At 59.6% G+C, this 230111-nt stretch carries 211 protein-coding genes, 1 tRNA gene, 1 other RNA gene and 3 pseudogenes (2 of these 216 running past the window's edge); 127 read left to right on the forward strand and 89 right to left on the reverse strand.

The features are described from left to right. The 3 genes from IMCC20628_RS03370 to IMCC20628_RS03380 all read left to right on the forward strand — a co-directional run. Positions 1 to 302 carry the 3' portion of a cytochrome b N-terminal domain-containing protein gene (locus IMCC20628_RS03370; RefSeq protein ID WP_047029037.1) on the forward strand. It extends 1000 nt beyond the left edge of the window, so the window shows 302 of its 1302 coding nt (coding positions 1001–1302); its start codon lies off the left edge, out of view; its stop codon occupies positions 300 to 302. Positions 303 to 327: 25 nt separating this feature from the next. Beyond that, positions 328 to 1179, forward strand: coding sequence for a cytochrome c1 (locus IMCC20628_RS03375; protein WP_047029038.1), 852 nt, complete (start codon positions 328 to 330; stop codon positions 1177 to 1179). A 113-nt stretch (positions 1180 to 1292) separates the two neighbouring features. Further along, complete coding sequence (locus IMCC20628_RS03380) at positions 1293 to 1835, forward strand: adenine phosphoribosyltransferase (protein ID WP_047029039.1); 543 nt, start codon at positions 1293 to 1295, stop codon at positions 1833 to 1835. A gap of 48 nt (positions 1836 to 1883) precedes the next feature. Here IMCC20628_RS03380 and IMCC20628_RS03385 read toward each other — a convergent pair whose 3' ends face one another. Both IMCC20628_RS03385 and IMCC20628_RS03390 read right to left on the reverse strand, forming a co-directional pair. After that, on the reverse strand, positions 1884 to 2372 hold the full coding sequence (locus IMCC20628_RS03385; protein ID WP_047029040.1) for a MaoC family dehydratase: 489 nt from the start codon (positions 2370 to 2372) through the stop codon (positions 1884 to 1886). After that, positions 2369 to 2842: a MaoC family dehydratase gene (locus IMCC20628_RS03390; protein WP_047029041.1), complete on the reverse strand. Its 474-nt coding sequence runs from the start codon at positions 2840 to 2842 to the stop codon at positions 2369 to 2371. The genes IMCC20628_RS03385 and IMCC20628_RS03390 overlap by 4 nt, the downstream gene beginning before the upstream one ends. Positions 2843 to 3353: 511 nt before the next feature. On the opposite strand from IMCC20628_RS03390, the gene IMCC20628_RS03395 reads away from it, so the two are divergent. The 5 genes from IMCC20628_RS03395 to IMCC20628_RS03415 all read left to right on the forward strand — a co-directional run bounded on the left by IMCC20628_RS03395 (position 3354) and on the right by IMCC20628_RS03415 (position 8765). Beyond that, on the forward strand, positions 3354 to 5783 hold the full coding sequence (locus IMCC20628_RS03395) for a TonB-dependent siderophore receptor (protein WP_047032219.1): 2430 nt from the start codon (positions 3354 to 3356) through the stop codon (positions 5781 to 5783). A gap of 65 nt (positions 5784 to 5848) precedes the next feature. Beyond that, complete coding sequence (locus IMCC20628_RS03400) at positions 5849 to 6532, forward strand: Fe2+-dependent dioxygenase (RefSeq protein WP_047029042.1); 684 nt, start codon at positions 5849 to 5851, stop codon at positions 6530 to 6532. A gap of 3 nt (positions 6533 to 6535) precedes the next feature. After that, positions 6536 to 7423 (forward strand): tonB-system energizer ExbB, encoded by an 888-nt coding sequence (gene exbB, locus IMCC20628_RS03405; RefSeq protein ID WP_052766277.1) that lies wholly within the window; start codon positions 6536 to 6538, stop codon positions 7421 to 7423. Positions 7424 to 7428: 5 nt separating this feature from the next. Further along, positions 7429 to 7923: a TonB system transport protein ExbD gene (gene exbD / locus IMCC20628_RS03410; protein ID WP_047029043.1), complete on the forward strand. Its 495-nt coding sequence runs from the start codon at positions 7429 to 7431 to the stop codon at positions 7921 to 7923. Continuing rightward, positions 7920 to 8765, forward strand: coding sequence for an energy transducer TonB (locus tag IMCC20628_RS03415; protein WP_047029044.1), 846 nt, complete (start codon positions 7920 to 7922; stop codon positions 8763 to 8765). Before exbD ends, IMCC20628_RS03415 begins: the two co-directional genes overlap by 4 nt. 12 nt (positions 8766 to 8777) lie before the next feature. Here the strand turns inward: IMCC20628_RS03415 and IMCC20628_RS03420 are convergent, their stop codons facing one another. Further along, positions 8778 to 9881 carry an alpha-hydroxy acid oxidase gene (locus IMCC20628_RS03420; RefSeq protein WP_047029045.1) on the reverse strand — a complete coding sequence of 368 codons (1104 nt, stop codon included), beginning with the start codon at positions 9879 to 9881 and terminating at the stop codon, positions 8778 to 8780. After that, positions 9878 to 10021: a hemin uptake protein HemP gene (locus IMCC20628_RS03425; RefSeq protein WP_245307871.1), complete on the reverse strand. Its 144-nt coding sequence runs from the start codon at positions 10019 to 10021 to the stop codon at positions 9878 to 9880. Before IMCC20628_RS03425 ends, IMCC20628_RS03420 begins: the two co-directional genes overlap by 4 nt. 375 nt (positions 10022 to 10396) lie before the next feature. Between IMCC20628_RS03425 and IMCC20628_RS03430 the strand changes: the two genes are divergently transcribed. Beyond that, positions 10397 to 10603, forward strand: coding sequence for a DUF2892 domain-containing protein (locus IMCC20628_RS03430; protein WP_047032221.1), 207 nt, complete (start codon positions 10397 to 10399; stop codon positions 10601 to 10603). Positions 10604 to 10672: 69 nt separating this feature from the next. Here IMCC20628_RS03430 and IMCC20628_RS03435 read toward each other — a convergent pair whose 3' ends face one another. Both IMCC20628_RS03435 and ychF read right to left on the reverse strand, forming a co-directional pair. Further along, positions 10673 to 11332 (reverse strand): hypothetical protein, encoded by a 660-nt coding sequence (locus IMCC20628_RS03435; RefSeq protein WP_047029047.1) that lies wholly within the window; start codon positions 11330 to 11332, stop codon positions 10673 to 10675. A 111-nt stretch (positions 11333 to 11443) separates the two neighbouring features. Continuing rightward, positions 11444 to 12547, reverse strand: coding sequence for a redox-regulated ATPase YchF (ychF, locus tag IMCC20628_RS03440; RefSeq protein ID WP_047029048.1), 1104 nt, complete (start codon positions 12545 to 12547; stop codon positions 11444 to 11446). A gap of 152 nt (positions 12548 to 12699) precedes the next feature. Here ychF and IMCC20628_RS03445 point away from each other — a divergent pair, with 152 nt between their 5' ends. Then, a complete protein-coding gene (locus tag IMCC20628_RS03445) occupies positions 12700 to 13074 on the forward strand; it encodes a hypothetical protein (RefSeq protein ID WP_047029049.1) in 375 nt (124 codons plus the stop codon). 29 nt (positions 13075 to 13103) lie between these two features. Here IMCC20628_RS03445 and pth read toward each other — a convergent pair whose 3' ends face one another. Continuing rightward, positions 13104 to 13841, reverse strand: a complete 738-nt coding sequence (gene pth, locus IMCC20628_RS03450; protein WP_047029050.1) for an aminoacyl-tRNA hydrolase — start codon at positions 13839 to 13841, stop codon at positions 13104 to 13106. A gap of 33 nt (positions 13842 to 13874) precedes the next feature. Beyond that, the gene (locus IMCC20628_RS03455) at positions 13875 to 14519 is read right to left on the reverse strand and encodes a 50S ribosomal protein L25/general stress protein Ctc (protein ID WP_047032222.1); all 645 of its coding nucleotides are present in this window, start codon (positions 14517 to 14519) and stop codon (positions 13875 to 13877) included. Between the two features lie 329 nt (positions 14520 to 14848). On the opposite strand from IMCC20628_RS03455, the gene IMCC20628_RS03460 reads away from it, so the two are divergent. Continuing rightward, a complete protein-coding gene (locus tag IMCC20628_RS03460) occupies positions 14849 to 15652 on the forward strand; it encodes a chromate resistance protein ChrB domain-containing protein (protein WP_052766278.1) in 804 nt (267 codons plus the stop codon). Further along, complete coding sequence (gene chrA, locus IMCC20628_RS03465) at positions 15649 to 16965, forward strand: chromate efflux transporter (RefSeq protein ID WP_047029052.1); 1317 nt, start codon at positions 15649 to 15651, stop codon at positions 16963 to 16965. The genes IMCC20628_RS03460 and chrA overlap by 4 nt, the downstream gene beginning before the upstream one ends. Before the next feature lie 13 nt (positions 16966 to 16978). Here the strand turns inward: chrA and IMCC20628_RS03470 are convergent, their stop codons facing one another. From IMCC20628_RS03470 to lgt, 6 genes and pseudogenes are all read right to left on the reverse strand, one after another. Further along, positions 16979 to 17911 carry a ribose-phosphate pyrophosphokinase gene (locus IMCC20628_RS03470; RefSeq protein WP_047029053.1) on the reverse strand — a complete coding sequence of 311 codons (933 nt, stop codon included), beginning with the start codon at positions 17909 to 17911 and terminating at the stop codon, positions 16979 to 16981. Between the two features lie 241 nt (positions 17912 to 18152). Next, positions 18153 to 18506, reverse strand: a pseudogene (locus IMCC20628_RS25545) (hypothetical protein); the annotation flags it as partial. A 366-nt stretch (positions 18507 to 18872) separates the two neighbouring features. Further along, positions 18873 to 20027, reverse strand: coding sequence for a Xaa-Pro peptidase family protein (locus IMCC20628_RS03480; RefSeq protein WP_047029054.1), 1155 nt, complete (start codon positions 20025 to 20027; stop codon positions 18873 to 18875). Then, positions 20011 to 20829: a peptidoglycan editing factor PgeF gene (pgeF, locus tag IMCC20628_RS03485; protein ID WP_047029055.1), complete on the reverse strand. Its 819-nt coding sequence runs from the start codon at positions 20827 to 20829 to the stop codon at positions 20011 to 20013. Before pgeF ends, IMCC20628_RS03480 begins: the two co-directional genes overlap by 17 nt. Positions 20830 to 20929: 100 nt before the next feature. Continuing rightward, a complete protein-coding gene (locus tag IMCC20628_RS03490; RefSeq protein ID WP_047029056.1) occupies positions 20930 to 22030 on the reverse strand; it encodes a class I SAM-dependent methyltransferase in 1101 nt (366 codons plus the stop codon). 22 nt (positions 22031 to 22052) lie between these two features. Next, the gene (lgt, locus tag IMCC20628_RS03495) at positions 22053 to 22898 is read right to left on the reverse strand and encodes a prolipoprotein diacylglyceryl transferase (protein ID WP_156174392.1); all 846 of its coding nucleotides are present in this window, start codon (positions 22896 to 22898) and stop codon (positions 22053 to 22055) included. Between the two features lie 273 nt (positions 22899 to 23171). On the opposite strand from lgt, the gene IMCC20628_RS03500 reads away from it, so the two are divergent. The 4 genes from IMCC20628_RS03500 (at position 23172) to IMCC20628_RS03515 (ending at position 25488) form a co-directional block, all read left to right on the forward strand. Continuing rightward, on the forward strand, positions 23172 to 23480 hold the full coding sequence (locus tag IMCC20628_RS03500; protein WP_047032225.1) for an accessory factor UbiK family protein: 309 nt from the start codon (positions 23172 to 23174) through the stop codon (positions 23478 to 23480). A gap of 337 nt (positions 23481 to 23817) precedes the next feature. Next, the gene (locus IMCC20628_RS03505) at positions 23818 to 24318 is read left to right on the forward strand and encodes a YbjN domain-containing protein (RefSeq protein ID WP_047029057.1); all 501 of its coding nucleotides are present in this window, start codon (positions 23818 to 23820) and stop codon (positions 24316 to 24318) included. 1 nt (position 24319) lies between these two features. Beyond that, the gene (gene proC, locus IMCC20628_RS03510) at positions 24320 to 25132 is read left to right on the forward strand and encodes a pyrroline-5-carboxylate reductase (protein ID WP_047029058.1); all 813 of its coding nucleotides are present in this window, start codon (positions 24320 to 24322) and stop codon (positions 25130 to 25132) included. 14 nt (positions 25133 to 25146) lie between these two features. Next, complete coding sequence (locus IMCC20628_RS03515; protein WP_047029059.1) at positions 25147 to 25488, forward strand: tRNA-binding protein; 342 nt, start codon at positions 25147 to 25149, stop codon at positions 25486 to 25488. Between the two features lie 16 nt (positions 25489 to 25504). Here IMCC20628_RS03515 and IMCC20628_RS03520 read toward each other — a convergent pair whose 3' ends face one another. Together IMCC20628_RS03520 and IMCC20628_RS03525 are read right to left on the reverse strand one after the other, a co-directional pair. Then, positions 25505 to 26143 (reverse strand): pentapeptide repeat-containing protein, encoded by a 639-nt coding sequence (locus IMCC20628_RS03520; protein ID WP_052766280.1) that lies wholly within the window; start codon positions 26141 to 26143, stop codon positions 25505 to 25507. Positions 26144 to 26244: 101 nt separating this feature from the next. Beyond that, positions 26245 to 27627, reverse strand: coding sequence for an ATP-binding protein (locus IMCC20628_RS03525; RefSeq protein WP_047032226.1), 1383 nt, complete (start codon positions 27625 to 27627; stop codon positions 26245 to 26247). A gap of 227 nt (positions 27628 to 27854) precedes the next feature. Here IMCC20628_RS03525 and IMCC20628_RS03530 point away from each other — a divergent pair, with 227 nt between their 5' ends. From IMCC20628_RS03530 to IMCC20628_RS25315, 5 genes are all read left to right on the forward strand, one after another. After that, complete coding sequence (locus IMCC20628_RS03530) at positions 27855 to 28991, forward strand: twin-arginine translocation signal domain-containing protein (RefSeq protein WP_047029061.1); 1137 nt, start codon at positions 27855 to 27857, stop codon at positions 28989 to 28991. Between the two features lie 78 nt (positions 28992 to 29069). Continuing rightward, complete coding sequence (locus IMCC20628_RS03535; RefSeq protein WP_047029062.1) at positions 29070 to 29654, forward strand: TRAP transporter small permease subunit; 585 nt, start codon at positions 29070 to 29072, stop codon at positions 29652 to 29654. Continuing rightward, entirely contained in the window at positions 29651 to 31069 is a 1419-nt protein-coding gene (locus IMCC20628_RS03540) for a TRAP transporter large permease subunit (protein WP_047029063.1), read from the forward strand. Before IMCC20628_RS03535 ends, IMCC20628_RS03540 begins: the two co-directional genes overlap by 4 nt. Continuing rightward, on the forward strand, positions 31059 to 32414 hold the full coding sequence (locus IMCC20628_RS03545; protein WP_047029064.1) for an amidase: 1356 nt from the start codon (positions 31059 to 31061) through the stop codon (positions 32412 to 32414). The genes IMCC20628_RS03540 and IMCC20628_RS03545 overlap by 11 nt, the downstream gene beginning before the upstream one ends. A gap of 5 nt (positions 32415 to 32419) precedes the next feature. Next, positions 32420 to 32578, forward strand: coding sequence for a hypothetical protein (locus IMCC20628_RS25315; RefSeq protein ID WP_197078384.1), 159 nt, complete (start codon positions 32420 to 32422; stop codon positions 32576 to 32578). A gap of 76 nt (positions 32579 to 32654) precedes the next feature. Here IMCC20628_RS25315 and IMCC20628_RS03550 read toward each other — a convergent pair whose 3' ends face one another. Next, on the reverse strand, positions 32655 to 33362 hold the full coding sequence (locus IMCC20628_RS03550) for a response regulator transcription factor (protein ID WP_047029065.1): 708 nt from the start codon (positions 33360 to 33362) through the stop codon (positions 32655 to 32657). Next, on the reverse strand, positions 33359 to 33886 hold the full coding sequence (locus IMCC20628_RS03555) for a MarR family transcriptional regulator (protein ID WP_047029066.1): 528 nt from the start codon (positions 33884 to 33886) through the stop codon (positions 33359 to 33361). Before IMCC20628_RS03555 ends, IMCC20628_RS03550 begins: the two co-directional genes overlap by 4 nt. 207 nt (positions 33887 to 34093) lie before the next feature. On the opposite strand from IMCC20628_RS03555, the gene IMCC20628_RS03560 reads away from it, so the two are divergent. After that, a complete protein-coding gene (locus IMCC20628_RS03560; RefSeq protein ID WP_047029067.1) occupies positions 34094 to 34984 on the forward strand; it encodes a branched-chain amino acid aminotransferase in 891 nt (296 codons plus the stop codon). A gap of 73 nt (positions 34985 to 35057) precedes the next feature. Here the strand turns inward: IMCC20628_RS03560 and IMCC20628_RS03565 are convergent, their stop codons facing one another. Both IMCC20628_RS03565 and hppD read right to left on the reverse strand, forming a co-directional pair. After that, positions 35058 to 35330, reverse strand: coding sequence for a hypothetical protein (locus IMCC20628_RS03565; protein WP_047029068.1), 273 nt, complete (start codon positions 35328 to 35330; stop codon positions 35058 to 35060). A 105-nt stretch (positions 35331 to 35435) separates the two neighbouring features. Next, positions 35436 to 36545 carry a 4-hydroxyphenylpyruvate dioxygenase gene (hppD, locus tag IMCC20628_RS03570; RefSeq protein WP_047029069.1) on the reverse strand — a complete coding sequence of 370 codons (1110 nt, stop codon included), beginning with the start codon at positions 36543 to 36545 and terminating at the stop codon, positions 35436 to 35438. A gap of 154 nt (positions 36546 to 36699) precedes the next feature. Between hppD and IMCC20628_RS03575 the strand changes: the two genes are divergently transcribed. The 3 genes from IMCC20628_RS03575 to IMCC20628_RS03585 all read left to right on the forward strand — a co-directional run bounded on the left by IMCC20628_RS03575 (position 36700) and on the right by IMCC20628_RS03585 (position 38982). Next, on the forward strand, positions 36700 to 37164 hold the full coding sequence (locus IMCC20628_RS03575) for an Lrp/AsnC family transcriptional regulator (protein ID WP_047029070.1): 465 nt from the start codon (positions 36700 to 36702) through the stop codon (positions 37162 to 37164). A gap of 173 nt (positions 37165 to 37337) precedes the next feature. Further along, a complete protein-coding gene (locus tag IMCC20628_RS03580) occupies positions 37338 to 38240 on the forward strand; it encodes a mechanosensitive ion channel domain-containing protein (protein ID WP_052766599.1) in 903 nt (300 codons plus the stop codon). Positions 38241 to 38334: 94 nt separating this feature from the next. Further along, a complete protein-coding gene (locus IMCC20628_RS03585) occupies positions 38335 to 38982 on the forward strand; it encodes an MBL fold metallo-hydrolase (protein WP_047029071.1) in 648 nt (215 codons plus the stop codon). Positions 38983 to 39064: 82 nt separating this feature from the next. Here IMCC20628_RS03585 and IMCC20628_RS24145 read toward each other — a convergent pair whose 3' ends face one another. The 9 genes from IMCC20628_RS24145 to IMCC20628_RS03635 all read right to left on the reverse strand — a co-directional run bounded on the left by IMCC20628_RS24145 (position 39065) and on the right by IMCC20628_RS03635 (position 46321). After that, complete coding sequence (locus IMCC20628_RS24145; RefSeq protein WP_052766281.1) at positions 39065 to 39571, reverse strand: BA14K family protein; 507 nt, start codon at positions 39569 to 39571, stop codon at positions 39065 to 39067. 305 nt (positions 39572 to 39876) lie between these two features. After that, a complete protein-coding gene (locus tag IMCC20628_RS03595; RefSeq protein WP_047029072.1) occupies positions 39877 to 40089 on the reverse strand; it encodes a cold-shock protein in 213 nt (70 codons plus the stop codon). 388 nt (positions 40090 to 40477) lie between these two features. Beyond that, positions 40478 to 40720, reverse strand: a complete 243-nt coding sequence (locus IMCC20628_RS03605; RefSeq protein ID WP_047029074.1) for a DUF1344 domain-containing protein — start codon at positions 40718 to 40720, stop codon at positions 40478 to 40480. A 256-nt stretch (positions 40721 to 40976) separates the two neighbouring features. Further along, positions 40977 to 41219: a DUF1344 domain-containing protein gene (locus IMCC20628_RS03610; protein ID WP_047029075.1), complete on the reverse strand. Its 243-nt coding sequence runs from the start codon at positions 41217 to 41219 to the stop codon at positions 40977 to 40979. A 301-nt stretch (positions 41220 to 41520) separates the two neighbouring features. Next, positions 41521 to 42405, reverse strand: coding sequence for a DMT family transporter (locus IMCC20628_RS03615; RefSeq protein ID WP_047029076.1), 885 nt, complete (start codon positions 42403 to 42405; stop codon positions 41521 to 41523). 248 nt (positions 42406 to 42653) lie between these two features. Then, positions 42654 to 43436 (reverse strand): hypothetical protein, encoded by a 783-nt coding sequence (locus IMCC20628_RS03620; protein WP_047029077.1) that lies wholly within the window; start codon positions 43434 to 43436, stop codon positions 42654 to 42656. A 622-nt stretch (positions 43437 to 44058) separates the two neighbouring features. Continuing rightward, on the reverse strand, positions 44059 to 44247 hold the full coding sequence (locus IMCC20628_RS03625; RefSeq protein ID WP_047029078.1) for a hypothetical protein: 189 nt from the start codon (positions 44245 to 44247) through the stop codon (positions 44059 to 44061). Between the two features lie 342 nt (positions 44248 to 44589). Beyond that, a complete protein-coding gene (locus IMCC20628_RS03630) occupies positions 44590 to 45081 on the reverse strand; it encodes a DUF1499 domain-containing protein (protein WP_047029079.1) in 492 nt (163 codons plus the stop codon). A gap of 70 nt (positions 45082 to 45151) precedes the next feature. After that, positions 45152 to 46321: a PQQ-dependent sugar dehydrogenase gene (locus IMCC20628_RS03635; RefSeq protein WP_047029080.1), complete on the reverse strand. Its 1170-nt coding sequence runs from the start codon at positions 46319 to 46321 to the stop codon at positions 45152 to 45154. A 127-nt stretch (positions 46322 to 46448) separates the two neighbouring features. Between IMCC20628_RS03635 and IMCC20628_RS03640 the strand changes: the two genes are divergently transcribed. Beyond that, positions 46449 to 46958, forward strand: a complete 510-nt coding sequence (locus IMCC20628_RS03640; protein WP_047029081.1) for a PH domain-containing protein — start codon at positions 46449 to 46451, stop codon at positions 46956 to 46958. Here IMCC20628_RS03640 and IMCC20628_RS03645 read toward each other — a convergent pair. Then, positions 46942 to 47196: a hypothetical protein gene (locus IMCC20628_RS03645; protein WP_047029082.1), complete on the reverse strand. Its 255-nt coding sequence runs from the start codon at positions 47194 to 47196 to the stop codon at positions 46942 to 46944. The two genes, IMCC20628_RS03640 and IMCC20628_RS03645, sit on opposite strands and share 17 nt — an antisense overlap. Before the next feature lie 107 nt (positions 47197 to 47303). Further along, entirely contained in the window at positions 47304 to 48242 is a 939-nt protein-coding gene (locus IMCC20628_RS03650; protein WP_047029083.1) for an EAL domain-containing protein, read from the reverse strand. A gap of 187 nt (positions 48243 to 48429) precedes the next feature. Between IMCC20628_RS03650 and IMCC20628_RS03655 the strand changes: the two genes are divergently transcribed. Then, positions 48430 to 49632, forward strand: a complete 1203-nt coding sequence (locus IMCC20628_RS03655; protein WP_047029084.1) for a pyridoxal phosphate-dependent aminotransferase — start codon at positions 48430 to 48432, stop codon at positions 49630 to 49632. 81 nt (positions 49633 to 49713) lie between these two features. Here IMCC20628_RS03655 and IMCC20628_RS03660 read toward each other — a convergent pair whose 3' ends face one another. From IMCC20628_RS03660 to trxB, 6 genes are all read right to left on the reverse strand, one after another. Next, positions 49714 to 50118: a DUF2177 family protein gene (locus IMCC20628_RS03660; RefSeq protein ID WP_047029085.1), complete on the reverse strand. Its 405-nt coding sequence runs from the start codon at positions 50116 to 50118 to the stop codon at positions 49714 to 49716. Between the two features lie 113 nt (positions 50119 to 50231). After that, positions 50232 to 51170 (reverse strand): diacylglycerol kinase family protein, encoded by a 939-nt coding sequence (locus tag IMCC20628_RS03665; protein WP_047029086.1) that lies wholly within the window; start codon positions 51168 to 51170, stop codon positions 50232 to 50234. A gap of 182 nt (positions 51171 to 51352) precedes the next feature. Further along, entirely contained in the window at positions 51353 to 51715 is a 363-nt protein-coding gene (locus IMCC20628_RS03670; protein WP_047029087.1) for a DUF6768 family protein, read from the reverse strand. Next, on the reverse strand, positions 51708 to 52259 hold the full coding sequence (locus tag IMCC20628_RS03675; protein WP_047029088.1) for an RNA polymerase sigma factor: 552 nt from the start codon (positions 52257 to 52259) through the stop codon (positions 51708 to 51710). Before IMCC20628_RS03675 ends, IMCC20628_RS03670 begins: the two co-directional genes overlap by 8 nt. Positions 52260 to 53052: 793 nt before the next feature. Then, entirely contained in the window at positions 53053 to 53949 is an 897-nt protein-coding gene (locus IMCC20628_RS03680) for a LysR family transcriptional regulator (RefSeq protein ID WP_047032229.1), read from the reverse strand. Positions 53950 to 54003: 54 nt separating this feature from the next. Further along, positions 54004 to 54978 carry a thioredoxin-disulfide reductase gene (gene trxB / locus IMCC20628_RS03685; protein ID WP_047029089.1) on the reverse strand — a complete coding sequence of 325 codons (975 nt, stop codon included), beginning with the start codon at positions 54976 to 54978 and terminating at the stop codon, positions 54004 to 54006. Between the two features lie 279 nt (positions 54979 to 55257). Between trxB and IMCC20628_RS03690 the strand changes: the two genes are divergently transcribed. Both IMCC20628_RS03690 and IMCC20628_RS03695 read left to right on the forward strand, forming a co-directional pair. Then, the gene (locus tag IMCC20628_RS03690; RefSeq protein WP_047029090.1) at positions 55258 to 55728 is read left to right on the forward strand and encodes an Lrp/AsnC family transcriptional regulator; all 471 of its coding nucleotides are present in this window, start codon (positions 55258 to 55260) and stop codon (positions 55726 to 55728) included. Then, entirely contained in the window at positions 55725 to 56585 is an 861-nt protein-coding gene (locus IMCC20628_RS03695; protein WP_052766282.1) for an FkbM family methyltransferase, read from the forward strand. Before IMCC20628_RS03690 ends, IMCC20628_RS03695 begins: the two co-directional genes overlap by 4 nt. A gap of 27 nt (positions 56586 to 56612) precedes the next feature. Here the strand turns inward: IMCC20628_RS03695 and IMCC20628_RS03700 are convergent, their stop codons facing one another. Together IMCC20628_RS03700 and greA are read right to left on the reverse strand one after the other, a co-directional pair. Continuing rightward, positions 56613 to 57710, reverse strand: coding sequence for a glycosyltransferase family 4 protein (locus IMCC20628_RS03700; RefSeq protein ID WP_047029091.1), 1098 nt, complete (start codon positions 57708 to 57710; stop codon positions 56613 to 56615). A gap of 31 nt (positions 57711 to 57741) precedes the next feature. Then, on the reverse strand, positions 57742 to 58218 hold the full coding sequence (greA, locus tag IMCC20628_RS03705) for a transcription elongation factor GreA (RefSeq protein WP_047029092.1): 477 nt from the start codon (positions 58216 to 58218) through the stop codon (positions 57742 to 57744). A 354-nt stretch (positions 58219 to 58572) separates the two neighbouring features. Between greA and IMCC20628_RS03710 the strand changes: the two genes are divergently transcribed. Further along, positions 58573 to 59616, forward strand: a complete 1044-nt coding sequence (locus IMCC20628_RS03710; protein ID WP_047029093.1) for an endonuclease/exonuclease/phosphatase family protein — start codon at positions 58573 to 58575, stop codon at positions 59614 to 59616. Positions 59617 to 59776: 160 nt separating this feature from the next. Continuing rightward, positions 59777 to 59968, forward strand: coding sequence for a hypothetical protein (locus tag IMCC20628_RS25760; protein WP_156174393.1), 192 nt, complete (start codon positions 59777 to 59779; stop codon positions 59966 to 59968). On the opposite strand, the gene IMCC20628_RS03715 is transcribed toward IMCC20628_RS25760, so the two are convergent. Continuing rightward, positions 59955 to 60239: a hypothetical protein gene (locus tag IMCC20628_RS03715; RefSeq protein WP_047029094.1), complete on the reverse strand. Its 285-nt coding sequence runs from the start codon at positions 60237 to 60239 to the stop codon at positions 59955 to 59957. The two genes, IMCC20628_RS25760 and IMCC20628_RS03715, sit on opposite strands and share 14 nt — an antisense overlap. 304 nt (positions 60240 to 60543) lie before the next feature. On the opposite strand from IMCC20628_RS03715, the gene IMCC20628_RS03720 reads away from it, so the two are divergent. Next, complete coding sequence (locus tag IMCC20628_RS03720; RefSeq protein WP_156174394.1) at positions 60544 to 60897, forward strand: hypothetical protein; 354 nt, start codon at positions 60544 to 60546, stop codon at positions 60895 to 60897. A gap of 69 nt (positions 60898 to 60966) precedes the next feature. Here IMCC20628_RS03720 and IMCC20628_RS03725 read toward each other — a convergent pair whose 3' ends face one another. Further along, positions 60967 to 62202 (reverse strand): DUF2235 domain-containing protein, encoded by a 1236-nt coding sequence (locus IMCC20628_RS03725; protein WP_047029096.1) that lies wholly within the window; start codon positions 62200 to 62202, stop codon positions 60967 to 60969. A 111-nt stretch (positions 62203 to 62313) separates the two neighbouring features. After that, the gene (locus tag IMCC20628_RS03730; RefSeq protein ID WP_047029097.1) at positions 62314 to 62760 is read right to left on the reverse strand and encodes an SRPBCC domain-containing protein; all 447 of its coding nucleotides are present in this window, start codon (positions 62758 to 62760) and stop codon (positions 62314 to 62316) included. Between the two features lie 149 nt (positions 62761 to 62909). Here IMCC20628_RS03730 and IMCC20628_RS24150 point away from each other — a divergent pair, with 149 nt between their 5' ends. Further along, entirely contained in the window at positions 62910 to 63917 is a 1008-nt protein-coding gene (locus tag IMCC20628_RS24150) for a hypothetical protein (RefSeq protein WP_156174395.1), read from the forward strand. A gap of 70 nt (positions 63918 to 63987) precedes the next feature. On the opposite strand, the gene IMCC20628_RS03740 is transcribed toward IMCC20628_RS24150, so the two are convergent. Both IMCC20628_RS03740 and carB read right to left on the reverse strand, forming a co-directional pair. Continuing rightward, a complete protein-coding gene (locus IMCC20628_RS03740) occupies positions 63988 to 64182 on the reverse strand; it encodes a DUF2283 domain-containing protein (protein WP_047029098.1) in 195 nt (64 codons plus the stop codon). A 277-nt stretch (positions 64183 to 64459) separates the two neighbouring features. Then, positions 64460 to 67951, reverse strand: a complete 3492-nt coding sequence (gene carB / locus IMCC20628_RS03745) for a carbamoyl-phosphate synthase large subunit (RefSeq protein ID WP_047029099.1) — start codon at positions 67949 to 67951, stop codon at positions 64460 to 64462. Between the two features lie 558 nt (positions 67952 to 68509). Here carB and IMCC20628_RS03750 point away from each other — a divergent pair. Beyond that, positions 68510 to 69598: a phosphatase PAP2 family protein gene (locus IMCC20628_RS03750; protein WP_047032232.1), complete on the forward strand. Its 1089-nt coding sequence runs from the start codon at positions 68510 to 68512 to the stop codon at positions 69596 to 69598. A gap of 26 nt (positions 69599 to 69624) precedes the next feature. On the opposite strand, the gene IMCC20628_RS03755 is transcribed toward IMCC20628_RS03750, so the two are convergent. Further along, a complete protein-coding gene (locus tag IMCC20628_RS03755) occupies positions 69625 to 69936 on the reverse strand; it encodes a hypothetical protein (protein ID WP_047029100.1) in 312 nt (103 codons plus the stop codon). A gap of 105 nt (positions 69937 to 70041) precedes the next feature. After that, positions 70042 to 71601 (reverse strand): MDR family MFS transporter, encoded by a 1560-nt coding sequence (locus tag IMCC20628_RS03760; protein WP_082127984.1) that lies wholly within the window; start codon positions 71599 to 71601, stop codon positions 70042 to 70044. Positions 71602 to 71744: 143 nt separating this feature from the next. Here IMCC20628_RS03760 and IMCC20628_RS03765 point away from each other — a divergent pair, with 143 nt between their 5' ends. Continuing rightward, positions 71745 to 72257 (forward strand): MarR family winged helix-turn-helix transcriptional regulator, encoded by a 513-nt coding sequence (locus IMCC20628_RS03765; RefSeq protein ID WP_047029101.1) that lies wholly within the window; start codon positions 71745 to 71747, stop codon positions 72255 to 72257. Positions 72258 to 72294: 37 nt separating this feature from the next. Here IMCC20628_RS03765 and IMCC20628_RS03770 read toward each other — a convergent pair whose 3' ends face one another. After that, positions 72295 to 73185, reverse strand: coding sequence for a LytTR family DNA-binding domain-containing protein (locus IMCC20628_RS03770; protein WP_047029102.1), 891 nt, complete (start codon positions 73183 to 73185; stop codon positions 72295 to 72297). A 134-nt stretch (positions 73186 to 73319) separates the two neighbouring features. Here IMCC20628_RS03770 and IMCC20628_RS24540 point away from each other — a divergent pair, with 134 nt between their 5' ends. Together IMCC20628_RS24540 and IMCC20628_RS03780 are read left to right on the forward strand one after the other, a co-directional pair. Then, a complete protein-coding gene (locus tag IMCC20628_RS24540; protein WP_082127985.1) occupies positions 73320 to 74276 on the forward strand; it encodes a DUF2306 domain-containing protein in 957 nt (318 codons plus the stop codon). A 70-nt stretch (positions 74277 to 74346) separates the two neighbouring features. After that, the gene (locus IMCC20628_RS03780; RefSeq protein ID WP_047029103.1) at positions 74347 to 75261 is read left to right on the forward strand and encodes a neutral zinc metallopeptidase; all 915 of its coding nucleotides are present in this window, start codon (positions 74347 to 74349) and stop codon (positions 75259 to 75261) included. Positions 75262 to 75348: 87 nt separating this feature from the next. On the opposite strand, the gene IMCC20628_RS03785 is transcribed toward IMCC20628_RS03780, so the two are convergent. Continuing rightward, positions 75349 to 76671: a mechanosensitive ion channel domain-containing protein gene (locus tag IMCC20628_RS03785; RefSeq protein ID WP_052766285.1), complete on the reverse strand. Its 1323-nt coding sequence runs from the start codon at positions 76669 to 76671 to the stop codon at positions 75349 to 75351. 207 nt (positions 76672 to 76878) lie between these two features. Between IMCC20628_RS03785 and IMCC20628_RS03790 the strand changes: the two genes are divergently transcribed. The 4 genes from IMCC20628_RS03790 to IMCC20628_RS03800 all read left to right on the forward strand — a co-directional run bounded on the left by IMCC20628_RS03790 (position 76879) and on the right by IMCC20628_RS03800 (position 81306). Continuing rightward, complete coding sequence (locus IMCC20628_RS03790; RefSeq protein ID WP_047029104.1) at positions 76879 to 78267, forward strand: MATE family efflux transporter; 1389 nt, start codon at positions 76879 to 76881, stop codon at positions 78265 to 78267. A gap of 498 nt (positions 78268 to 78765) precedes the next feature. Then, on the forward strand, positions 78766 to 80046 hold the full coding sequence (locus IMCC20628_RS03795) for a sulfatase-like hydrolase/transferase (RefSeq protein ID WP_047032236.1): 1281 nt from the start codon (positions 78766 to 78768) through the stop codon (positions 80044 to 80046). 23 nt (positions 80047 to 80069) lie between these two features. Then, entirely contained in the window at positions 80070 to 80432 is a 363-nt protein-coding gene (locus tag IMCC20628_RS25005) for a hypothetical protein (RefSeq protein ID WP_052766287.1), read from the forward strand. A 40-nt stretch (positions 80433 to 80472) separates the two neighbouring features. Next, on the forward strand, positions 80473 to 81306 hold the full coding sequence (locus IMCC20628_RS03800) for a DUF1566 domain-containing protein (protein WP_343123257.1): 834 nt from the start codon (positions 80473 to 80475) through the stop codon (positions 81304 to 81306). 410 nt (positions 81307 to 81716) lie between these two features. Here IMCC20628_RS03800 and IMCC20628_RS03805 read toward each other — a convergent pair whose 3' ends face one another. Together IMCC20628_RS03805 and carA are read right to left on the reverse strand one after the other, a co-directional pair. Then, positions 81717 to 82133 (reverse strand): VOC family protein, encoded by a 417-nt coding sequence (locus IMCC20628_RS03805; RefSeq protein ID WP_047029105.1) that lies wholly within the window; start codon positions 82131 to 82133, stop codon positions 81717 to 81719. A gap of 44 nt (positions 82134 to 82177) precedes the next feature. Continuing rightward, the gene (carA, locus tag IMCC20628_RS03810) at positions 82178 to 83389 is read right to left on the reverse strand and encodes a glutamine-hydrolyzing carbamoyl-phosphate synthase small subunit (protein ID WP_047029106.1); all 1212 of its coding nucleotides are present in this window, start codon (positions 83387 to 83389) and stop codon (positions 82178 to 82180) included. A gap of 330 nt (positions 83390 to 83719) precedes the next feature. On the opposite strand from carA, the gene IMCC20628_RS03815 reads away from it, so the two are divergent. The 6 genes from IMCC20628_RS03815 to IMCC20628_RS03840 all read left to right on the forward strand — a co-directional run bounded on the left by IMCC20628_RS03815 (position 83720) and on the right by IMCC20628_RS03840 (position 90829). Beyond that, positions 83720 to 84169, forward strand: a complete 450-nt coding sequence (locus tag IMCC20628_RS03815) for a GatB/YqeY domain-containing protein (RefSeq protein ID WP_156174637.1) — start codon at positions 83720 to 83722, stop codon at positions 84167 to 84169. 250 nt (positions 84170 to 84419) lie between these two features. Then, positions 84420 to 86411 carry a DNA primase gene (gene dnaG / locus IMCC20628_RS03820; RefSeq protein WP_047029108.1) on the forward strand — a complete coding sequence of 664 codons (1992 nt, stop codon included), beginning with the start codon at positions 84420 to 84422 and terminating at the stop codon, positions 86409 to 86411. 442 nt (positions 86412 to 86853) lie between these two features. Continuing rightward, positions 86854 to 88905, forward strand: a complete 2052-nt coding sequence (gene rpoD / locus IMCC20628_RS03825) for an RNA polymerase sigma factor RpoD (protein ID WP_047029109.1) — start codon at positions 86854 to 86856, stop codon at positions 88903 to 88905. Between the two features lie 6 nt (positions 88906 to 88911). After that, on the forward strand, positions 88912 to 89550 hold the full coding sequence (locus IMCC20628_RS03830) for a hypothetical protein (RefSeq protein ID WP_047029110.1): 639 nt from the start codon (positions 88912 to 88914) through the stop codon (positions 89548 to 89550). A gap of 36 nt (positions 89551 to 89586) precedes the next feature. Next, positions 89587 to 90465: an MBL fold metallo-hydrolase gene (locus tag IMCC20628_RS03835; protein WP_047029111.1), complete on the forward strand. Its 879-nt coding sequence runs from the start codon at positions 89587 to 89589 to the stop codon at positions 90463 to 90465. 130 nt (positions 90466 to 90595) lie between these two features. After that, a complete protein-coding gene (locus IMCC20628_RS03840) occupies positions 90596 to 90829 on the forward strand; it encodes a hypothetical protein (protein WP_047029112.1) in 234 nt (77 codons plus the stop codon). Between the two features lie 117 nt (positions 90830 to 90946). On the opposite strand, the gene IMCC20628_RS03845 is transcribed toward IMCC20628_RS03840, so the two are convergent. The 5 genes from IMCC20628_RS03845 to IMCC20628_RS03865 all read right to left on the reverse strand — a co-directional run bounded on the left by IMCC20628_RS03845 (position 90947) and on the right by IMCC20628_RS03865 (position 95120). Further along, positions 90947 to 91552: a hypothetical protein gene (locus tag IMCC20628_RS03845; RefSeq protein WP_047029113.1), complete on the reverse strand. Its 606-nt coding sequence runs from the start codon at positions 91550 to 91552 to the stop codon at positions 90947 to 90949. A 115-nt stretch (positions 91553 to 91667) separates the two neighbouring features. Continuing rightward, complete coding sequence (locus IMCC20628_RS03850) at positions 91668 to 92018, reverse strand: hypothetical protein (protein ID WP_047029114.1); 351 nt, start codon at positions 92016 to 92018, stop codon at positions 91668 to 91670. Between the two features lie 119 nt (positions 92019 to 92137). After that, on the reverse strand, positions 92138 to 92752 hold the full coding sequence (locus tag IMCC20628_RS03855; protein WP_082127986.1) for a glutathione S-transferase family protein: 615 nt from the start codon (positions 92750 to 92752) through the stop codon (positions 92138 to 92140). 127 nt (positions 92753 to 92879) lie between these two features. Then, positions 92880 to 94031 carry a hypothetical protein gene (locus IMCC20628_RS03860; RefSeq protein ID WP_156174397.1) on the reverse strand — a complete coding sequence of 384 codons (1152 nt, stop codon included), beginning with the start codon at positions 94029 to 94031 and terminating at the stop codon, positions 92880 to 92882. A 414-nt stretch (positions 94032 to 94445) separates the two neighbouring features. Next, positions 94446 to 95120, reverse strand: coding sequence for an SDR family oxidoreductase (locus IMCC20628_RS03865; protein WP_047029116.1), 675 nt, complete (start codon positions 95118 to 95120; stop codon positions 94446 to 94448). A 169-nt stretch (positions 95121 to 95289) separates the two neighbouring features. On the opposite strand from IMCC20628_RS03865, the gene IMCC20628_RS03870 reads away from it, so the two are divergent. Then, positions 95290 to 96498, forward strand: a complete 1209-nt coding sequence (locus tag IMCC20628_RS03870; RefSeq protein WP_047029117.1) for a DUF930 domain-containing protein — start codon at positions 95290 to 95292, stop codon at positions 96496 to 96498. 199 nt (positions 96499 to 96697) lie between these two features. On the opposite strand, the gene IMCC20628_RS03875 is transcribed toward IMCC20628_RS03870, so the two are convergent. Then, positions 96698 to 97975 carry an IS66 family transposase gene (locus IMCC20628_RS03875; protein ID WP_047029005.1) on the reverse strand — a complete coding sequence of 426 codons (1278 nt, stop codon included), beginning with the start codon at positions 97973 to 97975 and terminating at the stop codon, positions 96698 to 96700. A 223-nt stretch (positions 97976 to 98198) separates the two neighbouring features. Between IMCC20628_RS03875 and IMCC20628_RS03880 the strand changes: the two genes are divergently transcribed. The 6 genes from IMCC20628_RS03880 (at position 98199) to IMCC20628_RS03905 (ending at position 104788) form a co-directional block, all read left to right on the forward strand. Next, the gene (locus IMCC20628_RS03880; protein WP_047029118.1) at positions 98199 to 99401 is read left to right on the forward strand and encodes a hypothetical protein; all 1203 of its coding nucleotides are present in this window, start codon (positions 98199 to 98201) and stop codon (positions 99399 to 99401) included. 283 nt (positions 99402 to 99684) lie between these two features. Further along, on the forward strand, positions 99685 to 101289 hold the full coding sequence (locus IMCC20628_RS03885; RefSeq protein ID WP_197078386.1) for a pilus assembly protein TadG-related protein: 1605 nt from the start codon (positions 99685 to 99687) through the stop codon (positions 101287 to 101289). A gap of 1294 nt (positions 101290 to 102583) precedes the next feature. Beyond that, positions 102584 to 103009 carry a ketosteroid isomerase-related protein gene (locus IMCC20628_RS03890; RefSeq protein ID WP_047029120.1) on the forward strand — a complete coding sequence of 142 codons (426 nt, stop codon included), beginning with the start codon at positions 102584 to 102586 and terminating at the stop codon, positions 103007 to 103009. 11 nt (positions 103010 to 103020) lie between these two features. After that, on the forward strand, positions 103021 to 103626 hold the full coding sequence (locus tag IMCC20628_RS03895; protein ID WP_047029121.1) for a GNAT family N-acetyltransferase: 606 nt from the start codon (positions 103021 to 103023) through the stop codon (positions 103624 to 103626). A gap of 157 nt (positions 103627 to 103783) precedes the next feature. Continuing rightward, positions 103784 to 104161, forward strand: coding sequence for a hypothetical protein (locus IMCC20628_RS03900; protein WP_047029122.1), 378 nt, complete (start codon positions 103784 to 103786; stop codon positions 104159 to 104161). A 252-nt stretch (positions 104162 to 104413) separates the two neighbouring features. Then, complete coding sequence (locus IMCC20628_RS03905) at positions 104414 to 104788, forward strand: hypothetical protein (protein WP_047029123.1); 375 nt, start codon at positions 104414 to 104416, stop codon at positions 104786 to 104788. A 99-nt stretch (positions 104789 to 104887) separates the two neighbouring features. Here IMCC20628_RS03905 and IMCC20628_RS03910 read toward each other — a convergent pair whose 3' ends face one another. Further along, a complete protein-coding gene (locus IMCC20628_RS03910; RefSeq protein WP_047029124.1) occupies positions 104888 to 105643 on the reverse strand; it encodes an SIMPL domain-containing protein in 756 nt (251 codons plus the stop codon). 349 nt (positions 105644 to 105992) lie between these two features. On the opposite strand from IMCC20628_RS03910, the gene IMCC20628_RS03915 reads away from it, so the two are divergent. The 4 genes from IMCC20628_RS03915 (at position 105993) to IMCC20628_RS03940 (ending at position 108653) form a co-directional block, all read left to right on the forward strand. Further along, a tRNA-Ile gene (locus IMCC20628_RS03915) sits at positions 105993 to 106069 on the forward strand. A 5-nt stretch (positions 106070 to 106074) separates the two neighbouring features. After that, positions 106075 to 106311 carry an acyltransferase gene (locus tag IMCC20628_RS03920; RefSeq protein WP_156174399.1) on the forward strand — a complete coding sequence of 79 codons (237 nt, stop codon included), beginning with the start codon at positions 106075 to 106077 and terminating at the stop codon, positions 106309 to 106311. 78 nt (positions 106312 to 106389) lie between these two features. Further along, positions 106390 to 107741, forward strand: a protein-coding gene (locus IMCC20628_RS03930; protein ID WP_156174385.1) for an IS3 family transposase whose coding sequence is annotated in 2 segments (ribosomal slippage) — positions 106390 to 106726 and positions 106726 to 107741 — 1353 coding nt in all. Because the reading frame shifts where the segments join, the coding sequence is not laid out codon by codon here. 81 nt (positions 107742 to 107822) lie between these two features. Continuing rightward, positions 107823 to 108653, forward strand: coding sequence for an SGNH hydrolase domain-containing protein (locus tag IMCC20628_RS03940; protein ID WP_156174400.1), 831 nt, complete (start codon positions 107823 to 107825; stop codon positions 108651 to 108653). Between the two features lie 695 nt (positions 108654 to 109348). Here the strand turns inward: IMCC20628_RS03940 and IMCC20628_RS03945 are convergent. After that, entirely contained in the window at positions 109349 to 110626 is a 1278-nt protein-coding gene (locus tag IMCC20628_RS03945; RefSeq protein ID WP_047029005.1) for an IS66 family transposase, read from the reverse strand. 6 nt (positions 110627 to 110632) lie between these two features. On the opposite strand from IMCC20628_RS03945, the gene IMCC20628_RS25555 reads away from it, so the two are divergent. Together IMCC20628_RS25555 and IMCC20628_RS03955 are read left to right on the forward strand one after the other, a co-directional pair. Beyond that, positions 110633 to 119617 carry a tandem-95 repeat protein gene (locus tag IMCC20628_RS25555; RefSeq protein ID WP_156174401.1) on the forward strand — a complete coding sequence of 2995 codons (8985 nt, stop codon included), beginning with the start codon at positions 110633 to 110635 and terminating at the stop codon, positions 119615 to 119617. Positions 119618 to 119666: 49 nt separating this feature from the next. After that, on the forward strand, positions 119667 to 120848 hold the full coding sequence (locus IMCC20628_RS03955) for an ABC transporter substrate-binding protein (RefSeq protein WP_156174402.1): 1182 nt from the start codon (positions 119667 to 119669) through the stop codon (positions 120846 to 120848). 70 nt (positions 120849 to 120918) lie between these two features. Here the strand turns inward: IMCC20628_RS03955 and IMCC20628_RS03960 are convergent, their stop codons facing one another. After that, positions 120919 to 121938, reverse strand: coding sequence for a LacI family DNA-binding transcriptional regulator (locus tag IMCC20628_RS03960; RefSeq protein WP_047029130.1), 1020 nt, complete (start codon positions 121936 to 121938; stop codon positions 120919 to 120921). A gap of 196 nt (positions 121939 to 122134) precedes the next feature. On the opposite strand from IMCC20628_RS03960, the gene IMCC20628_RS03965 reads away from it, so the two are divergent. From IMCC20628_RS03965 to IMCC20628_RS03995, 7 genes are all read left to right on the forward strand, one after another. Next, complete coding sequence (locus IMCC20628_RS03965; protein WP_047029131.1) at positions 122135 to 123463, forward strand: ABC transporter substrate-binding protein; 1329 nt, start codon at positions 122135 to 122137, stop codon at positions 123461 to 123463. Positions 123464 to 123550: 87 nt separating this feature from the next. Then, on the forward strand, positions 123551 to 124498 hold the full coding sequence (locus tag IMCC20628_RS03970; RefSeq protein ID WP_047029132.1) for a sugar ABC transporter permease: 948 nt from the start codon (positions 123551 to 123553) through the stop codon (positions 124496 to 124498). Further along, positions 124495 to 125433 (forward strand): carbohydrate ABC transporter permease, encoded by a 939-nt coding sequence (locus tag IMCC20628_RS03975; RefSeq protein ID WP_047029133.1) that lies wholly within the window; start codon positions 124495 to 124497, stop codon positions 125431 to 125433. Before IMCC20628_RS03970 ends, IMCC20628_RS03975 begins: the two co-directional genes overlap by 4 nt. After that, positions 125430 to 125618, forward strand: a complete 189-nt coding sequence (locus tag IMCC20628_RS03980) for a hypothetical protein (RefSeq protein ID WP_047029134.1) — start codon at positions 125430 to 125432, stop codon at positions 125616 to 125618. The genes IMCC20628_RS03975 and IMCC20628_RS03980 overlap by 4 nt, the downstream gene beginning before the upstream one ends. 3 nt (positions 125619 to 125621) lie before the next feature. Further along, on the forward strand, positions 125622 to 126719 hold the full coding sequence (locus IMCC20628_RS03985) for an ABC transporter ATP-binding protein (protein ID WP_047029135.1): 1098 nt from the start codon (positions 125622 to 125624) through the stop codon (positions 126717 to 126719). Beyond that, entirely contained in the window at positions 126712 to 127722 is a 1011-nt protein-coding gene (locus IMCC20628_RS03990) for an ABC transporter ATP-binding protein (protein ID WP_047029136.1), read from the forward strand. The genes IMCC20628_RS03985 and IMCC20628_RS03990 overlap by 8 nt, the downstream gene beginning before the upstream one ends. Further along, positions 127719 to 129338: a dihydroxyacetone kinase subunit DhaK gene (locus tag IMCC20628_RS03995; RefSeq protein ID WP_047029137.1), complete on the forward strand. Its 1620-nt coding sequence runs from the start codon at positions 127719 to 127721 to the stop codon at positions 129336 to 129338. Before IMCC20628_RS03990 ends, IMCC20628_RS03995 begins: the two co-directional genes overlap by 4 nt. A gap of 205 nt (positions 129339 to 129543) precedes the next feature. On the opposite strand, the gene IMCC20628_RS04000 is transcribed toward IMCC20628_RS03995, so the two are convergent. Both IMCC20628_RS04000 and IMCC20628_RS04005 read right to left on the reverse strand, forming a co-directional pair. Further along, entirely contained in the window at positions 129544 to 130521 is a 978-nt protein-coding gene (locus tag IMCC20628_RS04000) for a zinc-binding dehydrogenase (protein WP_047029138.1), read from the reverse strand. 61 nt (positions 130522 to 130582) lie between these two features. Beyond that, positions 130583 to 131170 (reverse strand): TetR/AcrR family transcriptional regulator, encoded by a 588-nt coding sequence (locus IMCC20628_RS04005; protein ID WP_047029139.1) that lies wholly within the window; start codon positions 131168 to 131170, stop codon positions 130583 to 130585. Positions 131171 to 131423: 253 nt separating this feature from the next. Between IMCC20628_RS04005 and IMCC20628_RS04010 the strand changes: the two genes are divergently transcribed. Beyond that, positions 131424 to 132455 carry a Fe(3+) ABC transporter substrate-binding protein gene (locus tag IMCC20628_RS04010; RefSeq protein ID WP_047029140.1) on the forward strand — a complete coding sequence of 344 codons (1032 nt, stop codon included), beginning with the start codon at positions 131424 to 131426 and terminating at the stop codon, positions 132453 to 132455. A gap of 332 nt (positions 132456 to 132787) precedes the next feature. Beyond that, positions 132788 to 134032 (forward strand): cation:proton antiporter, encoded by a 1245-nt coding sequence (locus IMCC20628_RS04015; protein ID WP_047029141.1) that lies wholly within the window; start codon positions 132788 to 132790, stop codon positions 134030 to 134032. Positions 134033 to 134070: 38 nt separating this feature from the next. On the opposite strand, the gene IMCC20628_RS04020 is transcribed toward IMCC20628_RS04015, so the two are convergent. Further along, a complete protein-coding gene (locus IMCC20628_RS04020) occupies positions 134071 to 135744 on the reverse strand; it encodes an iron ABC transporter permease (RefSeq protein ID WP_047029142.1) in 1674 nt (557 codons plus the stop codon). A gap of 193 nt (positions 135745 to 135937) precedes the next feature. Between IMCC20628_RS04020 and IMCC20628_RS04025 the strand changes: the two are divergent. The 3 genes and pseudogenes from IMCC20628_RS04025 to IMCC20628_RS04035 form a co-directional block, all read left to right on the forward strand. Beyond that, positions 135938 to 136105: pseudogene (locus IMCC20628_RS04025) on the forward strand ((2Fe-2S)-binding protein); the annotation flags it as partial. 166 nt (positions 136106 to 136271) lie between these two features. Continuing rightward, positions 136272 to 136610 carry a TIGR01244 family sulfur transferase gene (locus tag IMCC20628_RS04030; protein WP_047029143.1) on the forward strand — a complete coding sequence of 113 codons (339 nt, stop codon included), beginning with the start codon at positions 136272 to 136274 and terminating at the stop codon, positions 136608 to 136610. A 97-nt stretch (positions 136611 to 136707) separates the two neighbouring features. After that, on the forward strand, positions 136708 to 137436 hold the full coding sequence (locus IMCC20628_RS04035; RefSeq protein ID WP_197078387.1) for an LssY C-terminal domain-containing protein: 729 nt from the start codon (positions 136708 to 136710) through the stop codon (positions 137434 to 137436). A 37-nt stretch (positions 137437 to 137473) separates the two neighbouring features. On the opposite strand, the gene IMCC20628_RS04040 is transcribed toward IMCC20628_RS04035, so the two are convergent. The 4 genes from IMCC20628_RS04040 to IMCC20628_RS04055 form a co-directional block, all read right to left on the reverse strand. Further along, positions 137474 to 137866, reverse strand: coding sequence for a DUF393 domain-containing protein (locus IMCC20628_RS04040; protein ID WP_047029145.1), 393 nt, complete (start codon positions 137864 to 137866; stop codon positions 137474 to 137476). A gap of 55 nt (positions 137867 to 137921) precedes the next feature. After that, positions 137922 to 139583, reverse strand: a complete 1662-nt coding sequence (locus IMCC20628_RS04045) for a thiamine pyrophosphate-binding protein (RefSeq protein WP_047029146.1) — start codon at positions 139581 to 139583, stop codon at positions 137922 to 137924. Further along, a complete protein-coding gene (locus tag IMCC20628_RS04050; protein ID WP_047029147.1) occupies positions 139580 to 140803 on the reverse strand; it encodes a CaiB/BaiF CoA-transferase family protein in 1224 nt (407 codons plus the stop codon). The genes IMCC20628_RS04045 and IMCC20628_RS04050 overlap by 4 nt, the downstream gene beginning before the upstream one ends. A gap of 209 nt (positions 140804 to 141012) precedes the next feature. After that, positions 141013 to 141951 (reverse strand): alpha/beta hydrolase, encoded by a 939-nt coding sequence (locus tag IMCC20628_RS04055; RefSeq protein ID WP_047029148.1) that lies wholly within the window; start codon positions 141949 to 141951, stop codon positions 141013 to 141015. A 229-nt stretch (positions 141952 to 142180) separates the two neighbouring features. Here IMCC20628_RS04055 and IMCC20628_RS04060 point away from each other — a divergent pair, with 229 nt between their 5' ends. The 6 genes from IMCC20628_RS04060 to IMCC20628_RS04090 all read left to right on the forward strand — a co-directional run bounded on the left by IMCC20628_RS04060 (position 142181) and on the right by IMCC20628_RS04090 (position 147945). Then, the gene (locus IMCC20628_RS04060) at positions 142181 to 142411 is read left to right on the forward strand and encodes a hypothetical protein (RefSeq protein ID WP_047032239.1); all 231 of its coding nucleotides are present in this window, start codon (positions 142181 to 142183) and stop codon (positions 142409 to 142411) included. Positions 142412 to 142624: 213 nt separating this feature from the next. Next, positions 142625 to 144319, forward strand: coding sequence for a pentapeptide repeat-containing protein (locus IMCC20628_RS04065; RefSeq protein ID WP_197078388.1), 1695 nt, complete (start codon positions 142625 to 142627; stop codon positions 144317 to 144319). 92 nt (positions 144320 to 144411) lie between these two features. Then, a complete protein-coding gene (gene ettA, locus IMCC20628_RS04070; protein WP_047029150.1) occupies positions 144412 to 146061 on the forward strand; it encodes an energy-dependent translational throttle protein EttA in 1650 nt (549 codons plus the stop codon). Between the two features lie 113 nt (positions 146062 to 146174). After that, the gene (locus IMCC20628_RS04075) at positions 146175 to 146423 is read left to right on the forward strand and encodes a hypothetical protein (protein WP_047029151.1); all 249 of its coding nucleotides are present in this window, start codon (positions 146175 to 146177) and stop codon (positions 146421 to 146423) included. A 259-nt stretch (positions 146424 to 146682) separates the two neighbouring features. Then, on the forward strand, positions 146683 to 147363 hold the full coding sequence (locus IMCC20628_RS04085; RefSeq protein WP_047029153.1) for an SDR family oxidoreductase: 681 nt from the start codon (positions 146683 to 146685) through the stop codon (positions 147361 to 147363). A gap of 138 nt (positions 147364 to 147501) precedes the next feature. After that, a complete protein-coding gene (locus IMCC20628_RS04090) occupies positions 147502 to 147945 on the forward strand; it encodes a DUF4399 domain-containing protein (RefSeq protein WP_047029154.1) in 444 nt (147 codons plus the stop codon). Between the two features lie 94 nt (positions 147946 to 148039). Here IMCC20628_RS04090 and IMCC20628_RS04095 read toward each other — a convergent pair whose 3' ends face one another. Further along, complete coding sequence (locus tag IMCC20628_RS04095) at positions 148040 to 148462, reverse strand: hypothetical protein (protein ID WP_047029155.1); 423 nt, start codon at positions 148460 to 148462, stop codon at positions 148040 to 148042. Between the two features lie 219 nt (positions 148463 to 148681). On the opposite strand from IMCC20628_RS04095, the gene IMCC20628_RS04100 reads away from it, so the two are divergent. The 3 genes from IMCC20628_RS04100 to metF all read left to right on the forward strand — a co-directional run bounded on the left by IMCC20628_RS04100 (position 148682) and on the right by metF (position 151355). Further along, positions 148682 to 149308 (forward strand): MOSC domain-containing protein, encoded by a 627-nt coding sequence (locus tag IMCC20628_RS04100; RefSeq protein ID WP_047029156.1) that lies wholly within the window; start codon positions 148682 to 148684, stop codon positions 149306 to 149308. 123 nt (positions 149309 to 149431) lie between these two features. Next, a complete protein-coding gene (locus tag IMCC20628_RS04105; RefSeq protein WP_047029157.1) occupies positions 149432 to 150445 on the forward strand; it encodes a metalloregulator ArsR/SmtB family transcription factor in 1014 nt (337 codons plus the stop codon). Position 150446: 1 nt separating this feature from the next. After that, the gene (metF, locus tag IMCC20628_RS04110; RefSeq protein ID WP_047029158.1) at positions 150447 to 151355 is read left to right on the forward strand and encodes a methylenetetrahydrofolate reductase [NAD(P)H]; all 909 of its coding nucleotides are present in this window, start codon (positions 150447 to 150449) and stop codon (positions 151353 to 151355) included. Between the two features lie 695 nt (positions 151356 to 152050). Here the strand turns inward: metF and IMCC20628_RS04115 are convergent. Then, on the reverse strand, positions 152051 to 153316 hold the full coding sequence (locus IMCC20628_RS04115; RefSeq protein WP_245307872.1) for an amidase: 1266 nt from the start codon (positions 153314 to 153316) through the stop codon (positions 152051 to 152053). A 39-nt stretch (positions 153317 to 153355) separates the two neighbouring features. Further along, on the reverse strand, positions 153356 to 154267 hold the full coding sequence (locus IMCC20628_RS04120; RefSeq protein WP_047032241.1) for a DMT family transporter: 912 nt from the start codon (positions 154265 to 154267) through the stop codon (positions 153356 to 153358). Between the two features lie 141 nt (positions 154268 to 154408). Between IMCC20628_RS04120 and IMCC20628_RS04125 the strand changes: the two genes are divergently transcribed. From IMCC20628_RS04125 to IMCC20628_RS04135, 3 genes are all read left to right on the forward strand, one after another. Next, positions 154409 to 155629 carry an alanine racemase gene (locus tag IMCC20628_RS04125; protein WP_047029159.1) on the forward strand — a complete coding sequence of 407 codons (1221 nt, stop codon included), beginning with the start codon at positions 154409 to 154411 and terminating at the stop codon, positions 155627 to 155629. Positions 155630 to 155823: 194 nt separating this feature from the next. Further along, positions 155824 to 156303, forward strand: a complete 480-nt coding sequence (locus IMCC20628_RS04130) for a YetF domain-containing protein (protein ID WP_047029160.1) — start codon at positions 155824 to 155826, stop codon at positions 156301 to 156303. A 116-nt stretch (positions 156304 to 156419) separates the two neighbouring features. Beyond that, the gene (locus IMCC20628_RS04135) at positions 156420 to 156665 is read left to right on the forward strand and encodes a hypothetical protein (RefSeq protein ID WP_047029161.1); all 246 of its coding nucleotides are present in this window, start codon (positions 156420 to 156422) and stop codon (positions 156663 to 156665) included. 36 nt (positions 156666 to 156701) lie between these two features. Here IMCC20628_RS04135 and IMCC20628_RS04140 read toward each other — a convergent pair whose 3' ends face one another. The 3 genes from IMCC20628_RS04140 to IMCC20628_RS04150 all read right to left on the reverse strand — a co-directional run bounded on the left by IMCC20628_RS04140 (position 156702) and on the right by IMCC20628_RS04150 (position 159645). Beyond that, positions 156702 to 157982 (reverse strand): TRAP transporter large permease, encoded by a 1281-nt coding sequence (locus IMCC20628_RS04140; protein WP_047029162.1) that lies wholly within the window; start codon positions 157980 to 157982, stop codon positions 156702 to 156704. 43 nt (positions 157983 to 158025) lie between these two features. Further along, positions 158026 to 158592, reverse strand: coding sequence for a TRAP transporter small permease (locus IMCC20628_RS04145; protein WP_047029163.1), 567 nt, complete (start codon positions 158590 to 158592; stop codon positions 158026 to 158028). A gap of 72 nt (positions 158593 to 158664) precedes the next feature. After that, positions 158665 to 159645, reverse strand: coding sequence for a sialic acid TRAP transporter substrate-binding protein SiaP (locus IMCC20628_RS04150; protein WP_047029164.1), 981 nt, complete (start codon positions 159643 to 159645; stop codon positions 158665 to 158667). 306 nt (positions 159646 to 159951) lie between these two features. Here IMCC20628_RS04150 and IMCC20628_RS04155 point away from each other — a divergent pair, with 306 nt between their 5' ends. Then, the gene (locus IMCC20628_RS04155) at positions 159952 to 161538 is read left to right on the forward strand and encodes a cation:proton antiporter (protein WP_082127991.1); all 1587 of its coding nucleotides are present in this window, start codon (positions 159952 to 159954) and stop codon (positions 161536 to 161538) included. Here IMCC20628_RS04155 and IMCC20628_RS04160 read toward each other — a convergent pair. The 3 genes from IMCC20628_RS04160 to IMCC20628_RS04170 form a co-directional block, all read right to left on the reverse strand. Beyond that, entirely contained in the window at positions 161521 to 162708 is a 1188-nt protein-coding gene (locus IMCC20628_RS04160; RefSeq protein ID WP_047029165.1) for a lytic murein transglycosylase, read from the reverse strand. The genes IMCC20628_RS04155 and IMCC20628_RS04160 overlap by 18 nt on opposite strands. Positions 162709 to 162864: 156 nt before the next feature. Continuing rightward, positions 162865 to 163389 (reverse strand): N-acetyltransferase, encoded by a 525-nt coding sequence (locus tag IMCC20628_RS04165; RefSeq protein WP_047029166.1) that lies wholly within the window; start codon positions 163387 to 163389, stop codon positions 162865 to 162867. 58 nt (positions 163390 to 163447) lie between these two features. After that, complete coding sequence (locus IMCC20628_RS04170) at positions 163448 to 164290, reverse strand: GH25 family lysozyme (protein WP_047032243.1); 843 nt, start codon at positions 164288 to 164290, stop codon at positions 163448 to 163450. 313 nt (positions 164291 to 164603) lie between these two features. On the opposite strand from IMCC20628_RS04170, the gene IMCC20628_RS04175 reads away from it, so the two are divergent. Beyond that, positions 164604 to 166205: an EAL domain-containing protein gene (locus IMCC20628_RS04175; RefSeq protein ID WP_047029167.1), complete on the forward strand. Its 1602-nt coding sequence runs from the start codon at positions 164604 to 164606 to the stop codon at positions 166203 to 166205. A 34-nt stretch (positions 166206 to 166239) separates the two neighbouring features. Here the strand turns inward: IMCC20628_RS04175 and IMCC20628_RS04180 are convergent, their stop codons facing one another. Continuing rightward, positions 166240 to 169866 carry a hydantoinase B/oxoprolinase family protein gene (locus IMCC20628_RS04180; protein WP_047029168.1) on the reverse strand — a complete coding sequence of 1209 codons (3627 nt, stop codon included), beginning with the start codon at positions 169864 to 169866 and terminating at the stop codon, positions 166240 to 166242. Between the two features lie 121 nt (positions 169867 to 169987). Here IMCC20628_RS04180 and IMCC20628_RS04185 point away from each other — a divergent pair, with 121 nt between their 5' ends. Further along, the gene (locus IMCC20628_RS04185) at positions 169988 to 170521 is read left to right on the forward strand and encodes a winged helix DNA-binding protein (protein ID WP_047029169.1); all 534 of its coding nucleotides are present in this window, start codon (positions 169988 to 169990) and stop codon (positions 170519 to 170521) included. A 63-nt stretch (positions 170522 to 170584) separates the two neighbouring features. Then, positions 170585 to 171571: an aldo/keto reductase gene (locus IMCC20628_RS04190; RefSeq protein WP_047029170.1), complete on the forward strand. Its 987-nt coding sequence runs from the start codon at positions 170585 to 170587 to the stop codon at positions 171569 to 171571. A 6-nt stretch (positions 171572 to 171577) separates the two neighbouring features. Here IMCC20628_RS04190 and IMCC20628_RS04195 read toward each other — a convergent pair whose 3' ends face one another. After that, positions 171578 to 172501, reverse strand: a complete 924-nt coding sequence (locus IMCC20628_RS04195; RefSeq protein ID WP_082127993.1) for a DMT family transporter — start codon at positions 172499 to 172501, stop codon at positions 171578 to 171580. 140 nt (positions 172502 to 172641) lie between these two features. Between IMCC20628_RS04195 and IMCC20628_RS04200 the strand changes: the two genes are divergently transcribed. From IMCC20628_RS04200 to IMCC20628_RS04210, 3 genes are all read left to right on the forward strand, one after another. Continuing rightward, entirely contained in the window at positions 172642 to 173352 is a 711-nt protein-coding gene (locus IMCC20628_RS04200; RefSeq protein ID WP_047029171.1) for a DnaJ family molecular chaperone, read from the forward strand. Then, positions 173349 to 174110: an N-acetylmuramoyl-L-alanine amidase gene (locus tag IMCC20628_RS04205; protein WP_047029172.1), complete on the forward strand. Its 762-nt coding sequence runs from the start codon at positions 173349 to 173351 to the stop codon at positions 174108 to 174110. The genes IMCC20628_RS04200 and IMCC20628_RS04205 overlap by 4 nt, the downstream gene beginning before the upstream one ends. Positions 174111 to 174356: 246 nt before the next feature. Continuing rightward, the gene (locus IMCC20628_RS04210) at positions 174357 to 174869 is read left to right on the forward strand and encodes a transglycosylase SLT domain-containing protein (protein WP_047029173.1); all 513 of its coding nucleotides are present in this window, start codon (positions 174357 to 174359) and stop codon (positions 174867 to 174869) included. 116 nt (positions 174870 to 174985) lie between these two features. Here the strand turns inward: IMCC20628_RS04210 and IMCC20628_RS04215 are convergent, their stop codons facing one another. Both IMCC20628_RS04215 and IMCC20628_RS04220 read right to left on the reverse strand, forming a co-directional pair. Then, positions 174986 to 176251, reverse strand: coding sequence for a pilus assembly protein TadG-related protein (locus IMCC20628_RS04215; protein ID WP_082127994.1), 1266 nt, complete (start codon positions 176249 to 176251; stop codon positions 174986 to 174988). 190 nt (positions 176252 to 176441) lie between these two features. Next, on the reverse strand, positions 176442 to 177830 hold the full coding sequence (locus tag IMCC20628_RS04220; protein ID WP_047029174.1) for an MATE family efflux transporter: 1389 nt from the start codon (positions 177828 to 177830) through the stop codon (positions 176442 to 176444). A 249-nt stretch (positions 177831 to 178079) separates the two neighbouring features. Here IMCC20628_RS04220 and rnpB point away from each other — a divergent pair. Then, an RNA gene (gene rnpB, locus IMCC20628_RS24440) (RNase P RNA component class A) lies at positions 178080 to 178518 on the forward strand. A 220-nt stretch (positions 178519 to 178738) separates the two neighbouring features. Continuing rightward, a complete protein-coding gene (locus IMCC20628_RS04225) occupies positions 178739 to 179212 on the forward strand; it encodes a ferritin-like domain-containing protein (RefSeq protein WP_047029175.1) in 474 nt (157 codons plus the stop codon). Between the two features lie 94 nt (positions 179213 to 179306). Here IMCC20628_RS04225 and IMCC20628_RS25560 read toward each other — a convergent pair whose 3' ends face one another. Next, positions 179307 to 179711 (reverse strand): DUF427 domain-containing protein, encoded by a 405-nt coding sequence (locus IMCC20628_RS25560; protein ID WP_052766291.1) that lies wholly within the window; start codon positions 179709 to 179711, stop codon positions 179307 to 179309. A gap of 193 nt (positions 179712 to 179904) precedes the next feature. Here IMCC20628_RS25560 and IMCC20628_RS04235 point away from each other — a divergent pair, with 193 nt between their 5' ends. Next, complete coding sequence (locus IMCC20628_RS04235) at positions 179905 to 180582, forward strand: 5-formyltetrahydrofolate cyclo-ligase (RefSeq protein ID WP_047029176.1); 678 nt, start codon at positions 179905 to 179907, stop codon at positions 180580 to 180582. Between the two features lie 33 nt (positions 180583 to 180615). On the opposite strand, the gene IMCC20628_RS04240 is transcribed toward IMCC20628_RS04235, so the two are convergent. Next, positions 180616 to 181260: a DUF1194 domain-containing protein gene (locus tag IMCC20628_RS04240; protein ID WP_245307874.1), complete on the reverse strand. Its 645-nt coding sequence runs from the start codon at positions 181258 to 181260 to the stop codon at positions 180616 to 180618. 321 nt (positions 181261 to 181581) lie between these two features. On the opposite strand from IMCC20628_RS04240, the gene IMCC20628_RS04245 reads away from it, so the two are divergent. From IMCC20628_RS04245 to IMCC20628_RS04260, 4 genes are all read left to right on the forward strand, one after another. Next, positions 181582 to 181941, forward strand: a complete 360-nt coding sequence (locus IMCC20628_RS04245; RefSeq protein WP_052766292.1) for an SH3 domain-containing protein — start codon at positions 181582 to 181584, stop codon at positions 181939 to 181941. Positions 181942 to 182087: 146 nt separating this feature from the next. Further along, entirely contained in the window at positions 182088 to 183044 is a 957-nt protein-coding gene (locus tag IMCC20628_RS04250; protein ID WP_047029178.1) for a TAXI family TRAP transporter solute-binding subunit, read from the forward strand. A gap of 99 nt (positions 183045 to 183143) precedes the next feature. Further along, positions 183144 to 184895: a TRAP transporter fused permease subunit gene (locus tag IMCC20628_RS04255; RefSeq protein WP_047032248.1), complete on the forward strand. Its 1752-nt coding sequence runs from the start codon at positions 183144 to 183146 to the stop codon at positions 184893 to 184895. A 126-nt stretch (positions 184896 to 185021) separates the two neighbouring features. Next, positions 185022 to 185480 (forward strand): hypothetical protein, encoded by a 459-nt coding sequence (locus IMCC20628_RS04260; protein WP_197078389.1) that lies wholly within the window; start codon positions 185022 to 185024, stop codon positions 185478 to 185480. Positions 185481 to 185483: 3 nt separating this feature from the next. On the opposite strand, the gene IMCC20628_RS04265 is transcribed toward IMCC20628_RS04260, so the two are convergent. Next, a complete protein-coding gene (locus IMCC20628_RS04265; RefSeq protein WP_047029179.1) occupies positions 185484 to 185894 on the reverse strand; it encodes a hypothetical protein in 411 nt (136 codons plus the stop codon). Between the two features lie 466 nt (positions 185895 to 186360). Between IMCC20628_RS04265 and mraZ the strand changes: the two genes are divergently transcribed. From mraZ to IMCC20628_RS04335, 14 genes are all read left to right on the forward strand, one after another. Further along, positions 186361 to 186789: a division/cell wall cluster transcriptional repressor MraZ gene (gene mraZ / locus IMCC20628_RS04270; RefSeq protein WP_047029180.1), complete on the forward strand. Its 429-nt coding sequence runs from the start codon at positions 186361 to 186363 to the stop codon at positions 186787 to 186789. Between the two features lie 26 nt (positions 186790 to 186815). Continuing rightward, positions 186816 to 187841 (forward strand): 16S rRNA (cytosine(1402)-N(4))-methyltransferase RsmH, encoded by a 1026-nt coding sequence (rsmH, locus tag IMCC20628_RS04275; protein WP_047029181.1) that lies wholly within the window; start codon positions 186816 to 186818, stop codon positions 187839 to 187841. Between the two features lie 3 nt (positions 187842 to 187844). Further along, positions 187845 to 188201 (forward strand): hypothetical protein, encoded by a 357-nt coding sequence (locus IMCC20628_RS04280; RefSeq protein WP_047029182.1) that lies wholly within the window; start codon positions 187845 to 187847, stop codon positions 188199 to 188201. Beyond that, a complete protein-coding gene (locus IMCC20628_RS04285; RefSeq protein WP_052766293.1) occupies positions 188198 to 189934 on the forward strand; it encodes a penicillin-binding protein 2 in 1737 nt (578 codons plus the stop codon). Before IMCC20628_RS04280 ends, IMCC20628_RS04285 begins: the two co-directional genes overlap by 4 nt. Before the next feature lie 79 nt (positions 189935 to 190013). Further along, entirely contained in the window at positions 190014 to 191483 is a 1470-nt protein-coding gene (locus IMCC20628_RS04290) for a UDP-N-acetylmuramoyl-L-alanyl-D-glutamate--2,6-diaminopimelate ligase (protein ID WP_047029183.1), read from the forward strand. After that, complete coding sequence (locus tag IMCC20628_RS04295; protein ID WP_047029184.1) at positions 191480 to 192913, forward strand: UDP-N-acetylmuramoylalanyl-D-glutamyl-2,6-diaminopimelate--D-alanyl-D-alanine ligase; 1434 nt, start codon at positions 191480 to 191482, stop codon at positions 192911 to 192913. The genes IMCC20628_RS04290 and IMCC20628_RS04295 overlap by 4 nt, the downstream gene beginning before the upstream one ends. 21 nt (positions 192914 to 192934) lie before the next feature. Next, positions 192935 to 194038: a phospho-N-acetylmuramoyl-pentapeptide-transferase gene (gene mraY, locus IMCC20628_RS04300; RefSeq protein ID WP_047029185.1), complete on the forward strand. Its 1104-nt coding sequence runs from the start codon at positions 192935 to 192937 to the stop codon at positions 194036 to 194038. 3 nt (positions 194039 to 194041) lie between these two features. Further along, positions 194042 to 195463 carry a UDP-N-acetylmuramoyl-L-alanine--D-glutamate ligase gene (murD, locus tag IMCC20628_RS04305; RefSeq protein WP_047032251.1) on the forward strand — a complete coding sequence of 474 codons (1422 nt, stop codon included), beginning with the start codon at positions 194042 to 194044 and terminating at the stop codon, positions 195461 to 195463. Next, positions 195456 to 196610 (forward strand): putative lipid II flippase FtsW, encoded by a 1155-nt coding sequence (ftsW, locus tag IMCC20628_RS04310; protein WP_047029186.1) that lies wholly within the window; start codon positions 195456 to 195458, stop codon positions 196608 to 196610. The genes murD and ftsW overlap by 8 nt, the downstream gene beginning before the upstream one ends. 4 nt (positions 196611 to 196614) lie before the next feature. Next, positions 196615 to 197742: an undecaprenyldiphospho-muramoylpentapeptide beta-N-acetylglucosaminyltransferase gene (murG, locus tag IMCC20628_RS04315; RefSeq protein ID WP_047029187.1), complete on the forward strand. Its 1128-nt coding sequence runs from the start codon at positions 196615 to 196617 to the stop codon at positions 197740 to 197742. Continuing rightward, positions 197739 to 199169 (forward strand): UDP-N-acetylmuramate--L-alanine ligase, encoded by a 1431-nt coding sequence (gene murC / locus IMCC20628_RS04320; RefSeq protein WP_047029188.1) that lies wholly within the window; start codon positions 197739 to 197741, stop codon positions 199167 to 199169. Before murG ends, murC begins: the two co-directional genes overlap by 4 nt. Positions 199170 to 199174: 5 nt before the next feature. Next, on the forward strand, positions 199175 to 200143 hold the full coding sequence (murB, locus tag IMCC20628_RS04325) for a UDP-N-acetylmuramate dehydrogenase (RefSeq protein ID WP_156174642.1): 969 nt from the start codon (positions 199175 to 199177) through the stop codon (positions 200141 to 200143). A 244-nt stretch (positions 200144 to 200387) separates the two neighbouring features. Beyond that, positions 200388 to 201209 (forward strand): GGDEF domain-containing protein, encoded by an 822-nt coding sequence (locus tag IMCC20628_RS04330; RefSeq protein WP_047029190.1) that lies wholly within the window; start codon positions 200388 to 200390, stop codon positions 201207 to 201209. Positions 201210 to 201339: 130 nt separating this feature from the next. Further along, entirely contained in the window at positions 201340 to 202161 is an 822-nt protein-coding gene (locus IMCC20628_RS04335; RefSeq protein ID WP_047029191.1) for a GGDEF domain-containing protein, read from the forward strand. Positions 202162 to 202185: 24 nt separating this feature from the next. Here IMCC20628_RS04335 and IMCC20628_RS04340 read toward each other — a convergent pair whose 3' ends face one another. The 3 genes from IMCC20628_RS04340 to IMCC20628_RS04350 all read right to left on the reverse strand — a co-directional run bounded on the left by IMCC20628_RS04340 (position 202186) and on the right by IMCC20628_RS04350 (position 206984). After that, the gene (locus tag IMCC20628_RS04340; protein WP_047029192.1) at positions 202186 to 203298 is read right to left on the reverse strand and encodes a P1 family peptidase; all 1113 of its coding nucleotides are present in this window, start codon (positions 203296 to 203298) and stop codon (positions 202186 to 202188) included. A 203-nt stretch (positions 203299 to 203501) separates the two neighbouring features. Continuing rightward, positions 203502 to 205406 carry an EAL domain-containing protein gene (locus IMCC20628_RS04345; protein ID WP_245307875.1) on the reverse strand — a complete coding sequence of 635 codons (1905 nt, stop codon included), beginning with the start codon at positions 205404 to 205406 and terminating at the stop codon, positions 203502 to 203504. A gap of 300 nt (positions 205407 to 205706) precedes the next feature. Further along, entirely contained in the window at positions 205707 to 206984 is a 1278-nt protein-coding gene (locus IMCC20628_RS04350; RefSeq protein ID WP_047028619.1) for an IS66 family transposase, read from the reverse strand. Between the two features lie 517 nt (positions 206985 to 207501). On the opposite strand from IMCC20628_RS04350, the gene IMCC20628_RS04355 reads away from it, so the two are divergent. The 7 genes from IMCC20628_RS04355 (at position 207502) to recN (ending at position 216703) form a co-directional block, all read left to right on the forward strand. Beyond that, positions 207502 to 208440, forward strand: a complete 939-nt coding sequence (locus IMCC20628_RS04355) for a D-alanine--D-alanine ligase (RefSeq protein WP_047029194.1) — start codon at positions 207502 to 207504, stop codon at positions 208438 to 208440. After that, positions 208428 to 209357 carry a cell division protein FtsQ/DivIB gene (locus tag IMCC20628_RS04360; protein WP_047029195.1) on the forward strand — a complete coding sequence of 310 codons (930 nt, stop codon included), beginning with the start codon at positions 208428 to 208430 and terminating at the stop codon, positions 209355 to 209357. Before IMCC20628_RS04355 ends, IMCC20628_RS04360 begins: the two co-directional genes overlap by 13 nt. Then, positions 209354 to 210682, forward strand: coding sequence for a cell division protein FtsA (gene ftsA, locus IMCC20628_RS04365; protein ID WP_047029196.1), 1329 nt, complete (start codon positions 209354 to 209356; stop codon positions 210680 to 210682). The genes IMCC20628_RS04360 and ftsA overlap by 4 nt, the downstream gene beginning before the upstream one ends. A gap of 58 nt (positions 210683 to 210740) precedes the next feature. Further along, positions 210741 to 212426, forward strand: coding sequence for a cell division protein FtsZ (gene ftsZ, locus IMCC20628_RS04370; RefSeq protein WP_047029197.1), 1686 nt, complete (start codon positions 210741 to 210743; stop codon positions 212424 to 212426). A gap of 290 nt (positions 212427 to 212716) precedes the next feature. Then, entirely contained in the window at positions 212717 to 213670 is a 954-nt protein-coding gene (lpxC, locus tag IMCC20628_RS04375; protein WP_047029198.1) for a UDP-3-O-acyl-N-acetylglucosamine deacetylase, read from the forward strand. 481 nt (positions 213671 to 214151) lie between these two features. Continuing rightward, positions 214152 to 215018: an outer membrane protein assembly factor BamD gene (locus tag IMCC20628_RS04385; RefSeq protein WP_047029200.1), complete on the forward strand. Its 867-nt coding sequence runs from the start codon at positions 214152 to 214154 to the stop codon at positions 215016 to 215018. Between the two features lie 11 nt (positions 215019 to 215029). Continuing rightward, entirely contained in the window at positions 215030 to 216703 is a 1674-nt protein-coding gene (gene recN, locus IMCC20628_RS04390; RefSeq protein ID WP_047029201.1) for a DNA repair protein RecN, read from the forward strand. An 11-nt stretch (positions 216704 to 216714) separates the two neighbouring features. Here the strand turns inward: recN and IMCC20628_RS04395 are convergent, their stop codons facing one another. Next, positions 216715 to 217335: a hypothetical protein gene (locus IMCC20628_RS04395; protein WP_047029202.1), complete on the reverse strand. Its 621-nt coding sequence runs from the start codon at positions 217333 to 217335 to the stop codon at positions 216715 to 216717. 683 nt (positions 217336 to 218018) lie between these two features. Here IMCC20628_RS04395 and ligA point away from each other — a divergent pair. After that, positions 218019 to 220016: pseudogene (gene ligA / locus IMCC20628_RS04400) on the forward strand (NAD-dependent DNA ligase LigA); the annotation flags it as partial. 97 nt (positions 220017 to 220113) lie between these two features. Here the strand turns inward: ligA and IMCC20628_RS24160 are convergent. Further along, on the reverse strand, positions 220114 to 221415 hold the full coding sequence (locus IMCC20628_RS24160; RefSeq protein ID WP_052766294.1) for a GGDEF domain-containing protein: 1302 nt from the start codon (positions 221413 to 221415) through the stop codon (positions 220114 to 220116). 396 nt (positions 221416 to 221811) lie between these two features. Here IMCC20628_RS24160 and IMCC20628_RS04410 point away from each other — a divergent pair, with 396 nt between their 5' ends. Further along, positions 221812 to 222519 carry a hypothetical protein gene (locus tag IMCC20628_RS04410; protein ID WP_047029203.1) on the forward strand — a complete coding sequence of 236 codons (708 nt, stop codon included), beginning with the start codon at positions 221812 to 221814 and terminating at the stop codon, positions 222517 to 222519. An 8-nt stretch (positions 222520 to 222527) separates the two neighbouring features. Here IMCC20628_RS04410 and IMCC20628_RS04415 read toward each other — a convergent pair whose 3' ends face one another. Continuing rightward, a complete protein-coding gene (locus IMCC20628_RS04415; protein WP_047029204.1) occupies positions 222528 to 224024 on the reverse strand; it encodes an inorganic phosphate transporter in 1497 nt (498 codons plus the stop codon). Between the two features lie 292 nt (positions 224025 to 224316). Here IMCC20628_RS04415 and IMCC20628_RS04420 point away from each other — a divergent pair, with 292 nt between their 5' ends. The 6 genes from IMCC20628_RS04420 (at position 224317) to IMCC20628_RS04445 (ending at position 229415) form a co-directional block, all read left to right on the forward strand. Further along, entirely contained in the window at positions 224317 to 225030 is a 714-nt protein-coding gene (locus IMCC20628_RS04420) for a spermidine synthase (protein WP_047029205.1), read from the forward strand. Positions 225031 to 225382: 352 nt separating this feature from the next. Further along, positions 225383 to 226459 carry an extracellular solute-binding protein gene (locus IMCC20628_RS04425; protein ID WP_047029206.1) on the forward strand — a complete coding sequence of 359 codons (1077 nt, stop codon included), beginning with the start codon at positions 225383 to 225385 and terminating at the stop codon, positions 226457 to 226459. A 253-nt stretch (positions 226460 to 226712) separates the two neighbouring features. Then, positions 226713 to 227441 carry an AzlC family ABC transporter permease gene (locus IMCC20628_RS04430; RefSeq protein WP_047029207.1) on the forward strand — a complete coding sequence of 243 codons (729 nt, stop codon included), beginning with the start codon at positions 226713 to 226715 and terminating at the stop codon, positions 227439 to 227441. 17 nt (positions 227442 to 227458) lie between these two features. Then, on the forward strand, positions 227459 to 227755 hold the full coding sequence (locus IMCC20628_RS04435; protein WP_047032254.1) for an AzlD domain-containing protein: 297 nt from the start codon (positions 227459 to 227461) through the stop codon (positions 227753 to 227755). A 74-nt stretch (positions 227756 to 227829) separates the two neighbouring features. Further along, positions 227830 to 228318, forward strand: coding sequence for a GFA family protein (locus IMCC20628_RS04440; protein ID WP_047029208.1), 489 nt, complete (start codon positions 227830 to 227832; stop codon positions 228316 to 228318). A gap of 50 nt (positions 228319 to 228368) precedes the next feature. After that, complete coding sequence (locus IMCC20628_RS04445; protein ID WP_047029209.1) at positions 228369 to 229415, forward strand: alcohol dehydrogenase family protein; 1047 nt, start codon at positions 228369 to 228371, stop codon at positions 229413 to 229415. Positions 229416 to 229425: 10 nt separating this feature from the next. Here the strand turns inward: IMCC20628_RS04445 and IMCC20628_RS04450 are convergent, their stop codons facing one another. Then, positions 229426 to 230111 carry the 3' portion of an aminopeptidase P family protein gene (locus tag IMCC20628_RS04450; protein WP_047029210.1) on the reverse strand. The gene runs 1144 nt beyond the window's last position, so the window shows 686 of its 1830 coding nt (coding positions 1145–1830); its start codon lies off the right edge, out of view — the gene reads right to left on this strand; its stop codon occupies positions 229426 to 229428.

Genomic DNA, 230111 nt, shown 5'->3' on the forward strand with positions numbered 1-230111 from the left:
CCTCGAAGGTCCGCTCGGCAGTCTACCGCCCTTGGTACAAGCTGTTCTTCTGGCTCTTCGTCGCCAACGCGATCTTCCTGGGTTGGCTCGGTGCCAAGCCGGCGGAAGGCGCCTACACGGTCATGGCGCAGGTTTCGACGCTGTACTACTTCGCGTTCTTCCTGGTCATCCTGCCGGTGCTGGGGTTGATCGAAACGCCCAAGCGTCTGCCGAACTCCATCACCGAAGCCGTGCTTGCCAAAAATGGCGGCAGTGGCGGGGCTGCGTCGTCCGCGGCCGCCTCACCAGAAACACGCGGCTGAGCGGCGCGACGAAAGGAACTGAGATATGAAAAAGCTTATTGCAAGCATCGTTCCGCTCGCTTTGGCCGCCATCATTGGTGTCGGCTCGGCAGTTGCCTCGGAAGAGGAAGGCGGAACCCCGCATTACCCGATCCACCATCCGAAAGAGCAAAGCTGGTCTTTTGCCGGTCCCTTCGGGACTTTTGACAAGGGGCAGTTGCAGCGCGGCCTGAAGGTCTATGTCGAAGTCTGTTCGGCTTGCCACTCGATGGACCTTGTCCCCTTCCGCACCCTTGGTGCGCTTGGCTATTCCGAGGATCAGGTCAAAGCCTTCGCAGCTAACTATGAAGTCGAAGACGGGCCGAATGCCGATGGCGACATGTTTACGCGTACGGCCGTTGCTTCGGATCACTTCCCGTCGCCGTTCCCGAACGAGGAAGCAGCCGCGGCCTCCAATGGTGGTGCCGCCCCGCCTGACTTCTCGCTGCTGGCCAAGGCGCGCTATGTCGAACGCGGCTTCCCGCAGTTCATCTTGGATGTGTTCACCGGCTATAACGAGAGCGGCCCGAACTACATCTACTCGCTGCTGACCGGTTATGAAGAAGCGCCACACGGTCATGAAGTGGCTGAAGGTACCTATTACAACCCGTATTTCCTTGGCAGCTCTGAACTTGCAATGGCTCCGCCGCTGTCGGACGAGCAGGTCACCTATGATGACGGCGCACCGGAAACACTGGATCAATATTCCCATGACGTAGCCGCATTCATGATGTGGGCGGCCGAGCCGCACATGGAAGAGCGCAAGCGCACCGGGTTCATGGTGATCCTGTTCCTGGCGATCTTCTCCGCGCTGATGTACCTGACCAAGAAGGCCGTGTACTCCAACAAGGAGCACTAAGCCTCAGGGTTTGGAATAATCTGAATGCGCCGCCTCCGGGCGGCGTTTTCATGTCCGGCTTGCGCTGCGCCTTGCCTCGTCGCAAGGTGACATACACTCTGAGGACCACGTCCATGACCGATCTTGAAAACGAACTGCGCGCTGCCATACGCACGATTCCGGATTACCCCAAGCCGGGCATCCTGTTCCGCGACATCACCACACTGCTTGGTGCGCCGCGGGCTTTCCGGCGCTCGATTGATGAACTGGTGCATCCCTATGCCGGGCTTCAGGTCTCTAAAATTGCAGGCATAGAGGCGCGCGGCTTCATTCTCGGCGGCGCCATGGCGCACCAGTTGTCGGCAGGATTCGTGCCGATCCGCAAGAAGGGCAAGCTGCCGCATGACACTGTGCGGGTGGCCTACAGCCTTGAATATGGTGTCGATGAAATGGAAATGCACAGGGACGCGATCATGGAGGGCGAAAGCGTCATCCTGGTCGACGATCTGATCGCCACCGGCGGCACGGCGGAAGGTGCTGTCAAATTGCTGCGCCAGATGGGCGCCAACATCGTCGCGGCCTGCTTCGTCATCGACCTGCCGGATCTTGGCGGGCGCAAAAAGCTCGAAGATCTCGGCGTGCAGGTGCGCACGCTGGTCTCCTACGAAGGCCACTGAACCGATCTTTCAGGCTTAGTGGGGTTTCGTGTAGCGCTGCGTTTGCTGCTAGGTGTCGTCGCCTGCGACGGCAAACCTGATCAGCGCGGCTGAATCGAAACTCATCACCAGTTCACCATCCTTGTCGCAAGCCTCGGAGGTCAGTTCGAGGATCGACCAGCCCGGCCTTGAGGCGAGTGGCCTGGTTCCGCGAACGGTGCGGGAGTAGAAAATTTCGTCACCGGCAAAGACCGGTTTGAACCATCTGAGATTGCGGAAACCGGGGGAGGGGCCAAACTCGGGCAGGCTGCGGCCCTCGGCGTCGGCCAGTTTCGCCTCGGCGGCGTTGGATGCCAGGTTGAGCTTCATCCAGGTTGCGGCGGTGTGCCATCCCGATGCGCACAGGCCGCCGAAGATGCTGTCCTTGGCGGCTTCGGCGTCGATATGGAAGCGCTGCGGATCGAACTGGCGGGCAAAATCAATGATTGCCTCTGCAGTAAAGACATGGCTGCCCAATTCCCTGCGTGTGCCGGGTTCGAAGACTGGGTCAATGATCATGATTGGGCTGTCTCCGCGGTCCGAAGGTGTACCATCACCGGGTTCTCCGATTCCAGCACGGTATCGCCGTTCTGGTTTCTCAATTCATGGCGCAAGCTGACGATGCCGATCCCGGGCCGGGATTTGGATTCGCGGCTATCAAGGACTCTGGTTTCACCTGACAGCACGTCGCCCGCGAGAACCGGTCGCTTCCACTTGACGAAATCGATACCGGGAGCACCTTCGGCGGCGGTGCGCAGCAGATAGGAATCGGCCATCATCCGCATCATCATCGCACAGCTGTGCCAGCCCGATGCGGCCAGACCGCCAAGGATGGAATTGCGGCCGGCCTCAGCGTCGAGATGCATGGGTTGGGCGTCAAATTCCATCGCAAAGGCGATGATCTCGTCGGCGGAAACATGTTTTGGGCCAAGCGGGAACACAGTTCCAGGGCTCATGTCCTCGAAGTGGAGGAGGTCATCCTTGGGCATGGATTTCAGTCGCTTTCTTTTTGACGATTTGGCTCAACTTAGAGGGTTCGCTTTAGGTTTGAAAGGCTCACTTTGGGGCGATCGGGTTTGCAGCCTTTGCACAGGCCTGCGAAGGCTGTTCTGTATCCAATTTGCAACAGCAGGGCTGTGTTTTTACCTTGGTCGGAGTTTTGACGGTTAGGGAAATTCCTTGGAAAAAACATTTAAATCAATGGTTTGCCATGTTGTCGACTGGCTGACGCAACCATTTTTCTGCGCTGGCCCAACCGTCGTTCACGCTCCTGCACTTTACTTGACCAAAATAGTCAAGTATTAGGTCGATCATCGTAGCCCGCCAACTTTCCCTGTTTGAGGATTGTGAGCCAGCCAACCAATTTCTCCCTGCGGAATGTCCTTATGGGAGGCTCACCAATCGTTGCACATTCTAAATGGGGGATGGGACATGAAAGTCTCGCTCAGGGGCGAGCCGGATTCCGGCTGTCGTAAAAATTCACACTCGCAGATTTCAGACATGTTGAGCGCTACAGTGGCTACAGCCTGTTTTATCGCTGTGGGTACACATCACGCGCTGGCACAGGACGGCGAGACCATCGTGCTTCCGACCGTTGATGTCGAGACCACGCAACAAAGGCAGCCTGCAGCTGTTACCGCGGCGGCAAAGCAGGAAGCCGCAGCAGCAAGCAAGCGCGCTGCACAACGTGCCGCAGCCGCCAGCGCCAAGCGCCAGGCAGATGCGGCTGCCGCACGCGCCGCAGCACTGGAAGCTGCTAATCAGCGCGCCGAAGCCGAAGCCCGGGCAGCCGCCGAGGCTACTGCGAAGGCCAAGGAAATTGCACGGGGCAATCCCTATGCCGATCCCGACGCACCTTTCAAAAGCGACCGGTTGGCCAATTCCCGCTTGCCAGGCAGCATTGCCGATACGCCACGGACAGTAACGGCAATCGGCAAGGAAGTTCTGGAAGCCACCGGCATGACATCGGTTCGCGAAATTGCGCGCACCACACCGGGCATCTCGCTGGGTTTCGGCGAGGGCGGCAATTCCTTCGGCGACAACATCTATATCCGTGGCTTCAAGGCCAACAACGACCTCTATATCGATGGGGTCCGCGATTCCGGCATCAGCGTACATGAGACATTCAACACCGAGCAGATCGAAGTGATCAAAGGTCCAGCCGGAACAATCGGCGGGCGCGGCACAACCGGTGGTGCGCTTGATATCGTGTCAAAGAAGGCCAAGGACGTCTCGTTCTTCGAGGCTTCTTCGACGGTGACCAGCGCTAAAACCAAACGCGCCACGATCGATTTCAACCATGCTTTCAACGAGCAGATCCAGCTTCGCATCAACGCGCTGGTTCAGGATGGCAATGTCGCAGGCCGTGACAATGTCGAGGATGACCGGCGTGGCTTTGCCGCAGCGGTGACGATCAAGCCTACCGATCAGTTCACAATCGAGGCCGACGTCGCGCGCACGGTTATCAACCAGACGCCGGACTGGGGCGTTCCCTATGTGTCGGACAATGGCGGCCCTGTGCCCGAATTTGGGGTCGACCGTGCAACATTTTACGGAGTGGTCGGACGCGATTATCAGGACGTGACGCAGACCGTCGGGACTATCAAGACGATCTATGAACTGACCGACAGTCTCAAGCTGACAAACACGGCTCGTTACTCCCATTCGATCAATGATTACGTGCTCACCGCACCCAGCAGCCTGAACACCAACGGGTCGGACGACATCAACGACTGGCAGGTTGGCCTGAGTTTCAAGAGCCGATACCAGGTGACTGACGTGTTCGCCGACGTACTGGAATTGTCCGGCGAAAGCACATTGGGTGGCGTCACGCACACCTATGTGGCCGGTCTGAGCTACAGCGACGAGAAGGTGAACACGCGCGGCTATCAGAACCTGCAGAGCGAAGACTATCTGCCGCCGGCCGGACAACGCGGCTGTACGGTAAGTGCAGTCAACCCGAACCCGATCGCCGAAGGCTGCTGGTCAGGTGAAGCTCCGGTTCTGGGTGATTCAGCCACCATCACCAAGGTTCGCACGACATCGCTGTATGCGCTCGACACGATCGAACTGTCCGATCAGTGGCTGATCAATGGCGGTGTTCGCGTGGATTTCTATGACAACAAGCGCAGTACCGACACCACGGATCTGTCGCGCAAGGACACATTGTTCAACTGGAATGCCGGTGTCACCTACAAGCCGTGGGAAAACACCAGCCTGTATGCAGCCATTGCAAGCTCCTCAAATCCGTCCGGGCAGGAAATCGCCGCCGGTGGCAGCTTCTACGGCGGTCTCGATGACGGTGGCGCGATCCTGGCGCCCGAGCGCAACATGTCCTACGAAGCAGGGGTCAAGTACCAGTACAATGACCATCTGTTGCTGACGGCTGCCCTCTTCCATACGGTCAAGTCGAATGCGCGCGAGGATTTCGATCCTGACGGCCGTGGCGGTCCGCTGCCCACGCAGTATCTCGACACCATGAAATACTCCATGACGGGCATCGAAGTCGGCGTCTCAGGTAATCTGACCGACCGGATCGCCCTGTTCGGTGGCGCCGTCTTTATGGACAGCAATATCCTCGAAAGCTACGATGCAGACAATGTCGGCAAGGACATAGCCAATATTGCGCATCAGCAGTTCAGCCTTCTGGGCACCTATGCGTACAATGAAAAGCTGACGCTTGGGGCACGGGTGACCTATGCCGGTGGCAGAAAGCTCGGCGGGCCGGTGGCCAATGGCAACACCCTGCCGGACTACACGACCCTCGACCTGCTGGCGACGTACAAGTTCTCCGAACACGCGGAACTGCAGTTCAATGTCACCAATGTCACTGACGCGACCTACTACGACGCGGGTTACCGCTCCGGTTCGCCCTTCACCTATGTGGCGCCGGGCCGCGAGTTTTCGCTCAACCTGAAAGCCAAGTTCTAAGGCTTGCTACGACACAGCGTTCCGGGCGGCAGATCGTCCGGAACGCATTTTTATGGGATAGCCAGATGCTGATCACAATTCCCGATATCCTGAGCAAGGATGAGGTGCGCCATTTCCGTGAGGTGCTCGACACGGCCGAGTGGGAGTCTGGTTCGAAAACCGCCGGCGCCCAGTCTCAGTCGGTCAAGCAGAACCAGCAATTGCCGGTTTCCAGCGATGCTGCACTCAAGCTCGGTCAGTTCCTGCTGCAGAAACTCTCTGCAAGCCCGCTTTTTCTATCCGCGGCTCTGCCGCTCAGAATTCTGCCTCCGATGTTCAACCGTTATGAGGCGCAAGAGACTTTCGGGGTTCATGTCGACAATGCCATCCGCCTCAATCACCTGACGCAAGAGCGACTCAGAACAGACCTGTCGATGACGGTGTTTTTGAGCGAACCGGACGAATATGACGGCGGCGAACTGGTCGTCGAGGACCACTATGGCACGCAAGAGGTAAAGCTCGAAGCCGGTCACATGGTGCTTTACCCGTCGACCAGCCTTCACCAGGTGGTGCCGGTCAGTCGCGGCGCGCGGGTGTCTTCGTTTTTCTGGCTGCAAAGCATGATCCGCTCGGACGCGCATCGCAGCATGCTGTTCGATCTTGACCAGACGATCCAGTCTCTCGCCATGCGCCTGGATACGGGAGACAGCGAAGTCGTCCGCCTGACCGGCATTTACCACAACCTCATCCGCACATGGGCAGAGACCTGAACAATGAAGACGAAACTGATCCGATATGGTGTTTTGACCGCACTGGTGGTGCTGGCAGGAAGCGCGAATGCGCAGGATGCCGCCCAGCCCGCCGTTCAAGGTCAGTGGCTTGGCGCTCTTGCTGCCGGTGTTTCCGACTGGCTTCACCAGGCCGGCGAAGACGAGTTGAGCGCCATGGGCATGTTCATGGCCGCCGACTGGGTGGTCAAGGCGGTGATGATCTCGCTGGCCTTTGCATCGGTGCTGACATGGCTGATCTTCTTTGCAAAGACCACGGATCTGGTTTGGCAGCGCGCCAGGCTCAAGCGCAATTTCCGCCGGCTCGACGCGCATGGCAGCCTGCGCGGGGTGCAAGCGGTCTTTGCAAATGGCAAGGGGATTGTTGGCCGCATGGTGCATGCAGCCTTGCGTGAACGCGAGCGCAGCAGCGCAGGCGGACTGGACAAGACCGGCATCAAGGAACGCGTCTCCTCCGAGCTGTCACGGATCGAAGCCGGTGCGGCCAGGAGCATGATGTCGGGGACAGGCATTCTCGCCAATATCGGCTCGACTGCTCCCTTTGTCGGCCTGTTTGGAACCGTCTGGGGCATCATGAACTCCTTCATTTCGATTTCGGAGAGCAACACCACCAATCTGGCCGTCGTGGCGCCGGGGATTGCCGAAGCCTTGCTGGCAACAGCGATCGGCCTGGTGGCAGCTATACCGGCGGTTATCTTTTACAATCTGATTGCGCGCGGACTCGGCGGCTACAAGGTGATGCTGGCTGACGCCGGTGCGCTGGTCGAACGCACATTGTCGCGTGATCTCGATATGGCGGAGAAAGTATCGGGGAACGCAGCGGCTGCTGAGCCAACCGCGCTTGTGTCCGATCTTGCCGAGGCTGCGGAGTAAGGGCCATGGCTGGCAGAATTGCTGACGACGACGAACTGGCTGAAAACCACGACATCAACATCACACCTTTCATCGACGTGATGCTGGTGCTGCTGATCATCTTCATGATCGCAGCACCACTGTCGACGGTGGATATCCCGGTTGAACTGCCGGTGGCTGTCGCCGAGCCGCCACAGCGGCCGCTCAAGCCGGTGTTCATCACGATTGCCGAGGATCTAGCGTTGTCGGTCGGCGAGACCAGCACGACATTCGAGCGGCTTTACATCGATGTCGGCATTGCCACGCTGCAAAAGCGCGACACGCGGCTGTACATCCGCGCTGACAAGTCTGTGCCCTATGGAGAGTTCATCCGGGTGATGAACATCCTGCGCGCCGACGGGTTCCTGAAGATCGGACTGGTGGGGCTGGATGAAAGCGCATTGCCGCCGGAAGAGCAAAACTCGACCGGCAGCGGTGTAACTGCGCCTTCTGCTCCGGTTGCAACAGGGCAGCAGCCGTGAGCCTGATCTATCAGCGGTCGGCGTCAGGCATCTGGTTCTGGGCCTGCGCTGCGGTGGTCAGCGTCGGACTGCATGGCGGCTTGTCCTATCTGGCCTTGCGCGACCAGCCCTCCGTGATGATCGAACAGCCGGTGGATGCAGGCATTACCGGCGCCATCATGTTTGATCTCTCAGACCTGATTGCAGCGCCTGCGGACATGGCGGAAGACAGCGCCGAAGCGGTCGACTCTGCCGAGGCGCCGACTGTCACCGAAAGCCCTGAAGTCGTCGATCCGGCCAAGGCCGCGGAAGAGCCGATGCTCAGCCAGATTCCCTACAAGGTGGAGGACGACAGTCTGAAATTTGGTGTGGCCAGTCCGGAGCCCGCCGAGGACACAGAAGAGATCGCCCACGAGATCGCCACGGAGTACAAGCCGGAGGACGTCGAGCAGCCCAGCACCACCGGCGCCCAAGAAAGTGATGCTGCAGATGCATCAGTCGCGGCCGTCGCAGCCGAGGAAACTGCCGAGACCACCAAGGCGACGGGAGAAGGATTGACCGCGGAGCAGAAAGAGGAAGTGCGCCAATGGCAGCGCGATATCGTGCTCAGAATCAGCAAGGTCCGGAAATATCCGGCACTGGCGCGAGAGAAAAAGATCGAGGGGGAAGTGCGGGTCCGCTTCACGCTTGACCAGTATGGGACCATTCAGTCGTCAATGATCGAGACTTCTTCAGGCTCAGCAGTGCTTGATGAGGCGGCGCTTGCCGTCTTTGAGGAGATCGGCAAGCTGCCGACCCCGCCAAGCTATCTCGAAGGCGACAGCTTCACACTGCTGGCGCCGATCCGTTACTCGTTCCGGTAGTCAGTCTGGTCGTTAGATGGTGGCTGGCCGATAGATGATGTCTGGCGTGATGTCGTCCAATGTGCGGCATCCGGTCAGCATCATGGCGATCTCGAGTTCGTCGCGCAGCAGTCTGAGCACATGGCTGACACCGGCAGCACCGGCGACAGTCAGGCCGGCAATCACCGGGCGCCCGACAAGCACTGCTGAAGCCCCCAGCGCCAGCGCCTTCAGGACATCGGTGCCGCGCCGCACGCCGCCATCCATCAACACCGGAACAGCCCCGTCGATTGCCCTGACGATGGCAGGCAGCAATGTGATGGTGGCCGGCATGGTGTCGAGCACCCGGCCGCCATGGTTGGAGACGATGATGGCGCTGGCACCGGCTTCGACAGCCTGCCGCGCATCACCCGGGTGGACGATGCCTTTGACAATCACCGGCAGGGGTGAGTTCCGGCACAGCCATTCCACATCCGCCCATCCCGGTGCGACATCGGCGATGCGGTCAAAAAGGATCGATTCGCCTTGCTCCAGTGGCGCGAAGCGAGGGACGGGCATGTTTGCGAGATTGACCGCCGAGACTTCCACCGGAAGCCGGAAGCCTGTGCGGGTTTCGCGATCGCGGACACCCTGAACCGGGGCGTCGACTGTCAGCACGATTGCAGTGAAACCAAGCTCAGCCATTCGCTGCACAAGATCGAGATTGGCGGCGCGTGACGGACCCCAGTAAAGCTGAAACCAGCCGCAGCCAGCACTGGCAGCGCGGACCTCGGCAGCATCAATGCTGCTTTGCGCGCTCAGCACCATGGCTGTGTCCTGGGCGGCGGCTCCGATCGCCGTCGCCACTTCCCCATCGGGGTGAACCAGTTTCTGGTAAGCGACAGGCGCCACCAGAACCGGATGCGCCATAGGCTGGCCCAGCAGGGTCAGTTCGGTGGAGCCGCCGCGTACATCGCGCAGCACACGGGGCAGAAGCTCTATCGCTGAAAAGGCCTTCTGGTTGACCTCAAGCGTCAACTCATCAGCCGCGCCGCCGAAAAAATACGCAGCCCGGTCGGCGCTCAGCATGTGGCGGGCCTGGCTCTCGTAATCGCGCAAGGTTGGTTGCAATGCTGCAGATGTCTGTTCCGAGGTCATTTGTTGAGAATGAGCTTGCCCTGACGGGTGATGCGCAAGCGGTAGAGCGAGCCTTCATGGGATATGGTGATCTCCCGGCGGCTTCCAAACAATGTGCTTGAAGCAATTGCCTCGGCCGGGCCGTCTGGGTTCGGGGCCAAAGGAGGATCTGCCTGGGGTGCAGGCAGCTCTGATTGTGGAGGAACCGGCGCTTGGCTATCGGATTTACGCATGAATGATACTCGAACTGCTGCTGGATTCGCCCAGCCGCTCAGGCGGCGTGGAAGACGTCTCTAAAATACATGACAAAAATACTCATATTTATTTTTGACATACATGTCCACCGCTTAGGTGCGCATAAAGCCAAGTTCTTCCGATCGCAGGGCCTGCACAGAAACTGCCGATCACCAGGATTGGTTGCTGTTGTCTTCTGGCTCTCAGACGGGATTGATCCCTGTCAAAGCGCCGGCGCTTATATTGCGTACTGATGATGTATGCGTCGGCAGGATCGTCTGGCGCCGGAAAAGGAGCTCGAAATGTTCAAGTCAAATGTTGGCAGTGTCGACCGCGGAATCCGCATCCTTGCTGGATTGGTTCTGCTTGCGATGTTCTTTATCTACCAGGATGCTTCATGGCGCTATTTCACGCTGATCGGCATCATTCCACTGTTCACCGGCCTGTTCGGCACCTGCCCGCTCTATTCGATTTTCGGGCTGTCGACCTGCCCGATCAAGAAAACCTGACCGGCGGCTTTTCCGCTGCGTAGGGGCATAGGACCTGTGCATTTGCAGGTCCTTGCGCGCCCACCGCGGTTAAACCCATTGCGTCATGGGGATGAGCGTGAGCGCTGCCGACGCATTATGTTCACTGTGTCCGCCCAGCAGCACAAACCAGACATAGGGTACTGCGTAAGTCAGCACTGCCAAAGCCAGAATGGCGCGGATGATTTTTGCCTGGAACCGCCTCCACAGGATGACGATCAGGGTCAGTCCCAGAAGCAGCTCGATCACTGAAACGATATTGCCGTAATAGCGCGGATCCCAATAGGAAATTGGTGACACGAACCGCCATTGCGAGAACGGCACAAAATGGGCATGCCCGTCATTGACGTGAAACGGCAGATCCCCCAGCAGATGGGTGATCGCTGCCAGGGCAAACAGCGTCAGCACCGAGGAAAGCCCGGCGAGAACGAGTGGTCCGCGCGGCAGCAGCAAGCCCAGCAGAAGCAGCCCGGAAAACAGCGGCAGCGAGTTCATCCAGTCAATCGCGGTGAGCCAGGGCGGGTTGAAGTACCAGCTTGACCAGACTTCGGATTCAGGCGCGCCAATCAGTTTTGACCAGCCGAACATCACAAAGATGACTGCGTCGGGAAGAAGGGCCCCGGCGATGACAGCGGCATTGCCGACACGGTTCTCCCGGCCCGGCCGGGCAAGCAAGGCAGTGGCAAGCAATAAATGGGTCTGCGTGTTCATCGTGGGAACCTGAACCTGTATTCAAAATGGCGCAAGCGCACCAATCCCGATTACGCCAACAATGCCGTTAGCGTAATCCGGTTAATGGTCTGAAGCCGCAGAGATGGCTGCTCAGGTGTTGAAGCGGAAGTGGATGACGTCGCCGTCAAGAACCACGTATTCCTTGCCTTCATCGCGCGCCTTGCCGGCTTCCTTGGCAGGGACTTCTCCGCCGAGCGTCACATAGTCGTCATAGGCGATGGTGAAGGCGCGGATGAAGCCGCGTTCGAAATCGGTGTGGATGACGCCGGCGGCGGCCGGGGCCTTGGTGCCGCGCTCGATGGTCCAGGCGCGGGTTTCCTTGGGGCCGACGGTGAAATAGGTGATCAGGTCAAGCAGGCTGTAGCCGGCGCGGATCAGGCGATCAAGGCCTGCTTCTTCCAGTCCGAGCGCTGCAAGATATTCTTGGCTTTCCTCGTCCGGCAACTGCGCCACTTCGGATTCGATGGCCGCGGAAATGACGATGCTCTCGGCACCCTGTTCGGCTGCCATCTTGGCGACAGCCTCGGTGTGGGCATTGCCGTCGACTGCATCGGCTTCAGAGACGTTGCAGACATAAAGCACCGGGTGCGCGGTCAGAAGGTTGAGGCCCCTGAGGATCTCCAGGTCTTCGTCGGCCAGTCCCTTGAGCATGGTGCGGACCGGCTTGCCCTCCTGCAGCAGCTTCAGCGAAGCTTCCATCATCGGCAGCACCGTCATCGATTCCTTGTCCTTGGAGGCGGCGCGCTTGCGGGTCTGCTCGGTGCGGCGCTCGAGGCTCTCGAGGTCGGAGATCATCAGCTCGGTTTCGATGGTGTCGGCATCGCTGACCGGGTCAATGCGACCCTCGACATGGGTGATGTCGTCATCTTCAAAGCAGCGCAGCACGTGAACGATGGCGTCGACTTCGCGGATATTGGCCAAAAACTTGTTGCCCAGGCCTTCACCCTTGGAGGCGCCGCGGACAAGGCCGGCAATATCGACGAAGGCGATGCGGGTCGGGATGATCTCTTTCGACCCGGCCACTTCGGCGAGCTTGCGCATACGCGGATCGGGTACGGCAACTTCACCGGTGTTGGGCTCAATGGTGCAGAACGGATAGTTGGCCGCCTGCGCGGCAGCCGTCCGTGTCAGTGCGTTGAACAGTGTGGACTTGCCGACATTAGGCAGCCCGACGATGCCGCATTTGAAACCCATGGAATTGCTCGTCTCGTGTCTGAAAGGGGAATTGCCGCAGGCTATGCGGGAAAGGGCCGCCAGGGTCAAGTGCCGCTCGCAATTGTCAGGATCAACATGATGGAAAGGTTCTTGTGCAACCTTGTTGTTTGTCCAATCCGGGAGTGACCGTCATGGAAACCGAACTTGCCACCTGGCATTTTGCAGTCGCGGGAGTGATTTTCGCGATTCTTGGCGTGCTTGCCCACACTGTCCGGGCGGTGTTCAACGTGTTTCCCGACAAGATTTCTGATACCCCGACAGTCAATATCCTGGTGTCAGGCGGTTACAGCTGGGGCGATTATCTCTGGGGTGTCGAGTTTGATGATGCGGGATATTATCGCCTCGACAGCCTGAAGAACCTGCGACTGTCGGTTACATTTATGGTCTTTGGCGGTCTTGGCGTCATGGTACTGGTCGACGGGGCCGGACTGGGTATAGCAACGCTGATCGAAGCCGGAATTCGCGGCTTTGTCGATCTGTTCTGGCAGCGCATTGCCGAATTGTGATCCAGGCTGAAGCGTTCCGGCCCGGCTGGTCAGTCCTTGTTGCCGAACAGTTTTTTCAACATATCGGCCATCGGGCCTGATGTTGGCAGTATTTTTGGCTGTGCGGAGTTGTGCGCCTGGCGGATGTGGGATTTTGCTGTTGGAGCCGGCTTTGTGCCAGCGGCGTCAGCTTTTGCCGGTTTGGCAGGCTTGGGTGTCGCCGTGCCGGTAACCATCGCAAATTTGTTGAGAAAGCCTGCGTCATCGCCACTGGCGATCAGGTCCGCATGGTCGGCAATGGCATCGAGCAGCGGCTGCAGCCATTCCTGATCCGACTTGGCGAAATCGCCCAGCACATGCGGATTGACGCGGTCCTTGTGCCCGGGATGGCCGATGCCGATCCTGAGCCGCTTGTAGTCCTTGCCGCAATGGGCGTCGATGGATTTGAGCCCGTTATGGCCGCCATTGCCGCCACCGGTCTTGAGCTTGAGCTTGCCCGGGGCAAGATCGAGTTCGTCATGCATGACGATGATGTCGGCAGGCGAGAGCTTGTAGAACCGCATGGCTTCGCCGACGCTGTCGCCCGACAGGTTCATGAAGGTCATCGGTTTGAGCAGCAGCACTTTGTCGCCGGCAAGGGTGCCTTCGGCGATTTCACCGCGGAATTTTTTCGAAAATCCGGAAAACGAATGGCGGCGGGCAATTGCGTCCGCCGCCATAAATCCGACATTGTGCCGGTTCCTGGCGTATTGGGGTCCGGGATTTCCAAGGCCTACGATCAGCAACATGGAGCCTGTTCCTCAATAATGTGCCAGGACAGCTTATTCTTCGCTGTCGCCTTCAGCTGCATCTTCAGCAGCATCGTCGTCGCCAGCGGCATTGTCGTCGCTCTTCAGGCCGGCTGGCGATGCAATCGTTGCGATGGTGAAATCGCGATCGGTGATCGTCGGCTCGACGCCTTCAGGCAGCGTGACATGCGAGATGTGAATGCCGTCGCCGATTTCGAGACCGGTAAGGTCAACGTGGATCGAATCCGGAATCGCATTGGCCGGGCAGTGGAACTCGACCGTGTGACGCACGACGTTGAGAACGCCGCCGCGCTTGAGGCCGGGGGACTTCTCTTCGTTTGCGAAGTGAACCGGAACATCCACAGTCACCTGGGTGTTCTTCGACACGCGCAGGAAATCGACGTGCAAGATGAAATCGCGCACCGGATCAAGCTGAATGTCCTTGGGCAGCACGCTGTACTTCTTGCCTTCGACCTCAATGGTCGCAAGCGTGGTGAAGAAACCGCCCGCATGCATCTTCTTGGTGATTTCATTGCGCGAGAGCGCGATGGAAACCGGGTCTTTCTTGTCACCATAGATGACAGCGGGAATCAAACCGTTGCGGCGAAGTTCACGGGCGGACCCCTTACCAACCCGTTCGCGCGCCTCGGCCTTTAGCTCATATGCAACTTTGCTCATGGCAAGTCCTTTCGAGGTTCTAATCTGGGGCTGTTTTATGGTGACCGGCTTGTGCTGGTCCCAAAAAACATCAAGCGCCGTTGCCGGCGCCTCATCCGCGTTGCCTCCAAGGGTGTCTGCACGGACGTCGCCGCTATAGCCGAGCAACCGCGCGATTGCAAGCTTTTGAGCCGGTATACTGATGCCGACTTGCCGGGCAGGGATCGATGGCCTAAAGCTGGCGTCACGGGGTTACGGGTGGACTCCCCGGTGCAGGCGAAAGCCCAAGCTCCGCCCTTCGTATTTATGCGAAGGGGACATCCATTTCCAAATCCATCTCGGCACAAGAATTGTCCATACTCTCCGGCACCAGCAACTGGCCAACCGTGGTTGCTGCGACCCGCTGTTTCAAATTTGAAGAAGAGGCGCGCTCCATTGCCGGTTCGGTGTGGCGCGACCACATGCAAACCCAAGCCTGGGGCCCGGACCTGGGCAAGCTCGGCAAGCCGATCGTGGTCTATTGCCTGCACGGTCACAATGTCAGCCAGCTGGCGGTGGCGCGGTTGCGGGCCCAGGGTTTTGACGCGCGGCATCTTGAAGGCGGTATCGACGCCTACGAGGAACTTGGCGGGCTGGTGCTCAAACAGCGAGGGCCGGAGGTGCCGTTGCTGCTGCCGCAGCCGACACGGTGGATTAGCAGCGGAAGGCCCGGGATCGATGGCCTCGGCTTTGCATGGCTGGTGCGCCGGTTCATTGATCCATTGGCGGAGTTTCACTTTGTCGAAGCCGAATGGGTGGCCGATATCGCCGCGGAGATGGGCGCGATTGCCTTTGATGTCGAGGGTGCTGATTACGGCTGTCACGGTGCGAATTGTGAGCGTGGCAGTGTCGATGCCTTGCTCGAGTCGTTTGCGATCACAGACCCGGCCTTGCAATATCTGGCCCGCATCATCAGCGGTGCGGAGAGCTCCCAATTGGAGCTTGAGCCGCAATCGGCCGGGCTTTTGGCGATTTTGGCTGGATTGTCATCCTTGCAAGATGATGATCTGGCAATGCTCGAACAAGCCATGCTGATATATGACGCGCTGTTTGCCTGGTGCCGTCATGTCAGCCATCAGAGCCACAGCCCGGCTTCGGAAAGAGTTGCCTCATGAGTTTCATATCTTCTCCCTCGTGGACCGAGATGTTTCGCGTCTTTGGCCGCATCGGACTGTTGTCCTTCGGCGGTCCGGCCGGGCAGATCGCGCTGATGCACCGCGAACTGGTCGAGGAACGCAACTGGCTGGATGAGCCACGGTTTCTGCATGCGCTGAATTTCTGCATGCTGTTGCCGGGACCTGAGGCCATGCAACTGGCGACCTATTCGGGCTGGTTGCTGCGCGGGGTTCGCGGCGGATTGCTGGCGGGGCTGTTGTTCATTCTGCCCGGTTTCGCTGTGATCATGGCGCTGTCGGCTGTCTATTTTCACTATGGTGACCTGCCGGTGGTGGCTGGTGTTCTGTTCGGGCTCAAGGCGGCGGTGCTGGCCATTGTCGTCGAAGCGCTGCTCAGAGTGTCGAAACGGGCGCTCAAGACCCGGTTTGCCTGGGTGCTGGCGGTTTTCGCCTTCGTTGCCATTGCATTCCTCAAACTGCCGTTCCCGCTGATTGTTCTGGGGGCGGGCGTCATTGGCATCCTCGCGTCAATCATGGGCCGTACAAAGCAAGATGGCATGGCGGCTGAAGACAATGGGGACCGGGCGGTGAAGCTGCCGGGCCTCACCGGGCCGACCTTGCGGACACTTGCAGTCTGGGGAGCGATCTGGCTCGCGCCGCTGGCCTTGCTGCTGATTTTGCCCGGCGTGCCCGAGACCTTTGCCGCGATGGCGCTGTTTTTCTCCAATGCGGCCATTGTCACCTTCGGCGGCGCCTATGCGGTGCTTGCCTATGTCGGTCAGCAAGCGGTCGAGGTGCATGGCTGGCTGGTGCCGGGGGACATGCTGGCCGGGCTGGGACTGGCGGAAACCACACCGGGGCCGCTGATTTTGGTGCTGGTGTTTGTCGGGTTTCTCGGCGGGGCGCGGGAGGCCGGTCTGGATCCAATGACCGGCGGGCTGCTCGGTGGATCGCTGGCGCTGTTTTTCACCTTCGCGCCGTGCTTTCTGTGGATCTTCGCAGGTGCGCCGCATATCGAGCGGTTGCGCTCGGTCAGATGGCTGTCAGCCGGATTGTCGGCGATCACAGCGGCCGTGGTCGGGGTGATCTCAAATCTGGCGGTCTGGTTTGCGCTGCACGTGCTGTTCGGGAATGTGGGGGAGGTGGAGTTCGGACCGCTTGTGCTGCCGGTGCCCGATCTTTCCAGCCTGAACGCCGCCGCTCTCGCCATCGCGCTTGGGGCGGGCGTGGCTTTGCTGCGCTTTCATCTCAATCTGTTTCTGGTTCTCGGAGCCGCGACGCTTGCAGGCATCGCGGTCATTCTGATCGCCTGAATGGCGGTCGGTGTCAGTCGAACAGGCTCGACACCGACTGTTCAGCCGCGGTGCGGTTGATGGCTTCGCCGATCAGCGATGCGGTCGAAATCACCCGGATGTTCGGCGCGGTCTGGATCGCCTGAGTCGGCTGGATCGAGTCGGTGATCACCAGTTCCTTGAGTTTTGACGACGACACGCGCGCCACTGCACCGCCCGACAAGACGCCGTGGGTGATATAGGCGGTGACCGATTTGGCGCCATTGTTGAGCAGTGCTTCGGCAGCATTGCACAGGGTGCCGCCGGAATCGACGATATCGTCGATCAGCATGCAGTCCTTGCCTTCCACTTCACCGATGATGTTCATCACTTCGGATTCGCCGGGCCGGTCTCGGCGCTTGTCGACGATCGCCAGCATGGCGCCCAGCCGTTTGCCGAGCGCACGGGCGCGGACCACGCCGCCGACATCGGGAGAGACGACGACGACATTTTCCAGCTCGTATTTGGCCTTGATGTCGCGGGCAATCACCGGAATGGCGAACAGGTTGTCGGTCGGGATATCGAAGAAACCCTGGATCTGGCCGGCGTGAAGATCAAGCGTCAGCACCCGGTCGGCGCCGGCCTCGGTGATCAGATTGGCCACAAGCTTGGCCGAGATCGGCGTGCGGCCTGATGCGCGCCGGTCCTGGCGGGCATAGCCGAAATAGGGAAGCACTGCCGTGATCCGCCGTGCTGACGAACGCCGGAAGGCGTCGATCATGATCAGCAGTTCCATCAGGTGGTCATTGGTCGGATAAGAGGTGGACTGGAGAATGAAAACATCCTCGCCACGCACATTTTCCTGGATTTCGACAAAGATCTCCTGATCGGCGAAGCGCCTGACGCTTGCCTTGCCCAACGGCACATTGAGATAATTGCAAATGGATTCCGCCAAACGTCGGTTCGAGTTTCCTGCGAAAACCTTCATTTGGGACCGCCTGTTTTTTTCGGCCGCGTCACGCCATGTGCAGGGTCGCTCATGGGGACGGGGCGCCAACCCGTTGGTTCGCGTTTTAGCGGGGCGTCCGGTGATTGCAAGCACCCATCCGTCAAGCGCGCAATTTTTCTGTTAATTGGAACGGATTTTGGTCGGCAAACCCTTGAGCCGAAGCATTGGCTACAGCTTTGGATCGCAAGTGCCGGTCATGCCTATTGCAGGTGGTTCTGTTTCAAAGACCGCGCCAGGCCGTGTAATCTGCCAGGGAACGGGCGGCGACTCGCTCCATCACGTCTGCGGGCACGGATGCCCATGGATCGCCGGCGCCGCCAGGGAAGCTCTCCTGGCCTTGAATGCGATGCAATCGCGCTCCGGTGGTGTCAAGGACGTCCCAAACGTAAAACACGGTTGTCTGGCCGTCGAAATTGTCCGCCGAGAAATATCCCTTCAGGACATGATCGCCGCCATTATCGGATGCGCTCAGGATCGCGAGGCCGCGATTGCGCGCCTCGACAGCCAATTGCCGCGACAAGGGCGTGACGGCATTCACAGGCGCTCCAATGACGGGCATGAAGCGGATGCGGCCGCGCACTTGCCCGCCAGCGAGTGAAACCGGTGCCTGTGCCGCCGGATCTGCCGGGGTTTGTGATCCCGCCACCGAGCCTGGCGCGTTTGCAAACACCTCAGTGGTGGCAGAGGATGAAAGCCCGGCGTTTTCAGACGAGGCCTGCTGATCTCCGGGAATCGGCTGAAGGGTCTGCTCTGTGCTGTTGCAACCGGCAACCGCAATGGCCAATGCGCATAAAGCGCCGATAATTTTGATGCCTTGCATCATGATCCCCGCCGTTTCCCCCTTTGTTATGAAATCCCGAAGGCAAGCCTGTCAATCTTTACCGGTTCTGCTGCGGGTTCAAGCACAAGCCGGACCGGCAAGATTGGACGGGTTTGCCCGCTATGGCGCAATGATCAGGTCGAGGGATTTGGCAGACAGTGATTCCGGTGCGTCGGCTGTGGTCAGGTAGGTTTGCCCCAGTGTCATGGCTGTGCCTGCCTCGGAATCCATGATGATCATGTGCACGAACAGTGTCATGTCAGGCTCGATCTCGCGTGGATTTCCGGCATGGAACATCTGGTGCTCCATCCAGCTTGGCGTAAACCGCGCGCCCAGCGAGTAGCCGCAGGCATTGAGCCGGTGCCGTGTCAGACCACGCGCATCCATGACTTCGGCATGGGCGTCAAACACCTGGCCGAATGTGTGGCCCGGCCTGAGGATCGCCGTGATGGCGTCGAGCGCCTCGCGGCAGGCTTCGTAGAGTTCGATGTGGCGCAAGGTCGGTTCGCCGATAATCACCGTCCGCATCATGGCGACGTGGTAATGGGCAAAGGTTCCCGCCCATTCCAGCGTCAGCTGGTCATCAGTGGCCAATTGCCTGCGTCCGGCCTTGTACCTGCACAAAAGCGCATCCTCGCCCGAGCCGATGATGAACTCGTTGGCCGGGTAGTCGCCGCCACCGGAAAACACCGCGCCCTGCATGGCCGCCAGGATATCGGCCTCGTCGGCGCCGGGCTTGATAAGCGGCAGGGCTGCGTCGAGCGCTGCATCGGCGAGGCTTGCCGCCCGCCTTACATGAACGATTTCCGCCGGGCTCTTGATCAGCCGCAACCGGCTGACCAGGTAGGATTCATCCACCAGTTCGGCGAAGCTCTGCAACTGGTTGTCGAGCTTGCGGCAGTTGGCGCCGGTCAGGCCGTGGGTGTCGTATTCCACGCCGATGCGCTCGCCGAGCAGATCGAGATCGGATAGCAGGTTTTTCAGATCCAGCGCCGGATCGGCGTTGGTCCTGTCAGTCCAGACCACGATGTTTTCGATGATCGACGTCTGCCGGGCCTGCCGCAGGTCGGCCGAGCGGGTAAGCAGGGTCATCGAGCCGTCGGCCTTGACCACCAGGCACTGGAAAAAGCAAAAACCGAAGGTATCGTAGCCGGTCAACCAGTACATGCTCTCCTGGGCGAACAGCAGCATGGCATCGAGTTTTTCCGCCCGCATGCTGGCCTTGAGCTTTTCCAGACGGGCGGCGTATTCCTCGCGTTCAAAATGCAGGGCCATGGGCGTCCTCCTTGATGGCGATGGCGGAGATTTGTCGTCCGTAATCGGGTTCATTGCGATGGGTGGCTCGCCGATAGGAGTACCAGGCGGCTTCATCGGCATAGGTGCAGTCTTCGAGCATCGTGGCGTTCAGCCCTGCGGCGCGCAGCCTGTCGAGGGTAAATTGCCTCAGGTCAAACAGCGCGTGGCCGGGTTTGCCGGATGGCTGAAAATAGATGTCATGTGCGGGATCGTGATTGAGAAACCGGTCGACGAATTCCGGACCGACCTCGTAATTGGGCTGGCTGATTGACGGGCCCAGCACGGCCACTATCCGGTCGGGCTTTGCGCCAAGATTTTCCATCGCTATGACGGTGCTTTCCAGAACGCCGTCAAAAGCGCCTCGCCAGCCGGCATGCGCCGCACCGATGACACCGGCGTCCGGATCGGCAAACAGCACCGGTCCGCAATCGGCGGTCAGGACTCCCAGAACCAGGCCGGGAGTCTTGGTCACCAGTGCGTCGGCTTGCGGCCGTTCGGCGCGGTTTTCAGCGGTTGCTATGTGAACCCGTGGCGAATGAACCTGATGCACTGTGACCAGACGATCGGGATCAAGGTCGAACCAGCCACTGACACGCGCCCGGTTTTCCTCGACATGGGCGCGGTTGTCTTTGGAGCCGAGCCCGACATTCAAACCACGATAAAACCCTTCGGATACGCCACCGGCGCGGCTGAAGAACCCGTGCGAGATTCGGTTGTCTGAGGAAGCGCCATCCAAAAGCGCGCTCCGCACCGGATTTGGTGCGCGGCGGTCAACCGTCATGATCTGGTCCTCCCTGGGCCCTGGGGGGCCGAATCCGCAGATTCTGCTGGTCTGTTGGCGAATGGTGACCTGTCCGCACCGTGTCTGTCAATTCTTCCACTCAAGCGACATGCGAATCAAACGGCGCAATCTTGACTGGACTGCCGCTGATGGCGAGCACCTTGAACAGCGCTCCCATGCGTCCTTCACCTTCGCCGGCAAGCCGGTTGACGGCATCGCGAATGGTGGCCTGTGTCAAGGCGTCGCGCCCGGCACCCAGCGCGCCGGCGCGTTCCACCAGCCCCAGGCCGACCAGAAATTCTCCCTGGCTCACGGGGCGATGCACAAAGGCACCTGCGGCCTGCGCTGCCTCGGCAAGCGCCTGGAAGTCCACATGGCTTGTCAGGTCAGCTTCGCCGGGCCGGGCCAGCGGCGGATCATAATCGTGCCGGTAGACGGCCTGCAGGGTGTCGCCGAACCCGGTGACCAGATGCCCGTAGTCGATCACCAGTGCGGACCCGCCGTCGCGCAGGATTTTGCCGGCAACCGCCTGCATGATGGCGGATCGGGCAGGCGAGAGCTCGAAGATCTCCCCAATAGGCACCCGGGCTTCATCGACAGGCAGTAGTGATGTGTCAAAGCCGCCCGGTCCAAGGCCAAACGCCAGCGCTCCATCATCGTCGAGCCCCACCATGCGCTCGCGGAACCCTTCCGACGTCTTGGCGAACTGGCGGATCGGAACCGCGTCAAAAAGTTCATTGGCGACCACCAGCGTAAACCCCTCCGGGATTTCCTCAATCGTGGAGTGCCATGTTACCCGTTCCTTGATCTGTACCAGCGTCTGGCGCTGCACATTGCGCAGGCGTTTGCTGGTCTCGATCATGTGAATGCTGGCTGCAGCCTCCAGTTCGGGGGCAAGGCGGGCGATCACCCGCAACGCGTCGGACATCAAGGTGCCGCGGCCAGGGCCGATCTCGGCAATCCGCACGGGGGAGGGGGATCCCTGTGCCTGCCAGGCATGCACCAGCCAGACGCCGATCATCTCGCCAAACAGCTGCGAGACTTCGGGTGCGGTGATAAAATCACCCGACCGGCCGAAGGGCTCTTTGTTCTGGTAGTAACCATGGTCCGGATCACCGAGGCAAAGCGCAAAATAGTCCGATATGCGCAACGGGCCTGCCTGCTCGATCAACTGGGTGATTTTATGTGCAAGCGGAGTCATCGCCGTGCTCTCCCAAACTTGCCTAAGCGCCAGCATTGGCGCGCGATCTTGCTGTGGCCACAGCCCAGAGACCGACCGCCAGCATCGGCAGCGACAACACCATGCCCATGGTCAGCCAGCCACCGGCGAGATATCCGATCTGCACATCCGGCTCGCGGTAGAACTCGACAATGATGCGCGACACCGCATAGCCGATGACGAAGCAGCCGGCGATCATGCCAGGCAGTTTCAAAGCCCGGTGGCGGTAAATCAACCAGGCCAGCATCGCGAGCAGCACGATGCCCTCCAGCGCTGCCTCGTAAAGCTGCGTTGGGTGTCTGGGAAATGGCCCGCCTGTGGGGAACACAAATGCCCAGGGCGCATCGGTCAATTTGCCCCAGAGTTCGGAATTGATGAAATTGGCCAGTCGGCCAAAAAACAGACCGACAGGGACGACGGCGCAGACCACGTCAAACAGGTTGAACACCGGTATGTTGCGGCTCCGGGCGAACAGGATCATCGCGACAAGCGTACCCAGCAAGCCGCCATGGAAGGACATGCCGCCGTTCCAGATTTCGAAAACCCGGACCGGATTGGCCGAGACCGCAGCAAGGTCATAGAAGAACACGTAGCCGATCCTGCCGCCGACGACGATGCCGACCGTTGCCCAGACAAGGAAATCGTCGATGTCGAGCGCGGTCATCCGTGGTCCGCTTGCAGACCACAATCTGGCGTTTTCAACCAGCCTCCTTGCACAGCGCCAGCCCAGCAGAATGCCGGTCACATAGGCCAGGCCATACCAGCGCACCTGCACTGGGCCGAGGGCAAAAATCACCGGATCGATGTCCGGGAAGGCCATCAGCGACAACAGCGTTGCGGTAAACTCCAATGTGACTTCCTTCCTGTCCGGTGCGCCGCAACGGCGCCTGCCCGGTGTTTTGCCACGGCATCAAGGCCATTTTCGGCCCATCGGCTGTTCGACTTGTTGCAGTGACATGGCATGCGAGCTTTGCGCAAGCCTTGCGGCGCTGTGCTTTGGCTTGCAACTTAACGCATGATTGCTTACCTCAGAAGAACCGACAGCCCACTGCAACAGTACCGGACCTGGCCCGGACCTGGTCCGGACCAGGCCCGAAACAGGCCCGAAACAGGGATGAAGACCATGAACAGCGGATCGAACAAACTTCTCGATGAACTTGCAAAGCTGATGACCGATGCGGCGGGTGCTGCGCAAGGAGTGCGGCGCGAAGTCGAAACCGGCATGCGCAGCCAGCTCGAGCGGTTGCTCAATTCGATGGATCTGGTCAAACGCGAAGAATTCGAAGCGGTTCGCGACATGGCGATTAAGGCGCGTGAAGAAAATGACGCCCTGTCGGCGCGGCTTGATGCAATGGAGCAGAAGCAGTCGAAAAAGCCTGCTGCGGCGAGTAAATCCCCCGCTTCCAAGCCGGCTGCGTCGAAGAAGGCCTGACGGGCCGGTTTATCCCACATTTTTTTGCACAGGTTATCCACCGGACCGCGAGGCTCAAAAAGCCTTATGCGTGAGTCGGTTATGAGTCACGGCGGAATCAGTTTGGCAGCTTGGTCCACAGGCTGTCCCTGACTAAATGCAGTCGGGGGGCTGGCGCTCGGACTCTGCATTTATACACTGATTCTAAATGATGATTCGGAATGGGCGGCAAAAAGCCCCGCCGGGAACCGCAAGTGCGGGTACCTCTGGGTAACGGTTGAATCATGCGAGAATGACGTATTTGCCTGGCGCCGCTCACTGCGGTTCGCAAGGCGCATTATCAAAGACCAGGTGGGGCATGAATCTCAGCAATATCGAATTCGAACGGCATTCCAATCCGGTAGACATGATCGAATTCGTGGCGGCGGCGAATGATTGGACTTTTGAGCGATCCGGCGAGCACGAGATCGCAATGACGGTCGAGGGGCACTGGACGGATTATCACGTCTCGTTTTCCTGGATGGAAGATTGCGAAGCCCTGCATATCGCCAGCGCCTTCGACATCAAGGTGCCTGAAATCCGTGTCACCGAGGTGATGAAGCTTCTGTCACATGTCAACGGTCAGGTGCTGATGGGGCATTTCGACCTGTGGCAGCACGAGCACGTCATCTTGTTCCGTCAGTCGCTGCTGCTGGCAGGTGGTGCCGAGCCCACCAACCGCCAGGTCGAGGTGTTGCTGTCCAATGCGCTCGATTCCTGCGAGGCCTATTTCCAGGCTTTCCAGTTTGTCGTCTGGTCCGGCATGGACGCACAATCAGCCGTTACGGCGGTGATGTTCGAAACCCGCGGTGAGGCATAAGATGATCACTGCAGCCAGTCCTCTCGTTCTCATTGGTGCGGGCAATATGGGCGGCGCCATGCTCAATGGCTGGCTCGATGCAGGCACGGACCCGTCGACGATCGTGGTCATTGATCCCAACCCTTCCGAAGCGATGGCTGCACGGTTGGCGTCGGCCGGTGTGCGCTGTCAAAGTGCTGCGCCGGAGGGTTTGATCGCCGGCATTCTGATGCTGGCAGTCAAGCCGCAGCTCATGGATGTGGTGCTTGAAGGGGTGACCAGACTGGTCGGGCCCAAGACGGTCAGCCTGTCGATCGCGGCAGGCAAGACCATTGCGTATTTTGAAGAGCGTCTGGGCGGTGCGGTTGTGCGGACAATCCCCAATACACCGGCGATGGTCGGTCGCGGCATCACCGGCGCGGTCGCCAATGCGGCTGTCAGTGCTGAAGCCAAGGCCGAGATCGACAAGCTGCTGTCGGTCTGCGGTCCGGTCGAATGGGTCGAGGACGAGGCGCTGATCGACTCCATCACGGCAGTGTCGGGCAGTGGCCCGGCCTATGTGTTTTATCTTGTCGAGTGCATGGCAGAGGCGGGGCGCAAATGCGGTCTGCCGGCGGACCTCGCCATGCGCCTGGCGCGCGCGACCGTTACGGGGGCGGGTGAATTGATGCACCAATCTCCGGACGGCGCCGCAATTTTGAGGCAGAATGTCACCTCTCCCAACGGCACAACGGCGGCAGCTCTTGCTGTGCTGATGGCCGAGGATGGCCTCCAGCCGGTTTTCGACACGGCGCTGCAGGCTGCGGCGGATCGCTCGCGCGAACTTGCGGGCTGACCAAGAGGGTTCCGATGACCGAGACGATCAGCTTTGCCGATTTCGAAAAAGTCGACATCCGCACCGGTACGGTGGTGGCCGCAGAGGTCTTTCCCGAGGCGCGCAAACCGGCGTTCAAGCTGCGGATCGATTTCGGCCCGGACATCGGCGAGAAGAAATCCTCAGCGCAAATCACCGAGCATTATTCGCCCGAAACACTTGTCGGGCGGCAGGTGATGGCGGTGGTGAATTTCCCGCCACGCCAGATCGGGCCGTTCATGTCGGAAGTGCTGACGCTCGGGTTTGCCGACGACAACGGTGATATTGTCCTTGCGGCAATCGACAAGACAGTTCCGAACGGCTCACGGTTGATGTGAGCCGCTGCCGGACGGTTTAAACGACCTTGAGGCCGAGACTGGAAAGCAGGCCGGCGGCTTGCTGTTTTGAAATGATGGCTCCCTTGAACCGGGAGGCATCGGCAAGATGAAGATTGCCCAGATCACAGCCTCTCAGATCGGCGCCTTCGAAGCGGGCGTTGGTCACGTTCGCGTCCCGCAGACTGCAGCGCGTGAGTGTTGCCTCGCGGAAATCTGCTTCGGTCAGATCCGCGCCTTCGAAGTCGATCTCTTCAAGTTCTGACCGGCGGAATGACAATCCACGGAGTTGGGCGCTGACCAGCAGGCATCGCTCAAACTCGAGACCAAGCGTGCGCGCATCAACGATCTGCATGCCGGTCAGCTTGCAATCCGTAAACACGGCGGCAGACAGGATCGCCCGGGTCCAGTTGGTGTTGTTGAGATCGCAGGAAACGAAGCGGGCATCGGTGAGATCGCAAGACGAGAAATTCGCACGCGCGGCACGGCAGCGTACGAATTCACAACTGTTGAAATCGATCCCCTTCAGCGCTGCTTCACTGAGGTTCCACCCGACAAGACGAACCGGTTCACCATGCAGCCGCAGGACGGCCTCGATGTCCGCTCTGGTCGCGACGCTATTGGGGGATGCGGCAATTTCAACGCATGAATCAGTCAAGAGAATGTCGACCTTCGCAATCGGAGAGCTATTCCTCAGTTCCCACCGCGCACGGCTGAAACTGCAGTAAGTCCAGTCGTGCCACGCTTGCGCGGACGCCGCTAGGCAGGCAGGCGGACGGTTGCACGCAGGCCGCCTTTTTCGCTGTCGGTCAGGGTGACATCACCGCCATGGCTGCGGGCAATGTCACGCACGATGGCCAGTCCCAGTCCTGTACCCGATTCGTCCTGATTGCGCGCTGCATCAAGCCGGTAGAACGGCCGGAATACATCTTCGCGTGCGTCTTCCGGAATTCCGGGGCCATCGTCATCAATGGATATGGTCAGCCACCTGCCGCGGTTCTGCGCATGGATGGAGACCTCGTCGGCATAGCGGCAGGCGTTGGACACCAGATTGGTCAACAACCGGGCAAAGGCATTTGGCCGCACATTGATCTCGTCACTGCCCTCCACCGATACCGTCACCAGGGTGCCGCGCAAGCGTCCGTCTTCGGCGATTTTATTGATCACGCTGTTGAGGCTAACCGTGCCGACGTCCTCTTCTGCTTCACCACGGGCAAATGAAAGATAGCTGTCGAGCATCGACTGCATGTCGTCGATGTCCTTGTTCAGTCCTTCCAGTTCGGGACCGTCTCCGACAAGCGCGAGTTGCAGGCGGAAGCGGGTGAGAATGGTGCGCAAGTCGTGACTGACGCCCGAGAGCATGGCGGTGCGCTGCTCCAGTTGCCGCTCGATGCGTTCGCGCATCTTGATGAACGCGACACCGGCGCGGCGCACTTCGTCGGCGCCGCGGGGCCGGAAATCATCAGGCATGCGCTGCCCCTTGCCAAAACTTTCCGCGGCTTGCGTCAGCTTCAGGATGGGCCGGATCTGGCCGCGCAGGAACAGGATCGCGATCGCCAGCAGCACCAGCGAGGTACCGACCATCCACAACAGGAAAATGTGGGTGTTGGAGGCATAGGCCTGGCTTCGCTTGGCAAACACCCTGAGAATCTTGTCGTCGAGCTTGATCCGCACTTCGACGATGTTGGAATTGCCGACCGTGTCGATCCAGAACGGCAGGTGGATCTGGCGGGTGATCTCTTCGGACAGGATCTGATCGAGGATCGAGAAGAACGGTTTTGGCCGCGGGGCGGGCAGATCGCCGGGCGGCTCGATAGCAATGTTGAGTTCGAGGCGTTCGCGGGCGATCCGGATAATCCGATCATAGCCGGCGTCCTGCGGGAATGTGTCTAGCACATCGATGATGGCGGCGATGTCACGGGTCACGGCCATGGACAGCCGCTGGGTCACCGTCTGCCAGTGCCGTTCCATGAAGACGAAGGCGATGACAGACTGCAACAGCACCATCGGAATGATGATGATCAGCAGCGCGCGGGCATAAAGCCGGGTCGGAATTCGCTTGGTGAACCAGCGCGTGAATCTGCGCAAGCCGTTGGGCGGATAGCGTTCATATTCCCGGCGGATGGAATCCATGCTGGTCATTTCGGTGCGTCCCATTCCTGGCTGGTCCATGTTTCGGTGAGACCGGCCGCCTGATTGCTTATAGCGTCGAGCGGGGGAGGACGGCTAGGGTGTGTGGAAAAGCAGTCCACATATCGGCTTTGAACATCTAAATTTTTTAAGACCGCGAGCATCGGCTTGCCATTTCAACCAAGTTGCATAATATTTCATATGTTGAAGTGTGAATGAACCAACTGGGAGGATTGGACATGCAGAATCAGATCGACAAAACCGTTTCACGACGGTCGTTTTTGAAAAAGGGGTCGATGTTGGGAGGCGTGGCCGCCGTGGGCGCTTTGTCGGCGCCGGCAGTGCTGGCGCAGGCGCCATTGGTGGTGAAGATGCAGACCTCGTGGCCTGCCTCCGACATCTGGATGGACTTTGCGCGCGAATATACCACCCGGGTGGAGGAAATGTCGGGCGGACGCCTCCAGATTGACCTTTTGCCCTCCGGCGCGATCGTCGGCGCGTTCCAGGTGATGGATGCCTGCAACGATGGCGTGCTGGATGCGGCTCACACGGTGCCGGTCTACTGGTACGGCAAATCCAAGGCAGCATCATTCTTCGGCACCGGCCCGGTCTTCGGCGGCTCGGCCACCACAATGCTCGGCTGGTTCTATCAGGGTGGCGGCGCAGAGCTTTACCGCGAACTGACGCAGGATGTGCTTGGCCTTAATGTCTATGGCTATATGGGCATGCCTATGCCGGCACAGCCTTTTGGCTGGTTCAAGGGCGAAGTCAATTCAGTCGCCGATATCCAGGGGTTCAAATATCGCACCGTCGGCCTGGCTGCCGATCTGCTGCAGTCGATGGGCATGTCCGTCGCCCAGCTTCCGGGCGGTGAAATCGTCCCGTCCATGGAACGCGGCGTGATCGACGCCTTCGAGTTCAACAACCCCTCGTCCGACCGCAGGTTCGGCGCTCAGGATGTGGCCAAGAACTATTATCTCTCGTCTTACCACCAAGCGTCGGAAGCCTTCGAGTTCATCTTCAACAAGGACTTCATGGACGATCTCGAGCCCGACCTTCAGGCAATCCTGAAATATGGTGTCGAGGCCTCGGCCACATCGAACCTCGCGCTTGCGATGCGCGAATATTCCAAGGATCTGGCGGAACTGCAGTCCGATGACGGGGTCACGGTGCATCGCACGTCGAAGGAAATCCTTGCTGCGCAGTTGGAAGCCTGGGACACGCTCATTACCGATCTGGAAGCTGATCCCTTCAACAAGAAGGTCATGGACAGCCAGCGCGCCTGGGTCGAGCAGGTCGCCTATTACGAGCTGATGAACGCGCCGGACCTGGGTCTGGCCTATGAGCACTACTTCCCGGGCAAGCTGAAGATGTAAACCTGTCCGGTTAATTGCTGCAATGATCCGGCGGACACTGCTCCGCCGGATCCCTCTGGCACGGAAAAGTGGCTGCTCATGATTCGATACATCCGTTTTGCTGACACCTTGTCGGCGGCTTTCGGCAAGGCCTTCGCCTGGCTGATCATTCTCATGGCTTTCGGCACCGGGTATGAAGTGGTTTCTCGATACCTCTTCAACGCTCCGACGCCCTGGGCGCTCGACATCTCGTTTATCATGTACGGATCGCTGTTCATGATGGGTGGTGCCTATACGCTGTCGCGCGGTGGTCATGTGAGGGGCGATTTTCTCTATCGTCTCTGGCGTCCGCAGACTCAGGCGAAAGTGGATCTGGTGCTCTATCTGCTGTTCTTTTTTCCCGGTGTTACGGCGCTGATCGTGACGGGCTGGAAATATGCCTCGCGTTCCTGGGGGTATGGCGAGGTCAGCGTCAACAGCCCCGCGGGCATCCCGATCTACCAGTTCAAGACGGTGATCATGGCCGCGGGCATTCTCCTGTTCATTCAGGGGATTGCCCAGGTTTTCCGCTGCATTGTCTGCATGCGCACCGGCCAGTGGATAGAGGCCGATGAAGATGTGCGCGAGACCGAAGATCTGTTGATGAAGAAGGCCGACGAGGCCGAGACTGGCGGACATATATGACCGACCCTCAAATTGCCCTGATGATGCTGGGCCTGTTCATCTTCATGGTGTTCCTGGGCTTTCCGATCGCTTTTACACTGATGGCCATGGGAATCGGCTTCGGCTACTACGCCTATTTCGATCCCTCGCGGATGTGGCGCTCCTATTTTCGACTCGATGAGCTGGCGAGCACCTGGGACAGCGTATCCCTCTGGATAGATGGGTTCTTCAACAACCGCATCTTCGACCTCTTCATCAATCAGACCTATACGGTGATGTCCAACGAGGTGCTGACGGCGGTGCCGCTGTTCCTGTTCATGGGCTACATCGTCGAGCGCGCCAACATCGTTAACCGACTGTTTTCGACCCTCAACCTCGCCTCCAAGCGGGTGCCGGGATCGATGGGCGTGGCGGCGTTGATCACCTGCGCATTGTTTGCCACCGCCACCGGCATTGTCGGCGCCGTGGTCACGCTGATGGGTCTGCTGGCATTGCCTGCGATGCTGAAAGCGCGCTACGACCCGGCTTTCGCCTCCGGCATCATCTGCGCCGGCGGCACGCTCGGCATCCTGATCCCGCCCTCGATCATGCTGATCGTCTATGCCGCGTCGTCGGGGGTTTCCATCGTCAAGCTCTACGCTGGTGCGCTTCTGCCCGGCTTCACCCTCGTCGGTCTGTACCTGGTATATATTGTCGGCCGTTCGCTGCTGCAGCCGAGCGTTGCGCCGCGACCGACCGATGAGGAAGTGCCGGATGTGCCGACGGGCCGGTTGGTGTTCCTGATCGTCACTTCGTTCTTCCCGCTGGCGTTTCTGATCATAGCGGTTCTGGGCTCGATCCTGTTCGGCCTGGCGACACCAACGGAGGCCGCCTCCATTGGTGCGCTCGGCGGCATAGGTCTGGCTATCGCTTATGGGGCCATGACCTGGCAGCGGCTGCGCGAAAGCGTTTATCTGACGGTGCGGACCACGGCGATGGTGTGCTGGCTGTTTGTCGGCTCCTACGTCTTCTCCTCGGTGTTCTCATATCTGGGCGGCGAACAGATTATCTCAGAATTCGTCATGGGGCTGGACCTGACCCCGTTCCAGTTCCTGCTTCTGGCCCAGTTGATCATCTTCCTTCTGGGTTGGCCGCTGGAATGGTCGGAGATCATCATCATCTTCGTGCCGATCTTCCTGCCGCTGCTGGCGATCTTCGACATTGATCCGCTGTTCTTCGGCATTCTTGTCGCGCTCAATCTGCAAACGTCGTTTCTGACGCCGCCGATGGCCATGTCAGCTTATTATCTCAAGGGGATAGCACCGCCTGAGGTGAAGCTGACGCAGATCTTTGCCGGGGTCATGCCGTTCTTGTTGATGGTCTTCATCTGCATGGCGCTGATGTATACGTTCCCGCAGATCGTCTACTACCTGCCGGAACGCTTCTATGGCAAATGATCCTATGGCTATGATTGGCCTGAGCGCTTTGGAGGCACGGGAACGGATGGCCAGCGGTGCGCTGACCGCGGTTGACTATATGCGCGGCTGTCTGGACCGGATTGCTGCCGTGGAGGGTGAAATCCAGGCCTTCGAGTGGTTCGATGCGGATTTCGCGATGCGGCAGGCCCAGGGCGCCGATGCGCACCGCAAGTCGGGCCGTCCTATCGGAGCGCTGCACGGGCTGCCGGTGGCGTTGAAGGACATCATCGACACCCGCGGTATTCCGACGGCCAATGGAACCATGCTCGATGCCGGTCGGGTTCCCGAGCGTGATGCGGTCATCGTCGAGAAGCTGCGCGCGGCGGGCGCCATCATCATCGGCAAGACGGTTACCACCGAACTTGCGTTCATGCATCCGGGCAAGACCCGCAATCCGGTCAATCCGGCGCACACGCCGGGCGGCTCGTCCTCCGGCTCTGCCGCCGCTGTGGCAGCGGGCATGGTGCCGCTGGCTGTCGGCACCCAGACAGGTGGTTCCGTCATCCGGCCCGCCGCCTATTGTGGCGTCACGGGCTTCCTGCCGTCGGCAGGCAGTATCCCGCGTACCGGCATACTGACGCAATCACCGACGCTCGACCGGGTGGGTGTCTTCGCCCGATCCGTCGAGGATGCCGCGATGCTGGCCGAGGTGTTGTTCGGTCACGATGAACTCGACAAGGCGACAATTCCGGCGCCGCATCCAAAGCTGCTCTCGATCGCGTCAACCGACGCGCCGGTGCGGCCGCAATTCGTCTTCATCCGCACGCCCTACTGGCAAAAGGCAAGCAATGCCTGCCAGCAGGCGATGGAGGAGCTTGCAGAACATCTGGGCGAGGGCTGTTTCGAGACCGGCCTGCCGGATGCCTTCGGCGAGGCGGCGAGCATGCGCGAGCGGATCAATCTGGCGGAAATGTCCAAATGCTACCATCGCTATATCCGTGACGGCGGCAAGCAATTGTCTCCTCAACTTTCCGAAGCCCTCGAGAAGGGCGGCAAGACGTTGGCACATGACTACATCGCCGCGCTGGACTGGCCTGATTATCTCTATTCCGGCCTCGATGCTGTCTTCCAGCGTTGCGATGCGATCCTGACGCCTGCCGCGCCCGGACCGGCACCAAAGGGGCTGGAGAGTACAGGCGATCCGGTGTTCAATGGACTCTGGACGCTGTGCGGCACGCCGACCATCACGCTCCCGCTGTTTACCGATGAGGAAGGCATGCCGATGGGGGTGCAACTTGTCGGACCGCGCGGTGGTGACGCTCGCCTGCTCAGAACCGCCAGGTGGCTGGTGAAGCATCTCGAAACCGACGGCCAGGGAGACTGACGACCATGGAACGGATTCTCACGATTTTTGCCTTCATCATCCTATGCGGCTTTCTGGGTGTGCTCGTCTATAAACTGCCAAGGCTCGACCTTGGCGCAGTGATTGGGCTGACTGTGGCGATGGCTTTCTACGACCTGTTCGTTCACAAACGGCCGGAACGATAACGTATCAAGTCAAAGAGTTACCGCGTTTTGCCGGATGGGAGGCGTTACGGACCACGGTAAGCTCAACAAGCGCGCTTCAAGTCGTCGTCTCGACACTCAGACGGTAGCCGATGCCGCGGACAGTCTGCAGCCAGACCGGATTGGACGGGTCTTCCTCGATCTTGCGGCGCAGGCGGTTGATCTGCACGTCGATGGTGCGCTCACCAACCTCGACATCGGCGCCGACAAGTTCGTGGCGTGGCACGGTGTCACCGGCATTTTCGGCAAATGTCACCATTATCTCGCGTTCGCGGTCCGTAAGCCGAACCGGTTCGCCGGATTTTTTCAACTCGCGCCGGGCAATGACGAAGGTGAAGGGGCCGAACACCACCTGTTCAACCTTGGGTGTCGCCGGTTGGCCGCCGCGCTTGAGAATATTGTTGATTCTGAGAACCAGTTCGCGCGGGTTGAACGGCTTGGGCAGGTAATCGTCAGCACCGGCTTCAAGTCCGTCGATCCTAGCATCGCCCTCGGCCAGCGCAGTCAGCATCAGGATCGGCACGGTCTTGGCCTCGCGCAGTGACCGTGTCAGCGCCAATCCGCTTTCACCGGGCATCATCACGTCAATGATGAGCAGGTCGAAATCGATGCCGTCGAGCTTGCGGCGCGCTTCGGCTGCATCGGCAGCGGTGGTCACGCGAAAACCCTGTTCGGAGAGATAGCGCGAGAGCAGATCGCGAATGCGGGTGTCGTCGTCAACGACAAGCAGATGGGCGGCGTCATCGCCCGGCAAGGAAGTGGTCATCGGTCTTGTCCCTCCTTCAAGTCATCCCGGTTCGGGTCCTGGGCGGCGGTGTTGATCATGCCCGACAGGAATGTCTTGACCGCGGCGCGCCCGCTGTCGTCCAGAGTCTCAAGTGCATTGGCGATGCGGCGAGACTGTGGCCTCGCCAGTGCCAACGCAAGATCGCGCCCGCGCGACGTCGGAAACAGCTGGCGTTGCCTGCGGTCCTCGGGGCCGGCAACCTGGGTAATGTAGCCTGAATCGATCAATTGCTTGAGCACGCGCGCCAGTGATTGCTTGGTGATTTTCAAGGTTTCGAGCAAGGCTGCAACTGTCAGTCCCGGTTCACGGTTGACGAAATGGACTACCCGGTGATGCGCCCGGCCAAACCCGAAGGTTCCGAGAATGGCATCTGGGTCCGAGGTGAAGTCCCGATAGGCGAAAAACACCAGCTCGATGATCTCGAAATCGATGCCCTCTTCGTCGCCAATCGGATGGTCGCATATTTCCTCGGATGAGGGCTTGCTTGCGCCGGCGCGGTTCATGACGACTTTTCCTTTCGAATACGTCAGCTATGTTGACATAAATTGGCGCAATTGCTAGCAATCAATTGTGCGCGAGACCGATCGGCCTTGCCCTCCGGCTTGCTATTGCCCGTTTCCCGGCGCCGTTTCCGGCACCTGGCCTCACGGTCACCGACACCGGCTTCAGACAACGATTATCACGGCGGCATGCCGCCTGGAGGAAACGTGATGGCGTCCGTACCTTTTGATCAGCTTGAGGGTGAAATCTGGTTCAATGGTGAGTTTGTGCCGTGGAAGGACGCGAAAATCCACGTTCTGACCCATGGCCTGCACTATGCCAGTGCCGTCTTTGAAGGCGAGCGCGCCTATGGCGGCGAGATCTTCAAACTGACAGAACATACAGAGCGGCTTCACACATCCGGTGAAATCCTCGGTTTCAAGATCCCTTACAGTGTGGCGGAAATTGATGCCGCCTGTGTCGAACTGCTGTCGCGTCAAGGGTTCACCGACGCTTACGTTCGGCCGATTGCCTGGCGCGGTTCGGAGATGATGGGTGTGTCGGCCCAGAAGAACAAGATCAACCTGTCGATCGCGATCTGGCAGTGGCCGAGTTATTTCAAGCCGGAAGAACGCATGAAGGGCATCCGGCTGGATCTCGCCGAGTATCGCCGCCCGGACCCGCGCACCGCGCCTTGCCGCTCCAAGGCGGCCGGCCTTTACATGATCTGCACCCTGTCCAAGCATCGCGCCGAAGAACGCGGTTACGCCGATGCGCTGATGCTCGACTGGCGCGGCCAGGTCGCTGAAGCCACCGGTGCCAATGTGTTCTTCGTGCGTGACGGCAAGATCCACACGCCGACACCGGATTGTTTCCTCGACGGCATCACCCGCCGCACCGTGATCGGTCTCGCCAAGAAGCGTGGCTATGAGGTGATCGAGCGGGCAATCATGCCCGAGGAATTCGACAGTTTCGAGCAATGTTTCCTGACCGGCACTGCGGCGGAAGTCACACCGGTTTCCGAAATCGGTCCGCACAGCTTCACGGTCGGCGAGATCGCCATGAATCTGGTCAATGATTACATGGCCGAAGTTCAGCCCAAGCGCGTTGCTGCTGAATAGACATTTCGAATAGGTATGAAAAAGGCGGCGTTCCGATGGGAAGGCCGCCTTTTTCATGTGAAGAACAGCGATGTTATTTCTTCATGTTGCCCATGACCATGCCGACGATACCAGCGAGCACGCCGCCGCCGGCTACACCGCCAACCGCATCACCAGCCATGCCTGACAGTGCGCCCATGTCGCCTCCGAGCACACTGAGCAGCAGGCCACCACCGACGCCACCGACTGCGCCGATGACGGAGCGACCGATCGGGCTCAGCGCTACCTGTTTTAATGCCGCGCCGACCGCATTGCCGCCGATGGCGCCACCGACCAGTTGAATAATGATGGGAAGAAGAGCTTCCATTGGACCATATCCCTCTTGTTATCTGCTGCCATACCAGTGCAGCAAATCAAGCTTGAGGGTGGAAAAAGGCCGGAGTCAATTCCGGCCTGTTGATAAGCGGGGCAGTTATTCTGCGGCTTCGCCGATGACACCGCGGCGAATCTGGTCTTCTTCTATGGATTCGAACAGGGCGCGGAAGTTGCCTTCGCCAAAGCCCTCATCGCCCTTGCGCTGGATGAATTCGAAAAAGATCGGCCCGATCACGGTCTTAGAAAACACCTGCAACAGGATCTTGGTCATGCCGCCGTCGATGACACCTTCGCCATCAATCAGGATGCCGTGCTTCTTCATTTTCTCAAGCGGTTCGTCATGGTCATGCACGCGGGTTTTGGAAAGATCGTAGTAGGTGTCGGGCGGTCCGGGCATGAACTTGACGCCCTTGTCGGCGATCCAGTCGGTGCCGGCATAGATATCATCGGTGCCCACCGCGATATGCTGGATGCCTTCGCCATTGTATTTGCGCAAATACTCTTCGATCTGGCTCTTGTCGTCGGTGGATTCGTTGAGCGGAATGCGGATCCGGCCACAAGGCGAGGTGATGGCGCGCGAGACCAGCCCGGTGAGCTTGCCTTCGATGTCGAAGAAGTGGATCTGCTTGAAGTTGAACAGGTCGCGATAAAAATCCCACCATTTGTCCATGTTGCCGCGGATGACATTGTGGGTCAGGTGGTCAAGATAGTAGAAACCGGCGCCTTCGGGCTTGGGGTCGCGTACGCCCAGCCATTCAAAGTCGGCGTCGTAGGGGGAACCTTGTTCACCCCAGGTGTCGATGAAATAGAGCAATGACCCGCCGATGCCGACGATTGCCGGGACATCCAGTGTCTTGTCGCTCCCAGTGTATTCTTCTGCGCCTTTTGACACAGCGTGAGCAAGCGCTCGCTTGGCGTCATCGACGCGCCAGGCCATCGACGGCGCGCAAGGGCCGTGGGTGGTGACGAAGCGATCGGCGAAGGAACCCTTCTCGGCATTGAGGATGTAATTGATATCGCCCTGCCGCCAGACCGTGATCGCCTTGGAACGGTGGCGCGCAACCGGTTGATAGCCCATGCGCGCAAACAGCGCTTCCAGGGCCTCGGGATCGGGATGGGCGAATTCGACAAACTCGAATCCGTTGGTGCCGGCCGGATTGTCTTCCGAAATGGTCGCGCGCGGCGCATCGTGGGGGAACGGGCCCATCTTGTCTCTCCTGATTTATCATGCGCAGATCGTGATCGCCCGCGCTTGTTGACTGGTGCGCATATTGCAGCGTATTCAGTGCAAGGTGCATGCAATCGGCGCGTACAATTTGTAAATTGCGCACAATGTGTGAGAATATTGGAGAAAAATCAGCATGATCGTGCATGTCGACGAGTTTGACCGCAAATTGCTTCGGCTTTTGCAGCAGGATGGGCGGCTCACCAACAATGAACTGTCGCAAAAGGTCAATCTGTCGGCTTCGCAATGTTCGCGGCGGCGTACACGGCTGGAACAGGACGGCTACATCAAGGGCTATCGCGCCGATCTCGACCGCGAAAAACTGGGCCTCGGGATTGTCAATCTGATCACGGTGACGCTGGCGACCCATAATCGCGACAATGCCCAGCGCTTTGCCAAGCTGATCGGCGGCTTGCCTGAGGTGCTTGAAGCCCATTCTCTGACTGGGGAAATGGACTACATCATCAAGGTGGTAACCCCGGATCTGCGCAGCCTTTCGGCCTTTGTCAGCGATGTGTTGCTGCCGCACGAATCGGTCCAGCATGTCAAAACCGCCATTGTGCTCGACACCCTGAAAGAAGGCGGCGGGCTGCCGGTTTGAGTGAGGGCATGGCTGTCATTGCGGCGGAACCACCGATTCAAAATTCAGATTTTTGCGTATGCAGGGAACAAAACGTCCGCAGCCTCGTTGTCTTGCCCGACTGTTGGTTCAATAATTGCGGGCCACGGTAGTGTAGAAATTTGAGAGGTTTCAGAATCAGTATGGAAGAATTGATGGCGACTGCATCCGAATCCCAATTGGGGCAACTCGTGGGATCATGGGGTGAGGCCATCGATGGGCTTCAGATTCTGGCTGTTTCCTATGCGGTTTCGGTCATCGGCGCGATCCTCATTCTCATTGCCGGCTGGACCATTTCCCGCCTGTTGGGACGCTGGGTTCGCAACCTCTTGACCAGAACACAACGGGTGGACCCGACCGTCGTCGGTTTCTTTTCCATTTTTGTCCGCTATGCCGTTCTGGTGGTCGTGGTCATCATGGTGCTTGGGCAGTTCGGGGTGCAGACAGCCTCGATCGTCACCGCGCTGGGTGCTGCGGGTCTCGCCATTGGCCTGGCCCTGCAGGGCACCTTGCAGAACATAGCCGCCGGTATCATGCTGCTGGTTTTGCGGCCTTTTAGGGTCGGTGAATATATCGACGCTGGCGGCGTTTCGGGCACCATTGTGGAAATAGGGCTGTTTGCCACCGAGATGAAGACCTTGGACGGATTGTACCGGATGGCGCCTAACTCGCAGCTGTGGAACGTGCCAGTCACCAATTACTCACGCGAGCCGGAGCGGCGCTACGATCTGGTCATCGGCATTGGCTATGAGGACGACATCGACAAGGCACAATCCGTTCTTATGGATCTGGCTGCAGCGGACGACCGGATTCTGGTTGATCCTGAACCCTGGGCCTTCGTCTCCGAACTGGGTGACAGCGCGGTTGCCGTCACATTGCGCTACTGGACCAGGTCAGCGGACTGGTGGACCACCAGCCGCGAGATCACCAAAGCTGCGAAACTTGCCTTTGACGAAAACGGCATTTCGATCCCGTTCCCGCAAATCACCTATTCTGGTTCGCTCGAGGTTGAGACGGAAAGCGCCCGAGAGGATGCTGGCCAAACTCGAAATCCGTAGGTTGGCCCTACAAACCGTGCGCGCGGGAGGGTGACATCTCAATCCCGCGCGTTCACCTTGCCGTCAATGAGTCGATCAACAAGGGAATTCAATCATGGGCAATTTGCAGGCGGGCATCATTCCCGTCACCCCATTCCAGCAGAATTGCACAGTGCTGTTTGATCAGGACACCAAATCGGGCGTGGTCGTCGATCCGGGCGGCGATGTCGACGTGATCCTGCAGACCATCACCGAGAACGGCCTGACCATCGAGGCAATCTGGCTGACGCACGGGCATATCGATCATGCCGGTGGCGCTGACGAGTTGCGCGAGAAGCTCGGCGTCAAGGTTATCGGACCGCATGAGGCGGACCTGCCGTTGCTGTCGGGACTGGAGGAGCAGGCCAAGATGTTCGGTCTCGATATGGAGGTCCACAATCTGACGCCGGATCAATGGCTCAACGATGGAGACAAGGTCTCGTTTGGCACGCATGAGTTCGAGGTTTCACACACGCCCGGCCACGCGCCCGGTCATGTGATCTTCTACAATCGGAAGGAGGGGTTTGCGCATCTGGGCGATGTGTTGTTCGCCGGCTCGATCGGCCGCACCGACCTTCCCGGTGGCGATCACCAGACGCTTCTCAACTCGATCCGCGACAAGGTGTTTCCACTGGGCGATGAGACCGGCTTTATTTGCGGTCACGGGCCGGGCGGCAAGATTGGCGACGAACGCCGAACCAATCCGTTTCTCAAGGGGCTGTGAGCCGCACCCGGCATATCAGAATGCAGCAACGCCGCGGGTTCGAATTAACACGCGGCGTTGCTGGCAGGGATTGTCCGATGGACTACTTGGCGACGCAGAAATGGTCCTGGCCGTCATAGCCGCGATAGGTGCCTGTGGAGGCATTGAATGAGCGGTAGTGGTCTTCGCAATAATTGTACCAGGACTGGGTCCAGGGTTCACCATAGCCGCTGCTGGCGGCGCGGGGAGCTTCCGGGTAGTAGTCCCGCTGCACGGGCTCCGAGCGGTACATCACTCGCGGTTGGTTGTTGCTGTTTTGGATCGCACCACCGATTATCGCGCCGACACCGAGGCCGATGATGCCCAGCACGATCGCGTCACTGTTACTGTCCTGGCCACCCCGGCGGCCGTGACGATCCTGGCGGTAGTTGTACTGTTTTCCCCGGTGCTTGTTTTGCCGGTAGATGCCGCCGTTCTTGGTGTTCTGGCCAAATTTCTCCTGATGCCATGCACCGCTTTCGCCAGCGCTTGCCATGGTTGGAGTCAACGGCGCAAAGGCTGTGGCGGCGGTCAGCATCGTGATGCTCAGCTTTTTGGCAAATGTGTTCATCGAAATGTCCTTTCCGGTTGACGGATCTTGGTGCGACCGGTGCTTCCGGCTTGCATGAACCCTATCGATGTCAAGCTGAACGGCGGCTGAACGGAAAACCAGGCCTGGTGGCGAAAATCGAGAGCGTCATTCACGCGAGGAACAATGCAAAAGCCCGGCGATTGGAATCGCCGGGCTGTCTCACGCGCGTGGCTTGCCTCAATCCCCGCGTCACTCGCACGCAGGGATCAGTGCAAAACACAAAAGCAGTGCATGTCCGATCCGTTCAATCGGTCCCGATTGAACGTGGCATGCGTAGTCCTCGATCAGGCGAGGCTAAGATTGACTGCCTTCGGTCCCTTGCCGCGGCGATCGGGCTCGGTGTCGAAGGCAACTTTCTGATTTTCTTCCAGGCCGGTCAGTCCGGAAGCCTGAACGGCGGAGATGTGAACGAAGATGTCCGCACCGCCATTGTCGGGCTTGATGAAACCAAAGCCCTTGTCGAGGTTGAAGAATTTTACGATACCAGTTTCGGCCATGCTGTCAGGTCCTTTGATTGCCTTCCGGTTTCCACGCGGTTTGCCCGGTCGGCGAGCATCATGTCATATCCCGCATTTGCGCGAGGGTTATGGCAGGCAGTTCTTGAAGTGTGTGGAAAGGTCCTGATTATTGCGACTTTGCCTTCTGTGCACCCTTGGGTGTGTTGGCTTTCATCCCAGTCGCCCGAAGTTTTTTGTACGCTTCGGCCCGCATGTTTCTGGTCTTCCCGTGTTCGCAAATTGCCCGAACCACCAAAAGATGATTGTTTTGTCGGAAATTGGCAAGCAAAAGTTTGATGACGCTTGCCCGGGCCATGGCTGTTGCTTGATGAGGCCCTTATTGTTGCTTGGCCGGATCACGGGGAGCGATCCGGCCAAGCATCTGCAATTATTCGACGATCGAGACTTCGGTTGCGTCGGTTGTGCCGTCTGCGAACATCACGTGGACGGTCGCGCCGGCTTCGACGCCTTCCAGAGCGACGCCTTCGGCAGCGACGAAGGTTTCACCGGATTCCAGGACGATTGTTGCGGTTGCTGCGTCAACAGACTTGACGACGCCTTCGACTTCGCCAGCGAAGGCGGTCGAGATCATGGCAGCGGATGCGAATGCGATTGCTACGAACTTGTTCATGGTGTTTTCCATTGGTTGTTACCCCTGTCCGCCACCGGCCGGCAGATGTGCCGGACTGGTATCGATGACGACGGGACGGTGCTGATATGCGACGGCTTCATGGCCGGCGCAAGCGGCAGAAATATATATTTTTCAAGGCTGAAAGCGGCTTAATTCCGCCATGATCCGGCCGGTTGTAGCTGGCCTTTTCTGTGCTTTTTCCTTGAATGCGAGAGCTTTGGCCGAAGCGCTCTGTTTTCGACCAGAGTCCGAAAAATTACTCCACCACGGCAACCGATGTGGCGTCGGTGGTGCCGTCATTGTAGGTGATGACCACCTTGCCGCCGGGCTGCAAGGTATCGAGCTGGACTTCATCGGCGAGATGGAATGCCTCACCGCTTTCAAGAACGATCATCTTGGTGGCCGGGTCGTAATTGGTGACGACGCCCTCGACTTCCGCAGCGTGAGCTATGCCGGCCAGGCTGAGTACGGAAACGGCTGTGATAAGGATCTTTTTCATGATTGCGACTCCCTTGTTTTGCTTGCACCGGTGTTGGTGTTTGCTGGTCGAACCTGAAACCGATGGCGGCTTTTCGCAAATCACTTGGCGTGAATAAAAAGAACAATTTCAATGACATAATGTCGCCGTATTGTGGCGGGTGAACGCTTTGAAACAGCCCCTGGGCATGATGCAACGTCGCAAATCGCTGGTGGGTCAAGGCGTTCGCATTGCCCCGGTTTCGCCCGGATTAAGGCAGGCTTGCGACTGCGCACATGCCGGCTTGATCACGAACCATCGCTGATGATGCGTAAAAAAATTATCAGGAGGCGGGTCTTGGCCTCAGCATCGGGCCGACTTCGGCCAGCAGAATGGCCAGGAATATCAACATGCCGCCGGCATAGCCCAGTGTGGGGATCTGTTCCCCGAGGATCGCTGCGCCGAAAAAGGCTGCGAAAAGCGATTCGGTCGACAGGAAAATCGCGGCTTGCGGTGCCGTGGTATAGCGCTGGCCGATGACCTGAAGCGTGAACGCCAGTCCGGTCGCGAATACACCGGCAAACAGGATCTCGGGCAGGGTGGCGACAATTGCGGCAACATCGATTATTTCGATTGCCAGACCAACGCCAAGGCCCAGTGCCGAGGTCAGTGCGAACTGCACGAAGGAAAGCGTTAGCGGGCGGCCGCTCGGCCCGACATAGCGTCCGACCAGAATAACCTGAAGCGCCCACATCACGGCGCAGGCGATGGTCAGAAAATCTCCGTTGTTGAGGGTGACAAGACTGCCGCCGGCGAGCAACCAGATCCCGATGAAGGTCATCAGCACCGCTGGCCAGATCACCGGATGCGGTCGCTGTCCGAGCACCAGCAGCGTGATGAAGGGGACAAACACCACGTATAATCCGGTCAGAAAGCCTGAATTGGTCACGGTGGTGAAGAGCAGCCCGACCTGCTGCAATCCCATGCCCAGAAACAGCACCAGCCCGGTCAAGGCAAACCCACGTAGATGAGCCGTCGAAACCGGTGTGACTGCCTTGCGCGATTCCAGCCAGGCGAAAGGCGCGAGCAGGATCGTGGCGACGAGAAAGCGCATGCCGATGAAAAGGAACGGACCGATATTGTCCATCGCCGTTGACTGGGCAACGAAACCTGCGCCCCAGGTGGCGCCGGCGAGAAGAAGCAGCAGATTGGCAAGATAACGCGGCATGAAATGGTCCGGAAAATTGGGTGTCACGGACGGCTAGCAGGAGCGCTTACCGGGAGCAAGGGGGAGGCGAACCGGAGCGAGAGCAGGGCCGACCAATCCGGCGGTTGGTGAACGGCGGCAAGGGGACACAGGAGCCATGCGCTGATTGCGGTTTTCGGTCGATTTGGACGGGGTTCGTTGAGTTGCATGACAAGGATAGCAATCATCCTCGCTTGTGGGATTGCAACGACCATCGGTCGGCGGTTCGGTTAAAGCCAGGACGGCGCGCCAAGCATGAGATGCGTGATTGTCGCATCGACGGCATAGAATGACCAATGCAGCCCATACGCCCAGCGAAACCCGTGGCGTGTTCTCAGATAGAGATACGGGACGAAGAGCCCGAAGATGGAAGCAGCGATTGTGAACCGTATGACGTAAAGCGCTGTGAAGCCTTCCAGGGCAAGCAGCAGATGAAACCCGCCGAAAAGGACCGCCATGCCAAGAGAAATTGCCGGCAGGCTGATTTTTGTCCGTGCGGCACTGAAAACCATCGCAGAGATAAGCACTTGCTGGAACAGGATATCTGTGGATTTGGGGAGATAGTACCAGGCAGAGGCAAACATGAATTCCGGAGGATTTGGCGGAGCAAGTTCGACGGACACCTCGGGAAGCAGCGGAAGGATCACGGCAACATAGGTGCCGAAGATCGACAGGGCGGGAAGCAGCATACGGATATGGCCGGTAACCAGTGAGAGAGTAAGTCGTGATGACAGCACTGACCAAAACGCCGCCGCTGCAACCACACTCCACATCAGATAATATCCGGAAACCCGCATAGGGGCCTGGTCATAACCGCGCTCAAGAGCCAAGGCGTCGACGAGCGCGTAGTAGCCCCAACTCGACACACTCCACATGAGGGCTACGATGAGGAGAGTCATTCCCAAGGAAAAAACAGCGGACGTCTCTTCTGTCGGTTTGATGGCTTTCATGACGATTTCGCAGTTCTCGCTACGGCAGGTTTTCGCCAAGGACGAGGTGAAGAACGCAGGCATACGTCATCCCTCCTGGCAAACATCATTGCCCGGCTAAGTTGGTAAACCTTCACGCAATTGGCTTTCAGCAACGGCACGATCTGGTGGAGGCGGAGGTTGGGTGCGTGTTCTTCCACCAGGTCGCGTTGAACCACTCCCTGCCGACGCTGTCGTTGAGAGGGTGTTGCGCACCTGACAAGGGTTTCTCGGCCAGGCCACTCATGTGCTGGATTTTGTGCTTGATTGAACGCTAGCGCAGCAAAAATGCGCTAGCGTTTTTCAAATCAGCCTGCTTTGGGAGGCGGAGGGCCATCATTGGGAACGCAGGCGGTCTGACCCTCGGGGACTTTGCGACATGTGCCGTCGATTTCCGCACCACGGCGCGTATCGGTGAAGCTGCAGCTGGTGTTTTCTGATTTGCCCTGACAAGCGCTTAGCGCTTCTTTAGGGGGCGGGCCTGGCCGGTTTTCATTCTGCGGCGGCGCTTTGCTCTGCGCCAGTATCACAGCGTTATCCCATCGGGATAGGGTATCTGCAAAGGCGGTCGTCGCCACGCTCAAAGAGCAAAGAGACGTTGCAGCAAGAATGATGAGCAGTGAAACCCTGCTCGCAGAATGGCGGTATCGGTTTTCTGATTTCATGTTCATTTCAAAATCCCATTTGTTTGTTTTTCCAAGGTGCGGGACATGTGCCCGCCAGAGAAAACCAACTCGGTTGGCCGGCTGGCAAACATCGGGGTGTTCGCCGAACCGGTGAGACTGAAATGCCGGGCATGGCGCAACAAAACCATCAGCCAAAAGATGGTGGGACGGTTTTCAAACCAAAGACCCACGGCCGTAAACCGAAGTTATACGCCAACTCAAAACCAGAGCTTCGAGTTGGGGGCAGCCTACCTATTGCTGGCCAAAAACAATTCACGGCCCATCGGGGCCGGGCGATATCGCTGCGGTGGTGATACATCGGGATAGACAGGATGGCGAAGGCATCGGTAAATCCGACGCCCACTCTCAACCAGCGGAACGCCGTTGGCATTTGCGGCAGCTATGGGCGCGAAAACGCCAACCGTTTAGGGGCGGGGTAGGCCTCCAAACGGTCCTTTCACCTTGCCAGATCAATGGGCTCTGATGCTGGTGCGCGCGGAATTTCATTGAAGCTTTAGCGGCGACCCATGGCTTCAGGGTTGTGCGAACAATGCCTCGAGCCGGGCGCGGTTCTTGCCGAAATCACTTTTGCCCAGTTGTGCGCGTGAATAGGCCATCACCCCGGTACGGCCGTCCGCCATGGTCACGGCCTCGAGGTGGATCACATCGGGAAACCGCATCAGCGCGGAGTAGGTGACAAACCGTGCCTTGGCCGGGTTGGTGCCGTCATCAACCCTTCTGGATCGCGGGTCGGTGGCGGCAAGCCTCTGCGATAACTGCTCAATAACGTCTGCCGGGGCTTCATTGACCGGGGCAATAGTAAAATCCGGTTCAGTGCAGAGGCCGGGAGAGCAGGCGAGTGCGTCATTGGCGGTCGGACTGCGTTTGCCATCGGTGAAATCGTGCTGGCCACCGTCGGCAGGTCCGGCGATCATTTCCCAGCTGCGCTCCCGCCCGATCAGCACGAACGCGAGCAATGCAACGCCGATGAGCGCGACGACGCCCAGTAAGATTGTCTTCAACATGATGGTAATAGGGCCTTTCAGACGCCGGTCATTGTCGCGCTCGGGCGAGACCAGCAGGATATGTAAAAATTCATTCGATGGGGTCAGGTGTCCGCGATATCCGCAACACTGCACCGTCATCCTCGTCGGTCACCATGAGCACCGCACCGTCAGGGGCGACGCGGACATCACGAATGCGACCGTAATTTCCCTTGAACAGCCGTTCCTCCGACAGCACTTCTCCGGATTCGTCGTCGAGGTCAAGCCGCACCAGCATCTGGAATTTGAGAGCGCCCACCAGAAGGTCGCCATCCCATTCGGGAAACATCTCGCCGCGGTAGACGGCCATGCCGCCCGGCGCAATCGAGGGATCCCAATAATGAACCGGTTGTTCAAACCCTTCGGCGGCGCTGCCGATGCCGATTTCCGCGCCGCTGTAGTGGCGCCCATAGGAAATCACCGGCCAGCCGTAATTGCGGCCCGCTTGAGGACGATTGACTTCGTCTCCGCCACGGGCGCCGTGTTCAACCGAGTAAAGAACGCCGGTCGTTGGATCAATGTCGAGACCCTGCGCGTTACGATGGCCCTTGGACCAGAGTTCAGCCGCGCCGCCGCCCGCATGGGGATTGTCCGCCGGGATGGTACCATCGGCGTTTAGGTGCAGCACTGCGCCGGCGTGATCGTCCGGATCCTGCGCCCGTTCGCTTTCGCCGCGATCGCCGATGGTAAAAAACAGGGTGCCGTCCGTGGCCACCGCTATGCGCGAGCCAAAGTGCCGGCCGACATCGGAGAACCGGTTCATCCGGAAAATTTCTGTCACATCGGTGAGCGCCGTCCCGTCTTGCGTCAGGCGGGCACGGGCGATTGCCGTGCCATAGCCACCGTCGCCGCTGGCGCTGTAGCTCAGGAAAATCAAGCGGCTGGTGGCGAAGTCAGCAGCCAGCGCGATGTCGAGCAAGCCGCCCTGGCCATGCGCAGCGACTTCGGGCAAACCGGAAATCGGCGCCGATACCTTGCCGTCTCGCAGCATTCGCAATGTGCCGCTTCGCTCGCTGACGAGAATTGTGCCGTCTGGCAATGGCTCGACGCCCCAGGGGTGGTCGAGGCCGGAGGCGAGCACTTCGACATCGACGCTTACCTCATGGGTGGGAATGGTTTCGCGCGCCGTGACAGGGAATGCGACAGCCGACGAAAGGATCGTCAGGAGGGCGATGACGGCGGGGATGCGCCTGCGTCGTGTCTGAGCGATCTGGTCTGGCATGGGTCACCTCTTCTGCGGTCCTGACCTGTTGTATGCCATCCATATGGGGCATCGGGAAGGCGGGAAAAGCCCCCGACGCACAAAGCTCTCGCGTGACGAGCGAAAAAATACGGCTACACTTGTCACGATGGAACCCGTCGATTCGCAATTTGAACCGAAAAACATGGATGCCGGGCAGATTCAGCAGCATCGGGTCGCCTGGCGCGCCAACGCAATCGCCCTGTTTCTGCCAGGGTTGGCGGTGGCTGCAGGCTATGGCGGCCTATGGCTGGTACTGTATCTGGATGGCCGGGGTGCCGGGGCTCTGGCGCGTGTCAGCCTGATGGTCCTGGTAATTGGTGTGCCGCTTCTGCTTGCCCATGCGGGGCTGCGGTTATCGACCACGCGGTTGACGCTGCGCGGCACCCATCTGGAAGCTCATCCGGGGTTTCCGTCGCGTGATCCGGTGATCGTTGCTTATCCGGCGGTGACCAGGCTTTCGCTGCGCCGCGGACTGTCGGGCTGGATCACCGGCGCCGGATCTCTGGTGATCGAGCGCGAGAATGGCGCGCCGGTGATCATCCCGGGGCTGTCACATCCCGACGCCGCGCTGGCGGAACTGTCCGCCCACCGGGCCTCATTCAGCAAGCCGGGTTGACGGGACTGGCAGCGTCTGGCCGGAATGTCTGAAGCGGATGTTTGGCAGGCTGGATCTTGTGGGCGGCGGGAACCGGTTGGTGAAGACCGGCGTCAGGCTGCGCACGCGCCTGCATCACCAGCACGGACAGCAGCAATAGGCAGCCCATCAGCGCCATCAACGCGATCCTCAGGATGGTGACGCTTTCGCGCCGGGCGGATTTGTAAAGCAGGAAGTCATCATCCGGAAGCATGGTCATTGCCCGTTCTCTGTTGTTCGAGAACCAGATAAGCTCCGGAACGCGTCGCCAATCAGTCCAGATTGTGGCGCAGCCGGATTTTTGTAGTGGCAAGATTGTGTATCAGGTTAACGACTGCGCTTGCCGAAGGTCGCGGTGCGAGGCGGGAGGTAGGGCCGCTGAGAGACTGCCTCGGCGTAAACCGGCGGCTTGGCTCCCTGCGTCGTCAGACTTGCCTGCCGGTGTGTCACATCGCCCATTTGGGACGTCTCGGGTTCCGGAAACCTGTCATCAAACGTCCGCGGGACGATTTCAGGCCGCGCCAGGGCATATCCCTGCATCAACGGAACGCCGATCTGCTGGCAGAATTCGACCTGATGGTCTTCCTCAAGCCCTTCGAACAGCACCGTGATGCCACGCGCCAGGAACTGTTCCACCATCAGCTTGAGCAATCCCATGCCCGCGGATGTTTCGGTGAAGCGGCGCACCCATGCTGCGTCGAATTTGAGGACGTCAGGATTGAGATCATCCACCCGTTTGGAATCGGAATCGTCGGCGCCGAAATCATCCACCGCAATCCTGAACAGCCGCGAACGCAACCCCTCGACCAACCGGTTGAGCACGTCCTCGTCGCCACTGCCCTGTTCGGTGATTTCACAGACAATGCGTCCGGGTCTCAATCCCGCCCGTACGGTGATGTCGACCATCCGGTCGACTTCTGCATCGATGTCGGCAACGGCGTCGAACAGGCCCGGATTGAAGTTGATGAAAAGCCGGGCCTTCTTGCGGTTGAGTTTGCCCATGTTGAGGATGTGCAATTCCCGGCACAGCGTGTCGACAGCGACCGCGTCGGATTTTTCGACCAGTGAGAAGAAATGCCCCGGCGATACTGGTTTGCCGTCGCGTTGCGCGCGGATGAGTGCCTCAAAAGCCTCGATTGTCAGGTGGCCTTCTTCATTCTGGCTGAAGATCGGCTGAAACGCGGAGCGCAGCACAAAGGGACCGTAAGAGGTGGCATAAAAACCCCGGTCGTCTTGCAGAAAGTGCGGTTCGCGACGCCCTGGCATTGCGCACAGGTCTCCGGTTGGCAAACGGATATGAACAGTTATCCTAACCCCCAAACCTTTCGCCGGCGTTAATTCTCCTGTCCGAACCGGCTTGACGGCTTGCATCGGTGGCCCCATTGCGACATAGAAAGCGACGGGCGCGGGCGCCGCGTCCCTTGCATTACGTCTCAGCACCGGAGCGCATTCCATGGCCTTTCTCGCCGACGCCCTTTCCCGGGTCAAACCATCCGCCACCATCGCCGTCAGCCAGAAGGCAAGGGAACTCAAGGCCAAGGGCCGCGATGTTATCGGACTTGGCGCCGGTGAACCTGACTTTGACACGCCTGACAATATCAAGGCGGCGGCGATTGACGCGATCAATCGCGGTGAAACCAAGTACACCCCGATTTCCGGGATTCCGGAACTGCGCAAGGCGATTGCCGCCAAGTTCAAGCGCGAGAACAATCTCGATTACGACTGGCAGCAGACCATTGTCGGCACCGGCGGCAAGCAGATCCTGTTCAACGCTTTCATGGCGACACTGAACCCCGGCGATGAAGTCATCATCCCGGCACCTTATTGGGTCAGCTATCCGGAAATGGTGGCGATCTGCGGCGGCACTTCGGTGCCGGTGCCAACCACGATCGAGAACGGGTTCAAACTCGCTGCTGCCGATCTGGAAGCCGCGATTACGCCGAAGACCAAGTGGCTGATGTTCAACTCGCCGTCCAATCCCTCGGGCGCGGCCTATTCCGAGGCCGAACTGAAGGCGCTGACGGAGGTGCTGATGCGTCATCCGCATGTCTGGATTCTTTCGGACGACATGTACGAACATCTGACCTATGGCGATTTCGTCTTCACCACGCCTGCCCAGATCGAGCCGGCGCTGAAAGACCGGACGCTGACCATGAACGGCGTGTCAAAAGCCTATGCGATGACCGGTTGGCGTATCGGCTATGCAGCCGGCCCGATCGAGCTGATCAAGGCGATGGATATGATCCAGGGCCAGCAGACGTCCGGTGCCTGTTCCATTGCGCAGTGGGCAGCGCTTGAAGCGCTTACCGGCACGCAGGACTTCATTCCGAAAAACCAGGAAATCTTCCGTGGTCGCCGTGATCTCGTGGTGTCGATGCTCAACCAGGCCAAGGGCATCCAGTGCCCGACGCCAGAGGGCGCGTTCTACGTCTATCCATCCTGCGCAGACCTGATCGGCAAGACTGCGCCATCGGGCAAGGTGATCGAGACTGATGAGGATTTCGTCACCGAACTGCTTGAAACCGAAGGTGTGGCCGTGGTGCACGGCTCGGCCTTCGGCCAGGGGCCCAACTTCCGCATTTCCTACGCCACCTCGGAAGAACTGCTCGAAGAAGCCTGCACCAGGATCCAGCGCTTCTGCGCAGCCTTGCGCTGACCAGCAATATAACCAGCAATCCGGGGGAAGCATATTCCCGGACCCGCATGACGGCCGCCTTCAACGGGCGGCCGTTTTGGTTCAAGTCCAGCGCAGCAGCCAGTAGCCGACTGCCGAAGCGGCTGTCGTGAGCAGTGTGCCCCAGGCCATGTCGACCAGACTCATCGTCAGCGGCCAGTTCTTCAGCGTCGCCAGATTGGTGATGTCGTAGGTTCCGTAGGCGGCGAAGCCGAGGATGGCGCCGAGCATCAGCGCGTCGGTGAGCGAACCGGAGCGGGCTGCTGCGGACGAGGCAAGGATGACCACTGCGCCGGAATACATCACATAAAACAGGGCGGCGATCGCCAGGCGCGGCTGGTCAAGCATGAGATCGCCGAGCTGGCGGCTGTAAAACCCCTTGGCGACAAGGCCGAGCCAGATGGCGTCTATGGCGAGGATGAAGGCTGCGGTCCCTGCCCATGCCGTGAGAAAACCGGCCGGGATCATTGCTCAGCCTCCGCCAGTGGCGCTGCGTGAAGGCGTGACACCGCGAGGTGCTGCCGGGTTTGGATCAGGGTCATGGGAAGGCCTCTCTGTGGGGGTGGATGCCTTCGTGTACGTCAGGTCGCCTCGGACGGATCAGCTCTTGCTCCACCTGCGTAGGTTTGGGGTACCAGAACTCTCAGTGCGCCGGCGTGGCAGATGCATTCCACCTCTTGCTCCAGCGGAATGATCTCGCCATCAATCGCTGCCTTGGTGCCGCGACGCAGGTTGGGAAATCTCAGGGTGACCTTTTGCGCCGACTCGACCGTCATGTCGGGATCTTCCTTCAGCCTGCCTATGATCGCATGCAGCGTCATCCGCAGCACCGTGCTCGATTCGAGCGCGCCGGACCGGTAAAGCCCCAAAACGCCCTCATCGAGCACTGCCGCATAGGACAGCGGGGTGTCTCCAAACAGATTGTTGGATACTGAGACGACAGACACGATCTGGCGGTCGCGCAGCGAATCGGTCTCCACCTCAACGCCGAAACGCGGCGGCTTCATGATAACCCGGCCGAGGGTCTTGAGAGTGGAGGTAATCTTGCGCAGGCGGGTGGATGTGTCCAGCCGTGCTCGCTGGTGCACCAGGCGGGCATGCAGCCCCACTGAGAACTGATGAACAAAGGGACGGCCATTGGCCGTGGCGATATCAAGTTGCCGTTCGTCGGCTGTGGCAAGAGCTTCCAGGGCGTCTGTCGGATCGAGCGGTAGCCCGAGGCTTCGCGCAAACAGGTTCATGGTGCCCAGCGGAAGCACGCCCAGGGTCTTTCCGGATTTGAAACAGGACGCGGCCGCTGCCGAAATGGTGCCGTCGCCGCCACCTGCCACAATGGTTCCGGTATCCTTGTCGTCCGCGGCATCATTGAGCGCATCGACCAGATCCTTGCCGGAAACCAGACGCACCACGCAGTCGCCGCCGTTGCCGGACAGCTTGGAAGCCGCCATCTCGCCGAATTCCTGCGCATCCATTCCGCGAATGGTGCCGCCGTCCTGATTGAGGATCATGGTGATGCGCATTGAGACTCCGTGAGCATGAATGAGGCAAGTTGAGTATCTGCATGCGCGAGCATGGCGGATGCTCACCACTATTGCACGCCATGTAGAACATTGCAGCGGGCCCGAAGTTCCATGACACCTTTCGAATTCTGCGGATTGCGCGGGCACCGGCGGCGTGGATCGTTCCGGCAGGCATCAGGCGATCACCCCGTTTTCCGCGCGATCATTAGCTCAACCCGTTTAAGCTCGCGAAGAATCCTGTCCGCCTGCATTTGCGGCATCAGGCTGGTCTTGAGGATGGTGGCGACAATCATCAGCGTTGCGGAGGGAACTCCCCATTTCAGCGCGGTCAGCACATCGCTTGCTGCGAAGAAATGCCAGCCGGTCCAGACAGCCAGACCGAACAGCGCGATCTGAACGATCATGATGACCCATGATACCCAGCCGAGCTTGCCGGTGAACTGGCTGGCGCCAAGCGCAAACCAGCCCAGTTCCTTCGTCTCACGCAGGATATCGTCGTCTTGTTCGGAGAGGGCTTCCTCAATCAATCGGTCAAGTTTACTCATCTGGGATTCCTTTCAGGGCTTTGTTCAGTTTGGTTCGTGCATGCATCAGCCGCGTCTTGATGGTTCCGACCGGCACATCCAGCGAGATGGCAACTTCGGCGACGCTCATGTCTTCAAGATAGAACAGTGAAATCGCGGCGGCCTGTGCAGGCGGCAGTGTCTTGATGGCCTGGCGTACGGCATGGGCGTCGGCAGCCGCGGATGCAGATTCGGCGATGCTCACATCGTCCACTGCCGCCACATCCGCGGCATGACGGCGGCGTTTGATATTGGCAGCAATGATGCGCGCGGCGCGCCGGGTGACGATCCGGTAGGCCCAGGCCGGAAATGCCCGGTCATCGTGCAATCCCTTGAGACCCTTGAGGATCTCGATCCAGGCGTCCTGCATGGCATCCTGCGCGTCGTCGCGATTGCCCAGCAGCCGGTAGGCGTGACGCAACAGTCCAGGGCCACGCAACGCCGCCAGCCTGGCTATGGCCTTGCGATCGCCCAGCCGCGCGCCAGCCACCAGATATTCCTCGACAATGTTTTCGGTGCTGCGCATCCAGGCTTTCCTTGTCACGGACGCTACATGGTGGCGTCAGATGACAATCCGGTTCAATGGCCGACCGAATAATTAGATTACCGAGTGGAAATGCAGCGCAAAAAAAATGGGCCTCGAGATTGCTCTCGGGCCCAATAGGTATGAAGGTCAAAAACCTCCAGAGGGGAACAGCTCATGCGGCGACACTGGGAGGAGTAGGCCGCCATGTATGCATCAGCTATAAGCGATATGGTGCTTTATTGGGCATTGCGCAAGGGATTGATGCGCATGGCAGCCATGTGAATACTGCATGCTTAAAGTATAGCGCAAAAAAATGGGCCTCGAGATTGCTCTCGGGCCCAATAGGTATGAAGGTCAAAAACCTCCAGAGGGGAACAGTTCATGCGGCGGCACTGGGAGGAGTAGTCCGCCATGAATGCATCAACTGTGAGCCATATGGTGCTTTATTGTGCATTGCGCAAGGGTTTGATGCGCAGGGCAGCCATGCGAATACTGCATGCTTAAAATATAGGGCAAAAAAATGGGCCTCGAGATTGCTCTCGGGCCCAATAGGTATGAAGGTCAAAAACCTCCAGAGGGGAACAGCTCATGCGGCGACACTGGGAGGAGTAGGCCGCCAAGTATGCATCAGCTATAAGCGATATGGTGCTTTATTATGCAATGTACAAGGGAGCGGTGTGCATGTCAGCCATGCAATTACTGCATAGCTGACGGATTTTGGAGCAACGAGCCATGCAGTGGTCTTTGCTGTTGCTTCAACTGATCGTTCTGGTGCTGTGTAAGCGGGCGTGCCCTAATAGTTCCAGGTGCGCGCCTTGGAGATGAGAAAATCCCGGAAGGCCTTGAGTTTGGCGGCGTTTTTCATCTCTTCGGCATAGCAGAAATAGGTGTCGAAGGTCGGAATGTCGGCCGTGATGTTGAGTTGCACAAGATCCAGATCGCGATTGATCATATAATCAGGCAGCAGCGAAATGCCTGCGCCGTTGAGCGTGGCACGCCGGACCGCCGGCAAATTGTTGATCTGCAAATGCGCCATGCGCAGATTATCCGGTGTGCGACCGGCATGCTCGAGCCAGTTCACATCCATCAGATAGGCCGGAGCCGGTTCGCCAAAGGTGATGATTCGGTGATTGTCGAGGTCCTCGATGGTCTTGGGCTCGCCGTGACGGGCAATATAGGCCGGCGAGGCATAGACATGCAAGTGCACGGTGAACAGGCGGCGCTGGATCAGATCGGGCTGCTGTGGCAGGCGCAGCCTAATGGCGCAGTCGGCCTGGCGCATATTGACGTCGAGTTCTTCATTGTCGAGCAGCAACTGCACCTGGACATCGGGATAAAGCGCTTGGAATTCCTGCACTTTTTCTGTGAGCCAGCCCTGGCCGAAGCCGACCGTGGTGGTGACGCGCAATTTACCCGAGGGCCGTTCGCGGGTTTCGGTGAGCCGGTTTTTCACCGATTCGAGCTTCATCAGCACTTCATGCGCTGTCTGGTAGAGGATTTCCCCCTGCTCGGACAGGATCAGGCCCCGGGCATGCCGGTGAAACAGCTTGGCGCCGATGTCCATTTCAAGGGCGGAAACCTGGCGGCTGATCGCCGATTGCGACAGATGCAGTTTCTCCGCCGCGTGGGTGAATGACCCGGCTTCGGCAGCCGCATGAAAAATACGCAGTTTATCCCAATCGAGTGGCACCAAACTACCGTCCCCCTGGCCCGTTGATCGGGCCTTAATCTGGCGCTGGTGCGCCTATTCTGCGGCTTCAGCCTGTCTGACATGTCCTGCCAGAAAACGTTCGGCCTCCAAAGCTGCCATGCATCCCATGCCAGCGGCAGTCACCGCCTGGCGGTAGATGTCGTCGGTCACGTCGCCGGCGGCGAAAACGCCCGGGACATCCGTGGCAGTTGAATCCGGTGCTGTCCACAGATAGCCGTTGGATTTGTGCTTTAGCTTGTCCTTGAACAGGCTGACCGCGGGAGCATGGCCGATGGCGACGAACACGCCGTCAATCGGCATGTCGCTGATATCGCCGGTCTTGCGGTTCTTGAGTCTGACGCCGGTGACAGACGCAGGCATCGGTTTTTGCGCCGGGGTCCCCAGATACTCCACCACTTCCGTGTCCCAGATGACATCGATGTTGGGCTTGTCGAACAACCGCTGCTGCAGGATCTTTTCAGCGCGAAACCCGTCGCGGCGGTGGATTACAGTCACCTTGGCTGCGAGATTGGACAGGTACAGCGCCTCTTCGACAGCGGAATTTCCGCCGCCGACAACCACGACGTTCTTGCCGCGATAGAAAAAACCGTCACACGTGGCGCAGGCTGAAACGCCAAAGCCCATGAATTCCTTTTCGGTCGGAATGCCCAGCCATTTGGCCTGCGCACCGGTGGCGATGATCAGTGCGTCGCAGGTCCACACCGCGCCGGAATCGGTTGTCACGGTAAATGGCCGCGCTGTCATCTCGACATTTGTGACCAGGTCGTTGACGATTTCCGCACCGACATGCTCGGCCTGTTTGAGCATCTGTTCCATCATCCAAGGACCTTGCACCGGATCGGCATAGCCCGGATAGTTTTCCACGTCGGTGGTGATCATCAACTGGCCGCCTTGCTCCATGCCGGCGATCAGAACCGGCTGAAGCATGGCACGCGCGGCATAGATCGCGGCGGTGTAACCGGCGGGGCCGGAGCCAATGATAAGAACGGGAACATGGCGAGTGGGCATGGAAAGATCCTGGAACACATGTTGCGAGGGGCCAGCTTGAGCCATCCTCAATGGCGCATCAATGGTGAAAGCCCGCATTTTTGCGGCTGACGTCACTGCGCATTCGAAGTGACCCCCATTTAGGTGTGGGCAGGCATTGGTTTCAAGCTTATAGGCACGTTACGCACAGAACTTCGCACAGATACCCTGTTGAGGCTTTACAGGGGCTGTCACTCACGCAATAAAGTTTCGTCATCCTCGCCTCGATGCGGGGTGGCGTGCCGGTAACAGGAAGAGCCAATGGCGATCAAAGCCGAACTCGATGCGATCGACTTCAAGATTCTGCGTGAATTGCAGAACGACGGACGCATGACCAATGTGGACTTGTCGGAGCGCGTCGGCATCTCGGCACCGCCTTGTCTGAGGCGGGTGCGCAAGCTTGAGCAAGCCGGAATCATCCGCGGTTACCGGGCGCAGTTGAATGCGCCGAGCCTTGGCTTCGATCTCGTTGCCTTCTGCATGGTTGGCCTCAAACACCAGTCGGACGCCAATCTGAAGGCTTTCGCCGCGATCACCAAGGAATGGCCGATCGTGCGGGAAACCTGGATGGTCTCGGGCGAGAGCGATTTCCTGCTGCATTGCGTTGCCCGCAATCTCACCCATTTTCAGGATTTCGTCATTGAGGAACTCACCGCCACGGACAATGTCGATACCGTTCGCACCATGTTGACGATTCGGAAGGTCAAGGACGTGGGGCTGGTGGCCCTATGAGCCGCGAAGTGTGGAAGCTACTTGATGCGGGGCGCTGGTTGGCCGAAGGCGCTGACGGGCAGGTGCTCACCGCTTGTCCGCCCAATGCAGCCCAGACGATGCTGGTTGATCTGGCCAGACGGACCCCGCTGAGGCGTGGGATTTTTCGCGCAACATTGAGCCGGTTGGCTTTTGCCCTCGGCGGCGGCAAACCAATCGATGTCGGGTTCCGGGATGCGGTTTTCCGGCTTGAGGGTGGCCGCAATCTGATCGAATACGGCATTCTGCTCAATGAAGCCTACAACCAGCAGGATATTGATTTCCTCGAGGAGGCGCTGTCGCCCGGTGGGGTAATTGTCGATATTGGATGCAATATCGGGCTTTACAGCCTGCCGCTGGCAAAAACGGCTGGCCCGCAAGGTCATTGTATTTCCATCGACGCCAACCCGATGATGACCGGCCGGTTGCTGCGCAATGCGGTCCTGAGCGGTCTGGACAATATCACTGCGTTTGCCTGCGCGGTCAGTGACCGCGACGGGGCCGGGAGCTTGACGGTGCGCAAGAATGACGATGCCATCGTTGCGCTGGTGGAAAATGACGACGGCCCGATCCCGGTCCGGACGCTGATGTCGGTGCTGAGCGAAGCTTCTGTCGACCATATCGATGTTCTTAAGATCGACATTGAAGGCCACGAGGACAAGGCGCTGGTGCCGTTTCTGGACAGCGCGCCGCGAGCGCTGCTACCGCGCCGTATCGTTATTGAACACCCCGAACAGGGTCGTGATTATGAAGGCTGCTCCGCCGCCTTCGACCGTCATGGCTATCAATTGATGGGCCGAAGTCGCAACAATTCGCTCTATGAACTGCGCGCTGTTTGAAGCCGATGCCGAAATCTGTGCCCCGGCTCAGATTTTGCCAGAGCGGACTTGCTCATAGACTGCGTTGATCCCGTCGGCTTCCGTCGCCACGCTGAACTTTTCCACCGCGCGGGTGCGGGCCGCCACAGCCATTGCCGCATGCCGTTCCGGATTGGAAAGGATTGCGATGATCTCATCTGCCGCCGCCTGGCTTTCCCCATCGGGAATCACCATGCCGGCAGCACCATTGCCCGAAAATTCGTCAAACCATCCCGCGTCGCTCGCCACGAATGGCACGCCAGAGGCCATTGCCTCCAGCGGCGTGACGCCAAAGCCCTCATAGCGCGGCAGTGCGACCAGAAGGCTGAGCCCGCGCACCAGATCCGGCATCGCGTGCGGATCGGTCTCGCCCGGAAACAGAATCCGGTTGCTCAGACCGGCGGCGGTAACCTGATCTTTCAATCGCGCCAGGAATGGCATGTGCTCGGGCGTTGCCTTGCCGAGCACCAGCGCCGTGCATTCGGGCAAGTGCGGCAAGGCGGCAATCATCGCGGCAACAAAGCGGTCGGTGCCTTTTTCCGGGCGAATACGGCCTATGGTGGCGATGCCGGCCCTGCCCGGATAGGGGTTCTTCGCCCAGGCCTCGGCTCGCGAGGGAGCGGGATGAAAGCGGTCGATGTCGACACCGTGCGGCACCACCGCGCGGACGCCAGGCACGAAAGTCGCGGCCTCCGGCGTGGTTGCGATCACGGCATCCATGCGTGAAATCAGCCAACGCGGGAGCAGGCTGTGGCGGCGCTGGGCGGCGGACGTGAAAACCAGCTTGATCGGCAGTCGGAGAATGTCGCGGGCGAAAACTCCGGCACGCATTTCGGGATTGCGGCGCACATGCCAGATGTGGAAACCTTCGCCCGATGGCGCGTGGCGCGACAACCGCATGGCCTGCCAGATTGAGATCGGGTCCCGACAACCGGGCAGGGGGCGTCCCACCAGTTGCACATCGTAACGGTTGGCCTGTTGCCGTGTGACAGCAGCTGCCGTCGCCGAAACGCCGGTGAAATTGCGATGCAGGTTGAGCACGAACAAGCCCTCCCTGCCGGCTTTGCCCTTGGGGTCTCCAGGGTTGCCGGCGGGAAGAGTGCTCATGAGGATGACCGGGGAGGGCGCAGCGGGGCGATCAGCCCCACTTCACCGCAAGGATTTCATAGGCCTTGGAGCCGCCCGGGGCGATAACCTCGACGCTGTCGCCGACCGATTTGCCGATCAGCGCGCGCGAGATCGGCGAGGAGATCGAAATCCGGCCCTGCTTCACATCGGCTTCCTGGTCGCCGACGATCTGGTAGGTCTTTTCCTCTTCGGTGTCCTCGTCAATCAATTTGACGGTGGCGCCGAACTTGATGGTGTCGCCTGACAGTTTCGACAGGTCAATGATCTCGGCGCGGCCGACATAATCCTCAACCTCGCCGATGCGGCCCTCATTGTGGCTCTGGGCTTCTTTCGCTGCGTGATATTCGGCGTTCTCGGAAAGGTCGCCATGCGCGCGCGCTTCGGAGATCGCCTCGATGATCCGCGGCCGCTCGGTTTGCTGGCGCCAGCGCAGTTCATCCCGCAGCTTGGTGTAGCCCGCCTGCGTCATCGGAACCTTTTCAACCATCGGTCTTATCCTTGTCATGTCGTTCTGACGCCAGGTCAAATGGCGGCAGTACACAAAATGAAACGGCCCCCGAAGCGGTCACTTCGTAGCCGTCCCTGTTTTCTCTACTTCAGGCTTATCAAATCCGGTTCAAAATTTCACCTGAAAAAATCGTGGATGATTTGCCATGGCCGGAATCGCAGTTCGAAGCTCTGGAAGGCCGCTTTGGCTGGCGATGTTGTGCTAGACCAAAACCGGCGACCCATTTCCGGCAGCAGTGTTGCGGTCAGACGCCGCATGCGGCGGCCGCTGCCTCGACGCCGCCGCTTGGGGCTGTCACACTGACGGCGGCACGGGCCAGACGGAGGACCACCCATGGCTGACATCAAGCTCGCAACCTTCAATCTCTACCATTTTGCCGCCCCCGGCATTTTCTGGCATGAGCGCAAGCCGTCAGCGACCTATTCGGAAGCCCACTGGGCGGAGAAGAAAGACTGGATCGCGGCGACTGTGGCGGCGATGGACGCCGATGTGATCGGTTTTCAGGAAGTTGTGTCGTTTGATGAACTGGGCGCACTGATGGCGGCGAATGGCTACCCCTATTTCTTCTGCACGGGACACCCCATTTTCGACGAGGATGATCCGGCGGTCTATGTCAACGCCACGGTGGCTATCGCCTCGCGCCATCCCTTTGTCAGCGTCAGAGCGCTGTCGGGCGTTGCCGGTGTTCCGGATGACACGGTCATCGACGCGGATTTCAATTTCTCCCGCACCCCGGTCGATGCGGTGATCGACCTGCCGGGAATTGGCGAAACCCGGATTTTTGTCTGCCACTTCAAATCCCAGGGCGCCTTCGTCGATGATGATGATATCGATGTGCTATCCGATTGGGGCGACAAGGTCCGCACCACCTATATGGAGCGTGCCATGGCGGGCGTGAACCAGGTGGCCAAGCGCGCCGCCGAAGCAGGCGCGATCTACCGCATGTTCCGGCAGACAATCGACGCCGATCCGGATGCCCCGGTAATCCTGCTTGGTGATCTCAACGAGAACCCGGCCTCGCACACCATCTCGATTCTCACGCAGGCCGACCGGGTCTGGTCCTGGGGCAGCGTTCCGGCCAACGGCGTTCCTGAGCCGTTTGCCTATCTCAAGCATGTCTACAAACTTTATGACGGCTTCAATCTGGTGCCGATGCAGGGGCTGGTGCGCCCCAACACCCATGGCGGCATTATTTCGGGCTCCGTGCTGGATTACTGCGTGGTTTCCAACGGTCTCAACCCGAAGAACCCGCGCCGTCGCGGCACGGTCACAAAAGTCGAGGTTTTCGACGCTCATTTCGAGCTCGGCCCGCCAAGGGATCGTTCTTCCGATCACGCACCGGTGGTGACCACTATAGAAGCTGACGGCGCGGGGTGAAGTGAGGGTGAGGCTGAACTGGGGCCTCTTCAGCTGGATTCCGACCGCTTGGTGAAGGAGGAATTCCGGGAAAGGGGCGGCAGGGAGTGAGTACATCCAGAACAAATGTCTGCACCTGCACTTCGTGTTCAATCAGTTCGGTGATCTTGAGAGATGTGTCTTGCGTCATGGCAATGTCCACCGCCCTGAGGGGTGGGATGGCGTGCTGACACCTGTGGTGGCGCGCTACCCGGCCGAGGCGCGGCCTTCGATCATGCGTCGCCGGTTTCGCGCCGATGCGGCCTGCGCCATCTCTGTCTTGTGCGAGGACAAGACAGAGATGGCTGGACTTGATCGGATTAGCAGCACTTGAGCCTTTCGACGCTGACAGCCTTTTCCTTCTTCTGCCAAGGCCAACGGAATGTAGCGTCTTTATCAGCTACATCAGTAACAACAGACCGCGTAGTCTTATCGAGGGTTTTCTCCAGGGGATTTTTGGGGCAGGGGGCAACCTTGCAACCAGAATAAACAGTCTCTTTGGAGGATGCCGGCGCTATGTTCCCTGCCGTTGCGCCAGCAACTGAAGCAATAATGGATGTGGCTGTAATCATGGCAACAAAAGTAGTTTTAAATTTCTGAGTCATTTTCGAATTTCCTCTCTGTGTGTCTCTTCCCTGCTTCGATTGTTTGGAAGCGCCGGTCCGAGTTGGCAATTTGACACTAGGGATATTCAGATGAACTGCTCTTGAGTGCTCCATTCAGAATTTGTTCATGTCGCGAACGGGCCTCCTGATCTGTACAAGGCCTTCCGGTCCAATCCGAACCGCGACGCCGCAGACCTTCTGGGGATTACCCATTTAGGATAGCTTGCGGTTGGATTGATGTAGGGTGGTCATGAATGGTCGCTGTACGTTTTTTATCTCACCAATGCATTGAGGAACTCATCCCATGATCCGTTTATCTATCGTCGTAATGTTTGCGCTGACGTTTGCCAGTCCCGCATCGGCTTTGCAGAAGTTCGAGGAATACCGGATTTTGGGAAGCGAGATCCTCTCGGTCCGGCTTGGCCGGCAAGAGGTCGAGGATCCGGCGACACTGATCATCGAGCTGGTGACGGAATCGTCTCAGTCGCAGGAGCTCAGCATCGAATCCGACGGCGGCCTTGATGAATGCAAGCTGACGATCGACTACGCCATCGGCGACAAGGCCAGCTACATCGAGATCCGGGTTCACATGACGGCGGACACCATGAACGGCGTGATGGTGACCGAGTGTGCCAGAATATCCATTCCGAATTACTGACTGTCGGTTCTCATCGTTCCAATATTCTATGGCTGTCGAACACTGACAAGGGGCTGGTGAACCCGGTTGCTACGGACCGGGGGCCGCCCGCGTCGTCATCACCTCATAGGTCCTCGGCAGGTTGGGCGGGCTGTAGTCAACCCGGTTTTCGAGCCGCGTGATCACGGCTTGATGCAGTTTGGCGCCTTCGGGTATCCGGCGCCGGTCAAACACCGGAAAATAGATTTTCCCGATCTGCAACTGGCGGTAAAACGAGGTTTTCGGCACCTTGCGCGGCAGGAATTCGACAAGGGCCCAGCCGGCATTCATCGAGTTGTTGATGTCGGCCAGCGGGTCGGGCGCGCCATAGCGTTTCTGCCTCTTGTCGGCCTCGTCACGCGCCAGATCAGCACTTGGCTGCGCGGTGTCGGCAACCGGTGTGCCATGGGTGAGCAGCCTGAACACGTCGTTGTTGCTCAAAACGCCGGCGGCCACAGCCTCGCGATAGAGCCATTCCAGCGGTATCTTGGCGAGCCCACTCCTGTCATCCGGATGGCCACCGCCAACATCGCCATGGCAGCCGGTAAACCAGACTTCCTCGAAATCCTGGCGGGTCCTCTCATAAGAGCGGGACTTGCGCGACCACTCCTCATAATCCTGCCCCGGTTCCCACAGCGAGGGTTGGAAATAGGTTCGCTGCTCATCGATGGCGACGGCGTGACGGACGATTTTCACCCGGTCGTTCCGGTTGGTGTAGGCTTTCTGGGTGATGGTCAGCCAGGGGAAGCCTGACTTCGCATCAAACACCGAGGCCACCGTGTCCCAAAGGCCCAGAAACTCGATGCGGACGCCGGTGCCGCCGAGCACATTCTGGAAATGGCTGATTTCTGCGGCGAAGTTCCTGCTGCCCGGCTGGCCGAGGCGGGTATAGGCGCGCCAGGCATAGCGCACCAGTTGCAGTTGCTCGGGCCGCACCAGCCCGAAAATCCGCAGAAATCCGGCCAGCAGCCGGGCGGTGTAGGCGCCACGCGAAAAGCCGAAAATATGGATCTTGTCGCCATATTGCCAGTTGTTGGTCAGGAATTCATAGGCCTGGATCACATTGTCGGCGATGCCGGTGCCGGTGGCCCGTCCCAGCAAGATGCGGATCCTGGATTTCAATCGCTGCCACCGGCCACTCAGACCAAAGGTGCCGATGCCGGGCTGGTAAAACACCAGTTGCTGTTTCGAACGCACCAGAGAGCCATAGAGCCGGAGCACATTGGTCCGGTCGCCGGAAATCTGGTTCGATGTACCGTCCAGCAAAATGATGATGTTCCTGGCCATGGCGCGACCCTCCACTTGGAGGATTATACGCGAAGATCAGGGAGTGGGTAATCAGAGGGGCGTGTGTTGGCCTGGGTCGCAGGTCGGATTCAGCCTCAGGCGACGCCTGTATCAGCCGTGGCTCTCATTCTTTTGGAGAAACTGCTCCAGCCGATCAAAGTTCTGCTCATTGGCGGCGTGCAGGAATTTTGCCATCTGCTCGTTCTCGTCGGTGCGGTCAAACAGCATCCGCCAGGACAGTCGCGCGCTGCGATCCTCGTCGGCAAAGCGCATTTCGAGCTTGAACACATGCACCGGCTCATGGTGGGTCATCCTGACCATCTCGCCAGTGACCACATCCTCGAACGTCCAGTGATTGTGGAACTCCGTGCCGTTATCGGCAGTCATGGTGACCAGCCAGTTTCCACCGGGCTTCAGATCGAACACCGATATCCGGTTGGTGAACCCCTCGGGCCCCCACCATTGGGCCAGCTTCTGCGGATCAGCGAAGGCATCGAACAGCGTTGCCGGGTCAACAAGGAACAGGCGGTCGTTGAGGATTTCGATGGTCTCGGTCATGGGTTGGTCCTCTACCGGGCAAATGATACGTGGGATACCGGTTTCCAGCAATCAGAGGGGGCAGAGTGGAAAATTGTTTCGCGTATGACGTGAGAGTTGGAAAAGTGGTTTCATGTGCAAAATGGCTGGATCGTGACGAGGGGTATGTCGTGTTTGAGTATCGTAGTCTTGTAAAAATGTTAGCAGTAATTGTGGCCACCACTAATTCTGCGATTGCCGCGGATATTTCGGTATCTGAAACAGATGGCCCCTCTGGAGCCAAGCAATCCATTGTTCGGATTGTTGGTGATATGCATGTTGATGATATTTTGAGATTCAAGCAAATCAGCAAGTCGTTACCGCCACAGACTATTGTCAGTCTGGAATCACCTGGGGGAAGCTTGTTGGCCGGCATTGAGATTGGCAAGGTCATTGCGGCTTCAAGCTTTGCGACGTCGGTGCAGGGCGTATGTGCTTCTTCCTGTGCACTCGTCTGGTTGGCCGGGGCACCGAGAATCTTGGCACCCTCCGCGAAGGTAGGATTTCACCTGGCCTACAAGAGCGATATGGACAAGACCGAGTCGGGAGCGGGTAACGCTTTGGTCGGTTCATATGTGACCGGCTTGGGCTTTGGCGACAATGTTGTGCGCTACATAACTTCAGCGGCTCCCGGCGATATGCAGTGGCTTAGTTCAAGAGATTCCGACCTTTTGGGTATCGACATCGTCGTTTCGGAGGATCGGCAGACCCGAAGCGTGACAAGAGAAACCTCGCCCGCTGACACCGAGACCGTGGACCCTACTGTGGCGGCAGTTGAGCTGATTACGTCGATAATAATCGCAACGACCTATTCCGACGCCAAGGCACTCGAAACGGTTCGGCAACTCTATGCTGACAGGGTTTTGTACTTCGGGGAAATGAAATCCAGGGTAGAAGTCTATACAGATAAGCTCAAGTACATTAAGCGCTGGCCTTACCGGTCCGTCAATTTGCGTGAAGATTCGATTTCGGCATCGTGCCAGATTTCCCGGTGCAAGGTCACGGGGATTTATGACTGGGGGGTCGGCAATGCAAAGGGCCGCAAGAAAAATGGGACGGCTGTTTTTGTTTATGAGTTTGAAGTGAGTGATAAGATCCATATTACGACGGAAGGTGGCGAAGTTCTTAGCCGCTATTAGGTAACCACATCCGTACTAGGCGTATCTCTGCGATGTGGCCGAGTTTCACTGTCCTTGGTATGACAGATGCTTATGCAGCTTCGGTCAACGTCGCGGGCGGCAAGTGCTTGCGCGCTTCAAGCATTTCCATGTCGACGATCCTGCCATTCTCGTCAAAATCAAGAACGATAGCATCGGAAACCTCTTCACCCTCGAGAACGGTCTCTCCGGAAAACCGGATGCAAGCCGCGTCGGCAGCCGGATCAAATTTTACGGTCGGCGTCATTGATGCCTGCTTGCCCGGCGATCTAGAAACACTGAGATAATACGGATTTCGACAGCATTTTCCACACAGATGACGCGCAACACGCGTCCTTGTCGCTCCGGGTTCGCTGCTGTGGGTACGCCGTTATCCCCGTCATGCCGGACCCGCCCGGTCAGCAAGACTCCGTCTGCAGCCGGCGCCGATTGCAAGAGTCTTCTACCGCGCAGACGCGCGGTTGCTGGGTCCCGGATCAAGTCCGGGAAGACGGAAGCCGGGTCTGCCAGACCCGGCGGTCCCCTCACACCGCCGGAAAATAACTCTGCAGCGGGTGGACTTCCAGGTTGCCGGCCTTCAGCGCGGCGATGGCCTGTGCCGTCGAGAGGCTGCCGGCCATGGTGGTGAAATAGGGGACCTTCTGCATCAAAGCGGCGCGGCGCAGCGATTTGGAATCCGAGATGGTCTTGGCGCCCTCGGTGGTGTTGATCACCAGTTGCACCTGACGATTTCTGATGGCGTCCTCGATATGCGGACGGCCTTCCATCACCTTGTTGACGTGCTCGACCTCAAAGCCCTCTGCACGGAGGAAGTCGGCAGTGCCCGAGGTTGCCATCACCTTGAAGCCGTTGTCGACCAGGATGCGGATCGCCTCGATGACGCGTGGCTTGTCCTCGTCGCGGACCGAGACAAACACCCGTCCCGAGCGCGGCAGGTCGACGCTGGCGCCAAGCTGCGCCTTGGCAAAGGCAAGCGCGTAATCGCGGTCGAGCCCCATGACCTCGCCGGTCGAGCGCATTTCCGGTCCGAGCAGCGTGTCGACGCCGGGGAATTTTGCAAACGGGAAGACCGCTTCCTTGACCGCAATATGGGTCAGGGTGCGGTGGTTGGGCACAGCGCCGTAAGCAGCAAAAGCCTCGGCCAGGCTCTCGCCGGTCATCACCCGTGTTGCCACCTTGGCGATCGGTGAGCCGACGGTCTTGGCCACGAAGGGCACCGTGCGAGAGGCGCGCGGATTGACTTCGAGCACATAGATCACGTCGTCCTTGATGGCATATTGGACGTTCATCAATCCGCCGACATGCAGCGCCTTGGCTAGTGCGATGGTCTGCACCTCAAGCCGGTCAACCATTTCAGGCGACAGCGTGTGGACCGGCAGCGAGCAGGCGGAATCGCCCGAGTGAATGCCGGCTTCCTCGATGTGCTCCATGATGCCGGTGACATTGACGTCGGTGCCATCGCAGATGCAATCAACATCCACTTCGATGGCGTTGGTCAGATAGGTGTCAAACAGCAACGGATTGGTGCCGAGCAGGGTGTTGATCTGGCCGGTCTTGTCGTTGGGATAGCGTGCCTTGATGTCCTCGGGCACCAGTTCGGGCACGGTGCCGAGCAGGTAGTTGGACAGGTTGGTCTCGTCGCGGATGATCTGCATGGCACGACCGCCAAGCACATAGGACGGACGCACCACAAGCGGAAAGCCGATGTCGGTGGCGACCAGCCGCGCCTGCTCGACCGAATAGGCAATGCCGTTGTTGGGCTGGATCAGGTCGAGCTTGTGCAACAGCTTCTGGAAGCGGTCGCGGTCTTCGGCCAGGTCGATCATGTCGGGCGCGGTGCCGAGGATCGGAATGCCGGCCTTCTCCAGCGCCTCGGCCAGCTTCAGCGGGGTCTGGCCGCCAAGCTGCACGATGACGCCCTTGAGCGTTCCGGCTTCCTGTTCCTTGGTGAGGATTTCGAGCACGTCCTCATCGGTCAGCGGTTCGAAATAGAGCCGGTCGGAGGTGTCGTAATCGGTCGAGACGGTTTCCGGGTTGCAGTTGACCATGATCGCTTCATAGCCGGCGTCCTTCAGCGCGAAGGCGGCGTGGCAGCAGCAATAGTCGAACTCGATGCCCTGGCCGATGCGGTTGGGACCGCCGCCGAGGATCACCACCTTCTGGCGGTCCGAGACGCGGGCCTCGCAGGCAAGGCTGCCTGCGAACGGCACTTCATAGGTCGAGTACATATAGGCCGTCGGCGAGGCAAATTCGGCGGCGCAGGTGTCGATGCGCTTGTAGACCGGGCGGACGCCGAGATCTCTGCGCTGCTTGGCCACTTCATGGCCGCGCTTGCCGGTGAGTGAACCCAGCCGCGCATCGGAGAAACCCATCGACTTGACCAGCCGCAGGTTCTCCGCGTCGGTCGGAATGCCGTGCTCGCGGATGCGGGCTTCCATGGCCAGAATGTCTTCGATCTGGGCCAGGAACCACGGATCGATCTTGCAGATCGCATGCACGTCAGCAGCGCTCATGCCCAGCCGCAGGGCCTGCGCCACCATGCGCAATCGGTCCGGCGTCGGCACGCCGATGGCGGCCTTGATGGCGTTGTCGTCGTCGCCTTCGCCGAGGCCCGGAATCTCGATCTCGTCGAGCCCGGTGAGCCCGGTTTCAAGACCGCGCAGCGCCTTTTGCAGGCTTTCGGCAAAAGTCCGGCCAATGGCCATGACTTCGCCCACCGATTTCATCGCCGTGGTCAGCGTAGGCTCGGCGCCGGGGAATTTTTCAAAGGCAAAGCGCGGGATCTTTGTCACCACATAATCGATCGACGGTTCGAACGAGGCCGGGGTCGCTCCTTGCGTGATGTCGTTTTCAAGCTCGTCCAGCGTGTATCCGACTGCCAGCTTGGCCGCGACCTTGGCAATCGGGAAGCCGGTGGCTTTCGAGGCCAGCGCCGACGAGCGCGAAACCCGCGGGTTCATCTCGATCACTACCAGGCGGCCGTCTGCCGGGTTGACGGCGAACTGCACGTTGGAGCCGCCGGTCTCGACGCCGATCTCGCGCAGAACCGCAATAGAGGCGTTGCGCATGATCTGGTATTCCTTGTCGGTCAAGGTCAGCGCCGGGGCCACGGTGATCGAATCACCGGTGTGCACGCCCATCGGATCAATGTTCTCGATCGAGCAGATGATGATGCAATTGTCGGCGGTGTCGCGCACCACCTCCATTTCGTATTCCTTCCAGCCGAGCACCGATTCCTCGATCAGCACTTCGGTGGTCGGCGAGGCGTCGAGCCCGCTTTCGATGATGTCGTAGAATTCCGAGCGGTTATAGGCGATGCCGCCGCCGGTGCCGCCCATGGTGAACGACGGACGGATGATGGCCGGCAGGCCGATCTCGTCGAGCGCCCGCGCGGCCTGGGCCATGGCGTGGCTCATATAGCGCTGCTTGCGGTCGGATTCGCCGAGGTTCCAGGTGTTTTCCAGCTCGTCGAGCGCCGTGTCGAGCGCGTCGCCTGCCAGCTCAGCGCGCAGCCGGGCGCGTTCGGCCTCGTGCAGCTTGCGGTCGGTGTCCTTGATCTCGGTGGCGTTGGCCAGGAACGAGCGCGGCGTTTCCAGCCCGATGCGGGTCATCGCCTCGCGAAACAGCGCCCGGTCCTCGGCCATGTCGATGGCTGCCGGCTTGGCGCCGATCATCTCGACATTGTAGCGTTCGAGCACGCCCATGCGCTTGAGTGACAACGCTGTGTTGAGCGCGGTCTGACCGCCCATGGTCGGCAGCAGTGCGTCGGGGCGTTCGCGGGCAATGATCTTGGCCACAACTTCAGGCGTGATCGGCTCGATATAGGTGGCGTCGGCCAGGCCCGGATCGGTCATGATGGTGGCCGGATTGGAGTTGACCAGGATGACCCGGTAACCCTCTTCCTTCAGCGCCTTGACGGCCTGGGTGCCGGAATAGTCGAATTCGCAGGCCTGCCCGATAACAATCGGTCCCGCACCGATAATGAGGATCGACTTGATATCATTGCGTTTTGGCATGGTCCGGGTCCGATTCTAACAAGCGTCGCGCAAAAAATCCCCCGCCGGGAATCCACTCAAAAGATTCGGGTCGGGAGACGCCATGCGCAAAATCAAAGGCTAGACGCGGCTTATAGGGAAATGCGCGACCGGAGGGAACCCCAAAAGGGCGTTGTTCAGGGGAAAATGGGGGGCGAAAACGCCAGAGGCTGCCCCCCTTTGTTCGATTGTCCATCTACGACGCCGTCATCCCGGCCTTGAACCGGGATCCAGCCACCGCATGTCGATGCGGTGCGGGACTGGTTTCGGAGCATTTGGTGTGCACCTGGACCGGCGGGTCAGATGCCGGTCACGAACCAGTTTGAGCCTGGTTCCTGGCCATGGTTTCAACAGGGCGATAATCCTATGGCCCACGGATCAAAGCTCCAGCGAAGACTGGATTCGCCGCCACCCGCCTGGCGCTGAAGGTGAGGCAGACGCCGACATATGCAACCAATCCAATCCATATTCACGTTTTATAAAAAGGATCTTGTCACTTTGGCGGTGCGATTTGTTGATCCAAAGAAGTCTGGTTGCCCGATGATCCGAAGCCTGCAGTCCTTTCCCGCCGAAGTGCTTGAGCGGTTGCGCGCCGATGCGTGGTTTTACGCCACGGTCATCGGCTACACCGCATTTGGCCTCATCTATCTGCAGGGCTTCGGCCAGTTGGACGGGACGTCGCATTCGGCCTATGTCGGGCCCGGGCTGTGGACTTTTGCCTTTTTCATGCCGGTTGTGGTGGTACTGTTTGATCTGGTGCGCGTCGTGCACAGGTTCGATGGCCGCCGCCGGCTGGCGTTCAAACGCAGTTTTTCCGGCCGCCGGATGGCGGCGCTGGCGTCAGGCATGGCGCTGATGGCCGGGATCACGCTGTTTCAGGGCACCTTCACCTCGATCAAGATTTCCTTTGCCAATATTCATGGCGGATTTCCCTATGATCTGTACCTGGCCAATGCCGACAAATTCCTGCATTTCGGCAGCGCGCCCTGGCGCCATCTCTATGCGGTCGCCCAGAACCCGACGGTGCTTGCCATCGTTGAAGTGAATTACAATGTGTTGTGGCACATGATCAATTTCGGCGCGCTGTTCTTCGTGGTGACTTCGCCGCGCGCCAACCGGGTGCGGATGCACTATCTGGCAATGTTCCTGTTTGTCTGGATCGTCTGCGGCAACATTCTCGCCAGCATGTTCCTGTCCGCCGGACCGGCGTTTTATGGCAATGTCACCGGAGATACAGCCCGCTTCGCCGAACAGATGGCCTTTCTGGCAGGCAGCGATGCGGTCAATTCCGCAGCCGGTATCCAGCACTATCTCTGGTCGCTCTACGAGCGCGGCCAACCCGGGATCGGCGGCGGCATATCGGCCTTCCCCAGCGTGCACGTGGCGCTGATCACCATGAACGCGTTGTTCCTGTCCAGCTATTCGCGGGGGCTTGGGGGCCTTGCCTTCGCCTATGTCGGCTTTGTGCTGGCAAGCTCGGTCTATCTCGGCTGGCATTATGCCGTCGATGGTTACACGTCGATCGTGATCGTCACGCTGGTGTATCATTTCTCGCGCAAGCTGTTTGACCGCCAGACCGCAGCTGCAGCAGCCTTCGGGATATCGGGCCGGTCTCCCGTTATCGTTTGAGGCAGGCAAGCCGGTCCGACCAATCCTTATTTCTGCTGCAGCGACAACAGATAGGCGACGACATCGGCTTTCTCGTGATCGAACAGCCGGAAGGTGGTCATTGGGAAATGGTCGGCTTCGAGAAAGGCTTCGAACCAGGCGCGGTCGCGGCCTTCGATATTGACCAGGTCGGCATAGGGCGGCGCCATATCCGCATCGGGATTTTGGCCGTCCGGGACATGGCAGTCTCGGCACCATTCATCGACCACGGCCTGGCCGCGCGCCACGGCGGCCTTGTCCGCGAGCGCTGTGCTCACCGGTAGTATCAGGGTCAATCCGGCAATCAGCAATCTGAGCATTGTTCACCTCTTCGCATGCGTGGAGTTTAGTCCTGTCCGGGTTGAGCCGAACTGATCAGGATCAAACCGGGAGAGATGATGAAAGGCGAGGGCCGGCGCAAGGCCTCACTCGCCGCCGCCATGTTTGACCGGCAACTGGATGTTCTTCAGGGACAATGCGGCGATCAGGCCCAGGAAGCTGATGAAGGCTGCGGTCATGAAGAGTGGCTGGTAGGCCTGCTGGTAAACCTGCGCAATCAACTGCCGCGTTTCCTCTGGCAGGGCGGCGACCGCAGCCGGGGCCAGTTTTTCGATGTCGGATATGCCCGGTACCGTGATTTTCGAGCGGGCGACACCGGCCGCAAGGATGGCGCCATAGATAGAAATGCCGATCGAGGCGCCGCCCATTCGGGTCAGCGTCACCACGCCCGTCGCAGCGCCGGTATCGGAGCGCCGGGCGGCATTCTGCACGCCGAGTACCGGCACCTGCTGATTCATCCCGATGCCGATGCCCTGGACCAGCATCACGACCGCGACCATGGTCAGCGGTGTAGCCGAACCGATGAATTGATAGCTGGCAAGCATGACAATACCGATTGTTGTAGAGGCGACAGAGAAGACCTTGTAGCGGCCGGTAATCGACATGATGCGCCCGGAGGTGAGTGAACCCAATGCAATGCCGCCGGTCAGCGGAATGAAGAACAGGCCAGCTATGGTCGGGCTCATGCCGAGTCCGGATTGCAGGTAGAGGGCATGGTAATTGACCAGGCCGATGCCGATGGCGCCGCTGGTCAGCGACAGGAACAGCAGCAGGCTGATGGTGGGATCGGAAAACAGGGTGAGCGGCACGACGGGCTCGGGAACCCGTTTTTCGACCCACAGCCAGCCGGCAAGGCATGCAAGGCCAACGGCGACGATGGCGAGACTTTTCATCGTCAGCAGGCCACCGAAGAGTTCGGAGCTGTCAGCCCAGAGCACGATGCTGCCAATCGCGCCGGCGAGCAGCGCCGCACCCGCATAATCGATCTTCGGTTTGCGGGCCGGCCGCTTGTAGGGCAGCAGGAAGGCGAGGCCGATAAGCACGCCGATGCCGATCGGCAGATTGACGAGGAAGATCGAACGCCAGCCGAAGAGGTCGCTCATGGCGCCGCCAAGAACGGGCCCGATCGCACCAGAAAGCATCAGCACGAGGCTTGCATAACTCTGGTAGCGGGCGCGTTCGCGCGGTTCGAAGAGATCGGCGTTGATGGAAAAGATCGATACCATGATGCCGCCGCCGCCGAGCGCCTGCAGCACGCGGGCGGCAATCAGCGTATTCATGGAAACAGCCAAGCCGCAGACCAGCGAACCGACGGTAAAAATGAAGATCGCCGACATCATCACGTATTTGCGACCAAAAAGGTCGCCCAGCTTGCCATAGACCGGCATCACCGCGCTCGAGGCCAGCAGATAGGCAGACCCAATCCAGCCGAATCGTTCCAGCTGTCCGAACTCGCCGACGATGGTGGGAAGCGCGGTGGCGACAATCTGGCTGTCGAGCGTCGCCATGAACATGCCTGTCAGCAGGATCAGGAACACGATGATGCGCCGTCGGTTATCGGCAACAAGCGGTGTGTGTGGAGGGCCGGGCGTTATTACTGGTGGCACGGTGGGACCGGCGACGGCCGCGATTGGACTGTTATCCATGGGGTACCGTTTCAGGTAGGAAAGGTTTGTGCAAAAGTCACGAATTTATGTGCACTTGACACATTCTTGTCAAGTGCACATAAATAATTAGTCTGCCGGTTCGCATTCCGGCACCCGGCCAACATGATGAATCTGGAACCCGCATGATCAAGGCAGCAGACGGAACGGCATCGGCAGTCGCGCAGGACGAGATCTCCAATATCGCGATGATCTCCGAAGCGATGGCGCGCATGCGGCTGATGATCGGCCGGCGCATCATCGGTCGCATGGCGCTGAGCGCGCGCGCGCCTGAGCTCGATCTTTCCCACCTGGATGTGGTTTCGGCGTTCAGGCGCGCCAGTCAGGAAGGCGAGGTTACCGTTGGAGCTGTCGCAGAGGTCATGCGTGTCGATCATTCACGCGCCAGCCGACTGGTATCGGACCTGGTTGATCGCGGCCTGCTGGTCAGAAGTGCTTCCCAGGCGGATGCCCGCCGCACGGTGGTCGAACTCACCGACCAAGGCCACTCGCTTGCCAACGCCGCTCACGAGGTAAAGCGCAAGCTGATCGCGACGATCGTGGCGGATTGGCCGGCGCAGGATGTCGAGCAGTTCTCGACGCTGTTCCTGCGCTTCGTCGAAGGCTTCGAAAACGCAGCCAGAATTCCCGACAGCTGAATTACGCTCGTCTCCGTCAATTGTAATCGCTAGCGGCTCAGGCGCTGTCGCGCTGTCCGATCCAGTGCTGCACCTTGGCTGCAAATGTGCGGCTGACCGGCACTTCAAAGCCGTCGGCAGCGCGGACACAGAGCCGGCCGTTCGTGCCGCTGCCGCGCATCAGCGCATTGTCTTCGTGCTCGGCCACCCAGTGCGAGCGGTGAACCTGCTGGCCGGCGCCAGCCTCGACAATCGCGTCGCCGAGCCGCATCAGCAGCAGTTGTGTGCCTCTGGTGGTCACCACCAGCACGTAATGGTCCTGCACTTCAAGCCGGATCAGGATGCCGCGCTTGTCCACCGGCAATCTGTCAAGCAGCGGCGGACGGTTGACCCGCTTCTCGGCGCTGGGCCGCGGCGGTGATGCTTCGCTGCTCTCAAAGGCCAGCGGCGATGCCTGCGCGTCGGCCTCTCCGGCATCATCCGGGTTTTTGGATTTCCCATCTGTCAGCACCTGGTCTCCGCCGCTGAGGCTGAGCCAGGTCAGCAGCGAGAAAGCCAATCCGATCGGCAGCGCGGTCAGCGCATTTTCGGCAATCTGGGCACCATTGAGCGGCCGCATCAGCAGCGCGAAATTGATCACCGTGATCGCCAGCCCGACAGGCAGCGCCGAAAGGACGGCGCCGGTCAGCATGCGGTAGAGCCGGGAGGAGATACGGGTGCGGAGAGCCACGTCGAAAAACGCGATACTGATGAGCGCGCAGGCCCAGGTCGCGGCGTGCAGCATCAGCCAATAGCCAAGCCGGGTGGGGAAGGCGAGGCGTTCATAGGTGCCAAACGGGCCGGTCACCACGAACAGCCAGACCACCAGCGCAAACACCAGCCACAACCGTGGCCTGATCAGCAGCAGTCGCAGTTCACGAAGCGTGGATTGCAGCAATGTGTCGCTCACGAAGTTCTCCGGTCACAGACGCAGATGCCGTTGGCAAACGCCTCCGGTCATGGCGGATGGGGACAGATCTTGCCATCGGATCGCGGGTTTTGTCTCCCCTGTCAACCGCGCTCTCTCTTCCAAGGATTTCTCCCATGACACTCGAACCGCTTCTCAATGCCAGCCCGGCGATCCAGTTTCACGTCTTCACTGTCGTCCCGGCGGCGCTGATCGGCGGCATCTTGCTGCTCAGGAAAAAGGGCACTTTTGCCCACCGCATGACCGGGCGGGTGTGGATTGTCCTGATGGTGCTCACCGCGCTGTCGACCTTCATGATCCATGAGATTGATCTGTTTCATGGCTTCTCGCCGATCCATCTGCTGTCGATCCTCACCCTTTTTGGCGCCTTCATCGTTGTGCAGTCGGCGCGGCAGCGCAATTTCATCCGGCATCAGCGGGTTGTGAAGATGCTCTATTTCGGCGGCATCGGCATTGCAGGGTTTTTCACCTTCATGCCGGGGCGCATCATGCATGAGGTGGTGTTCGGCTTGCCGACACTGGCCGATGCAGCGCTGTCGCCGTCTGCACCGATGGCTTTGCAAGTGGCACATGCTGCGCCGATCTGGGTGTGGCCCTTGCTGGTGGCGCTGATCGGGCTCGGTATCAGCCGCATGCGCGATCGTGACATGCCGCTGTGGCGGCTGATGTTGCTGCCGGTGATCCTCGTCGCATCATCACTGATCACCGCTTTGACGGGGCAAACGAGCGGCTCAGGCCTGGCGGCATTGATGAGTGGCCTGGCACTCGGTGCGTTGGCCGGTTGGTGGTCTTTGCTTTATGCCGAAGTGGAGTGGCTTTCCGGCAATCGGGTCCGGGTGAAGGGCGAAGTGGTGTCGCTCATTGCCATTCTGGCGATCTTCGCCTGCCGCTTTATCGCAGGTGCAATGGCTGTGGTGTTGCCGCAGATGATGGCTAAACCCGGCGTGGCGGAACTTTTCATCGCTCTGCCGGTTTTCTGTGCGGCGCTGATGGCTGCCCGCGCCCTGGCTCAGGCCGGGTTCAATCCGCTGACCGCCATGCGTCAGCAGCTGGTTGCCAAAACTGAGTGTTGAAACTGGCGCTGGCGGCCAGTACAAGCCCGGTGTAAAAGCAAGGCTTGATGCCGACAGGAGAGTTTTGACCATGGATTGGAAGGGCCGTCGCCAGAGCGACAATATCGAGGACCGGCGCGGAAGCTCGTCGGGCAGCCGCAATCCGTTCGGGCGCAGCGGTATCCGCTTGCCCTCGGGCGGCATGCGCCGCTCGGGAATGAGCTTCAAGACCATTTTGATCATCGGCGTGATCTACCTCGGCCTGAAACTCATCGGCATCGATCCCTTGCAACTGCTTGGCGGCGGAACTTCCGGCGGCCTGCCCAGCGGCCAGAGCGTCAGCGAGCGGCAGATATCGCCAACCCGCCAGGACGAGATGACCCAGTTCGTCGCCACCGTCCTGGCCGAGACCGAAGATGTCTGGAACGGTATCATGGCATCGGAAGGCCTTGATTATCCCGAGCCCAAGCTGGTGCTGTTTACAGACTCCGTCAGTTCGGCCTGCGGCAATGCCAGTGCGGCGTCGGGCCCGTTCTACTGTCCCGGCGACCAGAAGCTTTACATCGATCTGACTTTTTACGACGAGCTGGCGCAGCGCTTCGAGGCCTCGGGTGATTTCGCCCAGGCCTATGTGCTGGCCCATGAAGTCGGCCATCATGTGCAGAACCTGATCGGCGTGCTGCCCGAGTTCAACCGGATGCGTCCGTCGTTGAGCCAGTCCGAAGAAAACCAGATGTCGGTCCGGGTCGAGCTGCAGGCTGACTGCTTTGCCGGCATCTGGGGCCACTTCACGGCGCAGAAGGGTTTGCTCGAGCGCGGCGATCTGGAAGAGGCTCTCAATGCGGCGCAGCAGATCGGCGACGATACGCTGCAGCGGCGCACCCAGGGCTATGTGGTTCCCGACAGCTTCAATCACGGCACCTCGGCGCAGCGCAAGGAGTGGTTCGCGAGCGGCTTCGAAACCGGCCGTCTGGACGCCTGCGACACCTTCAACAACCCGGTGTGAGTGTTCCCACCCGAGCGACATAACAACGGGGCTGCATCCGCAAAGATGCGGCCCCGTTTCGTTTCTGCCCGCTTGACCGGCAGAAGCCTACTCCGCGTCGGGCGCGTCGCGGCGCACCACTTCCACCGGGGAGCGCATGATGATCGCGCGGTGCGGGAAGGGGATGTTGATGCCGTTTTCCTTGAAGGCGTCCCACATGGCGAGCAGCACCTTGCCGCGCACATTGGTCAGTCCTGCCTGCGGATCGGCTATCCAGAAGCGCAGTTTGAAATCCAGCGACGACGACCCGAAGGCGGTCATCCAGCACACCGGTTTGGGCGCGTCCAGCACACGCTCGACGGTTGAGCCGGCAGCGATGGCGAGCTTTGCGACCTGGTGCGGATCGCTGTCATAGGACACGCCGAAGTCGACATCGACACGGACCAGCTTGTCGGAGAACGACCAGTTGACCACCTGATGGGTGATGAAATCCTCGTTCGGGATCAGATATTCGCGGCCGTCGCGGGTGATCACCGAGACAAAGCGGGCGCGCAATTCACGGATCCAGCCGAAAGTCTCGCCCAGCGCAATGGTGTCACCGGGCTTGATCGACCGGTCCATCAAAATGATGACGCCGGAGATGAAGTTGGACACGACCTTCTGCAGGCCGAAACCCAGGCCGACGCCGACGGCGCCGGAAAATACCGTCAGCGCGGTCAGGTCGATGCCGGTTGAGGACAGCGCCATCATCCCGGCGATGACGATGAAGCTGATCTTGACAACCTTGCCGGCGAGAACCTTGAAGGAGGGCGAGAGATCTTCAACGGTATTGATGCGGCTGTCGAAGAAATTGCCCAGCAGGTTGGCGATCCACAAGAACCCGACCGTAACGAGGATGGTGCGCAGAACGAAGAGCGCCGAGATCCGCAAGTCGCCGAGCTGGATTGCCACTTGATCCAGAAAGGCCGTGGCTTCCGGGCGAAGGTCGAGGATCCCCAGTGCCACATAGCTGAAAACCGCAAGCGCGATGAGCCGGGACACAGTCCGGTTATGAATGATCCGGCTTGTCACCGAGATGGTCAGCCAGGACCAGCCGAGTGTCAGGGCCAGCGCCATCATGTAGGTGCGCGAAGGCCAGGTCATTTCCAGCGTCACCAGGCGGACGATGCTCAGCAGAAAAAGAAATATCACCCAGTGGCTTCTGCGCATCACCGCGATGATCACCCGAAGCAGTCCGGGCTTGCCCTTGATGGTGCGGGCGCGGCTTTCGAGCCAGGGCTCGACCTTGCGCGAGATCAGCCAGCCGATGAGATAGCACGCGGCGATGATGCCGATCTGGTAGAAGGTCCAGGGCTGGGCGAAATACGCCTTGGCTGTGTCTAGAAGCGTCAGGAAGTCTTGCGCAAATCTGGGCAGGTCAATGGTTTCCATGGCACGATATTAAACAGATAGACGGGGAGGAGATAGACCAAATCGCGACCGGGTTACGCCGCTCCTGTCTGCTTGAAACTGCTCCGCCTGCGATGTCCGGGCAGGGCGTTTGCGGTCTTGAGCCCGTGTCCCGCAGCGGGGCGGATCGGCCTTGCCAAACAAGGTGTGCTGGGCGCATAAGCGCTGTTCGAAATGCGGGAGTTGGTGATGGACGTATCAACCAGGGGTGTGAGAGACGGGCAAAGCTGGGGCGCCCAGATCTGGGCGACGCTGGCGCTTGGCTTGCCGCTGGTCGGCACCCAGATCGCCCAGATCGCCATTGCCACCACCGATGTCGTCATGCTCGGCTGGTATGGCACCGCCGAGCTGGCTGCCACGGTGCTGGCCTCGCAGGCATTTTTCATGGTGTTCATCTTCGGCTCCGGCTTTGCCGGTGCGATCCTGCCGCTGGCGGCCCAGGCCGAAGGCCGCAATGACCCCACCCATGTGCGCCGCTCGGTTCGGATGGGGATGTGGATCCTGTTGCTCTACGCGGTCATGGCCATGCCGTTCCTGTGGTATCTCGAGCCGGCGCTGATCTGGCTGGGCCAGAAACCCGAACTGGCAGCACTTGCCAGCGATTACATCCGCATTGCCCAGTGGGGCATGTTCCCGGCGCTGATGATGATGGCGCTCAGGTCGTTCTTTGCCGCGCGTTCGCGCGCCGCAATCGTGCTCTGGTCGGCGCTGTTTGGCACCGTGGTCAATGGTATCCTCAATTATGGACTGATCTTCGGCAATTTTGGCTGGGCGGAAATGGGCGTGCGCGGCGCGGCGGTGGCCTCGGTCTTCAGCTCGACCGTGATCTTCCTGATCATGGCCGGATGGGCCTATTGGCACCCGAGGCATCAGGATTACCGGCTGTTCCAGCGCTTCTGGCGGCCCGAGTGGCCGGCGTTTTTCGAGGTGTTCCGGCTCGGTCTGCCGATCGGCTTTACCATTCTGGCCGAGGTCGGATTGTTTATGGCGGCCTCGGTGATGATGGGATGGCTCGGCACCGTTGAACTGGCGGCCCATGGCATCGCCATTCAGCTCGCCTCGATCAGCTTCATGATTCCGCTTGGTCTGTCTCATGCCGCGACAGTGCGCGTTGGCCAGGCCTATGGCCGTGGTGACATGGCCGGACTGGCGCGGGCCTCGCACACGGTGATGGCGCTGGCGATTGTGATTTCGGTCGCCTCCGCCGCGCTGTTCTGGCTGTTGCCGGAAGCGCTTGTCAGCCTGTTTATCGACGAAGCCAATGCAGATGCGGCCCAGTTGCTGGCGGTGGCTGTCCCGCTGATTCTGGTGGCGGCCGCATTCCAGATCGTCGACGCCATCCAGGTGATCGCGGCAGGGCTGTTGCGCGGCATCAAGGACACCCGCATTCCGATGCTGATTGCGGTGATCAGCTATTGGCCGATCGGCCTGTCGGCAGCCTACGGGCTGGGCTTCGGGCTCGGATTTGGTGGTCCAGGCATCTGGGCAGGACTGGCCATCGGCCTCGGCGTGGCGGCCGTGCTGCTCAACCTGCGCTTCGTCAAGCGGCATTTGTTTCTGGATGTTGTGAAGGTTTGAGCGGTCGAGGTTTTATCGGCGGTTATGCGACCTGGCTGGTGTTGGCGAGATATCCGAATGGGCATTTCCGGCCCTGAGCTGACATCGAAGATGATTGCAAAAAACGGCAGCTGTTTTTCCAAACAGATATGACAGAGACGTTTGCGGAAAGGTTTTGCAACTCTCATTGATGGCTTTACCAGCTTCACGTCAGACGCACTTGGCACCCTTTGCGCCCAAGAAGAGATCGCCCCCCGCGATGCTTGCCGACTGATATATATCAATGCAAACCAGAGCAGTTAAGCGATACAACATGACCCTGAGCACGGAGATGAAGCTGCGCATCTTGCTGATGCGCATCGAAAGCCGGTGCGACAACTTTCGCCCGGATTATCCGGCTGGGAATGCCGAAAATTGGCCCAGATAAGACTGAAGCCAAAAAGAGACCGTGCGACGTTGGCGATCTCTTCAACAGAACGCCAAGAATGCTAGCCGGGAGCAATTCGAATGCAAACCGTTATGAAGTTCGCCTTTGGTTTGGCGCTTGCGTTTGCTCTGCCGGGCGCCGCTTTTGCTAAGCCCAATATTCTCCTGATCATTGCGGATGATATGGGGCTGGATGCATCGCGATGTTACTCTGTCGGGTCACAGCAGGCACAAATGCCGATTGTCGAACAGATGTGCGCCGATGGGCTGGTGTTTGAGAACGCCTATTCGGCCCCTGTATGCACCCCGACCCGGGCCACGATCATGACTGGTAAATATGGATTTCGCACTGGCATGGGGGGAGCTATCCCCCGTGAAGGTGGTGTTGGCATGTCGACCGATGAAGTGAGCCTTTTCGATGCATTGAACGAAACCGATTACTCCAGTGCAGTTATCGGCAAATGGCATCTGGCCAGTTCGAAAAATGACTATAACCATCCCGCCGAGTTGGGTGTGAATACCTATTTTGGCCTGCTCGCCGGTGGCGTCCCCGACTACTACAAATGGGATGCGGTGGATAATGGAAAGCCTGTCGATGTAGATGGATATGCAACAACCGTCCTCACTGACCGCGCCATCAATTGGATCGGCGAACAGGAAACTCCATGGTTCTTGTGGCTCGCCTACAATGCGCCGCATACCCCGTTCCACGTACCTCCGAGAGCGCTTTATACCGGCAATGATCTGCTGAATGACCAAAGTGAAATCGATGAGAACCCGCTACCCTATTACAACGCCATGCTTGAAGCGCTGGATAGTGAAATCGGCCGATTGCTGGAAAGTCTGACCGATGATGTCCGTGAAAATACGGTTGTCATTTTCATTGGCGATAATGGCACGCCGGGTCAGGTTTCCCGTGAATTGTATGGCCGCAAACGGTCCAAGGGCACCATCTACCAAGGCGGCACGGCCGTGCCGATGATTGTTACCGGTCCCGGTGTCGAAGGTGGCCGCACAAATGCTCTTGTCAACACAACCGATTTGAACTCGACCATCAGGGCATTGGCCAATGCCGAAGTGATTCAATCGGATGGCATTGATCTGAACCCGGTCCTGAGCGGAGAACCAGGGTCGCGGAAATACGCTTATGCCGAACATTTCGCTGATCAAAAAATGCCCCCGGATGTGATGGGATGGGCCATCCGTGATGAGCGCTACAAACTCGTGGCAGCGGACGGCGAGCCAGAACAATTGTTTGATGTTGCCAATGATCCGTTGGAGCAATCCGACTTGTTGGCTGGCGATTTGACGCCTGAATTGTCTGGACGGGTCGCAGCGTTGCGCGCAGCCTATCAGCAACTTCGAAACAATTAGGTCAGGACTGAAAGGAATACATCATGAGGTTCATGCAAGCTCTGCGCACAACATTATACACTTCAACATGTGTGCTTCTCGCAACCCAGACCACGATGGCGCAGCCTCCCTATCCAATTCCTGATACCGGACAGTCGAGATGCTATGACGCAACCAAAGCCATCGACTGTCCAACCGCAGGCGAACCCTTCTACGGTCAGGATGCCCAGTATATCGGCGCGCAACCCAGCTACACAGACAATGGCAATGGCACTGTAACTGACAATGTGACCGGCTTGATATGGGTGCAGACCCCTGATCTCAATGGCGATGGCCTGATTAATATCGACGACAAGCTGACCTATGAGGGCGTACTATGCTCGAACGCTAGAATTGGCCGGATATGATGACTGGCGGGGCCCGACAATCACCGAGATGTATTCCTTGATGAATTTCCAAGGCGTCGATCCGAGTGGCTATGAAGCAGACGACACCTCCGGCTTGATACCGTTCCTCAACAACGAGGTGTTCGCTTTTGGATACGGCGACACGCAGGCGGGTGAGCGGATTATTGATGCACAACTTGCCTCAAGCACATTGTATGTCTCCAAAACCATGCACAATCAGGATGTTACGATGTTTGGTGTGAATTTTGCCGACGGTCGGATCAAGGGATATGGCATGAGGCTTCGCGGTCAGGAGAAAACCTTCTACGTTATGGCGGTGCGCGGTGATGTTGGTTATGGCGTGACCAAGCTGACGGATAATGGTGATGGCACGATCACCGATAGCGCCAGCGGATTGATGTGGCCACAAGCGGACAATGGCGAGGCAATCAGCTGGCAGGCTGCGCTCGCTCTTGGTGAACAGGCCAACGCACAAAACTATCTTGGACATGACGATTGGCGTGTGCCGAATGTCAAGGAACTGCAAAGCCTTGTCGATTATACCCGTTCGCCTGATACGACCAATTCGGCAGCTATTGACCCGCTGTTTGAGACGAGTGAAATCCTCAATGAGGCGGAGCAGACTGACTATCCAGCCTATTGGAGTTCCACCACGCACGCAAACTGGACCCGGTCTCCGGGCAGCCACGCCGCCTATGTCAGTTTCGGACGCGCCATGGGTTACATGAACGGATGGACCGACGTGCATGGAGCGGGTGCCCAGCGCTCTGATCCCAAGGTCGGCGATGCGCAAGCTTTTCCTGAAGGATTCGGGCCGCAGGGTGATGCTATCCGCATCAATAATTATGTCCGCTTGGTCAGGGATAGCGAGTAAAGGAACTATGCTCTGAGCCCTTAAGGCTTGGCGCCCGACTTGGGGGGGTGCACCTCAATAAAAGGGGACAGACTGGCCTCAAATCGCCGACAATTCAGTGAGGTCACCTACTAATTGAACGACAGGCTGCATATTTGATTAAATACTCGAAACGTCCAAAATTGTGCACCGCATAGAAGGCCGCTTTCCGCCAAATGCGGCCGCGGAGCCCGGCGCATCAAATGGCCACAACCGGTTCTTAGCCGGTCATTCAAGCGTTTGCCCCGATCACGGCCCCGGTGCGCGGGTCTCACCGCTCGGTCAGCGCAGGCAATCTCTTGCGTTAGCCGATCATATTCATGAAGCGGCGGAACTAATATCGGAGTTTTGTTTCTGTCTCGCTGGCTCGGTGGCGCGCTCCTGCTCAGGGATCAGTCCGGTCGTTTGGGCTCGTCCCTGTTGTTGCAAACCAGCGCGATCTTGTTGCCTTGAGGATCGCGGAGATAGCCTACATAGAAATGCGCGCTGTACTCGGCCCGAAAGCCAGGCCCACCTTCGTCTCGCCCGCCAGCAGCAAGCGCTGCCGCGTGAAGTTCGCGGACCATGGCCTGAGTTTTCACCTCGAAAGCCACCATGGTGCCGTTGCCGCTCGATGCCGGCTGCCCGTCATACGGCGGCTTGACGTAGAAATCGGCTGGCTGGGGCCACTGGTCGCTCGTGCTGGGGATCGAGTAGCTCAATCCTTCAGGCGAGATCTCCAAATTGTAGCCGAGGCTCGGCAGGAATGCAGAGTAGAACCTTTCGGCAAGCGGGATGTCGTCGGCACCGACTGTGACATAGCCAATCATTGGACCTCTCCGACTACCTAGCTAGCCGATGCCGGCTCTCTCTTTCAGCGCTCGGCGAGCGTCGGCAGGCCCTTGCGTTCGCCGACCATGTTCATGAAGCGGCGGAACAGGTAGTGGCTGTCCTGCGGGCCGGGGGAGGCTTCCGGGTGATGCTGAACCGAAAACACCGGCTTGCCTGTCAGCCGCAATCCGCAATTGGAGCCGTCAAACAGCGAAACATGGGTTTCCTCGACGCCTTCGGGCAGGCTTTTGCCGTCCACCGCAAAACCGTGGTTCATCGAGACGATTTCGACCTTGCCGGTGGTGTAGTCCTTGACCGGGTGATTGGCGCCGTGATGGCCCTGATGCATCTTCACGGTCTTGCCGCCCAGCGCCAGCGCCAGGATCTGGTGACCGAGGCAAATGCCGAACACCGGGGTTTCGCTGTCGATCAGCTTGTTGATCACCGGTACGGCATATTTGCCGGTTTCGGCCGGATCGCCAGGACCGTTGGACAGGAACACCCCGTCGGGCGCCATCGCCAGAATGTCTTCGGCGCTGGCTGTCGCCGGAACCACCGTAACCTTGCAGCCAAGACCGGTGAACAGCCGCAGGATGTTGCGCTTGACGCCATAATCCACGGCGACGATATGCGCCACGGGTTCGCCGGTCTGTGGAAATCCTTCGTTCCAGACCCATGGGCCCTGGGTCCAGCTCGATGACTGGCCCGATGTGGCGTCCTTGGCCAGATCAAGGCCTTCGAGCCCGCTCCACTGCTTGGCAAGTGCTGTCAGCGCCTCGATATCGAAATTGCCGCTGGGGTCATGGGAAATGACCGCGTTGGGCGTGCCGTTTTCGCGGATCCAGGCGGTCAGTGCCCGTGTGTCGACGCCGGACAGGCCGATTATGCCGCGGGTCTTGAGCCATGTGTCGAAATGCCCGGCGGAGCGGTAGCTCGACGGCTCGGTGATGTCGGCCTTGAAGATCGCGCCAACCGCGCCGATGCGGGCCGCCGGGGTCAGATCCTCGATGTCCTCGTCATTGGCGCCGATATTGCCGATATGCGGGAATGTGAAGGTGACGATCTGTCCCAGATAGGAGGGGTCGGTGAGGATCTCCTGATAACCGGTCAGCGCCGTGTTGAAGCAGACCTCGGCCTGCGCCGTGCCGGTGGCGCCAACGCCATGGCCCTTGATGACGGTGCCGTCGGCGAAAACCAGAACAGCGGTGGGCTTTGTCTCGGTCCATGGTTTTGTAGTCTGGGCGCTTGTGGTCATGTCCACTCCGTTGACGGCTGCAGTGCCGCTTCATCGCTGGCAAGTGGCCCCTTGACGTCAAGCCGGGGCATCGCCATTTAAGTCACCGGAAGCCACACGCGGAAAAGCAGTTGCCGCGTTGGATGATTTCGATCCGGTCATGCATCAGCCTTCAGATAGAGAAGCCGCTCGTCCGGGTCAATCAGCACTGTGGCGTGGACCCCTCAATAATTTGCTTGAACAGGATGCTATCCAAGGGTTAATCCTGTCCATTCGCAATTGCGGGCTCTCGGGTCTTGCTAATGGGGCTTGCCACCAGGCCTTTACTGAACTGCCGGAGAAAGTTTGATGATGCGGGAACGGTTTACCGAAACGCTGAAGGACGCCATTCGCGCCAAGGACACGCGTCGCATGTCGACATTGCGGCTGATCCAGGCTGCGATCAAGGATCGTGACATCGCCAATCGCGGCGCTGGCAAGGATCCCGTCAGCGATGACGACATTCTTCAGATTCTGACAAAGATGATCAAGCAGCGCGAAGAATCAGCGACCATCTATGAAGACAATGCCCGGCTGGAGCTTGCCCAGCAGGAGCGCGATGAAATCGCTATCATCCGCCAGTTTCTGCCCAAGCAGCTGCCGGAAGAGGAAGTGCGTGAGCTCTGCGCCTCGGTCATCAACGAGACCGGCGCTGCGGGCTTGCGTGACATGGGCAAATGCATGAACGTGCTCAAGGAACGCTATCCCGGCCAGATGGATTTTTCCAAGGCCTGCGGCATGGTCAAGGGCCTGTTGCAGTAGGCGGCATTGCTGTCTGGACTGCATCAGCAGCAAGGATTGGTCCCGGTTTGCGCCGGGATCAGGGCTTTTGCCCGCGCGGTTTGGCGGGTGATGCAGCGGTGCTCCGGTTCAAGATCAAGGCCCGTGTGAATAGCGGGGAGTGACGCATCAAGGGCTTTGCCTCTGCGGCGCGCAGCTTCTATATAGAATGACCAATACATAGTACGACCTGTCACCCAACCTCGTCCAAGCGCCGGAGGCGCGCCAGATTTTGCGGTTTTCCCCGTCCTTTCTTGACGACATTCGCGACCGCGTTCCGATCTCGGACGTGATTGGCCGTCATGTGACCTGGGATCGCAAGAAAACCAACACCTCGCGCGGCGACTGGTGGGCCTGCTGCCCGTTTCATGGCGAAAAATCCCCGAGCTTTCACTGCGAGGACAAGAAGGGCCGCTACCATTGCTTTGGCTGCGGCGTGTCGGGCGACCATTTCAAGTTTCTGACCGAGCTTGAAAGCCTGAATTTTCCCGAAGCGGTCGAGCGTGTCGCCGACATGGCCGGCATTTCCCTGCCCGCACCCGATCCGCAAGCTGCCCAGCGCGAGCGCCAGCGCGCCACGCTGGAAGATGTCATGGAAATGGCGGCGGCCTATTTCGAAGGCGAACTGCAGGGCCCGCAAGGCGCCAAGGCGCGGGCCTATCTGCGTGACCGTGGCCTGTCAGGCCGCACCATCGCCGCCTTTCGTCTGGGCTACAGCAATGACAACCGCAGCGCGCTGAAGGAACATCTGGCTTCGCGCGGCGTCGACCGCGAGCAGATCGAGGCCTGCGGGCTGGTGGTGCACGGGCCGGAAATCTCGGTGTCCTATGACCGGTTCCGCGACCGCATCATGTTCCCGATCCTGTCGTCGCGCGAGCGGGTGATAGCCTTTGGCGGCCGGGCGCTGTCGCCGGGCGCGCCGGCCAAATACCTCAATTCCAACGAGACCGAGCTCTTCCACAAGGGCAATGTGCTCTACAATTTCGCCCGTGCCCGGCGCGCCTGCGGCCAGGACGGCACGCTGATCGTGGTCGAAGGCTATATGGACGTGATCGCGTTGGCGCAGGCAGGCATCGACAATGTGGTAGCACCTCTGGGCACTGCACTGGGTGAGAACCAGCTCAAGCTGATCTGGCGGATCACGCCGCAGCCGGTTTTGTGCTTTGACGGCGACGAGGCCGGTCAGCGCGCAGCCAACCGGACGGTGGATCTGGCCTTGCCGTTGATCGGGCCGGGACGCTCCCTGCGCATTGCGGTGTTGCCGGCGGGCAAGGACCCTGATGATCTGGTGCGTCAGGACGGCCGCGATCCGTTTGACCAGGTGATCAACTCGGCCCGGCCGCTGGCCGATGTGGTGTGGTCGCGCGAGGCCGGCGCCGGGGTGTTCGAAACGCCTGAAAGCCGCGCCGAACTCGAGGCCAAGCTGAAGCAGACCACCGGGCTGATTGCCGATGAAAGCCTGCGCCGGCATTACCAGCAAGACATGCGCGACCGCATGCAGGCGTTCTTCGGCTACCGCAACCGTGAGCAGGGCAAGTCCGGCCGCGGCAATTATGGCCGTGAGGGCGGTGGCCGTGGCAGCTTCGAGCGCGGCAATGGCAATGGCGGCGGACGCCCGGGCCCGCAATCGGCGCGCGGCATGGTGGCGGTATCGGAGCGGTTGAGCCGTTCCGGCATGGTCCGCGGCCACGCCGAAATGCCGTCGCTGCGCGAAACCGTTCTGGTCATGACCGTCGCCAACCATCCGCAGATGCTGCATGACGAATTCGACGAGCTGGCGGCCTTGGAATTTGAGGACAAGGGCCTGATGCGGGTCTGGCAGGTGATGCTCAATGCCGCGTCGGCCGGCGGGCGCTTCGACCGCGAGCGCCTGTTCGCAGCGCTTGAGGCCGACGGGCAGGGCGCCTTCATCGCCCGGCTCGAGAGCCAGATCCGCAACGCAAGGATCTGGACCGCGACGGTGGAGGCGGCGTCGGAGGATGCCCGCGAGGGATACATACAGGCGCTCGGCCTGCACAAGCGAACCCGCGAACTGAAATGGCAAAAATCCGAGCTGGAGCGCGATATCGTCGAATGCGAGGATGCCGAGCAGAGCTACGCCATCATGGCAACCCTGGAGCAGGTGCAGCTCGAGATCGCCCGGCTGGAAAACCAGGAAGCCATCATTGATGGTTTCGGCGTGCTGTCGGGCCGGGTCAAGGGTGGACGCGGCAGCAACGGTTGAGCCGGTTTGAGCCCGGATTATGCCTGTCGGGACACATCGGATCCTTTGAATCTGAGTCGGGCACTTGCGAACTCGAATGTGGCCACTACATAAGATGTCCAGCGATGAAACCGAAATATCGGGCGATTTCACGCAAATTGCCGCAACTGCAGGCTTTTTCTCCATTAAGCCTTGACGGATGGGTTTTTTGTGGGAATCACCTGTTTGATACAATAGAAGCGGGATCACGGGCCGGAGGGCGTCCGACGATCACGCAGTTTTCCGCGATCCTTTGGCCACGAGGCTCTAAGATCTGCATGGTTAACAGGGAATTAAGTATCCATACGCCACAACAATCCGGATGATTCGCAAAAGCAGCCTGCCACACTGGTAGGTCCGATGCGCCGACAGGCTGGCGCGGAGCTGGCATCAACCGAACGAAATCCGGGGAAAGTGACTGCCCATGGCAACCAAGGTTAAAGAAGCAGCAGCAGACGAGACGGAAACCGAACGCGATGCCAGTGCCCCAGACGGGCCATTGCTGGATCTGTCGGATGACGCCGTCAAGAAAATGATCAAGACCTCGAAAAAACGAGGGTACGTGACCATGGACGAGCTCAATGCCGTGCTGCCGTCGGAAGAGGTGACCTCCGAGCAGATCGAGGACATCCTGTCGATGCTGTCGGATATGGGCATCAATGTCGTCGAGGAAGACGAAGCCAGCGACGACAAGGAAACCGAAGAAGAGACCGAAACGGAAGAGCCAAGCGAAGGCGGCGAAGTCGCCACCGCGTCGGGCACCGCCGTTGCCGCCACCAAGAAAAAAGAACCGACCGACCGCACCGATGATCCGGTGCGCATGTACTTGCGCGAAATGGGCTCGGTGGAGCTTTTGTCCCGCGAAGGCGAAATCGCCATCGCCAAGCGCATCGAGGCCGGCCGCGAAACCATGATCGCAGGGCTTTGCGAAAGCCCGCTGACCTTCCAGGCCATCATCATCTGGCGCGAGGAGCTCAACGAGGGCGCCACGCTTCTGCGTGAGATCATTGATCTCGAGACCACCTATTCGGGTCCCGAAGCCAAGGCTGCGCCGCAGTTCCAGAGCCCGGAAAAGATCGAGGCTGACCGCAAGGTCGCCGAGGAAAAGGAAAAGGTCCGGGCTGAAAAGGCCAAGTCGGACGACGTTACCAATGTCGGCGGCGAAAGCCAGTATGAAGAGGACGAAGAGGACGACGACGAGAACAATCTCTCGCTCGCCGCCATGGAAGCCGAACTGCGCCCGCAGGTGATGGACACGCTCGACATCATCGCCGAGACCTACAAGAAACTGCGGAAGCTTCAGGACCAGCAGGTCGAAGCCCGCCTGACCGCCAGCGGCACGCTGTCGCCGGCTCAGGAGCGCCGCTACAAGGAACTCAAGGACGCGCTGATCACCTCGGTCAAGTCGCTGTCGCTGAACCAGAACCGCATCGACAGCCTTGTCGAGCAGCTTTACGACATCAACAAGCGTCTGGTTGCCAATGAAGGCAAGCTCTTGCGTCTGGCCGAGAGCTATGGCGTCAAGCGCGACGACTTTCTGGTGCAGTATTCCGGTGCCGAGCTTGATCCCAACTGGATGAAGTCAATCGCCAATCTGTCGGCCAAGGGCTGGAAGGAATTCGCCAAGTCCGAATCCAACGGCATCCGCGACATCCGCGCCGAGATCCAGTTTCTGGCAACCGAAACCGGCATTTCGATCTCGGAATTCCGCCGCATCGTGCAGATGGTCCAGAAGGGCGAACGCGAAGCCCGCATCGCCAAGAAGGAAATGGTCGAGGCCAACCTGCGTCTCGTTATTTCCATCGCCAAGAAATATACCAACCGTGGCCTGCAGTTCCTCGATCTGATTCAGGAAGGCAATATCGGCCTGATGAAGGCGGTGGACAAGTTCGAGTACCGCCGCGGTTACAAGTTCTCGACCTACGCCACCTGGTGGATCCGGCAGGCAATCACCCGCTCGATCGCCGACCAGGCCCGCACCATCCGTATTCCTGTGCACATGATCGAGACGATCAACAAGATCGTCCGCACGAGCCGCCAGATGCTGCACGAGATCGGCCGCGAGCCGACGCCGGAAGAGCTGGCCGAAAAGCTCGCCATGCCGCTCGAAAAGGTGCGCAAGGTGCTGAAAATCGCCAAGGAGCCGATCTCGCTCGAAACGCCGGTCGGCGACGAGGAAGATTCGCACCTGGGTGATTTCATCGAGGACAAGAATGCGATCCTGCCGATCGATGCGGCCATTCAGGCGAACCTGCGCGAAACCACCACCCGCGTGCTGGCCTCGCTCACCCCGCGTGAAGAACGCGTGCTGCGCATGCGCTTCGGCATCGGCATGAACACCGACCACACGCTCGAGGAAGTCGGCCAGCAGTTCTCGGTCACCCGCGAACGCATCCGCCAGATCGAAGCCAAGGCGCTGCGCAAGCTCAAGCACCCGAGCCGGAGCCGCAAACTGCGAAGCTTTCTGGATAGCTGATCGGCGATGCGTATCGTTCAACCAACTGGTACGCGTGGAAGTCTGAAATGGATACAACGGGCGGTCAATGACCGCCCGTTTGTGCTTGCCCACCCTGGTTTGCAGCCAGTCGAGTGGCTGTCGCCTTTGGCTACTGACGGTTTTGCGGAGTATCGCGATGGCGCATTCCTGGATCGCCTCGGCCTTTCCCGGCTGTCACCCGCCCTTGATGCCTTCTGGCCGAAACGAGGCCCGCAATGGGATGCGTTGGGTATTGCTGGGAATTCTGTGGTGCTTGTTGAAGCCAAGGCGCATCTCGATGAACTGTTTTCGTCCTGCAAGGCAGGCGACGCATCCCGTCGCCGAATTGAGGCCACTCTCAACGCTGTCCGGACAGTGCTGAAGGCAGGAGACGGTGCGGACTGGACGCAGCGCTTTTATCAGTATGCCAACCGACTGGCACACCTCTGGCAGCTGAGGAGCAACGGCGTCGATGCCCGTCTTTTGCTTGTCGGGTTTCTCAACGATAGTGACGTCAAAGGTCCAGTGTGCGCCGAGGAGTGGAAAGCAGCATACAGGATGATGGACTATGCAATGGGCTTGCCTAGGCGCCATGTCCTTTCGGCCCATATCTTGCACGTCTTTCCGGATACCCGTGAATTGTGATGTCGCTGGTGTGCGGCGAGTGAGGAGCCCATATTAATGACCATGCAAATCCTCCGCCCCTTCGACGACATTTTGGCCTTCTACGACGGCCGCACCGGTGAACCAGCCGCCGACACATGGGTCGATGACGGTGCGCTGTCGCTCGGCATTGCCAGCTACGCGATTGTCAGCGGCAGCGCGGCGCTGGTCTATGACACCCATGTCTCGCTCGATCATGCGCGGTTGATCCGCAATTATCTCGAAAACCTCGGCGTCACCGAGATCACCGTGCTTCTGAGCCACCATCACCTCGATCACGTCGCTGGCACCGAAATCTTTGCCGATTGTCCGGTCTGGTCGACGGCCAAGACCTTGGCTCATCTCGAGCGGCTGAAATCGAAGATCGAGAGCGGAACCCATCACGGCCCGCCGGCGATCAATCCGCTGATCCTGCCCGACAACACATTCGAAGGCTCGATGCAGTTGCAGATCGGCGCGCTGACGCTCGACATTCTGGAGTTCGACATCCACAGCGATGACGAGGCGCTGATCTGGATCGTTGACCGCAAGATCCTGCTGGCGGGCGACGCGCTGGAAGACATGATCACCTATGTCGCGGAACCGCAGAATCTCTCGGTGCATTACCGCGAGATCGACCGGCTCAAGGCTCTCGCGCCGCGCCATATCCTGCCCAATCACGGCGATCCGTCGCGCATTGCCAGCGGCGGTTATGGGCCCGGGCTGTGCGACGCCACCCAGTCCTACATCAACGACCTTCTCGATATCGCTGCGGGCACCACGCCGCAAGACACACCACTTGCGGAGCTGGTAAGCGGTTGGCTGCAATCTGGCGAGCTGATCTGGTTTGACGCCTATGAACGGGTACACCGGCAAAATGTCGCCAAGCTGCTTGCGGCACGGCGCAGCCTGGGCTGAGCGGTCACCTCCCGCGACATATTCGCTCAATTGAATGTTTGGGTCTGGAACTCGCCCACCATCCGCATGATATGCGCATTATCGCCGCCGCACCCTGCGGCTGGTCGCATCATGCCGGAGCCGCACCCTGATGGAACAGCTGACCCAAATCCTCGACCAATTCTCCTGGCCCATTGTCATCATCGCCTGCCTGACCCTGGGACTGGCGCCGTTCGTGCCGGAGCCGCATATCTGGGAGAAGCTGAAGATGCTGGTGGCCGGCACATTGATCAAGCCGATCGACATTTTCGACCTGCTGATGCATGCAGCGCCGTTTCTGCTTGCAGCGCTGAAACTGGCGCTAACGGTTTTGCGGGCGGAATAGAGGCTTCACTGCCTGTCGCGTTCAAATGGATGAATTTGGACAATCATATACATGCACCCTTTCATCCCGGCGACATCTCACGGTTCGAGCCCTATGAGCGGGTCACCGGCACCATGCTCAGCCAAGCACGTTGGCTATGATTTTGGAAATGTCGTCGAGACAGGTGATCGGGTAGATTTTTGGCGTCGGCTGGCGCAAATCGGGCCAATAGGTGCCCTTGGGGATCTCGACCGCACCGGCTGCCGTGCCAAGCTGGACGATGCCTTCAAGCACGTTCTTCTGGATGTCGCCCCAATTGGGCTGGCTGCTGCCGATGCCGGTGCCGAGCGAGAGCTTGAAGCCTGGACCGATCTGGTGATCAACGAAAATCGGGATGACGACGTTTTTGCCGTCGGCGATCAAGGCCGCCAGTTCAGCATAGACCGGCGTATTGAGCGGCATATCGGCGTCATCCATGGTGATGATGCCGATATAATGCGGGTGCATCCGGCCAATGGTCGGGCCATGCGCTGCGCCAGCCATGCCGCCGCCGCCGATGACGCTGCCGATCGGGCGTTGCTGGTAATTGCCGGCATTGGCGCCCCAAGTGTAATAGGTCGAGCGCTCCCACACCGTCCAGACCACATCGGGGTCGGTTTTCGGGGTGCCGTCCCACCAGTCGTCGGGAAGCCGGGCAATTTCCGCGAATTTCAAGGAACCTGGGGTCGGGTGAGGGTCTGCCATGGGTGCCTCCGGTCGTGTCCATCTCCATAATGGCCCAAATTGACGTAGCGTCAACCGGAGTTTGCTGCGGTTTCAGGCGGCGTCAGGCCACCGGGCCGGAACCCGGTGGCACCAGTCAGTTGCCGCAGAAGTATTTTCCGGCGATCGTCTGCACTTCGGCGGGCACCGAGCCCACGGTCGACCACTCGCTGAGATCGGACCAGGTCATGGTCTGTGACGCGCATTGAATGGTCAGCGTGCCGTCGAACACCGTCTTTTCGTCGGTATGGATCAGCACCTGCGGCTTGCGGGTGTTGTTGCCGACCTGCTTGCCCCACCAGGTGGTGAAATAGGGCGCCTCCATGATTTCCTCATAGAGGAAGCGATAGCCGTTCTCGCCGTGAGCGCCGATATCGGTGGCGCGGGCGTCGGTGCTGCCAAGTGCTGCGAGCATCGCGGCGCCGATCAAAATACGCGTTGTGAGCATTGTCTGTTTCCTTTGGTGAGTGGCGTGCCCCTGTGCATCCGGGTGGAGGCACCAGCGCTATTGGAGTGCAGAAGCGGAAAAAGCCGCTTGCGGCGCGCGTCGTCGGCAGTGCCTTGCGCCTATTTGCCGAACCCGTGATGGCGCCAGGCGTCGCTGACGGCGGGGTTTTCCAGCACATGGCGCACCAGGGCTGCGATCTCCGGCGTTTGCCGTGCCGGTTCGTACCAATCAGCCAGCATTGCCGCATAGACATCGGCAATGGTCATGGTCTGGCCAAGCAGGAACGGTCCTTCAATCTCGGCGGCCAGTTGGGCGAAATCGAGGTCCATGTCGAGCGCTGCCTGCTGCCTGATCGCCTCGGCAGCTTCTGGGCTTGTGTCCACCGTGTGGAGCGCCGGATAATAATAGCGCCGCGCTGCGGGATAGATGTTTGTGGCCATGAACACCAGCCATTGCACCGCAGTGGTGTGCGCGGGTGTGCCGTGTGGTGGCAGCAGCCGGGTCTCGGGAAACAGATCATCCAGCGCCATCAGGATCGCCGCGCTCTCGGCGATTACCGGACCGCTGGCACAGACCAGCACCGGCACCTTGGCCGCAGGGTTGAGCGCCAGGAATTCAGGCCTGGCGGTATCGTCGACCTGCACCTTGTCAAATGCCACGCCGATCAGCCGCAACGCCGCCTCGACCACCATCGAGCCTGTTCCCGGTTTCCAGTATAATGTGTAGCCAGCCATGTGGTCCCCGCGCGCGTGTTTGCGCTGAAGTCATGCCAGCATCGGGGCAAGTGGGCAAGCAGAACCGCTACGGACCAAGCGCGCCGGCTTGCGCCAGGAAACTGTTCCCGCCATTCCAGTCCCGCGGTCAGAACTTCTTGCGCAGGCCGATGGATGCGATGACGCGGGTGGCCGAATCTGACGAGAAACCGGCGGTGGCCTGTTCGCTCGGGTTTTGCGGTGCGTGGAAGCTGGTGACTTGCGGCAGGTATGAAAACTCCAATTTGCTACCCAATCGCCATCCCGGAGCAATTTCATAGGATGTTCCCACGGAAACCCCGGCCCCGACGGCAAATTCGTTATTGGAGTAATTCTGCGACTGGTTAACCTGTATTCCTCCGCCAACGCCGGTTTGCTGCGCGTATTGGCCTTCGCCGCGATGATAGCCGAGATAGAGATCCGCGCCGAAGCTGGTTTTCAACTTTCCATCCAGGCATGGCGGCAGCCCGATATGGGCTCCCAAACGCACACCGAAATAGTCGTCTTCGGCGTTGAGATTGTAATTTTGGTAGTAGCCGTTGAAAGGCGCGCCGTTGAAGGTCAGATCGGCTCTTCCGCTCGCCTTGGTATTCAAGGTTTCATAGAACAGGCCAAGGCGGCCGCGGACTCGAAGTCCGTCGCCCCCGTTCGTGCCGGAGCTTTCGTCAAAGCCGGGGACGGCAATCTTTATCCCCAAATTGGCTCGGTGCCAGTTGTTGTCCAGTTCGCCGCTGCTTTCGAGACCGAAGCCGTTGGCGCCGGCGACCACACCCGTGCCGTAGTTGGCGTTGGGCTCAAGAAAGGTGAAGCCCGATCGGGTGACGTTGTCGACCCCGATAACCGAGCTCGCCTGATAGCCTTCATCGCCCCATGCGCCTGCGTAATCGACATAGGCGCCGACCAAAGGAATTGTTCCGATTTTCGCATCGCCGTAATCGCCGGATATGCGAAGTCCGGCACTCACACCGTCGCGCTTGATCCAGCTGCCGAAGGTTCCTGCGAACCTTTCATTTGCCGGACCGCCGCCACCATAGACAGTTGTGCCTCCGCCTAGACTGTGGGTGTTTTCCAGCCACGATGATTCGTAGTACACACGACCAGTGAAATTCAGGCAGGTCTCGGTTCCCGTGGTTTTAGATAGGTCAAGGCCTATGGGACTACAAACCGCTTCGTAGTTATCAGGCTCCGCCACGGCGTGGCCTGGAACAGCAAAGAGAAGCGCTTGTATTGAAACAATCGCTGCCAGATTGGTTTTGTTCATGATCAGCCCCATTGCTCCACGTTGCCCGCGTCCCGCACTAGGCGGATTTGGAGGCCGCGTGATTTATGCAGGCCAACTATACGTATAAACATCAAGTATTGCAAAATTTCGCTACGCCGTTGCGTGAGCAACAAAGCAGATTGAGTTGTCAGTTTCCGTTCTATTAAGCTAAATTATTGATATCAATGCGTAAGTCATGAACTGTATTACTTGTGATTCGGTCGTGTATACTCGTAAGAGTCGTGGTCCTGTCTGACCTTGCTGACTGTCGTATTGTCGCGCGGATGCGCGGCAATAGCCGAATCATTGGCTGATCCACTGCCTGGACCTAGACGTGCTCAGACACCGTGCCGCAACGACGGACATCCTTGCATGAGGATGGTTTGATGGAAGCCGGGCACGCGAAGCTTTGCGTCAATCCGCCGGCATTAGAAACACTTCGCGCACGGCGTTGCGTGGTTTGGCTTCAAGCGCAAACACTACTGCGTCGGCCACGTCTTCCGGCTGCAGCTTGTCGGGCTTGGCCTCGTCAAAAAAGGCAGTGTTGACCATGCCGGGTGCAATCACCGTGCAGCGGCCGCCCCAATCCTTCATCTCCTCGGCCAGATTGCCGGCATAGCCGTGGACGAACCATTTCGAGGCGCCATAGACCGAACCGGACATATGCACCCGGCCGGCTGCCGAACCGGTCATCAGCATGTGGCCCTTGCGCAGGCGCAGATGCGGCATCGCCGCCTTGGCGGTGTAGAGCAGGCCCATGATGTTGACATGGATCAGCTTGTGCCATTCTTCCGGGTCGCCCTGTTCGGTGCCTGCGGCTTTGACGCCCATGCCGGCATTGGCAAAGGCGGCATCGACATTGCCGTAGGTGTGCTTGAGCTTGGCCAGCGCCTGGTTCTGGTCATCCAGGCTGGTGGCGTCGCCGGGCAGCGCCAGTGCGCGGTCGCCCAGTTCCTCGACCAGCGCATTGAGCTTGTCTTCGGAGCGGGCAAACAACCCGACATTCCAGCCAGCGAGGCGTGCGGCGCGGGCGGTGGCTGCGCCGATGCCGCTCGAGGCGCCGGTGATGAAGAGGGTCTTTGCGGTCATGGGTATGCTCCTTGGGAAATGATCTCGCTTGCCAACGCATCAGCCTCCAAGCCGTTCCACCGGCATTTTTGCTGGCTGATGCAGGCCGCCGCGACAGTGTCGCAGGCATTGCTGCAAGGATCTCGGATCCGGCCCTTGTTCCGCCTGATTTTCTGCTATGGATCGCCGCATGAAGCGATTGCGGGACATGGTGTCGAACGGGTTGAGCGGAGCGCTGGTGCTGTCGCTGCTTGTGCACGGGCTGATTGCCGCCGCATTGCTGATCACTTTGCCGCTGCCCGAGGCCGAGCCGGAGCCGGAAGAACAGGTGATCGAGGTGACGCTGGTGGAGCCGCAGGACGTTCCTGAAGTCGAGATCGAAGAACCGGATGTGCCCGAACCCGAATTGACAGAACCGGAGCAGCCGGCTGAGGAGGCGCCAGCCCCCGAGCCGCCTGAACCCGAGGCGGCTGCGCCTGAAATGCCTGAACCCGAGGCGTCCGCCGAGGAGCCCGCGCCCGAACCCGAACAAGCTGCGGCTGCGGACGAGCAGACAGTTCCTCCACCAGGTGTCGCAGGCGAGGGGCAGGCTGTGCCGATCCCGGTGCTCAGGCCGGTGTTTCAATTTGGCGAGCGCGATGCCGGACCGCGCGAGGCGCTCGATGGCGCCAGCGCCGAAGAGCCCGAGCAAGCGGAGCCGACTGAAACCGAAGCCGCCACTCCACCGATGCAGCAAACCGCAGAGCCTGAGCCGGAGCAAAGCGAACCCGCCGAGGCGGCCGCTGGAGAGCCCGACCCGGCAACCGCCATTCTGGATGCAGTTGAAGCCGAGTCGCAAGAACCGGAAATCGCCGGGTTGTCGCTGCCGGAGATCACGCTGCCCGGTTCCGGCTTGCCGCAAGGCGGGTTGCCCGAACCGGACCCGGACGCCCAGCCATCAACCACGGGGCTGCTTCCCGAGCCGAGGCTCGGCGAACCGACGGCCAGCCAGCCGCCCGCCGATACCGGTGCCATTGACGAGGCGACAGTCCCTGACGTGCTGAATGAGGCGCGGCAATTGTTTTCCACCAGCATCAGCGACAATCCGGCGGCGATGGTGGCGATGGGCAACCTGCCGCGCGGTTTGAGAGCCAGTCAGCTCTGCACCACCGAGCTGCGCGAGCAATTGCGCAGCGGGCCCGAACCCTACGGGCTGGAACTGCTGCCGTCCTATCGCCTCGACACCGGCAACGTCCTGACAGAGACCAACGCCGCCTTCCGCGCCGACGGCGCCTGGTACTCCTTGAGCTTCCGATGCACGGTTGATGACGATGCGCTCAAGGTCACCGGCTTCGCGCACAGCGTCGGCGCCGCCATCCCGCGCGCCGACTGGAAAGCCCGCGGCTTTCCGGATTTTTGATCGCGTTGCCGGGCAGGCGGGGTGCGCAGGTGCGGTCGACCGTCCCGGACCGCTTGCTCCATCCTGCCGCCTTGCGGGGTGAACTTTGGCGCGCGCCGTTCGGGCTACGGTCCGGGGAACGGCGCCAGGTAGTCGTTGCCGCTGTAATCTTTGGTAATTACCCACCCCTGAATTCGTGATTTCCGGTTCTTCTACCGGCCTATGCCAGGACGGATGCGATGACCTGGAAGGGGTTTGCGCCTTTGAGGCGTGCGGTATCGACTGTCGTGCGTATGTTCGCTTCGGCTTGGGCGGCCCACATGGCGCGATATCCGTTTGTCACCTTTCGCTGAATGACCCATGGACGGAGCTTTCGCTCAGATGTGTTGTTGGTGACATCGACTTCTCCGGGATAGTCGCAAAACGTCAGCAGCTGATCGCGGGCCCGCCCGATCTTGGCCTGGAGCTTTTGGGCCAGGTCGCATGAAGTCGGGGCGCATAGAAGCCCGGCAAGCTGTTTATCGAATTTGCGCTTCTTGCTTGCGACGGTAGACGCAGCGAATGTGCTTATGGCTCTGGCGAAATCAAACACACGGCCAAACCAAAGCTGGAAGCGAAGAGGGAGATCATCCTCGCCATGTTCCAGCGCAAAGGCTGTATCACGCGCCAAATGTGCAAGGCAGGTTTGATGTCGATGGCCGTGAGATTGCTGGGCTGAATACCGATCAGATATCCATACCTCGGGGACATGGCCGCCCATGGTCTCGTGAACGACCCGTGCTGCACGGGAGTAATCGGGCTGGTGGACAACGGCATCCTTGCAATGAAAAACCCAGTGTTGGGCATTTGTGCCCTCAATACGCACACCGGTTTCGTCGCTGGCGACAACGCGGGCGGCTCGAAGGCTGGCCTTGGCGGCCTGTGCTGTGGCCTGGAAGCTCGGACGGGAGCGGGCAAACATGTTCATGATCGCGCCCTCGCTCGCATGGAGGCCGAAAATATCCATGAACACACCGCTCAGGCGTTCGTAAGACAATGCATGGAAACTCTTGAGGTAGATCGCCAGCGCGTGAATGCCTGGCCCGAACGGCGTTGCGGTTGCCACGGCAGGTGCGGTGGCTTTTGTCGTCGTGCCGCATTGCGGGCAATGACAGGAAAAACGCCGATGCCGGGTGACATGAGGACGGATCGCAGGAATATCGATCTCGTCATAGGCCCCGGCCAGCACCATCGTATCATCACCGGAAAACGCATGGCCGCATCTCTTGCAGGCGGTCGGTTCATGATCGCGAAACATGTCGGCAAAATCCGCCAGCACCCTATTGTGGGGTTCATGCCCGGGCTTGGCTCCACCCGGTCGTGAGTTGACGCGTTTCTCTTTCTTGTCCGTAGAGGGCGGCTTGGAAGACGTCCGAGAATCCTTGGCAGGCCGTTGGAGCCGAAGCACCATCTCGATCAATTCGTCCTTGCTCAGCTGCTGCAAATCAGTCCGATCCATATCATCATGGATTCAGACATTGTGGTGCATGGCAAGGGGGTGGGTAATTACAATCTTTGGTTAGGGATGAAGTCATCAATACGTTTATCCAGCTTGTAACGGTTTCAGGGCCGTGTGTCTGATGCTACAATACGCATGATTTTGGCGGTTTTCAGAGTAATTCATCATTTTTTCTGGTCGCCTTTGTTTTTTATTTGATCATAACTTTTGGAGGGCCTCGACCATGACCTCACCTGCCACGCTCATTCTGGCTGTTGCCTGCCTTGTTGCGCCCACGCTGCCTGCCTTCGCCCAGGATGCGGATTCAAAATGCGCCAGTGAAGGCTGGCCGACCAAGCCGGATGCGGAGTTTGCCGCCGACTGCGTCGACACCGCTTTCAACGGCAGCCTCGAGGAGCGCGAAAGGCTGGCCTGGATGTTCTTCACCCGGGTCAATCAGCTGATCGCCGACCCGGCAAAAGGCGGCATGTCGGGCAAGGACAGGGTGCCGGTGTGGATGGCCTGGCCCACCGACCCCGACACGTTCGGCTCGACCCGGCCGTTTTTCGAAAACTATTCGGGCAATGCGCCGGTACCGCGGACAGTGATGAAGCCGAGCACCGAAAAGAAGGACCTGCAATCAGGCAGCGTGGCCACCGCCGATCCCGATGGCGCCAACGAGGAGGTCACCCGCAACCGGATCAGCTACGACTACCTGACCCGGAGCGGGCTGACGACCAAGCTCGACGTCGCCGCCTTTTTCGCCGACAATGATTATGTCGACATGCCTGTCGGCTCGGTCGAGCTGAAGGCCTCTTGGCTGCAGGTGACCGAGGGCAGCCCGGCGCCCGATGGCGCGCTGACATTCAAGTTCGACAGCGGCGAGTACTGGTGGCGCGGGCTGCACATCATGGTCAAGATGCAGTCGCTCGAAAACCCCGGCGACGTGTTCTATTCCGAGGAACCGAGCTGGTTCTGGACCACCTTCGAGTTCAACGACAACCCCGGTGTGGCCCATGTGCGCGACAAGCTGATCACCCAGCGGGCGCCTTTGCCTGCCGCCGAGATCGCCGCCGTGCTGGCTGCTGGTGGTCTGGAAAATTTCGGGTTTGAAAACTATGCTCCCAACGGCACCCAGATCCGCTTCACGGTGGATGGCAGCGGCGATACGCCGGTGATCCTGGGCCATACCGACATGGAGGATTTTGCCGGCAGTCCCAACACCGCGCAGCCGCAATACTGGAACCGTTTCGAGGCCAGCTGTCACAGCTGCCATGCCACCGCCGCCTACAATCCGGAGACGAAAGCCTTCTTCCCGTTTTCGGTGCCCACCGGCGCCCTGCATCCCGGCTACAACAAGTCCGACAAGGCAGGCACGGTGCAATATCTGGGGCAGGGCTACAAATCGCTCGACTTCATGTGGCCGATCGCCTTCCAGTCTCACTGACCCGCAAGGCGGCGGCCCCCGAACCCGTAGGCCCGATCTCCGCCGCAAGGAGGGAGGTCGGGCCTCGTCGCGCGTCCCCTGTTTACTCCATCATCCAGTGAAATCAACCCTGCGTCCGGGTCCTCCAGGACAGTCAGAAATTCTTCATCATGATTTGGAGAATATTTTGTCCAATGCAACCGGTGCGGTATTTCTTTAAGGCTCCGTTCACGATGCGCGCCTAATCGTGATTTTTATGGTGGCTTCGTTTCGAAATGTCACTTCCTGCTTTTGGAGCGATCGCATGTGTAAGTCTCATGTGGGGGCCAGACAATTCTGGCAATGCAAGCGTGGCAATTTCGGCATCCTTGCAGCACTCCTGTTACCCCTGCTGCTGACCGCGGCGGGCCTGGCTGTTGATTACACCAACATGTCCCGCGCCAAGGTCGAATTGCAGAACATGGTCGATACCGCTGTTCTGGCAGCGTCCAAGAAAGCCACCGAGGTGGGCGACCGCGAGGTGCTTTACCGGCAAATGCTGCAGGCCCAGGTGACTGCCAACTCCGACATGACGCTCGTTGACGAGAGCATCGATCTGACAATCGGTCTGAACTACATCCGCTCCGATGCCTATGCGAGTGTGAGCATTCCGCTGAGCTTCATTGGCAAATTCATGCCGAACACGGTTTCGGTCGTGGCCTCGACCTATTTCTCGACCCGCGCCATCGAAATTGCCATCGCGCTGGACAACACCGGATCGATGGGAACCGGCGGTATCTCGGCGTTGAAGGACGCCTCTCATGCCCTGCTTGATGCGCTCAGTGATATCGACACCACCCGGCAGAGCCTGAAGGTCGGCCTCATTCCCTTCGTCACCTCGGTCAATGTCAACGGCGAAGGCTTCAACAGCGCCTGGATGGATACCGCCGGAAACTCGATTTACAACGGCTGGACCTTCCTGACCGACGCCCAGCGCGCCACCCGCAAATCCTCAGGCAGCAACAAGGCTGATTTCACTGCCGCAACCTACCCGCACCATACCAGTTTGTTTGCCTGGTCCGGCACAAGCTGGAAGGGCTGTGTCGAGGCGCGTCCCGTCCCCTACAACACGAACCTGACCCCGCCCGACGCCACCAAACCCGACACGCTGTTCGTGCCCTATTTCGCGCCCGATGAGCCGGGGAACCGCATCTCCACCGGTGGCAACAACTCCTCGAGTTTCAACAATTCCTGGCTCAATGATGGTCTTTCCGGTGATGATGCCACGGTTCAGCGCTCGATTGCCAAATACAAGACCCAGACCGCCGTCACCAAGGATTTCAAGGATGCGACCGGACCGCTGACCATGGGTCCGAACCGCGCCTGTCCGACGCCGATCGTGCCGCTGACGGCAACGCTGTCAAAGGTGCGAACCGGCATCGACGCCATGCAATACTGGAATGGTTCGGGCACCAACATTGCCGAGGGCCTGGCCTGGGGCTGGCGTTTGTTGTCGCCCGACGAGCCCTACACCCAGGCTCTCCCCTTTGGCACCGAAACCGCGTCGAAAATCCTGGTCATCATGACCGACGGCGCCAATGTCTCCTTTGGCGCCAGCAACACCATCAACAAGTCAGACTATGGCTCCTATGGCTTTCTGGCCGACAAGCGCATCAATTCGACAACCACCCAGTCAGCTGCCGAAACCTACCTCAACACATCGACAGCCAGCATGTGCGTGGAGATCAAGAAGCTTGGCATCGAGGTCTACACAGTGCTCTACAAAACCTCCACGTCCTCGGTGGTGAACCTGTTTTCCAATTGCGCCACCCGCAAGGAAAACTTCTTCATGGCCAGCGATGTCGTCTCGCTGAAAAAGGCCTTCTCGGCCATCGGCCAATCCGTCTCCGGCGTGCGATTGGTGAATTGAGGTGGGGTATCGATGGGACAATCTTGTAGCTTGCTCATCTTGGGACCCGGCTAATCCGTCATCCCGGCCTTGAGCCGGGATCCAGCCACCGCGCGTCGGCGCGGTGGGAGATTTTTTTGCCCACCCCACCTGTATAAGCCGCAAACCGGTCTCCCGGACGCTCGCCTGCTGGATACCGGATCAGGGTCCGGCATGACGGAGATTGCGATCTTGCGATCAGGTCCGGCACATATGCGGGGCTAAGGGCGGAAATGGCCTTTGATCTCCCCCGCAAGGGGGGAGATCGGGCTCCGCGGACTCTTCTGCAGTCATCCCAAAACTTCCGCAATTCGTCATCCTAGGCTCGGGGCCCGAGGATGACGAAATGGGAGCGCGCAATGTTTCCCCCTCTACCCTTGAGGGAGAGGAAGAAAAATCATGGTCTTGGTGCGCAGCGCCAAGTCATAGATTTTTCAGGTGAGGGGGTATTTCTGCCCTCGAGACACACCCCCTCTCTTGGAATTTCTAGCACTTAGCTGGCGCTAAGATGCTGAAATTCGCATTCTCCCCCACCGAGGGGGAGAGGGTGCGCGCAGCACCATTCATCCAATTTCCCCCCAATCTTTTCCCCACCTTCCGCCCCCATGTCATGATCCGCGTGCTTCCGCTGCCGGATGGATCGCGAACGTGTTGGACCAGGCGGGAGGAAGGCCTTTCGAACCTTGCTGTAACGTGTGGTGAGGACCGGGAGGAGGCGGAGGCCATCGGGGTTCCGCTGGCGGGCGGTCGCAGTGACCGTGCAAAGCCAGCCACCGTACCGGGTTCGTTGTGCGCCAGCCGAAAGGCGGGATGCGTGGCGGAAAGAGCGGTCCGGGCCTGTGGCGGACATGATGGCCGGATGGCCTTCAGGGTCCGTGCCGGAACCTTGTCAGAACCACTCCCGCGGTCGGTCCAGACTGCGGCAGGAGCAATCCGGGCGGGGATAAACTCCCGTGGAGTGTGAGGTGCTGCCTGTCGGATGCGGACATCATCCGGCGATAGTCGGGCCGTGCGCGCGCTGCGCCACCCAACACACCCTAATTTCCGTAAGGCAAAGCCCGCGTGCGGCCCTCCGGACCCGAAATTTTGATCAGCCCGCCGGCGCATTTGCCGGCGGGGGTTTGGCCATGCCGCAACAAGGGAACCGAAGCAGCCGTTGCTGCGTTGTGGTCGGGAACAGACCAAGCTGGCCAACACAACCCTTGCCTCGCAGGCGGGCCCTGTGGCACCTGTGGTCACACCCATTCTCACACCCATTCTCACCCCCGGAGTTCCCATGAGCCGAGATGACACCATCGCCCTGATCCGCCGCTATCTTGACGCCTTCAACGCCAAGGATTTCGATGCCATGCTGGCCTGCCTGTCCGACGATGTGATCCACGACATCAACCAGGGCGGCCGCGAGATCGGCAAGGAAAAATTCCGCTGGTTCAATGCCAAGATGACCCGGCATTATGACGAGGAACTCGGCGATATCGCCATCATGGTCGATGAAACCGGGATGCACGGCGCTGCGGAATTTACCGTGCGCGGCAGCTATCTCGCCACCGACGAGGGGCTGCCCGAAGCCAACGGCCAGCGCTATTCGCTGCCCGCAGGGATCTTCTTCGAGGTTGAGGACGGCGACGGCGGCAGCGAAATCACACGCGTCTCCACCAGCTACAATCTCACCGACTGGGTGGCCCAGGTCAAAGCCGGCTGAGGCGACAGCCTATGACGCGCAAGCACGCCGGGCTCAGCTTCGCGGTGCTGTCGGCAGACGAGATCCCTGCGGCGCTAACCGATCTGGCGCGGCTCAGGATCACGGTGTTTGCCGCCTGGCCCTATCTCTATGACGGCGATGCAGCTTACGAAGCGGGCTATCTGGCCCGCTTCGCCGCCTCGCCGGGTGCTGTGGTCATCGCCGCCCATGACCCTGACGGCCGCATGGTCGGGGCGGCGACGGCGGCGCCGCTCATCGATCACGCGGACGAGTTCGCGGCCCCCTTCGCCGATGCCGGGCTTGATCCGGCAGACTATTTCTATCTCGCCGAATCGGTGCTGCTGCCGGAGTTTCGCGGGCAGGGCGCGGGGCGACATTTCTTCGAGATGCGCGAGGCCGCCGGACGGGCGCAGGGATTTTCGCGCGCCGTGTTCGCCTCGGTGCAGCGGCCCGCCGCTCATCCGGCCCGGCCCGAAGATTACTTGCCACTCGATGCGTTCTGGCGGCGGCTTGGGTATCAGCTGCTTGCAGGATTGCAGGCAGAATTCTCCTGGCGCGACATCGGCGACAGCGCCGAAAGCCTCAAGACACTGCAGGTCTGGGGCCGGGATCTGTAAGGCTGCGGGCCGGTGATATTTCGATGAATGCAGGATGAACGGGCAGTTGCAATTCAGTTCAGGTAGGCGGGGCTAGTGTGGGGTCAATCGAACGGAACAACCGCTCGAGACACAGGAACACCCCCAAGCGCAACAGTCGCAAATCTGGAGAACAGTCATGAACAGCTTCATCCGCAATACACTTGCCGCCCTTGTTGTCGCCTCCGCTGGCGTCGCCGCATCCGCCCCTGCAGCCAATGCCGGTGGCATCGGTTTCGAATTTTCGTTCGGCGGTCACAATAACGGCGTCGTCGTTCGTGACCATCGCCGCAACGGTGGCTGGAACCGGTTTGAAGAGCGTCGTGGCGGCTGGAAGCGTGATGTCTGCAAACCACATCGCGCCGTCAAGAAAGCCCGTCGCATGGGCCTGCGCCGCGCCGAAGTCGTCCGCACCAATCACAAGCGCGTCGTCGTCGCCGGTATGCGCCATCACCGTCCGGTCCGCGTCGTCTTTGCCAATGATCGCAATTGCCCGGTAATCAACGTGCGCCGCTAGTCCGGCCAGCCAGTTATCAGCGGTCACATCGAAACCCCGGAAGCGCCAGCCTTCCGGGGTTTCTGACTGTCTGGGGACCGGTCGATCCCGCCGGATTGGCGACGGACCGGTATTGATGAATGCCGCATGAACGGACGGTTCCGGTTCGGTTCAGGTGGGCGGGACCAGTGTGGGAGCAATCGGACGGGACAGCCGCTCGAGACACAGATTATCCCTCAAGCGCCAGAGCGCCACCACACCAGGAGACCAGCCATGAACAGCTTCATTCGCACCACACTCGCAGCCCTCGTTGTCGCCACTGCCGGCGTCGCTGCCTCCGCCCCAGCCCAAGCCGGCGGCATCGGCTTCGAATTCTCGATCGGCGGTCCCGCCAGCGGTCGTCTCGTCCGCGATCATGGCCGCAGCGGCGGTTGGGATCGTTTCGAAGAACATCGCGGCGGCAGGGATCGCGATGCCTGCAAGGCCGGCAAGGCACTCAGGAAGGCCGGCGACATGGGCCTGCGCCGCGCCGAAATCGTTCGCTCCGGTCACAACCGGGTTGTCGTCGAGGGTTTCCGCCATCGCCGCCCGGTGCGTGTCGCCTTCGCCAATGAACGCAATTGCCCGGTGATCGGCTGGGACCGGTAATCCGGCCCGCCCTTCACTTCAAGCCCAAAAATAGACCCCGGGAAGCTTCTGCCTCCCGGGGTCTTGTATTGTCTGAAAAATGCCGTGTCGCCTTGCGCGCTACTGGATGATTTCCCAGGTGATGCTGACGCTGACGCGGTATTCATTCTCGCCCGAAGCCACCGGCACCGAACTGTCTGACTTGGCAGACATCATCGCCATTTCGGCGCGCGCCATCGGCATCGGTGGCGTGGCATAGGAATTTTCCGAAATCTGGCTGATCCGGCCCAGCCCGACGCCGAGCGCTTCGGTCATAGCGGTGGCCTTGGCCTTGGCCTTGGCAATGGCATCGAGGCGGGCAGCATCGCGAACCGTGTCCTGATCATCATTGGTGAAGGCGACATCGCCGCCCTGGTTGACGCCGAGCGTCACCGAGGTGTCGAGAATGGCGCCGAGCCGGCTGAGATCGCGAATGCGCAGGGTCAGTGTGTTGTTGACGGTGTAGCCGGTGATCCGCGGTTCCTCGGCCTGGCCGTCATTGCGGTTGGGCGGATAGAACCAGCGTGGCTGGATCGAAAAAGCGCCGGTCTGCAAATCGCGCTCGGCGATGCCTTCCTCTTTCATCGCGGTTAGCACCTGGGCCATTGCCTCGTTGTTGGCGTCGAGCGCCTGGCGTGCGGTCTCGGCCTCGCGCAGCACGGTGAGCGAGACCACCGCCATATCCGGCGCAATCGAAGCGGAGCCTTCGCCGACCACGGAAATCACACCCGGTTGTGGCGGTCTGGTCTCGTCGGCAAGCGCCGGGACGGTGAGCATAGTCGCAGCGAGTGCAGCGGCGAAGATCATCCTGCGGCGGATATTGATAGCGGGGGTCATGAAAAGTCTCCAAATTGATCCGGATTGTCCCAACCCGCATTGTCTGGCGGGCGATTGTGGGCGCATTGGGGCAGCGGACAAGTGTCAACCTACAGCCGGTTGGGCGACATGCCAATGTATCGTTGCAGGCTGGTGTTCTGCCATCCGAAAATCACCGTGGTAGCGAGGGCGGGTAGCCTGTGTCCCGGGGCGGATGGGTGTTTGTTTTGGCAATGCCGTAACGGCTTGTGATGGCTTTCGTTTTGGTCTAAACCGCAAACGTCCGGGCCTGGTGTCCGGCCGGGGACCTTGCCCGCAACCTTCGGGGTGCGGCTGTCACACGACGTCTGACGCGTTGTGGTGAACCTCCGGGCCTGTAGCTCAACTGGTTAGAGCCGTCCGCTCATAACGGATTGGTTGGGGGTTCGAGTCCCTCCGGGCCTACCACTCATTTGAAGGATATCGGGTGTGGCGGCGCTATGAACCAAGTAGTCGCGGAAAAATCGCATCATCGTTTTGATATTGATGGCCTCCGCGCCATTGCCGTCATCTCCATCCTGCTGTTCCATATCAACGAAAACTGGCTTCCCGGCGGCTTTGTCGGCGTTGATGTTTTCTTTGTCATTTCAGGCTTCGTGATCACGGCAAACCTGGCTCGTGATTTGCGGCGCGGAACGTTCAGTGTCTGACGTCAGCGCCCGTGGGACAGATTTGAGGATTTGAACAACGGAGGATTTCTGGTTCATCTTACCGATTGGGAGATCGAGATGAGACAGAAGCCTGAAACATCGAAGAACGCAGCTGACAAGCTGGTCAAGAACATCCGCCGCAAGACCCGCCAGACCTATTCAGCGGAGGAAAAAATCCGTATCGTTTTGGCGGGTTTGCGTGGAGAGGAAAGCATCTCGGTGCTGTGCCGCCGCGAAGGTATCGCCGAAAGCCTGTATTACAGCTGGTCGAAGGAGTTCCTGGAAGCAGGCAAGCGCCGGCTCTCGGGTGACACAGCACGGCAAGCGACGTCGCCGGAAGTAAAGGACCTTCGCTCTGAAGCCTTGGCGTTGAAGGAATGCGTCGCCGATCTGACCCTGGAGAACCGCCTGCTCAAAAAAAGCATGACAGGTGCTGGGGAGGACGAGGCATGAGATACCCTGCGACCGAGAAGCTTGAGATCATTCGCACGGTCGAAGGATCGCACCTGCCAACCAAGCAGACCCTCGATATGCTGGGCATACCGCGCACCACTTTTTACAGATGGTATGATCTTTACCTCGACGGTGGGGTTGTTGCCTTGGATGATCGGTCTCCACGGCCGAAGTCGGTCTGGAACCGTATCCCCCAAGACCGGCGTGATGACCTGATTGAGTTCGCGCTGGAACACGAGGCGCTGACGACCCGGGAGCTGGCAGTCAAATACACTGATGAGAAGCGGTATTTTGTCTCTGAATCATCGGCTTATCGTATCCTGAAGGAAGCCGATTTAATCACCGCACCGGCCTATGTGGTGATCAAGGCAGCCAATGAGTTCAAAGACAAAACTATCGCCATCAATGAGATGTGGCAGACCGACTTCACCTACTTCAAGATCATCGGGTGGGGCTGGTATTACCTCAGCACGATCCTGGACGATTACAGCCGCTACATCATCGCCTGGAAGCTTTGCACAAACATGCGGGCCGAGGACGTGACAGACACCATTGAACTGGCGCTTCAGGCATCGGGCTGCGACCAGGCCGTCGTGCGCCACAAACCGCGCCTGCTCAGCGATAACGGGTCATGTTACATCTCTGGCGATTTGGCTGAATGGCTGGAGGACAAGAAGATGGATCACGTTCGTGGAGCCCCGTTCCACCCGCAAACCCAGGGAAAGATCGAGCGATGGCATCAGACGATGAAGAACCGGGTCCTGCTGGAAAATTACTATCTGCCAGGCGATCTTGAACGCCAGATCGAGGCCTTCGTCGACTACTATAACAACAGGCGCTACCACGAGAGCTTGAAGAACGTCACACCCGCCGACGTCTACTTTGGGCGCGACAAAGCCATCTTGAGAGAAAGGAAAGAGATCAAGAAGCTGACAATCCGCCAACGTCGCTTGCACCATCAAAAACAAGCGGCATAATCAGTCACACAAACGAACCAGAGCCTCCAATACTCAAGCCGCTCTGATGTCCCATTTTATCTGACGACGGACACCCGCGGCATGGGCCCGTGGATATGGACGAATTACCCGCAACAACTGGCTCCTGTAGGGCAAGGTAAAGCCGCGAGTGCTTCGCCTGCTGTTTGCCAGAGGCCGCAGCTGGAGCAAGAAACGCTCATTGACGAAAACTGCGTCCTGGGGTCCGGCGAGCCAACCGCCCTGCTTTATGGGGACTCCAACGCCACTCATTACATCGGCTTTGCCAGCGCGCTCGCGGAGACTGCGGGGCTGACGATGCGCAATTTCGAGCATTCCGCCTGTCCGCCAATCCTCACCGATCCAGAACCCTATGTTCAGAAACGCTTTCTCGAGAGCTGTAGATACTCACTGGAGAAGGTGCGGCCGCTGCTCGCAGCCTACGAAGTCGTATTCCTCGGCGCATCATGGCCATTTTATGAAAGATACGGAAAACGTGCCGGTGCCTCTTTCGAGCGTGACGTCAGAGATTTCATCAAATTCCTTACTGATGAGGGCGTGCGAGTCGTAGTGCTCGCGAAAGTGCCCATCCAGAAGAATGTCGACAACAAATGCGCGATGAAGGCCGTGAAAGCTCCATGGATTATCTGCAATCTGCCCGAAGGTTCGCCGAGACGGGATATCCAGTTCAATCAGGTTCTGGCCGATATTGCCGACCAGAACGATCTGGTTCGGGTGATCGACCCCACGGATATGCTTTGCGACACCAAAACTTGCCACGCATTCGAAGAAGGCATGCCTTTGTATTTCGACTCCGGCCATCTCAACTTCAAAGGCAGCTGGATTTTGGGTAGGCGGTTTGCCAAATCGGCGGAAGGCGCAGAGATTATTTCGTTCATCAGACCCACCGAGTAAGCTGGCCCGCGATCCTGCTGAGCGTATTGGCAGGCTGCCCGGACCAGATTGCCACGGTCACTGACGGTTGCAAATTTGCAGTGACTGCCCGGCGAATCCGCTCTGACTGGTGAGGAGCGTCAATTGTTCAACCTGCGATGCGACCCGGTATCAGCAAAACTGCGGATCATGAATGAGCTCGGCTATGGCCCGCTAGATTCAGCAGCAACCGAACATTTGTTGAGACATTCTCGCAACGCTATGAACAAGGCTCAACCATTGGGAACTCCAAACCTGCCGCTTGAGGGCGGGACTTCAATTCTGGGTTGAGAACCATTATCGAGGGGGCGCTGCCGGACAGGTTGCCCCACCATGCCGGCATGCGGACCATGAAGGGCGACGTCTGTCGCCCGAAATAATCCGCCGCCGGCCGACGCGATCACCCCATGTTTGCTATGTCATTGACAATAGTATCTGTGATGTTGTGTTGTAGAAGCGCAACAGGGCTATTTTAGGTTGCTTCATGATTGATGATTGACAATCGTGTGACTCGCATAGGTGGTACGTTCCGTGTACAGAGCAGGTCTGTACGTGTATTTATTGGGGGCGAGATGTTTAAATCGTTTTTGTGTTCTTGCTGTTTTGCGATCGGGTTTAGCTCTCTCGCCACGTAATTACCCACCCCTGAATTCGTGATTTCCGGTTCTTCTACCGGCCTATGCCAGGACGGATGCGATGACCTGGAAGGGGTTTGCGCCTTTGAGGCGTGCGGTATCGACTGTCGTGCGTATGTTCGCTTCGGCTTGGGCGGCCCACATGGCGCGATATCCGTTTGTCACCTTTCGCTGAATGACCCATGGACGGAGCTTTCGCTCAGATGTGTTGTTGGTGACATCGACTTCTCCGGGATAGTCGCAAAACGTCAGCAGCTGATCGCGGGCCCGCCCGATCTTGGCCTGGAGCTTTTGGGCCAGGTCGCATGAAGTCGGGGCGCATAGAAGCCCGGCAAGCTGTTTATCGAATTTGCGCTTCTTGCTTGCGACGGTAGACGCAGCGAATGTGCTTATGGCTCTGGCGAAATCAAACACACGGCCAAACCAAAGCTGGAAGCGAAGAGGGAGATCATCCTCGCCATGTTCCAGCGCAAAGGCTGTATCACGCGCCAAATGTGCAAGGCAGGTTTGATGTCGATGGCCGTGAGATTGCTGGGCTGAATACCGATCAGATATCCATACCTCGGGGACATGGCCGCCCATGGTCTCGTGAACGACCCGTGCTGCACGGGAGTAATCGGGCTGGTGGACAACGGCATCCTTGCAATGAAAAACCCAGTGTTGGGCATTTGTGCCCTCAATACGCACACCGGTTTCGTCGCTGGCGACAACGCGGGCGGCTCGAAGGCTGGCCTTGGCGGCCTGTGCTGTGGCCTGGAAGCTCGGACGGGAGCGGGCAAACATGTTCATGATCGCGCCCTCGCTCGCATGGAGGCCGAAAATATCCATGAACACACCGCTCAGGCGTTCGTAAGACAATGCATGGAAACTCTTGAGGTAGATCGCCAGCGCGTGAATGCCTGGCCCGAACGGCGTTGCGGTTGCCACGGCAGGTGCGGTGGCTTTTGTCGTCGTGCCGCATTGCGGGCAATGACAGGAAAAACGCCGATGCCGGGTGACATGAGGACGGATCGCAGGAATATCGATCTCGTCATAGGCCCCGGCCAGCACCATCGTATCATCACCGGAAAACGCATGGCCGCATCTCTTGCAGGCGGTCGGTTCATGATCGCGAAACATGTCGGCAAAATCCGCCAGCACCCTATTGTGGGGTTCATGCCCGGGCTTGGCTCCACCCGGTCGTGAGTTGACGCGTTTCTCTTTCTTGTCCGTAGAGGGCGGCTTGGAAGACGTCCGAGAATCCTTGGCAGGCCGTTGGAGCCGAAGCACCATCTCGATCAATTCGTCCTTGCTCAGCTGCTGCAAATCAGTCCGATCCATATCATCATGGATTCAGACATTGTGGTGCATGGCAAGGGGGTGGGTAATTACCTCGCCACAGTGCCGGCGAGTGCTCTTACCTTGGAAGAGGCAGTGGACGAGGCGCTGAGGTCAAATCCCGAAATCCTTTCGTCTGCGGAAAATCGTGAGGCGGTGGAATTCGAACTTCGCCAGGCTCGCGGTCTTTACCTGCCGACGCTGGATCTTGAAGCATCGGCCGGTGGCCGCAAGCTGGACAGTCCAGGCAGGCGCCGGCTCGGTACCGATGATGATTCGCTGAACCCGTCCGATGTCGGTCTGACCTTTACGCAGACGCTGTTTGACGGCGGCGCGCGCCGGGCCGAAGTCGAGCGTCAAGCTGCTCGTGTAGACGGCGCTTCGTTCCGCGTCGCTGAACGGTCCGAAGCGATCGCATTGGCAGTCTCCCAGGAATATTTCGAAATTCTGCTGCAGGCCGAGATCGTGGCCATCGCGCGCAAGAATGCTAACGTCCTGTCGGGGATTGTGTCGGATATCTCGTCGGGGGTTTCCGGCGGCGCCTTGACATCTGCCGACCGCACGCAGGGCCGGGAACGCCTTCTTTCCGCAAAGGCGCGTCTGAAGGAAGCTGAAGAGGATCTCGCACAGGCACAGATCCGTTTCCTTCGCCTCGTCGGCATCAAGCTCGGATCGATGAAGTTTCCTCCCTCGGTGGCCAAGTCCTTGCCCCGCAGCGTGACAGAGGCTGTTGATATTGCACGACGCCAAAGCCCGCGCATTGCGGCTGTCGACAACGCGGTCTTCTCCGGCAACGCGACGACAGATTCGGGCGGTTCGGGCGAAGGTGCGATTTCGTTCTACCTCTACAATGGCGATGTCACCCTGACCGGTGTCACTGTCCAGACACCGGGTGCTGCTGCCGAGAACGGCATCCAGTTCCGCGGCGTCGATGCTCCGTTCCAGCCGATGGGCAATGTGACGCTTGATGGCGTGAGCGTGGCCGGCACCTATTCCAAGGTCGGTGTGGCGATCTACAACTTCGCCAACGCCAATGGTCTCGACATCACCGGCCTTGGCCTAACGGTGAATGTCTCTGCCAAATGGCACGGGTTTAACATCGACGGGATCGACGGCAATCTTGATCTTTCCGGCGTTCCGCTGAGTGTTACCAACAGCTTCGGCACCGGCTCCGACGACATCGCCATCCAGGGTCTGGGCGGCAACAACACCTTCATCGGCGACGACAGCAATGATCTTCTGATCGGTGGCGCCGGGATCGATATCCTGCGCGGCGGCGACGGCGACGACTACATGATCGATGGTGGCAAGACCACGTTCGATGGCGGCGCCGGCGTTGATACGGTCGATTTTTCGGCTGTCGTCGGCAAGGTAACGGTCGATCTCAATGATGGCGGCAATGGCGGCGGCTATGCGGTCGATGACGCCACCTTCATCGGTGTCGAGAACCTGATCCTCAATGCGGCTGACACCAGCGCGGGCGCTGCCAGCCAGGTGATCGGCAACAGCTCCGACAATGTGATCGTCGGCTCGGGCCGGGATGACATCATCCTGGGACGTGAAGGCAACGACACGATCTATGGCAATGACGGCGACGACATCATCGACGGCGGCGCCGGGATCGATATCCTGCATGGCGGCGACGGCAACGACACGCTGAGGCTGTCGGTCGGTGGCGCATCCACGCTGATCCACACCGTCGACCTGCGCACCAACACGGTGTCGGGCGGCGAACTGGCGGGCGACACGATCTCGGGCTTCGAGAACGTGACGGCTGCGCACAACTCCACTGCCAACTTCATCGGCGACGACAATGCCAACATCCTCACCGGCAGCAACAATGGTGACGTGCTGCGCGGCATGGGCGATGATGACACGCTGATCGGCGACAAGGGCTACAATGGCGGCACCGGTGACATTCTGGTCGGCGGTGAAGGCAATGACACGCTCAAGGGCGGCGGCGGCAGCGACAAGCTGTACGGCAATGAAGACACCAACATCGCGACTGACGCTGTCAATCGTCTGGCCCAGGCCGGCGAGAGCGACACGGCGGTCTTTGACGGTGTTGCGGCAGACTACAATGTCAGCCGCGAGGCCGATGGCAGCTGGCGGGTGGAAGACATCGCCGCGGGCAAGACCGATGAACTCTACGGCATCGAAGGCATCGACTTTGGTGGTGATGGCGTCGATCTCGACCTGCTGGGCAACGTCTTCGTGTTCGACGCTTCGGGCAACCTGGTCGGCACGTTTGAGAAGATCCAGGACGGTATCGACGTGGCCGGCACCGGCTACACCGTTGAAGTGCATGCAGGTGTCTATACGGAACAGGTCCAGATTTCGACCGACAACCTGACACTTGTCGGCATTGGCAACGTGGTGATCGAAGCGCCGTCCGCAGGACTGGTCCAGACCTCGACCGATCCGCAGAGCGGCAAAGCGCTTTACAGCGTGTTGACCGTGGAAGGTGCTGAAAATGTCAGCATCGAGTTGATCAGCATCGATGGAAACTGGCAGGCCGGTCAGATCGCCGGCGGCGCCGATTTCAACGGCATTGTCTTCGCCGATGCATCCGGCTCTATCGACAATGTCCAGGTTCTCGAAATCGGCGACACGCCGATCAATGAGGCGACCGGTCAGGTGTCGGGCAACCAGCGCGGCAACGCGATCCTGGTCACCAACGGCGCCGGTCTGCCAAATGCGATCAGTGTCACCAACACGACGGTTACTGAGTTCCAGAAAACCGGCATGATATTCCGCAACGCCGATGTGACCACCAATGGCAATACGATCACGACTGTCAGCCAGGCTGTCATGGCCCAGAACGGCATCCAGATGTCTTCGGGCTCCACCGGCACGCTCTCGGGCAACACCATCAGCGGCCTCGGTTATACCGGAGCCGGCGCCTGGTCGGTTGTCGCGATCCTGGTCTTCGACGCCAGCGGTCTGATCATCAACGGCAACAGCTATACAGGCACCAGCGACAATGATGTCGGTGTCTATCTGATCAACAGCAGCGGCGGCACAGTCTCGGCCAATGCGTTCACGGATGCCGATTACGGCGTGATCGACTACGGCACGATCCCGGTTGTCAACGATGTTGTAAACACCGGTGCGACAGCCAATACCTATACCGGCATCGAATTGGTCAATCACTATCTCGGCCTCGATCCTGCTTCGCAGACAACCGTTCTGAACCCTGTCGGCTCGGAAGGCGTCGATGCCTATTATGGCGGCGCAGGCGCCGACACGCTTGACGGACGCGGCGGCAACGATGAGCTGGATGGCGGCGCAGGCGCTGATATCCTGATCGGTGGCGGTGGCGACGACAACCTCGAGGGTGGTGACGGCGCTGACACGGCCCAGTACACAACGGTCCTGACGGCAACGGACATTACCACCAACGTCTCTGGCGGCTGGACAGTTACGACCGGCGGTCTCGAAGGAACGGACACGCTCAGCGGCATCGAGGTTGTCGATGGTCTTGAAGCCGGAGGCTTCCTGCTGGTCGGCAATGGCGGCTATGCCACCATTCAGGCGGCGGTTAATGCAGCCAATGCCGGCGACACCATCCTGATCGCCGAGGGAACCTGGTCTGGCGCGGGCAATGTCGGCGTGATCATTGACAAGCCCTTGTCGGTCCTCGGCTTTGGCAATGGCTCGACGGTCGCGGACACGATCATCAATGGCGGCGGGTTCATCGTTGACATGGCTGCGGACTACGCAGGCGGCACGGTGTTGATCCAGAATCTGGCAATCACCAATGCGGTCGGCTCCGGTATCTCGTCGCAGGACGCCGAGATACTCGGCACGCTCGCCATCGACAATGTGCGCGTCGAGGGCGGTACCGGTCACGGCGTTTACGCTACCGGACGCCAGGCAAGCACGGCCTACGATAAGGCCGGCGTGCAGAACGTCTCGATCACCAACTCGTCCTTTGTCGATAACGCGCAGTCGAGCTCGAACTCCGCCAACATCATGTTGTTCGAGTTTGACGGCAATGCGACAATCACCAATGTCTTGGCCAGCAACAGTGTCACTGGCGGATCAAGCGCGGCCTACGGCGTGCAGATCAACGGCGTCGATGGCCCGTTCTACAACCAGCTGACACCGGTTCCGGGATCCACGATCGGCTCCTACGACGTCTTGACAGCTATGGGCACGGTCACCATCGACGGGCTTGATGTCGAAGGTGCTACCCGCAAGGCCAGCTTCTACATCCAGGGCTACACCGACATGACCGGGCTTACGGTCACCAATTCGACCGTCGATACGGTTTCGGGCTGGGGCAAGCCGGTCATTATCGATCCGATGGCCGATCAGTTGCCATCGGGCACACCAAACGATAGCGGCAATGCCGGCTCGTTCTTCGACGACAGCGCAGCCAACGGCTCCTATGAACTAAGCGGCCTGATCGTGGTGCAGAAAGCTGGCCAGTTCAGCGAACTTGATGGCACCACCAAGGCAGACACGATCACGGGAACCGGCGCCAACGATCAGATCACCGGCTTTGCCGGCACCGACACCATCAATGCCGGCGCAGGCGATGACGCCATCATCTGGAGCGTTGGCGATGGCAATGATGCCATCGACGGTGGCACCGAGGGGGTTCTCCCGGACAGCGCCGACACCCTGATCATCAACAATGTGGGTGGGGCTGAGACCGAGTTCACCGTATCTGTCGCTGGCACGGATATCATAGCACCGCCGACGGATGACATTCTGGTTTTCGATGGTTCGGACACGGTGCGGATCGACGAGATCGAGGATATTGTCTTCAATCTCGGATCAAACGACGACAGCGTTACCGTCGCCGGCAATTTCGACGCCACGGCGCTTCATCCCAACACCATCACCGTGAACGGCGGGTCCGGCAACAATGAGGTCGACGCATCGGGCATCAGCAGCGGCCACCGCGTTGTCTTCAACGGCAATGGCGGCAATGACACCTTCACCTCCGGGGCCGGCAATGACAGCTTTGATGGCGGTGCGGACAACGACACATTTGTCTACGGCGGCAACTTCGCCGATGTGACAGTTTCCGGCAGCGGCGCTTCGCTGACTGTCAGCGGTGCGCATGGCGTCGACACAGTGACGGGCGTCGAGCAGCTTCAGTTTGACGACACCACCGTCTTGTTCGTTGACAGTGCGGCGACCTATGACGGCGCCTACGGTTCGATCGGTGCGGCATTGACGGCTGCGGCCGCTATTGTCGGCCACGTGACCATTCAGATTGCGGCGGGGACCTATGATGAAAACCTGTTCATCGACCGGGCGGATCTGACCCTGAAGGGCGCGGGTGACGCAACCGTCATCCACGGTACCTTCAAATTCGACAACGGCATCGCTGAAAGTGGCTCCGTCGGAACCTTCCTGGAAACAACGGGATCCTATCAGACTATGTCCGGCAGCGGCATCAAGGTGTCCGCAGACAATGTCACCATCGAGGATCTGAAGATCGACAGTTTCCACTACGGGATCAAGTTTGAAGATCTCGCGAGCGGCGTCAACCATACAACTCTTAACAACGTGACCATTGAAGATACGGTCGAGGGCATCCACAAGGGCACGTCTGCAGATATCAGCTACCTGACCATCAATGACGGATCGATTACTGACGGCTATGTCGGCATCAACTTCGCCAAGACTACAGGCAGCATCAGCGATGGCCTGGCCGAACATGTGACCATTGACGGCACGGACTTCAGCAACCTTACCCGAAAGGGCATCTACGCCGAGACGCTGAGCCATGCGCTGATCGACCATGTCACGATGAACGATGTGGGCCAGTTCGGCTCCTCGTCGGCTGGCACGGGCGGCAACGGCATCAACATCAACCTGAAGGCAGGCGTCTACACCGACATCACGATCAGCAATTTCCACCTGACCAATGTCGGCGCGTCCGACCAGAATGGCGGAGTTGCGGTCGGTGACAAGAACGGCGGCGCTATCGTGATCGAGGCGCGCGATGATGGCAGCTACACCGGTAGTAAGGCGGCAACATTGACCGATGTCCTGATTATAGATGGCATCATCGATGGTCGTACTTCGACCGGTATCCAGGTTGGCGAGCCGGACAGGACCAATGCCGGGCCTGCGGTGACGGTGACCAATGTCGCCATCTCCGGCACTGACACCGCCAGCGGCGAGCACGGCGACATCACCAACGAGACGCTATCGACCGTCACGGTGAACATGACCGAAGGAGCCGAAAACCTGCTTATCAGCCCGGACTCCACCGGCAACTTCATCATCAACGGCATGGGCGGCGCCGACACCATCACCGGCGGCGGCGGCGATGACGTCATTGATGCGGGCGCGGGCGATGATGTCATCCATTGGAACGTTGGCGGCGGCCACGACCTTGTCGATGGCGGCGTGGTGACAGATACCGACACATTCGAGGTGTTTGGCGACGGTGCCCTTGGCGAAGAGTTCCTGATCGAGACTGTGTTGGCTTACAACACCCGTACTTCGCCGATCGGCACGTTTGATGACGGTACCGAGATTGTCGTTTCGCGAGCTACCGACGCCAGCAGCGGAGCCTTCACGATTGTTGCGCAACTGCAAAACATCGACGACATCGTCATCAACGGGACAGCGGCGACACCGACGTCTTCGGGAACCAATGTCACGGTCTCCGGCAACTTCTCGGGCACAGATCTCGACACCTCCACAATCACGATCAACGGATCGCAGGGCGATGACACGATTGATGTCTCGCAGTTTGCGGCAAGCGGCCACAAAGTGGTCTTCGTCACCAACGGCGGCCATGACACTGTGACCGGTGCACGCGCGGCAGATCAGATTGATGTTCAAAGCCGCACACCACAGACATTGGAAGATCTCGGCGGGTCCACGGGTTACAAACTGACCTTCACTGACGGTTCCTCCGTCAACTTCACGGGCGACCCGGTCTTCGTGACCGGTTCGGGTTCAGCCACACCGACTGTGATCAACCTGCCGCCGGTCGCCAACGATGACGCGATCTCAGGCAACGAAGATCAGGCCGGCGGGATTTCCGGCAATGTGCTTGATGACAATGGCAATGGCGCAGACGTCGATCTGGATGGCGGCACGCCGGCGGTTGTTGCAAATGCGGCAATCACAACGGCGCAGGGCGGAACGGTCAATCTGTCGGGCAACGGCGATTTCACCTACACACCGCTTGCCGACTTCAACGGCACGGACACGTTTGACTACACACTTGTTGACGGCCAGGGCGGATCGAGCGCGGGGACGGTGACCCTCACGGTCGCACCGGTCAACGATGCGCCTGTGGCGGTCGATGATACTTTCGCGCCTTGGACAGAAACCCTGATCACCTTTGACCCGGGTTCATCGCAAAGAATTCCCGATGGGTATGGCGGCTTGAACTGGAGTTCGGATACGTCGCCAAACGGCTCTACCCCCGACTTTTATTTTGGGCAGTCTGGCGGGAGAACCATTGGATATAGTGGCAATGCCGGTGCAAACTCGACGTTTGAAAGCCCCGACGGCAGCGAATTTGATCTCAACAGCCTGAATTTGCGCAAATTTGGTCTCGAGCAGAGCCTCCAGTATCAAACGAATTATGCGGCTACGGAGGTTGAAGTTTCCGGATACCGGGATGGGTTTGAGGTCTATTCCAGCGTGGCTGTCAGCCTGAATTTTGCCGGAACCGACGTTGCTCTCAATTTCGAGAACATCGACGCCTTCAAGATTTCCGTTACCGGCTTTGGCGCGATATCGGGATGGGGATTTTTCGAGCTGGACGACATCTCATACTCACGTGGCCTCTCCATCTCGGAAGACACCGCACACACGTTTGCAGCGGCTGACCTTGTTGGCAACGACACCGATGTTGACGACGATGCATTGTCGATCTCGGCGGTCTCGGCCACCAGCGCAAAGGGCGCGGAGATCACGCTGAATACCGATGGCACGATCAGTTATGATCCCACGGCGGCTGCAACGCTGCAGGCGCTGGATGATGGCGAGACGCTTGAGGACAGCTTCACCTACACAGTGTCCGACGGCCAAGGCGGCGAAGACACCGCGACAGTTACGTTGACGGTGAACGGTGTAGATGAAGCTGCTATCGTGGGCGAGCCCCTCTTCCCGCTCGAGTTCGACGGCGAAGAAGCCATCGGGACCAACCGGAACGCCCTGTCTTCGGCGGAACTGGCGCCGATCATTGCCGCCGCGCTGCTGCGCTGGGAAGCTGCAGGGCTGAGCGACGATCAGCTTGTGCTGCTCTCGCAAACCAATGTCAGCATTGACGATCTGGGCGGCACCATGCTTGGCCAGACCGCGAATGACGGCATTGTCATTGATATCAATGCTGCGGGGCAGGGCTGGTACATCGACCAGACACCGGAGGACGATGTCGAGTTCGAGGCCGGGGTTGCACCGGACGGGGTCGATCTTCTGACCGTCGTCATGCACGAGTTCGGACATGTTCTCGATCTCGGCCACAGCGATGGTGAGGCAGATGGGCTTATGGCCAGCGCGCTGGCGGCTGGTGAACGCCGTCTGCCGGACATGAGTGATTTGTCCGGTCATGCTGCGGCCCAGGTGATCACCGGCGATGCCGGCGACAATCTGCTTATCGGCGGTGACGGTGATGACTTCCTGTTCGGTCTTGACGGCGACGACATCCTCAACGGTGGCTTCGGCAGCGATACGCTGACCGGCGGTGCCGGGGCTGATACCTTCGTCTTCGATGCGGCTGCTCTGGCAGATGCCATGGGCGGCGGCATTCAGGATCTGATCGCCGACTACAACTTCGTCGACGGCGATGTTGTCGATCTCTCGGAGCTTCTCGGCTCCGAGCCGGTCGATGCCGGAAATGCAGGCGATTATGTCCGGGTCAACGGAACCTTCCTCGAAGTCGATGTTGATGGTACAGGCAGCGGTGCCGGCTTTGTGCAGGTCGCCGAATTCTCGGTCGCTCCGGGTACGGACGCGCTGCGGATCCTGGTCGATGATGACTCAACCCCGGCTGTGATCATCTGATCACATGCGCATGGTGTGGTTTGTTCGGGGTGTGGCAGTGGTCGACGATATGAGTGACGTAACGGCGACGGCCGGACGGATTTCCTTCAAGGGAGCCGTCCGCTCGCTTCTGCTGGCTGCCAGCCTTGGCCTTGCCGGATGCCAGGCATCAAGCCTGGGGGACGGTGTGGGCGGAGCCACAAACTCCGGCATAGCGGCTGTGAGCGATTCAACCTATGGCAACGGGCCTGTTGCCATAGCCATGCTGCTGCCCTCCGACAGCTCCATGCGGGCTCAGGCCGCCGATATCGCCGATGGCGCCCGGCTGGCGCTGGATGACCTCGGCGCCGGTCAGCTGAGGATTGATTTCCATGCCTTCAGTTCCCGCTCAGGGGAGGCCGTCAGCAAGGTTCAGGCCGCAACGGCCGCAGGAACAAAGCTGATCATCGGCCCGGCGACGAACACGGAAGTGTCGAAGATCATTTCCGCAACAAGCCTGCCTCGCCCGCCGATCCTGGCGCTGGTGGCCAACAACTCCGCCGGCGGCACTCATATCTGGCCGCTCTATGGTGATGCGATCGACAGCGCGCTCGAGGGCGTCGGCGTCGCAGTCGCGGCCAAGCAGAAGAACATCGTCGTCGTGCATGAAGCGGGATTTCCCGCAGAAAACCTTCTGCGCTTGCGCGAAGGGATCAGGCTCAAGGGCGGCAACACCGTCGGGTTCGTGCCCTATCCGGCAAGCGGCAAGAATTTGCGCGCGGCTTTCGCAAATGGCGCGGCTGTCTTTGGCAAGGCCAATACGATCGTGTTGCTTGGTGGCGGCAAAGCCATCGGCCAAGTGATCGACATCCTGGCGGCCGGCGAATTCGGAAAATCCATCGCCACGGCGATCGCCACCTCGCTTATCCCCGAAGTGATCTACAAGTCGCCATCGGCGCAAGGCCTGATGGTGGCGATCCCGTCAACCGAAAGCGTCCACGTGATTGCCGACCGCTTCAAGGCCAGGTTCGGCCGAAGCCCGAGCTATGATGCGGCGATTGGCTATGATTCCGTGGCTATCGCGGCGGGTCTTGTGCGCTCGGGCGGGGCTGACGCCATTACGGTCGCGAACCTGACCTCGAGCCAGGGTTTCCGCGCCGCGACCGGGCTGTTCCGGTTCCGCCCGGATGGCCGGATCGAGCGGCGCATGGTGGTGCATCGCATCGAGAACGGCAGCCTGAAGGTCATTCAGGAAGAGGGCGAGGGGTTCTGATGCATGTCGCGGTCAAATGGTTTCATTTGACGGGAGGTCCAATTTTTCTGCCCCTCAAATCGATCCATTGCTAAAGGTTTTCCTTCAGGAGGATCTCGATGCGGATTTTTTCTTGTGAGGCTACGGGTTCTCGCTGGTCGTTTCGAGCTTTGAGAATACGGATTGCACTTCTGACCAAGTGACCGGGATTTTGCGCAATCACCGCATCTATTTTCCCACTCTGCAACGCGGCTTCCGTGAAGGGGGTGCGCTCATGAACGATTTTCACCAGAGGTCTGGTGGTGATTGTTGATATTTCCTCGATCGGAATACGAGCCTCTGCACTCATGACGTACAAGCCCAGGATGTCTGGATAATTTGCAACAATATTCTTGAAGATTTTCCGTGTTCTTTCGAGATCCCCGTGCGTTTCAATGGAGGGCAGGGTCTGGAGTTGCGGATATTCGCGGTTGATGACCTCATCGAAACCCAGCCTTCGGTCAATACTGTCCCGCGATTGCATGGTCTCGGAAGTGACGATGATTTTTCCCTTTTTCCCGCCCAGGAATCGGCCCATCAACTGCGCAGCAGTGGCGCCGGCTGCGTGATTGTTGATGCCGACGAAGTCGTTGCTGGCTGCTTTTGGCTGGCCGGCCAGAAACTGGACGACTTCGATTCCGCGTTCCAGCAGGCGGTTGATCGCATCGCGAACCTGCGGAGATTCCGGCGTCATGATTGCGATGCCATGCACCAGTTTGGCATCCAGTTGACCCAGATAGCTTGCCAACCGATAGGGGTCTTCAGCCGGAAGGCGAACCGTTGTGGCGTCTATCATCTCTGCGGCAAAAGCCTTCCTGGCTTCTTCAATGTGTTTTGCCAGAACGTCCAGAAACTGATCGCCGTGTTCGGGCAGCAGGAACCGAAACTGGTAATTTTTCTTCCGGGCAAGGTTGACCGCGGACAGATTGGGGACAAAGCCAATTCGGGCAATCGCCTCGTTGACCTTGGCCACCGTTCGAGCCTTCACACCCGGGCGGCCGTTCAGGACACGGTCTATGGTTGCGAGGCTTACGCCTGCTTCTGCCGCTAAGTCTTTTGCTGTTGGTCGCATCTGCCTGAAGTGTTCCGCGTCAATCGGGGTTTCTCATATCTCTCGCCAGTCAATTTGTTCAATAAAATTCGCAGGAATGCAACTTTTGAGGTGCGCACCTCAAGATTCGCTTGCAATGAGGTGCGCACCTCATTATGGATAAGGGTAGGAGGCCCTGCCATGCTGGCGGGATTGTTAAACGGGAGGAATGTCTACTATGAAATTCAATCTGATGAATTCCGCAGCAGCGATCGGTCTGATGGTCGGGGCGACGGCAGGTGCCGGTTCTGCTCAGGCCGCTGATCTGACCCTTTGCTGGGCTGCCTGGGATCCGGCCAATGCGCTGGTCGAGATGAGCAAGGATTTCGAAGCCGAATCCGGACACAAGATGAGCTTCGAATTCGTGCCGTGGCCAAACTTCGCTGACCGCATGCTCAACGAGCTCAATTCCGGCGGCAAGCTGTGCGATCTGTTGATCGGCGACAGCCAGTGGATCGGTGGTGCTGCCGAGAACGGCCAGTATGTGAAACTCAATGACTTCTTCGATGCCGAAGGCATCAAGATGGATGATTTCCTGCCTGCGACCGTCACCGGTTATGCCGAATGGCCGAAAAACACGCCGAACTATTATGCGTTGCCAGCCTATGCCGACGTTGTCGGCTGGACCTACCGCAAGGACTGGTTTTCGCGACCTGAAATCCAGGCTGAATTCAAGGAAAAATACGGCCGCGATCTGGATGCGCCGAAGACCCTTGAAGAGCTCAAGCAGATTGGTGAATTCTTCCAGGGTCGTGATATCGACGGCAAGAAAGTCTATGGCGCGGCGATCTATACCGAACGCGGTTCCGAAGGCATCACCATGGGCGTCACCAACGTCCTGTATAACTACGGTTTCCAGTACGAAAATCCGGACAAGCCCTACGATCTCGAAGGCTTCGTCAATTCCGACGGCGCGATTGAAGGCCTCGAATTCTACAAGGCGCTGTATGATTGCTGCACCCCTCCGGGTGCGTCTGATGCCTACATGTCGCAGAATATCGATGCCTATAAGTCTGGTCAGGTTGCCATGCAGATGAACTTCGCGTTCATCTGGCCGGGCGTTGAAGTTGATCCGAATGTGGGTGGCGGCAAGTCAGGCTATTTTGCCAACCCGGCGGGTCCTGCCGGTCAGTTCGCCCAGCTTGGCGGCCAAGGTATTTCGGTTGTTGCAAACACTGAAAACATGGATGCAGCGCTCGAATACATCAAATGGTTCGCTCAAAAGGATGTTCAGCAGAAATGGTGGGACGTCGGCGGTGCATCCGCAATGCGTGCCGTCGTGGAAGCGCCGGGCTTTGCTGAAAGTCAGCCATTTGCGCAGACCTTCCTCGACTCCATGGCCATCGTGAAGGATTTCTGGGCGGAACCTTCCTATGCATCCCTGCTGCTGCCGATGCAGAAGCGTGTGCACAACTACGTGGTTGCCGGCAACGGTACCGCCAAGGAAACCATGGATGGTTTGGTCAAGGACTGGGATGAAGTCTTTGAAGACGAAGGCAAGAAGTAAGCCTTAACCCCTCTTGCTCCTCCCAATGAGCTGTGAGGCCGGAAGATCGTATTCCGGCCTCACCAATGGGAATCAGGTGAATCTGCTATGTCAAACTCAGTGATAGACCGCGCTGCTCGGGCGACCCCGACTGTCGTCGTGCAAAAGGTAAAAGGGCTTTCAGACCGAGCCATTGCCTGGATCTTTGTCGCACCAACAATCTTCATCCTGTTGGCGATCAATATTTTCCCGCTCATCTGGACGATTTATCTCAGCTTCACCAATTTCCGGGTGAACCGCCCCAACAATGCCGTCGAATGGGTGGGGTTGCGCAATTACGAGCGGGTCCTGGGTGATCCCGACATCTGGATGACGATGCAGGCAACCGCGCATTTCCTGATCTGGACAATCGTCTGTCAGGTTCTGATCGGCTTTACGCTGGCCTATCTCATCAACAAGAAATTCAAGGGCAATGATCTCTGGACCACGATCATCGTGTTTCCGATGATGCTGTCGCCCGCGGTGGTCGGCAATTTCTGGACCTTCCTCTATGAGCCGCAGATCGGCCTGTTCAACTATGTCGTCGGCTTTGTCACCGGCGCCGATCCGTCAAGCTTTTCGATGATCGGCGAAGTCTCGCTCGCACCCTGGTCGATCGTGATTGTCGACACCTGGATGTGGACGCCTTTCGTGATGCTGATCTGCCTTGCAGGGCTGAGGTCGATTCCCGACAGCATCTATGAAGCGGCGGAATGCGACCGGGCCAGCAAATGGCGCCAGTTCTGGACCATCACCATCCCGATGATCCTGCCCTTCCTGATGCTGGCAGTGTTGTTCCGCGGCATCGAAAACTTCAAGATGTTCGACTTGGTGGTGCAACTGACCGGTGGCGGTCCGGGAAATACCACGACGCTGACGTCCATCGATCTCAAGCGCGAAGCCTTTGAGAAATGGCGCACCGGGTTTTCGTCCGCCTATGCGGTGATCCTGTTTGTCACGGTGTTTGGACTGGCATCCATCTACGTGAAGGCGCTCAACAAGGTGAAACAACGATGAGCTACTCTGTTACGCAGCCGTCAGCCAGGCAGAAATGGATCGCCGGCATTCTGGTGATCGGCTATGCACTGATCACCATGTTGCCGCTTTTGTGGATCGTCGCGACCGGTTTCAAATCATCGGTCGATTCCATCGCCTATCCGCCGAAGATCCTGTTTCAGCCGACGGTCGAAGGCTATGTCAATGTCTTCACCACCCAGACACGTTTGAGCCCGGAGCTTGCTGAACAGCCGCGTGAAGACTTGCCTTGGTATGAGCAGCTGGTGCGCAACAAGGGCAACACGATTGTCGGGACCTCGCGCTATTCCGAGCGGTTTTTCAACTCCGTCATCATCGGCTTCGGCTCGACATTCTTCGCCATCTTTCTGGGAACCGCTGCCGCCTATGCGTTTTCGAGATTCAAGGTTCCTCTCAAGGATGACCTGCTGTTTTTCATTCTGTCGACGCGGATGATGCCGCCGATCGCGGTCGCCATTCCGATCTTCCTGATGTTCAGGAACCTGGGTCTGAATGACACCCATGCCGGCATGATCCTGCTCTATACCGCGATCAACCTGTCGCTCGCGGTCTGGCTGATCAACGGGTTCATCGATGAAATCCCGATTGAGTATGAAGAAGCCGCATTGATCGACGGTTACACACGGTTTCAGGCTTTTTACAAGGTCGTGCTGCCGCAGGCCGCAACCGGTATCGCCTCGACCGCCATCTTCTGCCTGATCTTCTCGTGGAATGAATATGCGCTTGCCGTGCTGTTGACTTCTGGCACCGCGCAAACAGCGCCTCCCTTCATTCCGACGATCATCGGTGTGGGCGGACAGGACTGGCCGGCGGTTGCTGCCGGTGCGACGATCTTCCTGGTTCCCGTGATGGTTTTCACCATTCTCCTGCGCAAGCACCTGCTTCGCGGCATCACCTTCGGAGCGGTTCGCAAATGACAAACTTCTTCAACGGCTTGGTGCGTGGCAGGCGCGGTTCCTGGGAAATGCTGGCATCGATCTTGATCGCGCTGGGCGTGGTCATGCTGATGCAGCCTTTCGCACTGTGGCTGTACACCTATTCCTTCATCGTAACCTTGGTTGGCACCGTGATGTTCATCATCGTCAGCCATTTCCCGGAGTAACCCATGGCACAGATCATGATCAAGAATCTGCGCAAGGATTTTGGGACATTCAATGCGGTCAAATCCTCCACCTTCACGGTTGAGGATGGTGAATTCTTCATGCTGCTCGGTCCCTCCGGTTGCGGCAAGACGACAACCTTGCGAATGATGGCCGGACTTGAGCTGCCGACAAGCGGCGAAATCTACATCGATGGTGAAGAAGTGGGCATGAAGCCTGCCAGCCAGCGTGACATCGCCTTCGTCTTCCAGATGTTCGCGCTCTATCCGCACATGAATGTCGGCAAGAACATTTCCTACCCGCTGATCAGCCAGGGCATGCCCCGGGCCCAGGTGAAAAAGAAGGTTGCCGAGGTGGCCGAAATCCTCGGGATTACCGACATTCTCAATCGCCCGGTGGGCGGCCTGTCCGGCGGCGACCGTCAGCGTGTGGCGCTGGGACGTGCCATCGTCCGCGATCCGAAAGCCTTCCTGATGGACGAACCGCTGGGCGCGCTCGACGCCGAGTTCCGCGAGCGCATGTCGGAAGAGTTGCGCGCGCTTCATGACCGGATGGGGGCAACGACGGTCTATGTGACCCATGATCAGTTGGAGGCCATGCAGATGGGCGACAAGATCGTGGTGATGAACCATGGCGTGGTCGAACAGTTCGGCCGTCCGCAGCAAATCTATGATTGGCCCTCGACGATGTTCGTCGCCAGTTTTCTCGGTTCCCCATCGATGAATTTTCTGAATTTTGACGGAATCCTGGGAAACAACCAGAGCAGTGTTGAGCTGAACGGTGTCGATTTCACCATACCGGCTTCGCTCGAAGGGGCAGGGGGAAAGCTGGCATTTGGCGTCCGGCCCGAGCATGTGCACTTTGCCGATTCCAGTGCGTATAAGGGTGAAGTGCTGGCTACCGAGTATCTTGGCACGACCCAGATCGTCACCGTCGCCACGCCGAACGGGAATTTGAAGGCGCGGACCAGCGCTTCTCATGCCATCAGGGTTGGCGAGAAGGTGGGGTTGGAATTTGATGAGCGCACCATAACCATCTTCAATACCGAGACGGGCAAGGCGCTGCTGTCGCAAGCCAATCAGGAGGTCTTGAGACATGGCTGAAGTTGTTCTGAAGAATGTGACCAAGACATTCGGCTCCGAGATCGCGCTTGATAATGTCAGCATGACAATCCCGGACGGATCCTTCGTGGTTCTGCTCGGGCCCACGGGCGCTGGAAAAACCACCACACTGCGCATGGTCTCGGGTCTTGATACTCCTGATTCTGGCGAGATTTCCATCGGTGGCCAATCGATGACCGGGCTGACGCCGGCTCAGAGAAACGTCGCCATGGTGTTCCAGCAATACTCGCTCTATCCGCATCTCACTGTACGCGAGAACCTGGCGTTTCCGTTGAAGTCGCCATTGCTCAATACGCCTGCCGATGAGATCGCCCGCAAGATCAAGGAAGTTGCCGAGGTCCTGCAGATCTCCCACAAGCTCGACAACAAGGCGACAGCCCTGTCGGGCGGTGAAATGCAGCGTGTTTCCATCGGCCGCGCCCTGGTCAGAAACCCCGCCATCTACCTGATGGATGAGCCGCTGAGTTCGCTGGATGCCAAGCTTCGCGCTGATCTGAGGATTGAATTGAAGCGCATTCAATCGATGTCCGGCGCAACCCTGCTTTATGTGACCCACGACCAGATCGAAGCCATGACCATGGCGACCCATGTCGGCGTTCTGGATAAGGGCAAGCTGGTTCAATTCGGCAGCCCGCGGGAAATCTACGAAAACCCGGTGAGCATTTATGCCGCAAGTCGTCTTGGCCAGCCTCGGATCAATATTCTGCCCGCTGACCTTTTCACTGGCGCACCCAAGAATGCAGTCAACATTGGCCTCCGGCCTGAGCAAATTGCCCAGGGATCCGGCGAAGACAGCCTCGTTAAACGCGTCGAACATCTGGGAGACCAGACCCGGTTGCATCTGTCTTTCAAGAACCATGATCTGATCTCTGTCACGGATGCGCACACACCATTGACCGAGGGGGACATCGTCAAGATCAGGCCGGAAAAACCGTTCTATTTCGATATTGATGGCGCACGAATTGCCGAGGAGAACGTCCTATGACCCAGTTTATGAACAACAAGGAAGATATTGTCACCGATGCGGTCGACGGTGTCATTGCGGTGTCCGGCGGCAAGCTCGCGCGGCTGGATGGCTACCCGCATATCCGGGTAGTGGTCCGCAATGACTGGGACAAGTCGAAAGTGGCGCTGGTATCTGGCGGTGGATCCGGCCACGAACCTGCACACGCCGGATTTGTCGGCGAAGGCATGCTGACTGCGGCCGTTTGTGGCGATGTGTTTGCCTCGCCTTCTGTCGATGCTGTACTGGCTGGAATTTTGGCCGTGACCGGTCCTGCCGGCTGTCTGCTGATCGTCAAGAACTACACCGGCGACCGGTTGAATTTCGGATTGGCGGCCGAGCGTGCAAAGGCTTTCGGCCTCGATGTCAGCATGGTTGTTGTCGATGATGATGTGGCCTTGCCTGACTTGCCGCAGGCGCGTGGTGTCGCCGGTACCCTGTTCGTGCACAAGATCGCCGGGGCTCTGGCTGCGCGTGGGGTCAAACTGGGTGAAATCACCAGACGGGTCGAAAAAGTCATTGCCGGCACCAAGACCATCGGCATGTCTCTTGATACCTGTACCGTTCCGGGCTCGCCAAAAGAGTCCCGCATTCCAAAGGGCATGGCCGAGCTAGGTCTGGGCATCCACGGCGAAGCCGGTGTCGAGCAGATTCAGTATTCCGATGCAAGGCAGGCGATGGATGCGGTCGTCGCAAAGCTCGGCAAGCACATGGGCGACGGCCATCATGTCGCGCTTCTGAACAATCTGGGCGGAGCCTCTGTTCTCGAAATGGCTGTTCTGGCCAATGAAATGGTCAATTCCAGTATTGCCGGCAAACTGAAATGGATCGTCGGGCCAGCCGCAATGGTCACATCTCTGGATATGCGCGGCTTCTCGGTGTCAGTCTATCCAGTGGACGCTGAAGACCTTGATGCGCTTTCACAATCAACGCCGCTTTCTGCCTGGCCGGGCATTTCCGAAATCACGCCGGTGACCGTCCTCAACCTTCCGGATGGTCTGGCACCGATCAAGCCGCTGCCATCCGAGCACGCCGAAACCCGCGCCTTCCTGACCAAGTGCTGCGAGATCCTGATCAAGTCCGAAGCGGACCTGAATGCGCTGGACGCCAAATCCGGAGATGGCGACACAGGATCGACGCTGGCCGGGGCCGCGCGCGCGCTGATTGCCACGATGGACACGCTTCCCCTGGCTGATCACACCCAGCTCTACCGCGCCATTGGCCAGGAACTCAGCCAGACGATGGGCGGCTCCTCCGGCGTGTTGCTGGCGATCTTCTTTGCCGCGGCAGGCGATGCTGCTTCAAGCGGCCTCTCGATGACCGGCTCGCTGAAGGCCGGACTGGCAAGAATGCAGGAAATTGGCGGCGCCAAGCTGGGCGACAGAACCATGGTGGATGCGCTTCATCCGGCACTCGACGCATTGGAAGACAATCTGCAACTGGCTGCCAAGGCAGCGCGTGCAGGTGCAGATCATACTGCAACATTGACCAAGGCGAATGCAGGCCGGGCAACCTATATCAATGCCCAGCAGCTTGAAGGCCATACCGATCCCGGTGCTGAAGCAGTGGCACGTCTGTTCGAGCATTTGCAGGGTTAAGTCGCCAATTTTCAGAGTCTGCTGGACAGCCGGGCTGCAGAGCTGCGCTCAACAGGACAAACGAACCTTATCGCGAGCCTTTCCGCGGATGAGGCCTGCCGCCGGCAACGGATTGGCTGGAGGAGCGGTTTTAGAGCCCAAAGACATGCAGAAGGCCCGCGCCAAAAGTGTTCCGGCGCGGGCCTGATTGTCTTGTCAGTCCGGATCAGGGACGAATCAGGATCTTTCCTGACTTGCCCGGTGTCAGCGATGCCTTGACTGCGTCGACCACGTTGTCGAGGCTGAATTCACCGCCCGAGGGCAGCTTCAGCTTGCCGTGGGCGGCGAGCGTGACCAGTTCGGTTATCAGGCGGACCTTTTCGTCAGCGGCCATTTCGGAGCTGATGCGCGAGCCCCAGAAGCCCTTGACAGTGAGGTGGTTGGTGATCATCGAGCCGGCGCGCAGTTCGAGCGGCACACCTGTGGCCGTGCCGAATACCACCAGCAAGCCGTTGAGGCCGAGCAGGTCGGCAATATCGGCGACGATCGGGCCGCCGACGGAATCGATCGCGGCTTGCGCGCCGTCCTTGCCGACGATGTCGCGGGCGCGCTTCTGCCATCCATCCTGGTCGGTCGACAGCACGTTTTCCATGCCCAGCGCTTCAAGTTCGGCAACGGCCTCGGTGCGGCGCACCAGATTGACGGTCTTGATGCCGCGGGCGAGGGCGAGATCGGCGAAGATCTTGCCGACAGCGCCATTGGCGGCGGTCTGGATGACGGTGTCGCCTTCCTTGACGTGCAAGAATTCGAGAAGCGATATGGCGCTGAACGGCATTGCGACCAATTGCGCGCCGGCTTCGTCGGAAATCGCGTCAGGCAGTGGCAAAATGCCAGCTGCAGGGGCGGTGAAATATTCGGCCCAGGTGCCGATCTTGCCGGCATTGACGACGCGCTTGCCGATCAGTGTGACATCGACGGCGTCGCCGACCGCTTCAACTGTGCCGACGGCTTCGCTGCCGCCAAGCGCCGGCAGTTCTGGCTTGTAGCCATAGGTGCCGCGAATGGTCCACAGATCGTGGTTGTGGATCGGCGAGAGGATGGTGCGGATGAGGACTTCACCGGCTTTCGGTTCAGGCCGGGCGACGTCCTTGACGACGAGAACGTCGGCCGGTTCGCCAAATTTTGTGTAAGTTGCAGCTTTCATAATAGTATCCTTTGGTGTGCCTGCAATGCGCAGGATTTCGAGAGGGGAGGTAGGTGTGGTGTCAGGTGAAGAACCGGCGCCGCGTATCGGCAAGCGCCTGTTCGAGGGGGTGCGGGCGCCTTGACAATTTGGCGATGATCGCCGCTCCGAGCCATTGGCTGTAGAGCAGGGTGGCGGCGCAGGCGGGATCGACTTGCAAAATGATGGAGCCGTCTTCGGCGCCTTCGCGCAGCATTTGGGCGAGGCGGTCACACACAGCAGTGACGCCGTCATCGAGGATCTGCCGCATGTCTTCGGACAGGTCGGTGATTTCGGCAGCGAGTTTGACCACCAGGCAGCGATCGGCCATTGATCCGGCATCACCGCCAAGGGCTGAGCTGAAGAAGCTGTCCATGCGTTCGGCGGCTGGTTGAGGCTGGGCAATGATGGCGTCGAGGGCCGCCAGGTAATCAGTGACATAGGCGTTGAGCATCTCGCAGCCGAAGGCTTCCTTGGAGGGGAAGTAGTAATAGAACGAACCTTTCGGTACGCCCGAAACAGTCAGCAGTTCGGTGAGTCCGAGGCCGCCAAAGCCTTGGGCAAGCACAAGCGCCCGGCCTTCGGCAAGGATGCGGGAACGGGTCTGTTCGGATTTCTTCGGTGCGGTCATGACGGTGATATGGAGGTAAATAGACCGGTCGTCTAGTCACAAGGCCGTGAGGCATGGGCTTAAGCGATCCACCACCGGATATGATGGGGCTGCCTGTTGGATTATTCTGATTTGCGCATGCCGCATAAACCTGCTTCAAAAACTCATGTTATTGCCGCGAACCAGTTGACAGGAACTCAGATGATTTATAATCATGAGTGATATAGTCTAGTTTACGTACACCAGACCCTTTCGGGTTCTCATGGAGTTTTCAATGGCCATCTCTACACCGCGCGTGCTCGCACTTCTCGCCTCCGTTGCCGTCTTCGCCACCATCGCCGTGCCGGCCTATGCCGATGGCGAGGTCAATATCTATTCGTCGCGCCATTACGACACCGACGAACGTCTCTACAGCGATTTCACCGCAGCTACCGGCATCGAGATCAACCTGATCGAGGGCAAGGAAGACGAGTTGATCGAGCGGATGAAGGCGGAAGGCGCCAACAGTCCGGCAGACGTGTTCATCACCGCCGATGCCGGCCGTTTGTGGCGTGCGGAACAGGCCGGTCTGCTTTCGGCTGTTGACTCGGATGTTCTCAATGCCCGCGTTCCCGAAAGTCTGCGCCACCCTGAGGGGCATTGGTTCGGCATTTCCAAGCGCGCCCGGGTGATCTTCTATGACAAGGACAGAGTAAGCGAGCCGCCGCAGACCTATGCGGCGCTGGCCGATCCGAAGTACAAGGGCCTGCTGTGTGCCCGGTCGAGTTCCAACATCTACATGCTGTCGCTGCTCGGCGCCTATATAGCGCACAATGGCGATGAGGCCGCCAAGGACTGGGCGCAGGGCCTGAAGGACAATCTGGCGCGTGATCCGCAGGGCGGCGACACCGACCAGCTCAAGGGTCTGGTCTCGGGCGAGTGCGGCATTGCCATTGCCAACACCTATTACTTCGCCCGCGGTCTCGCCGGTCAGGTCGACGGCCTGACTGAAGGCATCGACAAGATCGGCGTCGTCTTCCCGGATCAAGACGGCAATGGCACACACGTCAACATCTCCGGCGCCGGTGTGACAACCCATGCGCCGCACCGCGACAATGCGATCAAGCTGCTGGAGTATTTCACGTCGGATCAGGCGCAGGCCTATTTTGCCAACGGCAACAATGAGTATCCGGTGGTTGAAGGCATTTCAGCCTCCTCGGTGGTCGAGGGTTTGGGCAGCTTCACCGCCGACACGCTCAACCTCAACAAGCTCGGCGAAAACCAGGCCCGCGCCCAGGAAATCTACAACGAGGTCGGCTACAAGTAAGCCGTACTCCACCCATAACTACCGCCGGGGGAATGACCGTTGCCCCGGCCAGAGAAAAGGTCCGGACATTTGGCGTCCGGGCCTTTTTTCATGTGCATGAAAGCTGTTTCTGGCCAAAACTGTTGTGCAACCAGTATCCGAATTGGGAGAGTTTCCGTTAGCTGCGCCTTCAAGATTTAAAATGCAGAATTTCGAAAGCTGACTGTGGCAAAAGCTCCAGCGCGGCACGCACTTACCGTCTTCGGTTCGGGCGTCTGCGTTTATGACAACTGGTCGTTCGCGGTTATTCGTTGTAGGACAATGATTGTCATATTCCGGTACGGGACAAAATTTTGCAGAACGAACCATTCTTCGGATTGAACTCCTATCACGTCGCACTGGCTGTTATCGGCGTGATCGTGATCGTTGCGCGGTGGCTGCCACGGCTGATTTCCAAACGCGAACCGGCATCAGCGCCGCTGATGATCCTGTTCGGCGCCGGGGCCGCATTGCTGATGCCGGGATTGCCGACGCTGCCGGACCCACGTCAGGTGCCGCTGCCCTGGGAACTGGTGAGCGAACTGACCGTCATTGTGGCTCTTTTCGGTGCCGGCATGCGCATTGACAGTCTGCGTCCCTGGAAACGCTGGACACCGACCACGCGCATGCTCGGCATCGCGATGCCACTGACCATTCTGGCCGTCGCCTTGCTGGGGGTTGGTCTTGCGGGGCTGACGGTGGCCGGTGCCATACTGCTTGGCGCGGTGCTGGCGCCGACGGATCCGGTGCTGGCAGCCGATGTTCAGGTCGGACCGCCGCATGAAGGCGCTGAACACCCGGTTCGCTTCACCTTGACCACAGAGGCGGGTCTGAACGACGGGCTGGCATTTCCCTTCGTCTATCTCGGGCTGATCGTCGCTGCCGAAGGCCTCAACCCCGGAATATGGGCTGTCGACTGGTTCCTGCGCGACATTGTCTACCGGATCGCTCTGGGGGTCGGCATGGGCTGGGCCGGCGGCAGGCTGTTGGGGTTCATTCTTTTCAAGGTGCCAAAAGGAGCGGTTCTGGCTGAAACCGGGTCCGGGGTCATCGCGCTGGCGGGCGTGCTATTGTGTTATGGCTCGACCGAGCTGATCGAAGGCTATGGTTTCATCGCCGTTGCGGTTCTGGGGCTGACCCTGCGGCGGATCAAGGCAGAGCATCACTTCCATCGGCAGCTGCACGATTTTTCGGAATCCATCGAACATGCGCTGACCGCGCTGCTGCTTATTGCGCTCGGCAGCGTTCTGCCGGTCCTGTTTGCCGATTTGACGTGGACACATTTTGTCGTGGCCATCTTGCTGATACTGGTGATCCGCCCTCTATCGGGATGGATCGCTTTGTCGAAAACGGACCTCGACAACCGCAGCAGAGCGGTGGTTTCAGTCTATGGGGTTCGCGGCATCGGCTCGATCTACTACCTGTGCTATGCGGGGAGCCATATCGAGTTCACCAACGAGGCCCAGCTCTGGTCTCTTATCGCTCTTGTCATCTTGATGTCGACTATCCTGCACGGCTTCACCGTCGGCTGGGCGATGGACCGGTTGAAAGAGGATTGAAGTCGGGTAGCGCTGAAATTGCTTTGCCGGCGCGTGTCTCAGACTGCGGGCAGCAGCGCTTCGGCCTGGGGGCGGATCACCCGGTTTTGTGGGCGCCCTGACCGGCCAATCGTGTGGCACAGCAGAATGACTGGCAGCAGGCCAAAGCCGACAATCATCAGCGAGGGCAGGGCCGCCTGGTTGAGGCGTTCGTCTGAGGCGAGCCGGTAGGCCTGCACAGCCAGCGTGTCGAAATTGAATGGCCGCATGATCAGCGTCGCCGGCAGCTCCTTCATCACATCGACAAAGACAATCAGCAATGCGGTCAGCAGGCTGGGGCGGAGCAAAGGCAGATGAACTTCGATGAGCATGCGGCCCGAGGTGCGACCAAGCGTGCGGGCGGCGGCGTCGATGTTTGGCTTGATCGCCGAGATGCCGGTGTCGAAGGCGCCCAGCGCCGAAGCGATGAAGCGCACCATATAGGCCACCACCAATAACCCGACGGAGCCGGTGAAGAACAGGCCGGTGGAGACGTCGAAATTGGTCCGCGCCCAGGCGTCGACCATGTTGTCGAGTGCGGCAAAGGGCACCAGCAGTCCCACCGCGATTACTCCACCAGGCACGGCATAGCCAATGCCTGCCGCAGTTGCGGAAAAGCGCGACGCCAGGCTCGGCGCGATGCGGGCACAAAAACCGATGATGACGGCGCATACGACAGTCACAGCCGCGGTGATTGATGCCAGCGTCAGCGAGTTTTGCACATAACCGAGATAGCGTGGTGAAAACGGTGATTTACCGGCGCCAATCGCCATGTCTGCCAGAACCACCAGCGGAATGGCAAAGCCGATGGCGACAGGCAGAACGCAGGCTGTAAAAGCCGCAGCGGCGCGCCAGCCGCCCAGGTTATGCCGCTCCATGGTTTCAACGCGCGAGCCTGCGGGAAAGCGTTTTGCGGCGCCGCGCTCGGCGCGTTCGAGCAGTGCGAATGCCAGCGCCACAACGAGCAGGCACATGGCAAGTTGCGAGGCCGCCATGCGGTCGCCCATGGAAAACCAGGCGCTGTAGATTCCTGTGGCGAAGGTCTGCACGCCGAAATGCGCCACAGTGCCGAAATCGGCGATGGTTTCCATCAGTGCCAACAGCACGCCGCCGGCAATGGCCGGGCGCGCCATCGGCAGGCTTACCCGCCAGAAGGCGGACCACGGTGTGTGCCCCAAGGTACGGGCAGCGAAATAGGCCGTTGGCGACTGCTTGAGGAAGGCGGCGCGGGCCAGCAGATAGACATAGGGGTAGAGTACGAAAATCAACATCGCTGCGGCTCCGCCGAGCGAACGGACTTCCGGGAACCAGTAATCCTGCGGTCCCCAGCCAGTGATTTCCCTGAGCGCTGTTTGCACCGCGCCGGGATGATCGAGCAGGTCTGTATAGGCATAGGCCAACACATAGGCAGGGAAGGCGAGCGGCAGCGCCAGAACGATCTCGAACGTGCGGCGGAATGGGAAGCTGCAGGTTGTCACCAACCAGGCGGTAGAGGTGCCGACAACGGCCGTGCCGACGCCGACGATGGCAACCAGTTGCACCGTGGTCAGCGCATAGCGCGGCAGCACCGTCGCCATCAGGCTGTTCCAGGTGTCAAATGTGCCCGACGCCGCCGCGAAAGCCACCGCGACAATTGGCGCGAGGCAAAGCAGGGAGACAATCCAGGCTGCTGTCTTGAGTGCGCGTTCGCCCACTGGCCGGCTTATCCTTTACGTCTGGCTTGATCCCGGGTTAGACAAGCCTTGCCACGGTCGGGGTGTTTCGCATGCCCCGACCTCAGGGAATTGACAGCGGAACTTGCCTCGACCAATGATTGTTGAGTAATTCATACAGGTTTTAGCGTCAACCGGCGGCGCACATCATCCACGCAGGCGTCCAGGACCACGCATGATTGTTTGCCAGTGCAACATACTGTTTCGACACGAGATCGAAAAGGCCGTGGAACAGCTCCTTGCGGACGATTCCTGGCGGCTGATCGTGCCTTCCACCGTCTATCACGCGATGCGGATGCGCGGCCGCTGCTGCGGCTGTTTTCCCGATGTTGTCGAGATCATAGCCGAGGTGCCCGCGCGGGTGCGACCTGAAGACGCGCCGAGCGAATCTGCCGAAGCGATCGTTCGTCCGGATTGACGGCATCGCAGCCAATGCTTAAGTCAGGGACGCATCCCGGATACTGGCGCGCCCGAGGCTTGCGCGCCTCACTTCAAAGGCAGACCGTTTCATGGACCTTCGCCCCGTTACCCCCACCTATTCCGTTGCCGGCCAGATTTCCGTAGAGGACCTTGCCGCCATCAAGGCAGCCGGATTCAAATCGATCGTGTGCCACCGTCCCGATGGCGAGGCTGCCGATCAGCCGAGTTTTGCCAGCATCAAGCAGGCAGCCGAAGCGCTTGGTCTCGAAATCCGCCATATCCCGGTGGGCCCTACCGGCGTGACCGCCGAAGCGGTGCGCGAAATGCTCGATGCTGTCGAGGAATTGCCCACTCCGATGCTCGGCTATTGCCGCTCCGGCGCTCGCTCGACCGCGATCTACCAGCATACGGAACACATGCGCGGCTGAGCGCTGGCCGGACCGCTGGCGCCATTTGTGGACAAGCGCCGGGGCATGGCGCATGAATTGCGATGAGGATCTCCAAACCCGCAAGGATGGTTCAGCCGTGCCAACCAGACGAAGCAGAACCCGACATTCCCGGCGGATGTTCGCTGCCATCGCCGCGCTGGCGTTGATCTACACGGTGCTGGCCTACGTTCTCGTTCCACTGGGCTGGGATTATCTGTCCGAACCACTCTTCCAGCCTTCCGACGGTGTGCCGCGTTTGACCGAGACCCGGGATCACCATGCCGGTGACCCGATCAATGTGGCGCTGGTCGGCGACGAAGCGGCGATAAAATCCGCTATGGCAGCGGCCGGCTGGTTTGCTCCTGATCCGCTCGGATTTAAAAGCGATTTGGACATTGCCGCCGATATCATTCTCGACCGCGCCTATGTCACCGCGCCCGTCAGCCGGCTGTTTCTGTTCGGGCGAAGCGAGGATCTGGCATTTGAAAAACCGGCCGGGCCTGATCCGGACACGCGGCACCATGTGCGGCTGTGGTTGCTTGCTGAGGATGAAGGGACACAGAAGCCTGGTGTCTATGTCGGCGCGGCATCGTTTGACCGGGGCATCGGCATCTCCCACGAAACCGGGCAACTGACGCATCATATTGCACCCGATGTCGACCATGAACGCGACCGGCTGAAAACCGATTTGATGCAGACCGGCCAGTTGTCGGACCATGAAATGGTGGCCGGTTTTCATGAGCTGCGCACCGGTTTTAATGGCGGTGGCGATCCATGGACCACCGACGGTGATCTCTGGGCCGGGGTGTTGCGCGCGCAAAAGTGAGCTGATCAACCGCGAGCGGACAGGTTCTGCAGCCGGTTCAAATAAGGCCGATTTGATTGTTGCGCCGGGCGCGGTGCCGCCGTTGCCATTTGAGAAATCCGCGATAGAAAAGTTCGGCCAGTTGCCGGATGCCGGGGGTACGGAACAGCAAGGCAAGGCGTCTGAGAACCGGGATTTGCTCCCAGATCGCCGCAAAGGCATCGACGCCTATGTGCCAGGGGCCATTGGCCTCCCGCGCATGAAACCTGCCGAGCAGATCGGCGCGGCTCTTGTCCGAAGGCAGCTCGCTGTCGGTAAGGGCAACGATGTCTATCCAGGCGATCCGCTGCTGCCGGTCGATATGGTGATAAAGCGCCACTTCCTGTCGGCAGACCGGGCAGTCGCCATCATACCAGACGCAGAGTTGGGTGGTTGGCTGTGAGGTCATCATAGCCAACCATCTGGCGTTGTCGGACGCCGCGACAAGGCAACGGGGGCGCCAGCGGCTATTTTTTCACACCGGTGCCTGCGATCTGCGACATTGTCCGCGTCGGGGTGATGGCCTCGGGATCGAGCTTGACCTCGATGATCGCAGGCAGGCCGGAGGCGCGGGCGCGCTCGAAGGCCGGTGCGAAATCCGCTGTTGTCTCCACGGTTTCGCCATGGCCGCCGAAGGCACGGGCATAGGCAGCGAAATCCGGATTGGTCAGTGTCGTGGCGCTGATACGGCCGGGATAGTCACGCTCCTGATGCATGCGGATGGTGCCGTAGATGCCATTGTTGACCACCACGGTGATGATCGGCAACTGGTGGCGTACCATGGTGGCGAATTCCTGGCCGTGCATCAGGAAGCAGCCGTCGCCGGCAAAACAGACCACCAGCCGGTCCGGAAACGCCTGTTGGGCACCAACTGCGCCGGGGACGCCATAGCCCATGGTGCCGGATGTGGGGGCCGCCTGGGTGGCGAAGCCGCGGAAGCGATGGAAGCGGTGGACCCAGGTGGCGTAATTGCCGGCGCCATTGGTCATGATCGCGTCTTCGGGCAGGTTTTCCTCCAGCCAGTTGACGATCGGTCCCATCTGTACCGGGCCGGGACCGGTTTCGGGCGGCGTTGACCAGGCGAGGTAGGAATCGTGCATGGCCTTGACGCGCGCGGCGCGGCTCGCAGGCACCGCGTTGCCGATGGTCAGCAGGCTGGCGGCAAAAGAGGCCGGGTCGGCATTGATGGCGACTGTCGGCTTGTAGACACGGCCGAGTTCGGAGGAATCGGCGTGGACATGGACCAGCGGTTGCTTGGGGTAGGGGGTGTCCATCAGCGTGTAGCCCGATGAAGGCATTTCCGAGAACCGGCCACCGAGGAGGATCACCAGGTCGGAATTCTTGATCTCGTCAGCCAGCGCGGGGTTGATGCCGATGCCGACATCGCCGGCATAGGCCGGGTGAAGATGATCAAACAGCATCTGGCGGCGGAGCGAGACGCCGACCGGAACGCTGGCGCGGCTGGCGAATTCCTGGACTTCGTGGACCGCTTTTTCGGTCCAGCCGGAACCGCCCAGGATCATCACCGGACGCTCGGCGCTTGCCAACCGGTCTTCCAGTTCGCCCAGTTCAACGGCGCCGGGGCGGGTGGCCACCTTGGTGTATCGTTGCGGCACGACGGGATTTTCGACCATCTGGCGCAGCATGTCCTCGGGCAGCGACAGCACCACCGGGCCGGGACGACCGGAGGTGGCGATGGCAAAGGCGCGGGTGATGAATTCCGGGATCCGCGCCGGATCATCGATCTCGCCGACCCATTTGGCAAATTCGGTAAATGCCCGGCGGTATTCGACTTCCTGGAAGGCTTCGCGTTCGCGGGCGTCGCGCTGCACCTGGCCGATGAACAGGATCATCGGGGTGGAATCCTGCCGCGCCACATGCAGGCCGGCAGATGCATTGGTGGCGCCGGGGGCGCGGGTGACGAAGCAGATGCCGGGTTCGCCGGTAAGCTTGCCCCAGGCATCGGCCATCATTGCGGCGCCGCCTTCCTGGCGGCAAACGGTGACGCCGATGTCGGAATCGATCAGCGCGTCGAGCACGGCAAGGTAGCTCTCGCCAGGCACGCAATAGAGTTGGCGAACGCCATTGGCTTTCAGCGAGTCGACAATGAGTTGGCCACCGGTCTTCATGGGCGTGGTCCTTTGGATTTGATGGATTCAAGTTCGGCCAGCACCTCATCGGTGTGTTCGCCCAGACGAGGGCTTGGCCGGTCATAGTGAAGCGGTGAGGCCGGAAGAATGATCGGCGCGCGCACCGAAGGAATCTCGGTTCCGGCCTGATCGGTCAGATCCATCCGCAGCCCGCGCGCGATGGCCTGCGGGTCGTCGAACATCTCGGCGATATTGTTGATTGGCCCGGCTGGCACGGCATTGGCCTCGCAGGCTTTTAGCATATCGACCTTGGTCCATGTGCTCATCTGGGCAATGATCTCGGTACGCAGCCGCACGCGGTGGGCAACGCGGGACGGGTTGGTCTGGAACTCCGGATCGGCGCCGAGTTTGGTGGCGCCCAACAGCTTGCAGAAACGCTGGAACTGTCCGTCATTGCCGACGGCGATGATGATGTGGCCGTCAGCGACCGGGAACACCTCGTAAGGGGCGATGTTCATGTGGGCGTTGCCCATCTGGACCGGAGCGACACCCGAGACCAGATAGTTGAGGTTCTGATTGCCGAGGACTCCGGCCTGGGTGTCAAACAGCGCCATATCGATCATCTGGCCTTCGCCGGTCTTCTCGGCGTGGCGCAGCGCCGCCTGAATGGCGATCACCGAATAGAGCCCGGTGAAAATATCGGAAATGGCGACGCCGGCCTTTTGCGGCTCGCGGCCGGGTTCACCGGTGATCGACATCATGCCGGCCATGGCCTGGATGATGAAATCATAGCCGGCGCGCGGCGCATAGGGTCCGGTCTGGCCGAAGCCGGTAATTGACAAATAGACGAGTTTCGGATTGGCAGCTTTCAGGCTGTCATAATCGAGACCGTATTTCTTCAACCCGCCGACCTTGAAGTTTTCGAGCACCACATCGGCAGTGGCGATCAGGTCGCGGGCGGTCTGAGCTCCCTCGGAGCTGGCGATGTCGAGTGTGATCGAGCGCTTGCCGCGGTTGGCGGAGTGGTAATAGGCGGCGGACAGGTTCTCGCCATCTGCACCGGTGACAAAGGGAGGGCCCCAGCGACGGGTGTCGTCACCGCCTTCGGGGTGTTCGATCTTGATCACGTCGGCGCCGAGATCGGCGAGCAGCTGTCCGGCCCAGGGACCGGCCAGAATGCGTGCCAGTTCAATGACGCGGACGCCGGCAAGCGGCGCGGGCGCTGCGTCTGAAGGGGCTGCGGTCTTGGAATCAGACATCGGATGCGCTCGCCGCTGCCCGTGAGGTCAGCTTCAAGAATGTGCCGAGGTTATCGCACGTGAAAAGATCGAAAATAGGACCAGCCCTCCGGTTAGTGACTGTTTGTTAGCAGGTTTCTGTGGAGCCTGTCACGCGCGCAACTGAGACGTTTTAGCGCGGCAATGCGGGCCGGTTCACGGGGCTCTGGGTGGTCCTGGTTCGACTGTGTTCAGACCGGGCCGGGCAGGGCATTGTCAAGCCAGGTGGCGAAATCGGCCATCGACTGGTCGCGGTTGATTTCGTTTAGTGTTTCGTGCCGGGTCTTGGGCAGGATTTGCAGTGTGACGTTGGTAAGTCCGACCTTGCGCATCTGGCCGGCAAGCCATGTGATCGCCGCGCCCTTGTCTGTCGCCGGGTCCTCCGCGCCGCCGGTCAGATGGACCGGCAAGTCCTTGGGCAATTGCACCAGCCTTGCTTCGGAGCCGCCTGTGTAGATCAGGTCAAACACGTCCCGCCACATGCTGACAGTGGCGTCCCAACCGCAGAGCGGATCGGCGACATAGAGATCGACTTCCGCCGCATCATGGCTGAGCCAGTCGAAATCGGTACGCCGGTCCGGCATGGCATTGGCCCAGGCCTGAAAGGTGAGTTTGGGCAAAATCGCGCTTGGGGTGTCGGAGCCCTTGAAGAATGCTTCGATGGCCAGGAAGCCCTGGCCGGCGCGTCCGGCGAGCCCGGCGTTGAAATTGGAATTCCATACTGCAAGCGCGGCGCTGGCATCGGGGTGCCGTTCGGCGAAATTCAACGCCACCAGACCGCCCATTGAATGGCCGAAGGTGACGACCGGCAAGCCGGGATGGCGTTTTCCAATCAGCGCGTGAATGGCGGCGACATCGGCAATCGCCTTCTCAGCCCCATCCTTGGCTGCAAAGGCGCCGGGGATGGCATCGGGCGCACGGGTGGCGCCATGGCCGCGGTGGTCATGGACATAGACATGAAAACCGCGCTCAGCCAGGAACTTGGCAAAGCGCTGGTAGCGCGCCGCGTGTTCGGCCAGGCCGTGGTTGATCTGCACCACGCCACGGGGCTGACCCTCGGCTGGCATGTGCCTTACAGCAAGCTCCGCGCCGGTCGGGCTCGAAACGGTAAAGGGTGAGAAATTGCTCATGCAGCATTGGCCATGGCCGGGGCATGGAAATCAAGAGGGGGTGAGGAGCGATCACCAGATGAAGCCATCAGCAACGGGGAGTGCCGGCAAGTTTCGAGCCTATTTTGGCGAAATCACCGGATGATAACGTGCTTTCGGAGTGTCGCTTCATCGGCTGCCCTAAAATCGGCGGGTTGCCCTTGCTGGAAAAATCGCTAGTTGAGGGGCAACAAGCCATGGAGTGCACAGCGTGAGCGATCTGACCCTGACCCAAGCCATCGACAATATCTACACGTCGATCAAGAACGACAATGAAGAGCTTGACATCCATATTGCCGCGCTCAAGGCCACCATGGCGCGCGAAGGCGTCAAGGAAGCCGAGTTCGAACCCGGCAAGCTGGCGCAGTCCAACCGTCAGGGCCGCAAGATCATGCAGTCCTATTTCCGCAAGAAGGGCGTGGCCGTCACTTTCTCGGCCTGAGCCGGATTTGGCTGCGACTGAGCCTTGTCCTTGACGCTGACGCGGAGGGGCCTTTCGGAGCTCTCTTCGTCTTTTGCTGACAGATGACCCGCGAACGGCAACATCGGCGGCCAGGCATCTGAAGGGTTTCCTTTTGTCCCGTAACGACTAATGTTTCCGCCTGAGCAGGGTGTGACGGTGGATCTGCCGTCCGGACATTTTGGGACAACCCGATTGGAAACCGAAGATCCGATTGACGGCGGGGAACAGGGCGCAGCGTCTGGCGATGACCGGAGACGGTCAACGGCGATGACCGGCGGGGCCTCGCAGGGACGCCGCTTTCATGGCGGATCGGCGATGATCGTGTTTGTACTTGGTGTTGCCTGCGGCATTCCAGCGGCGATTTTCATGCCGGGCTTTCTCTCCGAACACGGCTCGGTTGTCCTCGGGATCGTGCTCGGGGCGCTCTTGTTTGTCACCGTCGTGTTGTCTTTGGTGTTTGTGTTCCGCCAGCCGCTGTGGCGCTGTTTGTTCCAAAGGACCGAGATCGAAGTCACAAGATTTGCCGGGCCGCTGGCCGATGTGGCGCGCTTTGCGGCCGGTCAGAAGGTCGAGGAAGCCACAAATGCTGCGCGGGATTTTGCCGAGATCGTGCTGGCACGTTACGCCTGGGTTTCGACCCGGCGCTGGCTGATCGCCTCGATCACCGGCCTGATTGCAGCAATGGCGGCGCTGGCGGGTTCTGCGCTGCTGTTCGAGCAGAACAAGTTGTTAAGGGCGCAATCGGGTCTGCTGACGGAGCAGAACCAGCGTATTGATATTCAGAATGCGTTGATCGACACCCAGATCCAGTTGGCGGAAGCTGAACGCAGCGCCCAGATCGGACCGGAAGTGGTGGAAATCGGTGCGTTGATCGGAGCCGAACGGCAGACATTTCTCGATGGTGGCGGCAATATCGAGAACTTTGGTCTCTTCAATCTCAGCAGTTCCACGCGCGGGCGCATCATCGCGGCAAGCCTGGTGGCGCGGCCCTATCGTTACCTGGCGCCATCCAATGCAAACCCACGCGACGCTGAAGGCCTGATCGTCACTGCGCTTGCCCAGCGGCGCGACGCGTTGGCCGATCCATCGGAGTTCGACAGTCAACAACAGGTGCGCACCGACACCAAGCGGCTGGTCGACCGGCCGGTCAGCCCGGAGCGCGGCGATCTTCTGACGATGATGTCAGCCAACTCCATTCTCGATACCGAGGCGCTGACATTTTTGGGCGCGGATTTTTCCTTCGCCGAATTCCGCCGCGAGCTGGCCGGCGGGCTCTCAATGCGGCATGCACGGCTGGCATATGCTGATTTTTCCTGGACCCGGATGGTCGGGAGCCAGTTCGGCGCGGCGCAGCTTGACCTGGCGCGAATTGAAAACGCAGTTGTGCGCGGCACGAATTTCTCGTCACTTCCGGCGGATGAGGTGGCCGAGCCTTTCAGCGCGGACGGTTTCGACTATCTTCCGACCCGTATGACCGGGGTGAGTTTTAGAAACAGCATCATTTACAACACTGCTTTCGCTCGCATCCAAGCGATTGCGCCGTTGTTTGATGGCGCAGTGGTTGCAATGGCCGACTTCACCGGTGCGTCGATTGCCGCGTCGAGTTTTCGCAACGCCATAATCATTGAAAGCAATTTCGAGGGCGCCAGCCTTTTGTCGATGGAGTTGGAAGGCGCGATCGTGTTTGACCAGACTTTTCTTGAAAAGCTCAAGCAAGCCGCCGCGCCAGGAACCTTCGTGGCCGAACGCTGGCAGCTGACGCCCATCTCGGCAGGAGAGGTCGCCGACCACCCGCTTCATAACGAAATGACCGTTCAAGTGCCTGAAAGTGCCTATGTCGGAATTCAGGCCTGGCGCATCAGCCGGGTTGAGCAAACGTCCGACTGATCATTTTGGCAGGTTTGGCGCGCCATCATTGCCCTCGCGCTCCAATTCGCATAGACAGCGGACAACAATCCAAATCATGTCTGGAGCGCATCGTGGCACGGCAGTTCATCTATCACATGGCGGGGCTCAACAAGTCCTTTGGCACCAAGAAGGTCCTCGAAAACGTCCATCTGTCATTCTACCCGGATGCCAAGATCGGTATTCTTGGTCCCAACGGCGCCGGTAAATCGACGGTTCTCAAGGTCATGGCCGGGCTCGACAGCGAGTTCACCGGTGAGGCTTGGCTGGCCGAGGGCGCGACACTCGGTTACCTGCCGCAGGAACCGAAGCTCGATCCGTCCAAGACGGTGCTTGAAAACGTCATGGAAGGCGTGGCCGAGAAGCAGGCGATCCTTGATCGCTACAACGAGTTGATGATGAACTATTCCGACGAGACCGCCGATGAAGGCGCGCAGCTCCAGGATGTCATCGACGCGCAGAACCTGTGGGATCTCGACAGCCAGGTGGAAATGGCGATGGAAGCGTTGCGCTGCCCACCGCCTGAAGCCAGCGTGGAAAGCCTGTCGGGTGGTGAAATGCGCCGCGTTGCGCTGTGCGCGTTGCTTCTGCGCCAGCCTGATCTGCTGCTGCTCGACGAGCCGACCAACCATCTCGACGCCGAAAGCATCGCCTGGCTCGAGAAGCATTTGCGGGAATATCCCGGCGCCGTGATCATGATTACCCATGACCGCTACTTCCTTGACAATGTGACCGGCTGGATTCTGGAACTCGACCGCGGCAAGGGCATCCCCTACGAGGGCAACTACACCGCTTATCTGGAAGCCAAGCGCAAGCGCATGAAACAGGAAGGCCGCGAGGACGCCGCCCGGCAGAAGGCGCTCAGCAGCGAGCAGGACTGGATTGCTTCGTCGCCGAAAGCCCGGCAGGCCAAATCCAAGGCGCGTATCCGCGCCTATGATGAACTGGTCAAGGCCGCCAATGACCGCAGTCCCAGCAACGCCCAGATCATCATTCCGACCGGTGAGCGGCTCGGCCACCAGGTGATCGACGCGGAAGGCATTTCCAAGGCCTATGGCGACCGGCTGCTGATTGACGATCTGACCTTCAAGCTGCCGCCCGGCGGCATTGTCGGTGTCATCGGCCCCAACGGCGCCGGCAAGACCACACTGTTTAGGATGATCACCGGCCAGGAAGAGCCTGATTCCGGCACCATCACGATCGGCGAAACGGTTCAGCTCTCCTATGTCGACCAGAGCCGCGATTCACTGGATGGCAACAAGAGCGTCTGGGAAGAGATTTCCGACGGCAACGACATCATCAAGCTCGGCCGGCACGAGATGAACTCCCGCGCCTATTGCTCGACCTTCAACTTCAAGGGCGGCGATCAGCAGCAGAAGGTCGGCACGCTGTCCGGCGGTCAGCGCAACCGGGTGCATCTGGCCAAGTTGCTGAAATCCGGCGGCAACGTGCTGCTGCTCGATGAGCCGACCAACGATCTCGACACCGAAACGCTCGGTGCGCTTGAAGATGCGCTGGAAAACTTCGCCGGTTGCGCCGTCATCATCTCGCATGACCGCATGTTCCTCGACCGGTTGGCCACCCACATTCTCGCCTTTGAAGGCGACAGCCATGTCGAATGGTTCGAAGGCAACTTCGAGGATTACGAGCAGGACAAGATCCGCCGCCTCGGTGCGGACTCGGTCAATCCGAAGCGGGTGACCTACAAGCCGCTGAAGCGGTAGAAGCCTGCCGGTTTCTGATGCGCCAATGATCAACCAGGCCTTGACTGGCCTGGTTTTGGCGGAGTTGAATTGCATTGCCGTGCGCAGTACAATTGGCGTAAAGGAATGCTGCGATGATCACCCTCGACCTGCCGAAAGACCTCGAACAACTGCTTGACCGCTTTGCCAAAGACCTTGGCATAAGCAAGGAAGATCTGGCTTTGCGCGCGATCAAGGATCGGGTCGAGGATCTCGAAGACCTGGCAATCGGCGAGGCAGCGATCGCCAATGATGATGGCGGACGTATCCCTCTGGCCGACATTGTTGCGGAATTCAGTGACGGCTCGGACGAGAACGGAAATCCGCTGCACGCAGCCGAATGACCTGGGCGGTCTCGTTTACCAAATCAGCGCGGAAGCAACTCTCAAAACTCAGTCCGGCGGATCGCAACCGGGTTTTGAAGTTTCTCAATGAGCGGGTTGTGGGCCATCCCGATCCTCGCGAACTTGCCAACCGATTGCAGGGAAAGAGTGTGGAGCTTTGGCGGTTCCGCGTCGGAGACCTGCGGCTTATCGTGCAGATATCAGGGGGGCTGATGACCGTTGTGGTCATCGAGATAGGCCACCGCAGGGAGATTTATCGTTGACCACAACCCTCATCACCGGAACCAATCGCGGCATCGGGCTTGAACTCGCCAATCAGGCGTTGGCCAAGGGCTGGACGGTCTATGGCTCGGCGCGGACTGTCGTCGCCGATCCCGACGCGCACATCTGCGAGCATCCAAAATTTCATGATCTCAAGTTTGATGTCACCGACCACGCGGCGGTGCGGGCGGCTGCGGCCAGTGTCTCGGAACCCATCGATATCCTGATCAACAATGCCGGCAGCATCGGGCCCGCGCGGCAATCGACGCTGGATATGGATTTTGACGGCTTTGCCATGACGCTTGCGGTCAACACGCTGGCGCCGCTGGCGGTGAGCCAGGCCTTTCTGCCGCATCTCAAGCGCAGTGCCAATCCGCGTATTCTCACCGTCTCGTCGGTGATGGGCAGCCTGTCGCATGCCAAGTCTGACCGGATCGCCTACCGGGCCTCGAAGGCGGCAGTCAACAAGGTGATGCAGGGGCTGGCAACCGATCTCGAACCGATGGGCATTGCGGTGGCGATGCTGCACCCTGGCTGGGTGCGGACCGACATGGGCGGGCAGGCGGCTGACATAGATGTGGTCACCAGTGCCGCGGGGATTCTCAAAATCGCTGAGGGCCTGACGCTTGAGGGCACGGGGCAATTCTACAACTGGGACGGCTCCTCGCTCGATTGGTGAGGCGCCACCTGACCGGGGAAGCTGCTTCTCTTTGGTTCCGTTCAGGACGCTTTTCAATCGCTGCATGGGCCGTTTTGTGGCATCCTTCCGGTGACGGCCGCCACACGGTGCGGTGGCCGCAATCCGAGGAGGGAAGTCATGAGACAACTTTTTGTAGCGATGGGTCTTTCGCTGGTTCTGGCGGCGGGATCGGCTGGAGCTGGTGAAACCCCTTCGGCGCCGGGCGCCAAAGTGTTCTTTGACGGTCTCGCTGATGGCGACATTGTCAAAAGCCCGCTCATGGTCAAGTTTGGCATCGAGGGCATGGAAGTCGCTCCAGCCGGAACCGAGATGGACAACACCGGACATCACCATCTCTTCGTCGACCGCCCGCTGCTGGGTGAAGGCCCGGATGGTGCAGACGAGCTTGATGCCAATATCCCTGCCGATGAGAACCACATCCATTTTGGCAAGGGGCAGACCGAAACGACACTTGAGCTCGCGCCCGGCAGCCATACGCTGCAGATGGTCCTCGCAGACAAGGATCACATTCCGCACAATCCGCCTGTCGTCTCAGATCAGATCACCATCACTGTCGAGTAGATGGATCAGGTCGCCCGGCTTGTGCCGGGTCCACACTCTGTCAGCCCAAAGCTTTGGGCTGGCTTGAAAAGGCGCAGAAAAGCGCAGTGCCGGATCATCTCATCCGGCAGCAGAATGGAAAGAACGGCCCGGGCAGGCCGGGTGCCCCGGTGGGCGTGAAGGTGAAATCGCGCACCGCGTCGCTCTCGTCGGTGCAGCCGCCCGGCGTGTAGGCGATGCTGCCGGTGACCGGATGACTGGTCTCGAGCTGCCAGGGGTTTTCGGTCGCGAAAGTGATGCTTCCCGGCGTGGTCTGGATGTCGTCACCGGAAAAGGCGTCAATGAAATTGGAACTCATGCCGCCATCACAGATCAGCTCCAGCGCCCAGTTGGGCTCGAAGCCGGAGCAGATCATGGTCTGCCCGGTTTCGAGCAGGCCGTTGCAGGACAGGTCGGCGGCAAACGTTGCTGCCGGATGGCTCATGGTGAGGGCGAGGGCCAGGCAAAATGGCTTAACGGGTCTGTGGATAAACATCATCGATGATCTCCCTGATCGTGGCTTCAGCTCCCCGAACTTCAATTCTAGCATATTCTTGCGGCAAGGTGAATTGCGACCGCCGGTCAGGGTGCCCGGGACAGGTGGTCTGACCCAGCAGTCCCCGCGCTCTCTGGTCTTGCCTGTTCACGCATTTTGATTGGCCCATCAGCGGCATGTCCGGTATGTGTTGGTCGTGTTTAGTCATTTCTGGAGCGACTGATGACCTTGCCGATGTTTCCCGCCGAAGGCCCCGTTTTGCCCGAGATATTTCCGGCGCGCCGGATCAAGGGGCAGGTGTCGGCGGTGCTGGCAGCTCTCGGCGGTGATTTCCTTACCGAGGATGTGGCCGCACTCGAGATGGGATATGACGGGATCAACGGCGATTTTCATGCCGGCCTGACGCGCAAATCCGGCAGCCGCGAGCCCTGGTACCCGCGTGGCACGGAGATGCGCAATGAGCGGCAATTGTCGATCGTGGCGGCGGATGAGCTTGCAATTGCCGCTGCGCGGATGGGCATCGACCGGATCGAAGCGGGCTGGATCGGCGCCAATCTGGTGATCGCAGGCATACCGATGCTGTCGATGCTGCCGCCGCGCACGCAATTGTTTTTCGAGGGCGGCGTGACGCTGCGAATCGACGGAGACAACGGGCCCTGCCGTTACGCCGGTGCTGCGATTGCGAAGAATTTTCCCGATATGGACGAGACGTCAGTGGCGCTTTCCTTCGTCAAGGCAGCCAAGCGCCGCCGCGGCGTCGTCGCCTGGGTGGAAAAGCCCGGCGTGATCGGCAAGGGCGAAACCGTGACCGCCCATGTCTGGGAACAGTGGATTTATCCCGCGGGCTGACTGGTTCCAACGATCCTTCGAGGCGATGTAATGCGACAATAAGTTGGACGGCAGCGACATTGTTGCTTGCCTTGCGCCCAGGAATGACATAAACATATCTTTATATCATTTTTGAGGTTGTGAATGCTGTCCTTGTCCCCCCTTACACTCGACGAATGCGTCGAAGTGCTCAAAGCCGCTGGCGAGCCGACGCGGTTGCGGCTGATCGCGCTGTTGAGCCATGGCGACCTGACCGTCAGTGAAATGACCGAGGTGCTGGGCCAGTCGCAGCCGCGGATCTCGCGTCATCTCAAGCTGTTGGGCGAGGCCGGGCTGGTCGAGCGCTACCAGGAGGGCGCCTGGGCCTATTTCCGGCTGACGCGCGACGGCGTGCGGGCCAAGCTGATGCAGCACGCACTTGCCGCCACCTCGTCTTCAGACGCGCATCTGGCGCGGGACGCCGAACGTCTCGCAACGGTCAAGCAATCGCGCGCCAGTCGGGCGGAAGCCTATTTCGCCGCCAACGCCGAGAGCTGGAACGACCTGCGAAGCATGCATGCCGCCGACGAGACCGTGGAAGCAGAGGTGCTCAGGCTAATTGGCCGGACACCGTTTGACGGGTTGCTCGATCTTGGTACTGGAACCGGCCGCATGCTCGAGCTTCTGGCCGATCGCTATCGTCGCGCCATTGGAATTGATTCGAGCCGCAGCATGCTGTCGATTGCCCGCGCCCAGCTTGATGATGCCGGCATTACCCATGCCTCCGTGCGTCAGGGCGACATTTCCAATCTGCCGCTTGAGCGCGAGAGCTTTGACGTGGTGACCATTCACCAGGTCCTGCATTTTCTGCATGATCCTTTGCCGGCGCTTACGGAAGCGGCCCGCATGCTCCGGCCCGGTGGCCGGTTGGTGGTGGTGGATTTCGCGCCGCATGACCACGAGGACCTTCGGCTTGAACATGCCCATGCACGGCTTGGCTTCAGTCAGGAGCAGGTGGCGGACTGGCTCAGGCAATCGGGATTGACTGTCGAGAAAATAGTTGATCTGCCGCCGGAGTCCGGCAATGCCCGGACCCTGACAGTCACCATCTGGCTGGCGCGCGATCCGCGTCTTCTCATTGCCTCAGACGTGACCTCTCCAAGTTTAGGAACAGCCTGATATGTCCATCTCCCCCCGCGCCAGCGCACAAGATGCCTCCGACCGGATCAAGGTGTCGTTCGAGTTCTTCCCGCCCAAGAATGGTGACATGGAGAGCCAACTCTGGGACAGCATCACCAAACTGGCTACGTTTCAACCGGATTTCGTCTCGGTGACCTATGGTGCAGGCGGCTCGACCAAGCAGCCGACGATGAACACGATCACCCGGATGTGCCAGGAAACCGCGCTTGCACCGGCGGCGCATCTGACCTGCGTCGGCTCCGACAAGGCCTCGGTTGATGCCGTGGCGCGCGAGTTCCAGGCCGTTGGCGTCAATCACTTCGTGGCGCTGAGGGGCGATCCGCCTGAAGGCGTCGGTGCTGCCTATCAGCCGCATCCGCAAGGCTACGCCAATGGCGCGGAACTTGTGGCGGGCCTGCGCGGCATTGCCGATTTCGAGGTTTCTGTCTCTGCCTATCCCGAGAGGCATCCGGAAAGCCCGGACTTTGCCACCGATATCGACATGCTCAAGCGCAAGGTCGATGCTGGCGCCACGCGGGCGATCACCCAGTTCTTTTTCGACAATGACACCTATGAGCGTTACGTCGAGCGGGTGCGCCGTGCCGGGATCTATATTCCGATCGTGCCCGGTATCCTGCCAATCCACAATTTCGGACAGGTGGCGCGGTTCTCGAAACTCTGCGGTGCGTCGATACCCGATTGGCTGGCGCGGCGGTTTGACGGGCTCGAAAAAGATCCCGAGACCCGGTCGCTGGTGGCTGCGGCGATGGCTGCCGAACAGGTTAACGATCTGGTTGAGCGCGGTATTGATGATTTCCATTTCTACACGATGAACCGCGCCCAGCTGGTTTATGCGATCTGCCATATGTTGGGATTGCGCGGCGCTGAAGCCGTGGGTGCAGCAGCGTAGAAAACCGCCGATTTCCGGCTATTTCGAGAAACACTGGCTGACAAACGAAACGGGAGCGCCGAAACGCTCCCGTCTTTAAACTTTGGCTCTTGTTGATGCCCTCATGACTAAATGAAAAGCATTGCACCCACAAATATGAACGCTGCACAGATCACAAGGGCATTGAGCGATTGCGTAAATCCCATGGTGGTCCTCCATCGCGTTAGCAGTCAAATGATAGTCATGGCTTTGGCCCGGTGGAAAGCAAAATCGTTGTTGCAGTGCAACCCAAAAGCAGACTTTTCGCCTAATATGACCATTTAACATATTGAAAATACGTGATTATTCGCCTGTTCATTTTCTGTTAAGAAACACTCAAATACCGCTGCGCAATCAGGATGCCGCCTTTGTTCCCCGGGTGCCCGTCGCCGCATTTTGGCCTTGGTCTGAATTGCAGATCGAGGTTGGCAAGGTGGAAATGGTGCTCACGGAAAGATATCGCTTTCAGAAGACAGCAAAATGCTGGAATGGCCGATGAACGAAGGAAGATTCGGCCAAATGGCGGGAATCATTGCAGCAATTGTGGCGCTCAAATCGTCGCAGACGTTACAACGCTACGCATCCACGTGGATGGGCAAAGAACGCTGTATCTTTTTGAACTGATGCATGTGCGTTATCGTTCAAATATATCCTTTGAACGCGAGATGCATTTGAGTTCAGCTCTTGAACACCTGCTCGAGCATTGTTGCGACGGCCAGAAGCATTTTGTCCTGGCCAAAACGGGCAACCGCCTGGATGCCGAGCGGCATGCCGTTTTCATCCTTGAAGCCGGGTATGTTGACGGTCGGCGTCCCCATCAAAGTCCAGAGTTTGTTGAAGCGTGGATCGCCCGTCGTTTCCAGGCCCAGAGGCGCAGCACCCGGCGCGGAGGGTGTGAGCAGGATGTCGACTTGCCCAAACAGGGCTGTTGTCGTTGTGCGGCCGCGTTTGGAAAGCTTGCGCGCCGCGTCATAGGCTTGTGGTGTAATCGCCTGACCTTCAGTGAGGGTGTGGAGCAGGCGCGGGCTCAACATGTCGGCAAAACGGGCTAGATCCGGCCCGCAAGCAAGGCCGGCCTCATAGCCCTGAATGGTGGTGTGGGCGTTGCGGGCCTGAGCCAGGGCTTCGGGTTCGCCGATATCGCCGACATCAAAGCCGGCATTGGCCGCCATGTCAGCCGCCTTGGTCAATGCCGCGCGCATCGCCGGGTCGGCGCCCTCGATCAGCGCGCATTGATAGAGCCCGACACGGATTTTGGCCGGATCGATCAGCGGCTCATCGGCGCGGTGTGCGAGATCGCGGCCGGTCAGCAGGGCCGCCAGCAGCGCCACATCCTCGACGCCGGCTGCAAATAGCCCCACGGTATCAAGCGAGGGGGCAAAGTGCTTCATGCCGGTGGTTGGCAGCAAGCGGAAGCTCGGCTTGTAGCCGGCGATGCCGCAAAAGGCTGCCGGTCGCACCACTGAACCGCCGGTCTGGGTGCCGATTGCTGCGGGAATCATGCCGGCGGCGACGGCGGCTGCGGATCCGGAGGACGAGCCGCCGGGTGTGTGTGCCGGATTGTGCGGATTGACCGTCACCGTGGGCTGGAGGAAAGCAAATTCGGTGGTCGCAGTCTTGCCGATGATTGTGGCGCCGCGCCTGCGGGCGAGATCGACAATCGCCGCATCAACGCGGGGGCGGTGCCCCTCATAGGCGGGAGAGCCATAGGATGTTGGCTGATCAAACGTGTCGAAAATATCCTTGATGCCGATGGCGATGCCGGCCAACGGACCATCCTTCTCGATGGCCGAGGCCGCGGCGACATGGGCGAATGCCTTGATGTCAGGGTCCTTGCGGGCAATGGCGTCACGGCTGAGCGCCACCATCAGGTCCGGGTTGGCCTTGCCTTCGTTGCGCGCCCTGATCAACGCCGTAAGGCTAATCATGCGAGTTTCGCTCATGGCTGCGTCTCCCCCTCAAATGGCCTGTCGCGGCAAAGCCTATCGTGAACGCTTTATGGCCAGCCGATTGTCCAGTGACAATAGCCCCAGTGCAATCAGGCCGAGACCAAGCGCTTCGGTGAGCGACAGGGTTTCGCCAAGAAACAGGATGCCGAGCAGGATAGCAGCCGGCGGAACCAGAAGCGTCACCAGCGAGGCGGAGGTGGCGCCGGCGACACTTAAAATCCGGAAGAAGACGATATAGGCGAAGGCGGTGGAGACCAGGGCTAGCGCCAGGATGGCGGCCATCACGTTGATAGGCGGCACCGGCAGGGTCCAGGGCTGATCAACGACAAGCGCCAAGGGCAGCATGATCAGGCTCGAAGCGGTCAATTGCCCTGTGGCGGTGATCCGCGGTGAGACGCCCTTGAAGCGCTTGCCGAAGGTGGCGGCAAAGCCATAGGAGACGGCAGCTCCGACCACGGCGAGCATGGCCCATAGCGGACTGTCGGTAAGCCCCAGCGCCGAGGGGCCGATGAGCAGAACCATGCCGGCAAGCCCAAGGCCGCAGCCGATCAGCTTGGCGGGAGTGATTTTTTCGTCCGTTGTCAGGACCTGCGCCACCAGGACCGCCCAAACCGGCGTTGTGGCATTGAGAATCGACGCCAGGCCCGAGCCGATCTCGGTCTGGCCGAGGAAGATCAGGGTAAAGGGAATGGCGTTGTTGATCAGGCCCATGATCAGCAATTCGCGCCAGCGGTTGGACAATGTCTGATAGAAGCCAGGCACGCGGCCAAAAGCCAGATGCAGTGCAATTGCTGCGAGACCGACCCGAAACAGCACCAGCGTCATCGGCGGCACATGCTGTACGGCGATGCGGCCAAAGAAGAACGACCCGCCCCAGATGAAGCCAAGCAGGACGAGCAGGCCCCATGTGGCGAGATCCATGGAACGATTGGCTGTGTGGGGCATTGGAACTTCCTTGCAGCAGGTGGCGCTGCATGCCACAGGCACAAAGCTGGTACCACCCGAAATCAGCCCGGCTTTAAAAACAGTGTCATTTGCCGGGAGTCCGGCCTGTTGATAGTGTCGCGAACCAATCTGGAGACACATATGCAACGATTCGCCACCGGTACCGACGCCGCACTCGAGCTCAGGCCGGACCATCCGCTTTACTGTTTCCGTCCCGAGGTTCTCAAGCAGGACGCACGCCAGTTCATGGCGCTGTTTCCGGGCGACACGGCCTATGCGGTGAAGACCAATGGCGAGCCGATGGTTCTCAAGACGCTTGTGGAAGCCGGCGTCAAGATCTTCGATGTGGCGTCACCGGGCGAGTTCAAGGCGGTGCGCGCCGCGTCGAAGACCGCCGAGATGCTTTACATGCACCCGGTCAAGGCGCAGTCGGATATCCGCCTGGCGCTGGAAAAATACGGCATCAGGGTGATGTCGCTCGACCATGAGGACGAAATCGCCAAGGTGCTCAGGATCGTCCGGGCGCTCGATCTCGATCCGGGCTCGATCAGCATTTTCGTGCGGCTGCAGACCAAGGGCCACGCGATGTATGAGCTGTCGAAGAAATTCGGCGCAGCACCCGGCCATGCGGTGGAACTGGTGCAGCGGCTCCACAAGATAGGCTTCAAGGTAGGGCTGTGCTTCCACGTCGGCAGCCAGGTGGAGGAGGCCGAATCCTACGAACTGGCGCTCAAGTCAGCCGACTGGGTGCGCAACCGCGCGGGTGTGCCGCTGGTCGGGCTCGATGTTGGCGGCGGCTTTCCTGCTGTCTATGGCCACAATCCCAACCGCAAGGTCAAGCCGATGCCGCCGCTTGAGGAGCTGATGGGCGAGCTTCGCTCCAACATCACCGAATGGGCGTTCGACGACATGCCGCTGGTGGCCGAGCCAGGCCGTGTGGTGGTGGCGCGTGCATTCTCGCTGATCGTGCGGGTGCTGCTGCGCAAGGGAAAGCGCCTCTACATCAATGACGGCATCTGGGCCTCGCTGTCGGACAGCTGGACCGGCAAGATCACCCTTCCGGCGCGGTTCATCCCCGATCCGGCACGGCGCATCCGCAAGGGCAAACCCGAAAACGTTGTGCCGTTCAAGGTTTGCGGCGCGACATGTGATTCCGTCGACATCCTGTCGCGGCCGTTCTGGCTGCCTGAAACTGTCGACACCGGAGACTGGATCGAAATCGGCCATATCGGTGCCTATTCGCTGTCGCTCAGAACCCGCTTCAACGGATTTTATCCCGATGATTTCGTCGAGGTGACGACACCGTTTGGCGGCGAAGGCGCACCCGATGGTTTTGCCAGCCTGGAGACGATGGCGGATTGAGGGGACTGGCGGGCGCGGCAATAGGAGCCACCGGACTTCTCGGTTCCTGCTGCCGTGTCAGGCGGCGGACAGGTGCGAGGGAACCAATGCGGTGGGTCAGGGGTTGACCGGTGCCGGCATGGGTGGATCGGGGCAGGGTTCCCGGTCATCGTGATGACGGCTTTGCAGAGCTAAAATTGATCTGGAAGGCAATTATGGAAAATCCGATATTTTTTGACGACTGGGCCGGTATTGGCCGGATTCTGATCACCGGGGTTCTGGCCTATGCGGCGCTTATCGTGATGCTGCGGACCTCCGGCAAGCGGACATTGAGCAAATTCAATGCCTTTGATTTCATTGTCACCATCTGCCTGGGGTCGATGCTGTCCTCGATCATCATCACCAAATCGGTGCCGCTGGCTGAAGGCATTGTCGGGCTGGCACTGCTGATTGTGCTGCAGTTCGGCATCACCTGGCTGTCGGTGCGCTCGCGGACATTCGAGACGCTGATCAAGAGCAATCCGACGCTGCTGGTGCATCGCGGCGCCTATCAGGACAAGGCGCTGCGCGCCGAGCGGGTGTCGAAAGAAGAGATTCTTGCAGCGTTGCACGCCAATGGCCTGGCAGAGATGTCGGATCTGCATTCGGTGGTGCTGGAGACCGATGGCTCGCTGAACGTCTTCAAAGCCGTCTGACACGGGGCTCGTTCCCACATATAGCACCGCGCGCATCTGTCACGCGGCTCGTTTGTCTGTTTCGCGCTATTGTCGCTGCTCAAGTCCAGTCTCCAGGCTGGCCAGGAGATCATGACATGCCGAAACTGATCCGCTTCGTACTTCTGAACACCGCTCTTGGTGTGCTGATCGGCTGGCTGGTGGCTGCCGGGGTGGTCTATTTTAACATCAACGGCTTTGGCGATCTGATCTGGGGCTCTTCAAGCCGGGTTGCGGCCGTGTTCATCCTGATGGTGTCGTTCGGCATCACCTTCGGTTTTGCGGTGATGGCCACCGCGGTGATGCTGATGCCCACCGACAAGGACGATTTCGACAAGCTGTGAGTGACTTGCCGGAGCCTGTCCCGGCTCGGTCGAGGCTCAGCGATAGATCAGTGTCGGCAGCCACATGGTGAAGATCGGAAAGAATGTCACCAGCATCAGTACCGCAAAAAGCGGAATCAGGAATGGGGCGGTGGCGGTAACGCAGCGTTCGAATGGTACTTTCGAGACCCGCGAGAGCACATAGAGCACCATGCCGACTGGTGGGGTAAGCAGGCCGATCATCAGGTTGAGCACGAGAATGACACCGAAATGAACCGGGTCGATACCGATATGCACGGCAATTGGCAGCAATACCGGCACCAGAATGGTGATGGCGGCAACGGTTTCCATGAAACAGCCGACAATGAGCAGGATGATGTTGATCAGCAGCAAGATGATGATCGGATTTTCCGACACCCCGAGGATCAGCGCGGCGAAATGCTCCGGCACCCGGTTTGAGGTCAGGATCCAAGCAAAGATAGATGCGGCGGCGACGATGAACAGCACCACGGAGGTGGTCTCGATGGTGTCCATCGAGACCTTCAGGAAGCGCCTGATGGTCAGCGTGCGGTAGACGAACAATCCGAGGATCAGCGCCCAGGCGCAGGCGGCAATGGCAGCTTCCGTCGGGGTGAAGGCGCCCGAGAGGATGCCGCCGACAATGATCACCGGCGTAAGCAGTGACAGGAATGCGCGGATGAAGGCATGACCCAGGACTGAAAAGCGGAACGCCTGATCGCGAGGGTACTTGTAGCGGCGGGCGTAGAAGGCGACCATGATCATCAGCGCGACGGCCATCAGCATGCCAGGAATGAAGCCTGCGGCAAACAGCTGACCGATGGAAGCGCCAGCAACGACACCATAGATCACCATTGGCAGCGATGGCGGGATGATCGGACCGATGGTGGAGGACGCAGCGGTGATGCCGACAGCAAAGCCCGGATCGTAATTGGCGTCACGCATGGCCTTGATTTCGATGGCGCCGAGCCCGCCTGCGTCAGCGACGGCGGCCCCCGACATGCCGGCAAAGATAACCGAGGCGCCGATATTGACGTGGCCGAGTCCGCCCGGCAGCCAGCCGATCATCGCCTTGGCGAAATCGAAAATGCGCTCGGTGATGCCGGCGGTGTTCATCAGGTTGCCGGCGAGGATGAAGAACGGCACGGCCAACAGCGGAAAGGAATCGACGCCATTGATCATGCGGTGCGCCACGACAAGGCCGGGTACGTGGCCGTCAAGCAGGATGAACACGGCCGAGGAGCCGGCCAGCGCGATGGCGACCGGGACACCGAGCATGATCAGCGCGAAAACCATGACGAAAAGCAGGGTCAGAAGCATGGTGTGCCTTTGCTCGAAGCGGAGGGGGCGATGGCAGGACGGGTCAAAGCGTCGGGCCGGTTGCCTTGGCGGTTTCGGGGTCGATCAATCGGCTGCTGCCCGAGCGCCAGTGGCGCCAGAAAACAATCAGCGCGTAGATGGTCATGGCCAGAAAGCAGGCTGAAATGAACCAGTAGATCGACGATTTCGGAAAGTTGAGCGAGACCATCTTCTGCTGGGTCCTGCCGGCCACCTGGGTGCACAAAAAGCCCATGAAGCCGTAAAAGACGATTGAGACGACATCGATGAAATATTGCAGTGCCTTGCGCACCGGCCGCGACAGCCAGCGGAACGCCAGTTCGACGGCGATGTGGCTTTCGCGGCGGACCGCCATGACGGCGCCGAGAAAGGTCACCGCGATCAACAGGAAGCGGGCGATCTCTTCGGTCCAGCCGAGCGAATTGTTGAGCACATAGCGGGTGAAGAACTGCAGAAAGACGACGAAGGCCAATGCCCAGAACACGGTCAACACCAGACCGTCGTCAACCTGGAAACCGGACAGGTCCTCGTCCTCCTCATGGATCAGTTTGGCGATCGAGGATTCAGTTGTGGATTTGTCTTTTGTTGACATCAGGCAACCTCCGAAGGGACTGAGACGCGGCGGCCCAAGGCCGCCGCGCAACGCGCAAATGTCCGGATTCGGTTACTTGATGGCCTGCAGCTTGTCGTAGGTGGCCTGGTCCCAGGTGGCGTCAGGGCCATTGTGCAGCTTCATCGTGGCTTCACGGAACGGCGTGCGGTCAACCTCGTTGACGGTGACGCCGTTGTCCTTGAACCATTGCACCAGATCCTTTTCCTTCTGGATGATCTGGTCGCTGGCACAAACCGCTGTCTCATCAAGCACGGTGTCAAGTGCTGCCTGATCCTCGGCGCTCATGCTGCCCCAGGTCGGGCCGCCGACGATGGTCATCAGCGCATCGCTGATATGGCCGGTCAGCGTGATGAATTTTTGCACCTCGTAGAATTTCTTGGCCTGGATGGTGGGCAGCGGGTTTTCCTGGGCGTCGACGGTGCCTTGCTGCAGAGCCAGATAGACCTCTGCAAAGGCGATCGGCGTCGGGTTGGCGCCGACAGCCAGCGGGAACATCATGTAGAGAGGCGCGTTGGGGACGCGGATCTTCAGGCCTTCCATGTCCGCAGGTGCCTTGATCTCGACATTGGAGGTGACGTGGCGCTGACCGTAATAGGTCATCGAGGTGATGTGGTTGCCCGAAGCATCTTCATAGCCCTTCGACATTTCGCCGAAGAGCTCGGAATTGCGGTACTTGTCCCAGTGATCGAAGTCGCGGAACATGAATGGCGCGCCGCCGATGGCGATCGGCCCATAGGAGCGGCCGGCAAACAGCTGGCCGGTGTAGATGATGTCTACGGTGCCGAGCCCGAGGCCTTCATTGATGTCGACTTCCTTACCCAGCGACGAGGCCGGAAACACCTCGATGTTGTAGCGGTCTTCGGTTGCCTTCGACAGCATATCGGACGCCGCTACGGCGCAGGTGTGATATGGCTCGCTGGATTCATAGACATGCGCCCATTTCAGCGTGGTTGGCGCGGCAAATGCGGGGACGGACGTCGCCGTCAGCATTGTCGAGGCCAGTGCGGCAAGTGCGATATCTTTCGTTTTCATGGATAGTTCCTCCCAAAACTACACTGACTCTAATGCAGGCCAGTTGCAAATCATCCTCTACATCACACGCAAATTTTGCCACATGATGCGGAATATATACTAGTATGCCAGCTTGTTGGCAAGGCGATTTTATCGCAAGTCCTGGAATGATTTTCGACGATTGGACCCTGATCTTCGAGGTCAGGGCAAACCTGATTCTGCCGTTGCGGAACCAGATGGATCGGGCCGAACTCCTGTCCAAAGTTTTCCACATCCGTTTTGCAATTGCGGTAAAGCACACTACGCTGGCCGCACAAGGAGACGTGGATGGAAGAACAAATTGTGGGTGCTGTCGAAACGGTGGGTGGTGTTGTCGATCAAGCCGTTCATCATGGTGATCATATGGTCTCGATCGCCATCGCGGTTGCCATCGCAGCGCTGCTCGGGCTTGGATTCATGCGTCTCAGGCAACCGCCGCTGGTCGGCTTTATCCTGGCCGGCCTGGCGCTTGGCCCGACTGGCCTGGGGGTGATTTCGACTTCTGAAAACGTCTCGCTGCTGGCTGAAATGGGCGTGGTTGTGCTGCTGTTCTTCATCGGCATGGAATTGTCGATCAAGGCCTTTGTGCTTGGTCTCAAACAGGCTGTGCTGGTGGCCGGCGGGCAATTGATCGCGTCAATGGCGCTGGCGGGGGTGCTGGCCTATGTGCTGGACGCCAGTCTGTCCGAAACCATTATTCTGGGCTTCATTATCGCGCTGTCGAGCACCGTTGTGGCGATGAAGATGCTCGACGAGATGGGCGAATTGCGCGGCGCGCCCGGGCGTGTCGCTGTGGGCGTGCTGATCGCACAGGATCTCGCGGTGGTGCCGATGTTGATTCTGGTGTCGAGTCTCGGCGGCGACGGATTCGATCTGGGTGATGTGGCCTTCAAGATGGTGGTTGCGGTGGCGCTGCTGGCCGGGCTGTTGTGGTGGTTCGGCCGCCACCCTAAACTCAAGCTGCCTTTTGCCGAAGCGATCGAGGACAATGTCGACCTTCTGACCATTGGCTCACTGGCATTGTGCTTTTCGGCCGCGGCGCTGTCCGGTCTGGCCGGGCTGTCGCCGGTCTATGGCGCGTTTCTGGCCGGTATCGTCATCGGCAACTCCACGCTTCGAAGCCGGATCATTCCGGTGATTGAACCGATCCAGAGCATTCTTCTGGTGGTGTTCTTCCTGTCGATCGGCTTGCTGATCGATCTCGATTACATTCTGGCAAATATCTGGCTTGTTGTGGCGACCGCATTCCTGGTGGTGGGATTGAAAACCGCGCTCAACATCTTTCTGCTGCGCCTTACCGGCGCGGATCCGAAGACGGCACTGTTGGCCGGCTTGTCGATGGCGCAGGTCGGCGAATTCTCTTTTGTGCTCGCGGCAGCAGGGTTTGCCTCGGGGGCTTTTGGCGCCGATCTCTACCGTCTGGCGATTGCGGTCACAGCGATCTCGCTTCTTGTCTCGCCGGTCTGGTTCAATCTGATGGAACGCGTAGAAGACCTCGCCAACGAAGGTCTGGGCTCCTACAAGCAAGCGCTGGCGCAGGCCTATGAGGATGAACTTGATGGAGTTGAGAACGTCGTCTGGGCGGCGAGGGCGCGATACCGCGCGCTTCGCTTTGCGCTCTATCAGCGTCGGGCGCGCCGCGCCACATCTGCCAAACCGGGTGAACACGTCACGGCAGTGCCTGAAGCGGCGGAAGCGGTCACTGACAAACCGATAATGACGGCCAGTGGTTCCGACAGCGCCGAGGCGCCATCACAGCCGCCATCAATCAACCGGGCGGCCACAGGGCCACTCGACGAGACCGGTCAATCGGCGATCACACACCCGAAGGCAGCTTCGCCCAAACGGCGGAAAGCCTCAAAGCCGGCCGAGTAGCGTCTGGTCCGGCCAGCCATCGGCAGGAAGGCCGAGGCGAAGCTGTTCGGCACGCACCGCAGCGCGGGTGCCGCCGCCCAGAATGCCGTCGATCTTGCCGACATCATGGCCCAGGGCAGCAAGCTTTTGCTGCAATTGCTTCATCGCTATATCCCCAAGCCCGTCGCCGGGGTTGCCTGCATCATAGGGCTTCGCGCCGGCAAGCCGGGTGGCAAAATAGGCGGCCGATGTGGTGTAGATGAAGCTCTGGTTCCATTCGAGATAGATCGAGAAATTCGGAAACACCAGGAACGCCGGGCCATTGCGGCCCTGCGGCAGCACCAGATCTGCCGCCAGGTTTTGCGAGGTCGGCGCGCCGTTGCGGAAGCCGACGCCCAGACTTGTCCAGTCGCTGAGCTTCATGCCTTGTCCAAGCCCGGATTTCTCAAAGGGGAAGGCATCCTTGGGCAGTGAGACTTCTGCCAGCCATGGCTCGCCGGCACGCCAGCCGAGCGCCTGGATAAACCTGGCGGCGGTCATGATGGCGTCTTCCGACGACTTCTTGAGATTGACATGTCCGTCGCCATCGCCATCGATGCCATAGGCAAGGATGTCCTTGGGCAGCATCTGCACCTGGCCTATTTCGCCGGCCCAGGCGCCGGTGGTGCCTGTTGGATCAAGGTCGCCATGGCCAACCATTTCGACGGCAGCGAGAAGTTGCGGCCGGAACAGTTCAGGCCGGCGGCAGTCATGCGCCAGCGTCGCCAGCGCATTCAATGTGTTGAAATCGCCCTGCACCGCGCCAAAATCTGTTTCCAGTCCCCAGAAAGCTGTGATCACCGCGGCAGGCACGCCATATTCGGCTTCGGCACGCGCAAAGGTGCTGGCGTATTGTTTCATTTTCTTGGCGCCGACCTGCATGCGGTTGGAGCTGACGGAGCGCTGGGAAAACTCGAGAAATGTCTGCCGGAACACACCCTGTGCCCGGTCGCGCGACAACACCTTGTTGTCGACAGTCGCCCGACGCAAAGCCTTGGTGGCAACCTCGTCGCTGATGCCACGGCCCACCGCTTCGGCTCTTACGCCCTCAAGGAATTGCGCGAAATTGCCGCCGCAGGCGGGCGCTTGCGCCAGCGCCGGCGTCGCCAGAATGCTTGAGAGAAGAAGGGCGAGGGTGATTTTTGATGTCATGATGGCGTCAACTCCTGATGGAATGGCGAACCCACCCCAAATTTGTGGCAATGATGAGGTGATTCCCGGGATGCTCCAAGTATCGTGTCGGCAGAACGTAATGGTTCAGGCTTCGGCAGAGGCGAGCTGGATGCGCACAAGGCCGGTCGCTGCCTTTCATGGCCTCCATAGGGCCGGTTGCAGCCATGGCTCCGGGAGCATGAGTGTTCCATGATCCGGCGCTGAAGTGGAGTCGAGGTTAAGCGACTGCCAAGCTTCGCGCCATTGTGCTGGCAAGGGATAGGGTGGTGCAACCCCGGTTTCCGGTTTGAAGCCGCTGCGGCCGTAATAGGCGGGATCGCCCAGCACATAGACTTGAGCGATACCGGTGGGCTTGAGTTGTTCCAGTCCCTCGCGGATCAGCGCTGTGCCAACGCCCTGCCGCTGCCATTTCGGCGCGACGGCGAGCGGTGCGAGCAGGGCGGCTTTGATGTCGCTGGCCGTTATCCCACAGGTTGTGAACAGGATATGCCCCACCACTGTGACACCTGCTTGTGCAACGAGCGAGAGAATGCCGGGCTCTTCCGTCAATAGCTGCCTGACCAGCGGCAACAGATCCTCATCCGGGAAGGCATCGGGATAAAGCCGTTCGATCGATAACATATCATCCGCTTGGCTGCTGCGGATCTTGATGGTTTGCATGATGCCCTCGATTGAGAACGTGTTGCCGATATTGCGCTACTTCAAGGCAAGCGCAGGGTTAGCGGGCGTATTTCCTCAGCCATTCGCGCCACTGGGTCTTGGTTCCGGCAAAGGCGTTGATGTCGGTGTTGCCCTTGATGCCGGGCATGATGCCGGTGCCGGTGTACTGCCACAGGGTCCAGGGGTGGTCGGGATAGATGTCCTGCGGGTGGGCGGCGACCGAACGCAGCCAGAACTGATAGCCCTTGAAATGGCCGTCAAGATTCTCGCGGTGAAAATCGACCGGGGTGTAGATGATCGGCCGCTTGCCGTAATGGGCGCCGACGATGTCCATCCAGATTTTCATTTCGGTGCGCACGGTTTCCGGATCAGGGCGGCTTGTGCAGTTCTTTGAGGCGTGATTCCACTCGACATCGAGCACCGGCGGCATCTGCACCGATTCCCGCGACACATTGGCGATGAACCAGGCGGCCTGTTCGCGCGCCGGGCGGCAGAAGTAATAGAAATGATAGGGCGCATGGGCGATCCCGGCGGCGCGGGCGCCGCGCCAATAGCTCTCGTAGCGGCTGTCGGTATGATCGCCGCCCTCGGTCGCCTTCATGAAGGCGAATGCTACTCCGGCCTTGCGAACCTGGTTCCAGTCAATCTCGCCCTGCCATTTGGAAATGTCGATGCCGTGGACCGGGTAGCGGTCCGGGTGGCGTTTGCCGAATTCCACCGGGTCGCTGTCGCCATAGCGGCCCTTTCCGGGCGCTTCCAACTTGACGACGTTACGGGCCGGTCCGGACGCGGTCTGCTTTGACTTGCCGATCGGCTTAAGACTGTCTTCAAGACTTGTGGAACTGCAGCCTGACAAGCCGACGGTTCCAGCGGCAAGCAGCACCATCAGGGTCAGTTTCAGGCCGGGTTTGGTTATCCACAGGGATTTAATGCGGCGCGCCAAGGCCGGCATCGCAGGAATGAAATCGGGGTTCTGGCGGGACATGGACCTGCCTTTTGGGGAATCATTGTGTGTCATCAAGGCGCTACACAGTCCGGAATTGGTGGTGACTCCCGTTTGACGGTCTCGCCAAGAGGAGATTTTCCTCTGGTTTAACGACAAAAGCTTAAATTTTGAAAAACACGATAAATCATGTGTTTACCACAAAAGTTACCGGTTACTTTTTGTTAAAGCCTCAACGGCTATGGTGCGTCGGGGAACAGGAGTATTTAGCATGATGCTGAATTCTTATCTGCCAAACAAGAGCAAGCGATATGCAATCGTTGGTTTGGCAATCGCATCAATTACACCTCTGGCGGCACTCGCTGGAGAGATGCTCGTTGGTGTCGGGGGTACGCATACAGGATTTGAAACGACTTTCAGTGCGCTGGGCATAGCCGCAGTTGCCGCGCCGATTGCCGTTACTGGACTTATTGCCGGACTTGGCCGCCGCCATGACCGTCTGGCACAACAAATCGGCAGTGAGCGGGCTGCCGCTGAACGATTCCGGAAAGCCGCTTATCACGACAGCCTGACAGGATTGCGCAACCGTCACGCGTTGACCGAAGACTTTGATCAGATAGCTGCCCGCATGCCGGGGCAGTCTGCAGCCATGACGCTGATGCTGTTTGATCTCGACCGGTTCAAATTCATAAACGACACGATGGGTCATGCCGCCGGCGATGCGGTTCTCAAGGCATTGGCGGAGCGGCTGCAGGCATATTGCGGCGACAGCCGCCGGGTCTACCGGCTTGGCGGCGACGAATTCGTGATCCTTTGGGAAGGCACCCACAGCACGGACGAAATCACCCGGTTTTGCGCGGAATTTTCGGCGTCGGTATTCCGTCCGGTGGTCTATGGCGATGGCGCCATCGATACTTTCTGCAGCGTCGGGATCGCGATGACGGACGGACCGGCGGCAACCTTGTCCGACCTTCTGAAACGCGCGGATCTGGCGCTCTATCGCGCCAAATCGAAGCCAGGCTCCAATCACTGTTTCTACAGCGTGGACATGGACAACGATTACCAGAATCGACGCGGGCTGGAGGCAGCCATGCGCGCGGCCGTGGCCACAAGCGCATTCGAACTTGAATATCTGCCGGTGATCAAGACCGCGACACTGTCACCGTCGGGCTTCAGGGCCAGCCTGCGCTGGAACCACCCCGATCTTGGCAATATCGAGCAAGCGGCATTCATGCCTCTGGCAGAGCAAAGCGGATTGATCGTGCTGATCGGCAAATGGATGTTGCGCCAGGCACTCGGCGATGTCGGTAAAATCACAGGCCAGGCTGAAATCACCCTGCCGGTTTCACCTCTTCAACTTCAGGATCAGGGGTTTGCGCCGCTGGTTGCAATGGAACTGAAGCATGCCGGTGTCGCGCCCGAACGGCTTGTCATAGACGTTACGTCCAATGCTGCCATGGGAAAATGCCCTGTCGCCCTGACCAATCTCGAGCTGTTGCGCAGTGCTGGAGTGCGCATTGCGGTCAGCGAATTCGCCGCCAGCGTTGCGGGATTGTCGATGGGCCGGCCCTATCCGGTCGATCGCGTCCGCCTCAACCTTGCCGGCATCAAGGCGATCGCCGGCGAGAAGCAGATGCCGCAGATGCTGAACCTGTTCCTGCAACTGGCAGCCACCGTCGGAACGCTTGTGACCTTGACTGGCGTCGACTCTGTGGCAGACCTTCAGTGTGCCCTCAAGGCGGGGGCCGAAGAAGTCGAGGGCAGTTTTGCCGGACCGGCTCTGAGCGCAGAACGGGCCCGGCAGTTTTTCACATCGCTGGCCGGCCTGGCTCCTGCCCAGCCAGATAGCAGTGATCTTCGCAAAGCAGGCTGAGCAGGAGCGGCCGGCACCGATCGATGGGGCGTTATCAGGCCTTTCCGGCGCCGCCGGCAGTCGGGGTGGTCAGGATTACGGCATCACCTGCTTCCAGCACGGTCTGGTCGCAGGCTTTCAGCGTTTCGATGCTGCCATCACGCCTGCGCACCTCCGTCTTGCCGACCTGACCTTCGCCGCCGCCGTCAATGCCCAGCGGTGGACGGTTGCGATGCGAGGACAGGATTGCCAGATCCATGCGCTCAAGAAAGCGGATGGTGCGCTTGGTGCCATTTCCGGCGCTGAATTTGCCGGTGCCGCCAGAGCCATCGCGGATATGGAAATCCTCGAGCTGAACCGGGAAGCGCATCTCCAGGATTTCCGGATCGGTGAGGCGTGAGTTGGTCATGTGGGTGTGGACGCCCGAGGTGCCGTTGAAGCCGCGGCCGGAATTCTCATAGCCTGCCGGTGAGCCCGAACAGATGGTCTCGTAGTACTGGTGCGTGTCATTGCCGAAGGTCAGGTTGTTCATCGTACCCTGGCTGTTGGCCAGTGCGCCGAGCGCACCGAAGATGGCGTTGGTGACGTGCTGCGAGGTTTCGACATTGCCGGCCACGACAGCGCGCGGATAGGCCGGTTTGAGCATCGAACCTTCCGGGATGATGATGCGGATCGGCCTGAGGCAGCCTGCATTCATCGGGATCGGTTTTTCGACCATCACCCGGAAGCAGTAGAGCACGGCGGCGCGGGCCACCGGCTCGGGTGCGTTGAAGTTGTTTTCCATCGCATCCGAGGTGCCGGTGAAATCGACTGTCGCTTCACGCTTTTCGCGATCGACCGAGATCTTCACCTTGATCACCTGACCGGTGTCGGTCGGGTATTCATATTCGCAATCGGACAGGGTGGAGATAACCCGGGCAACGCTTTCGGCTGCATTGTCCTGGACGTGGCCCATATAGGCCTCGACCACATCAAGGCCGAAGTCGGTGACCATCTTTCTGAGGTCGGCGACGCCCTTCTCGTTGGCGGCAATCTGGGCCTTCAGGTCGGCGACGTTCTGGGTGACGTTGCGGACCGGGAAGGGGTGATCGGTGAGGATTTCGATCAGCTCTTTTTCCCGGAACCGGCCGCGCTCGACGATGCGGAAATTGTCGATCAGCACGCCTTCCTCGTCGACCGTGGTAGCAAGCGGTGTCATCGAGCCGGGCGCGGTGCCGCCGACATCTGCATGGTGCCCACGCGAGGCTGACCAGAACAGGATTTCCGTTCCGTCGTCTGAGAACACCGGAGTGACGACGGTGATATCGGGCAGATGGGTGCCGCCATTGTAGGGCGCGTTCAAGGCGAAGACGTCGCCGGGATGGATGTCGCCTTCGTTGAGACGGATGATGGTTTCCACCGAGCGGTCCATCGAGCCCAGATGCACCGGCATATGCGGTGCATTGGCGACCAGCGCACCGGTTCGGTCGAAGACGGCGCAGGAGAAGTCCAGTCTTTCCTTGATGTTGACCGAATAGGCGGTGTTCTGCAGCGTCACACCCATCTGCTCGGCGATCGACATGAACAGGTTGTTGAAGACTTCGAGCATGATCGGATCGGCCTGATCGGCGCCGATGGCCAGTGCGCGGTCTAGCTTCTCATAGCGGGTCAGCACGACGTGATCGAGGATATTGATGCGGGCTTCCCAGCCGGGCTCGATGACAATGGTCTGGTTGGGCTCAATGATCAAAGCAGGACCTGCGATCCTGTGGCCGGGGCGCAGGCGGTCGCGGCGGATCACCAGTGCGTCGCGCCACTCACCGTTCGAATAGATCTGGCGGGTCTCGCCGCCATCGGCTTCCACAGTGGTCATCAGGTGTTCAGGCTCGACGCGGCCGTCCTTGCGGTCGTCGAGGCCTTCCACTGAAATTGCCTCGATGATGACGGTCTTGTTCTCATAGACAAATCCGAACTGGGCCTTGTGAGCTTTTTCAAATTCAGCGAGGGCGGCGTCGAAATCAAAGTCGGAGAAAGCAACCGGTATGGTGGTGTCGGTGCCGTCATAGCGCAGCTGCAGAAGCGGCCGCCAGCTGATCGCGTCATCGGGGACGCCCTGGCTTGCCAGTTCCTCGAACACGCCCTTGCACAGGGTGTCGATCAGCAGTTTGACGTCGAGGCGGCTTTCCTCCGCGAGCGGCTTGATGATCGCCTGCTGGCGGCTGGCGAAGACGCTGGCCAAACCGATGCCGTAGGCTGACAGCAGTCCGGAGAAGGGGTGGATCAGGATCGATTCCATGCCCAGCGCGTCGGCCACCAGACAGGCGTGCTGACCACCGGCGCCGCCGAAGCAGTTGAGCAGGTAGCGGGTGACGTCATAGCCGCGCTGCACCGAGATCTTCTTGATGGCGTTGGCCATGTTCTCGACCGCGATGGTGACGAAGCCTTCGGCGATTTCCTCGGCCGACTTGCCGGGCTGGTCGCTGGCGAGAGCGTCAAACGCGGCGCGTACGGCGTCGGAATCAAGCGGTTGGTCCTGCGCCGGACCGAAGATGGCGGGGAAGAAGTCGGGCTGCAGCTTGCCGAGCATGACATTGGCGTCGGTGACGGTGAGCGGGCCGCCGCGGCGGTAGCAGGCGGGGCCGGGATTGGCGCCTGCGGAATCGGGACCGGCGCGGAAGCGGCCTTCACCCGAATGCAGGATCGAGCCGCCGCCGGCGGCGACAGTGTGAATGCGCATCATTGGTGCGCGGATGCGCACGCCGGCCACTTCGGTGTCGAAAGCGCGCTCATAGTCACCGTCATAATGGGCAACGTCGGTGGAGGTGCCTCCCATGTCAAAGCCAATGACCTTGTCGAAACCTGCCAGGGCGGCAGTCTCGACCATGCCGACAACACCGCCTGCGGGGCCTGAGAGGATGGCATCCTTGCCGCGAAACATGTCAGCCGCGGTCAGGCCGCCAGAGGACATCATGAACTGCAGCGTCGGGCCCGGTTCACCAGAGGGGGTGGCGCCGAGTTCGCCTGCGACCCGGTCGACATAGCGTCTCAGGATCGGCGAGAGATAGGCGTCGACAACCGTTGTGTCGCCACGGCCGACCAGCTTGGCCAGCGGCGAGACCTGGCTGCTGACCGAGATCTGGGCAAAGCCAGCGTGCTGGCAGGCGCCCTCGACGATGATTTCGTGGATCGGGTTTTGCCATGAATGCATCAGCACGATGGCAACGGAATCGATGCCGTCGGCGTGGGCTTTGGCAAGTTCCGGCTCCAGCGCTTCGAGGTCCACACCGCGCACCGCCTTGCCGTCGGCCATGGTCCGCTCATCGACCTCGATGACACGCTCATAAAGCTGTTCGGGCAGGATGATTTCCTTGGCGAAGATGTCAGGCCGGGCCTGGTAGGCAATGCGCAGCGCGTCGCGGAAACCCTTGGTGATGACTAGCAATGTGCGGTCACCCTTGCGCTCGAGCAGCGCATTGGTGGCAACCGTGGTGCCCATCTTGACGTGGCCGACGCGGGATGGCGGAACCGGCGTGTCTTGATCGACGCCAAGCAGATCGCGGATGCCCTGGATGGCGGCGTCGGGATAGGCCTCGGGATTTTCAGACAGCAATTTGTGCTGATGCAGCGTGCCATCGGGTGCACGACCGACCACATCGGTAAAGGTGCCACCACGATCAATCCAGAAATCCCAAACGCCGCTCATATCAATCGCTCCAGTGATTGCGCGCCCGGCTGATGCCATGGACACGGATAATGGTCTGCGTATAATGCTTATTGTCGGCATAACGTCAACATTTTGTAGATAAAATGTGAGTGTAATTATAATGGCTCAACAGAAATCATCCGCTGCGACAGGCGTTGGCCCTATTGTTTCGGCCTCGCATCTGGCCGATGGCAGTATGCCGGCGTTGTCGGAACTGGAATTCGGACTGGTGATCCTGAGCAATGCCTTCCAGCGCTGGACCACCCGCTGCACGGCGGCGGCGGGCGGTGAGGGGCTGTCGGCGATTGAGGTGCAGATCCTGCATGCGATCAATCACCGCGAGCGCGACAAGAGCCAGTCGGAACTGTGCATGATGTTCAACATCGAGGACACCCATGTTGTGGCCTATGCGCTGAAGAAACTTGCGGCGCTGGCGCTGGTGGAGCCGGGCCGTCGCGGCAAGGAAAAGACCGCGCGGATCACCAAGGCCGGGGCGGATCTGTGCCTGCGTTACCGGGACTTGCGGGAAAAGCTGCTGATTGAGTCGGTCAAGTCACTGGGTCTGGATGAGGCCCGGCTCAGCGAGATCGCGGCGCTGATGCGGGTGATGTCGGGTCAATACGACCAGGCCTCGCGCGCCGCCGCCAGCTATTGACCGTTCGGTTGCTGACTGCCTATCGTCATGCCACGTTGCAGCAAAGACCACGGGAGCAGGTGCATGGATTATGTCCGGTTGGGAAAAACAGGTCTGAAGGTGTCGCGGCTGTGCCTTGGCTGCATGAGCTTCGGCACGCCGGGCGGGCCGACGCATCCCTGGGTCATTGATGAAGAGGCTGCGCAGCCATTCTTCCGCAAGGCGGTGGAAAGCGGCATCAACTTCTTCGACACGGCAAATCACTACAATTACGGCGATTCCGAGAAGATCACCGGCAAGGCGTTGAAGGCCTATGCGCGGCGCGACGAGATCGTTGTGGCCACAAAGGTGGGGCTCAGGATGAGCGATGGCCGGCCCAACGACCGCGGCTTGTCGCGCAAGCATATCTTCGATCAGATTGACCAGTCGCTCACGCGGCTCGGCATGGATTATGTCGATATTCTCTATATCCACCGGCTTGATCCTGACACGCAATTCGAAGAAACGCTGGATGCGCTTGAAGCGGTGGTTCAGTCCGGCAAGGTGCGCTATGTCGGCGGGTCTTCAATGTGGGCCTGGCAGTTTGCCAAGCTGCGCGAGATGCAAAAGGCGCGGGGTTACCAGCAGTTCGCCGCCATGCAGAATTTCTACAATCTGGCCTATCGCGAGGAAGAGCGCGAAATGATGGCCTACTGCCAGAGCGAGGGCGTTGGCGTGGTGCCATGGTCGCCGATCGCGCGCGGGTTTCTGGCCGGCAACCGGCCCAAGGACGGGCAGGCGACCAACCGTGCGACAACCGACAAGATGGCGCTCGGATATTTTGGCTCGGCGCAGGATTATGCCATCCTTTCACGCGTCGAGAAGGTCGCCGCCAAACTCGGCGTCAAGCCGGCGCAGGTGGCCTACGCCTGGGTGATGTCGAAAGACTTCGTAACCGCGCCGATCGTCGGCGTCACCAAGATTGCCCAGCTCGAAGAAGCGATTGGCGCGCTTGATGTGAAGCTTGATGCAGCTTCCATTCGCCTGTTGGAAGCGGCCTACAAGCCGCGCGAGGTGGCGGGGCACAGCTGACGGTCCTCACCCCACCTTGGCCTTGCGTCCGCACCAGACCACGAAGCCCACGGCGATCGCGAAGCCGAGCGTCACAGGGGTGATGGTTTCGCCCAGAAGCAGGGCGGAGAGGCCCAGCGTGACAAAGCTTTGCAACAGTTGCACCTGGCCGACACGGGCAATGCCGCCAATGGCCATGCCCCAGTTCCAGAAGATGAAACCGGCAAACATTGATCCGAGCGCCAGGTAGCCGAGTGCGATCAGGGCGTTGGTGTCCGGCTGGTTGACGCCGGCGTCCCAGGTGAAAAGGGTTCCCGCCAGCGACAGAGGTGCGGTGATAACCAGCGCCCAACTGATGACTTCCCAGCCGGGCCTTGTGCGGGCAAGCTTGCCCGAAATGACATAGCCGCAGGCTGCGGACAGGGCGGCGCAACCAAGCCAGAGATCACCAATGCCGGGTTCGATGTCGGCACCCGACAGCGAAAAAATCATCACCAGAGCGGCGCCGGCGATGCTCCAGGCCCAGAAGGCCAGGCCGGGGCGTTCACCGCCGAACAGGGCTGCAAATGTGGCAGTCATCAACGGCAGCACGCCGAGCACGACGCCACCATGCGACGCCGGCACGGTTTGCATGGCGACACTGGAGAAGCCGGGAAACCCATAGACCAGCAAAACTCCGGCGATAAGCAGTGAGAGGGCATGCTTGCGCGGGAACGGCTTTCTCAGAATGAGCAGCGTGGCGCCGGCGACGCTCGCCGCAATCAGCGCCCGCGCGAAGGTGATGAAGGCGGGCGAAAAACCTTCGAGCGCAATGCGGGTTGCGGGCAGGGTCGCGCCAAAAATGACCACGCCGATGAAGCCGAGCGCCAGTCCGGCCAGCGGGTGACCGGAGGATGCCGGGGCGGGCGTTGCTGCGAGGGGGGAGGAGAGGGCATCGGGTGTATTTGGCATGGATCAAGCCTTACCGGCGCAGACCGGTGATGGTCCAGCGAATTTCGGCGATGGATCAGATCGACAGCAGTGATGGGTCGATCTCGAATTGTGCACTGCAAACACTCGATCTTTTCTTTCAAATCGCTTAAGAACAAATCATGTCTATGTTCTCCCGCCTGTTCGACGCGATTGGTGAAACAGCGTCCACTGCCTTTTCTGGTGTTGTCGAAGCCGTACGAACGGTCTTCGCCGGCGATCCGGAAACACGGCGCAAGGTTGCGTTTTCCGTGGCGGTGATTGCGCTGTCGGCCAAAATGGCCAAGGCGGACGGCGTTGTTGCGCCTGAAGAAGTCCGGGCATTCCAGGAGATTTTCGCCATACCGCAGGCCGAGGCAGGCAATGTGGCTCGGCTTTACAATCTGGCCAAGCAGGATGTGGCTGGCTATGAAGCCTATGCCCAGCGAGTGGCGGGGATGTGTGGTTCGGGCCAGAGCAATTGCGCGATGCTTGAGGACGTTTTGGACGGTTTGTTCCATATCGCCAAGGCCGACGGGTTGATCCACGAAAAGGAACTCGAGTTCATCGCCAATGTAGCCGATATCTTCCACGTCGATGAAATCCATTTTGACCGGATCCTGGCGCGCCACGTTCATCCCGACGGGATCGATCCCTATGCGGTGCTTGGTCTGCCGGACTCGACTCCATTTGATGAAGTCAAGAAACGTTACCGCGCGTTGGCCGCCGACAGCCATCCCGACAGCATGCGCGCCCGCGGCGTGCCGGAATCGTTTTTGTCGATCGCCAATGACCGGATGGCGGCGCTTAACGACGCCTATGCGGTGATCGAGAAAGCCCGAACAGCGGCATGAATGAGTTTCAGCCGGATTTTGCCGCAGCCCGAATTCGCCCCTCGCCGAATTGTGGCGAGCGCAGGAACGGCCGGGTGCCTGACATGATGATCCTGCATTATACTGGCATGCCGACTGCCCAGGCCGCGCTTGACTGGCTGTGCACCGAAGAAAGCCAGGTGTCTTCGCATTATTTTGTTGATGAGGCGGGGCTGGTTACCCAGCTCGTGCCTGAAAGCGGCCGCGCCTGGCATGCAGGCCAAAGCCACTGGAAAGGCGAGACTGACCTCAATTCAGCCTCGATCGGCATTGAAATCGCCAATCCCGGTCATGCAGGGGGGTCGCCACCTTTTCATGAGGCCCAGATCGACGCGGTGATTGCGCTGTGCCGTGACATCATAGATCGCCACAATCTGCCTGCCGAGCGGGTGCTGGCACATTCAGACATCGCGCCGCTGCGCAAGCAGGATCCGGGTGAATGCTTTCCCTGGGAGCGGCTGCATAAGGCAGGTATCGGCCATTGGGTCGAGCCGATGCCGGTTGGCGGCGGCCGGTTTTTCCAGGAGGGCGACACGGGCCAGCCGGTGGAGGCGCTGCAGACCATGCTGTCGCTTTATGGCTACAATGTCCGCGTAGACGGCGCCTTCGATGCCGAGACCACCGCAGCGATCTGCGCCTTCCAGCGCCATTTCCGGCCTGAGCGGGTTGATGGCATCGCCGATGCGTCAACCATCGGTACTTTGCACAAACTGCTGACCGCTCTACCGGGCGGTGTGTGAGCAGAATGCCCGCCCTTTAACGGCGAAGTGTTACAGGCTGATATTTTTGTTTATTGCAATGCAGCATTTTTTGGTTGCCTGACCTTAATTCCGCCTGCCTGTGGCCCGATTGAGTTGGCTTCAACGTTCGGACCGGCGACGGCATGAGGCCTCTACCGGTTACGGACCGACAAGAAACGCGCCAGGGGCATGCCCCATCCTCGTCAATCAACGGGTTGGCAAGGCGCTATCGGAGTAAATCAAAACATGCGTCGAATTTTCTCGGCTGCTGCGGCGGCCCTGCTTAGTGTTGTGCTTTCAGGTTGCGAAACCACTGCAATATCGGGCGAAACCACAGGATCCATCTCCAAGAGCGCGATCAAGGGATCTGAGCTGAGCTTCGGCTATTCCGCCCGTCCTTATGGGAAATTGATCTCAAAATATGCCAAAACCCACGGCGTTCCTGAATCTCTTGCCCATGCGGTGATTTCCGTTGAGAGCAACTACCGCGCCAATGCCCGCGGTTCAGCCGGCGAAGTCGGTCTTATGCAGATCAAACCGGCAACGGCTCGGATGATGGGATATCGCGGCTCGACCAAGGCGCTTTACAATCCCGAGACCAATATCAAGTTCGGCATGCTTTATCTTGCCAAAGCGCATCAACTCGGCGGCGGCACCACCTGTGGCACCATTCTCAAATACAATGCCGGGCATGCAGCCAAACGCATGAACCCGGTGTCCAAGCGCTATTGCGGCAAGGTTACCCGCCTTATGAAATAGGCGGATTTTCTCCGTGTTCCGGGTTGATAACTCGGATCGCGGGAAAAGGTTCCGGAAAAAAGCAGAATAAAAATCACGGCCGCCGATCAGGCGGCCGTATTTCATGATGAACGGCTCTAGCGGACCAGCCTTGCGACGCCTTCACTCGAGCCGCGGGCAGCGCCAGGTCCTTCATAGGGCGACAGTTTCCAGTTGGCCGAGTTGATGATGATCGAATTGACAACCAGCGATATCTGGCTGGATTGGGTGGTTGTTGAATTGTAGGTCACGTCGCGGTTGGGCAGGTGAATTATGCCTGTCAGGTCCTCGCCAAGAGATCCGTTGAAGACATATTGCTGCTTGTGGGCATTGTTTGCGGCATCCGATGTTTTTTCAAACATCAGAACACCGGCATAGTCGCCGCTGGTCGGGGCCGAGGCGGTGAGTTTCAGCGCGCCATTGGCCCGGATCTCGCTGGTGACGTCGGGGTAGTAGAAGGTCACCCCTTTGGCGACTACGGTTGATCCGGCATTGAGGATCATTCGGCCCTTGATGATGTGCAGCCCCGGTTTGAATGTCACGGTGGGGCTGCCGTTGAATGTCGTGTTGCAGTGAACACCCGGGTTGAGCGAAAATGTGTTGCCGCTCAAGGTGCCCTGGGTGGCGCAGATCGACGGGACGTTCGGCTCGGCGATCAGATCGACATAGGGGTCGTCCGCGACAGCGCACTCCATCTCGAGATTGGTCAGGGTGCCGCCATTCTTGAGGAAGGTCTTGCCTTTGACGCAGAATTTCACGGTCTCGATCGTCGAGTCGCTGTTCATGATGAAGGCCGGGGATTGGGTCGAGTGAACGTGGACTTCGCACTGCTTGGCATCAAGTTTTGCGCCGGAGTTGATCAGCACGGCCTGGTCCTTGTTTCCAAGCGCGTAGATGCAACCGGCGGCGTCAGCAGGCGCTGCCTCCGACAAGATTGCCGTCGATGTGACGCTGATGGGGATGTTCATCAGGTGGACGATCTTGAGAAACGCAGTGGGATGCGGCATTTGCAGGTTCGCGGTCAGGCTCCCGTCACTGTTTGCCACCAGTGCAAGGGACATGCCGGCCTCCAGCAGGTCCTGCTCGGACATGGTGGAATCGGCCATGTCGCGAATGTGGGATCGTGCTTTTTCAGCTTGCTCGCCTGCTTCGGTCTCATGCACGGCCGCCAGAACGGCGGCATCGAGCTCGTCCTGATACATGGTTTTCTGGCCCATGGCATGGACGATATCGACCACGCCTCCGACCACCAGGATCAAAAGTGGAATAAGAAGCGCTATGACGATGCCCAGATTGCCGCCGCCATCAGCGTGCAAGCGAGTGATGCGTCGCGAAGTTCCTGATTTGAGCTTGTCAGTAAACACCAGGCGTGGAGCTCCAAAATCCGTCGTTGCCAGACCATACCCAAAATAACCGAATAATCCGTGAACAGACGCGGATTGCTTATGGATCTGCAGCGATTGACGCCAATTCGCCCCCTTTGGCCCGGCGTGGACACGCGGCTTGACGGCAGCGCCCGGTTGGTGGAGCGCTGCCGATTGATCAGACTATGTATCAGACCCTTGTTTCAAGCAGTCCCCAGCGGTTGCCGCCAGACCCCTTGCGGTGGATGAGCAAGGCCACTGTCAGCGCCAGCACCAGCAGTTCGGCAACGATGCCGGCGTACCAGATTCCCGGCTCGCCGAACCAGAACGGGAGCAAGGCCGTCAAAGGCAGTGCAAACAGATAGGTTCTCGACAAACCAAGGAGCGCTGCCCGGGGCGCGTCGCCAATTGCCTGAAAATAGGCGCCGATCATCATCAGCGGCCCGAAAACAAACATGGTCATCACCACATAGGGGATGATCCGGGCAATCTCGGCGGCTATGCCGATGTCATTGATGAAGATGAAGCCGATCTTTGTTCGGGTCAGAAGGAATGCAAGCTCCACGGCAAGGCAGTAAAAAAAGGCCATCACCACCGCCAGAACGATGCTCCTGTCTGTCCGTGCCCACAATCTCGCGCCAAAATTGTTGCCGGCTATTGTCTGGAACGCCATGCTCAGCCCCAGCAAGGGCAGGAACGAGAAGGTCATCAGCCGGGTGATGATGCCGAAAGCGCCGGCAGTGGCCGCATAATGGTTCGTGGCCCAAAGCTGCAGACAGTAGAGCGTCAGCCCAGCCGAGAGTGACAGCCCGATATAGCCCAGGCTTGATGGTGCGCCCAGAGCCAGTAGTTCGCCCCAATGCCCCCACCCGGACCATAGCGGTGTCTGCCGCGTTGACGTCTTCGGGGTGACGGTTTTGCGGTAGAGGATCACCGCGGTCATCGAGCATAGCTGGGCCAGCACGGTTCCGTAAGCTGAACCGGCGACGCCCGCGCCAAGCTCGACGATAAAGAGATAGTCGAACCCGATGTTGAGCAGGGCCGACATCAGCGTGATTGCCGCCATCGCCGTCAGCAAGCCTTCGCTGCGCAGGGCGGCGATGTTGATCGAGAGCACGAACACCAGCGGCGAAAACAGGATCAGGATGGAGATATAGGTGTAGCCCATCCCGGCCAACGCCGCATCGCCATTTGCGGCCATCAGGCTCAAGGCCGCTCCGGAGGCCCAGAACAGCACGATCAAAACAGCGCAAACAACCAGCGCCAACTGGACCGCCTGAGAGAACACAGTGCGTGCCATGTAGCGCTGGTCGCCGCCAAGCAGCCGCGCAAAGACGCTGGCGAAGCCGTTCGACACCAGCGTCGAAAGCGCCACCAGCAGCATGTAGAGCGGGAACATCAGAGTGACCGCGGTGAGCGCATCGGCCCCGACATAGGCGCCGAGGAAATAGGCATCGACCACGGTGAACAGGCCATTGACGCCCATCACAACGATGATTGGCGTGGCGGTTCTGGCAAACAGACCAGCGATGGAGCCGGTCAGATAGATATTTGATTCTGGTGTCGACAATCCTGTCATCACAAACCTCATTCAGTGTCTGGATGCGGAAAACATGAGGGGCGCTCGCATTGCCATCAGACCGCATTCAACTGAAATCGGTGGATGAGAGTGTCGCGAAGGACTTCACCGTGGACTAGCCAGTGAGCGGCAGGGGCCTTCACCCTGAACGCTCGATAATGCGGCGTGCAGAGGATGTCAATTGGAGCTTGTGTCGACGGACCGGCATTTGTCTGGTCATCGCCGTCTTCATGGTCTAAGGAGAGCGCGCCAGTCGGCCGGGCAGCCGCGCTTTGCAACGTCGAAAGACAGCAGGGCGAGGAAAGTCCGGGCTCCACGGATAAACGGTGCCGGATAACGTCCGGCGGGGGCGACCCTAGGGAAAGTGCCACAGAAAGTAAACCGCCCCGCCTTCTGATTGCCGGTGCCTGATTTAAGGTTTGGCCGGCGATGAGATGGCGGGGTAAGGGTGAAAGGGTGGGGTAAGAGCCCACCGCGCGACCGGCAACGGAAGCGGCACGGTAAACCCCACCGGGAGCAAGACCGAATAGGGATGACGCAGGTCGCAAGTCCGGCCCTTTTTCCGGGGTTGATCATCCGGGTAGGTTGCTTGAGGTGCGCAGTAATGCGTAACCCAGAGGAATGGCTGCCACGTCTTCGTCTTTGGGCGGAGGCCTTACAGAACCCGGCTTACAGGCCGACTGGCACTTTCATCTTTTGACTCGATCCGGCGCACAAACACGCCGCGGCGCCCGCGGCGTCGTTGACAGCGTTGCCGCGTTATCGGTCCGGAACCAATCATCATCTGCGCCGTTAAGCGCCAGACGGGACAGAAAAGCTCTGGTTCCCGCCAGGATCAGGTCAATCTCGACCCCTGTAACCATGACTCGAAGCCGAACCAATATCATTGTTTTGAAAGGAAATGTGCCATGAAGACCCTGTCCGACGCCTTTGAACACACTCTGCAAGACATCTATTACGCCGAGAATGCACTGGTCAAAGCGCTTCCGAAAGTCCAGGCGGCTGCCAGCGGCAAGAAGCTGAAGGATGCAATTGCTGAACATCTCGAAGAGACCAAAGGCCAGGTCAAAACTCTTGAAAAGGTGTTTAAATCCATCGGCAAGAAGGCGTCCGGCGAGAAATGCGACGCCATCGAAGGCCTGATCAAGGAAACTGACGGCATCATCGAAGAAGCGACCGGCGTGGCCAAGAACGCCGCCCTGATCGCCGCTGCCCAAGCCGTCGAGCACTACGAGATCGCCCGCTATGGCACGTTGCGTGAATGGGCCAAGGTGCTCGGTCACACCGAAGCTCACGACCTGCTGTCTGGTATCCTCGACCAGGAAAAAGCTGCCAACAGCAAGCTGACCAATCTCGCGGTTTCGTCGGTCAACGCAGAGTAGGGTGCAACCCGGACGTCGTTCCAAACAGAACCATCCGGCGGGTGAGCCATGGTTGCCGGCTCACCCGTTTCCCATCGTGGCTGCTGCCTCGAGATCAATCGCCTTCGGTGATCTTGACCTTGTCAGGCCAGAACGCAAAATGCCCGTCGAGTTGCTTTGAAACGTCAAATGGCCGGTCGTAGGTCCATGCAATTTCATTGCCATTGAGGGCCAAGTAACTGGCATCGCCCTTCAACGGGCAGTGAGTGGATTTCTCGACCGGATCGAGTGTCGGGATGATGTCGGCTGCAGGAATGTAAATTGCCGGATCATACAGGGATTTTCCCATCTCCATGACGCGGAGTGCATTTTGTGTTTCTGCAATCAGGCTACCGTCAACATAGACGCGAACCGTTCGTTTGATCGGCCTTATGACCATAAGATGGTTCGGGTTCGCGGGGTTTCGAATGGCACCTTCCAGTGATGGGAAGTTGCTGCCAGCTGAACCTGAAGTCTGCATTGTGTCACCCTTTTTCGCGCTTTGTGCCGCATGTTGGCGTTGGTATGATTTAGCACCAGATCGTTTGATTTGATATGGCTATGGGCACCGCCGCGTGAGGACTGCGAGGATCTCCGGCTGCGCCTGCCGGTGAGACGGAGAATGACGCAATCAGGCAAGCGAAACTGTCCGTCCTGGGTGTTAAATCCGAACCATGACCCATGATGATGAAGACGAACAGCCGGGATCGGAGGCTTGTTTCGCTCATTTGCTGGTCGACGGTCACGTCGTCGATCCGCAGACCTGGAAAGATGTCTCCACCTTCCGGAAATCCGAACGCCAACGGCTTTATGCCGCGCGACAGGCTGTGTCGCTTGATGATCGCAAGGCGATGTCCGCACGCATTTCGGCGCGGTTGACGGATATGCTGGCTGATGTTTCGGACCGGACTATCGCGGTGTACTGGCCGATCCGAGGCGAACTCAATCTGCACCCATGGATGGTCGAGGCCAGCGAGCGTGGGGCGCAGATCTGTCTGCCTGTGGTGGTGGAGAAAAACCAGCCGGTGGAGTTTCACCGTTGGACACCGAACTGTGCGATGGCAAAAGGCATCTGGAACATTCCGGTGCCGGCTGTCCCCGAGCCGGTCGTCCCGGATGTGGTGATCGTGCCGCTTCTCGGCGTGGATGAGCAAGGTTTTCGCCTTGGCAATGGCGGTGGGTATTATGACCGGACCCTGACGCGTCTCGCTGGCGATCTCCTCATCATCGGTGTCGGGCAACCCTTTGCCCGCATGAAGACGATTTTCCCGATGCCATGGGATATTCCGATGAAAACGATTGTGCTGGGTGACGGCACCAGCTTCGAGGCCAAGCCGGGGAAAGCCAGCTAGCCAACTTCGCGAGCGATGTGGATCAGGAAATGTTCAATCGGCCAATGCCAGACCGGCGCCATTTATCTCGCGCAACAGCTTGCGCTTCATGGCGGTCTCGTAGTCGTCAAAACCGGAGGCGACCATGACAAAGGCCCCTGGTCCATGGATCACTTCGGCCCGGTAATAGGCAACCGGATCGGGGTCGGCGCCCCGGATGACGAGGCCGTTGACGGTGACGTTGGAGAAATCAAAGTTCCGATAGGCAAGCAGCGGCTCGAAGCCTTCGTTGTTGACGCCATCGCCGGAGACGTCGATGACCGCGCGGGCGCAGTTCAATGGGGCCTTGCGCAGTCGGGTGGCGGCATGGCCCAGGGCATAGCCCAGAGCGGTGGGGAATTCTGTATGGACGCGTTGATGGGTCTCTATACGGTCGGCGAACTTGGAAATGTCGGCGTCGCCCGCAAGTAGCGACCAAGGGGCAATGTCCACCTGCTGGTCGCGGCCACTCCATTCCAGCGCCATCGCCTGAATGCCACCGGCGGCAATGATCGAGCGGCGCACCGCGGGATCACGCAGGGCGCGCGCCAGACCACCGGTCTGCAGGGTGAATTCGGCGGGATTGACACTGGACGACACATCCAGCGCCAGCACCAGTGACAGACCGCAAGGGGATTGCGCCGAGGCGGGCGCGGGCACAAGTCCGGCGAAGACCGATACTATGCCTGTGAAAATGGCGGATATGCCTGCAATCCGGATGGTGTGCCCTCATCGTTGCCGTGGTGCATCCGTCGCCGGACGCGCTTGCCACATCATTGCCCAATCCAGCCGGAAAGCCAAACGTCACGGAAATCGATGCAGTGAGGCCGGGCAGATCGGCCGACACAGGCGGTGGTTCTTGGTTCAGGCCCGGCATTTTTCCGACGCGAAAGATCTGTTGATCGAAATCAATGCAGCGTTTTGCCAAGCTGCGCAGTTTGTCGCTGAATTATCTGACACCTCTGTGCAAGGAACAAAATCATGATTTTGTCGACCAAATCCGTTTTGCTCATCCTGTCGGTGATCGGGGTCGCCAGTGCCGGGAGTGGGCCGGCATTGGCAGGCGATTGCACCGGTCATGTCGTCGGGGTCAAGCCGATCAGTCAGTACAATCACGCAAAAGGCACTGGTTTTCTGGCCGTCCGCACCGGGCCGGGGTCGAGTTACCAGCAGACTGGCGAGGTCTATCGCGGCGACGAGGTCTCGGTCTATGACCGGCGCGGCAACTGGTATGCGATCACCTGCATGTCGGGTCAATGCATGCGGCCGTTGTGGGGACAACCCACCCCCTCGGGTTGGGTGTCACGCACATATATTGATGCTGCGGGTGTCTGCCCCTGAGCGCTTGGCCGGGTTCTCCCGGGTTGAAAGGCTCAGAACCAGCGTTGCAAATCGTTGCCAATTGCAAATTGCGATCCGGCAAATTTCATGCGAAGACCGCGCTTGAGGATCAAAATATGGTCTCAAACGCTGTAGGGAGAAAGCATTTGCAGAATAAAACGGTATTTCTGGCAATTGGCCTGTGCGCCAGTCTGTTTGCCTCGAGCGCGCTTGCAGAAACGCGCATCACCTATAAATCCGCCAAAACCGGTTCGTCATACTACCAAATGGGAGTGCAACTCGCCGAAGCGATGAAAGCCGGTACCAATGGCGATATCATTGTCACTGTTGAAGAGAGCCAGGGCTCGGTCCAGAACGTGATGGAAACCAAGGCGCGCGGTGGCGATTACGTGTTCACAACGCCGCCGGTGCTGGTCAAGCTGGCGCAGGGCGGAAAAGCCATGTTCGAGGGCAAGGGCGACCCGAAGTTTGACGAGATCCGGGCGCTGTTTCCGATCCCGTCGCTGACCATGCATTTCGTCATGTCAGCCGACAGCGGCGTCACCGATTTCGCCGGCATGGAAGGCAAGACCATTCTTCTGGGCAAGGGCTCGTTCGGAGCCACCGAAGGTGAAAAATATCTCGCGCTGTTCGGTCTGGAAGGCAAGGTCACCCTGGCCGAAGTCGAACTGTCCAATGCGGTTCCGGCGCTCAAGAACGGCCAGATCGACGGTTTTGTCACCGCCGGATCATGGCCTGCGCCGAACGTCATTGAAGCCGCAGCCTCGACTGACGTTGTGGTGCTGTCGCTCAGCGACGAGCAGATCGCGGAGTCGAAGCGGTCGAAGCTGGTCATTCCCGCCGGCACCTATAGCGGCCAGACCGCCGACATCACCACCACCTCGCTGCCGGTCGCAGCCTTTACCACCACCGCAATGAGCGATGATGCTGCCTATCAGCTGACCAAGACTTTTTGGGAAAGCAAGGCGGCCATGAGCGAAGGCGCACCCTGGTGGAAAGGCGTCGACACCGAGTTGATGGCCAACATCACCAGCAAGCTGCATCCCGGCGCCATCCGCTATTACACCGAAGCCGGTGTCGAGCTGACAGCCGACCAGCAGTAAGCCCTGCACTGTGCTCCCCGGCTTCAAACCGGGGAGCACAGCCTGCGACTTTCAAGAACATCTCAAAAAACACCGGGAGCCTGTCGGATGCGAATGGCCATGATTGCCAGCGCCGCCTGTCTGGTGGCATTTCATCTGGGCCTGATCTTTTGGGGACTGGTTCCAAACCTGGTCAGTCGCCCGCTGCATCTGGCGCTCGCCTTGCCGTGGATCTTCCTGTTTGCCGAAGGTGGCAAAGCCAGCCGCTGGTCCGGCATGGTACTGTGCGCTCTCGGCATCGCCGCAAGCATCTGGGTCGCCTGGCAGCATTCGGCGCTGGGCGATCAATACGGTTTTCTCGAAGGCAATTTCCAGACCGGTATAGCTGTCATTCTGCTCGTGGTGGTGCTTGAAGCGGCGCGCCGGGCGATCAGCTGGCCGCTGCCGCTGGTGGCGTTGCTGGCGCTGCTTTACGGTCTGTTCGGCCAGCATATTCCGGGTGAATTTGGCCATTCCGGCACGCCGCTTGCCAGTTTTCTCGGCACGCTGACCATCGCCGAAGGCGGCATCTGGGGCAGCCTGGCCGGTGTCTCGGTCAGCGTCGTGGCGATTTTCGTCATTTTCGGTGCCGTGCTGAACGCTGGTGAAGCCGGGCAGGGCTTCATGAATATTGCGTCTGCTGCCGCCGGCCGGCTCAAGGGCGGAGCCGCCAAGGTGTCGGTGATCTCCTCGGCGCTGTTTGGTTCGATCTCCGGTTCGGCTTCGGCCAATGTCGCCTCAACCGGCGCGATCACGCTGCCGGCGATGACCAAGCTCGGCTATCCAAAACGGCTGGCAGCAGCCGTGGAGGCGGTGGCGTCTTCGGGCGGGCAGATCATGCCACCGCTGATGGGCGCGGGTGCCTTCGTCATGGTTGAACTCACCGGGGTTTCCTACACAGCCATCATGGCAGCCGCGGTGCTGCCGGCGCTGTTGTATTTCTTCGCCGTCTGGGTCGGCATCAATGCCTATGCCGGTCGCTATGATCTGGCCGGCCTTGCCGAAGAAGACCGTCCTTCGCTGCGCGCCGTCATCATCACCTCGGCGTTCTTTGCCGTTCCCTTTGCGGTGCTGATGTGGGGCATGTTCGTCACCGGCATGACGCCGCAATATGCCGCCAGCATGGCGATCCTCGTCGGCTTCGTGATGCTGTTCTTTCATGCCGACGGGACATTCAGTCTGGGACGCAGCCTCGACAGGCTGGAGAATGCGCTGATCAACGCCTCGCGTCAGGTGTCGATGATCGCCGCCATCATCCTGTGCGCCTCGATCATCATCGGGGTGCTGTCGATCACCGGGCTGGGGGTCAAGATCACCTCGCTGATCCTGTCGGCCTCGGGCGGGTTGTTGTGGCCGTCCCTGCTGCTGACAGCACTTGCCTGTCTGGTGCTTGGCATGGAAGTGCCGACCACGGCGGCCTATGTGATCTGCGTCTCGGTCGCGGGGCCGGCCTTGTCGAAGCTCGGTCTGGAGCCGCTGCAGGCGCATCTGTTCGTGTTCTGGTTTGCTCTGTTGTCGACGATCACGCCACCGGTCTGCGGCGCGGTGTTCATCGCCGCCGGCATGGTCGGCGAAAACTGGTTGAAAGTCGCCATGACCGCCATGAGCCTCGGCGTCGGGCTTTATATCATTCCGCTGACAATGATTGCCAACCCATCAATCATCGCGATTGCAACAGAGCCGTTTGCTGCCATCCTGGCACTCGTCCAGATCGGGCTGGGCCTGGCGCTGATTTCCTATGCGCTGATCGGGGTGTTCAAGCCCTTGCCCCGCGTCGGCCTTGGAGTGGCGGGGTTTCTGGTGCTGTTCGGACCGGTGATGCTGGCGGGTTGAGAGGTGACTGACAGCGGGGTTTCCCGGTAGTGGGCTTCCGGTGATACACTGATCCGTGTTGCCAGACCGGATCGTTCGTCGCGACGAGACATGTTGCCGTCACTGAAAGCCAGCCAGGAGGATTTGATGATTTCAAAACGCAAGACCGGCATGCTTGAGGTGCTGTTGGCGCTGGTGCTGACAACAGGCCCATCCATGGCGGCCGAGGATTCAAGAGAGCTGGTCGAGATGCCTGCCATGATGCAGGAGCACATGCTCGCCAACATGCGGGATCATTTGAAAGCGCTGGACGAGATACTCGGCGCTCTCGCTCAAGGCAATGTTGATGACGCAGGCAGGATTGCCGAAAACAGGCTCGGCATGTCATCGCTTGATCTGCATGGCGCCGCCCATATCGCAAAATTCATGCCGGAAGCGATGGCGGACGCGGGGACGGAGATGCACCGGGCGGCCAGCCGGTTTGTGATCGTGGCGCAAGACGCGGAATTGGCGCCTGGCAAGGAAGCCCAGCGCCTGGTCTATGGCGCACTCCAGGAGGTGACCTCTGCCTGCAATGCCTGCCATCAGGCTTACAGGGTCAGATAAGGATCAGGAGTGCAACGAGGCAGCTTTGGCGCAGTGTTGTAGATAGATGGCGATACCGACCCAGACTGCCGAGCGCAAAATCATTGCGCCCACAGTGCGCATCTCATAGGCGCCGCCTGCAAAGATATGCCAGCCGAACAGTGCAAAGACCGCGACAATGGCAACCGCCAAACCGGCAGAAAGCCTGCGGGCCCAGTCCTTGTGCCGCGCGATCCCGAGTGCGGCCCCGACATAGGCAAACCCGGACAGGAAATTGAACCACAGGACGAAGGGCACGACCTTGCCGGCGGCGGCTTGCGCCTCGGGGCCGCCGAAAAGCACCCGTCCACCCGACACGATGGTCAGAACTCCGAATATCAGAGCAAAGCCGGCCACAAGACGAGGCCTCGTCGCACCCTGCTTTTCATCTGCCATATCCGGTCTCCTTCGGTCCAACCCGGCTACCTTGCGATGAACGGTATTCGAATCCCAGCGAGGAAACGTTCATGCACTGCCTGCCGCGTTAGCGGCAGCATGCCATGTATGCGCGCGCGTTGCGATTGATTGGGTTGTGGCGGGAACGGGGCAAATCGCCTCACCAGAGCCCGGTTCAGGCATCTTCATGCCTAACACTTCGTTAATCTTGACAGGATATTAATGGGGCAAAGTCGTGGTTGAGATGGGAGTGGTTCCCATTGACGCCCATGGTGGCCCATGTTATCCCAAACGCCAAAGATCAGCAGGCGGGTATCCGCCGTTTCCTCCCTCATCGGACTGTGGTTCCAGCCAGGAACCGCGCAGGTGGTTTTCGCCGCCAAGAGTCCTGCCTGTGCGGAAGAGCGGTGGCAAAGCGGGGGATCAATGACGTGGGGCCAGAAGGCGGAAGCGGCGGTACAGAGTCATGAACCGGTTCCTGTCGAACGCGACAAACAGGATCGACGCGAAGGGACGGGTTTCCGTGCCCTCGATGTTTCGTGCCGTGCTGGCGCGGGCGGCGGTCGAAGAGCTTTACGCCTGGCAGGATTTCGTGTTTCCGGCGGTCTCGATGGCCGGACCGGAGGTGCTGGATCGCTTCGAGCGGATGATGGGATCGCAGGATCCGTTTTCGGCCGAGGCCAACGAGATGTCGCTGCTTATTCATGGCGGTGGCGTGTTCATGAAGCTCGACGGCGAGGGTCGGCTTTTGGTGACGGATTTCATCCGCGATTTCACGGGCATCACCGACAGGGTGACGTTCGCGGGGCGGGGGGACCATTTTCAACTCTGGGAGCCGGCTGCATTCGAGGACATGCAGTCTCGCGCCCGGAAAGAACGAACGGCCAGGACCTGACCGTTCACAACGGATGGAGACGCGGAATGACGGTGGACAAGGGCGACGGTGACACTGACGCCCATGGCGGACCAGCCCGCCATATTCCGGTTCTTCTTCCTGAGGTGCTGGCAGCTCTTGCGCCCGCACCCGGCGAGACCATTGTCGATGGCACCTTCGGGGCAGGCGGTTACACGGCAGCCATTCTCGAGACCGGCGCGGACGTCATCGCCTTCGATCGCGATCCCGACGCGATTGCTGCCGGTGCGGCGATGGTCGAGGCATCAGGCGGCAGGCTCAAACTCATTCATGACCGGTTTTCCGAGCTGCTCGAGCATGTCGAGGAGGCCAGCCTTGATGGCGTGGTACTCGATATTGGCGTGTCCTCGATGCAGATCGACGAAGCCGAACGTGGTTTTTCGTTCATGCGCGACGGACCGCTCGACATGCGCATGGGACAATCCGGCGTCAGCGCCGCCGATGTGGTCAACCGCGCCAAGGCGACGGACATGACCCGGATTTTCGGAATCCTCGGCGAAGAGCGCCATGCCGGACGCATTGCCCGCGCCATTGAAACCGAACGGCAGAAAGCCCGGTTCGAAACCACGCGGCAACTGGCGGGACTGATCGAGAAAGTTTCGCCGCGGCGGCCGCAGGACAAGATCCATCCCGCGACCCGGGTGTTCCAGGCACTGCGCACCTATGTCAATGACGAGCTTGGGGAACTGGCGCGCACCCTGTTTGCCGCCGAGCGAGCGCTCAAGCCCGGTGGCCGGCTGGTGGTGGTGTCTTTTCATTCGCTGGAAGACCGCATCGTCAAACGCTTTTTCCAGGACCGCGCCGGCAAGGCTTCGGGCTCGCGGCATCTGCCGATGGTGGCCGAAAAGGTCTCCACCTTCACGCTGATCGGCAAGCAGCCGGTGAAAGCCACCGACGCCGAGTGCGAGATCAATCCGCGTTCCCGGTCCGGCAAGCTGCGGGCAGGCCTGCGTACGGCTGCTCCGGCGGAAAAAACCAGCACCGACATCCTTCCCGTTCCCAACCTTGCCGCGCTCGCGGCACATGGAGGCTGAGCCATGTTGCGAACTCTCGACCTGGTGTTGGTTGGTGCGATGATAGCCGCCGCGACGGTCACCTATCAGATCAAGCACGCAGCCGAAGAGAAGCTGTCTGTCGTGCGCGAACTTCAGGCTGAAATCAGGCTGCAGGAAGAAACCCTCGACCTTCTGGAGGCTGACTGGAGTCTGCTCAACCAGCCCTCCCGGCTGCAGCGGCTCTCGACAGCATTTGAAGCGGATCTCGGTTTGAAGCCAATTGAACCAACGCAAATGGCTCAGCCGGAAGAATTGGCGGCCAAGGCCAGCGACTTCGAGCCGGTAGTGGCTGAAGGCGAGACCGACGCGGCTCTGACAACGGGATCGGTAAAACCATGAGAACCCTGGGACACTTCATTTCCGGCGGCGGGACAAGCCACAATCCGACCGAGGGCAGCAACCGGTCACAGCTTGAGTTTGAAGGCGTGCGCAAGGCGCAGGGCGCTCAGGCCAGAAACCGCATCATCATCGCCATTGCCTGTTTCGGTTTGATTTATTCCATCATCGGCGGCCGGCTGGTGCAATACGGGTTGCGTTCGCCGGAAACCGTGTCGTCGATCCGGCGCGCCGACCAGTTGCTGATCTCGCGCCCGGACCTTGTCGATCGCAATGGCGAGGTGCTGGCCACCGACATTCGCACCGTGTCGCTGTTTGCCGAACCCAACAAGATCGTCGATGCCGATGAAGCCGTCGAGTTGCTGGCTACCGTTTTGCCCGATCTCGACATGCCCGGCATACATCGCAAGCTGTCGTCAAACTCCAGGTTCCAATGGCTGCGTCGGCAACTCACGCCCAAGCAGCAAAGCCAGATCCTGTCGCTGGGTATTCCCGGCATTGGCTTCAGGCCCGAAACCAGGCGGTTTTATCCGGGCGGTCCGACCGCCTCGCATATTGTCGGTCACGTCAATATCGACAATCGCGGCATCGCCGGCATGGAGAAATATGTCGATGGGCAGGGGCTCGGCGATCTCGCCGCCGCCGGCATGACGGTCAATGAAGATATGAAGCCGGTCAAGCTGTCGCTCGATCTCCGTGTCCAGCATGTGCTGCGCGACGAGCTTGCCGCTGCGATGGATCGCTACAAGGCGATTGCCGCGGCCGGTGTCGTGCTCAATGTCCACACCGGTGAAGTGGTCGGCATGTCGTCGCTGCCTGATTACGATCCCAACAATCCTGTCGAAGCGCTGCAAAAGGACCGGCTCAACCGGATGTCGGCGGGAACCTATGAAATGGGCTCCACTTTCAAGGCTTTCACCACGGCAATGGCGCTTGATTCGGGCAAGGTGAAAATCACTGATTCATTTGACGCGCGCGGATCGATCCGCATCGGCGGCTTTACCATCAGGGACTTCCACGGCAAGAACCGGGTGCTCACCGTGCCGGAGATCTTTATCTATTCTTCCAATATCGGCACCGCCCGCATGGCCGACCTCGTCGGCATCGATGGACATCAGGAGTTCTTGACCCGTATGGGGCTGTTGACGCGGATGCAGACCGAGCTGCCGGAAGTGGCAACGCCGCACCAGCCCGATGTCTGGAAAAAGATCAATTCGATCACCATTTCCTTTGGCCATGGCGTATCGACAACGCCGTTGCAGACTGCAGTTGCCGCAGCGGCGCTGATGAATGGCGGCAAGCTGATCGAACCAACCTTTCTGCCGCGAACTGTTGCGGAAGCCGACAAAGTTGCTGTCAATGTGATCGCGCCATCGACCAGTGAGAGCATGCGCTACCTGATGGAGCTCAATGTCGCCAAGGGCTCCGGACGACGCGCAGAGGTTGACGGTTTTCATGTCGGCGGCAAGACCGGCACAGCGGAAAAAGTGGTCAATGGCCGCTATTCCTCAGCCGTGCGTTTCAATGCCTTCCTCTCGGCATTCCCGATCGACGACCCTCAATATGTGGTGCTGGTGGTGGTTGATGAACCCAAACCCGAGGAAGGCCAACATTACGCAACTGCTGGCATGAATGCGGCGCCCATGGTGAGCGCCATCATTCGGCGCTCTGCAGGCTTCCTCGGCGTCAAGCCGCAATTCGGAAACGGTACGCAGGAACTGTCTTTGTCATACTGAAAACACATGTGGCGGCCAGGGCATCGTCAGCTACAATCGAAACGCAACCCGCCGCGCCAACGAAAGACCAGTGCATTCCATGAAACTGTCCGCCTTGATTTCCGCCCTGCCGCCAGAAACCTTTACCACCGGGCAGGCGGCCGTGCCTGATCTGTCCGTGACCGGGCTGACAGCCGACAGCCGGGCGGTTGAACCGGGAAATGTGTTTTTTGCCCTGGCGGGTGTGAAGACCGATGGCGCAAAATATGCCCTGCAGGCCATCACCAGTGGCGCCGTGGCAATTGTTGCAGCACCTGATGCCGAGCTTTCAGACATAGCTATTCCTGTGCTGCGGGCGACAGATCCGCGGCTGGCGCTGGCGCGGATGGCGGCGGCGTTGTTCGGACCGCAGCCGCGCGTGATTGCGGCAGTTACTGGTACGGCTGGCAAAACCTCGGTCGCCTCCTTCCTACGCCAGATATGGGCCCATGCAGGTGAACAGGCGGCCATGATCGGAACCACCGGAGTTGTAGCGCCCGGGCGGATTGATTATGCCACCCTGACCACGCCCGATCCTGTGGCACTGCACCGGCTTCTCGCCGACCTCGCCAGCGAAGGCGTCACCCATGCGGCGATGGAAGCATCGAGCCATGGTCTCGACCAGCGCCGGCTTGATGGTGTGGCGCTCGGCGTTGCGGGATTTACCAATCTGGGTCGCGATCATCTCGACTATCATCCGAGCATGGACGACTATTTTGCCGCCAAGATGCGGCTGTTCGATACGCTTCTGCCCAAGGGCGCGCCGGCGGTGATCTTTGCCGATGATGCCTGGTCGGAACGCGCCGTCGAAGCCGCCGAACGCGCAGGCTCCAGGGTGCTCACCGTTGGCCGCAAGGGCGGTTTTTTGAGCCTCAAGCGGGTCGAGCATCTGCGCCACAAGCAAATTGCCGAAGTTCACTATGACGGCCGCATCTTCGAGGTGCATCTGCCGCTGGCCGGTGATTTCCAGATCTCCAACGCGTTGGTCGCCGCCGGCATGGCAATCGCCACCGGTACATCCGCCGATCAGGTGATGGCGGCACTCGAACATCTGACCGGTGCGTCCGGACGGCTCGAGTTGATCGGTTCGACGGCTGAAGGTGCGCCTGCCTATGTGGATTATGCCCACAAGCCTGAAGCGCTCGAAAATGTGCTTGAAGCGGTACGCCCTTTTACGACCGGCAAGATTATCGTGGTGTTTGGCTGCGGTGGTGACCGGGATCGCGGCAAGCGTCCGATCATGGGTGAAATAGCCAATCGTCTGGCTGATGTGGCGATCGTCACCGATGACAATCCGCGTTCCGAGAACCCGGCGGCCATCCGCGCCGAGATCATGCAGGCCGCCACTGGGGCGACAGAAATCGGTGACCGGGCAGAGGCAATCAGGCAGGCGGTCGTCCAACTGAAGGCCGGCGATACGCTGATTGTTGCAGGCAAGGGACATGAGCAAGGACAGACCGTGGGCGACAAGGTCCTGCCGTTTTCCGATCACGCCGAAATTCGCAAGGCGCTGGAGGGTCTCAAGGCATGAGCCAATTGTGGACCACACAAGACATGGTCGATGCCATGACCGGACGCCCGGTCGGGGCGCTTCCCGAAGGCGTTGACGGCATCTCGATTGACAGCCGTACGGCAGGGGCCGGCGATGCGTTCTTCGCCATCAAGGGCGACCGGTTTGACGGTCATGATTTTGCCAGCGTGGCGGTGGCCAATGGCGCAAGTCTGCTGGTGGTGTCTGAATCAAAATTGCCGGCACTTGGCCGGGTGACTGCGCCAATGATCGTCGTCAACGATGTTCTGGCCGCCCTTGAGGATCTGGGTCGGGCGTCGCGGGCGCGGTCAGAGGCCAAGATCATCGCCATCACCGGCTCGGTCGGCAAGACCTCGAGCAAGGAAATGCTGCGCCATGCGCTGGAACCGAGCGGTGAGGTCCATGCTTCCGCCGCGTCGTTCAACAATCACTGGGGCGTTCCGCTGACGCTGGCCCGAATGCCCATGACTGCCAAGTTCGGCGTGTTCGAGATCGGCATGAACCATCCGGGAGAGATCCGTCCGCTGGCGGACATGGTACGGCCGCAGGTTGCCATCATCACCACAATTGCTGCGGCCCATATGGGCAATTTCAAGAACCTGACCGAGATTGCAGCGGCGAAGGCAGAGATCATGGAAGGGCTGGGCAAGCAGGGGCACTTGCTTCTCAACCGTGACAACGAGAAATATGGTTGGCTCAGAAAACGTGCCGGTGAATACGGCGTTGGCCATGTCCATTCCTTCGGCGAAAACCCGAAGGCCGACTATCGCTTGCTCAATTGCAAGCTGCTGGCAGATTGTTCGACCATTACGGCCCGCATCGGTAGTGAAGATGTTGTCGTCAAGATCGGCGCGCCGGGCCGTCACCTGGTTCAGAACGCGCTCGCGGTTCTGGGCGCGGCGCAGCTTGTTGGCGCGGATCTGGCGAAAGCTATTCATGCACTGGCGGCGATATCGGCTGAAAAGGGCCGCGGCGCCCGCCACACGCTCAAAATTGATGGCGGCAGCTTCGTGCTGATCGACGAAAGTTACAATGCCAACCCGGCTTCGATGCGCGCCGCACTGGAATTGCTGCGCGACACGCCGGTACGGCTACGAGGGCGGCGCATTGCAGTGCTGGGCGACATGCTGGAAATGGGACGTTTCGGCGAACGAGTCCACCGTGATCTGGCGGCGCCACTGCGCAGCGCCAATGTCGATATGGTGTGCCTTGCGGGGACGGAAATGCCGGCGCTGCGCGACGAACTCGGAACAGATGTCGAGACGATCTACCGCGAAGATGCGAGCGGGCTGACAGAGCATCTCAAGTCCGTGCTTCGTGACGGCGATGTGGTGATGGTCAAGTCTTCGCTCGGTCTCGGCTTCGGACGCATCGTCAAGGCGTTGCTTGACAAGTATACGGCGCTGTCTGACAGCAGCACACAAGATTAAGCGGCGCGGGGGCCGAAGCACATGCTTATTTGGTTGGTGGATCTGGCGGACGAGGTCCAGTTTTTCAATCTTTTCAGATACATCACCTTCAGAACCGGGGCTTCGATGTTTACCGCGGCGCTGATCGTGTTTCTGTTTGGACCTCGAATCATTGCCTCATTGAAGGTGCGGCAAGGCCGCGGACAGCCAATCCGGGCCGATGGGCCACAAACCCATTTTCTCAAGGCCGGCACACCGACCATGGGCGGATTGATGATCCTGGCCGGCATTGTCGGCTCCTCGCTTTTGTGGGCCGATCTGTCGAGTGTCTATGTGGTGACCACCCTGCTGGTCACACTGGGCTTTGGCGCCATCGGGTTTTACGACGACTATCTCAAGGTTACAAAGCAGAGCGACAAGGGATTTTCCGGCAAGGCGCGGTTGGGGCTAGAATTTATCATCGCCGGTCTGGCGGTGTTTTTCATCATGCGGGCATCGATGGCCGCGTCCACCGTTAATGGAACCGCTTTCGGCACATCGATTGCGTTTCCGTTTTTCAAGGATTTTCTGCTTGATCTGGGTTGGTTCTTTGTAGCCTTCGGGGCGTTCGTCATCGTCTCTGCCGGTAATGCCGTCAATCTCACCGACGGGCTCGATGGCCTGGCTATCGTGCCGGTGATGATTGCGGCCGCTTCGTTCGGCGCGATCGCCTATCTTGCGGGTAACGCGGTGTTTGCCAATTATTTGCAGATCCATTTTGTGCCCGGCACCGGCGAATTGGCGGTGATCCTCGGTGCGGTGATCGGCGCTGGTTTGGGCTTTCTCTGGTTCAATGCACCGCCAGCTGCGATTTTCATGGGCGACACCGGATCGCTGGCGCTGGGTGGTCTGATCGGCACTGTTGCGGTCGCTACAAAGCACGAAGTCGTCATGGCGATCATCGGCGGTCTGTTCGTCATTGAAGCATTGTCGGTGATCATTCAGGTCGGCTGGTTCAAGCTGACCGGCAAGCGGGTGTTCCTGATGGCCCCGATTCATCACCATTTCGAAAAACTGGGCTGGACTGAAAGCCAGATCGTGGTCCGGTTCTGGATCATCTCGGTCGGACTAGCGATGATCGGGCTTGCGACGCTGAAATTGAGGTGATTGATGATTGCGGCATCAACATTCAGCAATCGGCGCGTGGCGCTCTTCGGGCTCGGAGGCTCGGGGCTTGCGACTGCGAAATCGTTGGCCGCCGGCGGTGCCAGCGTCGTGGCTTGGGATGACAATCCTGCTCAGGTCGAGGCTGCGCGTTTGGCAGGTATTCCGGTGGCTGATCTTCATGGCGTCGACTGGGCGTCACTGAACACACTTGTTCTGGCCCCTGGGGTGCCGCTGACCGACCCGAAACCGCACTGGACGGCGGAACTGGCCAACCGCCATGGTGTCGAGATTATCGGTGATGTCGAGATTTTTGCACGTGAACGCCGGGCGCATGCGCCGGGCAGCCCTTTTATCGCGATTACCGGCACCAACGGCAAATCCACCACCACGGCGCTGATTGCCCATCTGATCGCCCACAGCGGCCGTGACGCGCAACTGGGCGGCAATATCGGCACGGCAGTTCTGACGCTGGCATCGCCTGCGGCCGGCCGGGTGCATGTCGTCGAGTGTTCGTCCTACCAGATCGATCTGGCGCCTTCACTCGATCCGAGCGCCGGCCTTCTGCTCAACCTTACCCCGGATCATCTCGACCGGCACGGCTCGATGCAGCATTATGCCGAGGTCAAGACGCGGCTTGTGGCGCAAAGTGATCTGGCCATCATTGGAGTCGATGACGACTGGTGCCGCGGCATCGCCGAACAACTGGAAAGCCAGGGACGCACTGTCGAGCGGATTTCCAAGGACCATCCGCTGGCAAATGGTCTGTTTGCGGAGGGATCGATGATCCGTCAGGCCATCGACGGTCGCACCAGGGATCTGGCTGACCTTGATGGCATCACCACGTTACGTGGCGCGCACAATGCGCAGAACGCTGCCGCTGCAATCGCCGCCTGCCGCAGCGTCGGACTGAGCGATGACGAAATCCGCGCAGGTCTGGCGGCATTTCCCGGCCTCAAGCACCGGATGCAGCCGGTGGCGCGACGCGGTGCGGTGGTGTTCGTCAATGATTCCAAGGCCACCAATGCCGAAGCTGCAGCCCCGGCCTTGCAGAGTTTCGACCGGATCTACTGGATTGCCGGCGGTCTGCCGAAAGACGGCGGGATTGCCGCTCTGGAGCCCTATTTTCCGCGCATTGCCAAGGCCTACCTGATCGGCGAGGCGGCAGCGGGTTTTGCCGCAACCATCGGCGCGCATGCAGCCTTTGAAATTTCCGACACGCTCGACAAGGCGGTCGCGGCCGCTGCGTCGGATGCGGCAGCAGATCCTGCCGGCATGCCGGTTGTGCTGCTGTCACCGGCTTGCGCCAGTTTTGACCAGTACCGCAATTTTGAGGTCCGTGGCGATGCCTTCGTAAGCCTGGTGTCGGCTCTGGGTGATACCAAGATGCTGATTGATGTCGAAAGCAATGGAGAAAACCATGGTTAGTCGAGTCGAACGCGGACTGGTCGCCGACTGGTTCTGGACCATTGACCGCCTTTTCCTGGCGGTCTTCATCGCGCTGATGGGCATCGGGCTGATGCTGTCCTTTGCCGCCAGCCCAGCCGTGGCCGAGCGGCTGGGGCTTGACAGTTTTCACTTTGTCACGCGCCACGGCGTGTTTCTGGTCCCGGCGCTGCTGGTGATGATCGGGGTGTCGTTCCTGAGCCCGCGCCAGGTGCGCCGCGCTGCATTGGCGCTGCTGATCGGATCCATCGCCATGATGGTTCTGGCGTTGTTTTTCGGTATTGAAATCAAGGGCTCACGTCGTTGGGTTTCGGTTCTGGGTGTTTCGATCCAGCCATCCGAATTCATGAAGCCAGCCTTCGTCATCATGTGCGCCTGGTTGTTTTCTGAACGCTCGCGGCATCCCGAAATTCCCGGCAATCTGTTCGCCATCATCCTTTTCGGCATTGTTGCGGCATTGCTGGTGGCTCAACCCGATCTCGGGCAGACAATGCTCACCGCCGCCGTCTGGGGCGGCATGTTCTTCATGGCCGGCATGTCATGGTTCTGGATCATGCTGCTGGCCGGATTGGCTATGGGTGGTTTCGTCTCTGCCTATTTCATGTTTCCGCATGTCGCTGAACGCATCAACGGTTTCCTGTTTGGCGAGGGCGACAGTTTTCAGGTCGATACGGCGCGCGAGGCGATCATCCGCGGCGACTGGCTGGGTCAGGGACCGGGCGAGGGCACGATCAAGCGCATCCTGCCCGACAGTCATACGGACTTTGTGTTTTCCGTAGCGGCAGAAGAATTCGGTATCATCTTCTGCATGATCCTGGTGGCGTTGTTCGGCTTCGTTGTCATTCGCGGGCTGATGCGCGCCGGTCGCGAGCAGGATGATTTCACCCGTCTGGCAGTCGCCGGCCTGTCGCTGCTGATCGGTTTCCAGTCGTTCATCAATATCGGCGTCAATCTCGAATTGCTGCCGGCCAAGGGCATGACCCTGCCGCTGATTTCCTACGGCGGATCGTCGATGATTGCCGTCTCGATCACCGCTGGTTTCATGTTGGCGCTGACCCGGCGCAGGCCGGAAAGCCGGGCGCAACCGCGCACGATCTACCGGCCGGCTGCAGCTGTGGCGGCGGAATAGACTGATGGGTGAGAGCAAATTGTTCCTGCTTTCGGCGGGCGGCACCGGTGGACATCTGTTCCCGGCCGAGGCGCTGGCGCATGAACTCATCGCCCGTGGCCACCGCGTGCATCTGGTCACCGATAGCCGTGCCGAGCGTTTCGCCGGCACATTTCCGGCGTCTGAAATCCATGTGGTGCGGTCAGCCACGATCGGCTCGAAAAACCCGATCAAGGTGGTCAGGTCACTGTGGACCCTGTTTCAGGGCGTGCGCGAAGCCGGCAGGCTGTTGCGCAAGATCCGTCCCGACGCGGTGATCGGCTTTGGCGGCTATCCGACCATTCCACCGTTGTTGGCGGCGTCGAATGCGGGCTTGCCGTCGATGGTGCACGAGCAGAACGCGGTGATGGGCCGTGCCAACAAGGCGCTGGCCTCGCGGGTTATGGCGATCGCTGGCGGGTTTCTGCCCGAGGGCAAGGGCGCGCATGCAAACAAGATCATTATTACCGGCAATCCGGTGCGCCCTGAGGTGATCGCGGCGGCAGAAATTCCTTACGTCCCGTCTGAAGAGGGCGAGACGTTCCGGCTGGTGGTGTTTGGCGGCAGCCAGGGCGCGCAGTTCTTCTCCGAAGCCATCCCCTCGGCCATCGGCTTTTTGCCGCAAGAGCTGCGGGCGCGGCTGGATCTGGTCCAGCAGGCACGCCCCGAGGATGAAGCTCATCTCAAGGCCTGGCTCGAAGAGCTTGGCGTCAAGGCTGAAGTCTCGCCGTTCTTTAACGACATGGCAGCGCGGATCGCGGCAGCACATCTGGTGATTTCACGCTCCGGTGCATCGACGGTGTCGGAAATCGCGGTGATTGGCCGCTCGGCGATCCTGGTGCCCTATCCGTTTGCGCTCGACCATGACCAGGCAGCCAATGCGGCCGCACTGATGGCCATGGGCGGCGCCAGTGTCATCAAACAATCTGAGCTGACGCCGCAGGTCCTGTCCGGCATGATCGCCGACCGGATGAACGATCCCACCGGCCTTGCCGCCACCGCAGCCGCCGCCAAGGCGACAGGGAAACCTGATGCGGCGCGCTTGCTTGCCGATCTGGCAGAAGCTATTGCGGGGGGTATCACCCCCGATCAATTCAGGAGCACGCACGCATGAAAATGCCGCAAACCATAGGTCTTGTTCATTTTGTCGGCATTGGCGGCATTGGCATGAGCGGCATTGCCGAAGTGCTGAACAATCTCGGCTACAAGGTGCAGGGCTCGGACCAGTCGGAAAGCGCCAATGTGCAGCGGTTGCGCGACAAGGGCATCGAGGTCCATATCGGCCATGCGGCGGACAATCTCGGTGAGGCCGAAGTCGTGGTGGTTTCGACCGCGATCAAGAAGAACAATCCCGAACTGGTGGCAGCGCGCGAGCGGCTGATCCCGGTGGTGCGCCGCGCCGAGATGCTGGCCGAGCTGATGCGCTTTCGCAACGCCATCGCCATTGGCGGCACCCATGGCAAGACCACCACCACCTCGATGGTGGCAACGCTGCTGGAAGCCGGCGGGCTAGATCCGACTGTGATCAATGGCGGCATCATCAATGCCTATGGCACCAATGCGCGCATGGGTGAGGGCGAGTGGATGGTGGTCGAGGCCGACGAGAGCGACGGCACTTTCCTCAAGCTTCCGGCAGATATCGCCGTCATCACCAATATCGATCCCGAGCACCTTGATCACTACGGCACCTTTGATGCCGTGCGGGCAGCGTTCCGGTCTTTTGTCGAAAATGTGCCGTTTTACGGATTTGGCGTGATGTGTCTTGACCATCCGGAAGTGCAGGCGCTGGTCAGCCGAATCGAGGACCGGCGGGTCATCACCTATGGTGAAAACCCGCAATCGGATGTGCGCTTCTCCAACCACCGCATGGACGGGCCGGTGTCGGTGTTTGACGTGGTGATCCACAGCCGCAAGACCGGCGAGAGCGTCGAACTCAAGGATCTGCGGCTGCCGATGCCGGGCAAGCACAATGTTTCCAATGCCGTGGCCGCAATTGCGGTTGCCTATGAGCTGGGCCTGACGCCCGAGCAGATCGCCACGGGTCTGGGTCAATTCGGCGGGGTCAAGCGCCGCTTCACCAACACCGGATCGTGGAACGGCGTCGAGATATTCGACGATTATGGCCACCACCCGGTCGAGATCAAGGCAGTGCTGTCGGCGGCCCGCGACGCCTGCCAGGCGCGCGTCATCGCCGTGGCCCAGCCACACCGGTACTCGCGGCTCGAAAGCCTGTTTGACGATTTCGCCGCCTGTTTCAATGATGCCGACACGGTGATCATGGCGCCGGTCTATGCAGCTGGCGAAGACCCAATCGAGGGATTTGATTCCGCCTCCCTGGTCTCGAGCATGAAGGCCGGCGGCCATCGTGACGCGCGGCTGATCGACGGACCTGCGGCGCTGGCGCCACTGATCGCCGAGATTGCCCAGCCGGGCGATTATGTCGTCTGCCTTGGTGCAGGCACCATCACCCAATGGGCCAATCAATTGCCAGATGAACTTGCCGCGCTGAAGCCCGTAGCCGATGGCGGGGGTGGTGCATGAAGACGCTGCAGGTCGATGGCGAAAAACTTCTGACGTCTCTGGGAGACAAGCTGGGCGGTGTTCGCGGACGGCTGACACCGGATGCCGACATGTCGAAGATCACCTGGTTCCGCACCGGTGGTCCTGCAGAAGTGCTGTTCCAGCCTGTTGACGAAGACGATCTGGCAACCTTCCTCGCCGCCCTGCCGGAAGACATTCCGGTGCTGCCGGTCGGCATCGGCTCAAACCTGCTGGTGCGCGATGGTGGCATTCCCGGCGTCGTCATTCGGCTGTCGGTCAAGGGCTTTGGCCGGGCCGAGAAGGTTTCTGATACGCGGCTTGCGGCAGGCGCTGTCTGCCCGGACAAGCATCTCGCCGCCCTGGCGCTGGAAGCCGGGCTGTCAGGCTTTCATTTCTATCATGGCATTCCCGGTGCCATCGGCGGGGCGCTCAGGATGAACGCCGGCGCCAACGGCACGGAAACCCGCGAGCGGGTTGTCGAGGTTCACGCCATCGACCGCAAGGGTGAACGGCATGTGCTGTCCAATGCCGAGATGGGCTACGCCTACCGGCATTCCTCGGCGCCGAAAGACCTGATCTTCACCCGCGCGATTTTTGAGGGCATTCCAGCCGGCAAGAACGAGATCCGCGCCGCGATGGATGAAGTTCAGCATCATCGCGAGACTGTGCAGCCGATCCGCGAGAAGACCGGCGGCTCGACCTTCAAGAATCCCGAAGGCCATTCAGCCTGGAAGGTGATCGACGAGGCCGGTTGCCGCGGCCTGACGGTGGGCGGCGCGCAGATGTCGCCGATGCACTGCAATTTCATGATCAACACCGGCCAGGCTTCGGGCTACGAGCTCGAACATCTCGGCGAAACCGTTCGCGCCCGTGTTCTGGAGACATCGGGCATAAGGCTCGAATGGGAAATCAAGCGGCTGGGCCTGTTTGAACCCGACCAGATGGTGCAGGAATTTCTGGGGCAGATGGTTTAAAGCGTGTTCCGAAAGTGGGAACCGGTTTTCGGAAAAAACACGCGCCAAAACAAAAACCTAAAGCACATTGCATGAATACGATTGAATGCAACGTGCTTTAGGTCGCAGCCTGAACGACAAAGGGTGCCGAAACGGGTCAGGAGCGTCTTGATCTGATGCTTTGGCGGCATTCATTCATTGCATGCTGGAAGCATAATTTTAACTGGTGAAACCTAAGGTGCGCCCATTAACCGGGAGTGCATTTATGGTCCGCCTGACCCGCGATTGGGTGATCAGACAGCTTTTGTTTGCGGAATTCGACTCCTACCGGGATGTCGTACGCAAAGCTGTCTGGGTCGGGTTCAAGGTGTCCGTTCTTGCCTATGCTCTCAATCTCGGCGCGCATTTGCTGCTCTACTGGTTCGGCCTGCTGCCCTATGCGTTGTCCTCGGCGCTGATCATAGCAACGGTTTTGACGCCACCGATTACCTTTATTTTGTCGACGGTCGCCTATGTGGCAGTGGGACTGGCGATTCACGACCTGGGGGTGTCGCGGGCCGAGCTTGAACATCTCAGCCGGACCGACATGTTGTCGGGCCTGTTGAACCGCAGGGCACTTCTTGAGGCCTTCGATCAATGTAACCAGGAAAAATCGTTGCTGGTTCTTGATATTGACCACTTCAAACTGGTCAACGACACCCATGGCCATCTGGTTGGCGATCAGGTCATTGCCAAGGTCGCGGCGATGATCAGAACCGCGCTCGGTGAACGATGTATCTGCGCGCGGATCGGCGGTGAGGAGTTCGCCGTCTTCAGTAGCGATATGAATTTTGCCGAATTCGCGGTGCTTGGCGAGCTTACCCGCAGAAGGATCTCCACGACACGGATCCGTGTCGGAAACAAAGTACTCTCCGTTACCGTATCAGGCGGGGTCGCCAGAGCGCTGCCTGAGCAGAAGTTCGGTGAAGCGTTTTCCCGTGCCGACAGGGCGCTTTATGCAGCCAAAACCCGAGGCCGCGACCGGCTTGCGCTGTGTTACGATACTGGAAAACCGGATCTGTTCAGTCTGAAATCAAACGCCGTCTGATTGACAGGCGGCACCGGCCAGTCCCTTGCTGAGTCTATTCCAGTATGGCTAATCATCGCAATCTAACTATCCGGAAAGCATTATTTTAAGGCCGCATGATTATAACGCGCTCGCAGAAAGAGGTGCGTTCATGGTGGTTGTGGTCAAGAACTGGATTGTCAGGCAATTTACTCTGGATGAATTTGAGTCGCCTCGCCATGTCTGGCGCCATGCGATTTCAATGGGGCTGAAGATCACGGTTTGCGTCTACAGTTTCAATGTTGCGGTGCATTTCCTGTTCAATTGGTTCGGCCTGTTGCCTTACACCCTGAGTGCCGGGTTGATTGCAGCCTCCGTGCTGACCCCACTGCTGACTTTTCCCGTCAGTACCGTCGGCTATGCGGTGCTGGGGTTTGCGTTCTATGATCTCGGCAAATCTCGAGCCGAACTGAAACATCTCAGCCGCACCGACCCGCTAACCGGCCTGATGAACCGCCGGGCGATTCTGGATTCTTTTGACCAGTGCGACCGGGAAAAAGCGATGCTGGTTCTCGATATCGACCACTTCAAATCAGTGAACGACACCTATGGTCATCTTGTGGGTGATGAAGTTATCAGCGAAGTGGCGGCGTTGCTTCGCGCTGTCTTCGATGACCGGTGCATATGTGCACGCATCGGCGGAGAGGAATTTGCAGTCACCAGCTGTGCCATACCCTTTGCCGAGTTCGCAGCGCTTGGTGAAGCAGCCCGCACCAGGATCGCCTTAATGCGAACTGAAGCCGAGGGCGGCGCGTTTTCCATCACAGTCTCCGGCGGAATTGCCCGGGCATTGCCGGATCAGAAGTTCGGCGAAACCTTCTCCCGCGCGGACAAGGCTCTTTATGCAGCCAAATCCGGCGGACGCGACCGGATCGTGCTTTCCTACGAGGCTGGTCAAGAGGATCAGCATCGCCAGAACGCAAACGCTGCCTGACACATCAGACCTTCTCCGTGTTGCTCAATCGCCCAGTCCAAATGCCGTTTTTACCGCAGCATGCGGCAGTGCCGGTACCAGATTGCCGTCGCGCCCAATCATCGTCTCGTTGGCGATCATCGCATTGAGGATCGACTCCTCGGTTGCCTGGACCACGGCCTCGAAAAATGGATCGATGTCCTCATCCGGCACAAACCGCGCAGTGCGGACAGCGCCGGGGCTGAAATCCCTGTTGGCCGTCGAAAACGCCAGAAACAGATCGCCTGAGCCGTGCGTGGCCATGCCGCCTGTCTTGCCGATGCCGAAGGTGGCGCGCCGCGCCAGCCGCTTGAGTTGATGCGGCAGCAACGGTGCGTCGGTGGCGATGATGGCGATGATCGAACTCAGTTCGGTGTCACGGGTGGCTTCGTGCATCTGCGGCAGGTCCGGATCGGCGCCGATATTTTTGCCCAACACCGTCAAATGACGGCGGGTGCCGAAATTGGCCTGCACAAAGACGCCGACGGTGAAGGTTTCGCCTGCATAATTGACCATCCGCGAGGCAGTGCCGGAGCCGGCCTTGAAGCCGAAACATTTCATTCCGGTGCCGCCGCCGACGCTGCCTTCCTCGATAGCGCCACCGTGGGCCGCGTCGATCGCCGCGATGACATGATCGGCGGTGACGTGGAAGCCGTTGATGTCGTTTAGAAACCCGTCATAGGTCTCGGCCGCCACCGGCAGTGCGAAATCATCATGGTAGCGCTCGGCCAGATATTCGACCGCCCAGCGGATCGTCGCGTCACGGGCAATGCCGCAGGAATGGGTGTTGGTGATGGTGATTGGCAGCGCGAATTTGCCGGTCTCCTCGATGTAATGCGTGCCGCTCAGTTCGCCATTGCCATTGAGACTGAAGAAGCCGGCAAACAGCGGCTTGTCGATCTGATCGCGCGGTCGCGGCAAGATCGCCGTCACCCCGGTGCGCACGGGGCCATGGCTCTGCTTGAGCGGTCCGTCGCCTGAAATGAGTGTCAAATAACCGACGCTGACGCCGGCCACATCGGTGATGGCGTTGAATGGCCCGCTGATGCCTTCAAACGGCAGACCCAGAGCTTTGCCGCGCAGTTTGCCCGACGGGGTGGTTTTCCATTCTGGGGTCATCGAATTGGTCTCACAGCCGGTTGTTCATCAAGGCGAGACACACAAGGATTACACGAGAAGCGGTCCCGGTCGCGCGTGGAGCGGGAACTGGGGCAATGCAATTGGCAGATCCGCGCTGTCTGAATTCATCTCACAAGAGCGCGCATTGTCAAAGCTTTGAAAACATGCGGCCCGACAGGCGTGTTCTCGCAGCTGGCAGATAGTTACGCAGACAAGGCGTTTCTGGCTTCGGTGGAGGTTTGATCCTGTTCCATGATCCTTTGCATCACGGCGTCCGCTGGCATCGGCTTGCCGTACAGGTACCCCTGAATCAGGTCGGGCCGAAGTTCGGTCAGAAAGTCCATTTCGACCTGGGTTTCGACACCTTCGAGAACGCAGCGCAGGTCCAGCTTGCGGCACAATCCTATCACAGCGGCAACGATCTCCCGTGATGTGGTGCTGTGGGCAACCTTGCGGATGAAACTCCTGTCGATCTTGACCTTGTCGAGGGGCAGCTGATCGAGATACTCGAAGCTTGAGTAACCGGACCCGAAATCGTCAAGGGCGATTTTGCAGCCACTGGCCCGAAGCTTCTCCAGCAAAGATCTCGACGCCGCAAGATCGGTCATCACCGCGGTTTCCGTGATTTCAAACTCGATCCGGCTGGGGGAGATGCCGGACTTCATGATTTTTCCGAGAAGCTTCAGAATGAAGCTGTGGTCGGAAATGTCATGGGCGGACAGATTGAACGACAGGCTGATGTCATCGGGCCAGTCCGCCAGGATCCGAAGTGCCTTTTCGAACAGGATAGCCGTCACTTTGCGGATATGGCCCGAGCGTTCCGCTGCACGGATGAACTGGTCGGGCGCAACAAGGCCAAGTGTCGGATTTTTCCAGCGCGCCAGCGCTTCAAAGCCAACTATCCGTTGTTCGCAGGGCGAGTACTGCGGCTGAAACAGAAGATACAGCTCGCTCTCGAGATCGGCTTCGCGCAACTGGCGCTCAATGGCTATTGTCGCCTGCATTTCCTCGTCTTCGGCTGTGTCAAACAGTACGCACTGGCCGCGGCGGGTGGCTTTTGCTTTATACAGTGCAAAATCGCCTTGCTCGTACAACTGGGCGCCGGATGTCGCCATGCTCGGATAATGAGTAAAGCCGGCTGAAACGCCAATTGTGAGTTCCATTGGGCCGACAGGGTAGGGACGGCTTACGGCTTCAATGACCTTGGCGCCGAATTGCTTGATACCTTGTGCGGTATGCGACCCTGAGATGATGCAGATGAATTCATCGCCGCCGATGCGTCCAAACGTGACGCCGGGAAGGTTCAGATTGGCGGACCGTTCGACTACTCCGCACAACAAATCGTCCCCGATCACGTGGCCGTAGACGTCATTGATCGCCTTGAAGCCATCCAGGTCGAAAATACCGATCCAGAACGGCCTCTTCTGAGAAATCAAGTAGTCGATCTTCTCAAAAACGGCACGCCGGTTCGGCACTCCGGTGAGCATGTCGGTGTCAGCCAGACGTTGCGCCTTGGCGGCCAGACCATCGGCAAGCAGCCGGGCATCGATCTGCCTGCGGATGGCTTTGCGCAGCAGTGCCGCCATTCCGAGGGAGGCGAAAGTTGTGGCGATGCCGATCGAGACGTACTGGGTCAGGATTTCATGGGGCAGCCTGGATGCGAAGAAGTAGAGCGTCACCAGCGCCAGGCCAACGCTGAGCAGGGTTCCCCGGAAGGTGATGCCGGTCGTGGAGAAGACCACGGCCATCAGAGCAAAATAGATCAGTTTGTTCTGCTCAAAATGAATCGTCAGATAGCATACGACATTGAGGTAGATCAGCAGGTTGGCGGCCAGGCCGATCAGTTCGAGCCGTTGCAACGACAGCTTGTCGCTGGCAAGCACATGCTGCCTCATCACATAGTAGCTGACAACCGTCGTGAAACAGATAGAGGCGAGTATGGCCAGTTCCAGCCCGGTCTCGTCTCTGAAGTGGGTCAGGGTGATGTATGAATAATAGATCATGCCTGGAAGCAGGAAACCGCGCACGATTGGACAATAGGCAGTCGCCAGGGCTTGCTGCCGAACCGGGTCAACCCGTGACTTGTAAAACGCGAATTGGCTAGGCATTTTTATGAGAATGCGACTTTCGGATCAACATTTCTGAATTGCGTGCGCAGGGCATGCGGTTTTATTAGGCATGGATGCAGAAGGTCAGAATTAAAAGGACAATGCTTCAATTTTGTATCTCTGTTTCTGAAATGAAAAAAGCAATTCCGACGATACATTGGTTGTAATTCTATAGGGATAACCGTTAACGCAACATTTTTGGGGGTGGTTGTTTGCGCTACTAGATTTGACCATTCATAAATTAGGTGGATTGTGTAATTACCCACCCCTGAATTTATGATTTCGGGCCTTGATGTCGGCCTACGCCAAGACGGATGCGATAACCTGGAAGGGATTTGCGCCTTTAAGGCGGGCGGTATCGACGGTTGTGCGTACATCCGCCTCGGCTTGGGCGGCCCACATGGCGCGATATCCGTTTGTCACCTTTCTCTGAATGACCCATGGACGGAGCTTTCGCTCAGATGTGTTGTTGGTGACATCGACTTCTCCGGGATAGTCGCAAAACGTCAGCAGCTGATCGCGGGCCCGCCCGATCTTGGCCTGGAGCTTTTGGGCCAGGTCGCATGAAGTCGGGGCGCATAGAAGCCCGGCAAGCTGTTTATCGAATTTGCGCTTCTTGCTTGCGACGGTAGACGCAGCGAATGTGCTTATGGCTCTGGCGAAATCAAACACACGGCCAAACCAAAGCTGGAAGCGAAGAGGGAGATCATCCTCGCCATGTTCCAGCGCAAAGGCTGTATCACGCGCCAAATGTGCAAGGCAGGTTTGATGTCGATGGCCGTGAGATTGCTGGGCTGAATACCGATCAGATATCCATACCTCGGGGACATGGCCGCCCATGGTCTCGTGAACGACCCGTGCTGCACGGGAGTAATCGGGCTGGTGGACAACGGCATCCTTGCAATGAAAAACCCAGTGTTGGGCATTTGTGCCCTCAATACGCACACCGGTTTCGTCGCTGGCGACAACGCGGGCGGCTCGAAGGCTGGCCTTGGCGGCCTGTGCTGTGGCCTGGAAGCTCGGACGGGAGCGGGCAAACATGTTCATGATCGCGCCCTCGCTCGCATGGAGGCCGAAGATATCCATGAACACACCGCTCAGGCGTTCGTAAGACAATGCATGGAAACTCTTGAGGTAGATCGCCAGCGCGTGAATGCCTGGCCCGAACGGCGTTGCGGTTGCCACGGCAGGTGCGGTGGCTTTTGTCGTCGTGCCGCATTGCGGGCAATGACAGGAAAAACGCCGATGCCGGGTGACATGAGGACGGATCGCAGGAATATCGATCTCGTCATAGGCCCCGGCCAGCACCATCGTATCATCACCGGAAAACGCATGGCCGCATCTCTTGCAGGCGGTCGGTTCATGATCGCGAAACATGTCGGCAAAATCCGCCAGCACCCTATTGTGGGGTTCATGCCCGGGCTTGGCTCCACCCGGTCGTGAGTTGACGCGTTTCTCTTTCTTGTCCGTAGAGGGCGGCTTGGAAGACGTCCGAGAATCCTTGGCAGGCCGTTGGAGCCGAAGCACCATCTCGATCAATTCGTCCTTGCTCAGCTGCTGCAAATCAGTCCGATCCATATCATCATGGATTCAGACATTGTGGTGCATGGCAAGGGGGTGGGTAATTACTGGATTGTTGGTCTCTTTGTAATTGGGGAAGCTTTTTCAAACGGCTTGCACTGCAAATTCATTCATCGCGCCGCTGCGTCATGGCATTGATAGTGCCTCTATGATCCCTGCTGGGGTGGCGAAAATTTCGGGCTCGCTGCTGTGGCGCGGCGTGTGATTTTCCCTCAGGCCTTTCGCGTTCAAATGGATCACATGAACGATAATTTACATGCATCAATTTACAGAAATACAGCGCCGCGCATCCCATTTGTTGCGCGGCGCTGTAATGACCTTCCGGCCCCACGGGCGTCGCGTTACTGCGGCACTGGCGGACTTGCGCCAAGCTGGACGGTTTGGCGCAATGTTCGCCTTTTATATTGTCGGTCAGTGCGCCTGTTCTGTTCGTCTGAACCGGGTCTGACAAAACTGTGACGACGTCTGCAGCCCCTGGCGTGAGGGCTGCGGCACGGCAAGACGAGGGAAACTGATGCCAGAAGTGACCAAATCCAAACACGTGGCCGTGCTGATGGGCGGATTTTCCTCCGAGCGGCCGGTCAGCCTGTCGTCGGGCAACGCATGCGCCGATGCGCTGGAGCGGGCCGGGTACCGGGTTACCCGTGTCGATGTCGCGCCGGATGTCGCCACGGTGCTTTCCGAACTCAGGCCCGATGTCTGCTTCAACGCGCTGCACGGACCCTACGGCGAGGATGGCAGCATTCAGGGTGTGCTGGAATATCTTTCCATTCCCTATACTCATTCGGGCGTCACGGCTTCCGCGCTGGCCATGGACAAGCGGCTGTCGAAGATCGTCGCCAAGGCTGTGGGCATTCCGGTGGCGGAATCGAAGGTGATGAACCGGCACGACTTTACTTCGGCGCACCCGATGGCCCCGCCCTATGTGGTCAAGCCGGTGACCGAAGGGTCGAGCTTCGGAGTCGTCATTGTCAGCGAGGGACAGTCGCATCCGCCGCAGGTGATCACCTCGAAAGAGTGGAAGTACGGCGATGAGGTGATGGTCGAGCGTTACATCGCGGGTCGGGAGCTGACCTGCACGATCATGGGCGATGTGGCGCTGGCGGTCACCGAAATCGTGCCGCAAGGACACAGCTTCTATGATTATGACTCTAAATATGTTGCCGGGGGCTCGAAACACGTTTGTCCGGCAGAAATTTCACCCTTTGTTTACCAAAAAATTCGTAAGTTGAGTTTGAAGGCGCATCAAGCGATCGGCTGCCGTGGTGTGAGCAGGTCGGATTTCCGTTTTGACGACCGTTTCTCCGAAAATGGAGAGGTCATCTGGCTCGAAGTCAACACCCAGCCCGGCATGACGCCGACATCGCTGGCGCCGGAAATGGCCCTGCAGGCAGGGCATTCGTTCGAAGAATTTGTAAGTTGGATAGTGGAGGACGCATCGTGTCGTCGATAACAGGAAACAAAGGCAGGGCCGTCAAAACGGCCGCAACGTCGGGACGCACAGCGTTCTCCGGCGCTGTTGTGCTGCCGCGTTTCCTGCGCCGTCCGGCTCGCTACGTCACCGCGCTGGCCACCGGCCGTGTGGACATTCGTCCGCATGCCGGCTCGGTTGCAGCCCTGGCCTTTCTCGCCGCCACCGGCTTTTACGGCATGACGCTTGGCGGCCACACACAGGCCGTCACCCAAGCCGTGACCACAAGCGCCGGGTTTGCGCTTGAAGACGTGCATGTCAGCGGCAATGCCGAAACCTCCGACATTGATATCCTGCAGCAGCTTGGGCTCGACGGCACAACCTCTGTTGTGGCGATTGATGCCCATGCTGCGCGCGCCAAGCTGATGGAACTGCCCTGGGTCACGGATGCGCAGGTACAGAAAATCTACCCGCGCGGCCTGTCGGTCCGGCTGGTCGAGCGCACACCTGTCGGCATCTGGCAGCATGGTGACAGGTTGATGCTGATCGATGCGCGCGGCGATGTCATTGCGCCGCTGACCGGTGCCCGTCATGCCGAGCTGCCGCTGTATGTCGGCCTTGGCGCAGATATTCATGCCGATGAGCTCGAAGCCCGGCTGCTGTTTCATCCCGAACTGCGGTCACGGGTCAAGGCTGCGGTTCGCATCGCTGACCGGCGCTGGGACCTCCGGCTCGACAATGGCGTGACGCTGAGCCTGCCGGAGAACGATGTCGGCGCGGCGCTGAAGCGTTTTGCCGAATTCGACGCGGGTCGCGATGTGCTGTCGCGCGATATCGCCGCCGTCGATCTCAGACTTGAGGACCGCGTGACGCTCCGTCTCACGGAGGGTTCCTTCGAACGCCGCAAGAAGGCGCTCGAAACGCGGGCCAAACTCATCAAGGCGGGGAAAAAGTCGTGAGCATGTTCCGCCCCTCTTCAATGCTGCCCCGGCTCAAGCCGCTGTCATCAAAGCGCGTCAGCATTGTCACCGTGCTCGACATCGGCTCGTCCAAGGTGGTCTGCATGATTGGCCGCCTGACCCCGGTTGAAGGCGCCGAAGTGTTGTCGGGCCGCAGCCACAGTGTCGAAATTCTCGGAATCGGTCATCAGAAATCCCGCGGCCTCAAATCCGGCGTGATCTCCGACATGGATGCGGTGGAAAGTTCGGTGCGGCTCGCCGTTGACGCTGCCGAGCGCATGGCAGGTGTCACGGTCGAAAGCCTGATCGTCAATGTCACCGCCGGGCGGTTGAATAGCGAAACCCATTCATCCTCGGTCAATCTTGGCGGTCATGAGATCGCTTCAGGCGATCTGGCCAAGGTGGTCAACGCGGCGACGCGGCAAAGCCAGCTCAATGAGCGCGCCATCCTGCATTCGCTGCCGTCGAGCTACACGCTGGATGGCGAGCGCGGCATTCGCGATCCGGCCGGCATGTATGGCGATGTGCTTGGCGTCGACATGCATGTGCTGACGGCTGACCGGGCGCCGCTGAGAAATCTCGAACTGTCTATCAATCGCGCTCACCTCACTGTCGAGGCCATGGTGGCGACACCTTATGCCTCCGGACTGGCAGCACTTGTTTCCGATGAAGCCGAAATGGGCTGCGCCTGCATCGATATGGGCGGCGGCACGACGACGATCTCGGTTTTTTGCGATGGCAAGCTGGTGCATGCCGACGCGATTGCGCTTGGTGGCCAGCACGTGACCATGGATCTGGCACGCGGGCTGTCAACCAGAGTTGACGATGCCGAGCGCATCAAGGTCGTGCACGGCTCGGCCCTGCCGCAGGCCGGCGAAGACCGCGACGTTATTTCGATTCCGCCGATCGGCGAGGACGAGCATGATCAGCCGACCCATGTGCCACGCGGGCTGGTTTCGCGCATCGTGCGGGCACGGGTTGAGGAAACCCTGGAAATGCTGCGCGACCGGATCCAGCAGTCGGGCTATTCGACACTTGTCGGCAAGCGGATTGTCCTCACCGGTGGCGCAAGCCAGATGACCGGCCTGTCCGAATCCGCCCGGCGCATCCTGGCGCGCAATGTGCGTATCGGCCGGCCGCTCGGTGTTTCCGGTCTGCCGGCAGCGGCCAAGGGGCCGACATTTTCAACAGCTGTGGGCCTGATGATTTATCCTCAGGTGGCACATCTTGAATCCCACGGTACGGGCGAGGGCGGCTTTGCCGTCATGGCCGGTGCCGGAGGTCGTCTGTCCCGAGTGGGGCAGTGGCTTAAAGAGAGTTTTTGATTTTACAGAATTGGCCCCCGCGGCGGTGCGGCCATGCGACAAGGAAGGAACGGGTGCCATGACCATCAATTTGCAGAAGCCGGACATCACCGAGCTGAAGCCCCGCATCACGGTTTTCGGGGTTGGCGGCGGCGGTGGAAACGCTGTCAACAACATGATCAATGCAGGACTCCAGGGTGTCGATTTCGTCGTCGCCAACACGGATGCCCAGGCGCTGACCATGTCCAAGGCTGAACGGATCATCCAGCTAGGCGCTGCCGTGACCGAAGGCCTTGGCGCCGGTTCGCAGCCCGAAGTTGGCCGCGCGGCGGCCGAGGAATGCATCGACGAAATCCTCGATCACCTCAACGGCACCCACATGTGCTTCGTCACCGCAGGCATGGGCGGCGGCACCGGCACCGGCGCTGCACCCGTTGTTGCCCAGGCAGCCCGCAACAAGGGCATCCTGACCGTCGGCGTGGTCACCAAACCGTTCCATTTCGAAGGCGCGCGCCGGATGCGTCTGGCTGAATCAGGCATCGAAGAACTGCAGAAATGCGTTGATACGCTGATCGTCATTCCGAACCAGAATCTGTTCCGCATCGCCAATGACAAGACCACCTTCGCCGACGCATTTGCGATGGCCGACCAGGTGCTTTATTCAGGCGTTGCCTGCATTACCGACCTGATGGTCAAGGAAGGCCTGATCAACCTCGACTTCGCCGACGTCCGTTCGGTGATGCGCGAAATGGGTCGCGCCATGATGGGCACCGGCGAGGCTTCCGGCGAAGGCCGCGCGATGGCCGCAGCCGAAGCTGCGATTGCTAATCCGCTGCTCGATGAAACCACGATGAAGGGCGCGCAAGGCCTGCTGATCTCGATCACCGGCGGCCGCGACATGACGCTGTTTGAAGTTGACGAGGCAGCGACCCGCATCCGCGAGGAAGTGGACGCTGACGCCAACATCATCCTGGGTGCAACCTTCGACGAAGCGCTTGAAGGCCTGATCCGCGTCTCGGTTGTCGCCACCGGCATCGACCGGGTGGAAGGCGCCGCTGAAATGCAACGTCCACTGGTCACCGCGTCACGTCCGGCTGCACGACCTGCCGCCAGCGCACCGCAGCCGGCCGCACGTCCGTCTGCACCAGAACCGGCGACTGCAAAGGATCCGCTGGCTGAAACCATCTTGTCGGCAGAAGCCGAGCTGGAGCGCGAACTCGACATCGCAACCCAGAACGAACTGGCTGCAAAGCCACAGACCGCTGCTGCGCAACCCGGTTTTCAGCCTCAGAGCCGAATCTTTGCCAATTCAGGCGAAGCACCGGCACCGGTGGCTGCACCGCAGCCTGCAATGACCGCGCCACGTCCGGCAGCACCTGCTCCGCAGCCAGCGCAAGCAGCGCCGACTTTGCGCACGGAAGCCGCCCCGTCCCGCATGCCGCGGGTCGAAGACTTCCCGCCAGTAGTACAGGCCGAGATCGAACATCGTGCTGCGCCGCAGGGCCACGCCGATGAACGCGGCCCGATGGGATTGCTCAAGCGGATCTCGAGCTCGCTCGGCCGCCGCGAAGAGGAAGAGACATCCAAGGCGACACAACCCGGCCAGGCACCGCAGGTGCGCCGGCCACTGTCGGCAGAGGCAAGTGTCTATGCCCCACGTCGTGGTCAACTTGACGATCAGGGCCGGGTAACGCCGCAGACTCGCGCGAGTATCGAGGACGAACAACTCGAGATTCCTGCCTTTCTGCGCCGCCAGGCAAAGTGAGTCGTCTGTAACATACTGAAACATACGCGGCATGGCAGTCAGTCGGTTGCCATGCCAAATTGCTAAGATTATGAAAATTCAGAGGTTTTTGAGGGTACGGTTTGTTGCACTAACGTAACAGAACGAAAAAAAGCGTGATTTGGAAACTCAGGGTCGCCGCCGTATCTTGCAGACAACAAAAAGGGTTGGGGCAGTCCACCGCGCTGGGGAGGCGTGGAATTGCTCTTGGTGATCGGGGATAGAATGGCCTAATGCGGCCATGACAAATTTTGCGGGAAACGGCGGACCATATGAGTATCGATGTAGTAGGCCTACAGACCACGATTTCGAGGTCAATCTCCCTCTCTGGCATTGCCGTGCATTCCGGCGAAAATGTTTCGATATCCTTTCATCCTGCTGACCCGGATACCGGCATCGTTTTCAACCGCCTTCTTCCCTCCGGCGACACCATCAGCGTGCGCGCCGTGTCTTCGCAGGTGGGTTCCACCGATCTCTGCACACTTCTGGGCAAGGCTCCTGATCGCTCCGTTGCGACAGTCGAGCATCTGATGGCTGCGCTCTATGCGCTGGGCGTCGACAATATCAGCATTGATCTTGATGGCAGCGAAGTTCCGATCATGGACGGCAGCGCCGCCGTGTTCATCGAGGCGCTCGACAATGCCGGACTTACCAATCACGCAGTCAAGCGCCGCTACATTCGCGTCACCAAGCCGGTGCGTATCGAAATGGGCGGTTCGTGGGCAGAATTCAGCCAGCACAACGGCACCCGCTTCGAGATCGATATTGATTTCGATACACCGCTGATCGGACGCCAGTCGTGGAAGGGCGAAGTCACAGCCGACACGTTCCGCCGCGAGTTGGCCCGCGCCCGTACTTTCGGGTTCATGCGCGATGTCGAGCGGCTCTGGGCTTCGGGGCATGCGCTGGGATCGTCGCTTGAAAATTCCGTGGTGATCGGTGACGACGGCAAGGTCATCAATGTCGAGGGACTTCGTTTCGGCGACGAGTTCGCACGGCACAAGGCGCTTGATGCTGTGGGCGATCTGGCTCTGGCCGGCGCGCAGTTCATCGGTTGCTACCGCAGCTACCGCGGCGGTCACAAGCTCAATGCGCTGGCGCTGCGGGCATTGCTGGCAGATCAGTCGGCCTATGACGTCGTTGAGGCACCGGCTCGCCGGAACACGGTTCGCCATGGTGAACTGGTCGCTGTCAACGCAGCTGCCTTTGCTCCCTGGGCGCTCTGATCTCCAAACAGATGTCTTTTATTTGTATGACGCTCTGACTGCGGCTCACATTGTGGCTTGCAGATCCAGAGAATCGTACGATAAATATGTCGTATTCTGCCGTAATGATTTTATGGGCTGAGCAGAGTTTTTGGCGAAGGACATACCTTCACAGGGAGGTTCGAGACGAAAATCCTGCTCAGGACTTGAAAGCGTGCGGCTCTCCGGGTTGGCTGATACCTGCTATCCACTGCATCGAACGGCTTGAGAGATGAAAGCGCATCGCTCTCGCCATCCTTCTTGTGGAGCAGCAGGTTTGAGCCGACAGAATGCGTCATATTTGTCGTCCGATGCTCTAATCTCGTGCTTTTGATGAAAGCCTTTGCCACAAAAATGCGGCAAAGCGTCTTCATGACGTTGCGAAGTTCGGTCATTTCCGGATAGAAACGCGGGTCTGGTTCCGCGGGCAATTGCACCCGCGGCTGTTGAGAGGTTTTGCAGAATGGATACTTCGGTCAAGGGTGGGCGCGGGCGCGCGAGTAGAGTTGCGCTCATAGTCGCCGGATTGGCTGGCGTTTCGTTGGTCGTCAGCGGTTGTCAATCCGATCCCGACATCGACATTACCGCCTACGCGCAATCTATTGAACCTGCCGATGTGATGTACAATCAGGGGCTAGCCAATTTGCAGTCGGGTGAATTGACCGAGGCCGGACGCAAATTCGCGGCGATTGACAAGCAGCACCCCTATTCGGAATTCGCCCGCAAGGCGATGGTGATGGGGGCGTTCACCGATTATCGCCAGGGCAATTACTCCGAAGCCATCAACAGGGCTTCGCGGTTTCTCAGCCTCTATCCCAACGATGACGATGCAGCCTACGCACAATATATCGTCGGGCTCGCCTACTACCGGCAAATTCCTGAGGTAACGCGCGACCAGCGCACCTCGGCAAAGGCAATCGCCGCTTTCACCGAAGTGATTGAGCGCTACCCTGATTCTGAATATGTCGAGGATAGCCAGGCCAAGTTGCGCTATGCGCGTGACCAGTTGGCGGGCAAGGAGATGCAGGTCGGGCGCTATTATCTTGAGCGCAAGGAATATCTGGCGGCGGCCAACCGGTTCCGTCTGGTGGTGGAGCAATATCCCAACACCCGCCAGATCGAAGAGGCGCTGGCCCGCTTGGTCGAAACCTATTACGCGATGGGCCTTGAAAGCGAAGCGCAGACGGCAGCCGCCGTACTGGGGCACAATTTTCCTGACAGCCAGTGGTATGCAGACTCCTACAAGCTCTTGAAGACCCGTGGCCTCGAGCCGCGTGAGAACAAGGGCTCCTGGATTTCGCGCGCCGGGGCCGTCCTCGTCGGCACCTGAAGCGGGCGGCGATGCTTGTCCAGCTGTCGATCCGCGATATCGTCCTGATCGAGAAGCTTGATCTCGAGTTTGACGCTGGTCTGTCGGTCCTCACCGGCGAGACCGGCGCCGGCAAATCCATACTCCTTGATTCCCTTTCACTGGCGCTTGGCGGCCGTGGCGATGGCAGCCTCGTGCGTCATGGCGCGGGCAAGGGCCAGGTTACCGCGGTGTTTGACGTCGGCGCTGAACATCCGGCGCGGCTGTTGCTGCGCGCCAATGACATCAATGACGAAGGTGATCTGGTGTTCCGACGGGTGCAGTCGGGCGATGGCCGGACGCGTGTGTTCATCAATGACCAGCCGGCGAGCGTGGCGCTGATGCGTGAGGCTGGTCTGCTGCTGGTCGAGATCCACGGCCAGCACGATGACCGGGCGCTGATCGACACCGACGCGCATCGGGCGTTGCTCGACGCTTTTGGCGGCTTGACCGAGCGCACAGCCGATGTCGGGCGGCTGCATGAAAGCTGGCGCGAGGCCGAACGGGCGCTGAAGGCGCACCGTGCGCGCGTCGAAGAAGCAAGGCGCGAGGCCGACTGGCTGCGCTCCTCGGTCGACGAGCTTGAAAAACTCCACCCCATCGAGGGTGAGGACGAACAGCTGGCCGAGAGCCGCTCGATGATGATGAAGGCTGAAAAAATGGCCAGCGACATCAACGAGGCCGATGAGGTGCTTAACGGTCAGGGCTCGCCGATGCCGGTGATCAGCGGGCTGATGCGGCGGCTGGAGCGCAAGGCGCTGGAAGCGCCGGAACTGCTCAATGACACGGTGGCAGCCCTTGATGCCGCGCTCAATGCGCTGGCCGACGCGCAGACCGCCGTCGAGGCAGCACTGAGGGCCGCCGATTTTAATCCGCGCGAACTGGAAGAAACCGAGGAGCGGCTGTTTGCGCTTCGGGCGGCGGCGCGCAAATACAATGTCACCGTCGATGCCTTGCCGGAACTCGCGGCGCAGATGATCGCCGATCTGTCAGATCTGGACGCCGGCGAAGAGCGGCTGGCCAGCATGGAAGCCCGGGTCGGCGAGACCCGCGCGGCGTTTCTGCATGCGGCCGGGCAATTGTCCGAGCGGCGGCACTCCACTGCTGCGGCACTCACCAGTGCGGTGATGGCCGAACTGCCGGCACTGAAGCTGGAGCGGGCCGAATTCATTGTCGAAATTGCGAGCGATGCCGCCCATGCCGGTCCGAGCGGCATTGACGCCATCGCCTTCCACGTCCGCACCAATCCGGGCTCACGGGCAGGGCCAATCATGAAGGTCGCCTCGGGTGGCGAGCTGTCGCGGTTTCTGCTGGCGCTCAAGGTGGCACTGGCCGAGCGCGGCTCGGCGCCGACGTTGGTGTTTGACGAGATCGACACCGGTGTGGGCGGAGCCGTCGCCGATGCCATCGGCAAACGGCTCAAGCGGCTGGCTGGAGGCGTTCAGGTGCTTTCGGTCACCCACGCACCGCAGGTCGCTGCACGGGCGGCCACGCATCTGCTGATCGCCAAGGGACCATCCGAGGCAGGCTCGGTGACGGTGTCGACACGCGTCTCGACCATGGGTGCGGATGCACGACGTGAGGAAATTGCCCGGATGCTGGCCGGCGAACACGTCACCGACGAAGCCCGCGCAGCTGCAGCGCGGCTGCTGGATGTGGCCGACTGAAAAGATCCAGCCTACCAGTAGACCTTGTTGAAAGCCGAAGGCCCTTCGAGACGGGCCATGATGTCGCTAACGCGGGCGGTCGAGTCTCGCGCGCTGTCGGCGCTCCATCGCACGCTGGCGCTGTCCTTTGAATCGTCCGCCATCAGCTCGACAACGCTTCTGAGCTGATAGGCGGTGTTCATGAAGCTGGCTGCCGTTTCTGCATCTTCAGCACTCATACTGGCGATGAAGGGGGCGTCATCGGCGAGGACGTCATAATAGGCTTTTGGCACGGATGTTTCCGCAGCCTGGCCGGGATTGGCGGGCTGTTCCAGCCCGGCGAGGGTCTTGAACGAGGCGGTGAAATCATTAGCGGCTGATTCCAGCTCCTTGGCCATCCGGGCGGTGTGGCCAACCAGGAACCCCGGTGCGAGATTGAACAGCGACAGCGTGTTCATCTGTTCCTTGAGATGAGCGAGCCGGTCCTCGGCAAATGCTTTGCGGCTGAGTGCCGCCGATTCGACGAAATTGTCGAGCCTTGCCAGCGCGTCGGATGCCTGGTCCTGTGCCGGCACGTCCGCAGGCGCGCGGACCGGGGCAGGCCGCTCGACACTTGTCCGCTGTAGGGTAACGCTGTTGGCGCCGACGATCATCTGGCTGAAAACCTTCCTTGCAGCTGAAGACAGCTGCTTGCTGTCAGTCTACGCCTCAAAGCCTAACCATTGATTGATTGCTCTGTTTGGCGCGGCATTGGCCTTTTCATTTGTCCGAATCTCTCTAAAACAAGTTACGAATGCTGAAGTTTGTGGTGATCCATGACCACCGCTGATCGTCAGCACGGAGAACCGAAATTCGGTCTAGAATGGCTCGAAGCCTGCATTGCTCAGATGTTAACAGACAGATACGGCATGAAAGCGGTCCGAGTGTTTGGCACAGCTGAGCCACTGAACATGGCAGAATAGGTATGCTGATGGACGAGTTGAATGATGGTCTTTTTGGGCAATATGAAAAGCATCCAGATGCATTGGCTTTCTATACACGCGATGGTGGATATCGGAAAAGCAGTATTGACCAGGCCGCGCGCAAGCTGACTGTTGATATTAATGCGCTCGTTATATCGCTTGGTCCAAGTATAAATGATGTTGAGAGTGCCATATGTAAATTTCCAGACAATATAATTGCAGATTTATATATGACAATGCATATGCCCTATGCGAATTACTCACGTGAAAATGAAAAAATATATGATTTCTTTAAAAGGAATTCAGAGTATTCAAAAAATTTCAAAACGCTGCACCGAAAAATATTGGATTACATTGGTGTAGTGAGTATTGCTTATGAGGAGGGTGCTCCGGTAATGACAGACATTGAGTTTGACGTCGTCAAAGAGTTAGCTTTCAAGATTGAAGGTCTCGCTTCAGAGGACCTAACCAAATTTTATGAAGCTGTTGGATCAAGGCTTTCAGAAAAATTTGAGAAGATCACCCACAAGGTGCCGATGCTGTCGCTCGACAACGCGTTTTCCGACGAGGACGTGCGCGACTTCGTCCATTCGGTCTACCGTTTCCTCGGGCAGTTGCCGGACCAGTCGATTGCGCTGACCGCCGAACCGAAAATTGACGGGCTGTCGATGTCGATCCGCTATGAGGACGGCAAGCTGGTGTCGGCTGCGACCCGTGGCGACGGCACCACCGGCGAAAACGTCACCGCCAACATCAAGACCATCTCCGAAATCCCCAAACAGTTGCCCAAGGGCGCGCCCTCCGTCGTCGAGGTGCGTGGCGAAGTCTACATGGCCAAGGACGACTTTCTGGCGCTGAACGCGCGCATGGAGGCCGAGGGCAAGCAGACCTATGTCAATCCGCGCAACACCGCCGCCGGATCGTTGCGCCAGCTCGATGCCAAAATCACTGCCAGCCGTAAGCTTCGCTTCTTTGCCTATGCCTGGGGCGACATGTCGGAGATGCCGGCCGACACCCAGCACGGCATGATCGAGGTGTTTTCTGCCTGGGGTTTTCCGGTCAATCCGTTGACCAAACGGCTTCACAGTGTCGAGGAGCTGATTGCCCACTACAACACCATCGGGCTGGAACGCGCCGGGTTGCCCTATGATATCGACGGCGTTGTCTACAAGGTCGACCGGCTCGACCTGCAGGCCCGCCTTGGCTTCCGCTCGCGCAGCCCGCGCTGGGCCATCGCCCACAAGTTCCCAGCTGAAAAGGCCGTCACCAAGCTCACCGCCATCGACATCCAGGTCGGCCGCACAGGCGCGCTGACCCCGGTGGCACGGTTGACGCCGGTCACCGTCGGCGGCGTTGTCGTCACCAACGCAACGCTGCACAATGCCGAGGAAATCGCCCGGCTTGGCGTGAAGATCAACGATCTGGTCGAAATTCAGCGTGCCGGCGATGTGATTCCGCAGATCCTCAAGGTGGTCGAGTCGCCTGACGACGCGGTCGAATTCGAGTTTCCCAAAACCTGCCCCTGCGAGCTGAAGACCGAGGTCATCCGTGAGGAGACCGCGGGCGGTGTCGAAGGCGTCATCCGCCGCTGTTCGGGCGAATTTGCCTGTCCGTTCCAGCGCAAGGAACATCTCAAGCATTTCGTCTCGCGCAAGGCTTTCGACATTGACGGGCTGGGCGAAAAGCAGATCGAGTTCTTCTATGATGACACCACGCTGCCGATCAGGCAGCCTGCCGACATCTTCACGCTGAAGGCGCGCGACGAAGCCAACGGCTTGCAGCGGCTGAAAAACCGCGACGGCTATGGCGACACCTCGGCGCAGAAGCTGTTTGACGCCATTGATGACCGGCGCACGATTGCGCTCGACCGGCTGATCTTCGGCCTCGGCATTCGTCATGTCGGCGAGCAGACCGCCAAGACGCTTGCCCGCGCCTATGGCGACTGGGCCTCGGTGCATCAGGCGGCGATTGCGATTGCGGCTGGCGACAAGGCCGCTATCGAGGAGATGGACGCGCTCGACGATATCGGTCCGGCGGTGGTCGAATCCATCGGCCGTTTCTTCGGCGAGCCGCACAATATCGAGATGGTGGAAAAGCTGGTCGATGAACTCACCATCCTGGAAGCCGAAAAACCGGCGCAGCATTCCCCCGTCGCCGGTCTCACCGTGGTGTTTACCGGCAGTCTCGAAAAGATGACCCGGGATGAAGCCAAGGCGATGGCCGAGCGACTGGGCGCCAAGGTTGCCGGCTCGGTGTCGAAGAAGACCGACATCCTGGTTGCCGGGCCGGGTGCAGGCTCCAAACTCACCAAGGCGCAAGGCTTGGGCGTGCGCACCATGACCGAGGACGAATGGTTCGAGCTGGTGGGCTGACACACGTCGCTTCAAGCTGGATCCAGGTGACGGGCATTAGCCTGTTTTTTCGAGTGTCAGTATTGCAAAACCGTTGCACACATTTGCGCGATATGCCTTAGGCAACATCGCGTGCCGTTGGCCCGTGAATCTGACCGGAGGGCGTGTCGATGCCTTGTGGTGGCGGAGCGACCATCGTTTGGTTCTTGCCGCTGCGCTTGGCATCATACATCGCCTCGTCGGCGCGCTTGATCAGCATTTCCGGGGTTTCGTCACCTTCCCACAGGGCCAAACCGATGCTGATGGTTACCTGACTTGCCGGGGTGTCTCCCGAGGTGTTCAACCGGAACGATTCAACGGATTTGCGAATCCGCTCGGCCACGGCGGAAGCTTCGCTTGCGGTGGTGCCGGTCAGCACCACGAGGAATTCCTCGCCACCGTAGCGTGAGACGATGTCGCCGTCGCGCAGGGCGAGGCTGATCTTGTTGGCCACCCCCTTTATGCACTCATCACCGGCGGCGTGGCCGAGGGTATCATTGAGCTGTTTGAAATTATCGATGTCGAGCATCAGGAAGGCTATAGCCCGCCTGGCGTAAGTGGTGTCGCTCCAGATTCGATCGACATCTTCCTGGGTTGAACGCCGGTTCTGAATTCCGGTCAGCGGGTCGAGATTGGCAATCACCTGCAATTCGGCATTGAGGCTCGCCAGTGCCTCCTGGTCGCGAAGTTCGCGGATTTTCGATTTGAAGCTTTTCCACTGGCTTCTCAGAGTCGCCTTTCGCGTCGAGGCAAAAGCAACGATCGCGCCGCTGTAAAAAAGGCTGGTGCTGAGCGCCAGCCAAGGATCGGGGACCGGACCGATGATGACCATGCCGGCATGGAGAATGATTGCTGCGATAACCCCGGCGACCGTCCAGCGAAACCCGATGGGAAAGAACAGGATTGCGGTGGCCACCGTGAACAACGCTCCGGTGAGATAACGTTCAAACAGCGAGACCCCGCCCAGTGCCCCCAGTGCACCAGACCCGATCATGATGGTCGCCGAGACCATAACCAATGTCGCGCCTTGGACCCAACTTGCCCGCTGCCGTCCCCAGAGCAGGTAGAGGCCAAGCAGAATGGATGAGACAACAAGGCCGCGGATGATCAACGTCGGAATCAACAGTGAGGGGCTGACAAGGTAATCGAAAGACATCAGGAGAAAGTTGAAGACGAAAGCTGCCTGCAGCCAGGCGCGTGCCTTGAGCGAATGCGCCGCCCAGGAATAGCTGTCGTAGAGCGCACTGAGCGCAGGCGACGCATCGGGGGTACAGCTATCCTGCGTCAGCACCCGGTCAGGAAGCATCACGCGATCAGTCATCGCTGTTTTAAGCGCATCATTATAGACGCGCTGGCTGTGTGCCCGGTGATTGTCTTTCACGGTGTTCCTCATTGCGGCCGGAGCGTAGCAGCGGTTTGTTAAGAAGGGCTTTCCGGTTGGTTACACTTTGTGGCATCAAACAGCGGTGTCGCGGCGGGCGGAACAATGCGCATCAGGGCGATGATCGTCAGACAAGACGGGTGCCGCACCCGCTTGCGCAGATCAGTGCGAACCTGTCGGGCAACGTCTCGTTGCACCGAGCCGGGCCAGATCAAGGATCCGGGCCACATATCACCCGTTCGGGTGATTGATTGCGACAGGTTCAGCCTGCTTACTCCCATTAACCGCACATAAAACAGGAGACGCCGTTCAGGGGTGGCGTGGCATTTTTCGTTCGGGCGACATCGGGTAGAGCCATGCATTTTCCTGGACGTCAAAAGGCAATGGGGAACGTACATGAAACTGAAAACGACTGGCATTGTTAGTCTTGCAATCCTGCTTTCAGCCTGCCAGACGCCTTCCTCCTCATCCAGGTCGGAGGCAGCCGGCACTGAAACAGCCGCGTCCGAAATCTTCGATACCGCCGCTGCGGCTTCGACTGCCACTGCTTTTGCCGCGACGCAGGCTGCTCCGGCGGTGTGTTCAATCGCGCTTCGAGGCGGGCCGCCGCCAATACCGGCAAAAGGCGCTGATTTTGCGAAGAATGCGGTTGGCAAAAACCTGGCACGCAACGTCGGGCGCAATGTGCTCGGCAACATGATCGGCGGCGGCGTCATCGGTGCGACCGTGGCAAGCCAGGTGGTGCGCACGGAGCAGGATCTTGGCGGCAAGTGGATGGTGACCGACGGACATTCCAACTGTGGTTGCGAGGTTCAGATCAGAACCGGTGCTGGCGTCATCGCGCAAGGGTTCGGGAGCCGCAGCGGCTACAAGCTGAAAGATGCAAAGGGTGGAAACATGAAAAACCTGTCCTGCTCCAATCCACACCTCGCCAAGGTCGGCAGATTTGCGCTTGGATACAGTTTCACCGGCTACGATGCCACTCTGGCGATCGAAAGCAGTAACGGCCAGCCGGTGGCCGAGATGAAGCGCGATGGCATCAACTATTTCTCCGGCAGTCTGGCTGACGGAACCGCGGTTACCATGTGGCGGCGCGGCGGTTAGCGCCTCGTTTACACCAGCGCGAAGCGCATGATGACGAACAGCACGCCTGCCAGCACGGCTGCTGCGGGGACGGTGATCACCCAGGCGGCGATGATCTGCAGGAAATGCGAGCGTCGCACCAGCTTGCGGCGGCGCTGTTCGGCCAGTTGGCCTTTGGCAGGTTCGGTTTCCGGGGTGTTGATCTGGTGGCGTGCGACATAGTCGGCCCGCCGGGTGGATCGTTCCGTGTACCATTCGCGGAAGAAGCCGACACCGAAGACTGCACCGACGGCGATATGGGTGGAGCTGACCGGTAATCCCAGCCCGGAGGCGATGATCACCGTGATCGCGGCTGACAGCGCCACGCAATAGGCCCGCATCGGGTTGAGTTTTGTGATCTGGTTGCCGACCATGCGGATCAGTTTCGGTCCGAACAGCAACAGCCCGAGCGAAATGCCGGCTGCGCCGACCGCCATGACCCAGAGCGGGATCACCACCTTGGCGGCAACGTCGCCATATTCGGCGGTATGGACGATCGCCGCCAGCGGACCGACCGCATTGGCCACGTCATTGGCGCCATGGGCGAAGGACAAGAGTGCAGCTGAAAAGATCAGCGGCAGGCCGAACAGTTTGCGCAGCGACTGATTGCGGTTTTCAAGCCCGCGCGACTGCCGGGCGATCAGCGGCCGGGCTGCCAGCCAGCTCAGCACCGCGACACCAAGGCCGATCAGCATTGCCATGCCGAAGGAGATCTGGATCAGCGCCTTGACGCCCTTGAGCGACAGATAGGCAGCAAATGCGCCCGACATGATGGCGATCAGCACCGGAACCCAGCGCCGGGCGGCGGCGATCTTGTCTTCCTGGTAGATGATGAAGGTCTTGATGAAGGCCAGGAACGCGGCTGCGATCAGACCACCGAGAAACGGCGAGATCACCCAGCTTGCGGCAATGCCGCCCATGGTCGGCCAGTTGACTGCGTCAACGCCGGCTGCGGCAATGCCCGCGCCCATGACGCCACCGACAATCGAATGGGTGGTCGACACCGGCGCGCCAAACCAGGTGGCGAGGTGGATCCACATCGCAGCCGACACAAGCGCTGCCATCATCACCGAGATGAAGACCGCCGGATCGGAGACCGCGACCGGATCGATGATGCCCTTGGAAATCGTCGAGACCACGTCGCCGCCGGCAATCAGCGCGCCGGCACTTTCGAAGATTGCCGCAATCGCCAGCGCCACGCCGAGCGTCATCGCCTGCGAGCCGACCGCCGGACCGACATTGTTGGCGACATCATTGGCGCCGATATTGAGCGCCATATAGGCGCCGATGGTGGCGGCGGCGATGATCGTCACCGAGCCCGGCTGGCCGGTGACGAAGACGGCGGCAATGACGGCGCAGAGGAAGATGAACACCAGCGCCAGACCGGGCGTGACAAAGCCGCGATTGATCAGGCCGGTGGCCTCTTCCATGGTCGCGAACTTGTCGAGATCCTTGTCGAGTGTGGGTTTGCGGTAAGTCTCGGTCATTGGGCGCACTGTCTCCCCGGTGGACGGCATGACGCGACGAAGGCCGGCGTTCTGACGGATGCCTGATGTGGATGAACGTCTGCCGCAGGTCCGTCAAGCCGGGCCCGCCTGTATCAACGGGTTTTATGTGCAATCGACCAATATGGACGCTCTACCCCCAAGATTTCAGCGTTTTCGGGCAATTTTATGGTTGTGTCGGCAGTTGTCAGGCGCGTCCAAAACACCGATAAGGCAGCAGCACGCCGCCGCAATTGCCGCAGCGCAGGGCCATCCGGCCTGTCTTGGAGGCCCAATGAGCAGATTGTTCGAAGAACTCGATTACCGCCCGACGCCGATTGGCGCACTTGTGCTCCGGCGGCGGCGCGAAGCCCGGCTCGGGATCGACATTCTCGAGATCAAGCTCGGCGAAGAGCACCTGATGTCGGACCTGTTCACGGCCTCGGAAATCGCCCTGGCAGATCTCGGTCTCAAAGCGTGCGCAGGCGAGGGGCTGGATGTGGTGGTCGGCGGGTTGGGGCTTGGCTTTACCGCCAAGGCGGTGCTTGATGCGTCGCGCACCGGCTCGTTGATCGTCGTCGAGTATCTCGAAGCGGTGATCGACTGGCACCGCACCGGCCTGTTGCCGCTCGGCCCGGAGCTGACGGGTGACCCGCGCTGCCGCTTGGTGGAGGGCGATTTCTTTGCCATGGCCAAGGGCGACGGATTTGATCCGGACGCGCCGGGCCGCCAGTTCGACGCCATCCTGCTCGACATCGACCATTCCCCCGACGCGCTGCTCGATGCCCGCAGCGAGAGTTTTTATCAGCCCGAGGGGCTCGAAAAACTCGCCGCCCACCTCAAGCCCGGCGGCATCTTTGGCCTCTGGTCCGACGCGCTCACTGACGACAGTTTTACCGAGCGGCTGGCAAGTGTGTTTTCAGAGGCCTGGGCCGAACCGGTGACATTCCACAATCCGCTGCAGGACAAGCCGTTCACCCAGACGGTGTATCTGGCCCGGAAGGGTTAGGGGCGGGGAAACTGGACGATGGTGCTGCGTGTTCTTTGCCCTTCTCAGAGGTGCGGGTGGTGATCTGAATGGTGCGAGCCGGTCAGTTCCTTCACCATCAACATGGGCTTTCGGGATATTTGGAACCCGGGATTCAGTTGGAATCTGATCCGGTTTTCAATCCGGTTTGGTAAAATTGGTCTTCTTCATTGTTGAGAATGGACCTTTGAACCAGACCAATACAATCTTTTGCTGCAACCTGCGGAACCAAGAGCTCGGTGGTCTCGCGTGACTGCGACCCGACGCTTCGGCCTCGAGATCGTCGCCATTGGTATCAAAAGAACTCGGGCATTTGCCAATTGAGGATAACAATATGAAATTTCTGGGAAGCAAATTGCTGGCCACGGCAGCGGTAATCCTTACCGTTTCGACGGGGGTTTCGAATGCTGAAACCTTGCGGCTTCTGACTTGGGGAAGCTATGCGCCGGATGAAGTGATCAAGTTGTTCGAAGCCGAATACCCGGACATCACAGTCGAACCGACATTCTCGAACAATGAAGAAATGATCGCCAAGCTGCGCGCCACGGGCGGCTCCGGTTTTGATCTGGCACAGCCCGGCTTCAACCGTGTCACTGCCGCCCAAGAGGAATTCGACATCTACAAGCCGATTGACCTTTCCAGGATCAATGTCGACGCGCTGCGCCCTGACTTCCTCGAGAAGGTGAAGCAAGTCGCGTCGGTGGATGGGGTGGTCTACTCGGTCCCGCACATGTGGGGCACGTCCGGTCTCGTCGTCGACAAGTCGCAAGCGCCTGAGATCAATGATTGGCTGGATATTTGCGATGCGAAATACGAGGGCAAGACCTCCATGCGCCTGAAGCGGTCGATCCTCGTCGGCTCCGCCTTCGCCATGGGCTACAACCCCTATGAGGCCTACGCCGACCTTGACGAGTACAAGAAGATTCTTGACGAGGTGGGCGAAAAGCTGATCGCCTGCAAGTCCGTTATCAAGACCTACTGGACCGGTGGTGACGATCTCTCCAACCTCATGCTGTCCGGCGAAGTCATAGCCTCCGACACCTGGGATTCGACGGCTTTCAAGCTTCACCGCGAGAACGCCAATCTTGTCTATGTGCCACCGAAATCCGGTACACTCGGCTGGATTGATACCTTCACATTGCCAAAGAAGGGGGAGGCGGACGACGCAGCCTACAAGTGGATCAATTTTCTGCTGCGTCCGGACATCATTCCCTTGATCTCCGCCAGCACCGGTTCGGTTGTCGCGACCAAGAACGGCATCGATCTGCTGCCCGGCGACATGAAGACCATTGTGGCCGAAGCATTCACCGAGGAAGATCTGGCCAATATCAAGTTCGCCGCTCAGATTCTGCCCGGCGTCGAGGATATCGAAGGCCAGGTGCTCGAGCGAATCAAGGCCGCTTCCAACTAGCACTGCTGCTGTTTGCCGGGAGAGCCTCTCCCGGCAAACGACTGGCAATTGCCGGAATTTTATCGTCTGTTCGGCTTGTTTGACTGCTTGTGCGGGCCCCGATTGGGATGACGCATCGATTGGAACCCCGGTCCGTCACTGCGCGCAACCAGATCCGCCAACCCCATCGTCACGCTTCATCTTACCATCAATCCTATTCAATTGACTGGTCAGCAATGCTGACCTATCCCTCCGGGCACAGGAGAGCTTTTCCATGTCCCCAAGCCGGTCCGACTTCTTTCAGGGCGTTCGCGACAGCCTGCCGATCGTTGCCTCTGCCGGGCCGTTCGGGCTGCTGTTCGGCGCGCTGGCTGTCGACAACGGCATGACGGTCGGCGAGGCGGTGCTGATGAGCGCCTCGGTCTATGCCGGCGCCAGCCAGATGGTCGGGCTGGAACTGTTCGGCGCCCGGGTGGCGCCGTGGCTGATCATTTTGTCGGTGTTCGCGGTCAATTTCCGCCATGTGCTCTATTCGGCGGCGCTGGGGCGGAAAATGGGGCTCATCCCGGGCTGGCGCAAGGCATTCGCGCTCTTCTTTCTCACCGATCCGCATTATGCCGCCGCCGAAGCGCGGTCTGAAAAGCGGCAGCCGGTGAACATGGGCTGGTATATGGGCATGGCGCTGCCGGTCTATATCATGTGGGTGATCGAGGCCTGGATCGGGGCGCTGTTCGGCCGCTTGATCCCGCACCCGGAAGCTTTCGGCATAGATTTCCTGCTGCCGATCTATTTTCTCGGCCTGGTGCTTGGGTTCCGCAAACGGCCCAACTGGCTGCCGGTGGTGATCGCCTCCGGGCTTGCCTCGGTGCTGGCGTTCCATCTGGTCGGTTCGCCCTGGCACGTCAGCCTCGGCGCACTGGCGGGCGTCGCCGTTGCGGTGCTGTTGCCGCTGCCGCTGCCGCCGCTGGGTGACCCGGCTGGCGAGACGGAGCACCTGTTGTGAGCGGTGACTATCTCGGCATGTCCTTGAATTTCTGGATCATCATTGGTGCGGCGCTGGTCACCTATGCGACGCGGGTTGGCGGCTATCTGGTGCTGTCGCGGTTCAAGCGGGTTCCGCGGCGCGTCGATGCGGCGCTCAATGCGGTGCCCGCCGCGGTGCTGACCACGCTGGTGGTGCCGGCGGCAGTGTTTCAGGGCACGGCCGAGACCCTGACCCTGCTGGTCTGTCTGGTGATCGGGCTGAGGCTGCCGATGATGGGCATGTTCTTCATCGGCTGGGCGGTGATTGTGGCGCTGAGGACTGTCGGGCTGTAGGGCCGGACAGCTCCCGCCACTCGACCGGGTTTCGTGCTACATTCGCCCGGTCATTTGCGATCAAGGAGGCTGTCATGACACATGCCGAGGGTGGATGCCTGTGTGGCCGGGTACGTTACGCCGTCAATGCGCAACCGTCACGATTGACGATCTGCCATTGCAAATTCTGTCAGCGGGCAACCGGCAGCGCCTATCTTGTCGAACCCGTCTTCGAAGACGCGAATTTCTCCGTCACTAAAGGCGAGGTGAAAATCTACGATCATCGCTCGGAAGGCAGCGGCAAACTGGTTCACGTCCATTTTTGCGAAAACTGCGGCACCAAATTGTATTTGAGGTTTGAGCGGTTTGCCGGGGCCGTCGGCATTTACGGCGGAACATTCGACGATCCCAACTGGTTTGATCGCCCGGCGGACACCTCGAAACAGATTTTCCTGAGCGTGGCGCAAACCGGAACCGTCATTCCCGCAGGCGTCAACTGCTTTCAGGAGCACGCAACCACCGCCGACGGGATTGCCATCGAGCCGACCGTTTTCGCCGAACCACATGTGATAAAAGCCCGGTGATGTAGAAGCAATTTGCCTCTTTGCAGCCCGGATCCAAACTGGAGGCAACCATGAATTTACCCGACATAATGAGCGGCGTCGTGCTCACAGGCCATGGCGGGCCCGAGATGCTCGAATGGCGCGATGATCTGCCGGTTCCGGTTGCGAGCAAGGGTGATGTGATCATCCGGGTGGGTGCCGCCGGCGTCAACAACACCGATATCAACACGCGTACGGCGTGGTATTCGAAGGCTGGCGCCAAGGCAGACGATGCCTCCTGGTCCGGCACGCCGCTGACGTTCCCGCGGGTTCAGGGCGCCGATGTCTGTGGCCGGATTGTCGCCGTTGGCGAGGGCGTTGATGCAGCTCGCATCGGTGAGCGGGTGCTGATCGAGCCCTGCTTACGCGAAGCCGACGGCCAGAGATTGCAGACACCTTGGTATTTCGGATCGGAATGCGACGGCGGTTTTGCCCAGTACACACGGGTTGCTTCGCGCCATGCTCACGCCATCGACAGTGATCTCAGCGATGTCGAACTGGCCTCGTTTCCCTGCTCCTATTCCACGGCCGAAAATATGCTGACCCGCGCCGGCGTGCGCGAGGGTGACACGGTTTTGGTGACAGGCGCATCAGGCGGCGTCGGTTCGGCGACCATACAACTGGCCCGTGCCCGCGGTGCCGAGGTGATTGCAGTCACAAGTGCCGCCAAGGCCCAGGAACTGGTGCAGCTTGGCGCCACCAGGACACTCGACCGCAATGATGATTTCGTTGCCGAGATTGGCGCAAGCAGCGTCGATGTCGTGGCTGATCTGGTCGCAGGTCCGAAATTTCCCGCCTTGCTCGATCTGCTGTGCCCCGGCGGGCGTTATGCGGTTGCCGGCGCCATCGGCGGCGCAATCGTCGAACTCGACGTGCGCACCCTGTATCTCAAGGTTCTCAGTTTCTTTGGCTGCACGGTGCTCGAGGCGCAAGTGTTCGGCAATCTGGTCGGCCGCATCGAGCGCAAGCAGATCGCGCCACTGGTGGCCGAAACCTACCCGCTGCGCGACATCGGAGCCGCCCAGCAGGCATTTGGCGAGAAGGGCTATATCGGCAAGATCGTGCTGCAGGTGGACTAACTCGTCCGCCTCACAGCGCCCCGGTCGCAGCCTCCAGCCAGGCAAGCGCCGGGTCGCCGGCCAGCAGCGGCGCGAGTTCACCGCGCACCCGCGCATGATAGGCGTTGAGCCATTCGATCTCGGCGGTGTCGAGCAGATCGGTCAGGATCAGCCGTTTGTCGATCGGGCACAGCGTCAGCGTCTCGAAGCCGAGCATCGGCTTGTCGCCGCCGTCGATGTCGCGCGGTTCGTGTACGGTGACCAGGTTTTCGATGCGGATGCCGAAAGCCCCGTCACGGTAGTAGCCGGGCTCATTCGACAGGATCATGCCGGGCAGCAGTTGTTGCATGCCGCGACGCGAGATCGTTTGCGGGCCTTCATGCACCGAAAGGTAGCTGCCGACACCATGGCCGGTGCCATGGGCGAAATCGACGCCGGCTTTCCACAGCGAGATGCGGGCGAAAGCGTCGATATCGAGGCCGCGCGTGGCTTCAGGGAAGCGCAAGCAGCTGATCGAGATCATGCCTTTGAGAACCAGTGTGAAGAACCGCTTTTGCTCCTGCGGCACGTCACCTACGGCAATGGTGCGGGTGATGTCGGTGGTGCCGGCGACATATTGGCCGCCGGAATCGACCAGCAGCATTTCTCCGGCGTTTACGCGCCGGTTGGTCTTTGTATTGACGCGGTAATGCATGATCGCCGCATTGGGGCCGGCGC

The organism is Hoeflea sp. IMCC20628 (assembly GCF_001011155.1).
Lineage (GTDB): Bacteria > Pseudomonadota > Alphaproteobacteria > Rhizobiales > Rhizobiaceae > Hoeflea.

Coding starts and splice junctions, on each gene's coding strand:
- IMCC20628_RS03375 (WP_047029038.1), top strand. CDS start 328: ATGAAAAAGCTTATTGCAAGCATCGTTCCGCTCGCTTTGGCCGCCATC.
- IMCC20628_RS03380 (WP_047029039.1), top strand. CDS start 1,293: ATGACCGATCTTGAAAACGAACTGCGCGCTGCCATACGCACGATTCCG.
- IMCC20628_RS03385 (WP_047029040.1), bottom strand. CDS start 2,372: ATGATCATTGACCCAGTCTTCGAACCCGGCACACGCAGGGAATTGGGC.
- IMCC20628_RS03390 (WP_047029041.1), bottom strand. CDS start 2,842: ATGCCCAAGGATGACCTCCTCCACTTCGAGGACATGAGCCCTGGAACT.
- IMCC20628_RS03395 (WP_047032219.1), top strand. CDS start 3,354: ATGTTGAGCGCTACAGTGGCTACAGCCTGTTTTATCGCTGTGGGTACA.
- IMCC20628_RS03400 (WP_047029042.1), top strand. CDS start 5,849: ATGCTGATCACAATTCCCGATATCCTGAGCAAGGATGAGGTGCGCCAT.
- exbB (WP_052766277.1), top strand. CDS start 6,536: ATGAAGACGAAACTGATCCGATATGGTGTTTTGACCGCACTGGTGGTG.
- exbD (WP_047029043.1), top strand. CDS start 7,429: ATGGCTGGCAGAATTGCTGACGACGACGAACTGGCTGAAAACCACGAC.
- IMCC20628_RS03420 (WP_047029045.1), bottom strand. CDS start 9,881: ATGACCTCGGAACAGACATCTGCAGCATTGCAACCAACCTTGCGCGAT.
- IMCC20628_RS03430 (WP_047032221.1), top strand. CDS start 10,397: ATGTTCAAGTCAAATGTTGGCAGTGTCGACCGCGGAATCCGCATCCTT.
- IMCC20628_RS03435 (WP_047029047.1), bottom strand. CDS start 11,332: ATGAACACGCAGACCCATTTATTGCTTGCCACTGCCTTGCTTGCCCGG.
- ychF (WP_047029048.1), bottom strand. CDS start 12,547: ATGGGTTTCAAATGCGGCATCGTCGGGCTGCCTAATGTCGGCAAGTCC.
- IMCC20628_RS03445 (WP_047029049.1), top strand. CDS start 12,700: ATGGAAACCGAACTTGCCACCTGGCATTTTGCAGTCGCGGGAGTGATT.
- pth (WP_047029050.1), bottom strand. CDS start 13,841: ATGTTGCTGATCGTAGGCCTTGGAAATCCCGGACCCCAATACGCCAGG.
- IMCC20628_RS03455 (WP_047032222.1), bottom strand. CDS start 14,519: ATGAGCAAAGTTGCATATGAGCTAAAGGCCGAGGCGCGCGAACGGGTT.
- chrA (WP_047029052.1), top strand. CDS start 15,649: ATGAGTTTCATATCTTCTCCCTCGTGGACCGAGATGTTTCGCGTCTTT.
- IMCC20628_RS03470 (WP_047029053.1), bottom strand. CDS start 17,911: ATGAAGGTTTTCGCAGGAAACTCGAACCGACGTTTGGCGGAATCCATT.
- IMCC20628_RS03480 (WP_047029054.1), bottom strand. CDS start 20,027: ATGGCCCTGCATTTTGAACGCGAGGAATACGCCGCCCGTCTGGAAAAG.
- pgeF (WP_047029055.1), bottom strand. CDS start 20,829: ATGACGGTTGACCGCCGCGCACCAAATCCGGTGCGGAGCGCGCTTTTG.
- IMCC20628_RS03490 (WP_047029056.1), bottom strand. CDS start 22,030: ATGACTCCGCTTGCACATAAAATCACCCAGTTGATCGAGCAGGCAGGC.
- IMCC20628_RS03500 (WP_047032225.1), top strand. CDS start 23,172: ATGAACAGCGGATCGAACAAACTTCTCGATGAACTTGCAAAGCTGATG.
- IMCC20628_RS03505 (WP_047029057.1), top strand. CDS start 23,818: ATGAATCTCAGCAATATCGAATTCGAACGGCATTCCAATCCGGTAGAC.
- proC (WP_047029058.1), top strand. CDS start 24,320: ATGATCACTGCAGCCAGTCCTCTCGTTCTCATTGGTGCGGGCAATATG.
- IMCC20628_RS03515 (WP_047029059.1), top strand. CDS start 25,147: ATGACCGAGACGATCAGCTTTGCCGATTTCGAAAAAGTCGACATCCGC.
- IMCC20628_RS03525 (WP_047032226.1), bottom strand. CDS start 27,627: ATGACCAGCATGGATTCCATCCGCCGGGAATATGAACGCTATCCGCCC.
- IMCC20628_RS03530 (WP_047029061.1), top strand. CDS start 27,855: ATGCAGAATCAGATCGACAAAACCGTTTCACGACGGTCGTTTTTGAAA.
- IMCC20628_RS03535 (WP_047029062.1), top strand. CDS start 29,070: ATGATTCGATACATCCGTTTTGCTGACACCTTGTCGGCGGCTTTCGGC.
- IMCC20628_RS03540 (WP_047029063.1), top strand. CDS start 29,651: ATGACCGACCCTCAAATTGCCCTGATGATGCTGGGCCTGTTCATCTTC.
- IMCC20628_RS03545 (WP_047029064.1), top strand. CDS start 31,059: ATGGCAAATGATCCTATGGCTATGATTGGCCTGAGCGCTTTGGAGGCA.
- IMCC20628_RS25315 (WP_197078384.1), top strand. CDS start 32,420: ATGGAACGGATTCTCACGATTTTTGCCTTCATCATCCTATGCGGCTTT.
- IMCC20628_RS03550 (WP_047029065.1), bottom strand. CDS start 33,362: ATGACCACTTCCTTGCCGGGCGATGACGCCGCCCATCTGCTTGTCGTT.
- IMCC20628_RS03555 (WP_047029066.1), bottom strand. CDS start 33,886: ATGAACCGCGCCGGCGCAAGCAAGCCCTCATCCGAGGAAATATGCGAC.
- IMCC20628_RS03560 (WP_047029067.1), top strand. CDS start 34,094: ATGGCGTCCGTACCTTTTGATCAGCTTGAGGGTGAAATCTGGTTCAAT.
- IMCC20628_RS03565 (WP_047029068.1), bottom strand. CDS start 35,330: ATGGAAGCTCTTCTTCCCATCATTATTCAACTGGTCGGTGGCGCCATC.
- hppD (WP_047029069.1), bottom strand. CDS start 36,545: ATGGGCCCGTTCCCCCACGATGCGCCGCGCGCGACCATTTCGGAAGAC.
- IMCC20628_RS03575 (WP_047029070.1), top strand. CDS start 36,700: ATGATCGTGCATGTCGACGAGTTTGACCGCAAATTGCTTCGGCTTTTG.
- IMCC20628_RS03580 (WP_052766599.1), top strand. CDS start 37,338: ATGGCGACTGCATCCGAATCCCAATTGGGGCAACTCGTGGGATCATGG.
- IMCC20628_RS03585 (WP_047029071.1), top strand. CDS start 38,335: ATGGGCAATTTGCAGGCGGGCATCATTCCCGTCACCCCATTCCAGCAG.
- IMCC20628_RS24145 (WP_052766281.1), bottom strand. CDS start 39,571: ATGAACACATTTGCCAAAAAGCTGAGCATCACGATGCTGACCGCCGCC.
- IMCC20628_RS03595 (WP_047029072.1), bottom strand. CDS start 40,089: ATGGCCGAAACTGGTATCGTAAAATTCTTCAACCTCGACAAGGGCTTT.
- IMCC20628_RS03605 (WP_047029074.1), bottom strand. CDS start 40,720: ATGAACAAGTTCGTAGCAATCGCATTCGCATCCGCTGCCATGATCTCG.
- IMCC20628_RS03610 (WP_047029075.1), bottom strand. CDS start 41,219: ATGAAAAAGATCCTTATCACAGCCGTTTCCGTACTCAGCCTGGCCGGC.
- IMCC20628_RS03615 (WP_047029076.1), bottom strand. CDS start 42,405: ATGCCGCGTTATCTTGCCAATCTGCTGCTTCTTCTCGCCGGCGCCACC.
- IMCC20628_RS03620 (WP_047029077.1), bottom strand. CDS start 43,436: ATGCCTGCGTTCTTCACCTCGTCCTTGGCGAAAACCTGCCGTAGCGAG.
- IMCC20628_RS03630 (WP_047029079.1), bottom strand. CDS start 45,081: ATGTTGAAGACAATCTTACTGGGCGTCGTCGCGCTCATCGGCGTTGCA.
- IMCC20628_RS03635 (WP_047029080.1), bottom strand. CDS start 46,321: ATGCCAGACCAGATCGCTCAGACACGACGCAGGCGCATCCCCGCCGTC.
- IMCC20628_RS03640 (WP_047029081.1), top strand. CDS start 46,449: ATGGAACCCGTCGATTCGCAATTTGAACCGAAAAACATGGATGCCGGG.
- IMCC20628_RS03645 (WP_047029082.1), bottom strand. CDS start 47,196: ATGACCATGCTTCCGGATGATGACTTCCTGCTTTACAAATCCGCCCGG.
- IMCC20628_RS03650 (WP_047029083.1), bottom strand. CDS start 48,242: ATGCCAGGGCGTCGCGAACCGCACTTTCTGCAAGACGACCGGGGTTTT.
- IMCC20628_RS03655 (WP_047029084.1), top strand. CDS start 48,430: ATGGCCTTTCTCGCCGACGCCCTTTCCCGGGTCAAACCATCCGCCACC.
- IMCC20628_RS03660 (WP_047029085.1), bottom strand. CDS start 50,118: ATGATCCCGGCCGGTTTTCTCACGGCATGGGCAGGGACCGCAGCCTTC.
- IMCC20628_RS03665 (WP_047029086.1), bottom strand. CDS start 51,170: ATGCGCATCACCATGATCCTCAATCAGGACGGCGGCACCATTCGCGGA.
- IMCC20628_RS03670 (WP_047029087.1), bottom strand. CDS start 51,715: ATGAGTAAACTTGACCGATTGATTGAGGAAGCCCTCTCCGAACAAGAC.
- IMCC20628_RS03675 (WP_047029088.1), bottom strand. CDS start 52,259: ATGCGCAGCACCGAAAACATTGTCGAGGAATATCTGGTGGCTGGCGCG.
- trxB (WP_047029089.1), bottom strand. CDS start 54,978: ATGCCCACTCGCCATGTTCCCGTTCTTATCATTGGCTCCGGCCCCGCC.
- IMCC20628_RS03690 (WP_047029090.1), top strand. CDS start 55,258: ATGGCGATCAAAGCCGAACTCGATGCGATCGACTTCAAGATTCTGCGT.
- IMCC20628_RS03695 (WP_052766282.1), top strand. CDS start 55,725: ATGAGCCGCGAAGTGTGGAAGCTACTTGATGCGGGGCGCTGGTTGGCC.
- IMCC20628_RS03700 (WP_047029091.1), bottom strand. CDS start 57,710: ATGAGCACTCTTCCCGCCGGCAACCCTGGAGACCCCAAGGGCAAAGCC.
- greA (WP_047029092.1), bottom strand. CDS start 58,218: ATGGTTGAAAAGGTTCCGATGACGCAGGCGGGCTACACCAAGCTGCGG.
- IMCC20628_RS03710 (WP_047029093.1), top strand. CDS start 58,573: ATGGCTGACATCAAGCTCGCAACCTTCAATCTCTACCATTTTGCCGCC.
- IMCC20628_RS03715 (WP_047029094.1), bottom strand. CDS start 60,239: ATGACTCAGAAATTTAAAACTACTTTTGTTGCCATGATTACAGCCACA.
- IMCC20628_RS03720 (WP_156174394.1), top strand. CDS start 60,544: ATGATCCGTTTATCTATCGTCGTAATGTTTGCGCTGACGTTTGCCAGT.
- IMCC20628_RS03725 (WP_047029096.1), bottom strand. CDS start 62,202: ATGGCCAGGAACATCATCATTTTGCTGGACGGTACATCGAACCAGATT.
- IMCC20628_RS03730 (WP_047029097.1), bottom strand. CDS start 62,760: ATGACCGAGACCATCGAAATCCTCAACGACCGCCTGTTCCTTGTTGAC.
- IMCC20628_RS03740 (WP_047029098.1), bottom strand. CDS start 64,182: ATGACGCCGACCGTAAAATTTGATCCGGCTGCCGACGCGGCTTGCATC.
- carB (WP_047029099.1), bottom strand. CDS start 67,951: ATGCCAAAACGCAATGATATCAAGTCGATCCTCATTATCGGTGCGGGA.
- IMCC20628_RS03750 (WP_047032232.1), top strand. CDS start 68,510: ATGATCCGAAGCCTGCAGTCCTTTCCCGCCGAAGTGCTTGAGCGGTTG.
- IMCC20628_RS03755 (WP_047029100.1), bottom strand. CDS start 69,936: ATGCTCAGATTGCTGATTGCCGGATTGACCCTGATACTACCGGTGAGC.
- IMCC20628_RS03760 (WP_082127984.1), bottom strand. CDS start 71,601: ATGGATAACAGTCCAATCGCGGCCGTCGCCGGTCCCACCGTGCCACCA.
- IMCC20628_RS03765 (WP_047029101.1), top strand. CDS start 71,745: ATGATCAAGGCAGCAGACGGAACGGCATCGGCAGTCGCGCAGGACGAG.
- IMCC20628_RS24540 (WP_082127985.1), top strand. CDS start 73,320: ATGACACTCGAACCGCTTCTCAATGCCAGCCCGGCGATCCAGTTTCAC.
- IMCC20628_RS03780 (WP_047029103.1), top strand. CDS start 74,347: ATGGATTGGAAGGGCCGTCGCCAGAGCGACAATATCGAGGACCGGCGC.
- IMCC20628_RS03785 (WP_052766285.1), bottom strand. CDS start 76,671: ATGGAAACCATTGACCTGCCCAGATTTGCGCAAGACTTCCTGACGCTT.
- IMCC20628_RS03790 (WP_047029104.1), top strand. CDS start 76,879: ATGGACGTATCAACCAGGGGTGTGAGAGACGGGCAAAGCTGGGGCGCC.
- IMCC20628_RS03795 (WP_047032236.1), top strand. CDS start 78,766: ATGAAGTTCGCCTTTGGTTTGGCGCTTGCGTTTGCTCTGCCGGGCGCC.
- IMCC20628_RS25005 (WP_052766287.1), top strand. CDS start 80,070: ATGAGGTTCATGCAAGCTCTGCGCACAACATTATACACTTCAACATGT.
- IMCC20628_RS03800 (WP_343123257.1), top strand. CDS start 80,473: ATGAATTTCCAAGGCGTCGATCCGAGTGGCTATGAAGCAGACGACACC.
- IMCC20628_RS03805 (WP_047029105.1), bottom strand. CDS start 82,133: ATGATTGGCTATGTCACAGTCGGTGCCGACGACATCCCGCTTGCCGAA.
- carA (WP_047029106.1), bottom strand. CDS start 83,389: ATGACCACAAGCGCCCAGACTACAAAACCATGGACCGAGACAAAGCCC.
- IMCC20628_RS03815 (WP_156174637.1), top strand. CDS start 83,720: ATGCGGGAACGGTTTACCGAAACGCTGAAGGACGCCATTCGCGCCAAG.
- rpoD (WP_047029109.1), top strand. CDS start 86,854: ATGGCAACCAAGGTTAAAGAAGCAGCAGCAGACGAGACGGAAACCGAA.
- IMCC20628_RS03830 (WP_047029110.1), top strand. CDS start 88,912: ATGCGTATCGTTCAACCAACTGGTACGCGTGGAAGTCTGAAATGGATA.
- IMCC20628_RS03835 (WP_047029111.1), top strand. CDS start 89,587: ATGACCATGCAAATCCTCCGCCCCTTCGACGACATTTTGGCCTTCTAC.
- IMCC20628_RS03840 (WP_047029112.1), top strand. CDS start 90,596: ATGGAACAGCTGACCCAAATCCTCGACCAATTCTCCTGGCCCATTGTC.
- IMCC20628_RS03845 (WP_047029113.1), bottom strand. CDS start 91,552: ATGGCAGACCCTCACCCGACCCCAGGTTCCTTGAAATTCGCGGAAATT.
- IMCC20628_RS03850 (WP_047029114.1), bottom strand. CDS start 92,018: ATGCTCACAACGCGTATTTTGATCGGCGCCGCGATGCTCGCAGCACTT.
- IMCC20628_RS03855 (WP_082127986.1), bottom strand. CDS start 92,752: ATGGCTGGCTACACATTATACTGGAAACCGGGAACAGGCTCGATGGTG.
- IMCC20628_RS03860 (WP_156174397.1), bottom strand. CDS start 94,031: ATGAACAAAACCAATCTGGCAGCGATTGTTTCAATACAAGCGCTTCTC.
- IMCC20628_RS03865 (WP_047029116.1), bottom strand. CDS start 95,120: ATGACCGCAAAGACCCTCTTCATCACCGGCGCCTCGAGCGGCATCGGC.
- IMCC20628_RS03870 (WP_047029117.1), top strand. CDS start 95,290: ATGAAGCGATTGCGGGACATGGTGTCGAACGGGTTGAGCGGAGCGCTG.
- IMCC20628_RS03875 (WP_047029005.1), bottom strand. CDS start 97,975: ATGGATCGGACTGATTTGCAGCAGCTGAGCAAGGACGAATTGATCGAG.
- IMCC20628_RS03880 (WP_047029118.1), top strand. CDS start 98,199: ATGACCTCACCTGCCACGCTCATTCTGGCTGTTGCCTGCCTTGTTGCG.
- IMCC20628_RS03885 (WP_197078386.1), top strand. CDS start 99,685: ATGTGTAAGTCTCATGTGGGGGCCAGACAATTCTGGCAATGCAAGCGT.
- IMCC20628_RS03890 (WP_047029120.1), top strand. CDS start 102,584: ATGAGCCGAGATGACACCATCGCCCTGATCCGCCGCTATCTTGACGCC.
- IMCC20628_RS03895 (WP_047029121.1), top strand. CDS start 103,021: ATGACGCGCAAGCACGCCGGGCTCAGCTTCGCGGTGCTGTCGGCAGAC.
- IMCC20628_RS03900 (WP_047029122.1), top strand. CDS start 103,784: ATGAACAGCTTCATCCGCAATACACTTGCCGCCCTTGTTGTCGCCTCC.
- IMCC20628_RS03905 (WP_047029123.1), top strand. CDS start 104,414: ATGAACAGCTTCATTCGCACCACACTCGCAGCCCTCGTTGTCGCCACT.
- IMCC20628_RS03910 (WP_047029124.1), bottom strand. CDS start 105,643: ATGACCCCCGCTATCAATATCCGCCGCAGGATGATCTTCGCCGCTGCA.
- IMCC20628_RS03940 (WP_156174400.1), top strand. CDS start 107,823: ATGGGCCCGTGGATATGGACGAATTACCCGCAACAACTGGCTCCTGTA.
- IMCC20628_RS03945 (WP_047029005.1), bottom strand. CDS start 110,626: ATGGATCGGACTGATTTGCAGCAGCTGAGCAAGGACGAATTGATCGAG.
- IMCC20628_RS25555 (WP_156174401.1), top strand. CDS start 110,633: ATGGATTCAGACATTGTGGTGCATGGCAAGGGGGTGGGTAATTACCTC.
- IMCC20628_RS03955 (WP_156174402.1), top strand. CDS start 119,667: ATGAGTGACGTAACGGCGACGGCCGGACGGATTTCCTTCAAGGGAGCC.
- IMCC20628_RS03960 (WP_047029130.1), bottom strand. CDS start 121,938: ATGCGACCAACAGCAAAAGACTTAGCGGCAGAAGCAGGCGTAAGCCTC.
- IMCC20628_RS03965 (WP_047029131.1), top strand. CDS start 122,135: ATGAAATTCAATCTGATGAATTCCGCAGCAGCGATCGGTCTGATGGTC.
- IMCC20628_RS03970 (WP_047029132.1), top strand. CDS start 123,551: ATGTCAAACTCAGTGATAGACCGCGCTGCTCGGGCGACCCCGACTGTC.
- IMCC20628_RS03975 (WP_047029133.1), top strand. CDS start 124,495: ATGAGCTACTCTGTTACGCAGCCGTCAGCCAGGCAGAAATGGATCGCC.
- IMCC20628_RS03980 (WP_047029134.1), top strand. CDS start 125,430: ATGACAAACTTCTTCAACGGCTTGGTGCGTGGCAGGCGCGGTTCCTGG.
- IMCC20628_RS03985 (WP_047029135.1), top strand. CDS start 125,622: ATGGCACAGATCATGATCAAGAATCTGCGCAAGGATTTTGGGACATTC.
- IMCC20628_RS03990 (WP_047029136.1), top strand. CDS start 126,712: ATGGCTGAAGTTGTTCTGAAGAATGTGACCAAGACATTCGGCTCCGAG.
- IMCC20628_RS03995 (WP_047029137.1), top strand. CDS start 127,719: ATGACCCAGTTTATGAACAACAAGGAAGATATTGTCACCGATGCGGTC.
- IMCC20628_RS04000 (WP_047029138.1), bottom strand. CDS start 130,521: ATGAAAGCTGCAACTTACACAAAATTTGGCGAACCGGCCGACGTTCTC.
- IMCC20628_RS04005 (WP_047029139.1), bottom strand. CDS start 131,170: ATGACCGCACCGAAGAAATCCGAACAGACCCGTTCCCGCATCCTTGCC.
- IMCC20628_RS04010 (WP_047029140.1), top strand. CDS start 131,424: ATGGCCATCTCTACACCGCGCGTGCTCGCACTTCTCGCCTCCGTTGCC.
- IMCC20628_RS04030 (WP_047029143.1), top strand. CDS start 136,272: ATGGACCTTCGCCCCGTTACCCCCACCTATTCCGTTGCCGGCCAGATT.
- IMCC20628_RS04040 (WP_047029145.1), bottom strand. CDS start 137,866: ATGATGACCTCACAGCCAACCACCCAACTCTGCGTCTGGTATGATGGC.
- IMCC20628_RS04045 (WP_047029146.1), bottom strand. CDS start 139,583: ATGAAGACCGGTGGCCAACTCATTGTCGACTCGCTGAAAGCCAATGGC.
- IMCC20628_RS04050 (WP_047029147.1), bottom strand. CDS start 140,803: ATGTCTGATTCCAAGACCGCAGCCCCTTCAGACGCAGCGCCCGCGCCG.
- IMCC20628_RS04055 (WP_047029148.1), bottom strand. CDS start 141,951: ATGAGCAATTTCTCACCCTTTACCGTTTCGAGCCCGACCGGCGCGGAG.
- IMCC20628_RS04075 (WP_047029151.1), top strand. CDS start 146,175: ATGATCACCCTCGACCTGCCGAAAGACCTCGAACAACTGCTTGACCGC.
- IMCC20628_RS04090 (WP_047029154.1), top strand. CDS start 147,502: ATGAGACAACTTTTTGTAGCGATGGGTCTTTCGCTGGTTCTGGCGGCG.
- IMCC20628_RS04095 (WP_047029155.1), bottom strand. CDS start 148,462: ATGATGTTTATCCACAGACCCGTTAAGCCATTTTGCCTGGCCCTCGCC.
- IMCC20628_RS04100 (WP_047029156.1), top strand. CDS start 148,682: ATGACCTTGCCGATGTTTCCCGCCGAAGGCCCCGTTTTGCCCGAGATA.
- IMCC20628_RS04105 (WP_047029157.1), top strand. CDS start 149,432: ATGCTGTCCTTGTCCCCCCTTACACTCGACGAATGCGTCGAAGTGCTC.
- metF (WP_047029158.1), top strand. CDS start 150,447: ATGTCCATCTCCCCCCGCGCCAGCGCACAAGATGCCTCCGACCGGATC.
- IMCC20628_RS04115 (WP_245307872.1), bottom strand. CDS start 153,316: ATGAGCGAAACTCGCATGATTAGCCTTACGGCGTTGATCAGGGCGCGC.
- IMCC20628_RS04120 (WP_047032241.1), bottom strand. CDS start 154,267: ATGCCCCACACAGCCAATCGTTCCATGGATCTCGCCACATGGGGCCTG.
- IMCC20628_RS04125 (WP_047029159.1), top strand. CDS start 154,409: ATGCAACGATTCGCCACCGGTACCGACGCCGCACTCGAGCTCAGGCCG.
- IMCC20628_RS04130 (WP_047029160.1), top strand. CDS start 155,824: ATGGAAAATCCGATATTTTTTGACGACTGGGCCGGTATTGGCCGGATT.
- IMCC20628_RS04135 (WP_047029161.1), top strand. CDS start 156,420: ATGCCGAAACTGATCCGCTTCGTACTTCTGAACACCGCTCTTGGTGTG.
- IMCC20628_RS04140 (WP_047029162.1), bottom strand. CDS start 157,982: ATGCTTCTGACCCTGCTTTTCGTCATGGTTTTCGCGCTGATCATGCTC.
- IMCC20628_RS04145 (WP_047029163.1), bottom strand. CDS start 158,592: ATGTCAACAAAAGACAAATCCACAACTGAATCCTCGATCGCCAAACTG.
- IMCC20628_RS04150 (WP_047029164.1), bottom strand. CDS start 159,645: ATGAAAACGAAAGATATCGCACTTGCCGCACTGGCCTCGACAATGCTG.
- IMCC20628_RS04155 (WP_082127991.1), top strand. CDS start 159,952: ATGGAAGAACAAATTGTGGGTGCTGTCGAAACGGTGGGTGGTGTTGTC.
- IMCC20628_RS04160 (WP_047029165.1), bottom strand. CDS start 162,708: ATGACATCAAAAATCACCCTCGCCCTTCTTCTCTCAAGCATTCTGGCG.
- IMCC20628_RS04165 (WP_047029166.1), bottom strand. CDS start 163,389: ATGCAAACCATCAAGATCCGCAGCAGCCAAGCGGATGATATGTTATCG.
- IMCC20628_RS04175 (WP_047029167.1), top strand. CDS start 164,604: ATGATGCTGAATTCTTATCTGCCAAACAAGAGCAAGCGATATGCAATC.
- IMCC20628_RS04180 (WP_047029168.1), bottom strand. CDS start 169,866: ATGAGCGGCGTTTGGGATTTCTGGATTGATCGTGGTGGCACCTTTACC.
- IMCC20628_RS04185 (WP_047029169.1), top strand. CDS start 169,988: ATGGCTCAACAGAAATCATCCGCTGCGACAGGCGTTGGCCCTATTGTT.
- IMCC20628_RS04190 (WP_047029170.1), top strand. CDS start 170,585: ATGGATTATGTCCGGTTGGGAAAAACAGGTCTGAAGGTGTCGCGGCTG.
- IMCC20628_RS04195 (WP_082127993.1), bottom strand. CDS start 172,501: ATGCCAAATACACCCGATGCCCTCTCCTCCCCCCTCGCAGCAACGCCC.
- IMCC20628_RS04200 (WP_047029171.1), top strand. CDS start 172,642: ATGTCTATGTTCTCCCGCCTGTTCGACGCGATTGGTGAAACAGCGTCC.
- IMCC20628_RS04205 (WP_047029172.1), top strand. CDS start 173,349: ATGAATGAGTTTCAGCCGGATTTTGCCGCAGCCCGAATTCGCCCCTCG.
- IMCC20628_RS04210 (WP_047029173.1), top strand. CDS start 174,357: ATGCGTCGAATTTTCTCGGCTGCTGCGGCGGCCCTGCTTAGTGTTGTG.
- IMCC20628_RS04220 (WP_047029174.1), bottom strand. CDS start 177,830: ATGACAGGATTGTCGACACCAGAATCAAATATCTATCTGACCGGCTCC.
- IMCC20628_RS04225 (WP_047029175.1), top strand. CDS start 178,739: ATGAAGACCCTGTCCGACGCCTTTGAACACACTCTGCAAGACATCTAT.
- IMCC20628_RS25560 (WP_052766291.1), bottom strand. CDS start 179,711: ATGCAGACTTCAGGTTCAGCTGGCAGCAACTTCCCATCACTGGAAGGT.
- IMCC20628_RS04235 (WP_047029176.1), top strand. CDS start 179,905: ATGACCCATGATGATGAAGACGAACAGCCGGGATCGGAGGCTTGTTTC.
- IMCC20628_RS04245 (WP_052766292.1), top strand. CDS start 181,582: ATGATTTTGTCGACCAAATCCGTTTTGCTCATCCTGTCGGTGATCGGG.
- IMCC20628_RS04255 (WP_047032248.1), top strand. CDS start 183,144: ATGATTGCCAGCGCCGCCTGTCTGGTGGCATTTCATCTGGGCCTGATC.
- IMCC20628_RS04260 (WP_197078389.1), top strand. CDS start 185,022: ATGATTTCAAAACGCAAGACCGGCATGCTTGAGGTGCTGTTGGCGCTG.
- IMCC20628_RS04265 (WP_047029179.1), bottom strand. CDS start 185,894: ATGGCAGATGAAAAGCAGGGTGCGACGAGGCCTCGTCTTGTGGCCGGC.
- mraZ (WP_047029180.1), top strand. CDS start 186,361: ATGAACCGGTTCCTGTCGAACGCGACAAACAGGATCGACGCGAAGGGA.
- rsmH (WP_047029181.1), top strand. CDS start 186,816: ATGACGGTGGACAAGGGCGACGGTGACACTGACGCCCATGGCGGACCA.
- IMCC20628_RS04280 (WP_047029182.1), top strand. CDS start 187,845: ATGTTGCGAACTCTCGACCTGGTGTTGGTTGGTGCGATGATAGCCGCC.
- IMCC20628_RS04285 (WP_052766293.1), top strand. CDS start 188,198: ATGAGAACCCTGGGACACTTCATTTCCGGCGGCGGGACAAGCCACAAT.
- IMCC20628_RS04290 (WP_047029183.1), top strand. CDS start 190,014: ATGAAACTGTCCGCCTTGATTTCCGCCCTGCCGCCAGAAACCTTTACC.
- IMCC20628_RS04295 (WP_047029184.1), top strand. CDS start 191,480: ATGAGCCAATTGTGGACCACACAAGACATGGTCGATGCCATGACCGGA.
- mraY (WP_047029185.1), top strand. CDS start 192,935: ATGCTTATTTGGTTGGTGGATCTGGCGGACGAGGTCCAGTTTTTCAAT.
- murD (WP_047032251.1), top strand. CDS start 194,042: ATGATTGCGGCATCAACATTCAGCAATCGGCGCGTGGCGCTCTTCGGG.
- ftsW (WP_047029186.1), top strand. CDS start 195,456: ATGGTTAGTCGAGTCGAACGCGGACTGGTCGCCGACTGGTTCTGGACC.
- murG (WP_047029187.1), top strand. CDS start 196,615: ATGGGTGAGAGCAAATTGTTCCTGCTTTCGGCGGGCGGCACCGGTGGA.
- murC (WP_047029188.1), top strand. CDS start 197,739: ATGAAAATGCCGCAAACCATAGGTCTTGTTCATTTTGTCGGCATTGGC.
- IMCC20628_RS04330 (WP_047029190.1), top strand. CDS start 200,388: ATGGTCCGCCTGACCCGCGATTGGGTGATCAGACAGCTTTTGTTTGCG.
- IMCC20628_RS04335 (WP_047029191.1), top strand. CDS start 201,340: ATGGTGGTTGTGGTCAAGAACTGGATTGTCAGGCAATTTACTCTGGAT.
- IMCC20628_RS04340 (WP_047029192.1), bottom strand. CDS start 203,298: ATGACCCCAGAATGGAAAACCACCCCGTCGGGCAAACTGCGCGGCAAA.
- IMCC20628_RS04345 (WP_245307875.1), bottom strand. CDS start 205,406: ATGCCTAGCCAATTCGCGTTTTACAAGTCACGGGTTGACCCGGTTCGG.
- IMCC20628_RS04350 (WP_047028619.1), bottom strand. CDS start 206,984: ATGGATCGGACTGATTTGCAGCAGCTGAGCAAGGACGAATTGATCGAG.
- IMCC20628_RS04355 (WP_047029194.1), top strand. CDS start 207,502: ATGCCAGAAGTGACCAAATCCAAACACGTGGCCGTGCTGATGGGCGGA.
- ftsZ (WP_047029197.1), top strand. CDS start 210,741: ATGACCATCAATTTGCAGAAGCCGGACATCACCGAGCTGAAGCCCCGC.
- lpxC (WP_047029198.1), top strand. CDS start 212,717: ATGAGTATCGATGTAGTAGGCCTACAGACCACGATTTCGAGGTCAATC.
- IMCC20628_RS04385 (WP_047029200.1), top strand. CDS start 214,152: ATGGATACTTCGGTCAAGGGTGGGCGCGGGCGCGCGAGTAGAGTTGCG.
- recN (WP_047029201.1), top strand. CDS start 215,030: ATGCTTGTCCAGCTGTCGATCCGCGATATCGTCCTGATCGAGAAGCTT.
- IMCC20628_RS04395 (WP_047029202.1), bottom strand. CDS start 217,335: ATGATCGTCGGCGCCAACAGCGTTACCCTACAGCGGACAAGTGTCGAG.
- IMCC20628_RS04410 (WP_047029203.1), top strand. CDS start 221,812: ATGAAACTGAAAACGACTGGCATTGTTAGTCTTGCAATCCTGCTTTCA.
- IMCC20628_RS04415 (WP_047029204.1), bottom strand. CDS start 224,024: ATGACCGAGACTTACCGCAAACCCACACTCGACAAGGATCTCGACAAG.
- IMCC20628_RS04420 (WP_047029205.1), top strand. CDS start 224,317: ATGAGCAGATTGTTCGAAGAACTCGATTACCGCCCGACGCCGATTGGC.
- IMCC20628_RS04425 (WP_047029206.1), top strand. CDS start 225,383: ATGAAATTTCTGGGAAGCAAATTGCTGGCCACGGCAGCGGTAATCCTT.
- IMCC20628_RS04430 (WP_047029207.1), top strand. CDS start 226,713: ATGTCCCCAAGCCGGTCCGACTTCTTTCAGGGCGTTCGCGACAGCCTG.
- IMCC20628_RS04435 (WP_047032254.1), top strand. CDS start 227,459: ATGTCCTTGAATTTCTGGATCATCATTGGTGCGGCGCTGGTCACCTAT.
- IMCC20628_RS04440 (WP_047029208.1), top strand. CDS start 227,830: ATGACACATGCCGAGGGTGGATGCCTGTGTGGCCGGGTACGTTACGCC.
- IMCC20628_RS04445 (WP_047029209.1), top strand. CDS start 228,369: ATGAATTTACCCGACATAATGAGCGGCGTCGTGCTCACAGGCCATGGC.